Raw genomic sequence first — 223,663 nt, forward strand, 5'->3', positions numbered from 1 at the left:
GCCTTGACAGGATGACACCCTCGCGGAGCGCCCACGGGCAGATCTCGAGCGCGGGCAGATCGAACAGGTCCATCACCGCGTCGGCGACCAGCGCGCCGGCGGTCAGCTGCGCGGAGCGGCCGGCCGAGACGCCGGGCAGCGCGGCCCGCTCGGCGGCCGACATCTTGGTCAGCTTCGGGATCCACTCGTTCAGGTCGTCCCGGTTCAGGGTGCGCGGCACGTACGGTCCGTCGGCGGACGGCGCGGCACCGGTGATCCGGGCGAGCGAGCGGAAGGTCTTGCTGGTGGCCACGGAACGCTGGGGCTTGCCGGCCCGCAGTACCGGACCGGCGACCGCGGCCAGCTCCATCCGGATCCGGCGGCGGAGTGCGCGCACCTCGTCCTTGGCCGGCGGGTCCGTGGTCAGGCTCTCGCGGGTCAGCCGGCCGGCGCCCAGCTGGACCGACTCCGCGACCGTCGGCTGCTCGTCCGATCCGGCCGCGATCTCCAGCGAGCCGCCGCCGATGTCGAACACCGCCAGCCGGCCGGAGGACCAGCCGAACCAACGACGGACGGCCAGGAACGTCAGCCGGGCCTCGTCCTCACCACTGAGCACCTCGAGGTGTACGCCGGTCTCGTTGCGGACGCGGTCCAGCACCTTCTCGCCGTTCGGCGCCTCGCGCAGCGCGGACGTCGCGAACGCGAGCACCGACTCGCAGCCCTTGTCCTCGGCGAGCTCGACGGCTTCCTTGGTGAACGCGATCAGCCCGTCGGCACCGGACTGGTCGATCTTGCCGTCCTTGTCGAGGTGCTCGGCCAGCCGCAGCTCGGTCTTGTGCGAGTACGCCGGGAGTGGCGCGGCACCACGATGCGCGTCCACCACGAGCAGGTGGACGGTGTTGGATCCCACGTCGAGTACGCCGAGCCGCATACCCTCACGCTACTGGACAACCGGAGTATCGGTGTGTTCGCGGTTGCGCGTAGGCTTTCCAGGTGCCTGAGGTTTCTCTCGACTTTCCCCGTGCCTGGGTCGAGTTCGTCGACCCCGACGACTCCGACCAGGTCTTCCGCTGCGACCTGACCTGGCTGACGTCCAACTGGTCCTGCATCTTCGGTGGCGGCTGCCAGGGGATCTACAAGGGCCGTCCGAACGACGGCTGCTGCACGCTCGGTGCGCACTTCTCCGACGCCGACGACGAGAAGCGCGTGAAGAAGTACGCCAAGGAGCTGTCCAAGGACGACTGGCAGTTCCGCAAGGAGGGCCGGACCAACGGTTGGGTCGAGACCGACGACGAGGGTGAGCGCAAGACCCGGGTCTGGGACGGTGCCTGCATCTTCCTGAACCGCCCGGGGTTCGCCGGCGGCGCCGGCTGTGCGCTGCACGGGCTGGCACTCAAGCGCGGCGTGCACTTCGTCGAGACCAAGCCGGACGTGTGCTGGCAGCTGCCGATCCGGCGGACGTTCCGCGAGGTCGAGCGCCCGGACGGCACGTCGTACACCGAGGTCGGCATCGGGGAGTACGACCGCCGCGGCTGGGGCCCCGGCGGTCACGACCTCGACTGGTACTGCACGGGCAACACCGAGGCCCATATCGCGGTCGAGCCGGTGTTCGAGTCGAGCAAGGTCGAACTGCAGACGCTGATGGGTCTCAAGGCGTACGACGTACTCGCCGCGCTGTGCCGCCAGCACCTGGACGCGGCGCGGCCGTTGCTGCCGCACCCAGCTTCTAAGTGAGCGCCTTGATCCCGGCCAGCGCGGCCTCGAAGGCGGAGTAGCGCGGACGGTAGCCGAGGAGTCTGGCCGCCTTCTCCATGGAGCAGTTGGGGCTGTGGAGGATGTGGTCGTGGGTGGTCTGCGCGTTGGGGTTGTCCTTCGCCCATTCCTCCCACGGGTGGTAGGTCAGGTTGGCCTCGTGGCCGTACCAGGCCGAGAGCTGCTCGGCGTACCCGCGGAGCGTGATCGCGTCACTGGCGACCGCGTGGAAGTTCTCTCCGATCGCGGTGGCGCGGCTGGTGATGGCCGCGGTGAAGAGACTTGCGACGTCCTCGGCATGGACCGGGTTGATCGTCTCCAGGCCGAAGTTGGGGAGCTGGAGCTCCTCGCCCTTGGCCAGGGTGTCGTAGACGGCGCGGTCGAAGTTGCCGGCGGGGTTGATCGGCGTCCAGCCGGGACCGCAGATGTGACCGGGGTGGATCACCGTGACCGGGAGGCCGGTCCGTCGTGCCTCGGCGAGCAGGTACTTCTCGATCGCGGCCTTCTGGATCCCGTAGTCACCCCAGGGGCGGCGCGGGGCGTCTTCCGTGGTCGGCACGGTAACACTCGGTCCGTGCACCCAGATCGTGCCGCAGTGCAGGAAGTGCTGGACGTTTCCCCGGATGGCCTCGGTGAGCTGCCGAGCACTGTCCTCGGTGAAACAGATCAGGTCCACGACGATGTCGGGCTCGAGCTCCGCCACCCGCCGGCCGAAGGTGCCCGCGGCATCTTCCGCCTCCCGGTCCACCTGGATCCGGTCGACCTTGTCCCAGGCGGCGTCAGGCTGGTACGCCGTACGCTCGCCGCGGCTGAGCACCGTGACGTCGTGGCCCAGCTGAACCAGCTGCGGAACGAGATAGGTGCCGATATGTCCGGTACCACCGATGACGACTGTGCGCATGGGTCGAGCGTAGCGACACACCCTTGTACAACTTCTGTCGGTGGGGGCGGTAAGAATGGCTGCCATGCGTCTGGATCATCTGTCGTACGCGTGCGGGCCGGATGGCTGCGGAGCCACGATCGAGCGGCTGTCCGCGCTGCTCGGTGCTGAGTTCGTGGACGGCGGGGTGCATCCACGGTTCGGCACGGTGAACCACATCCTCCCGCTGGAGAACGACCGGTACATCGAGGTCGTCGACGTGCTCGACCACCCCGCGTCGGACAAGGCGCCGTTCGGGCAAGCGGTCCGGGCCCGCAAGGAGCTCGGCGGCGGCTGGCTCGGCTGGGTCGTCGAGGTCACCGACATGGAGGCGATGGAGAAGCGCCTCGGCCGGCAGGCGGTGCCCGGCAACCGGCACCGGCCGGACGGGGTGAACCTGACCTGGCGGCAGATCGGCGTCAAGGGCCTGATCGCGGACCCGCAGCTGCCGTTCTTCATCCACTGGGACGACCTCGGCCAGCACCCGTCGATCGGCGGCAAGGACATCAAGCTGACCGGCCTGGAGATCGCCGGCGACCCGACCCGCGTCACCGACTGGATCGGCCACCCCGCCGACCACCTCCTCGACGACCTAGACGTCACCTGGGCCGGCCCCAACGGCCAACCCGGCCTAGTAGCCGCCACCTTCCAAACCCCCAACGGCCCCGTCCGCCTCTGAGAACGGCCCCACGCGCCGTCTTCTTGAACTGTTGACGCGACGGTTTTCAGGCCGGTGAGGTTGCGCCGATCGCGTTGTCGATCAGTGCGACTGCTAGAGCGCCCGCATCGTCGAACGGCTGGGGGTCGTTGAGGGAGGTGGCGAGGGCGCGGGCGCCTTCGAAGAGGACAGCGAGGCGGCGTCCTAGTTCCTCGGGGTCGCCGGCTCCGGCGGCCTGCGCCGTGGCGATGAGGCTCGCGGTCAGCTCCCGCTTGTGGCGTTCGACGAAGGCAGCGGCTTCCGGCATGCCCCCCGCCGCCTCGACCGCCGTGTTGTGGAACGGACACCCGCGCAGCACCGGCCCCGCCGGATCGGCCGGCGCCGAGAACAGCGCGATCAACCGGTCGCGGGGCGGGAGATCGTCGCGCGTGAGCACGGTCTCGATCTCGGCCGGCCCGTCCGGATCGGACTCGAGCCGTTCCAGATACGCGCTGATCAGTGCTTCCTTGCTCGGGAAGTGCTGATACAGGGTGCGGGTGGAAACCTGCGCGACCTCGGTCACCTTCGCCACCCCGGTCGCATGGATGCCGTCGCGAGCAAAGAGTTCGACGGTCGCTTTCAGGATGCGTTCTCGCGCCCCGCGCCCGCCACGCTTCGTCGACGCGGCCTCCGGTGTCACGTTCATCACTAAAGTATAGCGATCACTGTACTTCGCGGTCAACCACCGCTACAGTCCAAAGTACAGTGATCGCTTTACTTGAAGAGGAAGTGAGCAGACGCATGTCCGACCACACAGCAATCGCCGTACCGCACCAGGTCGTCCGCTGGTCGATCGACACCGGCACATCGTTCGAGGACTTCCGCAACCGGTACGAGGCAGCGGTACCCGTTCTGGACCTGCCCCGCCTGGATCAACTACGAGCCGACCGCGCCGACTGGAACACGGTGCTCGAGGCGGCCGCGGAGAACGCTCCGCACGGCTTCCTGCGGTTCTGGAGTACCGACGTCGGCGCCACGATGCAGCTCGCCGGCAACGCGGGCGACTGCGCCACGTACCTGATGGGCAACCACACCATCGCGGAGCAGATGTACCGCCACGACCCTGCCGTGATGCTCTACGCGCCCTTGCGAACGGCGATCCACCGCGACGCCGAGGGCACCGTCCGATTCTCGATCGACCAACCCAGCACACGCTTCTCGAGTTTCGGCAACCCAGCCATCGCCGCTGTCGGAGAAGAGCTCGACCGCAAGGTCATCCACTTGCTCAAGATCCTCGACGTCCCGGTCTCCGACGCCCTGTTCACGGACGGAGTACGCCGGTGACCCACACCGACCCCTCGGCCATTCCCAGCAGCAACAGGCAGTTGACGGAGCTCGGTGTCGCGGCGGCTGCCGCCGCGATCCGTCGCGGCGACATCACCGCGGAGTCGTACGCCGCCGCGCTCCTCGATCAGGCACGCGCACAGTCCGCGATCCACTCGTTCGCCACCATCGACGAGTCGTCGGTACTCGCTGCCGCTTCCGCCGCGGACAAGGCACGCGCGGCCGGAGCGACCGCCCCTCTGCTCGGAGTACCGCTGGGAGTTAAGGACAGCTATCAAACCAAGGACCTACCAACGTCTCTCGGTCTCCGCTCGCTCAAGGATTTCGTCCCCCCAACCGAGGCCGAGGTCGTCACGGCAATCAAGGGCGCAGGCGCGATCGTGTTCGGCAAGAACAATCTCGTCGAGATGTCGTACGGCGTCACCGGCCACAATGCCGAGTACGGGCAGGTACTGAACCCGTACAACCACGAGCATCTGACCGGCGGCTCCTCCAGCGGCTCCGCGGCATCCGTCGCTGCGCGAATGGTCCCGGCATCCTTCGGCGGCGACACCGTGGGTTCCATCCGGATCCCGGCCGCGCTCAACGGCGTCGTGGGCTACAAGCCGACGACAGGCAGGTGGCCGCGCGGCGGCGTCGCCCCGATCTCCCACGTCCTCGACACCACGGGACTTCTTGCGCGCCACGTCGAAGATGTACTCCTCATCGACCAGGTCGTCACCGGCCGGCTCGACGGCCCCAGCGTGGCGCGGCCGGACTTCAGCAGAACGCGGCTCGCCTACGCCCCCAAGCACCACTTGGCCCTGGTGGATCCGGAGGTCGAGCGACTGTTCCACGAAACCGTGTCCCGGATCCGCGAAGCAGGTGCCGAAGTAGTCGAAGTCGACCTCGGTGACGACTTCACCGAGTTGGCCGATCGCACCGCGTGGAACCTCTTCCTCCGCGACACCTATGAAGCGATTTCCGCCTTCCTCGCCGAGAACGGCTACCCGGTGTCGGTCGACGACATCTATCAGTCGCTCAAGCCACAGTTGCACGACGTGTGGAGCACGGTCGTCGTTCCCGGGAGCCCCGGGTACCTCTCGGACGAGGGCCGCGCAACCACTGTCGGCGTAGACCGCCCCGCCCTCCAGCGCCGCTTCGCCCAGGTCTTCGAACGCGAGGGCATCGACGCCCTGATCTTCCCCACGACGCCCGCGCCGGCCCCACGCATCGCAGACCAGTGGGTGTTCACTGTCGCCGGCCAGCAGGTGGAGCACCTGTTCCTCGCGAAGAACACTGTTCCGGCCAGCGGCGCCGGCCTCCCGGGCATCAGCCTCCCGGCCGGACTGACCAAGGCCGGCCTGCCCGTCGGGATCGAACTCAACGGACCCTGCAACCACGACCAGGAACTGTTGGCACTGGCCCTGCAGGTCGACAGCGTCCTGCCGCCACTGCCGTCTCCGGTCTGACCGGCGAGCCCGATCAGTGGATGTTCTCGAGTTCGCTCAGAGAGGTTTCGAGGTGGGTGAGTAGGCGTTGGAGGTGTGGGACGGTGCGGCGGCAGCCGACCAGGCCGAAGTGGAGTTGGTGGGCGTAGCTGGTGACGCTGATGTTCAGCGCCTGGCCGTTCATGACGATGCTCGCGGGGTAGAGCCCGAGCAGGCGCGAGCCGTTCCAGTACAGCGGGCTCTGCGTCGGGCCGGGGACGTTCGAGATGACGAGGTTGTACGGCGGCGCCGTACGGCCGGCCACTCCCGGCAGGACCGCACCGGGCCCGGCGACGGCGAAACCGAGCGCGCCGACGACGAGGTTCTGGAGCGGGGTGAGGCCGGACAGGACGCTCTTCGCCTGGGCGGTCGACGCCATGATCCGGCGGATGCGCTGCTCCGGGTCGGACAGGTCGGTGGCGAGGTCGGCGATCAGCGTGGCGAGCGAGTTCCCGCCGCCCGGGCCGGTGTCCTTGGTGCGGAGGTTGACCGGAACCATCGCGGTGAGCGACTTGTCCGGCAGTGCGTTCTGCTCGAGCAGATAGTTGCGCAGGGCCCCTGAACACATCGCCAGCAGTACGTCGTTCAACGTCGCCCCGGTGATCGCCCGTACCTTCTCCAACCGCTCGATCGCCCAGGACTGCGCCGCGAACCGCCGGGCCCCCGTCACCGTCTGGTTGAACACCGTCCGAGGCGCCCGAAACGGCATCGTCGAACGCAGCAAGCTGTTCAACCCGGCGACCGGGAGCCCGGCGAGGCCGGCGGCGGTCTTCAGAGCGTCACCCGGCATTCGGGTCAACGTCGGCAGCCATCCACTCCCCGGCACCGGCTCGAGCGGTTCCGGCGGTACGGCGTAGGTGGCGGGCATGTGCATACGTGCGGGATCCGTGCTGAGGGTTCGTTGCATCAGGCGGAGGGCGGTGACGCCGTCCAGCAGCGCGTGGTGGATCTTGCTGTAAACGGCGAAGCGGCGGCCCTCGACACCTTCGATCAGGTGCATTTCCCACAGCGGGCGATGGCGGTCGAGCAGGGTGCCGTGCAAGCGGCTGGTGAGTTCGAACAGTTCTCGGTATCGCCCGGGACGCGGTAACGCCGACAGCCGGACGTGGTACTCGAGGTCGACCTCGTCATCCTGTTCCCACGACCAGTACCCGAGGTCGACCGCCCGGTTCCGAACCCGCCGCGCGAACAGCGGGTTCACCTCCGGCGCCGCGAGCAGCTCCTGGTACAGCCGCGAGACGAACTCCCGCGAACTCTCCGGGAACACCTGATCCCGCCCGGCGCCCTCCGGCAGTTCGAACAGCATCAACCCACCGACATGCATCGGCTGCTCCCGCGACTCCCCGCCCAGGAACATCGCATCCAGCGGCCCTACAGCGGTCATCCGCGCGCGCCTCCGCTCCCGACCCGGCCCCCCATCCCTTGCCATGCTTGCCAGGCCCGGCCGGGTCGTCTACCCCTTCTAACAGGGCTGAGGGAGATTTTGTTATCCCCTCAGCTATCCAGCGGCCGGTAGTTCACCCCGAGCTTCTCGATCCGCTTGAGGTGCGGGCGAAGCCGGCCCAGGAACTCGTCGTACGACACCTTCGGCGAGCCCCACGCCCGCTCGGCGAACGCCGACAGCCGCGGCAGCAGCATGTACCCGACCTGCTCCGGCCCTTCCATGTACTCGGTCCAGATCTGGCACTGGGTCCCGATGATCAGCTCCTGCTCAGCCTCCGACAGCGCCGCCGGGATCACCTCGAAGTCGTACACCTTCTCCAGCGTGATGTTGCCCCCGATCGCGAGCGGCTCGGTCGCCGGATCGCCTTGGTAGTAGTCGAAGTACACCGACTCGCACGGCGCCATCACGACCTCGTGGCCGGCCTTCGCCGCCACCACACCGCGCTCGGCGCTCCGCCACGCCATGATCACCGCGTCCTTCGGGCAGTCGGTCTCGACCATCTCGTCCCACCCGACCAGCCGGCGCCCCTGCTCGGCCAGCACCTCCGCGACCTGCGCGGTGAACCACCCCTGCAGCTGTCCCGGCTCGCCGAGGCCGAGCTCGGCCTGCCGCTTCTGCGCCGCGTCCGATTCCGCCCACTGCACCGACGGGCACTCGTCTCCACCCAGGTGCACGTACGGCGAGGGGAAGATGTCCAGCACCTCCCGGAGCACGGTCTTCACGAACTCGACCGTCGCGTCGTTGACGTTCAGCACGTCCTCGCTGATCCCCCAGTAAGGCCGGACGGTGAGCTGCTGGTCCGGGTGGTTCCCGAGCTCCGGGTACGCCGCGATCGCCGCCTGCATGTGCCCCGGCAGGTCGATCTCCGGTACGACGGTGATCCCGCGCTCGGCCGCGTACGCGACGATCTCGCGGAGGTCGTCCTTGGTGTAGAACCCGCCGTGCCGGATCCCGTCGTAGGTGAACTCGGTCTGGCCGTGCGACATCTTCCCGACCATGGTGTGCTCGCGCCACGCCCCGACCTCGGTGAGCCGCGGGTACGCCTCGATCTCGACCCGCCAGCCCTGGTCGTCGGTGAGGTGGAAGTGCAGCACGTTCAGCCGGTGCAGAGCCAGTACGTCGATGACGTTCCGGACGAACTCCTTCGGCATGAAGTGCCGGGCGACGTCGAGCATCATCCCGCGCCAGCCGAACCGCGGCGCGTCCGCGACGTGCGCCAGCGGTACGGCGACCTGCCCGTCGCCGGCGTCCTCGGCGGCCTCGACGAGCTGCGCGTACGTCGTCTCCGCGTGCCGCAGCGCGTCCTCGGAGCCGGCCGTCAGGCGCGCGCCGTCGGTGCCGATGTCGATCCGGTACTCGGTGGCGTCGAGGTTCTCGACGACGTCCCGGACGGCGTCGGCGACCGGGTCGGCGGTGACCCACCGGCCCTCGTCGACGGTGAGTTCACGCGGGGCAGGAACGATCGCGATGTCGGACATCCGGACTCCAGGGGAAGGACATGGATTTATGTCAGGACGATTCTATAAGCCGCTTCCCTGTCAGGTTCATGAGAGGGTTTGCCCGTGACGAGCGAGCGGCAGCGGACAACTCTGCGGGTTCTGGTGGCCAGCAACGCGCTCGGTGGCGTCGCCACCGCCAGCGGCTTCGCGGTAGCGGCCCTTCTCGCCGAGAACGTCTCCGGCTCCACCTCACTCGCCGGACTGGTAGCCACGTCCACCACACTAGGCGCCGCCATTCTCGCCGTACCTCTCGCAGGACTGGCGCGTACCCACGGTCGAAGGGTTTCGCTGTCGGTCGGCTATCTGATCGCGTTCCTCGGCGCCGGTTTGACCATCCTCGCCGCACAGATCGGTTCACTCGCGCTGCTGCTGGCGGCAGGCTGCCTGTTCGGCAGCGGCTCAGCCTCCAACCTCCAGTCGCGGTACGCCGCCACCGACGCGGCAGAGCCCAGCCGGATCGCCCGCTCGCTCGGCCTGGTCGTCTGGGCCACCACGATCGGCGTGATCGTCGGCCCGAACCTCACCGGCGTCGGTGGCTCCATCGGTACGTCCCTGGGCCTCCTGTCGCTGGCCGGTCCGTACGTGTTCTCCGTGGTCGCCTTCGGCCTCAGTGCGGCCACGGTCTGGCTCGGGATGCGCAGCCAGGTACGCCCGGCGAAGGTGGAGCGCCAGCCGCTCGCCCAGACGTTCCGCCAGGTTGTCAGCATCCCCCACGCCCGCCTCGGCCTGCTGGCGATCGCCACGGCCCATGCGGTGATGGTCGGAGTCATGTCGATGACGTCGGTACATCTACGGCATCACGGTGCTTCGCTGACCATCGTCGGCTTCGTCATCAGCGGTCACGTGGCCGGCATGTATGCCCTGTCTCCACTGACCGGCTGGCTGGCCGACCGGCTCGGCCGCATCCCCACGATCGGTATAGGCCTCGGCATCCTGGCCATCGCGATGACCCTGGCCGCAGTAGCCCCCGACGACGCTCACGCGCTGACAGGGCTCGCGCTGTTCACGCTGGGCCTCGGCTGGTCCGCCTGCTTGGTCGCGGGCTCCACGCTGCTGTCGCGGTCGGTACCCGACGAGATCCGTACCTCGGCCCAGGGCCTGTCCGACCTCACGATGGGCGTCCTGGCTTCGCTTTCGGGCACAGCCGCCGGTCCGGTCCTCGCTTACCTCGGCTTCCACTGGCTGGCCGTCTTCTGCGGCATCCTCCTCGTCCCGGCGGCACTGCTCGCCGCTACCACCAAGCAGGTCGTGGCTAGGGTCTGACAGGTGAGCATCGCGGAGGGCGGGATCCCGAGCCCGAACATCTGGCACCACCCGAAGGTGTACGAGATCGAGAACCGGGCGGTCGATCCGAACGGCGTGATCGAGCCGGCGATGCGGGCGATCCGGGACTGGGCCGGCGCGACGGTGCTCGACATCGGCTGCGGCACCGGGTTCTACCTGCCGATGTTCGCGGCGACGGCGGCCCGGGTGATCGGCGTCGAGCCGCACGGCGGCCTCGCGGAGGCGGCGCGACGGCGTACCCGGGCATTGCCGAACGTCGAGGTACGGCAGGGGTCGGCGCAGCGGTTGCCGGTACCGGACTCCTCGGTGGACGTGATGCACGCACGCTGGGCGTACTTCTTCGGACCGGGCTGTGAACCCGGGCTGGCCGAGCTGGACCGGGTGATGCGCCGCGGCGGGACGGCGTTCGTGATCGACAACGACGGGACCCGGTCGACGTTCGGGCAGTGGTTCAGTACGTCGTATCCGATGATCAAGCCGGACGTGGTGGAACGGTTCTGGACCGACCGCGGCTGGCACCGGACACGGCTCGACATGGGCTGGCGCTTCGAGACCCGCGCCGACCTGGAGGCCGTGGTGAAGATCGAGTTCACCCCGAAGGACGCGAAGCGGATCCTCCAATCGCACACTGGCGTCGAGGTCGACTACGCCGTCAACCTGTGGAGCCGCGGCTACTGAGTCGCAGCTCTTCGGCCAGGCCAGAACGCGCCTTCAGGCGTTTTGTCGGCGGCCTCAAATAGGTTGTCTGCATGGCGAAATCGGCGACTCAGACCAAGGGCAAGCCGGCGTACGCGTGCTCGGAGTGTGGCTGGACCTCGGCGCGCTGGATCGGCCGGTGCGGCGAGTGCCAGGCGTGGGGCACGGTCGCCGAGGTCGGTGCGCCGAAGGCTGCCCGGATCACGGCCGGGCCGGTGACCTCGCCGGCCATGCCGATCGCCAAGGTGTCCGCGATCGAGGCCGAGTCCCGCCCGACCGGTATCGGCGAGCTGGACCGCGTGCTCGGCGGCGGCGTCGTACCGGGTGCGGTGATCCTGCTCGCCGGTGAGCCGGGCGTCGGCAAGTCCACGCTGCTGCTCGAGGTCGCGGCACAGTCCGCGCGCGGCGGGCAGCGCACGCTGTACGTGTCCGGTGAGGAGTCGGCCGCCCAGGTCCGGCTGCGCGCCGGGCGGACGGACGCGCTCGTCGACGACCTGTACCTGGCGGCCGAGACCGATCTCGGCGCGGTGGTCGGGCAGGTCGACGCGGTCGAGCCGTCGTTCCTGGTGATCGACTCGGTGCAGACCATGGCGCATCCGGAGGCCGACGGTGCCCCGGGTGGCGTCACCCAGGTCCGTGAGGTGACCGGCGCGCTGGTCCGGCTCGCGAAGGAGCGGCACATCGCGGTCGTCCTGGTCGGCCACGTCACGAAGGACGGCGCGATCGCCGGGCCGCGGATGCTCGAGCACCTGGTCGACGTCGTGCTGGCGTTCGACGGCGACCGGCACTCCGGGTTCCGGATGGTGCGCGCCACCAAGAACCGGTTCGGCCCGTCCGACGAGGTCGGCTGCTTCGACATGGTCGACACCGGCATCGTCGAGGTCACCGACCCGACCGGGCTGTTCGTCTCCGAGCACGCCGAGCCGGTCGCAGGCACGTGCGTCACCGTGATGATGGAGGGCCGCCGCCCGCTGCTGGCCGAAGTACAGGCCCTCGTCGGTCCCTCGGCCGCGCCGCAGCCGCGGCGGACGACGTCCGGGCTGGAGTCGTCACGGGTCGCGATGGTGCTGGCCGTGCTGGGCAACCGGGCCGGGCTGAAGCTGACCGACCAGGAGGTGTACGTCGCGACCGTCGGTGGGGTGAAGATCGCCGAACCGGTCGCGGACCTGTCGGTGGCGATCGCGGTCGCCTCGTCGGTGATGGACAAACCGATCCACCCCGGCCTGGTCGCGATCGGCGAGGTCGGCCTGGCCGGCGAGGTGCGCCGGGTCGGCGGGCTGGAGAAGCGGCTCGCGGAGGCGGCCCGGCTCGGGTTCACCAAGGCGATCATCCCGGCCGACGTGCCGAACCGCAGCCGTGAGGCGAAGCCGATGGACATCCAGAAAAAGTACGGCCTGCGAACCTTCGCCGCCCCGGACCTCCGCTCGGCCCTGAGCGCCGCCGGGTTGGCCTAGACCTGCTTGTGTTCCTTGCCACAGGTGTGAGACGGGGATCAACAGCGACTGGTCCGGGAACGTAGTCTGGGTGCGCCCCCACGCCGCCGGACGACCCGCAGGAGCAGGTAGATGACCGGATCAAGAGTTGTCGCGCTCGGCCACTACCAGCCCGAGCGGGTGCTCACCAACGACGAGCTCGCCACGATGGTGGAGACCAACGACGAGTGGATCCAGAGCCGGGTCGGCATCCGGGAGCGCCGGATCGCGGCCCCGGACGAGTCGGTCGACGAGATGGCCTGGCGGGCCGCCGCCAAGGCGATCGCGAACGCCGGCCTGGACGTCACCGAGATCGACTACGTGATCGTCGCCACCTGCACCGCGATCGACCGGTCGCCGAACATCGCCGCCCGGGTGGCGGCCCGGCTCGGCCTCGGCAACCCGGCCGCGATCGACCTGAACACCGCCTGCTCCGGCTTCGCCTACGCGCTGGCGACCGCGGACCAGGCGATCCGCGCCGGTGCCGCGACCAAGGCGGTCGTGATCGGCGTCGAGAAGCTCAGCGACTGGACCGACTGGACCGACCGCACCACCTGCGTGCTGATCGGCGACGGCGCCGGCGCGGCCGTCCTGGTCGCCGACGAGACCGCTGACGCCGACGGGGTCGCGGGCGTCGGCCCGGTGGTCTGGGGTTCGGTGCCGGAGATGTCCGACGCGGTCCGGATCGAGGGCCGCGAGGGCCCGTTCCAGCAGGAAGGCCTGAGCGTCTTCCGCTGGGCCACCACGCAGCTGCCCGAGATCGCCCAGCAGGTCTGCGCGAAGGCCGGCCTGAAGCCCGGGGAGCTCGGCGGCGTCGTCCTGCACCAGGCGAACCTGCGGATCATCGAGCCGCTCGCGAAGCGCCTCGGCGCGGTCAACGCGGTGGTCGCCAAGGACGTCGTGGAGTCCGGCAACACCTCGGCCGCGAGCATCCCGATCGCACTGTCGAAGCTGGTCGAGAAGCGCGAGATCCCGTCCGGCGCGCCGGTGCTGTTGTTCGGATTCGGCGGCGGTCTTTCGTACGCCGGCCAGGTCATCCGCTGCCCCTGACACGGCAGCGGTCGTCGCGTCGTACGCGGGAAATGCTTGTCGCACGGTCCGATGCACGAGCGGGTGCACGCGCACCTGCACACGTGTGCCGGACCACGCGGACCGGACCGGGCTGGACCGCGGATATCGGCACACCTGGCTGCTCGTAACCGCATAGACTCAGGTTTCGTGGCGGCGAACACGGACAAGAACAACACCGGCGCCCGGCTGCGGGCGACGCTGGCAGCGGTCGCTCCCGGGACCGAACTGCGCGAAGGACTGGAACGGATCCTGCGGGGCCGGACCGGCGCACTGATCGTGCTCGGGCACGACAAGGCCGTGGACGCGATCTCCACCGGCGGTTTCGAGATCGACGTCGAGTTCACCGCGACCGGGCTGCGGGAGCTCAGCAAGATGGACGGCGCGATCGTCCTCGACCGGGATGCCACCCGGCTGATCCGCGCGGCCGTGCACCTGATGCCGGACCCGGCGATCCCGACCCAGGAGACCGGCACCCGGCACCGCACCGCCGACCGCGTGCACCGGCAGACCGGGTTCCCGGTGATCTCGGTGTCGCAGTCGATGCACATCATCGCGCTGTACGTCGACGACCAGCGCTACGTGCTCGAGGACTCCGGCGCGATCCTGTCCCGCGCGAACCAGGCGCTCGCGACGCTGGAGCGCTACAAGCTCCGCCTCGACGAGGTGTCCGGCACACTGTCCGCGCTGGAGATCGAGGACCTGGTCACGGTCCGGGACGTCGCCGCGGTCGCGCAGCGGCTGGAGATGGTCCGCCGGATCGCCACCGAGATCGACGGGTACGTCGTCGAGCTCGGGACCGACGGCCGGCTGCTCACGCTGCAGCTGAACGAACTCGTCGCGGGCGTCGCCGGCGAACGCGAACTGGTGGTCCGCGACTACCTCCCGCCGGCCACCGGGCGGCGCGCCAAGACGGCCGACGACGTCCTGCTCGAGCTCGACGCGGTCAGCGCCACCGACCTGCTGGACATCGGCCAGGTCGCCCGCGCGCTGCAGCTCGGCGGCGCCGAACAGCTCGACGCGGCGGTGACGCCGCGCGGCTACCGGCTGCTGGCCAAAGTGCCGCGGTTGCCGGGTGCCGTGATCGACCGGCTGATCGACCACTTCGGCCACCTGCAGAAGTTGCTGGCGGCAAGCATCGACGACCTGCAGACGGTCGAGGGCGTCGGCGAGAACCGCGCCCGCACGGTTCGCGAGGGCCTGTCCCGGCTGGCCGAGTCCAGCATCCTGGAACGCTACGTCTAGCTACCCGCAGTCACCAGACGCCTCCGGTTCGTGAAAGAGCCGGAGGCGTCTTGTGTTTCCGGCCGCGGAGGCGAATACTCCACATGGAACATTCCGTTTGGAGGATCATGGCCGAGCTGACCCCGTTGGCGATGTCGGTGCTGGCATTGCTGAACGAGCGGCCGATGCACGCGTACGAGATGTACCAACTGCTGTTGAGCCGCCACAACAACCGGATCGTGAAGGTCCGGCCCGGCTCGCTCTACCACACGGTGGAGCGGCTGGCCGGGCAGCAGTACGTCCGCGCGATCGGCACCGAGCGCGCCGGGAACCGCCCGGAGCGGACGACGTACGAGATCACCCCCGAGGGGAACGACGCACTCACCCGCCGGGTGGAGACCGGGCTGGAGAACTTCGTCTACGAGTACCCGGTGTTCCCCGTGGTCCTCAGCGAGGCGCACAACCTGGAGGCCGACGACGCGGTCCTGCGGCTCCGCCGCCGGGTCGACGACCTGGACAAGTGGCTCGCGGACGTCGACCAGGCGATCGGTCTCGCGCGCGGCGCCGGGGTACCGGAGCGGTACTGGATGGCCGCGGACTACGTCCGGGGCCAGATCTCGGCCGAGCGGAACTGGCTCGCCACCACCATCGAACGCATCGAGAGCAAGGAACTGGAATGGCTATCCCGCAGGACACAGTGAGGCCGGACGTGCGGCCCTGGCCGGCGTTGTGGGCGCTGGTGCTCGGTTTCTTCATGATCCTGGTCGACTCGACCATCGTCTCGGTCGCCACCCCGGCGATCCTCGAGGACCTCGGCTCCGACGTCGGCACGGTGGTCTGGGTGACCAGCGCCTACCTGCTCGCGTATGCCGTACCGCTGCTGATCACCGGCCGCCTCGGCGACCGGATCGGCCCGAAGAAGCTGTACCTGACCGGCCTCTCGCTGTTCACGCTGGCGTCGGTGTGGTGCGGGCTGACGAACACGATCGAGCTGCTGATCGTGGCTCGGGTGTTCCAGGGCCTCGGCGCCTCGATGATGACGCCGCAGACGATGGCGGTGATCACCCGGATCTTCCCGCCGAACCAGCGCGGCCGGGCGATGAGCCTGTGGGGCGCGACCGCCGGCGTCGCGACCCTCGTCGGTCCGATCCTCGGCGGCGTACTCGTCGACGGGCTCGGCTGGCAGTGGATCTTCTTCATCAACGCACCGGTCGGCGTGGTCGGGTTCGTACTGGCCCTGCGGCTGGTGCCGGACCTGCCGACGCACGAGCACAAGTTCGACCTGGTCGGCGTCGTGCTCAGCGCGGTCGGCCTGTTCTTGCTGGTGTTCGGGATCCAGGAGGGGCAGAAGTACAACTGGGGCAAGATCACCGGCCCGATCTCGGTCTGGGGCCTGATCATCGCCGGCGTCGTCGTCCTGGCGGGCTTCGTGTTCTGGCAGTCCCGCAACCGCGGCGAGCCGCTGCTGCCGCTCAGCCTGTTCAAGGACCGGAACTTCTCGCTGGCCAACGTCGCGATCACCACGGTCGGCTTCGCGATCACCGCGATGGCGTTCCCGCTGATGCTGTGGGCGCAGGCGGTCCGCGGCCTGAGCCCGACCAGATCGGCGTTGCTGCTGGTCCCGATGGCGGTCATCTCCGGCGCACTCGCGCCGTTCGTCGGGCGGCTGGTCGACCGGACGCCGCCGCGGTTCATCGCCGGGTTCGGCCTGCTCTGCTGCTCGGTGTCGATGTTCTGGATGAGCCGGGTGATCGAGCCCGACGTAGCGATCTGGCACCTGCTGCTGCCGATCGCGCTGCTCGGCGTCGCGAACGGCTTCATGTGGGCCCCGATCGGTACGACCGCCACCCGGAACCTCCCGCTGCACCAGGCGGGTGCGGGTGCGGGCGTCTACAACACGACCCGCCAGGTCGGCGCGGTCCTCGGCAGCGCGAGTATCGCCGTACTGATGGAATCGCGGCTCGCGCACAACCTGCCCGGGATGACCGGTGGCGCCTCCGCCGAAGGGTTCGCCGGCGGCAAGCTGCCGCAGGTGGTCCGGCAGGGGTTCAGCGACTCGATGGCACAGTCGCTGGCGCTGCCCGCGGCGGTGCTGGTGATCGGGCTGATCGCGGCGTTGCTGTTCGCCGCCCCGAGCCACCTGCGCAAGCAACCGGCCGACGCGACCCAGCCGGTGGAAGCGTCCTGATTCAGACCACCAGGAAGGCCTGTGCGCCGGACTGGCGGCCGTTGTACTCGGCCTTGACGACATAGGTTCCAGGCTTGGCGACCGGTTGACCCGGCAGACAGCCGGGCCTGGAACGATGCCCGTTCCACGGCACGGTCACCGCGGTTTGCTTGCCCTTGGCAACGACGAGGGTGGCGGTCGGGATCGCGCTCTCGCACTGCGTGGTGCTCCAGATCAGGTCCGTGCCGGACGTCACCGTGACGGTCAGCTTGTCGGCACCGATCGAGGCCTTGCAGCCGTCACCGGTCGGGACCAGCCGGACGACGAAGTTCAGCATCGAGCCGGAGACGATCTTCCGGTTCGCCGGCAGCGCGTCGACGTCCAGGTCCGACGCCTTGCACGGCAGGTCGGTCGGCGGCGTGGTCTTCGTCGGAGTCGGCGTCGGGCTCGGCTTGTGGGTCGCCGCGGTGGTAGCGGTCGTTGCCGTCGGCGACGGACTCGGCGTCGAGACCGGCGGCGCGGTCGCCGGGTTCTGCTGCGGGTCGGACGCGGACGCCTTCTGCGGGTCGCCGCCGCCACCGAACAGGTTCGAGAGCACGATGACCAGCACCACCACGATCGCGAGCACGAGCCCCCGCCGGAACCAGTACACGCTGGCAGGCAGGTGCCCGACCGGACGGAGCAGGCTGCTCATGGAGCGCACTCTAATATCGGCACTGTGCTGGACCACTCAGGCTCGCCGCTGTGCACATTGTCGCGACTCCGTCGCTCCGGGTCATGGGGCTGTGACTCCCGCCCTTCCCTCGTCGCTCCGGTCGCTCCGGTCGCTTCGCTCCCTCCGCTCCTCAGTCCAGGGCGGGAGGCCCCATGACCGGCATCCATGACCCCGTTCTGGCCTGGTATGACGCCAACAAGCGGGTGTTGCCGTGGCGGGAGGCGGGGGCGAGTCCGTGGGCGGTGATGGTCAGCGAGTTCATGTTGCAGCAGACGCCGGTCAATCGGGTGCTCCCGGCGTACGAGCGCTGGTTGGCGAGGTGGCCTACCCCGGCAGACCTGGCCGCAGAGGCTCCAGGTGAGGCTGTGCGGGCCTGGGACCGGCTCGGGTACCCCAGGCGCGCCCTGCGGCTGCACGCGGCCGCTCAGGCGATCGTGGAGCGTCACGGTGGCGAGGTCCCCGACGACCACGCCGCGCTGCTCGCGCTGCCTGGCGTCGGGACGTACACCGCGGCAGCGATCGCGTCGTTCGCGTTCGGCCAACGGCACGCGGTTGTCGACACGAACGTCCGCCGGGTCCTGGCCCGCTCGCTGACCGGTGTCGCGCAGCCGAGCATCTCCCCCACCGCCGCCGACCAACGGCTCGCGGTCAGCGCGCTGCCCGACGACGAGGCTACCGCCGCCCGCTGGGCCGTGGCGTCGATGGAACTCGGCGCGCTCGTCTGCACCGCCCGGACACCGAACTGTGCCGGCTGCCCGATCCGGTCCCGGTGCGCCTGGGTCCTGGCCGGGAGTCCGCCGTACGACGGTCCGCCGCGCAAGGGGCAGACGTACGAGGGCACGGACCGGCAGGCGCGTGGCCGGCTGCTCGCCGTACTGCGGTCCGCGTCGGCTCCGGTCGCGAAGGCGGAGCTGGACGCGTGCTGGCCGGACGCCGTACAACGCGAGCGCGCCCTGGACGGACTGGTCGCCGACGGCCTCGTCGAGCCCTTGGCGCGCAGCCGTTATCGACTGCCCGGATAAACGCAAGAAGCCGGCTCGAGCGACTCGAGCCGGCTTCTCAGCGGGGTGTTTCAGTTCTTCTTGCTGCCGGTGGTGGCGTCCTCGTCGTCGTCGGCCAGCAGGTCGAGCGGCATCGCCGGGCTGCCGGACAGCGTCGCCAGCATCTGGCGGACGTTGGTCAGCTGCGCGTTGATGCTGTCCCGGCGCTGCGTCGCGGCGGCGAGCTCACGCTCGGACTCGGCCCGGATCCGCTCGGCCTTGTCCTTCGCGGCGGCGACGATCTCCTGCGCCTGCCGGTTCGCGTCGGCCAGCTGCTGCTGGGCCAGGCGCTCCGCCTCGGACCGGGACCGGTCGGCCTCCCGCTGCACCTGAGCAGCGCGGTCGGTGACGGCGGCCAGCTGCTGCTCGGCCAGCGCGGTACGGGCGGCGAACTCCTGCTCGACCTTGCCCCGGCGCTCGGCCAGGGTGGTCTCGAAGGCGGCCGCGGCCTGCGCGGACTTGGCCCGCTCCTGCTCGTACAGCGCCTGGGCCTCGCTGCGCCGCGCGGTGGCGTCGCGCTCGGCCTCGTCACGCATGTCGTCGGCCTGGGTGCGGGCCTCCTCGAGGATCCGGGCGGCCTCGGCGTCGACCTCGCTCTTCCAGTCCAGCGAGTACTGCTCGGCCTCCTTGCGGACCTTCTTCGCGTGCGCCTCGGCGTCGGCGACGATCGCCTCGGCGTCGGTACGCGCGCGGGTCACCAGGTCACGGGCCTCATCGTCGGCCAGCGACAGGATCTTCGCCACCCGCTCACCGAACTCGGTGAACGTCGGGGCGCGGTCCTTGGAGTCCTCCTGGGCGGAGATGACGGCCGCTTCCGCGGCGTCCGTGCGGGACTGCAACTCCTGGACGTGGCGCTGCAGCTGCTCGGACTGCTGCTGCAACGCGGTCAGGGAGGTGGTCAGCTCACGGATGTGCTGGTCCACCTGGGCAGGCTCGTAGCCACGCAGAACGGTGCGGAACGGGGTTGGGCTTTCACTGCTCATGTTTTCCGATGCTCACTTCGATGGGTGGGTGGATCACACATTGTCACTGACAAGGATCTGACTGTCACGTCCTCATCCTGATTCCCCCGTGGAACCCTCACTGGAGGACATTCCACCACCTGGGCGGAACCCCGGTACAGCGAGTGCCTCGATCACACCCGAAAGCTGGGTGAGCTCCTTGGTGATCTCATCACGGCGCTGGTTCAACGCCGCGACCCTCGCCTCGGCGTCGGCGAGAAGTTTTCGGGCCTGCGCCCGCAGGTCGTCGGCGTGCTCGCGGGCCTGCGCCTCGAGCTGCTGGGCCTCGGCGCGGGACTTGCGGATCAGTTCGTGCGACTGGCGCTGCGCCTCGGACAGGTCGTTGGCGGCGCGTTCGCGCAGTACTTGCGTACTCGCCTCGGCCTCGGCCTCGCGGCGGTTCGCGCGCTCGATGATCTCGCGGGCGTCCTCGGCGGCGGTGCTCTTCAGCCGGTCGGCGCGCAGCTGGGCCTGCTTGGTGACCTTCTCGGCCTCGCGCTTGGCCGACTCCAGGATCTGCTCGGCCTGCTCGCCGGCCGAGTACAGCGTGGTCTCGGCGAGCTGGGTGAGCTCGGCGTTCTCCTTGGCGATCGCGTCCTGGGTCTGCTTGAGCCGGCTGGTCGAACGACCGACCACGCGGCGCAGGTGCGCGCGCTTGCGCTTCATCAGCTCGGCCGCGTCGGCAGCGGCTTGGTCGCGGATCGCCTGTGCCTCGATCTCGGCAGCGCTGATCAGACCGTCGACGGTCTGCTTGCTCCACTGCGTCTGCCGCTCGGCCTCGGCCAGTGCCGCCTCGGCCGCCTGGTTCGCCTCTTCGACGATCCGCTGGGCCTCGGCGGCGGCCGTCCGGCGGTCGGCCTCGATCGAGTCCACGACCAGCTTGGCCTGGGCGCGGGCGTCGGCCATCAGCCGCTCGTTGCCCGCCTCGGCCTCGGCCTTGCGTTCGGCGATCTCCGCGATCGCCTCGTTCCGGAGCTTGTCGATCTCGAGCGAGATCGCGGCGAGCTTGGCCCGCTCGGTCTCCTCGAGTTCGGCGGTACGGCGTTCCAGCTCGGTCCGGTTCTCGCCGCGCAGCCGTTCGATCTCGGCATGGGCCTCGGCGATCTCGAGCCGGCACTTCTCCCGGGCGGCCTCGACCTCGCGCTCGACGGCGGCGCGGAGCTCGCTCGCCTCGGACTCGGCGCGGGCGATCAGCTCGGCCTCGTTGCGGACCGCGGCCTGCGAGACGAGTGCGGCCTGTTCGCCGGCGTCGGCGACCAGCTGCTGTGCTTCCCGGCCGGCCCGCTCCACGGCGGTCTGCGCGGACTCGCGGGCCAGCCGCGCGTCCTCGAGCAGTTCGTCGGCCTCGTCCTTCACCTGCCGGGCTTCGGCCTCCGCGGCCGCGATCCGCCGGTCGGCCGCGGCCTGCGACTCGACCCGGAGCTGCTCCGCCGCGGCTTCGCTCTCGGTCCGCAGCCGCTCGGCCGCCGCCTCGGTCTCGGCCCGCAACTGCTTGGCGGCCGCCTCGCTCTCGGTCCGCAGTTGCTCGGCGGCCCGCTCCGAATCGGCCCGCCGCTTGGCGACCTCTTCGTCGACCGCCAGCCGCAGCTGCTCGGCCGCCGACTCCGACTCCGCCTTCAACCGCTCCGCAAAGGCCGTCGCCTCGCTACGCACCCGCTCGGCCTCAGCCGTGGACTCCGCAGTCAGCTGCTCGGCCGCCGCAGCAGCTTCCCGCCGCACCCGCTCGGCCTCGGCGGTGGATTCCGTGGTCAGCTGCTCGGCGGCGGCGGCAGCTTCGCGGCGTACTCGCTCGGCCTCGGCGGTGGACTCGGCGGTCAGCTGCTCGGCGGCGGCAGCAGCTTCACGACGTACCCGCTCGGCCTCCGCGGTGGACTCCGCGCGGAGGCGGTCGGCGGCTTCGGCGGCCTCGGAGCGGACTCGCTCGGCGTCGGCCTCGGACTCGGTGCGGAGTTGTTCGGCGGCCTGCTCGGCGTCGTTCAGGACCCGCTGGGCTGCGGTCATCGCGTCCGAACGGAGCTTCTTCGCGGCGGCCTCGGCCTCGGCCTTCAGCCGCTCGCTCGCGGCCCGGATCCGGCTCGCCTCGGCGGTGGCCAGGTCGTTCTCGTGCTCGGCCTGCTCGCGGAGCGTGTCGGCGATCCGCTGCGCCCGCTCGAGCACTCCACCCGCCTGCCGCACGCCGAAGGAACCGGTGTCGGCGACCGGTTCCTGGGTCAGCGGCAGACGCGGAGCGTCCATGCGACGAGATGATTCCATTCCCGGCCCCCTTTCCGACAGTCCGGGTCCGAACAGCGTGCTCACGACGGTTACAACGCGGTAGACAGGCGGTAGGTAACTGCTTCATCAGCAGTCGCGCGATCTTCCCATCGAAACCTCTGTGAAAGCGAGTCGCATCTGCATCGAGATGATCACGCTCCGCAGGACGATACGACCAATCAGTAGCCTCCGTGCAAATCCCGCGTGTCTTCCCGGTACGCCGTACCGCCGCGGAGTACTGGCCAGTTGTCAAGAACGCGAACCGGCCTCGACCGCCCAAGGAACGCCACCAGGGCCCCACGCCGAAGCGTGAGGCCCTGGTGTCGGTCAGCGGATCAGGAGTCCTGAACGCCGGTGCTGCCGCCGCCGGTGGTCAGGTCGCTGAGCTCGAGGTCGGACGTCGAGGACTTCTGGTTCCCGGTGAAGGTGAAGTACTCGGTCAGGCCGTCGGCGTTGACCGTGCCCTCCGGTGCCGCGTCGACCAGGACGATCTGGCCGGGGCGCAGTTCCCCGAACAGGATCTTCTCGGCCAGCACGTCCTCCACGTCGCGCTGCAACGCGCGGCGCAGTGGCCGGGCACCCAGGACCGGGTCGAAGCCACGCTTGGCGACCAGTTCCTTCGCGGCGGGCGTCAGCTCGATGCCCATGTCCTTGTCCTTCAGCCGCTGCTCGATCTGGGCGACCATCAGGTCCACGATCTGGACGATGTCCGCCATCGTGTGCTGGTGGAAGACCACGATCTCGTCCACGCGGTTCAGGAACTCCGGCCGGAAGTGCTGCTTGAGCTCCTCGGTGACCTTCGACTTCATCTTCTCGTAGGAACCCACCGTGTCGTTGGCCTGCGAGAAGCCGAGGCTGACCGACTTGGCGATGTCCTTGGTACCGAGGTTCGTGGTCATGATGATCACGGTGTTCTTGAAGTCGACCACGCGGCCCTGGGCGTCGGTCAGCCGGCCTTCGTCCAGGATCTGCAGCAGCGAGTTGAAGATGTCCGGGTGGGCCTTCTCCACCTCGTCGAACAGCACCACGCTGAACGGCTTGCGACGCACCTTCTCGGTCAGCTGGCCACCCTCTTCGTAGCCGACGTACCCCGGAGGCGAGCCGAACAGCCGGGAGGCCGTGTGCTTCTCCGAGTACTCCGACATGTCGAGGCTGATCAGGGCGTTCTCGTCGCCGAACAGGAACTCGGTCAGCGCCTTCGACAGCTCGGTCTTACCGACACCGGACGGGCCGGCGAAGATGAACGAGCCGCTCGGGCGGCGCGGGTCCTTCAGGCCGGCGCGGGTACGCCGGATCGAGCGGGACAGTGCCTTGACCGCGTCGGTCTGGCCGATGTACCGCTTGGCCAGCTCCTTCTCCATGTCCAGCAGCCGCGAGGACTCCTCCTCGGTCAGCTTGAAGACGGGGATGCCGGTGGCGGTGCTGAGCACCTCGGCGATCAGCTCCTCGTCCACCTCGGCGACGACGTCCATGTCGCCGGCCTTCCACTGCTTCTCCCGCTCGGACTTGGCGTTGATCAGCTTCTTCTCGTCGTCCCGCAGCCGGGCGGCGCGCTCGAAGTCCTGCGCGTCGATCGCCGACTCCTTCTCCCGGCGGACCGTCGCGATCTTCTCGTCGAACTCGCGCAGGTCCGGCGGCGCGGTCATCCGGCGGATCCGGAGCCGGGCACCGGCCTCGTCGATCAGGTCGATCGCCTTGTCCGGCAGGAACCGGTCGGAGATGTACCGGTCGGCCATCTGCGCGGCGTTCACCAGCGCGGCGTCGGTGATCGTCACCCGGTGGTGTGCCTCGTACCGGTCGCGGAGGCCCTTGAGGATCTCGATCGTGTGCGCGATCGAGGGCTCGGCCACCTGGATCGGCTGGAACCGGCGCTCCAGTGCGGCGTCCTTCTCGACGTACTTGCGGTACTCGTCGAGGGTGGTGGCGCCGATCGTCTGCAGCTCGCCGCGGGCCAGCATCGGCTTCAGGATGCTCGCCGCGTCGATCGCGCCCTCGGCCGCGCCGGCCCCGACGAGGGTGTGGATCTCGTCGATGAACAGCACGATGTCGCCGCGGGTGCGGATCTCCTTGAGCACCTTCTTCAGGCGTTCCTCGAAGTCACCACGGTAGCGCGAACCGGCCACCAGGGCACCCAGGTCGAGTGAGTAGATCTGCTTGTCCTTCAACGTCTCCGGGACGTCACCACGGACGATCTGCTGGGCCAGACCTTCCACGATGGCGGTCTTGCCGACGCCCGGCTCACCGATCAGGACAGGGTTGTTCTTGGTCCGCCGGGACAGCACCTGCATGACCCGCTCGATCTCGGTCTCCCGGCCGATCACCGGGTCGAGCTTCGCCTCGCGGGCGGACTGGGTGTAGTTCCGGCCGAACTGGTCGAGCACCAGGGAGCTGCTCGGGGCATCACCCTGGGTCCCGCTGCCGGTGGTCTGGGTCTCCTTGCCCTGGTAGCCGCTGAGCAGCTGGATGACCTGCTGCCGGACCTTGTTCAGGTCCGCTCCGAGCTTGACCAGGACCTGCGCGGCGACACCCTCACCCTCGCGGATGAGGCCGAGCAGGATGTGCTCGGTGCCGATGTAGTTGTGGCCCAGTTGCAGGGCCTCACGCAGGGAGAGCTCCAGCACCTTCTTGGCGCGGGGGGTGAACGGGATGTGCCCGCTCGGTGCCTGCTGCCCCTGGCCGATGATCTCCTCGACCTGGGAACGAACGGCCTCGAGCGAGATACCCAGGCTCTCGAGAGCCTTGGCGGCGACACCCTCACCCTCGTGGATCAGGCCGAGCAGGATGTGCTCGGTCCCGATGTAGTTGTGGCTGAGCATCCTGGCCTCTTCCTGAGCCAGGACGACTACCCGACGGGCGCGGTCCGTAAATCGTTCAAACATCGCCAAAGCGCTCCTTGCCTCAGAGGAGTCGGACGTGCCGTGGTGGCCGACCCCCGTACATGCAGCTTAGTCCCCGGCACCGACAGGCTCGCTCTCGGCGAACACCCGATCACGTTTCCGACGGCCACCCGGGCGGCATCACAGGGGAACAACCGACCGGATCACCAGCGTGTTCCCGCCTGGCCGGATCGCAACAGCATGTTCGCCACCAGCGAATTCCGCGGGCTACCTTCGGTGTCAGCGATCCCGCCCGACACGCCCGGTCCCACTCTGTGGAACAACCGGAATGCGGACGGTCCCGGTACCCAATCGGGGAACCGGGACCGGCGGCAGCTGAAAACTACTTGGCCTCGTTGTACGCCGCGCGCACCTCGGCGGAGATCCGGCCGCGCTCGCTGACGTCGTACCCGTTCTCCTTGGCCCAGGCCCGGATGTCCGCGGAGTCCGACGCCGAACGGCCACCACGGCCGCGGGACCGGCCCGCCGCACCGCGCCGGCCGGCCACCCGGCGGCCGGAGCCGACATATGCGGCCAGGGCGTCGCGCAGCTTGGCGGCATTCTTCTTGGACAGGTCGATCTCGTACGTCGTTCCGTCCAGCCCGAAAGTGACGGTCTCGTCGGCCTTACCGCCGTCGAGATCGTCCTCGAGAACCACCTGCACCCTTTGCGCCATCGATGACAACCTTTCCGCGCCGAATTGTTTGCACCTGATTTGTACCGCACAAACCGGGCTCGTGTCATTCATCAACACTGCGCAGTCGTCGTGACCAAGAGTATTCGGAAGTTCGGGAACCGGCCGGACCGGAATCAATTCGACCCTGAATTCAACGACCGGAGCCGTTGTGCTATGCAACTACCAGCAATCACTCAGGGCGTAGCAACGGGAACAGAATCGTCTCCCGGATACCGGTGCCGGTGAGCAACATCACCAACCGGTCCAGGCCCATCCCCATACCACCGGCCGGCGGCATGCCGAATTCCATCGCGCGCAGGAAGTCCTCGTCCAGATCCATCGCCTCCGGGTCGCCGGCCGCGGCCTGCAACGACTGCGCGACCAGGCGATCGCGCTGGATCACCGGGTCGTTCAGCTCCGAGTACGCAACCCCGAGCTCGACGCCGTTGACGAACAGGTCCCAGGCCTCGACCAGTCCCGGAATTTCGCGGTGCGGCTTCGCCAGCGGACGCGCCGACTCCGGATAGTCGCGGACAAAGGTCGGCTGGATCAGCGTGTGCTCGCAGAGCTTCTCGAACAAGTCGACGGCGATCTCACCGGCATTCCGTCCGGGCTGCAGCTCGACCCCGTGCTGCTCGGCCAACTTCAGCAGTGTGGCCAGGTCGGTGGTCACGTCGACGGTCTCTCCGACCGCTTCGGAGAGCAGCCCGAAAAGCGTCGCGTGCCGGAACGGCTGGTCGAAGTCGATGGTCTGCCCGTCGCGTGCGGTCACCGACGTCCGGCCGATCGCGCGACCGGAGTTCCGGATCAGCTCCTGGATCAGCTCGGCCATCGTGTCGTAATCGCCGTACGCCTGATATGCCTCGATCATCGAGAATTCCGCGGAGTGCGTCGAGTCGAGGCCTTCGTTACGGAACGTCCGGCCGATCTCGTACACCCGGTCGACGCCGCCGATCATCGCCCGCTTCAGGTCCAGCTCGAGCGCGATCCGGAGCTTCATCTCCTGGTCGAACGCGTTCAGGTGGGTGGAGAACGGCCGGGCCGCGGCGCCGCCGTTGGTCAGCTGCAGCACCGGCGTCTCGACCTCGACGAAACCGTGGTCGTCGTACGTCGCGCGCAGCGCCTTCAGCACGGCAGCCTTCGCGCGGACCATCTCCCGGGCCTCCGGGCGGACGATCAGGTCGACGTACCGCATCCGGACGCGGGCCTCTTCGCTGAGCGGCTTGTGCTCGTTCGGCAGCGGCCGGAGCGTCTTCGCGGCCATCTGCCACGCGGTCGCCTGCACGGACAGCTCACCGCGCCGGCTGGTGATCACCTCGCCCTGGACGGCCAGCAGGTCGCCGATGTCGACGAGCTGCTTGAACCGGGCCAGCTCCTCCTCGCCGAGGTCGGCCACCGACAGCATCACCTGGAGCTCGGTCCCGTCACCCTCGCGGAGCCGGACGAAGCAGAGCTTGCCGGTGTTGCGCAGGAAGATCACCCGCCCGGCCACCGAGACCTGCTCGCCGGTCCGGGTGTCCGGCTCGAGCTCCTGCGCGTCGTACTTCGCCCGGAGGTCCTTCAGCAGGTGCGTCCGGCCGACCGAGATCGGGTACGGCGGCACTCCCTCCGCCAGCAGGCGGTCACGCTTCTCCCGGCGGACCCGCATCTGCTCGGGCAGGTCGTCCTGCCCGCTGTCGGGGTGCACCGGGTCCACGTGTGTGTCAGTCATGCCTCAAGGCTAATGAAGGACCGCCTCCAGCTCCGAATCCTTTGTTCGTACGACGAGGACGCCGGCGACCGCCGCGGCCACGGCGCACGCGATGCCGCAGGTCACGAAGGTCCCGCGGGGGCCGAGGAGTGCGCCCGCCGTCCCGCCCAGCAACAAAGCCAGGATGCTGAAGGTGCGGACGGTCCCGTTGAGAGCGGCGATCACCCGGCCGCGGACGTGCTCCGCGGACCTTGTCACGACCAGGGAGCTGGTTGCGGCGTTCAGCATTCCACTGCCGAGGCCGATGGTGGTGGCGCCGATCATCAGCGTGACGACGTTGCCGGCGAGGCCCATCAGGACCGATGAAGCACCGATTGCCGCCATACCCGCGATGACGGCCCGGGACCGTGCTCGGTCGCTGCCCAGGCGGGCTGTGTAGGCGGAGCCGGCTATGGCGCCCAGGCCTGTCGCTGCGCCTGCGGCTCCGTACAGGGCCGGGCCTAGGCCTAGCTCGCCCGTAATCAGGAAGACCTCTACTACGTTGACCGCTTCGCCTACGACGACGAATACCCAGAGAGCCGGGACCAGGATGCGCAGGAGGTCGTCGCCCAGGATCACGCGCAGGCCGGCCATCACGCCGCCCTTCTGCGCGAGGCTCCCCGGCTCCGGACGGCGGCGGGTGCGGACGAGTTGCGCCACGAAGACCAGTACCAAGAAGGTCGACGCGTCGACGAGCAATGCGCCGCGGCTGCCGACCGAGCCGACCAGGACGCCACCCGCGGCCGAGCCCGCCAGGGTCGCGACGCCGATCAGCGCCTGACTCGTACCGGTGGTACGGCCGACCAGTTCCTCGCCGACGATCCGCGGGATCAGCGCACCCCACGCGGGACCGGCGACCGCCTGGCCGACCTGCAACACGCAGACCAGCGCCAGCGTGTGGACCAGGTCGTGCACGAACGCGAGCCCGACGCCCGCGACGACCTGAAGCAATCCCGCCCAGACCAGCACCGTGCGCGAGTCGTACCCGTCCACGATCCGCCCCGCGAACGGGATCATCGCGACCGTCGGTACGGCGAACGCGAGCAGCAACGCGGTGACCGCCTCCGGCCCGTGCCCGTCCGAGACCCGCAGCATCAGCGCGATCATCGCGATCGAGTCACCGGCGTAGGACAGCGCCCGAGCCGGCAGGGCGAGCCGGATATCACGGTACGACCAGATCGAAGTCTGAAGTGATTGCTTCATAGTTGTGAAGCTAATGCTTCACAACTTCGTTCGTCAAGAGATAAGGTGACGACCGTGGTCAAGCAGAAACGGGTGGAGATCTCGGACCCGCGGGCGATCCGGGCGCTGGCACACCCCGCGCGGCAGCGGATCATCGACGAGCTTTTCAGCGGGCGGGTGCTGACGGCGACCGAGTGCGCCGAGCTCGCCGGCCTGACGCCGTCCGCGACCAGCTACCACCTCCGGGCGCTCGAACGGTGGGGCATCGTCGAACGGGCCGAGGCCACCGGTGACGGCCGGGAGCGGCCGTGGCGCGCGCTCGGCACCGGCCTGATGATCACATCGCAATCGGACACCGCCGGGCGGACGGCCAGCCACGCGATGATGCGCAGCAATGTGGATCACCTGATGCAGCAGTTCGCCGAGCTGCCCGCCGACGACCCGTGGGAAGAGCTCAGCTCGTTCAACCGGACCCGGCTGTGGCTCAGCTTCGAGGAGGCGACCGAGCTGCACGCGCGGATGACCGCGCTGGTCGACGAGTACCGCAAGGACCGGACCGCGAGCGAGCACCCCGACGGGACGCGGAGCGTCAGCACATTGGTGGCGTTCGTACCGACCGGGAAGCCACCGGAGCAGAGCTGAACCGTTAGCTGCTTGGGGGCGTATCTCGGAGTACCTTCGAAGTAGAGGTACTTCGCATGCAGTCGTGGATCCTGTGGATGATTGTCGCCGCCGTCCTCGGCACGGCCGAGTTGATGACAGCGACCTTCGACCTGCTCCTGCTCGCGATCGCGGCCCTGGCGGCGGCCGGGATCGGGGCGATCGGGCTCGGGATCGGCTTCCAGGTGGTCGCGTTCGCGATCACCGCGGGCCTGATGGTCACGCTGGTCCGGCCGGTCGCCCGCCGGCACCTGACCGGGCACCCCGGCATCCGCACCGGGGTCGCCGCCCTGGTCGGCCGGGAGGCCGTCGTGCTCGCGCCCTGCGACCGCGACGCCGGCCGGGTCCGGATCGGCGGCGAGGAGTGGAGTGCCCGGTCGTACGACCCCGACCTGCACATTCCCGCGGGGACCCGGGTCGACGTCTTCGCTATCGAGGGCGCTACCGCCCTCGTCCATCCCCAGGAGGAACCATGGCCGAACTGATCATCGGGATCGTCGTCGCGCTGCTCGCCGTGGTGCTGGTCCTGCGGACCGTGCGGATCGTCCCGCAGGCCCGGGCGAGCAACGTCGAGCGCCTCGGCCGGTACCTGCGCACGCTGGAACCCGGCCTGAACGTGGTCATCCCGTTCGTCGACCGGCCCCGGCAGCTGATCGACCTCCGCGAGCAGGTGGTGTCGTTCGAGCCGAACTCGGTGATCACCGAGGACAACCTGGTCGTGCACATCGACACCGTGCTGTACTTCCAGGTCACCGACCCGCGGGCGGCGGCGTACGAGATCGCCAACTACATCCAGGCGATCGAGCAGCTGACCGTGACCACGCTGCGGAACGTGATCGGCGCGCTGGACCTGGAGAAGACCCTGACGTCGCGCGAGCACATCAACTCGATCCTGCGCGGGGTGCTCGACGAGGCCTCCGGCAAGTGGGGGATCCGGGTGAACCGGGTCGAGCTGAAGGCGATCGAGCCGCCGGCGTCGATCAAGGAGTCGATGGAGAAGCAGATGCGGGCCGAGCGGGAGAAGCGGGCCGCGATCCTGGCCGCCGAGGGCCAGCGGCAGTCGAAGATCCTGACCGCGGAGGGCGAGCGGCAGGCGGCGATCCTGCGCGCCGAGGGCCAGGCGAAGGCGATCGACACGGTCTTCGACGCGATCCATCGCAACGACCCCGACCCGAAGCTGCTCGCGTACCAGTACCTGCAGATGCTGCCCGAGCTGGCCAAGGGTCCCGGCAACACGTTCTGGGTGATCCCGTCCGAGGTCACCACCGCGCTGCAGAACGTGACCAAGGCCTTCACCGGCGAAACAGCACCAAAGATTCCCTCGGAGAACGGGCACAACCCCGAAATCTCCCGGAGTTAGTTGCCCGGTCACCAAATCGGTTGTTCCTCGATGTCACTATGGGTGCATGGGGGAACCTCTGCTGCTCGCGCAGGCCATTGCCATCCCGACCGGTGTCGCCGTGCTGGCCTACCTCGTGGTCGGCCTCGTCATCGGCGTCGAGAGCATGGGCGTACCGCTGCCCGGTGAGACCACGCTGATCGCGGCCGCGCTGCTCGCGTCCCAGCACCACCTGAAGATCGAGTACGTCGTGCTGGCCGCCGCGCTCGGCGCGATCGTCGGCGACTCGATCGGGTACTTCATCGGCCGGAAGGCGGGCCGCAGCCTGTTCGAGCGACTCGGCCGCCGGTTCCACCACTTCTCCCCGGCCCGGATCGTCCGGGCCGAGAAGTACTTCCACAAGTACGGCGTCTGGACGGTGTTCTTCGGCCGCTGGGTCGCGCTGCTGCGGATCTTCGCGGGCCCGATGGCCGGCATGCTGCGGATGCACTACCCGCGGTTCCTGGCCGCGAACGCCGCCGGCGGGATCGCCTGGGCGACCACGATCGGCCTGGTCGCGTACAAGATCGGCGACAACGCCGACAAGATCTTCGGCCGGGTCTCGGTCGGCGCGCTGATCGCGATCGCGGTGGTCGCGGTCGGGTTGTTCGTCGTACACAAGGTCCGCAAGCGCCGCCGCGACCAGGCCGAGGACGTCACGCTGGAGTCCGCGTCAGCGGACGTGTAGCTGCAACCCGGGCGTGGTGATCCCGTCCATCGGACGGCCGAACATCATCGCGCCCTGCACCACGATCCGGTAGACGAAGTCGCCCGGCTGCGCGGCCTTGAACGCCAGCGCGGCCCGTCCACCCCGCATCGCCAGCGCTTTGGCGTCGGTCCAGCGGCGGGTCTGCCGATTCCAGGCCTGCAGCATCACGGTGGTGTTCAGCGCCGGTGCGACCGCCACCGACACGGTCACCATCGAGCCGTGCGCCACGGCCGTGTCACCGCCGGCGAACCCGGCCGACGTGATCCGCACGACGCTCTTCGTGTACGCCGGCCGGCTGGTCGACGTACCGGTGAACATGTTGGCCTTGGTGTTCACCGGGACGATGATCTTGTACGGCCTGCTGCCGGCCGTGGGTACGCCGATGTCGTAGTACCCGCCTGAGGTCGTCGCGCCGCGCGCCGCCGGGGTCCACCGCGAGCCGGGGGTGACCTGGGTCAGGACGACGACCGGTACGCCGGCCGGGGTGGCCCGCCTGGTCGTGCACGGAGCGTCGAGGTCGCAGTCGACCTGCTGCAGGATGACCCGGCCGCGGGCGCGGATCGGCACGCTGAACTGCGCCTTCGGCGGGACGACGCCGCTGATCGAGCTGGTCAGCCCGAGCACGTCGCCGCCGATCCGGGCGCTCCACTCGTTCTGCGTGCGGAGCTGGAAGGCGTACGGCGGTTTGATGCTCTTGATCAGCTGCTGGGTCGAGGTCGTCGCGGGACCGATCGCCTTCAGCAGCTGCCCCGGGCGGCCGACCATCGGCACGTACCGCTGGGACTTCGTGCCCTTCACGTCCAGCGGGTCGTTCGGCGTGAAGTCCTGCGGGGCGACCGGGACCGACCACTTGATCAGTACGCCGCGGCCCTGCTGCGCGACGGTGGCTGCGCTCGGCCGGACCGGGCCGTCGGTGTCGAACACCGGTGACTTCGCCGGCTTGCTGGTCACCCCGCCCTGCGACGTACCGGTCTCGACCACGATCTTGTAGTTGCCGTCCGGCGGGAACTCCGAGGTCGGGATCTGCCACTTGTTCGGCTCGCTCGCGGGCAGGTACTTCACGTACGACGGGCTCTCGCTGAGCACGCCCTCGATCGTGATCCGGTTGGGCCGGCCGGTGTCCTTCCAGGTGACGAGCACCGCGCCGCCCTGGGGTGCCCAGGCGACGCCGACATCGGTGGGCGCCGGGTCGGAGGCACACGCGGTCAGGCAGGTGACCCCCGCCAGTACCGCCAGCGCGCCGGCAACCGTACGCCGCACTCCGACCACCTCCGTGCCTCACGATCGATCCGCTGAACCATACCCAGTACCGGGTACCCATCCCGTACGGCCGTTGCCGGATCGGTATCGCGGTTCTACCGTGAGAGCAGCCACAGAGGGGGGAACCACCATGGCTTTCATCAGCACGCCCGAGAATCCGGCGATGTTCGAGGCGAACCGGGCCGCGGCCGGGCACATACCCAACTTCGTCCGCACGTTCGCGGCCCGTCCGGCCGTCTACGAAGCGTGGAAACAGCTGAACGGCGCGATCAAGGAGTCGATGGACCTGCGCCGCTACGAGCTCGCGACGCTGGCCGCGGCGACCGCGCTGAAGTCCAGCTACTGCAGCCTCGCGCACGGCCAGGTACTGGCCGACAAGTTCTACACGTCCGAGGAGGTCGCCGCGCTCGTCGACGAGCCCGCGAACGACCCGGTCGATCGCGCCGTGATGGCTTTCGCCCGCAAGGTCGCACTGGGCGCCGACGCCGTCACCCAGTCCGACGTCGACGAGCTGAAGGCACTCGGCCTGAGCGACACCGACGTACTCGACATCGCGCTGGCCGCCGCCGCGCGCGCCTTCTTCTCCAAAACCCTCGACGCCACCGGCACCCAACCCGACTCGGCCTTCAACGGCCTGCCGGACGCACTCCGCACAGCGCTCACCGTCGGCCGCCCGATCTATTCGGGCTGATTGTCCGGGCCGCCGCCCAGGTGGTACTTGGTGGTGACGCCCGTGTACATCAAGTGCGTGACCAGCCCCTGGGCGGCGTGCGGGAGGTTGTGGCAATGGTCCATCCAGATGCCGGGGTTGTCGGCGACGAACGCGATGTCGTAGGTCTCCTTGTCCTCGACGTTCAGCGAGTCCGTCCACCAGGGGCTGCCGGTCGCTCGCACTCCGTTGCGGCTGAGTACGACGACGTGGTGGCCGTGCAGGTGCATCGGATGGACCTGTCCTGAGGTGTTCTTGATCGTCATCCGGACCACGTCGCCCTCGCTGACGACGAACATCGGCACGTCCGGGTACTGGTGGCCGTTGATCGTCCACCACAGCCCAGGCTTGCCGTCGAAGAACCCGAAGTGCCGGCCGATGTCGTACCGGAACACCCGGGTCGCCTTCGCCGGGTCGAACCCGAGCGGCTTCGGCGTCCCGTAGCTGAGCAGGTCGACCCGGTCCCGCGGTTCGGTCCCCTTCGGCGCGTCACCAGTACCGATCACCAGCGTCGTCGGCCCGCCGCCGAGGCCGATCCGTACCGCGGTCGTCGTCGGCACCTCGAGATCGATCCGCCCGCCCGCGGTCACCAGTACGGCCTTCCCACGGACCTCGGTCGGCGCGTTCACGTCCGTTCCGTCGACGGCGAGCACCTTGTACGGCGCGCCGTCGACCCAGACCGCCATCGGCCCGTTGTCGGTGTTGATCAGCCGGACGCGGGCCGTCGTACCGGGTGCCTGCACGCGGCGTTCGCCGTACTCGCCGTTGACGGTCCGGATCTTGTCGTAGGTGTGCACGGCCGCGATCACGTCGGACGCGGTCGGTTGGACGACGAGTACGCCGTACAGGCCCTTCTGCACCTGCTCGTGGGAGACCTGGTGCGAGTGGTACCAGTAGGTGCCGGGCTTCTTCGCGACGAAGCGGTACACGTACGACTGGCCGGGCCGGACCGCGTCCTGCGTCACGCCCGCGACGCCGTCCTCCGCGTTCGGTACGTCGACGCCGTGCCAGTGCAAAGTGATGCCGTCGGCAACGTTCTCGTTGTGCAGGGTGACCTGCACCAGCTCCCCCTGCCGTACGACGATTCGCGGACCGGGCGAGGTGTGGTTCAGCGTGTACCCGTCCATCGGCCCGCGGCCCGGGATGTCGAACCGCTCCTTGCGGGCCACGAGATTCGCCGCGACGTCGGGCGTCCGGTCGACCGGACCAGTCAGCTGACTGACATCCGTACCGTGGTGGACGTGCGCGGACGCCGGTCCGCCGCCGTAGTCGGCGTACCCCATCGTCATCGCGGACAGATCGCCGGGAATCAGGCTCCGCTGCCAGAAGAACGCGATCGGCGCCAGCAGCACCAGCGTCGCGAGGATGCCGATCAGGGCGCGCCGCGACGGCGACCGCGCCGTCACGGCCGCCGCCAATAAGTTGCCAACGGCATCTATGCCGGCGTCGTGCTGGACGCTGCCGCGGCCGGTACGCCGGCCGCCCGGCGACCGGCGATCCCCGCGACCGCCATCAGCGCCAGCGCGTTCGCCCCGTGCAGCGCGCCGACGATCGGTGCGGCGAACGACGCGAACGCCAGCGCGATCTGCAGCACGACCAGGCCGAACACGTACAGCGCCCACTTGACGCCGCCGTCGACCTTCGCGAAGAACGAGACGATCAGCAGCAGCAACGCGAGCAGCGGGATCACCGACGACCCGAAGATCCCGTGCAAAGCCAGACCGGCCGGATCGCTGGAGTTCTTGTCGAACACCGCGCCGCCGTCGACGTCCTTGCCCACCGTGAAGAACCCCCAGGCGATGAACATCGCCTGCAACACCACACTGACCGCAACCAACCCGGCCAGCACTCGATACGTAGCCCTCATGGTTTCCCCCCACTTCGTAGCTGCCTACATAGTGAGACAGGTCACCTCAAGGGCACAAGAGCTTTAGCGAAAGTTACGGGTATAGGCCTGAAAGAGGCCGCGGAGGGTGAGCAGCGGTTCGTCGTGGACCGCGGTGGTCAGCTGGCCGATGAGGAGTGGGGCGAGGGCGCCGGTGATCACGACCGGGAGGTCGTCGTCGAGCGACTGTTCGGTCCGGATCCGGGCGACCAGGCCGTCGACGAGCGCCGCGAAGCCGTGGATCGCGCCGGACTGCAGCGCCTCGACGGTGTTCCTGGCGACCACCGAGCGCGGCCGGACCAGCTCGACCCGGCGCAGTTGCGCGGCCGCCTCGCCGAGCGCGTCGGTCGCGGTTTCGATGCCTGGGGCAATCACTCCGCCGACGAACGCGCCGGCCGGGTTGACCACGTCGATGGTGATCGCCGTGCCGACATCCACCACCAGACAGGGCGCGCCGTACAGCGTCACGGCGCCGAGCGCGTTCGCGATCCGGTCCGTACCGACCTCGCGCGGGTTGTCCACGAGCACCGGCAGCCCGGTCTTCACCCCCGGCTCGACGACCACGCTCGGGACGTTGCGGTAGTACCGCGAGACGACGGCCCGGAGCTCGTGCAGCACGTGCGGTACGGCCGAACACAAGGCGATCCCACTCACCGGAGCCTCACCGGTGAGCAGACCCTGGAGCAGTACGGCCCACTCGTCCGCCGTGCGACGCGGATCCGTGCCGACCCACCAGTGCCGCTTCACCGTGCCCTCGAACACCAGGCCGACCAGCGTCCTGGTGTTCTCGACGGCGACGGTCAGCAGCATCAGGCGTCTCGCAGATCCAGCGCGATGTCGAGGACCGGTGCGGAGTGCGTCAGCGCACCGACCGCGAGGAAGTCGACGCCGGTCTCGGCAACGGCCCGCGCACTGTCCAGCGTCAACCCGCCGGACGCCTCCAGCCTGGCCCGGCCGGCCACCTTCTCGACGGCCTCGCGGAGCAGCGGGACGTCCATGTTGTCGAGCAGGACCAGCTCGGCGCCGGACTCCACCGCGATCAGCGCGTCGTCGATCGAGTCCACCTCGACCTCGATCGAGATGTCCGGGAAGGCCTTGCGCACCAGGCGGAACGCCTCCGCGACCCCACCGGCCGCGATCACGTGGTTGTCCTTGATCAGCGCCGCGTCGGACAGTCCCATCCGATGGTTCTTCCCACCACCGCAACGGACCGCGTACTTCTCCAGCGACCGCAACAGCGGCATCGTCTTGCGGGTGTCGCGGATCACCGCACCGGTGCCCTCGACCGCGTCCACCCAGCGCCGGGTCAGCGTCGCGACCCCGCTCAGGTGGCAGAGCAGATTGAGCGTGGTGCGCTCGGCGGTCAGCAGTTGGCGGGTCTTGCCACGCACGGTCATCAGTACGTCGCCCTTGTGCACCGACGCGCCGTCGCGGACCGAGTACTCGATCTCGATCTCTTCCGGCGCCGCGACCTGGCGGAGCACCAGCTCGGCGATCTCCAGACCGGCCACCACTCCGTCGGCGCGGGCCACCAGCTCGGCGACCGACACGTGGTCCGGGTCGACGGTCGCCGTAGTGGTCACGTCGACACCCCCGGCCAGGTCCTCCTCGATGGTTGCCCGCACGAGGTCCCCGACCCACTGCCGGTCGACTGTCTCATCCATGCCGGTCATTCTCCTCGGATTCACGCGGAACAAACGTGGTGTGCGGCACAGCCTCATCGTCCAGGGTGACGTCCAGGCTGCCGAACCACAGCAGATCATCGCGGTCCGGGTGGTCCTCGCGCCAGTGCGCGCCGCGGCTTTCCTCACGGGCGGTCGCGGCCGCGATCAGCGCGGAGGCGACCGTCACCAGGTTCGTCGCCTCCCAGGCCGGTGTGCCGGGCTCACCCGCGGGCAGCTCGGTCAGCTTGCCGATCGTGTCGCCCGCCTCGGCCAGCCCGGCCGCGCTCCGGATCACCCCGGCGCCGACAGTCATCGCCCGCTGCAGCTCCGGTACGACGTCCGCATCGACGAGTCCCGCCGTACGACGGTCCTCGACCGGCTCGCGTCGGTCCGGCAGACCGACCGCGAGGTGGGCGGCGATCCGGCGGGCGAAGACGAGACCTTCGAGCAACGAGTTCGACGCGAGGCGGTTGGCGCCATGGACGCCGGTACAGGCGACCTCGCCGCAGGCGTACAGGCCGGGGACGGACGTTTCCCCGTTCAGGTCGGTCCACACGCCGCCGGACGAGTAGTGGCAGGCCGGCGCGACCGGGATCAGTTCCCGGACCGGGTCGATACCGTGCGAGCGGCAGGACGCCAGGATCGTCGGGAACCGCACCCGCCACTTCTCGTCGCCGAAGTGCCGGGCGTCCAGGTAGACATGATCCTTGCCGGTAGCAAGCATCTGGCGCATGATCGCCTTCGCCACGATGTCGCGCGGCGCCAGGTCGGCAAGCTCGTGCTGCCCTTGCATGAAGCGTTGTCCGGTGTGGTCGACGAGGAACGCGCCTTCGCCGCGGACCGCCTCGGAGACCAACGGCTGCTGGCCTTTCGCGCTCTTTCCGAGCCAGAGCACGGTCGGATGGAACTGGACGAACTCCAGGTCGCGGACTTTCGCGCCGGCCCGCAGCGCGAGCGCCATGCCGTCACCGGTGGAAACGCTCGGGTTGGTCGTTGCCGCGTACAACTGTCCGAGGCCGCCGGAGGCCAGGATCACCACCCGGGCACGGATCGCGCCGACACCGTCCAGTTGCCCCTCGCCCATCACGTGCAGGGTGACGCCGGCGATCGCGCCGTCCGCGGCGGTCAGCAGGTCGAGTGCGAGCGCATGCTCGATGATCCGGATGCCCTCGGCCCGCTTGACCGCGGCGACCAGAGCGCGCTCGATCTCCGCACCGGTGGCGTCGCCGCCGGCGTGCGCGATCCGGTTGCGGTGGTGGCCGCCCTCCCGGCCGAGGGAGATCTCGCCGTCGGCCAGGGTGTCGAACCGCGCACCCAGCTCGATCAGGTCGTGCACCGCCGCCGGGCCCTCGGTGACCAGGACGCGGACCGCCTCCGGATCGCTCAGGCCGGCGCCGGCGACCAGCGTGTCCTGGAGGTGCTCCTCGGGCGAGTCCTCCGGGTCGAGTGCGGCGGCGATGCCGCCCTGGGCCCACTGGGTCGAGCCGGAGGCGACGACGTCCTTCGTCACCACGAGCACGGAGCCCAGTTCGCGCGCCTTCAGCGCAGCGGTCAATCCGGCGACACCGGACCCGATCACCACCACATCGACGACGTCGGTCCAGCCAGGTTCGGGCGCAGCCAGCCGTTGCGGCACTGCGGGAGCGGTCATTCGGTGACGGTATCAACCGATTTCATCTGAGGGTGATGGAAATGTTGTCGATGAGACGGGTCAGGCCGACCCGGGCGGCGATCAGCATCCGGGCCTCCCCCGGGCCGATCACCGGGCCGAGGTCGGGGGCGCGCAGCGCGAGGTAGTCGATCTTCACCGACGGCACCGCCTCGAGCTCGGCCTGCGCGGCGGCCAGGACGGCGTCCGGTCCGTTCATCCCGGCCTTCGCGCCGGCGCTCAGCGCGCGGTACAGCACCAGCGCCTCGTCACGCTCGGTCTCGCTCAGGTACCGGTTGCGTGAGGACAGCGCGAGCCCGTCCGGCTCTCGCACGGTCGGCACCGGCACGATGTCGACGTCCATGTCCAGGTCGCACACCATCTCGCGGATCAGCGTGAGCTGCTGGTAGTCCTTCTCGCCGAACAGCGCGATGTCCGGCGCGGTCAGGTGCAGCAGCTTCGACACCACGGTCAGTACGCCGGAGAAGTGGCCCGGGCGGAACACGCCCTCGAGCTCGTCCGCGAGCGGTCCGGGGTGCACGGTGATCGACGGCTCGTTCGGGTACAGCTCGTCGCGGGACGGGTTGAAGACCAGGTCGACGCCCTCGTTCTTCGCGATCGCCAGGTCGCTGGCGAGCGTCCGCGGGTACCGGTCGAAGTCCTCGGTCGGCCCGAACTGCAACGGGTTCACGAAGATCGTCAGCACCACGCTGCCGTCCGGTCCGACCCGCTCGCGGGCCTCGGTCAGCAGCGCGGCGTGGCCCTCGTGCAGGGCGCCCATGGTCATCACGACGGCGCGGGGCCGGATCGCGGTCGCGGCTCGCAGTTCGGCCTTGGTCTGGGTGAGTCTCATCGCGGTGCCTCCCCTGTCCGGTCTGACCGGTGCCCGTCGAGTACTTCACTGAACCGTGCGGCCGTCGGCGCATCCAGCCCGTCCGCCAGCTCCACCGTCGCCCTGGCCAGCTCGGCGTAGGTGCTCCGGGTACTGCCGCGCAGTACGGCCAGGTGTGCTGCCACCGTGTCGACATCGCCCCGGGCGATCGGCCCGGTGAGCGCATGATGACCGGATCGCAGCGTGTTGTCGAGGGTTGCGGCCAGCAACGGCCGGAGTGTCGCCACCGGGTCGGTCACGCCCGCTTCCCGCAGTACGGCGACCGCCTGGGTGACGAGGGTGGTCAGGTGGTTCGCGCCGTGGACGAGACCGGCGTGGTACGCCGTGCGCTGGTCATCGGCGACCCACTGAACCTGTGCGCCCAGGGCCTTCACCAAACGCTCTACGAGGTCTCGGGCGGTGCCGGGTCCGGTAGCGGTGAACATGACGCCCTCGAGGGACACCGGGCCGCCTGGGAAGGTCATGGCTGGGTGTAGCGCGACAGGCGTCGCGTCGAGACCTGCCAGCGGTGCGAGGCCGTGTGCCCCGGACAGATGCACGACGTACTGCGCATCGGTCAGCGGGAGCGTCTGGGCGACCTGTTGGATGAGGTCGTCGGGCACTGCGACCAGTACGACGTCGGCGCGGCTGGTGACCTCGTCCGCGGACAGCACAGGTACACCGGGCAGCAGGCGGGCGCCGCGTGCCAGCGACGCGTCCGACCGCGCGGTCACTCCGACCAGGGGATGTCCGGCTGCCGCCAAGGCTGCTCCCACGGCGGACCCGGCCCGGCCGGCTCCGATCAAGCCGATCCGTTCCATCACTCACTCTCTTCTCGTTCCAGTCCCACGGCGGGGTACCAGACGATCTCTTTGTCAGCGTAGGTGATGAGAGCATGGCGTGGTGAGTGAAGTGTGGGCTGCGCGGACGGAACTGACGGCGATCCTGATCACAGTGCCGGAGTTGGCAGCGTTCACGGATCGGTGGCGGTCGGTGTCGCGGTCGTCTGCGCGGCCGCAGGTTCCCTTGACCGAGCTCATCCCGCCGCATGTGACGGTGCTGGTCCCGTGGGTCGCCGAGCCGACGGAGGCTGATCTGGCGCGTCTTCGGGCGGCGGTGGCCGACGTACCGGCGTTCGAGCTGAGTTTTCCGAGTGCGGGACAGTTTCCGAACGGTACGGCGTGGTTGAAGCCGGAGCCGTTCGACCAGGTGCGCGGGCTGCTGCGGAAGGTGTTCGAGGCGTTTCCGGAGTGCCCGCCGTACGGTGGCGAGTTCGCGGAGCCGCATCCGCATCTGACCATCTCGTCGTCCGCTCAGGGTGGTCCGTCCGTTGTCGCCGAGGCCAACGCCGCACTCGCTGCGACGCCGGCCCCGACGGTGCGGTTGACCGAGCTGGGGCTCTGGCGGGAGGACGCTGAGGGCGTGTGGGAACAGTTCGGCGCCGTACCTCTCAGATGACTTTCCGGGACGCGTGGCAGGCGGCGCTCTACGGGCCTGACGGCTTCTACCGGCGGGAGCGCCCAGCTGCTCACTTCCGGACGTCGGTCCACGCGTCACCGCTCTTCGGGCAGGCCCTGGCGCGGTTGTCCTTTGAGCTTGACCTCCACCAGGTGGTCGACATCGGCGCCGGCTCCGGCGAACTCGGCAAGGTACTGCGAGCCACAGGCCTGACTGTCGTCGAGATCGAGTTGGACGACGACCTACCTTCTCAACTGACCGGCCTGGTAATCGCCAACGAATGGCTGGACAACATCCCGTGTGAGATAGCCGAGTGGGACGACGAAGGCGTCCCCCACTACCTCCTCCCAGACGAGACCCTAGGACCGGTAGTAGACAGCGAAGACCTCCGTTGGTTGGAACGGTGGTGGCTAAGCAGCCCCGGCGGGGGCGAGGCGTCGCGTAGGGTCGGAGTGCCCGGCGGGGCCGGGTGGGGCGTGGTGTCGGCGGGAGCTGGCCTGCCCGGTGGGCGGGCTGAGATCGGAGCGTCTCGGGATCAGGCGTGGGCCGACGTCGTCGGGCGGCTTGCGGTGGGGAGTCTCGCTGTCGCCGTCGACTATGGGCATGTGAGGGAGAACAGGCCGGCGTACGGGACGGTCACGGGGTTCAGGGATGGGCGGGAGTGTGCGCCTGTGCTGGACGGGTCGTGTGACATCACCGCGCATGTGGCGCTCGACTCGGTGGCGGCGGCGGTGGGTGGGCGGCTGATCTCGCAGCGGGATGCACTGGAAAGCCTCGGGCTGTCAGCGAGCAGGCCGCCGCTGGAGCTCGCGCATGAGGATCCAGTGCGCTACCTGTCCGAGCTGTCCTCCGCAGGTGAAGCAGCCGAGTTGCTGGACCCCTCCGGCCTCGGAGCGTTCGGCTGGGTCTGGACCGCGGTCGGCGAGGAGACAAGCCGGCGCGCAGCACGAGCCCTGTCCGCCTGAGCCTCCACCAGCGCCGCAGCCGCCACCTCGTCCTGGTGAAGCGCCACAGCATCAGTGGGACCGAGCGGCGTATCCACATGCACGTTGGCCAACCGCAGCCGCCGCTGCAGCGGGCCCTGCTCCAACCGCACCGACTGCGTCTTGTGGTGCAGCACAATCGACGTACGCCGGCTGATCCACCCGCGCGTAGTCACCATCACCTGCTCGTCCACGCCGTACGTGAGGTACCGCCAGCCGATCGGCCGCAACCACTTCGCCCGCTCCGGCGACGGATGCAGCTCGATCCGGCTCAGGTCGAACCCAGGCAGGATCCGGCCGAGCACGTACGCCATCTCGGCACGGTCACCGACCGGCAGCAGCTGCGCACCCTCCATGTGGTCGTCGGCGTCGTCCTGTTTGCCGGCCACGCCGGCGATGTCCAGCTCGACCCGCGACCAGCCCAGCAACCGCCAGATCAACGGCTCAGTGATCAACAGACCCTGTACGCGCCCAGGCGGAATCGTCTGCCGCTGTACGTCGAACAGCCCGCGCTTGGTGCGCAGTCCATGGCTGGACTCCGACAGCGTGAACCCGTGGTTCCCCACGACCTGTTTCCAGATCGGCTGCACGACGCCGAGCAGCAGCGGCAGACCGGCGAACAGACCGACATGGAAGTTCAGCACCATCGTCGCCACGATCAGCCAGATCAGGGCGCCCGCACTACCGACCACGGTCGACGACAGCAGCGTCGCACCCAGCAGACGGCTGGTAGGAACTGTCAGCAGCGGCGGAGCAACCGCCTCCGCCTGCTGCTCGACGTCCTGCTGTTCGGCAGCCTGCTCCCCCTTCGCCCGGACCAGCAGGGTGGTGCGGAGCTGCTGCGCCTCGTCGTACCGGAAGTAGCTGAGCTTGCCGTCGCTCTTGCCGCCGCCGGCCACGTCCATCCGCAGCTCGGCCATGCCGAACAGCCGCGCCACGAACGGCTGCGCCACGTCGATCGCCTGGATCCGGTCGAACCGGATGATCCGCGTCCGCCGGAACAGGAACCCGCTGTCCACCCGGATCGCGTCGGCTGTCAGCTGCCACTTGGTGAACCACCAGGACAGTGCGCCGAGCAGGATCCCACCGATGAGCACCGCACCCAGACCGATGCCGGCCACCGTCAGGTTCTGCCGGAGTCCTTCGTTGTTGACCAGGGCGACGGCCGCGACGACGAAGTACCCCCAGCCCTTCACGAACGGGGTCAGTGGATGGAGCCGTTCCCCGACGGTCTCCACAGCTTGCTGCGTCACAGGCCCCACGCCTGCGATTGGCCGAGGGCAGAGAGGCGGTCACGCAGCCGGCCGGCCTCGTCCGGATGCAGCCCGGGGATCTTCGCGTCGGTGGCCGGGGTCGCGGTGTGCAGCTCGACCGTGGCCAGCCCGTACGCGCGCTCCAGCGGCCCGGCGGTGACGTCGACGAACTGCATCCGCCCGTACGGTACGACGACCAGCTCGCGGAACATGATCCCGTGGCTGACCAGCAGCTCGTCCTCGCGCTCGGCGTACTTCCAGGACCGCTGGTTGCGCCCGATCAGGACCCAGGCCCAGCCGAACGCCAGCGCGATCAGCACGACCGCGAGTACGCCGTACCCCCAGCCGAGCGTCAGCCCGAGTACCACCAGCGCCACGATCGCGGCCAGGCCGGCGAAGATCGCCGCACTCAGCCGCCGCAGCGTGGCCAGCTTCGGCGAGACCGGCGTCCAACTGACATCCGAGGGTGCGAAGAGGTCATCCACGGGTCCAGCCTGTCACGAAAGTGTGCCGTGAACGGTGAAGGTTGAGTGCTGCTGGCGTCCAGGTGCGTGCATCGCAAGGCGGAGGAGCGTCCTCGATGCGGGTTTCATCGTGGACGCTCCTCCAACGCAGCGAGGTGCGTGCCTGGGCGTCAGCAGCGCCAAGCTGCACCGTTCACGGCACACTTAGGGTCATGAGCACCGAAAGAGTGGTTGGAGTCGGGGCGGGAGCTGCTGGATTCGACCCCGCGTACGAGCGGGGTGGAGCCGGTACGGACCTGCCGACGACCGACATGGTGCTCAACATCGGGCCGCAACACCCGGCGACGCACGGCGTACTGCGGCTGCGGCTGACGCTGGACGGGGAGCGGATCGCGGGCTGCGAGCCGATCATCGGCTACATGCACCGCGGCGCCGAGAAGCTCTTCGAGGTCCGCGACTACCGGCAGATCATCGTCCTGGCGAACCGGCACGACTGGCTGTCCGCGTTCGCCAACGAGCTCGGCGTCGTCATCGCCGTCGAGCGGATGATGAACCTCGAGGTCCCCGAACGTGCGGTCTGGCTGCGGACCCTGCTCGCCGAGCTGAACCGGGTGCTGAACCACCTGATGTTCCTCGGCTCGTACCCGCTCGAGCTCGGCGCGATCACGCCGGTGTTCTACGCGTTCCGCGAGCGCGAGACGATCCAGGCGGTGATGGAGGAGCTGTCCGGCGGCCGGATGCACTACATGTTCAACCGGGTCGGCGGGCTGAAGGAGGACCTGCCGTACGGCTGGCTCGGCCGCGCGTCCGCCGCCTCCGCCGCCGTCCGCAAGCGGCTGCCCGACATCGAGGAGATCATCCTCGGCAACGAGATCTTCCGCGCCCGGACCGTCGGCGTCGGCAAGCTCTCCCCCGAACTCGTCGCGCAGTACGGCGTGTCCGGCCCGATCGCGCGTGCCTCCGGAGTCGACGCCGACCTGCGCCGCGACGAGCCTTACCTCGCGTACGGCGACCTGCAGGACGTACTGCGAGTGGTGACCCGCCCCGAGGGCGACTGCTTCGCGCGCTTCGCCGTACTGCTCGAACAGGTGAAGGTGTCGCTCGACCTGGTCGACGCCTGCCTCGACAAGCTCCGCACGCTGCCGGCCGGGCCGGTGAACGTGCGGCTGCCGAAAATCCTCAAGGTCCCCGAGGGGCAGACGTACGCGTGGACCGAGAGCCCGCTCGGCATCAACGGGTACTACCTGGTCTCCCGCGGCGACAAGACCCCGTGGCGGCTGAAACTCCGCTCGGCGAGCTTCAACAACATCTCCGCGCTGCCCGCCCTGCTGCCCGGGACGATGATCCCGGACATGATCGCGATCCTCGGCAGCATGTTCTTCGTCGTCGGCGACATCGACAAATAGGCGGAGGCGCTCAGAACTCGCGGTTGGCCACCGGCGGCCGATGGGCTGCGGCGATCAACGCCTGGAGCTTGGCCACCGGCACCGGCTTGCCCGGGTCCGCGTGCCCGCCGACCCGCTGCTGCGGCGTCGACGGCTGGGCCAGGTACGGCGTGACGTACGCCTGCGTCTCGGTCTCGAACCGCCAGCTCTCCGACAGCGGTCCGACGTCGACCACGTCGAAGCCCAGGGTCTGGATCAGCGTGGTGGCCGACGCCTTGGCGGCCTCGTCGTTCCCGGCGATCGGCAACGCACTGCGATCCGGCGCATCCGCGGGCCGCGCGAGCGTGATGATGTTCCGCGCGCTGATGTTGTTGAAAGCCTTGACCGTGTGGGCCTCGGGCAGGTGCTCCTGCAGCAACTCGGCGGTGGTGACGAGCTCGCGGTCCAGCCGCTCGATCCGGCCGTCCCGGCTCGGGTAGTAGTTCATCGTGTCGATCACCACCTTGCCCGCGAACGGCTCCACCGGCAGCTCGGCGTACCGGCCGAGCGGGATCGTCACCACGACCCAGTCCCCGGCCCGGACGGCCTCCTCGACGGTCGCGGCGCGGAACCCGATCTCGCGCGCCTTGTCCGCGAGGCTCTCCGGGCCGCGCGAGTTCGCCATCACCACCTCGATGCCGGCCTCGGTCGCGAGCCAGCTGAGCGCCGAACCGATGTTGCCACTACCGATGACTCCCAGGGTCGCCACAGCGCCTCCTCCGAATATGTATGATTCAAAGATACATAATCGAGGGAGGACGACCATGGCGGACCTGCGGTTCAGTACGGCGATGCGCGCAATGCTGCTGCTCGCCAATGCCGCGCGCAACGGCACGCCGCTGGTCAGTTCCGCCCAGCTCGGCGAGTGTCTGGGCACCAACGCGAGCTTCGTCCGGTCGTTGCTCGCTCCGCTCTTCCAGGCCGGGCTGATCGAGACGGTCCGCGGTCGCAACGGCGGTGTGCGGCTGGCCGGTGATGCGGCTGGCATCACGCTGTCGCAGGTGCATCAGGCCAGCCTGTGCGGGAAACGGCTGTGGGACTCGCGGCCGGACGAGCTCGGCGGCAACGCGATGGCGATCCGGGTCGAGCACTACTTCGACCGGCTCAACGACGAGGCCGCGGCGGCGGTGGCCGGCGTGCTGTCCCGGCAGACCCTGGCCGATGCTCTCGGCGCCTGCCTGGATCCGGTGCCGGACTGAGGAATCAGCCCTCGATCAGCTCCAGCAGTTGGTCGCGCAGGCCCGCGGCAACGGCGAAGACGCCGCGGGAGTCGGGGGTGTGGTCGGTGCCGTCGAGGTCCAGGACAGTGACGCCTGCTTCGCGGCAGATCGCTACGCCGGCCATGGTGTCCCAGGGCTTGTTGGAGAACATGACGAGGGCGTCGAAGAACCCGTTCGCGGTCCAGGTCAGCGCGGTGGCCGCCGTACCGATCATCCGCAGGCGCTGGGCCCGCGGGTACAGGCGCTGGGTGAGGGCGATCCGGTCGGCGTTGACCTGTTCGGCGTTCGGGCCGACCGCATAGTCGCCGACGGCAACCAATGCCTCGGACAGCTCGGTGCACTGGCTGCCGCGGATCGGCTTGCCGTTGCAGGTCGCGCCCAGTCCCTCGGCCGCGGCGTACGTCGTGTTCAGCGCCGGGTGGTCGATGACACCGGCGACGGCGCGGCCCTCGTGGATCAGGCCGAGCGAGATCGCCCAGAGCGGTACGCCGTGGACGAAGTTCACCGTGCCGTCGATCGGGTCGAGCACCCAACGCGTCCCGTCGGTCGCGCCGCCCTCCTCCTCACCGAGCACGCCGATCTCCGGCGTCTCCCGCTCGAGAAACCCGCGCACCTCCCGCTCCACCGCAAAATCCACCTCGGACGCCATGTCCCGATCCCCCTTGAACGTGAGCTCCCCAGGCCCCATCCGCTCGGTCACCCCCCGCCCAACCTCAACCGCAGCCCCGGCAACCTTGAGCAACTCAGCAAGATCCATACCCCAGAACCTACGTGCTGCCGCCTGCCGACGGTCCGACAGGTTCTACGCGGTGCCCAGGGCGCGGCGTTTGCGGCGCCAGGCTGCTGCGGCGGCTACGGTGCCGATGGCCAGTAGGCCGGCGCCGGCGGCTTGGCCGATCTTGATCGGGCAGCCGGAGGCACAGTCGGGGATTTCGTAGGGTTGGCCCGGGTTCAGTTCGTGGGTCTCGTCGGCGGAGACGTACGCCTCGTCGGCCGGGAACGGGAACCCCTCGGGGTTCAGCAGGCGGTACCAGTACAGGTCGTCCCACGCCTTGCGGCGGCACGTGACGTTGACCGACGGCGACTCGTACGGCGTCGGGCCGAGCTGCCCGATCGGCAGGTGATCCTGGTTGTAGACCGTGACATGGCCGTTCGGGTCGTTCATCGTCACAGCGGGATAGCGCGCGTCGAGCCCCATGACCGAAGTATGGGGCGGGAACTCAGGAAGCGGCCAGGCCTCGCAGCTTGAGGTCCACGACCGTCGGCGCGTCGGCCTGGGAATGCTTGTCGCCCGCGGCAACCACAGTGGCGACCTCCTGGTCGATCTTGTCCAGCCGCTCGTCGATCTTGTCCAGCCGGCGCTGCATCAGATCCACGAACTCGGCGTTCTCGACGACCCGCGCACTGGTGATCCGCGAGTACTCCTGGGCGACCTGTGCGCGCTCGTCGGAATGGGCCAGCCGCTCGACCAGCAACTGGTGCCGGAACAGCACGGAGGCAGCGATCGCGACCAGCACAGCCCCACCCGCGGCGGCCCGGAGAATCCACGCGTTCTGTGAGAACAGCGCGACACTCACACCCAGGCAGACAACGATCAGCAGACCATTGGCGACGGTGAGAACTGTGGTCCTGGTTCGACGGCGGCTACCCCTTGACCCCATGGGTCGCCATGTTAAGGGGTTTCGTCGGGGTCCTCGGGAATGCGACACGCACGTTCGAGCAACAATCCGGCCGTGACGACCAGCACTGAGATCACCGCCGCGGCACCGGCCATGATCACCCGGTTACGAGGCCCCGAGAAGCCCATCGCTTGCACGAAGCTTAACGCGAACCCTGCGTAAACACCGGCGCACAACGCGCCGACAAAAGCACTCGCCTTCCCGATCATCAACAGGAAGACCGCGCGGCTCGGCTCGATCCGTTCCCGGCGTACCTGCAGGCGCTGGTGGGTGTTGCGGGCCGCCGCGAACAGCAGCGCGGCCAGGAACGCCCAGGCGACCAGCGTCAGCCAGGACACCGCCGGCGCCACCCCACCGCCGGCCTCAACCGCCTTCACCAGCGTCACGCCGATCGCGACGCCGAGCACGGCGATCGCGATCAGCAGCCGGCGCGACGTCGGCCGCACCGAACCCGAGGGCGGCTGCTGCTGTGGTGCCCGGCCGGGCTCGGGACCGCCGGACACCACTACTGCAGCTCGATGTCGAGCTTGGTCACACCGTCGGTACCGACCTTCGCGAGCAACTCGGAGACCGGGCCGTGGCCCGGCAGTACGGCGTCCCGCTCGATGTCCAGCCACGGCGCCAGCACGAACGCGCGCTCGTGCGCCCGCGGGTGCGGGATGGTCAGCTCCTCGGTCTCGATCGTCTTCTGCCCGTAGGTGATCAGGTCGATGTCGAGGGTCCGCGGCGCGCCCGGCACGCTGCGCTCGCGGCCGAACGCCTCCTCGACCGCGTGCGCGCGCTCGAGCAGCAGATCGACGGCCAGCGTGCTGTCCGCGAGCAGCACGATGTTCAGGTACGGGCCCGACTCCTCCGGGCCGCCGACCGGTTCGGTCTCGTACACCGGCGAGACCTCGACCACCACGACGTCCGGGGTGTCCCGCAGCGCGTCGACCGCGCCCTGCAGGTTCGCCTCACGGTCGCCGAGATTGCTGCCGAGCGACAGGATCACCTGCCGGATCGGCTTCAGGCCGCCGCTCAGCGTGTCGGCGTCGATGACGTGGGGACTAGGGGTCTCGGTCACGAGGATTCTCCGGCTCTGCGCTGCACGGTCAGGACAACGTCGTCGAACGGCACCGTGATCGGCGCCGAGGGTTTGTGGATGGTCACGGCCGTCGCTGTCACGCGCTCGTCGGCGAGACAGAGATCGGCGATGCGCTGGGCGAGGGTCTCGATCAGGTCCACCGGGTCGTTCTCGATCGCGTGGTGCACCCGCTCGGCCACCACCCCGTAGTCCACGGTGTCGGCCAGGTCGTCGGAGGCCGCCGCGGCCCGGGTGTCCAGCTCCAGCCGGACGTCCACGACGAACTCCTGTCCGTCGGCCCGCTCGTGCTCGAACACCCCGTGGCGCCCGAACCCGCGGATGCCCCGGATCTCGATCACATCAGGAGGCAGCGCTCTGGGACCGCTCATTCCGCCTCCTCCTGTCGGCCCCCAGACGACAGTACCGGGGAGGCATGGTGGATCCACAACCGCCAGCCGCTGGAAGTTCGGCGGAAAACGTTCGTCGCGTACGCCTTCCCGCCCGCGAACCCGTCCTCCGGGGCGCCCTCACCCGACGACAGGACATTCTCCGTACACGTGACGTACGCCACGTCTTCATCCACCCGTACCTGCACGTCGGTCAGGAAGAACTGGATGTACGGCGTGTTCGCGAAGATCATCGCCCAGGCCCGCATCATCTCGGCGTACCCGGAGATCGCCGCGTTGCCCGGATGCACACAGACCGGATCGGGCTCCGGCAGCCAGACCGCCGCCATCAGGTCCAGGTCGCCGGCCTCGAACGCGTTGTAGAAAGCAGTGTTCGCGTTCAGGACGGCGTCCTCCACGGTCGCACTGGTCGGCCCTTTGGGTGCGCCATCGCCTCCCGTGCCCTGCCGTGGTGCGTCCGTCATACCGTTCCCCATCTCTGTGCCACCCGGACCGCGTCCACGTTCGGTGCCACCGCGTGCGCCCGGACACACCAGGCACCGGCGGCGGCGGCCAGGGCGGATACGGCCACGCTCGCGTCGTCTCGTCGTACGGCCGGTCTGGGTTCACCGGTCTGCTCGTCGGCGAGCAGCCTACCGAGGAACGTCTTCCGGGACGCACCGATCAGCAACGGTCTCTCCAGTACGGCGAATTCCCGCATCCGGCGCAGGATCTCCCAGTTGTGGTCGGCGTTCTTCGCGAAACCGAGGCCGGGATCGAGCGCGACCCGGTTCAGGTCGAGGCCGGCCGCACGCAGCGCCTCAAGGCGTTCGGCCAGTTCGGCGATCACCTCCGCGACGACGTCGCCGTACTCCGCCTTCTTCTGCATGTCGATCGAGTGGCCGCGCCAATGCATGCACAGGTACGGCGCTTCGCGCTCCGCGACCAGCGGCAGCATGTCGGGGTCGGCGAGCCCGCCGGACACGTCGTTGATCATCGTGGCGCCGGCGTCCAGCACGAGCTCGGCGACCCGGGAGCGCATCGTGTCCACCGAGATGATCGCGCCGTCCGCGGCGAGCGCCTCGACGACCGGGAGCACCCGACGGAGCTCCTCCTCCTCGGACGGCCGGACGGCCCGCGGGCGGGTCGACTCACCGCCGACGTCGAGCAGATCCGCACCCTCGGCGAGCAGCTCCCGGCCGTGCTTGATCGCGGCGCTCGGCTCGAACCACTCACCACCGTCGGAGAACGAGTCCGGCGTGACGTTCACGACACCCATGACGAGGCACCGGTCCAGCACCGGCAACCCGTCGACGTGACCCCACGGCTCAGTTCTCACCCACACACCGTAGTAGCCGCCACCCCCAAGCCGAAGGCTGGGCCCGAGGATCTCTCAGTTCGCCAGGATCAGGCGCGACTTCGTCGACTGCAGCACGACAGCGATCGGTTGCGAGTAGGACTCATTGGTCTGGCCGTACTTCTCCAGGCACTGACCGTTGATCAGGGCGGCACCGCTGGTGATGCCCTGGGCGTAGCTGCCGGTCATGTTGGCGCCGCCAGAGTCACCGGCCTCGACGCAGGCGGTGTGCTCGAACAGGCCGCGGACGATGCGGTTGTTGCCGTAGTTCACGGTGACGTTCCGCGCGACGATCCGGCCGCAGGTCCAGCCGGTGCTCTTCCCGGACTTGCAGAGCGTGGAGCCGATGGTGGCGTCCGCGATCCCCTTGACCGCGACGTTGCCGTTGCCCCAGCCCTCGACGTACCCCTGCTGGTCCCAGCCCTCGATCACGCCGACCGAGCCGAAGTCGCTGCCCGGGAAGGTCGAGGTGTAGGTGTCGCCGAGCACGTACCCGTTCCGGGAGAACGACGGCCTGCCGGCCGTGCAGTGCCCGGCGGTCAGGAAGATCCGGGTGCCCTTGCGGGTCCGGGCATTGAAGCCGAGCGAGCAGACGTAGCCGGTGTTCTTGTCGACCTGGACGCCGCCGCGCAGGCCGAAGTCGTCGGCGGTGGTCCGGATCGTGCCGGCCACCCGGCGGACCGTGACCCGGTCGCCGTTCGCCTCGGCGCGGGACAGGAACCGCTGCGTGATCGGGTCGTGCGCGTTCTTCGGCACCGACACGACGACGGTCCCGGTCACCGGGTCGACGTACCAGGACCGGACCTTGCCGGCACTGGAATTGCTGGCCAGGTGGTTCAGCTCGCCCTGTACGGCGTTCAGCTGGTGGGCCGTGTACTTGACCAGCCGCGGGATCGCGCCGATCTGGCGGACCAGTGCGGCGGTCGAGACGTCCGAGACCGCGACGATCAGCTCGCCGGAGTCGTCGTAGTAGCTGCCGACGAATCCCGAGTCCGAGCCGAGCTCCGACTCCAGGGTCTTCGCGACCAGCGGGTCGGCGGGCCGCTTCACATCGGCCCTCGGCGCGGTCTTGGTCCGCGTGTCCGCGGTTGCCCAGTTCGCTGCGGCGAGTCCGCCGGCCGTCAGGACGACGACTCCGGCCACAGCGGCGCCGATCCGCAAACGCCCCGACATCCTGTCCTCCTCACACCGGCACCTGGTCCCCGTTGGCCAAGCACCACTACGGAAAGTAAACGCTCAGCGACAGAATGTCCATAGTCCCGGACTTTAAAACCTCAACGAGTCCGGGGGCGCCGGGGCTACGGCTCACCCGACGATCAGGCTCATCGCCTCCGCGCGGGTGACCGGATTGCGAAGCTGGCCGCGGACAGCCGAAGTGATGGTCTTCGCGCCCGGTTTCCGGACGCCGCGCATGGTCATGCAGAGGTGCTCGCACTCGATCACCACGATCACGCCGCGCGGCTGCAGGATCTCGACCAGCGACTCGGCGACCTGCGTGGTCAGCCGCTCCTGGACCTGCGGGCGCTTCGCGTACACGTCGACCAGCCGGGCGAGCTTCGACAGGCCGGTGACCCGCCCGTCCCGGCTCGGGATGTACCCGACATGCGCAACGCCCGTGAACGGCACCAGGTGGTGCTCACACAGGCTCCACACCTCGATGTCCTTCACCAGCACCATCTCGTCGTGCTCGAGCGCGAACGTGGTGGTCAGTACGTCCTCCGCGCGGTTCCCGAGCCCGGCGGTCATCTCGGCGTACGACCGGGCCACCCGGGCCGGGGTGTCCCGCAGCCCCTCGCGTTCCGGATCCTCGCCGATCGCGATCAGCAGCTCGCGGACCGCCCGCTCCGCCCGCGCGTGGTCGAACTTCGGTGACGTCATCCTTGGAACGCTACCCGCCGGGGACACGAAAACGCCGCCACCCGGGTGGGGTGGCGGCGTTCGTGGTGCGGGGCTACTGGTGGTTCGGCGGGGTCGGGCCGCTGCCGTAGTCCGGCGGGCGGATCGCCTCGTCCGGGCCGACCGAGCCGCCCGGCAGGACGTCGGACAGCGAGCCGTTCTGGCCGTCGTGGCCGTTCTGCGCGGCCGGGACCGGCATCACCGGCGGCTGGTCCGACGGGACCCGGGTCGACGAACCGGTCCAGGCCGGCCGCCGCTCGCGCATGATCACCGGCTCGAAGATCCGGGCGATCTGGTGCTTGTCCAGGGTCTCCTTCTCCAGCAGTTCCTCGACCAGGTGGTCCAGAACCGACCGGTTCTCGACCAGGATGTCGAAGGCCTCCTGGTGCGCGTTCAGGATCAGCTTGCCGACCTCCTCGTCGACCGCGGCCGCGATCTCCTCGGAGTAGTTCCGCTGGCTGCCGAAGTCCCGGCCGAGGAACGGCTCGCTGCTGTCCTGGCCGAACTTGATCGCACCGAGCCGCTCGGTCATGCCGTACTGCGTGACCATCGCGCGGGCCAGCGCGCTGGCCTTCTCGATGTCGTTGCTCGCGCCCGTGGTCGGGTCGTGGAAGACCATCTCCTCGGCGGCCCGGCCGCCGAGCATGTAGGCCAGCTTGTCCAGCATCTCCGACCGGGTGGTCGAGTACTTGTCCTCGTCCGGCATCACCATCGTGTAGCCGAGCGCCCGGCCACGCGGCAGGATCGTCACCTTCTGCACCGGGTCGGAGTGCGGCAGCGCCGCCGCGACCAGGGCGTGGCCGCCCTCGTGGTACGCGGTGAGCACCTTCTCCTTGTCCGACATCAGCCGGGTCCGGCGCTGCGGGCCGGCGATCACGCGGTCGATGGCCTCGTCCAGCGCGCGGTTGTCGATCAGCTGCGCGTTCGAGCGGGCGGTCAGCAGGGCCGCCTCGTTCAGCACGTTGGCGAGGTCGGCACCGGTCATACCCGGCGTCCGGCGGGCGACCGCGGTGAGGTCGACGTCCTGCGCCATCGGCTTGCCGCGGGCGTGCACCTTGAGGATCTTCTGCCGGCCGGGCAGGTCCGGCGCGTCGACGGCGATCTGCCGGTCGAAGCGGCCGGGCCGCAGCAGCGCGGGGTCGAGCACGTCAGGCCGGTTGGTGGCCGCGATCAGGATCACACCGCCGCGGACGTCGAAGCCGTCCATCTCGACCAGCAGCTGGTTCAGGGTCTGCTCGCGCTCGTCGTGACCGCCGCCCAGACCCGCGCCACGGTGCCGGCCGACGGCGTCGATCTCGTCGATGAACACGATCGCCGGCGCGTTCGTCTTGGCCTGCTCGAACAGGTCCCGGACCCGGGAGGCACCGACACCGACGAACATCTCGACGAAGTCCGAACCGGAGATCGAGTAGAACGGCACCCCGGCCTCACCGGCGACCGCACGGGCCAGCAGGGTCTTGCCGGTACCGGGCTGTCCGTAGAGCAGCACGCCCTTCGGGATCTTGGCGCCGACGGCCTGGAACTTGCCCGGCTCCTGGAGGAACTCCTTGATCTCCTGGAGCTCCTCGATCGCCTCGTCCACGCCCGCGACGTCGGCGAACGTGGTCTTCGGTGTGTCCTTGGTCACCAGCTTCGCCTTGGACTTGGCGAAGCTCATCACCCGGGAGCCGCCGCCCTGCATCGAGTTCATCAGGAAGATGAACACGACCGCGATCAGCAGGAACGGGATCAGCGTCGAGAACACCTGGCCGATGAAGCTCGGCTTCGGGTTCTCCACGTCGTACCGCTCGATCTTGCCGTCCTGGAACAGGGTCTGCAGGTCGGTCCCGAGTGTCTCGCCCTGGCCGTCGACGTAGTGCGCCCGGATCTTGGTCCCGTCGGTCTTCTCCACCCGGATCTCTTCGTCCGGGTTGTTCAGCGTCACCGACTTGATCGACTTGTCGCTGGACGACTTGGCCTGCTGGATGAGCTGGACGACCTGTCCGGTGGGCTCGGTCTTGTACCCGGTCGAGCCGGTCAGGAGCTGCCCGATCACCAGCACGCCCAGGAAGGCGACGACGATCCAGAACAGGGGTCCGCGGAAGATGCGCTTCACGTCCATGATCGGGGCCGACGCCCCGTCCCTCCTAGCTCGGCAGGCCCGGAAAACGGGCTTGTGACGGTAACACCATCCCAAGTGTCTCGTGTCGCACAAGACAACACATCACGAGGGTCACGAAAGGACGGTTGCGACCCGTTGTACAGGCCGTCACCAAGTCTGCCTGCCGGAGCCGGTCAGGAATAGACGTGCGGCGCCAGTGTCCCGACGCAGCGCAGGTTCCGGTACTTCTCCGCGTAGTCCAGCCCGTACCCGACGACGAACTCGTCCGGCAGGTCGAACCCGACGTACTTCACCGGGACCGCCATCTTGGCCGCCGCGTCCGGCTTGCGGAACGCGGTGCAGATCTCCACCGAGGCCGGGCCGCGGGACTGCAGGTTGCTGACCAGCCAACTGAGCGTCAGCCCGGTGTCGATGATGTCCTCGACGATCAGCACGTGCCGGCCGCTGATGTCGGTATCCAGGTCCTTGAGGATCCGGACCACCCCCGACGACTTGGTCCCGGAGCCGTACGACGAGACCGCCATCCAGTCCATCTCGACGTGCCGGGTGAGCGCCCGGGCGAGATCGGCCATCACCATCACGGCACCCTTGAGAACGCCGACGATGAGGAGGTCCTTGCCCTCGTAGTCCTGCTCGATCCGCCCGGCCAGTTCCCGCAGCTTCGCCAGGATCTGGTCCTCGGTGTAATGGATCGTGCTCAGGTCCTTCTCGATGTCCGAAGCATCCACGCGCCTCAGCCTGTCACATCGGGACCGAATGCGATGAATCCGCCCCGGCGGACCGCGCGGATCCCCTGGGGCAGATCGATCCAGCGCTGGCCGCGCCAGTCGGTGACCAGTGCGTCGACCGCCGCGACGTGCCCGGCGGTCAGGTCCGTCGCCCGGCAACCTGCTTCCAGCGCGGCCTGTCGCAGGACCCGCGTACGGATCGCCGCGGGCTCCTCCACAAGGACGCCGACGTCGCAGCGGACCTGCCTGTCAGCACGGCTCAGTGCGGTCTCCGCAACGTCCGCGGCGAGCTGATCGAGGGCGTCGGCATCCGCGCGGAGCAGGCCCGCCGTACGGGCCAGGGCCTCGACCACACCGGGCCCCAGCGCCTGCTCCAGCACCGGCAGCACCTCGTGCCGCACCCGGACGCGTACGTACTGCGGGTCGTCGTTGTGCGGGTCGTGCCACGGCCGCAGCCCCGAGGCGATACAAGCAGCCGCGGTCGTAGCCCGAGGCACCTCCAAGAACGGCCGCCGCAACAGCCCCACGGCAGCCGCCATACCGGCCAGCGACCGAGCCCCTGAACCCCGCCCCAACCCGAGGAGAACAGTCTCGGCTTGATCATCACGGGTGTGGGCCAACAGCACGACGTCGGCTCCCAGCTCATCGGCCGCGTCTCGCAGAGCGTCGTACCGGGCCGTCCGCGCCGCGCCTTCCGGCCCGCCCGCGGTGCCCACCTCCACCGCCCGGACGAGGACAGGGTCCAGCCCGACGGACCGGCACTGTTCAGCGGCGATCTCCGCGATGTGAGCGGAGTCGGCCTGCAGCCCGTGGTCCACCACCACGGCCCCTGCCCGCAGCCCGAGCTTCGGTGCCTCGAACGCGGTCGCGGCCGCCAGCGCCAGCGAGTCGGTGCCACCGGAGCAGGCCACGAGCACCGTCGTACCCTGCGGCAGCTCGGCGAGCGTCGCACGGACGGCCTCACGGGTCCGGGCAACGGCCGGGTGGAGCTTCCCGCGCCGTTGCTCGATCAGGCCCTCAGCCGTGGAGTCGGGCGACCCAGGCATCCGGATCCGCGATCTCGTTCTTGGTCGGCAGCGTGTTCGGACCGGTCCAGACCCGGTTGAAGCCCTCCATACCGACGCTGTCGACGACCCGGCGGACGAAGGCCGCTCCGTCCTTGTACTGGCGCAGCTTGGCGTCCAGGCCGAGCAGCCGCTTCAGCAGCTGGTCCAGCGGGTTCCCACTCGCCCGCCGGGACGTGAACTTGGACCGGATCGTCTCGACGGTCGGGATGACCGACGGCCCGACCCCGTCCATCACGTAGTCCGCGTGGCCTTCCAGCAAGGACATGACTGCGGTCAGCCGGTCCAGCACTGCACGCTGCTCCGGCGACTGCATGAGGTCCACGAGGCTCAGCTCGCCCTCGCCGCGTACCGACCGGCCCAGCCGCTGCACGGCCTCGCGGAACATCGCCGCGTACGCCGAGGCGTCCAGCTCGGCCTGGTCCAGGAAGAGCGCGAGCTCCGACCGCAGGTGGTCCCGCAGCCACGGTACGGCGGTGAACTGGACCCGGTGCGTCTCCTCGTGCAGACACACCCACAGCCGGAAGTCCCGCGGTACGACGCCCAGCTCGGACTCCACGTGGACGACGTTGGGCGCCACCAGCAGCAGCCGCCCGGTCAGGTGCGGCCGGTCGGGGTCCGGCTCCGCCGGGTAGAACGGGTCGAACTGCCCGAGCACCTTCGACGACAGGAACGCCAGCAGTGCGCCCGCCTCGATCCCGGTGACCCGGGAGCCGACTGCGGACGCCAGGGCGGCGCGGTCGGCCTTCTGGCGCAGCTTCTCGGCCAAAGGTTGCAGTACGGTCCGGAAACCGTCCGCGTTCGCCTGCACCCAGCCGGGCCGGTCCACGATCACCACGGGCGCCGTGGCCGAGGTGGCCTGCAGCCCGGTGAACTCGCGGACATGTCCTTCGGACTCGGCAGCGAACTGCCGCAGCTCGGCGACCACCCGGTCCGCCTCCGCACGGCTGACCGCCGGCCCAGGGCGCACCAGCTTCCGCGCCACGCCGGTCGCCAGCTGCCAGTCGACCATCTCGGTCGTGGTCCCGCTATCCGCCGTACTCATATAAAAACCCTAGTGGTTTGTCCCAACAATCAGCAGCCGCAGTTGGCGAGGGCCGCGGTCGCGCGGTCGAGAGCGGCGCGCGCATCGAGGGTTTTGGGGACCGGGACACTGTCGCTGGCGATGGCGAAGACCAGGAGCGTGCCGGTGCGATCGCGGGCGTACCCGGCGAGACTGTGGACGCTGGTGAGCGTCCCGGTCTTCGCGTGCACCAGTCCGAGGCCTGTAGCGGTACCGGCCGTGGTGAACCGCTCGCGGAGGCTCCCGTTGAAGCCGGCGATCGGCAGACCGGTCAGGAGGTGCCGTAGCTCCGGGTGGTCCTTCGAGACGGCTACGCGCACCGCACCGGCCAACAGGTCCAGCGGGACCTTGTTGGCGCGCGTGAGACCGCTACCGTCGTAGATGATCGCCTTGGACACGTCCAGACCGAGCTTGGTCAGCGTGGCGCGGACACCCTTCACACCGCCGACGTACGACCCTCCGTTGCCGGTGGCGATCCCCACGTGCCGCAGCAGCGTCTCGGCGCCGTCGTTGTCGCTGTGCAGGTTGATGTACTCGACGATCTGCCCGAGCGTCGGCGACTTGACCTGAGCCAACAGCGCAGCGGTCGACGGTGCGAGGGCTGCCTTGGGGGCAGCAGCCACCTTGATGCCGTACTGCTGCAGGAGCTTCTGGAAGGACACGGCAGCTGCCAATGGCGGGGACGGCGAACGCCTCGCCATCCCGGGAGAGACGCGTCCTTCGTTGACCCACAGCGCCGACGTGGGAGCGGCGATGCCCTCCGGGACGTAGTTGGCCTCCCAGTGCGCGTTGACGGCCGGGCCGGTGAACAGCGACGCGTCGTACCCCAGGGTGACCGACGCGACGCCCTGCGCTTTCAGGGCCTTCGCGGTACTCGCAGCGAGCGCCTGGAGCGTCGCACGGGCGGGGTAGTCGTTCGCCTGCTTCACGGCGAGCAGCGGGTCGCCGCCGCCGACCAGCACGATCGAACCCTTACCGGTGCTCACGACCTTCGTGGCGAAGGTGTGGTCCGGCCCAAGCGTCGACAGCGCCGACACCGTGGTCAGCAGCTTCAAGGTGGAGGCAGGCGTGTACGGCGTTGACGCCCCGACCGAGAACACCGGCTTCCCCCGCGACGCGTCGTACACGTAGATGCCGTGGTGCGGGCCGAGTGACGGGTCCTTCAGGATCGCGGCCAGGGCCGCACCGACACCAGCAGCGGTCGGAGCGGCACCCTCTGTCGTCAGCGGGGCCAGTACCGCAGGGGCCTGCGCAGCGCCTGTCCGCACGGATGCGGGTACGGCGCGTGCGCTGCTGACCAGCCCCGCGCACAGCGCCGTGGCCAGTAGCGTGACGAATGCCGCACGGGCAGGTCGGGCCACCGGGCTGCTCCTGTCATGTCGTCGGTCCGAACCGTGACAGTATCTGCCGTATGGAGTTCGACGTCTTCATCGAGATCCCCAAGGGCACCCGTAACAAGTACGAGCTGGACCACAAGACGAACCGTCTGCGGCTGGACCGGACCCTGTTCACCGCGACGCAGTACCCGTCCGACTACGGCTTCATCGAGGACACCCTGGGCCAGGACGGCGACCCCCTGGACGCCCTCGTGCTGCTGCCTGAGCCGACCTTCCCGGGCTGCCTGATCAAGGCGCGCGCGATCGGCATGTTCCGGATGACCGACGAGAAGGGCCCGGACGACAAGGTCCTGTGTGTCCCGGCCGGCGACCCGCGCCAGGAGCACCTGCGCGACATCCACCACGTGCCGGAGTTCGACCGGCTGGAGATCCAGCACTTCTTCGAGGTCTACAAGGATCTCGAGCCCGGCAAGTCCGTCGAGGGCGCCACCTGGGTCGGCCGCGCCGACGCCGAGGCCGAGATCACCGCCTCCTTCGAACGCCTGAAGACCGAAGGCCACTAGGGCCTAATCTCCTGAGACGCGGCGGAGCAGGGTCAGCAGGGTCTTGCGCTCCGCCGCGGTCAGTGGTGCCAGCAGATCCGCCTCCGCGGCGTAGATCAGCTGGTCCATGTCCGCCAGCTGCTTCTCCCCGGCCGGCGTGATCGCGACGATCTTGCGGCGCCGGTCGGCGGCGTCGACCCGCCGCGCCAGCATCTTCAGCTCCTCGAGCTCGTCCAGCAGCGTGACGAGGTCGCTGCGATCCATCCCGATCCGGTCCGCGAGCGTGGCCTGGACCGCCTCGCCGTCGTCGGCCAGGCTCGCCAGCACGTGGTAGTGCAACGTGCGGACGCCGCCCTCGGTCATGTGCTGCCGGACCAGCCGCTGGGCGTGCTGACTCGCCCGGCCGAGCGCGAACAGCACCTGGTCGGACAGCCGATGGTTCGGCGACGTATCCACCTCACCAACTCTATTGGCAACGCTTCCGCTCGGAGTTATCGTGGGATTCTCCCATTATTACTATTCCCCACGATATGGAGCACCCACGATGCGCGCAGTGCGCTACCACCGCCACGGCGGTCCCGACGTCCTCCAGCTCGACGAGGTCGCCGTACCCGAACCAGGTCCCGGCCAGGTGCTGATCCAGGCCGAGGCGATCGGTGCGAACGCGATCGACACCGTCCTGCGCCGCGGCGGCACACCCTGGGACCGGCCGCTGCCCGGCACGCTGACCGGTGAGGTCGTCGGCCGGATCACCGCACTCGGACCACAGACCCCGCCCGGCGTCGCGGTCGGCCAGCGCGTCGCCGCACTGGCCGAGGACGCGTTCGCCGAGTACGCCGTCGTCGACGCCGCGTTCCTGGCACCGATCCCGGACCAGGCCGACGCGGCCGAGGCGACCATGATGGGGATGACCGGGCCGCTCGCCTACCGGTTGCTCGAGTCCGCGCACCTGCCGGCCGGCGGCGCCGTCGTCATCCACTCAGCGGCCGGCACCATCGGCCACCTCGCCGTCCAACTCGCCCACTCCTACGACCCGAAGACCGTCATCGGCACGGCGTCCTCCCCCGCTCGGCTCGACTTCATCCGCTCGCTCGGCGCGGAGGCGGTCGACCTGACCGATCCGGACTGGCCGGCCAAGGTCCGCGAGCTCGCCCCGGACGGCGTCGACGCGGTCCTCGACGCCGTCGGCGGGAAGGTCTTCGAGCAGGGCCTCGGCCTGATCCGGCCGGTCGGGACGATGGTGACGTACGGCGCCATCACGACCGAGCTGCCCGCGGTACCGCCCGGCGCGCTGTTCGGGTTCAAGACGGTCACCGGCGTCGCGATCATGGGCTGGCGGAACGCCCGCCCGGAGGCGGCCCACGCCGACATCACCGAGGTCATCCGCCGCTGGCAGAGCGGCGACCTGCGTCCCGTCGTACACGCCACCCACCCGCTCGCCGAGGTCGCGCGCATCCACGAAACCCTCGACGCCCGGACAAACCTGGGGCGGCTGGTCGCGACCCCCTGAGATACTGAGCGGCGTGGAGCTTCGGCAGCTGCGGTACTTCGTGGGCGTCGCCGAGGAGCTGCATTTCGGCAAGGCCGCCGAGCGGCTGTACATCTCCACGCCGACGCTGAGCCAGCAGATCAAGCAGCTCGAACGCGAGATCGGCACCCGGCTGCTGATCCGGCACTCCCGCGGCGTCGAACTCACCCCGGCCGGGCAGGTCTTCCTGGCCCGCGCGCGGGAAACTCTCCAGGCGGCCGGCCTGGCGCTGAAGGACACGCGCCGGGCCGCCGGCCTGGACGAGCCGGTCCTGCGCCTCGGCCTGCTCAACGGCATCCCCGGACGGCTCCCGGCCGCGCTCGAACAGCTCGCCACCGAACGCTTCCCGGACAGCAGCGTCACGCTCGAGGCCGGTACCACCACCGACCAGCTCCGGATGCTCGACGCCGGCGAGATCGACCTCGGCCTGGTCCGTACGCCGGTGACGTTGCCGCCGGCAATCATGTCCGAACACCTCGCCGAGGAGGAGCTCGGCGTCCTGCTGAGTGCCGGTCACCCGCTCGGCGACCGGCCTGAGCTCACCCTCGGCGACCTGGCCGGCCTCGAGCTGATCTGGATCCCGCGGGCCGCCGCGCCCGAGTTCCACGACGACACGCTCCGCCGGATCGGTCCGGGCGTACGGCTCAGCGAGATCAGCATGAGCCACTCCCAGCTGCGATCGGCCCTGCTCGTCCGGCGATCCGCCTTCAGCCTCGGGTCCCGCCGGGCCGCGACGCCCGATGTCGTCTGGCGGCCGATCGCGGGCCGTCCGCTGGTCGCGCGGTACGCCGCCGTCTGGCGCTCGGACTCCAGCAACCCGGTGCTACGGGCAATGACCGTTAGCCCTGGTCTAACGGTCATTAGGCAACAAGTCCTGGCGGACTGACCTTCGCGGTGGTTGGCTCGAAACGTCAACCACAGAAGGAGATTCAGTGCAGGAACACGTCGTGATCGTCGGTGGCAGCTCCGGCATGGGCCGCGCGCTCGCCGCCGAGCTCGTTGCCCAGGGCAGCGAAGTCACCGTCGCGGGCCGGACCCCGGCCAAATTGGAAGCAGTACGCACCGAGCTCGGCGTACGAACCGTCGAAATGGATCTAGCGAACGAGCAGGACATCGAGCGGTTGTTCGCGACCACCGGCAGGATCAACCACCTGGTCAGCACCGCCGCGGACGTCGGCGGCGCCTACCAGCCGATCATCGCGTACGACGTGGCCGCGGCCCGCTCCGCCGTCGACTCCAAGTTGCTCGGGCCGCTGCTGCTCGCCAAGCACGGCGCCCCGGTACTCGAACCCGGTGGGTCGATCGTGTTCACCTCGGGCATCGCGGCGTACCGGCCGGGGCCGAAGGCATCGTTGCTCGCGGCACTCAACGGCGCACTCGCCTCGCTCGCCGCGGCACTCGCGGTCGAACTCGCGCCGCTGCGGGTCAACGTGGTCTCACCCGGCTGGGTGGACACGCCGATCTGGCAGGACGTCGCCGGCGACGCCGCACCCGCGACCCTGGCCGCGATGGCGGCCCGCCTCCCGGTCGGCCGGATCGGCCACACCCAGGACATCGCCGCCGCCATCATCGCCCTACTACGCAACGGTTTCATCACCGGCACCGTCCTCCACGCCGACGGCGGCCACCGGCTGGTCTGAAAGGGGTTCCCCGGCAACGGATAATAGTTGCCGGGGACAACTACAGCTTACGGTCGGCCGAAGAAGTTCGGGGGAATCCAGTAGTAGACGCTGTCGATCTGCACCGGCTTGCCCGTGCGGGGGGCGTGGATCATCATCCCGTTGCCGATGTACATCGCGACGTGGTGGATGGTGCCCGGGTCGTTCGGGTTGGTCGCCCAGAAGATCAGGTCGCCTGGCCGGAGGTCGTCCTCCTGGATGTGCTGGATCTGCTCGTACTGCGCGACGCTGTAGTGCGGCAGCTGCACACCGGCCTGCTCCCACGCACCCTGTGTCAACCCGGAGCAGTCCCAGCGGTTCGGACCGGTCGCGCCCCACAGGTACATGTCCCCGAGCTGATGCATCGCGAACCTGATCGCCGCCTTCGCGCCATGCCCCGAGGAACTCCCGCCACCACCGTCGTTGCCGTTCCCGCTGCCGTTCCCACCGCCACCCGAAGGCTGGTCGTGCCGCGGCTTCTTGCCGTGGTGCTTCTTCGCCTCCTCGCGGGCTTCCTGCTCCTCGCGAGCACGCTCGGCGGCCGCGGCGCGGCGCTCCGCGGCCTCGCGGGCGGCGATCCGGCGCTTCAGCTCGGCGGCCTTGCGGGCAGCCTCCTCGGCGGCCTTGATCCGGGCGAGCTCTTCGAGCCCGCGCTGCCGCTGGGCGGCGACCTTGACCGAGATGTTCTGCAGAACGGCGAGCTGGTTGATCGAGTTCGTCCGCTGCACACCGATCGCGGTGACGGCCGCCGCCTGCGCCGCCTCCGCTGCCTCGGCCGCCTTCTTCGCCGCGGCTGCCTCGTCGGCTGCCTTCTTCACCTTCGCGAGCGCCTGGTCGGCCTGGACCTTGAACAGGTTCGCCATCACCTGCGTGGCCGAGAACCGCAGGTACGACCCCTGCATCGCGGCCGACACCGAGTGCGCCGCACCGGCGGAGTCGAGCAACTGCTGCGGACCCTCGGCGGTGAACAGCGGCGCGAGCTTCGCGACGTCGCCACCACCCTGGTACGACGCGGCAGCGAAACGGCCGATCTGCTGCCGCTGGACGGCGAGCGTCTGCTCGGCCTCCTTGGCCCGGGCCGCGGCGGCGGTCGCGGCGGCCTGCGCCAGCTGCAACCGGTACACGGCACCGTTGTAGGCCTCGTCGGCGATACCGGACTGGATCCCGAGCTGCTCGAGCCGGGCGTTCGCCGCGGCGAGTTCGCGCTCGATCTTGGCGACCTGGGCGGCCTTCGAGTTCGCGGCCTGCTTGGCCCGCTCGACCGCGGCCTTGGACGGGATCACCGGCGGCTTCGGCTTGGCTGCCTCGGCCGGGAGCGTGGGCACGGCCATCGAGCCGGCCAAGCAGATCGCGAGCACCCCAGAGGTCAGCAGCTTGGCTGCCCGTCCGGTCTTCCCAGCACTCGCGACCCGTTCGCCGGACGTGGCCCTGAGGGGCGTCCGCATCGGAGTCGTTCCTTCCGCCGGTCACGAACCCCTTCCCCAGGGTTCGTGAACTTTTGGTCCTCCTGGACCACATACGTGACACTAGTTGCCTAGAGCCCCATTGGGAACAGTTTTCACACAAGTATCTTTGTTTCACCCGTGTGTCGACTTGACAAACTACAAGCTTGTAATTCCGCGAAGTCGCAGGTGGGCGCGCGAAAAACGCCCCTCCGCACCGGTTGCGGAGGGGCGTTGCGGGGATCGCTGGGATTCAGCTCAGGACGAACGACGCGACCACCGGCAGGTGGTCCGAGGCCGGCGTCACCGGCACTGAAGCCTGCGTCGGGCGCAGGCCCGCGCTGTGCAGCTGGAAGTCGATCCGCTTCGTCGGCTTGTCCGCCTCGATCGTGTAGCCCGGACCGCTGCCGACCTCGGGCCAGGTGTCGTCGTACACGGCGGTCAGCGTCTTGATCTCCGGCGCCATCGGGGTCGCGTTCAGGTCGCCGACGAGCAGCGTGGGCGTCGTCGAACCGCTCAGCAGCTCGACCACCTTCTGCGCCTGCTCGAGCCGTTCGGCGTTGTTGTTGCTGGTCAGATGGGTGTTCGCGAAGCGCAGTTTCGCGCCGCGCACTGTGAGGTTCGCCACCGCGAGGCCACGCTGTTCACCGGTCGGGTACAGCGGCAGCAGGGTGTTCTCGAAGTCCTGGATCGGGTACTTCGACAAGATCGCGGTCCCGTACTGGCGACGCGGCTCCCCCGGGTTCACCGGCGGCAGATCGAGGTTGGCGGCGTACGCGTAGTGCATCTTCAGCCGCTGCGCGAACCAGGCCGGCTGGTCCACCCAGTTGCTCCGCGCGGCCCAGTGCCGGTCGACCTCCTGCAGCCCGATCACGTCGGCCTTGGACTGCTCGATCAGTACGGCGATCCGCTCCAGGTCGAGGACGCCGTCGATCCCCGCGCCGTGGTGGATGTTGTAGGTCATCACGGTCAACGGCCGGCCCGGACGACCCGCGTCCGGCTGAGCCGCGGCCACAGTAGCTACTACCATCAGCAACCCCACCAGAACGGTCAGCAATTTACGCATGCGCCCATCTTTCCGGAAAACCGGCGACACCCGCGCGACGAGCGAGTGTCGCCGAGCTGAACGTCAGTTCATGACACGACCGGCAGCTCAGTGCACCAGGCGGCCGACCGCGCCCTTCGCTCCGGAGGCCCAGCAGCCGGCGTTGATGCCGTGGCCGGCGCACTCGACACTGTCGAAGCTGCCGTCGTAGAACTGCTTCCAGCTCCGCCCGCCGTCGAAACTCACGTCGCTCCCGGACGGGCCGACCGCGATCACGGTGAACGGCGACCACGGGACGAAGTGCGAACCACTCCGGTAGCCCTTCGGCGCCTGGTCGGCCGGTACCAGCTTCCACGTGCGGCCACCGTCGTACGTCACCGAGGCCGCGTTCACCGCCTCTGTCGGCTTGGTGAAGTCACCGCCGACGGCGACGCCGAACAACGTGTTCCGGAACGCCAGGCTGAAGATTCCGGCCGCCGCACCACTGGCCATCGGCGAGTCCGCGACCGTCCAGTGCCGGCCGCCGTCGTCGGTCCGGAACACCCGCGGCCGGTCGCCACCACCGGTCGCGAACCAGGCCGTCCGGCCCGGTCCCGCGACCAGGCAGGTCCCGCTCGCGGCGAAGCCGAACTCGCCGGTCAGCGCGGCCGGCATCCCGCCGGTCGGCTGCACCTGCCAGGACCTGCCGCCGTCCGACGTCGCCGCGATCCGGAACTTCCCGTCCACCGGGTCGCTCATCGCCAGCCCATGCTTGGCGTCGTTGAACGCGATGCAGTCGTAGAACGCCTTCGGGTCGGTGTTGCGGAAGGTTTCCGACCACGTCTTCCCACCGTCGTCGGTGCGGTAGACCCGGGAGTCCTCCCCTTCGCCGATCGTCAGCGCGACGGCCCGCCGTGCGTCGAAGGCCTCGACGTCGCGGAACTGCAGGCTTTCCGCACCGGCCGGACTGACGTTCTGCCAGTGCTTCCCGCCGTCGACCGTCCGGAACACGGTGCCCGACGTACCGGCCACCCAGGCGACGTCCTTACTGACCGCGGCCAGTCCACGGAACTGCGCCGTCGTACCAGTCGGCGTCAACTCCCACCGGTACGACGGTCCGCCGTGCGCCTGAGCGGGTACGACGTTCGCCATCAACAACAGACCTCCTGCCGCGAGAGCGGCCACACGCAGGATTCTCATGCGCGGAAATCTAACCCGCCGTCAGCTGAAAAGACTGCGCCGCGCCTCCGTCGCAGGTGAGTTGGACCAATTGCGTGCTGTCTGCGACCGAACTGTTCGGGACGGCCAGGCACTTGCTGCTGTACCTGCTGACGAAATGGAAGTTTCCGGAACCTTCGGAAACCGCCTGCCATTGCTGGTTGTTTCCGCCGCTGTACATCCACAACTGCAGGCCCGCATTGTCCGCCGCCGACACCCCGGTCACGTCGATCACCTTGGTCTCGTCGTTGCGGTTGTTCACCCGGGTGAAACCGCCGGACGTCGGCTGGAACTGGAACTGCTGCGCCTGCGTGCCGTTGCAGGTGTACTGCTGGATGACGGTCCCGTTCGCGGTCCCGGCGGCGCGGGCGTCGACACATTTTCCGTTGCCCTTGTTGGCGATCCGGTACCACGCGGTCGGCGACGGCTGGCCCGCCGGCGGCGTGGTACCGGCACCGCCGAGCCACTTCAGGGCGTCCATCATGAACTGGTTCTGCGCCGGGCTGTCGAACGTCGACGACAGCCTGGTGTTGGTGTCGTAGTTCATCGCGTTGTGGCCGAAGTTCGCGTAGATCATCTTGTAGTGCTTGTTGGTCCAGATGATCGGGTAGTAGCCGGAGTACCAGGTCTGGTTCGGATCGGTGCCGACCGGGAAGCTGGATGGGTCGATCGAGGCCAGGATCTGGATCTCGGGGTTGTTCCGCAGATCGTTCTGCCAGCTGTACCACTCACTCACCGACGACCGGAACGTCGCTCCGGTGTTCACCAGCGCCGGATGTGAACGGTTCTCGGTCCGCAGCGTCACCGCCGTCGGCCCCCAGGTGTTCGAGACGAAGTACCCGGTACCGAGGAACGTGTTGTTGAACCACGGCCAGTTGCCACTCGCATCGTTGTACGCCGACACGTGGAACCCGAAGAACGCGCCACCGTTGTCCATGTAGTTCTTGAACCCGTTGCGTTGGGCGTCGGTGTGCGGCGAGTCGTCGAGGAACATCACCACCTGGTACTGCGAGGCGCTGAGATTGTCGAGCTGGTCCCAGTTGTTCGTTGCCGTGTAGGAGAACCCGTTGTCCGCTCCGAACTGCGGGAAGCGCTGGTTCGCTTCCTTCTCGAAGTCGATATGGGCGGCGTCCCAGGTACCGCTGTAGAAGGCGAGCACCTTGAAGGTTTGGACCGCGGCGACGGCGGGCGAGGTCAGGCCACTGATCACGAGGACCAAGGCGAGCAGGAAGGTGGGCAGGCGAAAACGATCGGAAAGCATGGGGGCGGACCTTTCCGTCAGAACCTTCTGAAATTTCAGATCTTAAATTAACTCCCGATCAAAGCCCTGTCCAGAGCCCATCACCTGACTGCCCAGAACGCTCAGCAACCGCAACTTCTCCGCGCTCTCGCTGCCCGGCTCGGCGGTGAAGACGATCAGCGTCTGCTGCTGGTCGCGGTTGTCGATCAGCTCGCAGTACAGCTCGAGGTCGCCCACCGACGGATGCCGGAATCGCTTCGTCCGGCTGTGCGCGACCACGACCTCGTGCGCGTCCCAGATCTCGGCGAACTCCGGGCTGGCCTTCTGCAGCGCGCGCACGATCGAGGCGGCGTACGACTTCGGGCCGTCGATGGTCGCGACCGTCCGCAGCATCGAGACGAGCAGCTTGCTGTGCGTGGTCAGCTCGGGCTCGGCGTACAGAGCGCGCGTCTCCGGGTGCATGAACCAGCGGTACACCTCGCTGCGCTCCATGCCCTGGAAGTTGGTCAGCTCACCCGCGAATGCGACGTGTGTCGGGGTCTGGGCGACCACCTCGCCGACCCGGTTCAGCAACATCGCGGGGGTGTCGTGCAGCCGGTCGAGAATCCGCAGCATCCCGGGGTCGACGTGGTCGGCGCGCGTCGAGCGTGGCGGCGTACCGTGACCGGCGAGCAGGAACAGGTGGTCGCGCTCGTCGAGCGTCAGGCGCAGGGCGCGAGCGATCGCGCCGAGCATCTCGACCGACGGCTGCGGACCGCGGCCGCCTTCGAGTCGGCTGTAGTAGTCCGTCGACATCGACGCCAGCGCGGCGACCTCCTCGCGGCGCAGGCCGGGCGTACGGCGCCGGCGCCCGCGCGGCATGCCGACGTCCTCGGGTTGCAGGGCCTCGCGGCGTTTGCGCAGGAAGTCGGACAGGTCGGAGTACTCCATAGGTCCAGTGTCCCTCCGAATGACAGGGCGTCCCGGCCGTTATCCACGGCTTGGCAAGCAGAGGCTGACCACAGCCTGGTTGCCGTCGGCATCCAGCGCCAACCTGGAGCCATGAAAACGACCGGCAACACGATCTTCCTCACCGGCGGTACGTCGGGTATCGGCCTCGAACTCGCCCGCCGCTTCCGCGACCTCGGCAACACCGTGATCATCAGCGGCCGCCGCAAGGACCTCCTCGACCGGATCGCCGCCGAGGACGGCATCGACGGCGTCCAGCTCGACGTCGCCGACCCGGCGTCGATCACCGCCGCCTATGAAGCGGTCACCACGAAGTACCCGGCTGTGAACGTCCTGATCACGATGGCCGGCATCATGCAGCCCGAGGACCTCAAGAACCACGACCTGGCCCTGGCCGAAGAGATCATCACGATCAACCTGCTGGGCACGATCCGCACCGTCGCGGCCTTCACGCCGCATCTGCTCGAGCAGCAGGACGCGGTCATCATGACCGTCAGCTCGGGCCTCGCCTTCGTCCCGCTCGTGATCACGCCGACGTACAACGCGACGAAGGCAGCCATCCACAGCTACACCCAGAGCCTCCGCCACCAGCTCCCGCTCCAGGTGATCGAGCTCGTCCCACCGGCGGTGCAGACGACCCTCCTCAACCAGGAGAACGACCCACACGCCATGCCCCTGGCCGAATACGCCGACGAAACCATCCAGCTCCTGAAGGACAACCCCAACGCCGAGGAAATCCTCGTCACCCGAGTCCACTTCCTCCGCAACGCCGAAAAGGAGAACCGCTACGAGTCAGTCGTCGCGGCCCTCAACTCAGTCGCCTAAGGCCTGCTCGATCCGCTCGACCTTCGCGGTCAGCTGGCCCGTGTAGCCCGGGCGGATGTCGGCCTTCAGTACCAAACTGACCCGCGGTGAGACGGCGGCGACGGCGTCGACGGCCCGTTTGACCACCGCCATCACCTCGTCCCACTCGCCCTCGAGGTTGGTGAACATCGCATTGGTCTCGTTGGGAAGACCGGAGGCACGAACGACGCGGACGGCCTCAGCCACCGCTTCGCTCACGCCTCCGGTCTCATCGCCGGCGGCCGGACTGATACTGAAGGCAACGATCATGCGTCCAGGATGTCAGGCTCCTCCTGCGCTCGCCGCTCGGCTCCGGACGTGGTGAGGAGTGCCTTTTCCTTGATGAACAGGACTGCTATCAGGGCCAGTACGGCGAACGGGACCGACATCATGAACAGGTCCGCGGTCGCGTCGCCGTAGGCGTTCTCGACCACGACGCGTACCTGGTCCGGCAGGTCCTTGATGTTCGGTACGGCGCTGCCCGCGCCCGAGGACGCGCCGCCCGGGTTCAGCATCTCGGTGACCTTGTTGGCCAGCACCGCGCCGAGGACGCTGACGCCGATGGTGCCGCCCATGCTCCGGAAGAAGCTGACCGCCGACGTCGCCGCACCCAGCTCACGAGCCGGTACGTCGTTCTGTGCGGCGAGGACCAGGTTCTGCATCACCAGACCGATGCCGACACCGAGGACCAGCATGAAGGCCCACAGCATGTACTTCGACGTGTGCGCGTCGATCGTGCCGAACAACGCCAGCCCGATCGGCAGCAGCACACTGCCGACGACCAGGTAGATCTTCCAGCGGCCGTACTTCGTGATCAGCGCACCGGCGATCGTCGACGCGGTCATCATGCCGAGGATCATCGGCAGGCTCATCAGACCGGCCTTGGTCGGCGTGTAGCCCTGCGCGATCTGGAAGTACTGCGCGAGGAACACCGAGCCGGCGAACATCGCCACCCCGACCAGTGCGCTGGCGATGATGGCCAGCGTTACCGTGCGGTTGCGGAACAGGTCCATCGGGATGATCGGCTCCGGGTGCCGGCGCTCGACCAGTACGGCGGCCAGCAACAGGACCGCAGCGGCCCCGACCAGCGCGAAGCTCCAGCCGGAGACCCAGTCGAACTTGTTCCCGGCGAACGAGGACCAGACGAGCAGCGTGCTGACGCCGCCCATGATCAGGACCGCACCCCACCAGTCGATCTTCACGTCCCGTTTCACGGTCGGCAGCTTCAGCGTGCGCTGCAGCAGGATCATCGCGGCGATCACGAACGGTACGCCGATCAGGAAGCAGGCCCGCCAACCGAGCGGCGAGTCGACCAGGAAACCGCCGAGCAGCGGTCCGCCGACGGTCGCGGACGCGAAGATCGCGCCGAACACACCGGAGTACCGGCCGAGCTCACGCGGCGGGATGATCGCCGCCATCACGATCTGCACCAGCGCGGTCAGACCGCCACCGCCGAGACCCTGGAGCACGCGACTGCCGAGCAGTACCTCGATGTTCGGCGCGAAGCCGGCGACCAGCGAACCGATCACGAAGAAGCTCAGCGAGAGCTGGATCAGCAGCTTGTTGTTGTAGAGGTCGGCGAGCTTGCCCCACAACGGCACGGTGGCCGTCATCGTCAGCAGCTCGAGCGTGACGACCCAGGTGTACGAGGACTGGCTGGCGCCCAGGTCATGGATGATCCGCGGCAGTGCGGTCGAGACCACGGTGCCGGCGAGGATGGCCACGAACAGACCCATCATCAGGCCGGACATCGCCTGGATCGTCTGCCGTGGAGTAAGAGTGGCGGTGACCTCACCCACCGGTTCCGGGGTGGATGACGAGGTCGTCGTCATGAGTTGCCTTTCTGGTCAGCTGCCGCGAAGGCGGTGTCGATGCCCTGGGCAAGTAGTTGGAACGCTTCGTCGAGCAGTTCGGGGATCGGGCGGTCCGGGGCGGTCTTGTGCAGCTCCATCACCACCCGGCAGGCGGCGCCCGCAGTACTGACGATCAGCGCGGGCCGGATCGAACCGGCCGGCTCGCCCATCCGCTCGGTGAGCGCCTCGGTGAGCTGCCGCTCGTCGTCGATGCTCGACATCATCAGCTGGTACAGCAGGGTCGGGGAGCTCATGATCAGCTCACCGCGCCGGGACAGTTGCCCGTCGCTCTCGAGCTCCCGCAGTACGTCGTGCACGATGAACGACATCGTGGTCAGCGGCGACTCGCCGGCGGGCGCGGCCCGCATCCGCTCGAGCGCCCGGACCAGCTGCTCCGGATTGCGCGCGAGGATCGCATGCTCCTTGTGCGGGAAGTAGTTGAAGAACGTCCGCACCGACACGTCGGCCGCCTCGGCGATCTCCTCCACCGTGACGTGCTCCGGCCCCTTCTCCAACGCCAGCCGCAACGCGGCGTCGGCCAACGCCGCCCGCGTCTGCAGTTTCTTGCGCTCCCGCAACCCACCCTCAGCCCCCACGACACCAGGCTAGGCAGAAACTTGCACCCACTGCAAACTATTAACCCTGAAACTTTGCAGTCCGCGAAAGCTTCGGGATCCAGGCCGGTACGACGCGGCAGTACTCCTCGTACTGCGCGCCGTAGCGGGCTCGGAGTACCGGCTCCTCGTACCAGTGGACGAACGACGCCATCACCGCCCACGCGATGACGCCGTACACGAGAACCCGCCAGTCGAGGAAGAGCAGTGCCTGGCCGAGGATCGCCGCGACGACGCCGACGTACATCGGGTTGCGGACGAAGCGGTAGTCGCCGCCCACGACGAGGTCCTGCGTCGGGGCGATCGGGGCGGGGGTGCCGCGGCCTTCGCGGACGAAGCGGACGAACGCCCGCAGTACGACGAAAGCGCCGGCCGCGACGATGATCAACCCGGGCCAGAAGCGCGGACCCGCCCAGCCGCTGACCCACCACGGCAACACCCCGCCGACGACGCACGGCGCAACAAAGAAGAACACCGCACTCCCGAGAACGGCTTTTACCATGGGACAATTAAAGGCCCTGTGCGGTGGTTCAAGGCCGGAGATCGGGAGGCTCGGGTCGGCGGTTGAGGGATTGGGGCGGGCCGCTGCGGGTGCTGTACGTGCCCCAGCCGGACGTGCCGCGCGCGGGTGATGCGACGCCGCCGAAAGAGATGCGGCGGGCGAAGTACTCACCGGCGATTTCCCGGGCTTCTTCGAATGCCTGGTGTCCGACGGCGGCCGAGCGGCTGAAGAGTTGGTGGGAGGCGACGATCGACAACCCGGGAAGCTTGCCGAAGTGCTTCCACATCGCGTTGGTGATCCGGCGCTCCGCTATTACGCGTTCGGTCGCGAAATGCGGGGCGCCGAGGCCGTAGCGGTCGGCGATGATTCCGGCGGCGACGGTCCATTTACCGGTCGCGTTGACGACTACCATCCGGCGAAGGATCTCGAGGCGATCGGCCTCGTCCAGCGTCCCGAGTTCGTAGGCCAGCGTCTCGGCCGCCGGGGTGAACCGCTCGTACGCCATCAGCCCGATCACGTTCTTGATGCCTGGGGCAACGAGATCCAGCTGGAGCTCGTCGATGTAGTCGTCCAGCGTCTCGTGGCCGTAGCTCTCGGTCACGCCTTCCTCGAACGCCCGTACCGCGTCGATCCGGAAGTCCTGCTGCGCGTCCGCATGCTCGGTACCCGGTCCGGCGAGCAGATGCAGGTTCTCGTGGTACACCACGGCGAGCGCTTCGCGGTACCGCAGCAGCGTCGCGTCGTCCACCTGCTGCCCGGCGTACCGGAACATCTCCCGGAGCGGCCGCAGCACCCGTTCCTCGTCGTACCGGATCGTGTGGTCCCAGCCGGCCGAGCCGAGTACCAGCTTGCCGTCGTCGGTCAGCTCGTACGGCTGGACGTCGTACGTCCCGTTCCAGCTGGAATGGTCGGCACCGGTGACGTTGATCGCGGCCAGGTGCTGCACCCGCATGAACTCCTCGAACGAGGCAGGCCGCATCAACCCCCGAGCTCCGCTCGCCAACTGTCCGCGAGCCGGGCCAGCGGTTCGTTCACCGCGAGTACGGCGTACTGCTCGAACTCGTCGTCCGTCTCGAGCGCGACCGCCGTGATGTCGCGTATCCCGTCCTCCAACCGGGTCAGACGTTCGCGCGCGTCACCCTCGTCCCGCTCCGCCTCCGCAGCGATCCGCTGCACGCGCTCCATCCGCTCCCGGGCGTCGGGTGACGTGTGCGCCGCCCATCGATCGATCAGGAAGCCCGCCGTCTGCTGCAACCGCTGGTCATCGATCGCCGGTACGACGTCACGCAACCCGGCCAGCGCTTCGCGTGCGTCGACGCGCCCGAGCCGCCACTCCCGCTGCGCCGCCTTGTAGCGCTCGAGGAACTCGTCGTACCGCACGCATCGCACTGTAGCGCCGCCGGGATTCGCCGGGCTCCGATGAGTTTCGATCACCGGCCTCCTCTGTACGAGTAGAAGCCTCGTCCGAAGGAGAAGGAAATGTTGCTGGAGAACAAGAACGTGGTCGTCTACGGCGGCGGCGGAGCAGTCGGCGGCGCGGTCGCCCGTGGATTCGCCGAAGCCGGCGCGAAGGTGTTCCTGACCGGGCGGAATCCCGACAACGTGAACACCGTCGCCAAGGAGATCTCCGCGGCGGGCGGAGCCGTCGAAGCTGCCGTGGTCGACGCTGCGGACGAGCAATCCGTCTCCGAGCACCTCGACGCGGTCGTCGCCGACGCCGGCTCCATCGACGTGTCATTCAATGCCATCGGGATCTCACCACGAGGGCTACAGGGCATCCCGTTCACCGAGCTGCCCGTTGACAACTTCCTGCGACCGGTCACGACGTACGCCGAGGCTCATTTCGTGACCGCGAAGGCCGCGGCACGGCACATGATCCCGCGCGGCTCGGGCGTGATCATGATGCACACTCCGGAACCTGCCCGCCTGCCCATGCCCCTGGTCGGCGGCATGAGCGTCGGCTGGGCCGCAATGGAGGCCCTCAACCGAGCGCTGTCCTCCGAATGGGCCCAGTACGGCGTCCGCTCGATCTGCCTGCGTACCACCGCGATGGTCGAGACACCCGTCATCGATGTCGTCTTCGGACTGCAGGCCGACACCTTGGGCATCCCCAAGGACCAGCTCACCGCTGCCGAGGCCGCGATGACCCACCGCAAGCGCCTCACGACCCTGACCGAACTCACTTCGGCGGCGGTCTTCTTCGCCTCCGACCACGCGGCGGCCATCACCGGAACCGTCGCCAACCTGACCGGCGGCCTGATCGTCGATTGAGCCCGTGAGAGGCAAGTTCATGAACGATCTGCTCGCGACCGCGGTCGCCGCGCACGGCGGAATGGACCGCTGGAATCGGATCCGGACGATCCGCGTCGACGCCAACATCACCGGCGCCTTCTGGCAGCTCAAAGGAAAGAGCGACGCGATGAAGGACGTCCACTTCGAGGTCGACACGACGCAGGAACGGCTGACGATGGACTTCGCCGGCCGGAACCTGCGATCACTCTTCCGACCCGACCGGGTCGTCCTGCAGCAACTCGACGGCACGGTCGTCGAGGCTCGCGACGACCCGGAGCGGTCGTTCGACGGCCACCGGTTCGAGACGCCGTGGGACGACCTGCACCTGGCGTACTTCACCGGCGAAGCTCTGTGGACGTACCTGAACACGCCGTTCGTGTTCACGTCGGCGGGTTTCGTCTGCACGGAGCTCGCACCCGTCGACGTCGACGGTGAAACCTGGCGGCGGCTGCGGGTGCGGTTCCCCGACCACATCAGGACCCACACCCACGAGCAGGTCTTCTGCTTCGGCCCGGACGGTCTGCTGCGCCGCCACGACTTCACGATCGACATCGTCGATCCGGACACCGAGTCGCAGTTGTACGCCGCCGACTACCGCAGCGTCGACGGCATCATCATCCCGGCCACGCGCCGCGCGTACACCGACGACCACTCCGTCCTGGTTGCCATCGACATGACCGACATCAAAGTCAGCTGACACGAATTCCCTTCCACTACTGGAGAATCATGCACATCGGAGTCATCGGTGCCACCGGCACCATCGGCAGCCGTGTCGTCACGGAGGCGCTCGACCGCGGTCACCAGGTCACGGCGTTCAGCCGCGATGTCTCGGGCGTTCGGGAAGACCGCGCGAACATCCGGTGGAAGCAACTCGACGTCACCGAGACCGGCGGTATCGCCGACGTACTGCCCGGCCTCGACGTCCTGGTCAGCGCATTCGGAGTCGGCAACGCTGCCCAGGACCCCGCCGACGCGGTGGCACGCGCCATCGCCGACCCCGGCATGTACGCGCGGGCAGCGAACGCGCTGCTGACCGCGCTGGCGAGCTTTCCCCGGGTCCGGCTCATCGTGATCGGGGGCGCGGCGAGTCTCGAACTCGAGCCAGGGCGGGTGTTCGCCGACTCCGACGACCTTCTGCACGCCGCGATCGACGGCTTCGGCCTGCCCCGCGAGTACGCGACGGCGATGCGCGGCCACGGCGAGGCGCTGAACCTGTTCCGCACCTCCAACCGGCTCTGGACCTACCTCAGCCCGGCCGTGGAGATCGCCCCCGGCGAACGCACCGGCCGATTCCGGATCGGCGGCGACCAACCCGTGGTCGACGGCGAGGGCCGCAGCCGGATCTCCGCCGAGGATGCGGCCGTTGCCGTTCTCGACGAGGTCGAGCTTCCGCGCTTCGTGCAGCGCCGCTTCACCATCGGCTATTGAGCGCCACATCGACAACCGACGAGGAAGGGCGGATCATGCGCACCGTGGTTGAGTCCGAGGCCGGCAGCGAGGATTTCGGGACGCTGAGTGAACCGTTCCGACGGGAGTTGCTGGCGTACTGCTACCGCATGCTCGGCTCGGTCCACGAGGCCGAGGAAGTGGTACAGGACGTGCTTCTCGACGCCTGGCGGGCCTACGACCGGTTCGAGGGCAGGTCTTCGCTACGGACCTGGCTGTACCGGATCGCGGCGCGGGCCTGTCTCAAGGCGCTCGAGAAGGGCCGGCGCAGGCCGCTGCCCGCCGACCTCGGCGCGCCCGATTCGAGCCCGGATGCTCGGCTGGTCCAGCAAAGCCCCGAAGTACCGTGGCTGCAGCCGATCCCCGACTACTTGTTCACAGCCGCCCCGGTCGATCCCGAAACAGCCGTGGTGGAACGACAGACGATGCGCCTCGCCCTGGTCGGAGCACTCCAGCAACTACCACCGCGACAGCGTGCCGTGCTGATCCTTCGCGACGTACTGCAGTGGCGGGCCGCCGAGGTCGCCGAACTGCTGGACATGACGACCGCGGCCGTCAACAGCGCGCTACAGCGAGCCCGAGCGGTCGTTCCGCTCAGCGAGGACAGTGTCACCGAACCTTCCGAACCACAGCAGCGAGCGCTTCTCGACCGCTACGCCAAGGCCTTCGAAACCGCCGACGTCGATCAACTCGTCGCGGTCCTGACCGAGGACGCACGCCTGGAGATGCCGCCAATCGACAACTGGTTCGAAGGCCGCGACACGATCGTCGCCTTCCTGGCCAAGCAGATGCGGACGATCGGGCCGGCCGAACTGGTCGCCACCTCGGCCAACGGACAGCCTGCCTTCGCGGTGTACGCCCGCGGCGCGGACGGTACGTACCGTCCACACGCACTACACGTACTGACACTCACCCCGCACGGCGTCAGCAGGATCGTCGCCTACCACGGCCCCGGACTGTTCCCGCTGTTCGGCCTCTGACCGGGCGTGACGGCATGTCCGAAGAGGAACAGCTCGCCGCCCAACTGCGCTTGTTCTGCGAACTGATGCTCGGCTCGCCCGAGGCCGCCGGCTCCGCGCTGGAGCAGATCCACCGGCGGGCACTCGAGGGGGACCGGCCGCCGGACTGCGTCCGCCTGTTCCGCATAGCAGCCGACGTCTGCGGAGTCCGCCGGCCGTGAGCTGCTTCACTTCGGTGGAGATACATAGCAAAGCTATGTATATTTGTGGATGTGATCGCAACTGACCTGACCCGGCTCGGAGAAGCGCTGGTGGTCGCGTCGACGCGGCTGTCGCGGCTCGCCACCCGGAACGTGAACACGCTGCCGCATGCCGCGATGCGCGTGCTCGGGCGGCTCGACGAGCTCGGGCAGGCCCGGATCAGTGACCTGGCGAAGGCCGACCGGACCTCGCAGCCGACCATGTCCAACCTCGTGCAGCGGCTCGAGGAGCAGGGTTCGGTACTGCGTACCCAGGACCCGGCCGACTCCCGCGCCAGCCTGATCAGCCTCACCGACGCAGGTCTCGCCGAACTGCGCAGCGCCCGCCATCAGGCCGGCGAGGCGCTCGCCGCGCACCTGGGTCAGCTGCCCGCGACGGACCTCGCCACCCTCGAGGCCGCGGTCGCCGTCATCCACAAACTCCTCACCCTTGAATCGTTGGAGGACACGCCCCGGTGAGTAACTCGTCGTTCCTGAAGCAGCCCAAGTCCGTCTGGGCGGTCGCGTTCGCCTGCGTGATCGCGTTCATGGGCATCGGCCTGGTGGACCCGATCCTGAAGCCGATCGCCGAACAACTGCACGCGAGCCCGTCCCAGGTCTCGCTGCTGTTCACCAGCTACATGGCGGTGATCGGGGTGGCGATGCTGATCACCGGTGCGGTCTCGAGCCGGATCGGCGCCAAGCGCACCCTGCTGATCGGACTGGCCATCATCGTCGTGTTCAGCGCGCTGGCCGGCCTGTCCAACTCGATCGGCATGATCGTCGCCTTCCGGGCCGGCTGGGGCCTGGGCAACGCGCTGTTCATCGCGACCGCGCTCGCCACGATCGTGAACTCGGCCTCCGGTTCGGTCGCCGAAGCGATCATCCTGTACGAAGCCGCGCTCGGTGTCGGGATCGCGGCCGGCCCGCTCGTCGGTGGCGAGCTCGGCACGATCTCCTGGCGCGGCCCGTTCTTCGGCGTCGCGGTCCTGATGACGATCGCACTCGCCGCGACCGCGTTCCTGCTGCCTGCCTCCCCGCCACAGGCTCGTCGTACGTCGGTGATCGAGCCGCTGAAGGCGCTCCGGCACCGTTCGCTCGCGACGGTCGCGGTCACGGCGTTGCTCTACAACTTCGGGTTCTTCACCCTGCTGGCGTTCACGCCGTTCCCGCTGGCGATGTCGGCGCGGCAGATCGGCCTGATCTTCTTCGGCTGGGGCCTTTGCCTGGCCTTCACGTCGGTCTTCGTGGCGCCGCGCCTGCAGGCCAAGTTCGGCACGCTGCCGGTGGCGATGACGGTGCTGTTCCTGTTCGCCGTCGACCTCGCGGTGATGGGCGTGTACGCGCACCACAAGCCGGTACTCGCGATCGGCGTGATCATCGCCGGCCTCTTCCTCGGCATCAACAACACCCTGATCACCGAGGCTGTGATGGGTGCCGCGCCGGTCGAACGCGGTACGGCGTCCGCGGCGTACTCCTTCGTCCGCTTCTCCGGCGGCGCCGTCGCCCCGTGGCTGGCCGGCAAACTCGGCGAGGAGTTCAACATCCAACTCCCGTTCTACGTCGGCGCGATCGCCGTCCTCCTCGCCGTCGGCGTCCTAGCCACCGGCTGGAAGCCCCTCTCCCACCTCCGCACCCCCGCCAACCACTCCGAAGCCGAAGCCGAAGCCCTCACCGCAGCCGACGCCTGACCAACCGACAACCCGCCGGAGAGAATCTCTCCGGCGGGTTTTCTCGCGAGGTGGAGCATACCAAACAGTATGGTATGTTTTGGCCATGGTCAGTCGGGGTGAGTGGTTGGATGCCGGGTTGGGGTTGCTCGCCGCGGAGGGTGCTCCGGCGGTGACGATCGAGCGGTTGACGGGAGCGCTTGGAGTCACCAAAGGGTCGTATTACCACCACTTCAAAGGAACCGCCGGCTACAAGGCGGCTTTGCTGGAGCACTTCGAGCTTCGGTACACGACTCGGTTGATCGATGCCGTGGAGAAGTCCGGTGCCGCGAAAGAAAAGTTGTTGCATCTGTTGCAGCTCGTGCTGGCCGACTCGGACACTGCGGGGCTGGAGATCGCGGTGCGGGCGTGGGCGTTGCAGGATCCTGACGTACGGGTCGCGCAGGAGCGGGTGGACAAGGCGCGGACGGCGTACCTGAAGAAACTGTGCCGGGGGCTGGACGCCGACGTGGATCCGGATCGGTTCGCGCAACTGCTGTACCTGATCCTGATCGGGGCCGAGCAGGTCGTGCCGCCGATCGGCAAGCGGGACGTGCGGAAGATCTACGACCTCGTTCTGCGCCTCATCGACTAGCGGAGTGCGAATGCCTACGACGCTGCACGTACTCGACGACCTGATCCCGGTCGTCGACGAGATCGACGTGAAGACGGCCCACGGCGACGTCACACTGCGCGAGTTCACCGCCAACGCCCTGAGCCACACCCCGGTCTGGGTCAAAGGGCTGTTCGCGGTGCGGATGGCCGTGGCCGCCGTACTGCGACTCGAAACCGCCGGCGTACCGGACTCGCGCCGGACGCGACCGGAAACCGTCAGCTTCACACCCGGCGAGAAGAACGCCTTCTTCACCGTGGTGCGCGGCGAGGAGGACCACTACCTGTTGCTCGAGGTCACCGACAACCACCTGATCGGCTACCTGGCGATCATCACCGACAATGAGAGACCGGCAACGTTCCAGGTCGTCACGCTGGTCAAGTTCCTGCGGCCGGCCGGGCGGTTCTACTACAACCTGATCCGCCCGTTCCACCACGTGATCCTGCTCAGTATGTGCCGAGCCGGCGAGAAGTCGCCCGGGCGGCGGTGATCGCTGCCGCGCCGCCGACCACGATCAGCGCCGACCCGAAGATCAACCCGAGCAACCGCCACGGAATCGCCAACGCTGCAAGGCCGTAGGGCCCGGCGGCAACACCCGCCAACGCAGCCGCCGCGACCAACGATCCGAGCAGTACGCCGACCACGACGACCGTCCCGGATTCGACCACCGCCACAGTGACGACCTGACCGCGTGTCATCCCGGCCAGCCGCGACAACGTGAACTCCTGCCGCCGATCGGCCGTCGACATCCCCACCGCGTTGACGACCGCGACCGCGGTGAAGATCCCGGCCAGCCCCATCAGCGCGGCGAAGAGGTCGGCGTTGCTCCGCTGCTGCGCCTCACCTCGCGCCGCCGCCCACTGCTTCACGGACTGCCCATCGAGCGATCCTCCCGGCGCGAGCTTCACCAGTGACTGGGTCCGCCCACCGGCCGGTAGCAAAGCCCTGGGAATGAAGAAGTTCTCGCTGACGTCCAGCGTTTCCGGCATGATCGCCACCACCCGCACGTGCACCTGTCTGTTGCCAAGCGCAACCTTCAACGTCGAGCTGAGCTGGTAGCCCTCGGCCGCCATCCCCGGCCCGATCGCAATCGTGTTCCCGGTCAGCCGATCCAGCGACCCCTTCCGCGGCCGCAGCGTGTGCGTCTGCTGGTACGCCACCGGATCGATCCCGACCGCCTCGGAGTACACCGTTTTCCGCCCCCGCGCCACGGTGATCGGTACGGCAGTCTGCACCGAGGAAACCGCGATTCCCGGACCGCTTCCGACCGCGTGATCGACCACCACGTCGGCGGTGACGAGACGCTCCTGCTCGACCCCGACCGCCTTCGCCAAGGACCCGAACGTGCCCCACATCCCGACCATCAGCCCGACCAGCACGATCAACGGCGCCGCGGTCGCCGCACTTCGCCGTACCGCATGCAGCACCCCGGCCCTGGCCAGATCCGCGATCAAGTTGCCACGAACAACGACCGCCGGGATCCGCCCGACCAGCGGTACGACGACCGGGCTCAGCTGGCTCAACGCGATCGACCCACTGATCATCACCACCAGGCCGATCATCAACCCGGCGACCAGGTCCCGCGCCGCCTGCGCCACGATCACCAGCAGTACGGTGCCGGCGGCTGCGCACAAGCCCCAGAACCACCGCCACCGTGTCATCACCTGCCGCGCCGCGCGCCCCTCGACGATCGCCTCGAGCGCGTTCACCCGCGACGCCCGCCAGGCCGCGGCCAGTACGCCGGCCAACGCCGTCCCGACCCCGATGATCATCGCCGCCCACACCGCCCCCGTGTCCCACGGCGCGTCGAACCATGGCGGCAGCATCTTCAGCTGCACCAGCAACCACGACTGCGCGACCGTGGCTACCAAGCCGATCAGTACGCCGAGCACGCTGCCGGCGACGCCGAGCAGCCCGGCCTCGATCACGACCATCAGGCACAGGTACCAGCGCTGCGCGCCGACCAACCGGAGCAGCCCGAACTCCCGTCGCCGCTGCACGGTGATGAACCCGAACGTCGTACTCACGATGAACACGCTCAGGAACGCGGCGAGCATGACCGACATTCCGAGCAGCGTCGCGGCGCCGACGTACCCTTCCCGGACGTGCGCACGTTCGTACGCCGACAACCCGGACGGCAGCACCGGCCGATCGGTGGCCGCCAGCAACTGCAGGTCGGACTGCACCAAACCGACTCCGAGCGCGACGGCCACCACCGCGCCGGCGAACAACTGCCACCTGGTCCGCAATGCCCCGACAGACAACCTCAGCATCCGCCCAGCCAACCGTGCTCAGGCCGGGAAGACGCTGGCCTGAGCACCCGGCCAGAGGTAGCTCGCGCACTACCTCATCGACGAAAGGAGCAAGTTGACCGTGCTGTGATTCGCCAGCCCGCCGAGCGCTCCGAGCGCACGGAACGTCAGCGTCACGTCCACCATCGTCGGCTCGTCGAGCCGGACGCGGAAAGCGGCGTCCTGCCGATGCTCGCCGGTCAGCTCGTTCGCCGCTGCGTCGAGCTCGAGTCCGGGAACCGGCTCCGCCTCGACAACCAGAGGTCCGGTGACGAAGCCGTCGTTGACGACCGTGACGGGAATCGTGTGCCACTCACCCGTGGTCAACGTGCCGACCGGCGCGCCGCTACGGGCGACGTTCACGCGCGCTTCCGGGTTGATCGTGACCGCGATCGGAGCATCCGTCGCGACCGGCCCGCAACAACCCATCGCCGGCGCCTGGTGCGTCATCAGTCGACCTCGCATTCTGCTCGCCTCGACAGGTACGCGGCCTGCGCCTCGTCGTACGCCTGCCGCGCGGCCTCCCGCTCGCTCTCCCGGATGAAGCCGGACTTCGCTTTCCACAGCTGGTCGACGGAGTCGTGCAACCACTGCGCACTACGCCTGGACGCGCGGATCGGCCGACCACCGACCTCGAGGAAGATCGGCTGCGTGTGCACGCTGCGCAGAATCCGCACCGCGAGCCAGGACGACCGTTCCACCGTCACGTCGAAGGTCAGTTCCTGCTCGGTGCCATCGGCAACAATCTCCTGGGTCGCGACAGCGACCCCGTTCAGCACGACCTCGACCTCGACGGTCCGCGACGTACCGATCCGGGACCGTTCGAGATGCCAGCCCACCGGCGCGCTGTACACGGGACGGGTCGGCGGCGGGGCAGGCGGCTCCTCCGGCAACCAGGCAGCGACCGTCGCACTGACCCGGACCGGACCGGTGGCGTCCAACGGATGCTCGCGGCTGACGTCGCCGTCGACGGCCAGGTCGAACACATGACTCCGGCCGTCACCGAAGTACGACCCGTTCTCCCGCAGCCCGCTGATCCAGGCCTCGATCGCCTGCGGGCCGGTCGGCGGTTCGGCGAGTCGTACGTACGTGCGCCCGACGCCCGGGCCCTCGTCGTAGATGCACGGGTAGTCGGTCTCGCCGAGCATCAGCGTGCGGTAGCCGACGCTGAGCAGGTGGTACCAGATGTTCAGCTCGGCCGCGGGCGCGAACTCGGCACCGCACTGGAAGTCGGCCGCGCCGAGCGGTACGTCGACGATGATCTCGTTCGAGCCGATGCCCTGGAACGACGGCACGACGTAGTTCGGCAGCTCCTCGGTGCCGACGCCGAGCCCGATCCCACAGTGCGCGTAGCCGACGAGGGCGTTCTGCTCCTTGGCCCAGCGCAGTACCGGCAGGTTCCAGGACGGCCAGTCCTCGATGACGCTCGTGCCCGGGTAGTCCTGATCGGTCAGACCGAGCAGGATCAGGTGGCCGGAGTGACTGGACGGGAATCCGGAAACCTCGAGGTCGTACCGTAAAGCGCTTTCGGCGTCGCGGTCGGTCGGCCGCGGAGTCCAGGTCATGCCCTGCGCGGCCTGCATCGGCGGGTCCTCGAGCTCCGCCGGCGGACTGATCGACGCACCGCTGAAGAACTGCTTCTGGTGGTAGTAACACGGCGCCCAGGTGAGCACGCTGCCGAGCCAGAGACCTTCGCCGCGAACATGCCGGATCATGGTTTCCGGCGTGACGCCTTCACTCGGGACGTTGTAGTGCGAGCACCCGCCGGCGTGGATGTGCGGGTCGCCGGAGTAGTACCCACGGCTCGCCGGATCGACCCAGCGGTCGAGCGTGACCGCGATCCGCTCGGTGCCCGCGTCGACCTCCGTCGCGAACCGCACCGGGCGGTACTCGGGCCCGCGGATCGCGGTCACCTCGTACTGCCCCGCCGGCAGCGCGATCACTTCACCGGTCGCGCGGTACACGTGTTCCTGGAAGAACATGTCCGGCGCCAGCCGCATCGCCTTCGACGGGTACACACGTCCTTGCCCGTCCGTGACCGTGATCGCGGCCATGCAACTGCGGCCGTCGGGCTCGCGGATGTCGAGCTCGATCTGACGGGCCGGCGCACAGTCGAAGTCGAACGACGCGGAGTACGCGCGCAGCTCGAAGTTGGTCCGCATCCCGGCGAGTCCGAGCGACGTCCGGCTCAGGCTCCGGTGGTTGTGCTCGTCCGTTGCGAACAGCATCAATCCGCCCGCGCGGACACCGCTGTCCCGCGCGTACAGGCTGATCACCCGGTACTCGGTCTCGAAGCCGGACAGCGCATCGGGACCGGCGAGCTTCGCGTCCAGCCAGGCGTCCTTGATCCGCGGTACGACGGTCAACGTGTCGTGCAGCGCGATCCGTGCGGAGTGGCTCTCGTAGTCGATCAGGCCGTAGACGCCACCGTCCCCGGTGACGAGGTTCGCCTCGATCCGGTGTGGGTTGTCGACGCGCACCAGGAAGCTGCGCCACCCGTGTTGCACGAGCCGCGGCGGAGCTGCGCCGGGCGCGGAGGTCGCGACACCTTGCTCGTCGATCGCGGTCTTCACCAGCACGAACGGCTCGAGCAAGGCATGCAGCTGGTCGCGGCGATCCGCCTCGCTCAGCTCACTGGTCTCCAGCTTCGACAGCTGGGCAACGAGGTCGTCGGGTAGTGGATCGCCGAGCTCCCGCAGTTTCCGGACGGCACGAAGCGCGGACGCGAACAACGGCTGCACTGGAGTCTCTGACACCGGGAACCTCCCTGATGGCGAGTTCCCCGCGACCCTATCCGGCGGGCGCTACTTCAGCACCTCGATTAATGCCGCCACGTCGGCACGGTCCAGGTCGCGAGCACCGATCAACGTCTGCATCAACAGGCCGTCGAGCGCCGCGACCAACAGTTGCGCCTTCTGCGGATCGGCGGTGAACGTACGGGCGATCTCGGTCAGCGGCTCCAGCCACGCGGCGGCGGTCTCCCGCAGCTCGGGCCGGCGAGCGGCGTACAGGTACAGCTCGTAGAGCGCGAGCGTCCGGCCACGTCGCCGTACGACGCTGTGCTCGATCAGCCGGGCCAGCTCATCGGCCGGGCGCGGGCCGAGCTCGCTACCGCGGCCGTGCAGCTCGACAGCCAGGTCCTCCGCGGCGGACTGCAGTGCCGCGGTGAGGAGAGCGTCCAGGGTCGGGAAGTGGTACGTGATCGAAGCGACCGAGACATCGGCTTCCGCGGCCACCACCCGATGGCTCACACCTGCGACTCCGTCGCGTTCGATCACCGTCAGCGTTGCCTTGATCAGCTCGCTGCGGCGCTGCTCACCGCGCACGCGCCGCCCGTCGACACCCCTGCTGACCTGCACGAACAGCAAACTATCAGGACGTTTGTACGGATTGATTTTGGTCCCCGGAAACGCGGGATCAACCGTTTTCCGCGACTTAGGCTCGGATTCCGTGGCCACCTCAGAACTCAGTACTGCGATGCGCCGCGCACTGAAGCGCGCGGCCGACGGCAAGACCCTCGACCCGGCGGAAGCGGAGGTGCTGCTCGCCGCGAGCGGCGACGCACTGACCGCGCTGATGGAGACCGCGGCCCGGGTCCGCGACCAGGGCCTGGCCGATGCCGGCCGCTCGGGCGTCGTCACGTACTCGAAGAAGGTCTTCATCCCGCTGACGCGGCTGTGCCGGGACCGGTGTCACTACTGCACGTTCGCGACCACGCCCGGCCGGGTGCACGCGCCGTACCTGTCGCCCGACGAGGTGCTGGAGATCGCGCGCCAGGGCGCCGCGCTCGGATGCAAGGAAGCGCTGTTCACGTTGGGCGACGCGCCTGAGCAGCGCTGGGACGCGGCGCGGACCTGGCTGGAGGAGGCCGGGTACGACAGCACGCTCGACTACGTCCGCGCGATGGCGATCCGGGTACTCGAGGAGACCGGGTTGCTGCCGCACCTGAACCCGGGCGTGATGTCGTGGCAGGACCTGCAGCGGTTGAAGCCGGTCGCGCCGAGCATGGGCATGATGCTCGAGACCACGTCCCGGCGGCTGTTCGAGGAGAAGGGCCAGCCGCACTTCGGGTCACCGGACAAGGACCCGACCGTCCGGCTGCGGGTACTCGAGGACGCCGGCCGCTCGAACGTACCGTTCACCACCGGGCTGCTGATCGGGATCGGGGAGACCCTGGCGGAGCGGTCGGAATCGATCTTCGCGCTGCGGAAGATCGCGCGGCAGTACAACGGCATCCAGGAAGTGATCATCCAGGGCTTCCGGGTGAAGCCGGACACCGCGATGCGCAACGACGAGGACGTACCGCTGGACGAGTGGCTGGCCGCGATCGCGGTGACGCGGGTCGTGCTCGGGCCGCGGGTCCGGATCCAGGCGCCGCCGAACCTGGTCGACCTCGCAGAGTGCCGCGCATTGCTCGACGCCGGCGTGGACGACTTCGGCGGGGTGTCTCCGCTGACCCCCGATCATGTGAACCCCGAGCGTCCGTGGCCGCAGATCGACGACCTCGCGAAGGTGACCGCCGACGCCGGTTTCGTCCTCCGCGAACGGCTGACGGCACATCCGGAGTACCTGCGCGAGCCGTGGCTCGACCCGCGCCTCATCTCGCACGTCGAGGCCCTCGTCGACCCGGCGACGGGTTTGGCGAACGAGTCCGCGATGCCGGTCGGTCTGCCCTGGCAGGAGCCGGACGGCGGCTGGGACAGCGTCGGCCGTACCGATCTCCACACCGCCATCGACACCGAAGGCCGCCGGACCGAGACCCGCTCGGACTTCGACGCCGCCTACGGCGACTGGGACGTCCTCCGCGAGGATGTCGCAGCCCGCCGTGCCGCCGAAGCAGCAGACGCGTCCGCCGCCGACTCCACCTCTCCCGAGCGGATCTCCGCCGAGGTGAAGGCGGCGCTCGCCGCCGCGGAGCGGGATCCGGCGGGGTTGTCCGACGCTCAGGCGCTCACGCTGATGACTGTCACCGGGCCCGCGCTCGACGAGTTGGCGCGGATTGCCGATGAGTTGCGCAAGGCAACTGTTGGCGACGACGTCACCTACGTGGTGAACCGGAACATCAACTTCACCAACGTCTGCTACACCGGCTGCCGGTTCTGCGCGTTCGCCCAGCGCCGTACCGACGCCGACGCCTACTCGCTGTCGATGGACGAGGTCGGCCAGCGTGCCGAGGAAGCCTGGGTGATCGGCGCGACCGAGGTCTGCATGCAGGGCGGCATCCACCCCGACCTGCCCGGTACGGCGTACGCCGACCTGGTCCGCGCCGTGAAGGACCGGGTCCCGGACATGCACGTACACGCCTACTCCCCGATGGAGATCGTGAACGGCTCGGTGCGTACCGGCCTGTCGATCGAGGAGTTCCTGATCTCGGTGAAGGAGGCCGGGCTGGACAGCATCCCCGGCACCGCGGCCGAGATCCTCGACGACGACGTCCGCTGGATCCTCACCAAGGGGAAGTTGCCGACGGCAAGCTGGATCGAGGTGATCAGCACCGCGCACCGGGTCGGCCTGCCGTCCAGCTCGACGATGATGTACGGCCACGTGGACGCGCCGCACCACTGGGTGCAGCACCTGCGCACGATCGCCGCGGTCCAGGACCAGACCGGCGGCTTCACCGAGTTCGTGCTGCTGCCGTTCATCCACCAGAACTCGCCGATCTACCTCGCGGGCGTGGCCCGGCCGGGTCCGACGTACGACGAGAACCGGGCCGTGCACGCGATGGCGCGGATCATGCTGCACGGGCGGATCGACAACATCCAGTGCTCCTGGGTGAAGCTCGGCGTCGACGGCTGCGTCGCGGTACTCAACGGTGGCGTGAACGACATCGGCGGCACATTGATGGAGGAGACCATCAGCCGGATGGCCGGCTCCAAGCACGGCAGCCGCAAGTCGATCGCCGAGCTGACGGCGATGGCGGACGCCGCCGGCCGCCCGGCGCGGCAGCGCACCACCACGTACGGCGAGGTGCCGGCCCGTCCGGTGACGGAGCTCGAACTCGCCTGACCCTCGTCCCTCCCGAAGGCATTACTTGACCGGATCGAGGTCCACTGCTCGGGTACGGCGCCGGTTGCCGACGCGGTGCCCGAGCACGACGAGCAGGTTGCCGACGATGTAGATCCCGCCGGTCACCGCGAGGTACCCGAACGGGAGCCGGTCCGGGTCGGCCGGGAAGGCCTGGTGGCTGTCGCCCACCCAGGCCCTGAGCAGGTAGAGCGTCTGGAACGTGAAGCAGTAGGCGAAGATCGCAATGTACGCGACGTGCGCGGCGAGCCGGTTCCGCAGGAAGAAACCGAGCGGAAAGGCGAACAGGACGGTAGCGATGGCGATCACGGGAATCCCCTCCTCGATGAGTTGATCCCGCCACGATCGCCGCGCGACCCGGTCCGTGGCATCGGTGCTGTCGCCGGACTTCGTTCCGGGCCGGCCATTACGTGCTGGCACGGGTGCGCGGGCGGCGGTTCGCGGTCATCATGTGGTTGTGCTCCGGCCTCGGCGTCTGGTCGTCGCCGCGACGGCCGTGTTCGTCGCGGCAGCCGCCGTACGCGCGCTACTCGCCTACGGACCGCCCTCGGTCGGCTCACCGGCTGATTGGCCTACGTCGACGGCCCTGCTGTTGCCGTCCTTGCTGCTCGGCTGGCTGATCGCGGTCCGGGTTCCGACGAGCCCGATCGGCCCGGCGCTGGCCCTGACGGCGACCGTGCCGTCCGTCGTCTTCACCGTGGAGGACTGGGGAACAACCGTGCGCACCGGCCACCCCTGGCCCGCAGCACGCGTGGTCGACGTGGTCGGTGCAGGCGCTTGGGCCTGGCTGTTCCTGGGGTTCGTGACGTTGGTGCTGCTGTTCCCGGACGGCCTGCTGCCCGGCCGCCGTTGGAGGGTGCTGTGGGTGGCGGTGCCGTTCTCCGCCGCCCTCGTGAACTTCACGGTCTCCTCGGACCCGTCGGAGGGCCGGTTCCCGATTCGGCTGCCCGAACCACTGCGGGTCGCGTTGATCGTCACGGCGTTCGCGACCTTCCTGGGCGTTCTGCTCGCGGCCGCGTCGAGCCTTGTCGTGCGGTACCACCGGGGTGATCGGCTCACCCGGCAGCGGCTGCGCTGGCTGATGGCGGCGGCCGTCGCCGTACCGCTGCTGCTCGGCGCGAGTTGGTTGGCGACTGCGCTCGGTGCCCCGGGAGTCGTTGCCTACACAGGCTTCCTGGTCGCGATGCTGTTCGTGGTCCCCGGCGCGATCGCGGCGGCGATCCTGCGGCACGACCTGTTCGACATCGACCGGCTGCTCGGCGCGACGGTCAGCTGGATCGTGACGACGCTGCTCTCGGCAGGCGTGTTCGCGGCGGTGGTCCTCGTCGTCGGCGGATACTTCCCGGATCGGGTCGGCATCACCACCGCGGCCTTCGTCACGGCGCTCGTACTGCTCCCGCTCTACCAGTGGATCCACCGCGCGGCCGGACGGCTGGTCGACCCGGACCGTACGGTCGCGCTCGAACGGATCCGCGCGTTCGTCCGCAGGGTCCGCGACGGCCAGGCCGAGCCGGAGCAGATCGAGTCGGTACTGCGTTCCGCCCTCGACGACCCCGCGCTCCGCGTGCTGCTCCGCCGCCCCGGCGCCGACCTCGCCGTACCGGACGGTGCGATCCCGTTGCAGACCGGCGATTCCGTAGTCGGCGCGCTGGTCCTCGGTACGACGTCCGCGCGCCGGATCCGGCGCGCGCGGGAGGCCGCGGTCGAGGCCCGGCTGCCGATCGAGGTCAGCCGGCTGCGGCTGGAGCTCCAGGAGGCGCTGGCCGAGATTCGGACCAGTCGGTCCCGGTTGATGGACGAGGTGAACGCGGAGCGGCAGCGGCTGGAGCGCGACCTGCACGACGGCGCGCAGCAGCGGCTGATCGCGATCGGCATGCGGCTGCGGTCCGTGCAGTACCACCTTTCGCCCGGTGTTTCGGCGTACCGGGAGCTCGACGAGGTCGTGGAGACGCTCGAGGACACGGTCGCCGAGTTGCGGCGGATCGCGCATGGCGTGCGGCCGAGCCGGCTCGACGACGGGCTCGCGGTCGCGCTGCGGCACCTCGTCGCGGACAGCACGGTGCCGGTCGACCTCGTCGTACCCGAGGTCGACGTCGGCGAGAACGCGGCGACGGCGGTGTACTTCACTGTGGGCGAGGCGATCGCGAACGCGCTCAAGCACGCGCGCGCGACCCGGATCTCGATCGCGGTCGGCGTGACGGACCAGGTACTGCGGGCCGTGGTCCGCGACGACGGGGTCGGCGGCGCCTCCGAAGGGTTCGGGCTGACGTCGCTGCGGGACCGGGTCGCGTCGGCCGGCGGAGCGTTCACCGTGGACAGCCCGCCCGGCGCCGGTACCTCGATCACCGTCGAGATCCCGCTGGAGCTCCCGTGCGCATCGTGATCGGCGAGGATTCCGCCTTGTTCCGCGAGGGTCTGCGCCGGCTGCTGACCGAGAACGGCCACGACGTCGCCGGTACGGCGGAATCGGCCGACACGCTCCTCGACGTCGTCCGCGCGGTGGACCCGGACCTGACGATCATCGACGTCCGGATGCCGCCGACGATGACCGACGACGGCGCCCGGGCCGCGGTCACGCTCCGTGCGGAGCGGCCGGACCGGCCGATCCTGATGCTGTCGCAGCACATCGAGACCCGGCACGTGGTCGAACTGGTCGGCACCGGCGGGTTCGGGTACCTGCTGAAGGACCGGGTGCTGCGGGTCGGGGACTTCCTGGACGCGATGCGCCGGGTGCTGGACGGTGGGTCCGCGCTCGACCCGGAGATCGTCGCCGCGCTGGTGACGCCGACCCGGGCCGGCGATCCGCTGTCCGCGTTGTCGGCGCGCGAACGCGAGGTGCTGGCGCTGGTCGCGGAGGGCCGCTCGAACAGCGCGATCGCGGCACGGCTGGTGCTCGCCGAGCGGACCGTCGAGAGTCACATGCGGAGCATCTTCCAGAAACTCCGGATCGACGACGCCCCCGACACGCACCGCCGGGTGCTCGCAGTCCTTACCCAGTTGAGATCTTGACGAGTGGTTAGTTGTTGCGACAGGCAACATTTGCACGGACAGTCAGGAAAGTCTTACTGAGCGTTGCTTACTTCAAAGGCAATGCAAATGTTTGAACCGGAGGATTCCCGGTACGCGGGGCCGCATGACAGGTTTCTGTTGTCGGCGACGGACGGGTCGCCGGCACAGGGTCCAGGTGGTTCCCGATGCACTTCCGTCCGCGACCGGACTGTACCTCCCCTGCCGGCCGCGGAATGGGTCTCGGGACCGCCCTCCTTCGGGCCACTGCCCTCTCGGGGCAACAGCAGGGCGCCGGCCGTGTTCGGTCGGGCGTTGGTCGCCAGTGAGGTGGCGACCAACGCCCGGCACGGCCGGCGCTTCTTATTGAGACCGCCCCTCCGTACTGGTGCTGCTGGGGACCAGTACGGCGGGGCGGTTCTCGTTGCTACAGGTTCAGTAGGGGTCAGTAGGGAGTCAGTAGGGGTAGGTGTCGTCGCGCCGGGTCGGATCCAGGTCCCAGAGCGAGAACTTGACCACCTTGTGCGACTCCTCGCCGCCGCCAGGGACCAGGCCGAACGACTCGTACTCCTTGGAGCCGACGCCGTCCAGGTAGCACAGCAGCTCGAACGCCGACTGCGCGTCCTCGATGTCGTCGATGACGTCCTCGTTCTGCGCCTCGTGCGCGCGGCTGCGGACGTACCGCACGAAGGCGTCCGGGTCGGTGACGACGTAGTCGTACCGCGCCTGGTAGCTGAGCCGCAGCCCGTTCTCGGGCAGCAGCGGCTCCTCCAGTTCGTCGAGGTCGTCCAGCGCGTTGCCCTCGACGATCTCCCGGTAGTCCGCCGGGTCGTCGAAGTCGTCCGGCCCGAGCGGCAGGTCGTCCAGCTCGTCGGGGTCGTAGGAGTCGATCCCGAGGAAGATGTCACCCCAGCCACGCTCGTGCACCGCGTCCGCGAGCGCCCGAGCCTGCACCCGGACGTTCTCGATCGCGCCGGTCGCCCGCAGATCATGCAGATCCAAAGCGTCAGCCTGCTCCAGCAACACCCTTGCAAGCTCCCGAGCGGCCTCCGCCGCCGACACCGGTTCGATCGACTCACTCATGCCTGTGACGGTACAACCATCGGCACCTCCACTGCGGAGGCCGGTACGCCGAAGGCGTCGACGAGGTCCGGTGCGGCCGGGCGGACGGTGGCGCAGAGGTCGTTGACGAGGGCAGTGATCGCCTTCGAACGGCCCGGTGACAGGCGGCCGTGTTCGAGGTACCAGGCGCGCTCAGCCTCGATCGTCGACAGTGCGTGCAGGTCGTACACGTCCTGCAGCACCGGCTGAACCTCCTCCGGGGCGTCTCGCACTGCGGACTGGAAGGCTTCGAGGACGACCCGGTCCACATGCGCCCGGCCGGCCGCGATCACGTGGTCCTGGCAGCGGTTGAACACCTCGAACGCGTCGATCCCGGCATCGATCCCGGCCTTCAGCCGCCGCGCCACCCCGGACAGCATGTGCTCCTCGCGATACCTGAGCAGACCGGAGTGGTACGCCCCGTCCCGCAGCCCGGCATCCGGATCGGAAGCGTCGGAACGATTCGGTACGGCGTCGCGCAGCCGCTCGATCAACGGGCGGAGCGCCGCCTTCTCGACCGCGAACTCCACGGCCTGCGCCGCGACGAACCGCGCCGTACCCAACGGGTCCAGCTCGCCGAACGACCTGCGGTAGTCGGTCAGCAGGCCCTTCGCGACCAGTTGCAGCAGCACCGTGTTGTCACCCTCGAACGTGGTGAAGACGTCGGTGTCCGCCTTCAACGTGGCCAGCCGGTTCTCCGCGAGGTAGCCGGCGCCACCACATGCCTCGCGGCACTGCTGGATCGTCTCGGTCGCATGCCAGGTCCCGAGCGCCTTCGTCCCGGCTGCCTGTGCCTCGAGCGCCCGCCGGTCGTGCTCGTCCCGCTCACCGTCTCTCTCGCTGTCGAAGACGCGGGCGAACTCCGCGACCAGCTCGGCCTGGGCGAAGTGCAGGGCATACGTCCGGGCGAGCAACGGCAGCAGCCGGCGCTGGTGCATCCGGTAGTCGAGCAGGATCGCCTCCTCGCTGCTCCCCGGAGCGCCGAACTGTCGGCGCTGAGCGGCGTACCGAATCGCGATCGTGAGCGCGACCTTGCTCGCGTTGATCGCCGCGCCGCCGACCGACACCCGGCCCTGGACGAGCGTCCCGAGCATCGTGAAGAACCGGCGGTCCGGGTTCTCGATCGCACTGGTGTAGTTGCCGTTGGCATCGACCTGGGCATACCTGTCGAGCAACGCCGCGCGCGGGACGCGGACCTGGTCGAAGACGATCCGCCCGTTGTCGACACCGTTCAGCCCGAGCTTCGGCCCGCAGTCCGACAAGGTGACGCCGGGCAGGGCTGAACCGTCCTCGCCGCGGATCGGCACCAGCAGACAATGCACGCCGTGGTTTTCCCCGCCGACGACGAGCTGCGCGAAGACCGCCGCCATCCGCCCGTGCCGGGCCGCGTTCCCGATGTAGTCCTTGCGCGCCGCCGGGGTCGGCGTGTGCACGACGAACTCGTCCGTTGCCTCGTCGTACGTCGCGGTCGTGCCGAGCGCCTGGACGTTCGACCCGTGGCCGGTTTCGGTCATCGCGAAGCAGCCGAGCAACCGGCCGCTGATCGCGTCCGCCAGGTACTGCTTGTGGTGGCGCTCGGTCCCCAGGTGCAGGATCGCGCCGGCGAACAGGCCGAACTGCACGCCGGCCTTCACCATCAGCGACAGGTCGCCGAAGGCCAAGGTCTCGAAGCCCGCGATGAACCCGCCGAGGTCCGCCGCCCCGCCGTACTCCTTCGGGAAGCCGCGCGCGGGCAGCCCGCTCGCGGCGGAGCGCTGCAGCAGCTCGAGCACCCTGTCCCGGTACTCGTCGTGCGGCAGCCGGACCGCCAGGTCGGCGTGCGCGGCCAGCTCGGCCCGCACGACGTCCCGCGCCGCCTTGTGCGGCCCGTCCAAGTAGTCCCGCATCGCCGTTGTCCTCATGCCCTTTAACTTACGAGGATTCACCCCCGCTTTCCGTCACCGATCCGTGATTGTGGACAACTGGCATCAATCCGCAGATGCGGAAGTATGCTGTGTACCGTGCCGAGTTTGCGGGTTAGTGAGGCAGCCGCGCTCCTGGGCGTCAGTGACGACACGGTGCGCCGCTGGATCGATCAGGGGCGGTTGCCGTCCAAGCAGGAGAACGGGCGGATGGCGATCGACGGGCAAGCGCTCGCCGCGTTCGCGCAGCAGCTGGCGGACACACCGGAGCCGGGTCACACCGCCGCCGCGTCGGCGCGGAACCGGATGCGCGGGATCGTCACGCGCGTACTCAAGGACGGCGTGATGGCGCAGGTCGAGATGCAGGCCGGGCCGTTCCGTGTCGTGTCGCTGATGAGCCGGGAGGCCGCCGACGAGCTCGGGTTGGAGCCCGGCGTCGTCGCCGTCGCCTCGATCAAGTCCACCCACGTCGTCGTCGAGATCCCGGAGGCCTGATGTTCCGCCGTACCGCCGTCACCGCCCTGGCCGCTGTCGCCACGTTCGCGCTGGCCGGGTGCGGAGGTGACACCCCGGCATCCTCCGCACCGTCCTCCAGCGCCTCGTCGATCTCCGGGACCGTCAACGTCTTCGCGGCCGCCTCGCTGACCGGGACGTTCACCCAGCTGGGCAAGGATTTCGAGGCCGCACACCCGGGCGTCAAGGTGGTCTTCAACTTCGCCGGCAGCTCCGCGCTCGCGAAGCAGATCAACGAGGGCGCGCCGGCCGACGTCTTCGCCTCGGCGGCACCGAAGAACATGGACGACGTGAAGGACAAGGGCACGCCGACGAACTTCGTCAGCAACACGCTCGAGATCGCCGTACCGAAAGGCAACCCCGGCAAGATCACCGGCTTGAAGGACTTCGCCGACAAGAGCAAGAAGATCGCGCTGTGTGCTCCGCAGGTGCCCTGCGGCGCCGCGGCGGGGAAGGTGTTCAAGGCGAGCGGGATCACCGCGCAGCCGGACAGCCTCGAGCAGGACGTGAAGGCTGCGCTGACCAAGGTCGGTCTCGGTGAGGTCGACGCTGCGCTCGTCTACAAGACCGACGTGCTGTCCTCCAAGGACAAGGTCGACGGCATCGAGTTCCCGGAGGCGAGCAAGGCAGTCAACGAGTACCCGATCGCCACCCTGACCAAGGCTCCGAACGCGGACGGCGCGAAGGCTTTCGTCGACTACGTCCTGTCCGACAAGGGCAAAGCGGTCCTGACCGCGGCCGGCTTCTCCGCGCCGTGAGTCGCCGTGGCAGGAGCACCAGCGGGCGGTTGCCCCTCGCACTCCTGCTGCCTGCGCTCATTGGCCTGGCGTTCCTGCTCGTCCCCCTGATCGGGCTGCTTGCCAAAGCGCCCTGGTCGACGCTGCCTGCCAAGCTGCTGAGCGCGGACGTCTGGCAGGCGCTGAGGTTATCCCTGGTGTGCGCCACGGCCGCCACTGCGTTGTGTGTCGTGCTAGGCATTCCTCTGGCATGGCTGCTCGCTCGCGGTGGACTACCAGGGCGCAGCCTGATCCGGGCGTTCGTGACGGTGCCGCTGGTATTGCCGCCGGTTGTTGGTGGTGTGGCGTTGTTGCTCGTGTTGGGGCGGCGTGGGCTGGTCGGTCAGTACCTCGACTCGTGGTTCGGGGTGTCGTTGCCGTTCACCACGGCAGGTGTGGTCGTGGCTGAGGCTTTCGTCGCCATGCCGTTCCTGGTGATCTCCGTTGAAGGCGCACTGCGCGCGGCTGACCCGCGGTACGAGGAGGCTGCCGCCACGCTCGGTGCCGGGCGCTGGATGACGTTCCGGCGCGTGACGTTGCCGTCCATTGCGCCGGGGGTTGTTGCGGGGATGGTGTTGTGCTGGGCGCGGGCGCTGGGGGAGTTCGGTGCCACCATTACGTTCGCCGGCAATTTCCCGGGGCGTACGACGACGATGCCGCTGGCGGTGTACCTGGCGTTGGAGACCGATCCGGACGTGGCCGTCGTACTCAGCCTGGTTCTCCTGCTCGTGTCTGTCGTCGTACTGGCGTCTCTGCGCGAGCGCTGGATCAGAGGGTTGCGGTGAACCTCAGATGACGCTGTACGCCGACGTGCGGGTGAGCCGTGGTTCCTTCGAGCTCGCACTGGAGCTGACCGTGGAGCCAGGTGAGGTTGTCGCGCTGCTCGGGCCCAACGGGGCCGGCAAGACCACTGCACTGCGCGCTGTCTCCGGACTGCTGGCACTTGACGGTGGACGGATCGCGCTGGGCTCAACGGTGTGGGACGAGCCGCCGCACACGTTCCGTACGCCGGAGCGGCGGCCGATCGGCGTGGTGTTCCAGGACTACCTGCTCTTCAACCACCTGAGCGCTTTGGAGAACGTGGCGTTCGGGCTTCGCGCCCGCGGGATGGAGAAGCAGACCGCCCGCGCGGAGGCTGCGCGGTGGTTGGAGGTCGTGGGGCTGGCGGAGTACGCGCGTACTCGTCCTCGTGCTCTGTCCGGTGGTCAGGCACAACGGGTGGCGCTGGCGCGAGCCCTGGCGACGGAGCCGGAGCTGTTGCTGCTCGACGAACCGCTTGCCGCTCTGGATGCGAGTACGACGCTGCATGTGCGGGCTGAGCTTGGCCAACACTTGTCTCGCTTCGAGGGACGTACGCTGCTCGTCACCCACGACCCGCTGGACGCCATGGTGCTGGCTGATCGTCTGGTGATCATCGAGAACGGTCAGGTAGTCCAGGAAGGTAAGCCCACTGAGGTGGCGCACCGCCCGCGCACTGACTACGTGGCCCAACTAGTGGGCCTCAATCTCTACCGAGGCACCGCCTCCGGCACCACCGTCACCCTCACCGACGGCGGCACCATAACCCTCGCCGAACCAGCCACCGGCGGCGTCCACGTAGCCTTCCCACCCACCGCCGTAAGCCTCTACACAGAAGCCCCCACCGGCAGCCCCCGCAACACGTGGCCCGCGGTGGTAACCGGCATAGAACAGCACGCCCACACCGTCAGAGTCCGCCTGAACGCCTCCCCCACCGGCCCAGCCGAAGTCCTCGCCGACATCACCCCCGCCGCCGTAGCCGACCTCCACCTGACCCCCGGCCAACCCCTACAAACCACCCTCAAAGCCACCGAGGTCCACACGTACCCGGTCTAGAACCAAGTATCCTGACCGACATGACGGCGCAGCCTGTGGATCGGTCGGCGGAGGATCCGGAGCAGATCCTCGCTGTGCTGCCGCAGCGGTGGCACGAGCAGTTCCTCCACGACTACCACCAGGCGCTGGACGCCGCCCACGAGGTCTGGCGCTTCCAGCATCTGCGCGACGTCCTCCATCTCTGGCATCTCCGCGCCGTCGCGTACTCGAGCCCGGGCTTCGACGAGCGAATGCAAGCAGCCCGTCAGGGCGCGGCCGAGAAGTTCCTTCCCGCCGAGCAGGTCATTCCGGGCTGGTCAGATCGGCAGTGAACTATCGCGTGGAGTTCCACGCGGCAGCGCTCGCTCAGCTCGGCGGATTACCGTCGGAAGCATTCGACGCTCTGGTGGAGCGTGTCACCAAGCTGGTCGGCGCACCGTGGGAAGCTCAGCCTCTCGACCCGGATGAACCTGCGTTTCGGCAGTGCGTGTTCGGGTCCTTCGGCCTGCTGTCGTTCCACGTCGACGAGCCGCAGGAAATGATCCGGATCTTCGACGTGACCTGGGTCGGCTGACGAAACCTGCCGGGCGCATCAGACACCGTACGAAGTACTGCTGGGGAAGTTACGGGTTGTGATGGGTTCGGGATGGATTGACATGTTGTTGCGGGGGGATTCACGCTCAGGGGTGGCGGGAATGTAACGAAGAGTGTTTAGTTACTCACTCGTAGTGTGTGGGTTCTTCACAGCAGAGTGATGACATCGTGCACTACGCCGATGCCTGACGCGGCGCCCAAGATGTGGCGGGGCACCGCGAAAGGGGGTCGGACAGTCATGCATGAGAGTTACGAGTTCTACTGCCTTGCGGATCGGCAGTTCTACGAGACGCCGGCCAATCGTGGTGCGCGACATCCGGATTTCGCGATCACGCGCCGGGACGTCCCGGACGGCTGGCAGCACGTGCCAGGTGAGCAGTGGATGCACTACGCGCCGGACGGGCTGCGGCTGCCCCACCAGGGGTGGAAGATCCACGTCTCGGCCCGCCTGCAGGACGTCGACCGCACGCTGGCTGCGGTGTGGGACTACTGCGTCCCGCGCGGCATCGCGTTCAAGTTCCTGCGCAACGAGGCCGTCCTGGTGATGACGAACTCGAAGGCTGCTCCCCGCGGGTCGAGCGGCAAGCTGGTGACGATCTACCCGAGCGACGACGCGCAGCTCGAGCTCGTCCTCAAGGACCTCAACGAGGTACTGCGCGGTGTCGAGGGCCCTTACATCCTGAGCGATCTGCGCTACGCCGAAGGTCCACTCTTCGTCCGGTACGGCGCCTTCGTCAGCCGCCACTGCCTGAGCCCGACCGGCGAACGCGTGCTCGCGATCGAGGATGCGCACGGCAACCTCGTCCCGGACCACCGCGGCCCGACCTTCGTCGTACCGCCGTGGATCCAGCTCCCGGACTTCCTGCAGCCGCATCTCGACGCCCGCAACGCGGTCACCACCAACGACCTCGCGTACACGATCGACGGCGTCATCCAGTTCTCCAACGGCGGCGGCGTGTACCTCGGCCACCACAACGAGACCGGCGCCCGCGTCGTGCTCAAGGAGGGCCGTCCGTACGCCGGTCTCGACATGGCCGGCCGCGACGCGGTCGCCCGGATCGCCCATGAGCGCGACATCCTGGCGCAGCTCGACGGCCTCGACGCCGTACCGCGGACGCACGACTACCTGCAGCTCGGCGAGCACCACTTCCTCGTCCAGGAGCACATCGACTCGGTGTCGCTCCAGCGCGAACTGGTCCGCCGCTACCCGCTGACCCATCCCGACGCGACCGAAGCCCAGAAGGCCCAGTACGCCGAATGGGCGACCGCGATGATCGCGAAGGTCGGCGAGGCCGTCGGCCAGCTGCACGAGCGCGGCGTGGTGTTCTGCGACCTGCACCCGGACAATCTGCTCCTCGACGTGAACGGCAAGCTCACGCTGATCGACTTCGAGGTCGCGACCAAGGCCGAGGACCAGGCGCGTTCGACGCTGGCCCACCCGGGGTACGCCGCCCCGCAGGACCGGCAGGGCGTCGATGTCGACCGGTACGCGCTCGCCTGTATCGCGCTCGGTGTTTACGCGCCGCAAGCAACGATCCTGCTCAATCTCCATCCGGGCAAGGCGTTCCAGCTCGCCGACATGATCGCGGACACCTTCCCGGTGCCGCGCGCCGCGCTCGACGAGGCGGTCCGCACGATCGTCGGCAACAACACGACCAACGACCTCGAAGACATCGCTCTCCCCGGCAAGGCCGACTGGACCGACGTACGCGCGGCCCTCACGAAGGCGATCGTCGCGAGCGCGACACCGGAACGCACCGACCGGCTGTTCCCCGGCGACATCGCGCAGTTCCGCGACGGCGGCGGCATCGACCTCGCGACCGGCGCCGCCGGCGTCCTCTACGCGCTTGCGAAGACGGGCGCAGGACGTTTCCCGGAGTACGACGACTGGCTTCGCAAGCAGGCACTCCAGACGCCGGCCGGCCCAGGGCTGTACGACGGTCTGCACGGCGTCGCGCATGTACTCGACGAGCTCGGCCATCGCCAGGACGCTCTTGACCTGATCGACCGGACGCTCGCCGACGACTGGACCACCCGCGAGCTCGGTCTGCACTCCGGCCTCGCCGGCATCGGCCTCAACCTGCTGCACTTCGACACCGAGCCGGCGCTGCGCGCGCAGGCGGTCCGGGTGCTCGACTTGGTCGCCGATCGCCTCGAGGCCGACATAGCGGAGATCAGCGGCGGTCAGTACGCGCGAGCCGGTCTGATGTACGGGTCGTCCGGGCCGGCGCTGCTGTTCCTCAACGCGTTCGAGCAGCTCGGCGACACCGGTCTGCTCGACCTCGCGGAGATCGCGATCCGGCAGGACCTGAAGCGGACCGTGCTCACCGACGACGGGATGCGCCAGGTCAACCAGGGCTGGCGAACGCTGCCGTACCTGGAGGAAGGCTCCGCCGGCATCGCGCTCGTCCTCGAGCGGTACCTGCGCCATCGCCCGTCCGACGAGCTGACCGCCACGCTCGCCGAGCTCAAGCGGGTCACGCACTGTTCTTACTACGTCCAGCCCGGACTCTTCATGGGCCGCGCCGGGCTCCTCCTCACGGCCGCGGCGCTGGACGATCAGGTCGACGACCTGATCCACGGTCTCGGCTGGCACGCGATGCCGTTCGAGGGCGGCCTCGCGTTCCCGGGCAACCAGCTGCTCCGTCTCTCGATGGACCTGGCGACCGGATCGGCCGGCGTACTGCTGGCCCTGGGCGCGGCGCTGCATGACGCGCCGGTGGCCCTCCCGTTCCTCGGACCTCCCCAGTGGTCCGAGTACTCATCCCGACAACCTGCACCGAAGGAGGTGTAAACACATGGCACTTCTCGACCTTCAGGGTCTCGAGACCCCGGGTTACGGCCACGGCGGCCACCACCACGGCGGCTCCACGCTGACCGTGCTGGGCTGCGCGTCGCAGACCCCGAGCAACCTGAGCCTGCTGCTCTGCCACTGATACGGCACCTGTATTGCCAGGTAGTGAGGCCCTGGGTGGGACACCCCGCCCAGGGCTGACCTGTCTACGGGTAGCTCCGGGCCTTCGGGCTCGTTGTGTCTGTGGAAGAGAGAAGTGAGGTGATCGATTCCGTGCAGGCTTATCCATGCGCCGAGCGTCTGACGCTCGTGGAGCAGGTGCACGGTTGTTCCGTTGCGGACCCGTACCGCTGGCTCGAAGATCCGGTAGCCGCCGCCCCGTGGCTGCGGGATCAGGACGAGTTGTGGCTGACGTACGCGGGCTCGCTGAGCACCCGGTTCCGCTGGAAGAACGCCGTACGGCGGCTGTCCGACGTCGGCAGTGTGTCCGTGCCGGTGTGGCGCGGCGGCCGCTGCTTCACGGTACGGCGCGAGCCCGGGCACCACCCGGTCCTGTTCGTCGACGAGACGCCACTGCTGGACCTGAAGGATGGCCGGACCACGCTCGACGCGTGGCAGCCGTCGCCCGACGGCACCAAGGTCGCGGTGCAGCTGTCGCGTGGTGGCACCGAGCAGGCCTCACTGTCGGTCCTCGACGTCGCCACCGGACAGGTCGTCGACGGGCCGCTCGACGGCTGCCGGTACTCCCCGGTCGCCTGGCTGCCCGACAGCAGCGCCTTCTACTACGTCCGCTTCCGCCAGGTAAGGCGGCACGTGCTCGGCCAGGCGGACACGACGATCCTCGCGGACGAGGCGTCGTACGGGCTGGAGATCAGCGCGGACGGCCGCTGGCTGACGATCTGTACTACCGACAACCTGTGGCTCGCGGCTGACGACGCAGCGCCCACGCCTGTTCCGACCACGGGCACGACGATCATGTCGGTGGGTCCGGACGGGCGGCTGTACGTGGTCACCGCGGACGGGATCAGCGTCGGCGATCCGACCACGCCCACGGTCTGGCGCGAGTACAGCAAGCCGGACGAGCCATTGACCGGCCTGGCGATCCTGGACGACGACGTGCTCGTCGCCACCGCTAGCGCCATCGCCGTACACGACCGCACCACAGGGACCTTCAAACGCAACGTGCAACTGCCCGGCGTCGGCTCCATCGGATCCCTGAGCGCCGACGGCAACCGAGCCTGGTTCAGCTACACCGACAGCGTCACGTCGCCGACTGTCTACTGCTACGAGGCAGGCGACGCAGCGCCGTGGGGCGCGGTGCGACAGAGCCTCAAGGCGGAGACGCACCGGTTGACCTATCGGTCCGCGGACGGCACCGAGCTCGAGTTGCGCGTGATCGGCGGACCCGGCCCGCGGCCCACCATCCTCTACGGGTACGGCGGCTTCGGGCAGGCGTTGACACCGACGTACTCCGCGTTCGCGCTGGCCTGGGTCGAAGCCGGCGGCGCATTCGTGACGGCGACCGTCCGCGGCGACGGGGCGGATCACCACGCCGGCACCGGCAACAACAAGCAGCACGTCTTCGATGACTTCATCGCCGCCGCCGAACACCTGATCGCGGACGGCTGGACCACCGCGGACCAGCTCGCGATCTGTGGTGAGTCCAACGGCGGTCTGCTCACCGCCGCCGCTCTCACCCAGCGCCCCGAGCTGTTCGCCGCGGCGGTCTGTTCAGCGCCGTTGACGGACATGGTCCGCTACGAGCGATCCGGTCTCGGCGAGCGCTGGACCGCGGAGTACGGGTCCGTCGATGACCCGGACGACTTCGCGAACCTCCTGTCGTACTCGCCGTACCACCGCGTCTTCGACGGCGTGAAGTACCCGGCTGTCCTGCTGACCGCGTTCGGGAACGACACACGCGTGGATCCCTTGCACGCAAGGAAGTTCTGCGCAGCGCTACAACACGCGACCGCGGGTCCACGTCCGGTGCTGCTGCGGTTCGAACAGGACGCCGGACACACCACCGGCGGCATCAACCTGGCCGCCGACATGCTCGCCTTCCTCGCCGACCAGACAGGCCTCGACGCGTGATCACGTTCCGCGAGGTCGCGAAGCAGGGCCGTGGCCGGCTGCCGTTGATCGGGGTGAACGCGCTGATCGGCAGCGCGGTCACGCTCGCGCTGCCGTCGGTCCTCGGCCGGTCGGTGGACTCGATCGTGGCCGGTGACGGGTATGCCCGCTGGCTGATCGTCACGGCCGCGCTGATCGGGCTGGGGATCGCGGCCAGCATCATCGACGCGTTCGCCGGCGCGGCGTGCGTCGCCGAGACCACCGCCTGGCTGCGGAACCGCCTGGTGCGGCACGTCGTCCGCGGCGGCCCCGACGGGACCCGCGCCTTCGAGACCGGCGACCTCGTCACCCGCGTCTCGGCGAACGCGACCGATGCCGCCCAGGCCGGCCCGGCCGCGGTGACGGCCATCGCCGCGATCGCTCCCCCACTGGGCAGCCTCGTCCTGCTGGCCGTCATCGACCCGTGGCTCGCGGCCGCCTTCTTCGGCGGCGTACTGCTGGTGATCCTGGTCCTCTGGACCTTCGCCAAACGCACCGCTGACGTGAGCCTCGCCTACCAGGAAACGCAGGGCCGGATCGCCGCGCTGCTGTCCGAATCGCTGACCGGCATCCGCACCATCCACTCCGCCGGTACGACGGAACGCGAGGAACGCCGCATCCTCGGCCTCCTCCCCGAACTGCACCGGCACGGCGTCGTCACCTGGCGGATCCTCGCGCGCTCCGGCGCACAGGCCGCGGTCGTCGGCCCGCTCGTACTCGTAGCGGTCCTGGCCGTCGGCGGACTGCAGCTCGTGGCCGGCAACGTGACCGCGGGCGAGCTGTTCGCCGCCTCGCAGTACGCCGTCCTCGGGGCCGGGCTCGGCAACCTGACCGGCGTCCTCGGCGAGCTCGCCCGCGCGAAGGCCGGTGTACGGCGGTCCGCCGAGGTGGCCGCGATCGAGTCCGTCCCGCACGGCTCGCTGACGCTGCCGCCTGGGACCGGCCAGCTGACGTTCGACGGCGTGAGTGTCTTCGCCGGCGAGAAGGTCCTGCTGGACAACGTGAACCTCGACCTGCCGGGCGGGGTGACTGTCGCGGTCGTCGGCCCTAGCGGCGCCGGCAAGTCGGTGCTCGCGGCAGTTGCGGCGCGGTTGCGTGATCCGTCGGCCGGGCAGGTCTCGCTGGACGGCGTACCGCTGCAGGCGGTCAGCCGACGGGCACTGCGGCACGCGGTCGGGTGCGCGTTCGAGCGCCCGCAGCTGGTCGGCCGGACCGTCGGCGAGGCCATCGACCCGCATGCGGTCAGCCCGGTCCGGACGCTCGCCGCGGCCCGCGCGACACACGCCCACGACTTCGTCAGCCGGCTCCCCGACGGGTACTTCACCTCGTTGCGCAAGGCACCGATGTCCGGCGGCGAACGGCAACGCCTCGGCCTCGCGCGCGCCTGGTCCGCCCGTCGTCTGCTCGTCCTGGACGATGCCACGTCGAGCCTCGACACCGCGACCGAACGCCAGATCAGCCGCACTCTCACCGAGGACCGCCGGCACCGGACCCGCCTGATCGTCACGCACCGCCCCGCCACCGCGGCTCGCGCCGACCTGGTCATCTGGCTCGACCGGGGCCAGGTCCGCGCCATCGCCCCCCACGCCGACCTCTGGCACAACACCTCCTACCGAGCCGTGTTCGGATGAAGCGCGAGCTCTTGTACGGCGCGGCGGCGCTTCGGAGCAAGGCGACGCTCGGGTTGATTGGGTGGTCGGTTCCGGAGATCTTGCCGACGGCGGTGTACGGGATCGCGGTGGCTCGGGCGACGGACAGTTTTCTCGGTGGGCATGCGTGGCAGGGGATCGCGTGGCTGGGTGGGTTGGTCGCGACCGCGGGGCTCGGGGCGGCCGGCGCGCGGCAGGTGTACGGGCGGCTCGGCGACCTGGTCGAGCCGTTGCGTGACGACCTGGTCCGGCGGGTGGTGGGCGGCGCGCTCCGTACCTCGAACAACGGCACAGACGGCACCGGGGACGACGGCGCGGTCGCCCGGTTGAACCGGCAGGTCGAGATCGTCCGCGACACGTTCGCCGGGCTCGTCCTGGTGCTGCGGAGCTTCGCGGTCACGTTGTTCGGCGTACTCACGGGTTTGTTGTCGCTCGCGCCGATGATCGCGGCGTTCGTCGTACCGCCGTTCCTGCTGGGGTTCGGGTTGTCGCTGGCGGTGCTCGGGATGGCGGCCGACCGGGTCCGGGCGTCGTTGACGGCGGACGAGGAGCTCGCATCCACGGCGGGCATGGTGTTCGGTGGGGTCCGCGACATCACCGCGACCGGCGCCGAGGAGTACGCGGAATGGCTCGTGGGCCAGCCGATTCAGGCGCACGCGGCGGCGGAGCGCGCGTTGGCGAAGGTGTCGGCGCTGCGGACGTTGTGCTTCGCGGTGGGCGGCTGGTTGCCGTTGCTGATCCTGTTGGCGACCGGGCCGTGGCTGGTCGGGCGCGGCGTCAGTACCGGCACGGTGCTCGGCGGGCTGACCTACGTACTGATCGGATTGCAGCCCGCGTTGAACACGGTCATGAACGCGCTTGGCGACAGCGGTCTGCGGTACGTCATCACGCTCGGCCGGATCCTCGATACGTCAACACCTAAAGAGAAACCGCGTCCGGTGGACGAGCTGAGCGGCTACCAGGTCCGGCTGCGCGGACTGACGTTCGCGTACGGACCGAAAGCCGAGCCCGTGCTGGACAATCTCGAGCTGACCATCGCCGAAGGTGAGCACGTGGCCGTCGTCGGGCCGAGCGGCATCGGCAAGTCGACGCTGGCCGGACTGGTGTGCGGGATGCTGACGCCGACCCAAGGCCGGCTCCTGCTCGGCGGCGCCGCGCCGGCCGAGGTGACCACCGAGCGGCTCGCGCAGACCCGGGTCCTGATTCCGCAGGAGGCATACGTCTTCACCGGCACGGTCCGCGACAACCTCGCTTATTTGTTGCCCGATGCAACGGATCATCAGCTCGAGCTGGCCACGAAGACGGTCGGCGCGGACCAGCTCGTCGAACGCCTCGGTGGTCTGCACGCCGACGTCAAGCCGGCCGAACTTTCCGCCGGCGAGAAGCAGCTGCTCGCGCTGGTCCGCGCGTACCTGTCTCCCGCGCCGCTCGTGGTGCTCGACGAGGCGACCTGCTTCCTCGACCCCGAGGCCGAACGCCAGGCCGAGGAAGCGTTCGCGAAACGTCCTGGCACGCTGATCGTGATCGCGCACCGGATCAGTTCGGCCCTGCGCGCAAAGCGCATCCTGGTCCTCGACGGCAACAAGGCAGCCCTCGGCACCCACGCGGGGCTGATGCGCACGTCCCGCATGTACCGCGACCTGCACGGCAGCTGGAGCTAAATCCAGCCCGCGTCCTGAGCCTTGCGGATCGCCTCGATGCGGCTCCGCGAACCGGTCTTCGCCAAGATGCGCGAGAGATAGTTGCGAACCGTCCCCGCGCTCAGACTCAAGGTGCGCGCGACCTCCTGCGCGGTCGCGCCGGTGGTGACCTGGCGGAGCACCTCGCACTCACGGTCCGTCAGCGGGTTGTCTCCCGCCTTCAGCGCGGCCACGGCCAGTCGTACGTCGACCACGGGCAGCCCCTTGGCGACGTCGCGGACCGCCTGCACCAGCTGGTCGGTGGTCGCGTCGGTCGCGATCAGCCCGATCCGGGGTGCCTGCTTCACCAGCGCGAGGCTCGTGGCCGGGATCGCCTCATGGTCGATCAGCACCAGCACACCGCGCCCGGTGAGCTTGCGGCAGAGCTCCTCGATCCGGATCCGGCCGGGCAGCTGTGGGTCGAGCAGGAACACGTCCGGCCGTCGCCCGGCGACCTGCAGGACGTCCTCGGAGCGGTCCACGTCCGCCACCACGTCCAGGTCGTTCTCCCGTGCCAGCACCGCGGCCAGCGCGCCACGCACCAACGTGCCACGATGGCCGAGAACCACTCGGATCAAGGCTTCCCGCCCCCATCACACTCGTTGCCTCATCCGCCCCCAGTGATGAAAACCAAGTGCCGGGTGGCGGTACCCGTGTTTCGATCAACGAGTGAACACGCCGGATGACACGCGGTCGTCGACAATCTGTCCGGGTTGCCGCGCCGAACTGCCCGTATCGGACTGGCCGGAGACCCCGAAGTACAACGCCAGCCGCGAGTGCGCGGAGGTGGCCGGCGAACTGCTCGGCTTCGAGATCGAGCACGCGGCCCGGCTCGGGTACCTGCATCAGCTCCGGATCGACGCGTACGGCGCTCAGCACGTCAATCCGAACGCGCCGCGGATCGGCCCGGTGTTCGCGCTCAACGGCCTGTACATGTTCCTCGAACGCGGCTCCGGGAACGTCGACGTACGCACGGCGCACGGCATCATGGCGAACTCCTACGACGACTGGCCGCGGCTCGTCCCGCCGGCCCGGGCCGGCGAGCTCACGGCGTACGACGTCCTGACCGCCGGTGGGGTCGACGAGGTTGAGTCGACCCTGCTCAGGTGGGCCGCCCAGGTGTGGGAGTCGTGGCCGGATGCTGAGCGCGAGACCATCCGGAATCTGACCGTGGAGCTGGTCCCGGAACGCTACTTCCGGCGCCGATAAACCGATCGGTTCCGCCCGGTCGGGATCGGCGTCCGGACGCCGGAAACCGTTCAGTTGTTGGGCTTTCGAAAGGTCAGGTCGTGGAAAAAGTTCGGGGCAGATCGGAATCGGGGGTTGCGTTTCCGGACATCCTCACCGAGGATGGCTCAGGTCACGCCGTTACCGGGGCGTGACCATTCGGAAGCTGTCCCGTTACCTGTAGCGAGATGTGCCCCGAGTGCCCCCACCCCTGTACGGGGGGCCTGGTGTGCTCCACCATGCCCAGCTTTCAAGGAGCGCTTTTCAGATGTCCAAGGCTCGACATGCGCGCGCCCGGCGAAGTACTCGCCGGGTGGCCCGAACCATCTCGATCGCCGGTCTGGGAGCCGGCATCACCGCAGCAGGCGCCGCCTCGGCGTTCGCGACCGACTACACGGTCAAGTCCGGTGACACCCTCTCCGAGATCGCCCAGGCCAACGGTGCCGACTGGCACGAACTGGCCCGGATCAACCACCTCAAGGACCCGAACCTGATCCTGATCGGGCAGACGCTGACGCTGGACGGTGTGAAGACGACCGCCGACCGCGACCAGTCGCCGCGGGTCGCGAAGCTCGCCGAAACGCGAAAGTCCGACGCCAAGAAGTCGGAGAAGTCCGAGCGCAAGGCCCGGAGCAGCCGCTCCGAGGACCGCCCGTCGGCCGGCGGCAAGGCGAGCCTGAGCGGCGCCTGGGCGAAGGTCGCGAACTGCGAGTCCAGCGGCAACCCGCGGGCCGTGAACGGCGCCGGCTACTACGGGCTGTTCCAGTTCGACCTGCAGACCTGGCGCAGTGTCGGCGGCTCCGGCAACCCGATCAACGCCTCGGCGGGCGAGCAGTTGATGCGTGCGAAGAAGCTGTACGCGCAGCGCGGCGCCTCCCCGTGGCCGGTCTGCGGCCGTTTCCTTCGCTGACCTCGCGTGTCGGGCAGGCGGTCGGTGACCGTCCTCCCCCTGCCTGCCCGGCACCGTGGAAAGCACCACCCGGATCAGGTGCGGGTGATCACGAGCATTTCGTCGGCGCCGGCCTGGAACTCGTAGGGGACCTTGCGGATCTCACACGTCACGTCCTCGAGCGAGTCGAGCAGTTCCGGCAGCCACGGGATCTTCTGGCCGTCGCCCTGCAGCACCAGCGGAAAGATCCGGACCTCGTGGTTGCTGACCCGGATGAGCTCGCGCAGCGCGGCCGCGTGCCAGGCCTGGTCGTACTTGTCGGCCCAAGTGAACAGCAGATGTGAGCACAGCACCAGCTCGAACCGTCGATCACCGAACGGCAGGTCGGGCAGACCGGCGGCCACGTACCGCTCCGGCGCGGCCGCCACGTCCTGCAGGAACTGATCGGCCGCCTCGATCCGGTACTGATCCTTCCGCTCCGGTGATCCGTACCAGCTCCAGACGAAGCTGCCCTGGTGCTCGTCGATGATCCCCGAGGTGGCCGGCAGGCTCTTGCGGACGCTGTCGACGAGTTCGGGATGGTCGAGCTCGTACGCCGGGTCGGCGGCGATCGCGTCCACACCCCGGGCGGCGGCCTCGGCGGTGAAGCCGGCGCCACCGGCGCAGCAGTCGAGCACGGATTCGGGGAGTTCCTTCAGGTCGAACATCGCTTCGTACTCGGCGTACGAGCGCGAGGTCACCAGCACGGGTCTACCTTTCGACGGTTGTCTTCCGGCGCAACCGGCGGTCGAGTGCGGTCGCTCCCGCCGCCAGAGCCAGGAACAGTACCGCCACCAGCAGACAGTTCAGCAACACCCGTCCGTACCCGTGCTCGTCGACGTTCACGAACGGATACGGGTAGAACCCGACGAACGCGCCCCGGACCAGCGTGAAGATCAGCCAGAGCACCGGGAACACGATCGACCACCCGACGATCCGCCAGTCGACGAGACCGCGCGGCCCGAACAACAGCCACCCGAGGACGCCTGCGATCGGCGCCGCGGTGTGCAGCAGGAAGTCGGCGACCGCGGCCCAGCCGTGCAGCTCGACCAGGCCGGCCAGCACCGCGTGAGCGACGATGCCGGTGACCGCTATGCACAGCACGCCGTTCAGCCGCAGGGTGCGGAACAGCGCGCTCTGCGGACGATCGGGTTGCGCCGCGAGCATCAGCGCCGTACCGCCGAGCAGCAGGTTCGACTGGATCGTGAAGTAGGCGAACACATTGAAGACCCGTTCCGGATTGTCCGGGAAGAATCCGTCGTGCCCGTTCGCGGTGACCACCAACTGGATGCCGATACCGGCCACCACGATCAGCCCGGTGACCGCCGCCCAGACCCGCCCAACCGTCGTCATGCTGGAAATGTACGACGAGTGACCGCGCGATTCTCTACACCGACTGCTTCTGGCGCGGCGCGCGGTCGAAGGAGTAACTGAACGAGACTATCGCGTCGATGACCAGCACGATGGTCCAGATCGACGCCGGTCCGAGCACCGCGGCGTACCCGCGTCCGGAGAGCAGGCCGAGGCCGATCATGATGCCGACACCGACCACGTAGGCGAGCAGGTGGCGGAACCAGCCGGCGCGCTCGAGTCGGGCGCGCTCCGGACCCTTCTTCGGCGGCTTCGCCGGGCGTGGCGCACCGGCGAGGAAGTGCGCGGCCCACTTGTCCGCCCACTTCAGCGACTGGTGGCCGAAGCCGACGCTGACGCCGATGAAGATCGCGGCCAGTGAATGCTTGAACGACGGCGCCGTGCCGCGATGGATGTCGACGACGCTCGCGACCAGCAGCACCACGTCGACCAACGGCACGGCGGCGAGCAGCACGAGGCCGGCCTTCGGTCGACGGAGCAGATAACGCGTCACCAGGCCGGCGGCGAGCAGCACCCAGAAGCCGATCTCGCAGGCGGCGATCACAGCAAGCAGCACGGTCTTCCCCGTTTCAGTACGACTGTGTTGTAAAACGAGAGTAACACAGCTGTGCTAAAAAGGGCCGCATGCCGAAGATCGTCGACCACGTCACCCGTCGCGAGGAGATCGCCGAGGCGCTCTGGCGGGTGGTCCGCCGGGACGGGATCCGGGCGGCGTCGGTGCGGACGGTCGCGGCCGAGGCGGGCTGGTCCGCGGGCGCGGTGCGCCACTACTTCCCCGACCAGGACGGGCTGCTCAGTTTCGCGATGGATCTGGTGTCGCGCCGGGTGACCGAGCGGGTCAACGCGATCGAGGCAAAAGGCACTGTGCCGGCGATCGTGTTGCGATACCTCGACGAAGTGCTTCCGCTCGATGCCGAGCGGCGCGCGGAGTTCGACATCTGGCTGGCGTTCATGGCGCAGGCCCAGGCCGAGTCCGGGGCCGGCACCTTGCACGCGCACGTGGACACGGTCCATGAGGAACTTCGCGGATTGTGCGAGTCGCTCGTCCGCGCGCTATCCGAGGCAGGCCTCTTGAAAGACGGTCTCGACGTACGTCGCGAGGTCGAACGTCTGCACGCACTGCTCGACGGGGTCGCTCTGCACGCAGCCATCCAGCCGCACCGAACCACACCCACGCGAGCCCGCCAGTTGATGCGCCACCACGTGGAGTCACTGCTTCGATGACCCTCCCCCGCGCCCAGCGAAGCGAGGGGCGGGATGCTTGAAAGGCCTTACAAAGATGGGTTTTCGCCAAGAATCGCCGTGACCCGCCCAAAACCGTAGTGGCACGTGGCACGATCACCGCATGGAGTCCGAGGGGGTGATCGTCGTCAGTGGAATCATGGCGGCGGGGAAGTCGTCGGTGTCCCAGCTGCTCGCCGAGAGATTCGAGTACGGCGTGCATCTGCGGGGGGACGTTTTCCGGCGGATGATCGTGAGCGGCCAGGCCTCGATGGCCGACGACGCACTCGCGGCACAGCGCCAGTTGCAGCTGCGCTACCGGCTCGCCTGTCTGTCCGCCGACGAGTACGCGAAGGCAGGTTTCACCGTGGTCCTGCAGGACGTGGTGATCGGCGAGCTGCTGCGCGAGTTCCTGGACGGGATCCGCACCCGGCCGCGCTACCTGGTCGTGCTGACACCGCGGCCGGAGGTGATCTCGGACCGGCTCGGCGGCGCGCGTCATCTGGTCGACGAACTCGACTACGAGCTGCACGCGTTCAGCCCGCGGCGCGGGTTGTGGCTGGACAACTCGGATCTGTCGGTCGGCGAGACCGTGGACGCGATCCTCGGCCGCCTGGACGAGGCACGCTACGACTCGTAGCGGCGCAGGCTACCCGAGGGTAGTTTGAGGGGATGACCGTACGGCGGACGTCCTGCAACCTGTGTGAAGCGATCTGCGGTGTGCTCGTCACCGTCGAGGACGGCCGGGTCACGGACATCCGTGGCGACGAGTCGGATCCGCTGTCCCGCGGTCACATCTGCCCGAAGGCGGTCGCGCTCCGCGACCTGCAGGAGGACCCGGACCGGTTGACAACGCCGGTACGCCGGACGCCCGGCGGCTGGGAGCCGATCGGCTGGGCCGCGGCGTACGAGCTCGTGGTCGGCAAGCTGACGGCGATCCAGCAGGAGCACGGACAGAACGCGGTCGGGGTGTACCTCGGCAACCCGAACGTGCACAGCCTCGGCGCGCTCACGCACATGCCGACGATGGTCCGGCAACTGCGGACCCGGAACAGGTTCAGCGCGACGTCGATCGACCAGCTGCCGCAGATGCTCGCGTCGTACCTGCTCTACGGGCACCAGCTGATGGTCGCGGTACCGGACATCGACCGGACGTCGTACCTGTTGGTGCTCGGCGCGAATCCGCTCGCGTCGAACGGCAGCATGATGACCGCGCCGGGGTTCGGGAAACGCCTGAAGGAATTGCGGAAACGCGGTGGAAAGGTGGTCGTCGTCGATCCGCGCCGGACCGAAACCGCGGCGGTTTCCGACGAACACCATTTCGTCCGCCCCGGTACGGACGCCGCCTTCTTACTCGCATTGATCCACGAGGTGATCTCGCAGGGATTCGCCAATCCCGCTGAATACGTGGACGGGCTCGCGGAGGTCGAAGCTGCGGTGGAGAAATGGACGCCGGAGCGGGCGGCGGCGATCACCGGCATTCCGGCGGACGTGATCGAACGGGTGGCGCGCGAGTTCGGATCGGCGGACCGGGCGGCCTGTTACGGCCGGGTCGGGGTGTCGACGCAGCAGTTCGGCGCGATCTGCCAATGGGCGATCCAGGTCCTCAACATCATCACCGGAAACCTCGACCGGCCGGGCGGCACGATGTTTCCGCGGCCCGCGGTGAACACACTGCTCGGCCTGGGTCGCGGGCACGTCGGCGCGTGGAAGAGCCGCGTGCGCGGACTTCCCGAGTTCGGCGGTGAGCTGCCGGTCTCGACGATGGCCGAGGAGATCCTGACGCCCGGCGACGGCCAGATCCGCGCGATGGTGACGATCGCCGGCAACCCGGTGCTCTCGACCCCGGACGGGCGCCGGCTCGACAAGGCGCTCGAGTCGCTGGACTTCATGGTGTCGATCGATCCGTACATCAACGAGACCACCCGGCACGCCGACGTGATCCTGCCCCCGGCGCCGCCGCTGGAGCGGGAGCACTACGACATCGTCTTCCACCAGCTCGCGGTCCGGAACACGGCCCGCTGGAACGACGCCGCACTCCCCAAGCCCGCGTCCGCGCGGCACGACTGGGAGATCTTCCGCGACCTCGGTCTGGCGCTGGTACGGCGTACTCCCTGGAGCCGCCGGCGCGCCGAGGTGACCGCCCGGCTGCGGTTGTCGCCCCGATGGATCGTCGACGCCGGCCTGCGGATCGGCCCGTACCGCTTGTCCGTCGGAAAGCTGCGCCGATCACCGGGTGGGATCGACCTCGGTCCCCTGCAGCCCGCACTACCCGGAGCCCTGCACAAGAAGTCCAAGCGGATCGACCTTGCGCAAAAGATGATCCTCGACGATCTCCCCCGGCTCGACGCACTCACCGCACTCGACGCCGACGAGCTGCTGCTGATCGGACGCCGGCACCTGCGCAACAACAACTCCTGGATGCACAACTCCGCACGGCTGGTGAAGGGCAGGCCGCGACACCACCTGCTGATGCACCCGGACGACCTGATCACCCGCGACCTCGCGGACGGCCAGCTCGTCACGGTCACCTCCGCGGCCGGATCGGTCGAGGTGGAAGTTGCCGCAAGCAACGACATCATGCCGGGCGTGGTCAGCCTGCCGCACGGCTTCGGTCACAACCGCAGCGGCTCCCGGCTCTCCGTCGCCAACCAGGTCCAGGGTCCGAGCGCCAACGACATCACCGACGCGGGCTTGATCGATCCCACGGCCGGCACGGCGGCGGTGAACGGCGTACCCGTGAAAGTCACGGCGTGCACCGCGCCGAGCTCTCCCGGATGATCAGCAGCGGCGTCGAGTACAGATGGGACTGCGGTTGCGCTCCCGCCAGCAGGTCGAACAGCCGACGGCCGACCTCGGCGCCGTACCCGACAATGTTGTGACTGAGCGCCGTCAGTGTCGGATGCGTGATCCGGCACAGTGCTGAGTCGTCCCACGCGACCAGCGTGAGGTCGTCGGGGATGCGGAGACCGAGCGTCTGAACGACGGCCAGCCCGGCGACGGCCATCAGGTCGTTGTCGTAGACGATCGCGGTCGGCCGGTCCGCGAGTACCTCCCGAGTCGCGGCGGCGCCCTGCGCGGCGGAGTAGTCGGTGTGCCGGGTCGTCGCGGTCAGCGCGAGGCGGCGTACGGCGGTGTCGAACGCCTGATCGCGGATCCACACGTCACCGAACTCCGGCGGCCCGGCGATCCGCGCGATCACCTTGTGCCCGAGCGACGCGACGTGGTCGAGCGCCGCGTTCATCGCCGCCGTGCTGTCCGTCCAGACGCACGGCATCCCCTCCGCGAGCGCCGGATCCCCGACCAGTACCGCGGGCAGACCGAGCTTGCGCAGTACCGGGATGCGCGGATCGCCGACCCGCAGGTCGACCACGATCACCCCGTCGACGCGGCGCTCGGCGGCCCATTTCCGGTACGTCGCGAGCTCCGCGCCGAGGTCGGCCACCACCTGCAGGGACAGCGCGTACGAGCGTTCCGCGAGTACCGACTCGACACCGCCGACGAAGCCCATGAAGTACGGCTCCTCGATCAGCGTCTGTGGGGACCGGGCGAGCACCAGCCCGAAGGTCTCGCTCCGCGCGGCGGACAGCTGGCGGGCCGCCGTGTTCGGCACCCACTCGAGCTCCGCGGCGACCCGCAGCACCCGCGCCCGAGTGGCGGCCGAGACCCCCGGGCGGTTGTTCAGCGCGTACGAGACCGCGCCCGGCGAGACCCCACTCCGACGGGCGATCTCCTTGATGGTCACACGAGACACGACACCCTCCTCACCGGGCGTCCGGACACCATCGGTCCGGACCACCAGTGTCCCGCGACTTCAACACTGTGTCATCAATCGAGCACAGAAGGTGAGTATTTGATCAAACGCGAATTCTCAGGTGACCGCCCAGTCGTTGGGCGGAGGGTGGTGTCGACGGGCCGCGGTGGGATACGGTTTCCTTCATTACTTAACCGGTTCGGCTCAATGACGGCGCAAACCCCAGGGCAGCGGGTGACGCGCCGCCGACAAGGAGAAACCATGGTCGCAAAGGACCACCTGTCCCTCCAGCTGTACACGGTCCGGGGCAAGCTGGAAGAAGACTTCGACGGCACCCTGGCCCGGATCGCGGAGCTCGGCTACACCAAGGTCGAGCCCTTCGGTGTGACCGCGTTCGCGGACCGCCTGGCCGACGCGCTGCCCAAGCACGGACTGTCGGCCCCGACCACCCACGCCGGCCTGCTCCGCGAGGACAGCGCCCCGATCTACGCCGCCGCCAAGCGGCTCGGCATCACCACGGTGATCGACCCGCACACCGACCCGGCCCGCTGGCAGTCGGCGGACGAGATCAAGGTGATCGCCGAGGGTCTGAACAAGGCCGCCGTGGAAGCCGCCGACCAAGGCATCACGGTCGGGTACCACAACCACCACTTCGAGCTCGAGTCGAAGATCGACGGCGTGCACGCGCTGGAGATCCTGGTCGACAACCTGTCCGACCAGGTGATCCTCGAGGTCGACACGTACTGGGCCGCGGTCGGTGGTGCCGACGTACCGGCGCTGCTGAGGAAGTTCGGCGAGCGGGTGACCGCGATCCACGTCAAGGACGGCGACGGGACGCTGGACAACAAGGCCCAGGTCGCGGTCGGCGACGGCAGCATCGCGGTCCGGGACATCCTGGCCGCCGCACCGCAGGCGCTCCGCGTGGTCGAGCTGGACGACTTCTCCGGCGAGATCTTCGACGCGGTCGAGGGCTCGTACAAGTTCCTGACCGGAGAGGGTGCGCCTGAATGACAGCCGTTGGCGTAGGTGTGATCGGCGCCGGGGTCATCTCCGACGCCTACATCAAGAGCATGCAGAGCTTCCCGGACCTGAAGGTCGTCGCGATCGGCGACCTCCGTCCGGAGGCGGCCGAGGCGAAGGCCAAGGAGTACGGCATCGAGACCCACGGGGGTCCCGAGGTGGTGCTGAGCAACGCCGATGTCGAGATCGTGGTCAACCTGACCATCCCGGTCGCACACGTCGAGGTCGCCCTCGCGGCCGTTGCCGCCGGCAAGCACGTGTGGAGCGAGAAGCCGTTCTCGCTGGACCAGGAGAGTGGCCTGAAGCTGCTCGCCACGGCCCAGGACGCGGGCGTCCGGCTCGGTTGTGCGCCGGACACCATCCTCGGTCCGGGCCTACAGGAGTCCCGCCGGATCATCGAGCGCGGTGACATCGGTACGCCGCTGACCGCGCTCACGCTGATGCAGTCCCCCGGCCCGGAGTCCTGGCACCCGAACCCGGCGTTCCTGTTCCAGGAGGGCGCGGGACCGCTGTGGGACATCGGCCCGTACTACCTGACCACGCTGGTGCAGCTGTTCGGTCCGGTCGCCGCGGTGGCCGGTATCGGGTCGAAGTCCCGCGAGAAGCGCACCATCGGATCCGGTCCGCTGGCGGGGACCGAGTTCGACGTGACCGTGCCGACGCATGTCAGCGCGATCGCTCGCTTCGAGTCCGGGCAGTCGTCGCAGAGCATCTTCAGCTTCGACTCCCCGTTGCCGCGCGCCGGGTTCGTGGAGATCACCGGCTCGGACGCGACGCTCGCCGTACCGGACCCGAACGGGTTCGACGGTGCGATCAAGATCCGCCGCCGCGGCGCGGAGGACTGGGAGACGATCGCGGAGACCAAGGCGGTCGCACAGCGCGGTACCGGCGTTCTCGAGATGGCGCGCGCCATCCGGGCCGACCGGCCGCACCGGGCGACCGGCGCGCTGGCGTTCCACATCGTCGACGTGATGGCCTCCATCACCGACTCGATCGACACCGGTGCGTTCGTCGACGTCCAGAGCACCGTCGAGGTCGCGCCGATCCTGCCGGACGACTGGGACGTCACGGCGGCCACCCTGTGAGTATCGTTCTGGATCCCCGGCGGACCGTGGTGTTCGCCGGGGACTCGGTCACCGACTGCGGGCGCCGTACCGACCCTGCCGGACTCGGCGACGGCTACGTCCGCAATCTGTACGACGATCTCGGCGAAAATCGGCCGACGATCGTGAACGCCGGCATCAGTGGCAACCGGGCGGTCGATCTGGCCGCCCGGTGGGCCACCGACGTCGTGGCCCACGACCCGGCGCTGGTGTCGATCCTGATCGGCATCAACGACACCTGGCGGCGGTACGACGAGAACGACCCGACGACGCCGGAGTCCTTCGAGTCGTCGTACCGGTCGTTGCTCGACGCACTGAGCTGCCCGGTGGTGCTGATGGAGCCGTTCCTGCTGCCGGTGAAGGACGGGCAGCCGGAGTGGCGCGAGGACCTCGAGCCGAAGCTCGCGGTGGTCCGCAAGCTCGCCGTCGAGTACGGCGCGATCCTTGTCCCTACCGACGTCGAACTGACCAAGCTGGCCGCATCCGTCGGGCCGGCCGCCTTGGCCGGTGACGGCGTGCACCCGTCGGCGACCGGGCACCGCGCGCTCGCCGATCTGTGGCGCCAGTACGTCCTCGACTGAGCTGCTTCCCCTTTCCCGGCAGGGGGAAGCAGTGCAGTTTCACTAAACCGGTTCATCCCCTGGAGCCTCACTGTGACATCACTCAAGACCCTCGACCTGACCACCGGCGGCGGTGTGGCCTGGACCGTGCGAGCCGTCGAGGGTCCGGCCCCCGTCGGCCTGATCGGCCGCCCGGTCGTCGCGACCGTGCCCGGTGAGGTGCACACCGACCTGCTCGCGGCCGGGGAGATCCCGGACCCGTTCGACGGCGACAACGAGTCCAAGCTGCACTGGATCGGCCGTACCCGGTGGAGCTACACGAGTAGCTTCCGGTGGGTTGCCGATGGCAACGAGCGGCAGGAGCTGGTGGCCGAGGGCCTGGACACGGTCGCGACCGTGACGCTGAACGGCCAGCAGCTGGGCCGGACGGCGAACCAGCATCGGTCGTACCGGTTCGACGTCACCGGCGTGCTGGTGGCCGGGGACAACGAGCTGATGATCGAGTTCGAGGGTCCGGTGACCGCGGCCGAGGCGGAGCGAGAGAAGCGCGGCAGCTGGCCGCACACCAACCTGCACCCGTACAACGAGCTGCGCAAGATGGCCTCGAACTTCGGCTGGGACTGGGGACCGGATGTGGCGACCGCCGGTATCTGGCGGCCGCTTCGGATCGAGTCCTGGTCCGGCGTCCGGATCGCCTCGGTCCGTCCACTCGCTCAGGTCGAAGGTACGGACGGCGTGCTCAAGACTTTCGTCGAGCTGGACTGGGCGGACGGTGCGACTGACGCGACCGTCACGGTCGAGGTCGGCGGCACGCAGCAGTCGGTGACGGTCAAGCCCGGTACCGAGACGGTCGAGCTCGTGAACACGGTTCCCGCGGTGGACGTGTGGTGGCCGCGCGGGTACGGCGAGCAGCCGCTGTATGACGTGACCGTGACGGTGAACCAGGACGACTGGCACGCGCGGGTCGGATTCCGGAACATCACCGTGAACGTTGCCCCGGACAACGATGGGACGCCGTTCGTGCTGTCGGTGAACGGAAAGCCCGTCTACGTGCGCGGGGCGAACTGGATTCCGGACAACGCTTTCGTCACCCGGTTGAACGCCACGACGTACCGCACCTCGATCGAGGACGCGGTCGACGCCGGGATGAACCTGCTGCGGGTGTGGGGCGGAGGGATCTACGAGAGCGAGGAGTTCTACGACGTCTGCGACGAGCTCGGCATCCTGGTCTGGCAGGACTTCCTGTTCGCCTGCGCGGCGTACTCCGAGGACGAGCCGCTGCGGAGCGAGGTCGAGGCCGAGGCGCGCGAGGCCGTCACCCGGCTCAGCAGGCACGCCAGCCTCGCGGTGTGGAACGGCAACAACGAGAACATCTGGGGGTACGTCGAGTGGGGCTGGCGGGTCCCGTTGGCGGGCCGGCCGTGGGGTGCGGGGTACTACCTCGACCTGCTGCCCCGCATCGTGGCGGAGCTCGACCCGCGGACGCCGTACTCGCCAGGTAGCCCGTACTCGTTCGACCAGTTCATCCACCCGAACGACGACCGGCACGGGACGATGCACATCTGGGACGTGTGGAACCAGGTGGACTACACGACGTACCGCAAGTACAAGCCGCGGTTCGTTTCCGAGTTCGGTTTCCAGGGGCCGCCGGCGTGGTCGACGCTGACGTCGGTCGTGCACGACGTACCGCTCGACCCGTACGGCTCGCAGATGCTCGTTCACCAGAAGGCCTTCGAGGGGAACCTGAAGCTGGAGCGTGGCCTCGGCGAGCACCTGCCGCTGTGGAAGAACATCGACGACTGGCACTGGACGACGCAGCTGAACCAGGCGCGGGCGGTTGCCTACGGCATCGAGCACTTCCGGTCGCTGTTCCCGTTGAACACCGGGGCGGTCGTCTGGCAGCTGAACGACAACTGGCCGGTGGTTTCCTGGGCAGCCGTTGACGGGCACGGGATCCGCAAGCCGTTGTGGTTCGCGTTGAAGCGCGTGTACGCCGATCGTCTGCTGACCGTGCAGCCGCGCGAGGACGGTCTGGTGGTTGCCGCGCACAACGACACGGATACACCGTGGACGACTGAGGTGACGGTTCGTCGGCGAGCGACGACTGGTGCGGAGGTTCTGGCCCAGGAGACATTTGCGGTCGAGATCGCGCCTCGCTCGGCCGTCGTGAGCGATCTTCCGGAGTCGGTTGCCGTCGCCGGCAAGCCGTCGGAGGAGTACCTCGAGGTCCGGGCGGGCGACGGCGAGACGGCGTACTGGTATTTCGTCGAGGACACCGCTCTGCAGCTGGAGCGCGACGCTTACACGGCCACGGTCTCGGCCACCGACGACGGGTACGACGTGACGGTGACGGCGAGCGCGCTGGCGAAGGATCTGGCGCTCTTCCCGGACCGGCTGGACCCGGCGGCTCGTGTCGACTCGTGTCTCGTCACCCTATCCGCAGGCGAGAGCCACACCTTCCACGTCAGCGGAGCCGGCGCTCCGGACGTGGTCGGCGTACCAGTGCTGCGGTCGGTGAACGATCTGCTGACGTGAGTCGTAGAGTGACGGGGTGACTTGGGGGAAACGTGTAGCAGTCGGTGCGCTGCTACTGACGCTTGTCGCGTGCAGTGACACCAAGCAGACCGCTGGTGTCACGCCGCAGACGCGTGCACCGGTCGAGCCCGTCCGTACCGCCGAGCCGGTGCGGCCGACGTTCGCACCGGTGCAGGTGCGGCCTGGTACGTCGACCAACGTCAACGTGATGCCCGTGCTCGACCACGGGCCGCGGGACAAGAAGGAGGTCGCGCTGACGTTCGACGCGGACCTCACGGCGTTGATGCGGCGGCGGCTGGTGTCCGGGAAGGTCAAGTCGTACTACAACAAGGCGCTGATCGACGAGCTTCGCGCACTGCACGCTCCGGCCACGTTGTTCCTGACCGGGATGTGGATGGAGCAGTACCCGCAGGTGACCAAGGAGCTGGCGGCGGACCCGCTGTTCGAGCTCGGCACGCACACGTACGATCACCGCGGTTTCACGAAGAGCTGCTACGGCCTCGGGACGGTGCCACCCGGACAGATGCTGTCCGACGTACGCCGGGCCATCGTCGAGCTGGACCGTGTGGATCCCCACGCGACCAGATGGTTCCGCTTCCCCGGCGACTGCTACGACGCGACCGCCCTGCATGAACTAGCCCCCGCCGGCGTCACCGCAGTCGGCGGAGACGTCCCAGGCGGCGACGGCTTCACCAAGTCCCCACAACCGATCATCAAACAGGTCCTGGACCACGTCCAGAACGGCTCGATCATCATCCTCCACATGCACGGCGGCGACAACGCCCCCTACACCGCCCAAGCCATAGCCCCGATAGTCCGCCAACTCCGCACCCGCGGCTACCGCCTAGTCACAGTCACCCAGCTCGTCGCCCACTAACCATCCCCGGCCAACCCAACAACCGTCGACCGCCGCCGCAACGCCGACCGCAGGCCTGCGTCTGTGTGCTCCGCGGTTTGGAGCAGACCCCCCGCCGCGCACTGTCGGAGCAGGCATCCCCGATGATCCGGCAGAGGCTGAAACCCCGACACCAACGACGGTCAGGCAATGGTCCCTCGCGTCCGGCACTGCCGCTGAGCCCTCAGATTCAGGCCAGCAGGCAGCCGATCCCGCGAACACCCTGCGCCGCTGGACAAAAGCACTTGAGGACGCGTGCCGACCGCGACTGGCACACCGAGCCAGCCACGCACCCAACCACTTTGTCTTTTGTCTTTGTCTTTTGTCTTTGTCTTTTGCTTTTGTCTTTGTCTTTTGCTTTTGTCTTTTGCTTTTGTCTTTTTCTTTCAGTCGACGTTGACTGCGACGTACTTGACCTCGAGGTACTCGTCGATGCCTACGGTGCCGCCTTCGCGGCCGAGGCCGGAGTGTTTGACGCCGCCGAAGGGGGCGGCGGGGTTGGAGACGATGCCCTGGTTGAGGCCGATCATGCCGGCTTCGAGGCGTTCGGAGATGCGGAGGGCTCGGCCGAGGTCCTTGGTGAAGACGTACGAGACCAGGCCGAACTCGGTGTCGTTCGCCATCCGTACGGCGTCGTCCTCGGTCTCGAACGGGGTCAGCGGGGCGACCGGACCGAAGATCTCCTCCTTCTGCAGCCGGGCGCTCTCCGGTACGTCGGCCAGCACCGTCGGCCGGTAGAAGTATCCGTTGCCTTCAGCAACCGATCCGCCGGTCAGCGGCCGGGCGCCCTGCGCGATCGCGTCGGCGACCAGATCGGCCACCTTGTCCCGCTGGGTGCCGTCGATCAGCGGACCGACGTCGACGCCGTCCTCCGTACCCCGGCCGACCTTGAGCGCGGCCATCCGTGAAGTCAGCTTCGCGGCGAACGCGTCCATCACCGACGACTGCACGTAGATCCGGTTGGCCGCCGTACACGCCTCGCCGCCGTTGCGCATCTTGGCCAGCATCGTGCCGTCGACCGCCTTGTCCAGGTCGGCGTCGGCGAACACCAGCAGCGGCGCGTTCCCGCCGAGCTCCATGCTCGTCCGCAGCACCTGGTCCGAAGCCTGTTCGAGCAGCTTGCGGCCGACCGCGGTGGAGCCGGTGAAGGACAGCTTGCGGGCGCGGCCGTCGCGGATCAGCGGCTCCATCACCCCGCCGGAGTCCTGCGTGGTGACCACATTGAGCACACCGGCCGGCAGACCCGCCTCGGTCAGCAGCTCGGCCAGCTTGAGCATCGACAGCGGCGTCTGCGCGGCGGGCTTGATCACCATCGTGCAACCGGCCGCGACCGCCGGACCGATCTTGCGGGCCCCCATCGCGGTCGGGAAGTTCCACGGCGTGATCAGCAGGCACGGCCCGACCGGCTGCCGCATCACCAGGAACCGGCTCGTCCCGTTCGGCGCGATCTGGTAGCCGCCGTCGATCCGCACCGCCTCCTCGGCGAACCAGCGGAAGAAGTCGGCCGCGTACGCGATCTCGCCCTTGGACTCGGCGACCGGCTTGCCCATCTCCAGCGTCATCAGCAACGCGAGGTCGTCGGCCCGCTCGGTCATCAGCTCGTACGCCCGGCGCAGGATCTCGCCCCGCTCCCGCGGCGGCGTCGCGGCCCAGTCCGCCTGCGCCGCGACCGCCGCGTCCAGGGCCGCCTTGCCGTCGGCCGGACTCGCATCGGCCACGTCGCAGAGCGTCGTACCGGTGGCCGGGTCCTCTACCGGGAACGTCCGCTCGGTCGCGACCCACTTGCCGCCGATGAACAACTCGGTCGGACAAGCCTCGACAACTTCCCGCTCTCGTGACATGAGCCTGCCTTTCGACTGATAGTCGGCAGTACCCAGATTAGGCGGTGGCAATCAGCGGCGCGGCGTACCTCGGGACCGTACGGACGTTCCGGGTCAGACCGGCCGCGACGGTGCGCAGGATCGACGAGCGGACCAGACCGTCGAAAGCCAGCGGTACGAGCATGATCTCGTCGGCTGTCGTCTCGCGTACCAGCTCGCCCAGCTCGGCGGCCACGGTCGTCCGGGAGCCGACGATGTGTGCAGGGTCGTCCAACAGCCGTTCGGCGCGGCCCCGTTCACGGCCGGTGATGGGAGGTTCCAGCAACGACATGAGCTCGGCCGAGGACAGCCGCGGTCCGGCAGCAGCCAACCGGGACTTCACGCGCACGTACTCGGCGAACCGGACCAGCGCACCCTCGTCCGAGTCCGCAGTGACGACACCGACAGTCACAGCGACGTACGGACGCACCTTCGGACCAGTTGACTCGAAGCACTCGCGGTACGCCGCTGCCGCTTCCGGTGAGCGCTTCGACAAGAAGACAGGCAGCCCTCGGACGGCGGCTGTGACCGCGGTAGCGGGCTGATCGGCCAGCACGAACACAGGTGGTGGCAGTCCCGCCAGCGACAGCCGTACGTCGCCTACCGGCACGCGGCCCGGCGTACCGTCACGCAGGAACCCGCACAGCTCGTCCAGCCGCTGCGCGAACGTACCGCGAGGACCTCCTGCGAGAGCGGCGGCAGTACTAGGAGCGATACTGCGCTGCTCTGCGACACCCAGGTCGATTCGGCTCGGGTACGCCGCTGCCAGTGCGGCGAACTGCTCGGCGACGACCAGGGGCTGGTGGTTGGTGAGCAAGAGCCCGCCCGCGCCCAACCGGATGCGGTCCGTTCTTGCGGCAAGTACTGCCGCAAGAACGGCCGGCGCAGCACCGCCGACACCTCGGACGCCGTGTTGCTCGCCTATCCAGAACCGGCGATATCCGAGGTCGTCAGCGGTCAGTGCCACCTCCGCGGTTTCCCTGAGCGCGGCCGCAGCCGACTGACCGGGCAGCTGCGGAACGACGTCCAGGACCGAGTGGGCCGAGACGGGCAGTCCGGGAGCGACAGGGGTGAGCACTGCCTCACCGTCGCAGCGCACACCCACTCACCGCATGGGGACAGCACCCCCATCTTCCGGCCGCCGTGCCCCCATTTCGTCGGCCTTGCCAGGCAGGCCGAATATGGGTGCTCACGGCCCTTGCCCGGACCGCCGTGCGCGGGCATCGTTCCGCTCGTGCCGCCGGCTTTTCCACCGAAGACCGACCGGCCAGGCAGCTGCCGCGGGGTGCTCGACGCCCAGTCGTGACCCCGCGGCAGACACCGCCTGTAACCCCGCGTGTGCGGACAAATATGGGTGCTGATCACCCATGCCCCGGCCCAGGGTGCGATGGCAGCCTGAGCGCGTGCTCAACTCCGTGACCCGCACCGACCGGACGGACACCTGGTGGTCCGCCGGGTTGCGGCCGCAGGAGCTGAACCACGCACTGACCGCCCCTGCCTGGGCGGCGTACGTGGAACGCAGTACCTCTCTCCCCCCGAGCGCGCCTGCCGCCGGTCGAGACCCTGCAGGGACCGATGTCTCCGGCGGCCACACGTCAGGTGGGGCGGCCACGGCAACGGATGGGTCCGGCACGGACTGGCGGCAGGCGCTCATGCGTTGCCTGGAGCCGCTGCTGGACTCCGCCCGCCAGGACCTGGCCGCGGCGGGCCACAGCGGCGTCCTGGCTGAGGCCTTCCTGCAGCGGCTCGGCCTGCGGCTGGTCAAGCTGGCCGCGCGCACGCTGGTCCTGGAGCTCGCCCGCGCCCGGGACCGCGGCGAACTGGCCGGTGACACGCCGGCCGCGCGTTTCCTCGACTTCACCCACCGGCTCGTCGGAGGGAGCGAGCTGGCGGAGTTCCTGGCCGCCTATCCGGTGCTGGCCCGGGTCCTGGGCGAGTCGTGCCGTCAGGGCATCGAGGGCCACCTCGAGCTGCTGGCACGACTCGCCGAGGACCGTGAGTCGCTCGTCGCCCGGCTGCTGAACGGCAGGGACCCCGGCGCACTGACCGCGATCGAGCCCGGCGGCGACCCGCACCGCGGAGGGCGCTGCACCGCGATCCTCACCTTCGAGGACGGCCGGCGAGTGGTCTACAAGCCGCGTCCGCTCCAGTTGCACGAGCACTTCAACGGGTTCGTGGACTGGCTGAACGTCAAGACGGCGCTGGGCATCCGGACGGTCCGTCTGCTGCCTCGCGACGGGTACGGCTGGCTCGAGTACGTCGTCCACGAGCCGTGCCGCGACGCTGCCGACATACGCCGGTTCTACCAGCGGCAGGGCGCGTTGCTCGCGTTGCTGTACGTGCTGGACGGCACGGACATGCACTTCGAGAACCTGATCGCGGCAGGCGACCAGCCGGTGCTGGTGGACGTCGAGACGCTGTTCCATCCCAGCCATAAGCTGGTGAATGCCTTGGGCAACGATCCGGCCCAGCGAGCGCTCTGGGCCTCGGTGTACCGCACCGCCCTGCTGCCGATGCTCGTGTCCAGTGAGCACGGAATCGCGGACCTGTCGGGGCTCGGCGGCGACGCCGGCTCGACGGCACCGATGAGTGAGGTCGCCTGGGCCGACGCCGGGCTGGACTCCATGCATCTCGTCCGGCGTCCCGGGCAGACCCGGCGGGCCGCCAACCGGCCAGTGCTCGACGGGCAGCTGACGGAGCCGCGGGAGTACGAGATCGCTGTACTCACAGGGTTCCGGAGCGCGTACCAGGCGATCTCATGGCACCGGGACGAGTTCCTGGGACCGGACGGACTGCTCGCGCAGTGTGCCACGGACCAGATCCGCTTCGTGCCGCGCAGTACGCACCTCTACACGAGTCTGCTCGACGAGTCGACGCACCCGGACGCGCTCCGCGACGCGGCCGGCCGCAGCCAGTTGCTGGACCTGCTCTGGGATGCGGACGAGTCACTGCATGCCATCGTCCCGTACGAGCTGGCCGACCTGTGGGCGGGCGACGTACCGCTGTTCACCGTCCAGCCGAACAGCCGCGACGTGTGGTCGTCCGACGGCACCCGCGTCGCCGATGTGCTGACCACTGACGGCCTGTCCGCCGTCGTGGACAAGGTCAAGAACCTCGGCGACGTCGACGAGCACCGGCAGACGTGGCTGATCTCCGCGTCGCTGGCCACCCGCCCGGAGCCCATCACCCACGTGAGCACGGCCACCCGGCCCCACGTCGGTACCGACGAAGCAGACCCGGACCGTCTCCTCGCGGCCGCCACAGACATCGCCGACGAGATCGTGGCGCAGGTCATCAGCGAACGCGACGGCGCCGCCAACTGGCTCGGCCTCGAACTCCTGGACGACCACCACTGGGCCGTGAACCCCATGGGTGCCGGCTTGTCCAACGGCTACACCGGTACGGCGCTGTTCCTCGCACAGGCGGGGGCACTCACCGGATCGCACCTGTACAGCGAACTGGCCCGTGATGCGATCCGTCCGATCCCACGGTTGCTCGAGGCCCTTGCCGGAGACCCGGAGTCCGCCCAGCTGATCGGCCCGGGTTACCACGGCCTCGGCGGGATCAGCTACGGACTGCACCGGCTCGCCGAGCTCCTGGACGACCCTGACCTCAACACCTGGCTCGAGGCATCGCTGGAGCTCAGCGAACGTCTCGTCGCCGACCCCGCTGAGTTCCCGTCGTACGCCGAAGGCGCGGCGGGTGGACTGGCCGCAATGCAAGCAATAGCAGGCTTTCCGGCCGCCGGCCGGCTGGCCGAGCGCTATGCGGATCAGCTGGTAGCCACTGTCGAGAGCGGCCTCCGTGGCCGAGTAGCAGCGGACCACGGCTTCGCTCGTGGCTACCAGGGAATCGCATGGGCGCTCGGGCAGTACGGCGTACCCGGCGACCGGTACCTCGATGCTGCGCGGGCAGCAACTGATCTGGACCGCCGGAACGGTCCAGCCGGCCACGGGTGGTGCTCGGGTGATGCCGGCACCACCCTGGCCCGGGCTACGGCGGGAGTACCCGCGGACCTCGACGCCTACCTGAGGACCGCGACCGAACGTCCGGTGCTCGCCGACCTGAGTCTGTGCCACGGCGAGCTCGGCGCGGTGGAGCCACTGGTGTGGCTCGCCGCACGTGAGTACCCAGCCGCAGAGGCAGCACGACGACGTCGTGCAGGGCTGGTACTCGCGGTACTAGAGCAGTACGGACCGCAATGCGGGACACCCAACGCCGTACCGTCTCCAGGCCTGCTGACCGGTCTGGCAGGAATCGGCCACGGACTGCTCCGTCTTGCGTTCCCCGAGCGGGTTCCGTCCGTGCTGCTGCTCGAATCATCCGCCGGGTCGAGGTGCGGCACAGCACCGGAGCCCACTGTGTGACAAGGGGAACAGCATGACCGCCCAGCACCACGATGTTCAGCACGAAACCCCGGCCGAAGTGCAGGCCACGGCCCCCGAGCAGACCGATCCGCTCGGCCCGATCACGTTGCCGATGCGCTACAAGGTCGGCGCCCGGGCCTTGGCCCTCGTCGGTGTCGTCGGCCTGAGCGCCGCGGCAGCCGCCGTGGTGATGCCCGACGGCCTCCCGTTCGGGACCATCTAGGACCGACGGCCTGCTGGCCGGCAGCAGCGAACGTTTGACCGAGGGCCGGCGGGGGCCGGCTCTCGGTCGAGCTGTCTGCGGCGACAGCGATTCGTCGTTACAGTTGGCAATCATGCAGACCCGTTCGCCTATCGTGGTCGGCAGAGCCCGGGAGATCGAGAGCCTCCACCGCCTGCTGGCCGGCGCCCCCGGTGGCCACGGTGGTGCGATCTTCCTGGTCGGTGAGCCAGGCATCGGCAAGAGCCGGCTGGCCGCGACCGCGACCACCGAGGCCCTCGACGCGGGGATGGCGACGCTGCGCGGACGGGTCGGGGCGATCGGCACGATGGTTGCCTTCCGCCCGTTCACCGAGGCGTTGCTCTCATTGATCCGGCGCGGCGAGATGCCCTCCACCGACGGCCTCGGGCCCTACCGGCAGGTGCTCGGCCGGCTCGTTCCGGACTGGGACGACGGCACCGCGCACGACACCGCCGCGTCACCGGTCCTGCTCGGCGAGGCAATCCTGCGGCTCCTGACACTGGTCGGCCGCGACCGCGGCTGTCTGCTCGTCCTCGAGGACCTGCACGGCTCCGATCCGGAGACGCTGGCCGTGATCGAGTACCTGCTCGACAACCTCGACGACCAGCCGATCGCCCTGGTCGCGACGCTGCGGTCCGAGACCTGCGCGGCGTACGAACTGGCCCAACTGTCGGCGCAACGTGGGGCAGCCGAACTGGTCGAGCTGCAACCGTTGGAGCGCGGCGAGGTCGCCGAGCTCGCCGCGGGGTGTCTGGAGGTTCCGGCCGGCAGCGTCCCGGAGCAGTTGGCCGACCAGCTGTGGCACGACAGCGCCGGAATCCCTTTCATCGTTGAGGAACTGCTGCAAGAGGCGAACCGCAGCGGGCAGCTGGTGTCCGGACCGGACGGCAGCGTGCAGGTGGTCGACGACCTGCAGACGAACGTCCCGCCGGCCGTGGTCCGCAGTATCAGCAGCCGTACCGCCCAGCTCGGCCCGCAGTCGCGCGACATCCTGGTCCTGGCGGCCGTGATCGGTCACCGGTTCCCGCTGAGCGTCGTCCGCGAGGCTACCGGCACGGACGAACGGTTGCTGCTGGCAACGCTGCGGGCCGGCGTCGCCGCCCAGCTGGTCGGTCCGGACGAGCCGGCCCCGGACTGGTACGCGTTCCGGCATCCGCTGACCGCCGAGTCGCTGCTCGCCGGCCTGACGCCGACCGAACGGTCCGCCCTGGCCAGCCGCTGCGCCGACGCGGTCGAGAAGCTGCATCCCGGTCTGCCGGGCGAGTGGTGCCCGATGGTGGCCGAGCTCGCCGAGACCGGTGGCGACAGCATCCGCGCCGGCCGGCTGTTCGCGCTGGCCGGGCGCCGGTCGTTCGACGACGGCTCGACCGGCTCGGCGGCCAACCTGCTGGACCGCGCGAACACCCTGCTGACCGCCGATCCCGACATCGGCCACCGGGCCGACGTCCTCGGCTCGCTGCTGCTCGCGCTGAGCGCGACCGGCCGCTTCGAGCACATCGCCGCGCATGCCGCGTCCGTGGACGAACTGGCCGACCGCAACCTCGACAGCCGCAAGGTGGCCGCGCTGCACGTCCAGCTCGCGAACGCCGAGATGATGGCCGGTCGGTGGTCGGACGCGCTGACCCACGTCGGCACCGCCCGGTCCCTGCTCGGCAGCGATGCCACCGACGCCGATCTCGCGCCGGTCGACGCGATCGCGGCCAACCTCGAGCTGGCCCGCACCAGCCCTGGCCGGCTCAGGGCCGCAGCCGAGCTGGCCACCCGGGCCGCCGCGGCGGCCGAACGCGCGGACCTGCCCGAGGTGGCCTGCGAGGCCCTGCAACTGCTCGGCATCCTTGCCCGCGAGCACGACCTCGACCGGTCGATCGACTACTTCCACCGGGCCCGGCAGATCGCCGAGGACCATGGGATGACCTACCAGCGGGTCGGTTCGCACTTCTTCCAGGCAGGCACCATCTGCCTCGCGAACGGCAGCACCGTCGAGCTCGAGCGGGCCCGGCAGCAGGCGCTGCGGATCGGTGCGATTCCGTTGATGTACGAGGTGGACGGCATTCTCGGTCAGCAGGCGATCCTGCGGTCGGAGTACGCACGGGCCGCCGAGATCATCGCCGAGTGCCTCGAGGTCACCCGGCGACTCCGGATGGGCCGGGCCGCGACCTACTTCCTGGCGATCAAGGCGATCCTGGAGGCGCATCAGGGCCGCCGGGCCGCGATGGAGACCACGCTCGCCGAGGTGGCGAACTGGGGTGGGGAGCGGGCGTCGTACGAGCTGCCGTACTCGTACGGGCTGGCCCGGACGTTCTGCGCGCTCCTGGAGGAGAACCGCGAGCTGGCGGACTCCGAGCTCGCCCAGGCGCTCGCGTACGACGCGCAGAACCCGACGACCCTGCACCTGACCGGCAAGAACGGGCTGGGCCTGCTGCTCGGCGTACTGTCCGGACGCAACGGGTGGGAACACTTCGAGGCGGTCACCGCGACCGCGGCGAGCGGGATGCGGTGGAACAAGCAGTTCGTCCAGTTCGCCCACGCCGTACTGCTCGGCCGGGACGGCAAGGCAGCCGCGGCCGAGGCCAAGATGCTGGAGGCGATGGAGACCGCCTCGCTGTTCCCGATGGCGCGGCACCTCGGTCTGCGGATGGTGGCCGAGCCGGCCGCGGCGGACGGCTGGGGTGAGCCGGTCGCGTGGTTGCGGCTGGCCGAGGACTACTTCCACACCGCGGGCATCCCGGCGGTCGCGAGTGCGTGCCGCGGCCTGATGCGGCAGCTCGGTGCGACCGTCTCCCAGCGGCGGACCGGGTCGGACCAGGTTCCGGCGTACCTGCGGCAGCTCGGGATCACCACCCGGGAGTACGAGGTGTGCAGGCTGCTGGTGGACCGGATCGGGAACAAGTCGATCGCGTCCCGGCTGCACATCTCACCACGGACGGTCGAGAAGCACGTAGCCAGTCTGATGACCAAGACCCAGCAACCGGATCGGGAGGCACTGAGCAGTTTCGCCCGGACTGTTCTCCAGGACTGAGCGGGCCCGATTCCGGGCAGGGTGCGTGTACTGGAGCATCCGGCAGCGCCGGGGTGATAGGTGTCGACGCACGCACCGGCATCCGCCCGCCGAAGCGCTAATGGACAGCATTTACGAACGCTCGCTCTCTATACTGTGCGAGTGGCAGGCAAGGGGTCGGACATGGGCAAGGGAACGGTCGGCGGCGGCGGTACGACGATGCTGCGGCGGATCAATGTCGCCTCGGTCCTGGACGCGGTCCGCCGATCCGCGCCCGCACCGCTGCGCGTCGCCGAGCTGGTCGAGCGCACCGGTCTGGCTCGGCCGACGGTCGCGCAGGCCGTCGACGAGCTGCTGGACGCCGGCTGGCTGCAGCAGCACGGCCCCGATTCCGCCGACCGTTCGCTCGGTCGACCGGCCATCCGGGTCTCGCTCCGCGGTCGCGCGGCTCCCGTGCTCGGGCTGGACGTCGGCCCGCACCGGGTGACCGTCGGCGTCTCGGACCTGGCAGGGCGCAAGCTCTCGCTGGTACGGCGCTCCGGACCGGGCTGGACTGCCCAGGAACTGCTCGGTGTCATCGGTGAGGTCATCAAGGAGGCCCTGGCCGAGGCCGACGTACCGGCTGAGGACGTCGCTGCCGCGGTCGCCGCGAGCCCGGGCATTGTCGACGAGCACACGGGTCGCGTGCAGCTGGTGCCGAGTGTGCCGGGCTGGTCTGCTGTCGACCTGATCAAGCACGTCCGCGGTCTGCTCGACTGCCCGGTCATGCTGGACAACGACGCCAACCTGGCCGCGCTCGCGATCGCTGCGGCCCGTGGCGGTACCGGCACGCTGCTGGCAGTCCAGTGGGGTGAGCGGCTGGGTGCGGGCATCGTGATCGACGGCCGGCTGCACCGCGGTACCGGGGCGGCCGGTGAGATCGGCTTCATCGCCACGGACACCGACGACGTGATCAACCCGGACGACAGCCGCGGTCCGCTGGAGCGCGCGGTCGGGTCGGAGGCAATCGCTGCGCTCGGACGTCAGGCCGCGCTGGACAATCCGAACTCACGGCTGGCCGAGCTCGGCGGGGAGCAGCTGGACACCGCCGACGTGTTCGCGGCTGCGGCGGAGCGTGACCCGGTCGCGCAGGCCGTCGTACAGCAAGTCGCCCGGACGTTCGCGCGCGCACTGGCTCCGTCCGTACTCGTCCTGGACCCGACTGCCGTCGTGATCGGCGGCGGCGTCGCCCGCGCAGGCGCCGTACTCCTGGACGCCATCGCGGACCAGCTCCGCCTCCTCACCCTCAACCACCCCAAACTGGAGCTGTCCGCCCTGGCCGAGGACGCCGTCGTCACCGGCGCGATGCGAATGGCCCTGGACGAGGTCTGGCAGCGCAAACTCCCCACCCCCGCCATGACCAGCACTACCTAGTTGGGCCCTTGACCACCTTCGCACCGGGCGCACCACACCAGCACGTATAGGTGAGCTCGTAGAGCACCTGCCCCGCCAGATCCATCCGGCGGTCCAGGCCCGTCACCATGCTCAACGGCAGCAGCATGCGCCGATCACACACCGCGCAGGTGATCACAATCACGACCGCCCCCAGCCGTACGCACGACTGACATAGAGCAGATAGATCCGCCGCCAGCGCGCCTTCCACCGAACATCACCCACAGCAACCACCCGCCACACACAATAACTGCCACGACTGTTTCAGTGAAATGAGCGTACGGCACTCGGCGACCTGATGGAAGGCAGGTCACTTCTTGGCGTTGAAGCGGGCCTTTTTCTGGCGGTTGCCGCAGGTGTTCATGTCGCACCAGCGGCGGGTGCGGCTCTGACTGGTGTCGAAGAAGGCTGCCTGACAGGTCGGAGAGGCGCAGAGCGCCAGCCTTCCGTCGCGTTCGCCGGCGATGATGCTGATCGCGTCGGCGGCGATCACGCCCAGCGCGTCGTCGATCGAGCCGATCCGCCATTCCCGCGTGCCCTCGGAGGTCAGTACGGCCGCGGCTCGACCCTGGGCGCTGCGGTCGTTGATGACCTGGACGGCAGCGGTGGGCAGACCGTCCTGAAGCGCGGCAGCTGTCGCGGCCGCGTGGATCGACTCACGCAGTTCCCGGGCGAGGTCGAGTTGGGCGCCGGTGCACGCGTCGACGGCGAGGCCGTACAGCGCCAGCCAATCGAGGAGTCGATCCGGCGTGGGAATGCGCTCCACCGGCTCCCCGTGACGCTCCGACAACGTCCCCGTGAAGCTCGTCGCCAGCACGGCACCGAGGCGGAAGTCAGGGAAACCGGCACGCATGGAACCACCTTAGCCGGTTGCACTCACCCCGGAGAGACTGTTAGAACCGCCTTAGCCGGTTCCATCAATCCGGAGGCCCGATGAACGACGTGCAAGCATTCGAAGCCCACGCGACCGACGCCGAACTCGGCGAACTGCGCGCGAGATTGGCCGCCGCCAGGCTGCCCGAAGCCGAGACCGTCTATCGCCCCGCACCCGACCCGCGGCGGTGGGACCAGGGCGTTCCGCTCGCCGACCTCGTCGAGGTCGTGGAGTACTGGCGTACCGGGTACGACTGGCGGCCGTTCGAGGACCGGCTGAACCAGCTCGGCCAGTTCCGCACGATCATCGACGGTCTGGGAATCCACTTCCTGCACCACCGGTCCGCGCGTGCCGACGCCACTCCGCTGCTGCTGACCCACGGTTGGCCCGGCAGCATCGCGGAGTTCGTCGGCATCGTGGACGAACTGGCAGACCCGGAAGACGGACCGGCGTTCCACGTCGTCGTCCCGTCCCTGCCCGGCTTCGGGTACAGCGACAAGCCGACCACGACCGGGTGGGGGACCGAGAAGATCGCCGGCGCCTGGGTGGAGCTGATGGGCAGGCTCGGCTACGACAGGTTCGCCGCCCACGGTGGTGACTGGGGCGGCGTCATCACCACGGTTCTCGCGGGCAGGTTCCCTGAGCATGTACTCGGCATCCACACGACACTCGCGCCAGGACCGCCCGGGCTGACGACCGACAGGCTGACAGACGACGAGCGCAGGTGGACCGAGGAGACGTACGACTTCTGGCACCACCGCGCGGCGTACGCGAAACAGCAGGCGACCCGGCCGCAGACCATCGGCTACTCACTCGTCGACTCACCGGTCGGGCTGCTCGCCTGGCTCCTGGACAAGTTCGCCGACTGGTCGGACACCACGGACAGCCCGTTCGAGCGGATCTCCCGGGACCGCATTCTCGACGACGTCACCCTCTACTGGCTGACGCGGACCGGCGCCTCGGCGGCCCGCATCTACTACGAGAGCCACAACTCACTCGATCCCGACCTCACGGTCGATGTCCCCGCGGCGATCACGATCTATCCCGCCGACATCGAGAAGTACCCGCGACCGTGGTCGGAACAGCGGTACCGGCAGATCGTCCGCTGGAACTCGCCCGGCGCCGGCGGACACTTCCCGTCGCTGGAGGTCCCGGAGTACTTCGTCGACGACCTCCGAGAAGGCCTAGCCAAGGTGCTGGCTCGGTAAGGCCTTCTTGATGGTGGCGGCGATCGCGTCCGGCCGGTCGAGGTGGACCAGATGTGCGGAGTCCGGCAGGACTTCCACCGTTCCGTTCAGGGCGTCCGCCAGCCGCTGTTGGCCTGCCAGCCAGCCCTTGGCGGTGAAGCGGGACGTGCCGCCGACCGCTACCAGGAGCGAGGTGGGTGGGACGCTGTCGATCGGCGCGGCCACGAGTTTGCTCACCTCGGCGGCGAGTTCCCAGCTGCCGGCGAGCTCGTCCCAGAAGAGCAGCCACGAATCGCGCCCGCCGTACCTGGTCTGGGCGGTCTCCCGGGACAGCAGGTCGTGGCCGGACATGCTGCCGAGCCGCATGATCAGCCGCCGTACCGCGGGCCCGAGCCGCTGCGGTACGCCGACCCTCCCGAGGAACCGCGCCAGCGCACGAACCGCCCGGTCGCCAGGCTTGCCGGGGTAGAACGGCCGCCACCCGGTCTCCGACGTCAGGCTGCTGTCGACCAGTACCAGCCGTGCCACCTCGTCCGGTCGCGTCAGCGCCCAGCGCAGTACGGCGAGCCCGCCGATCGAATGCCCGACCAGGCCCAGCTCGGCATCGTGCGGTACGCCGGCCGCGGCCCGCAGCGTGTCCACGTCCGACGTGATCGGCGTGGACCAGGGGTCGATGACGCGAACGTCCTCATCCGGCAGCAACTCGACGACCCGGGCGAACTCCTCCGGAGTTTCGGCCAGGCCGGGCACCACGATCCACGTCATGCTCATCACCACAAGCGTGCCTCAGAGCTGGTAACAATGTCGCGAGCATTAAGCAGACGAGCAGTACCGAGACCCGCTGCAGAACACCCGGTGCGTCCAGCTCGTCACCCATCAGCACGTCGCGACCGGTCTGCAGCCCCAGCCACGTCTGCGACATCGCGACCGCAGCAGCGAGCCCTGCGACCACCTTGCTCCAAGGGCCACCCCAGCCCGCTCTCCGCAGTACGACCACCGCAAAGACGCCCGTGGCAATACTGCCGATGCCTGCGATCGTCGACGTGACCTCATGCAGTACCAGGTCCACACCGGTCTGTCCGTTGGCCTCAGCGGCCCGGCACGCGGCACTGGCCGACGGGGCGCAGTCCATCGGCGACAACGAGTCGAACAGCGTACCGAGCCCGAAAGCCGCCGTACTGAGCAGCAGACCGGCCAGCTCCCGCCGCCCCCGCACAGTCGGCCGGGCGAGCTGTACCGCGAGCAACAGCAGCACTCCGGTCGACAGGTCCATGGCTCGCGCCAGGAGGCTCGTCGGCTGGTCCAGCGCGCCCAGCTCGCTCAGGAACGAGCTGTGGACGTCCAGCGGGAATCCGGCCGCCGCCTCCAGCAGCAGGCTGCAGTAGAGCACCGCGGCGGCGAGCATGAGATTACGGACCAGGCGGTAGGGCACGTGAGCCATGTCAACACCGTTGCATGTCAACCAAAGTATTGGCTGTGGCGTCAGCTGTACTGTCTGGGTAGACCTAGGTCGACCGAAGTCTCAGCAAACTAATGGGATGATCGGCTGGTGCGGTCGGAGCAAACAGGAGTAGTACCGGTGTGGCAGCACCGGGCCGCGGTCTGGGTGGGCCGCGTTGTCGTGCTGGCCTCGGTCTGGTCGTTCATTGCGATCCCGTTGCATGTCGCGAACCCCAGACTGGTCAAGCACGTCGACATCGCCTTCGACTTCGTCGGCATCCCGGCCGGGCACACGATCTTCTCCGCGGTCTATCTCGCGGTCGTCGGCAGCGCCCTGCTGCGCGGCAAGCGGGCCGCGCTGCTCTGGGTGCTGTGGGTCTTCGAGGCGCTCTGGTTCCTCGCGCAGATCGCCGGGATCGCGTTCACCAGCGTCCGGCTGGCCAACCCGAAGGACACCGAACTGCTCCGCGACTTCGGTCCGGCCAGCGTCCAGGACCTGGAGTGGGGCATCGTGCAGGCGGTCGTGATCGCCGCCATCGTCGTGCTGCTGTGGAAGATCCGCGGCGCCTTCCCGGCGCGGCTGGCACCCGGTAGCCGCCGGCTGGCGATCGGCGCGCTGGTCTTCGGGATGCTGATCTCGATCGCGGTCAGCGTCACGCTCACCCAGTTGTTCCCGCGCACGCTGTCCGGTCAGCGGCAGAAGATCGGCTGGGCCGTGATCGCCGCGCTCGGGCAGTCCCGCAGCAAGATGGGCGGCCACGAGGGCCACGGCTGGATCGGCCTGACCGTCGGCGCGATCTCGGCGGCCTCGCTGGTGGTCGCGTTCTGGATCTTCCTCCGCTCCGTTCAGCGCGTCCGCTACCTCACCCAGTCCGAGGAGCTCGAAGTACGGCGGCTGCTCCTGCTGCACGGCGAACGCGACTCGCTCGGGTACTTCGCGACCCGCCGGGACAAGGCGGTGGTGTTCGCCCCGGGCAACGACGCCGCGATCGCGTACCGGGTGGTGAACGGCGTCAGCCTGGCCAGTGGCGATCCGCTCGGTGATCCGGTCGCCTGGCCGGCCGCGATCCAGCGCTGGATCGCCGAAGCCCGCCGGTACGGCTGGTCCCCCGCGGTGCTGTCGGCCAGCGAGGAGGCCGCGCGGGCGTACGTCGACGCCGGGCTGCGCGCGTTGTCGATGGGCGACGAGGCGATCATCGACGTCGCCGACTTCACTCTCGAAGGCCGCACGATGCGCCCGGTCCGGCAGGCCGTGACCCGGGTGCAGCGGGCCGGGTACCACGCCGAGGTGGTCCGGCACGGAGACCTGTCCCCCGAGGCGTTGGCGCACTACGTCCACCTCACCGAGAAGTGGCGCGGAGCGCGGACCGAGCGCGGGTTCTCGATGGCACTCGGGCGCCTCGGCGACCCGGCCGACGCACGCTGCGTGATGGTGATCGCCCGGGACTCCGACGGCGTCGTCCGCGGGCTGCTGTCGTTCGTGCCGTGGGGCGTCCGGGGTGTCTCGCTGGACGTGATGCGGCGCGACCCGGAGTCCGCGAACGGGCTGATGGAGTTCATGGTCACGTCGTTGGTCGAGGCGAGCCGCGACCTCGGGATCCACCGGATCTCGCTGAACTTCGCGATGTTCCGGGAGATCTTCAGCGACGCCGAACGCGTCGGCGCCGGCCCGGTGCTGCGGCTCACGAACGCGTTGCTGACCGCGGCATCCCGCTTCTGGCAGCTGGAGAGTCTCTACCAGTCGAACGAGAAGTACCTGCCCCGCTGGTCGCCGCGGCTGATGTGCTACTCGCGTGGCGCGTCGCTCGCCCAGGTCGTGCTCGCCGCGGGCACGGCGGAGGGCTTCCTGCCCGCACCGCGACCGTGGACACGTGTAGACAGCGTGGAGGTGGCCGAGCGGCACGCGATCAGGGCAGCCGACGGCCAGGCGTTCACAGCCGCCGTACGCGAGCAGGAGGACGAGCTGCTGCGGCCGGCGCTGCCGACCCGCAAGCTCACCGAGCAGGAGCGGATCCGCCGGATCAAGCTCGCCGAACTCGTTGCCGCAGGCATCGATCCGTACCCGGTCAGCGTGCCGCGCACCGAGACGCTCGAACGCGTTCGCGAGCTGTACCCGAACCTGCCGCCCGACCACCACACCGGTCACACCGTGTCGGTGACCGGCCGGGTGCTGCGGATGCGCGACCACGGCGGGCTGTCGTTCGGGCAGTTGCAGGACGGGCTGACCCAGCTGCAGGTGATGCTGACCGCGGACGCGTGCGGCGACGTACCGCTGGACCAGTGGCGGCGGCTCGTCGACATCGGCGACCACGTCAGCGTCACCGGCGAGATCGTCACCAGCCGCCGCGGCGAGCTGTCGATCGCGGTCAGCACGTGGACGATGGCGGCCAAGTGCCTGCACCCGTTGCCGGACAAGCGGAAGGGATTCACCGACCCCGAGGCGCGGGTCCGGCAGCGGCACATCGACCTCGTGATGAACCCGGATTCCTTGCGGATGATGCAGCACCGCAGTGCCGCCGTCCGCGCCCTGCGCAACGGTTTCGAGACGCGCGGCTTCATCGAGGTGGAGACGCCGATGCTGCAGGCGGTGCACGGCGGCGCGAACGCGCGGCCGTTCGTCACGCACATCAACGCCTACGACACCGACCTGTTCCTGCGGATCGCGCCCGAGCTGTTCCTGAAGCGGCTGAGCGTCGGCGGGATGGGCAAGATCTTCGAGCTGAACCGGAACTTCCGCAACGAGGGCGCCGACGCGACCCACAACCCGGAGTTCACCTCGGTCGAGGCCTACCAGCCGTACGCCGACTACGTGGTGATGCGCGAGCTGACCCGGGAGCTGCTGATCGAGGCGGCGATCGCGGTGTACGGCAAGCCCGTCGTACGGCGCGACGGCGAGGAGCTCGACATCTCCGGCGAGTGGCCCGTGATCACCGTGCACGACGCGGTCGGTCAGGCCGCCGGTACGCCGATCGACCCGGACACACCGGTCGAGCGGCTGCGCGAGCTGTGCGCGGAACACGGCGTACACACCACGTTCGACCTGTCCGCGGGCGAGCTGGTGCTCGAGCTGTACGACGAGCTCGTCGAGCCGAACACCACACTGCCGACGTTCTACACCGACTTCCCGTTGGAGACGTCGCCGCTGACCCGCAACCACCGCACCGAACCACGGCTCGCCGAGCGCTGGGACCTGGTCGCGTTCGGTGCCGAGATCGGTACGGCGTACTCCGAGCTGGTCGACCCGGTCGAGCAGCGCCGCCGGCTCACCGCACAGTCGCTGAAGGCCGCCGCGGGCGACCCCGAGGCGATGTCGCTGGACGAGGACTTCCTGTCCGCGCTCGAGTACGCGATGCCCCCGACCGGCGGCCTCGGGATCGGTGTGGACCGGGTGATGATGATGCTGACCGGCCAGAACATCCGCAGTACGTTGGCGTTCCCGTTCGTCCGTCCGGCGGCCCGCGACTGATGCCTTACCCTTACTGAGCACGGGCGAGGGGTGGGTACCTGGGGGTGGGGATGAGGCGCTGGCTTGCGCTCTGTGTCGGGGTGGGTTTGCTGTCGGGTTGTGGCGGGAGGCCGGAAGACTCGCCGACTCCGGTGGCATCGGTGGCGACCGGTGCGGTGTCGGCGCCGTCGTCGACGGTCACACCGGCCGGGCCGTTGGGTACGGCGGCGTACCAGGCCGAGCTGACCCGGATCGACCAGGTGCTGGCGATCACGTCGCAGCGGCTGACCCGGGTCCGGGCGGCCGAGGGGCTGAGTGCGGCGATGACGGCGCTCGCGCAGTCGCTGAACACGATCGGGATCCGGCTGGCGGCGTTGACCGTCACGTCCCGGTTGAGCGCCGTCCACGAACTGCTGCAGGAACGGATCGGCGTCGCCGCGAGCCGATTGACCAGCTCGGCCGGCCAGACCGAGGACGACGCGCGCTGCGGCGGGGCGCCGTACACCGCGCAGAAGGTGCAGCGTCAGTTGCGAGCCGATCTTGGTACGGCGCTCGACCAGCTGGCACGGCTGAATCTGAGGTTCGGCACGACCCTGCCCGATCCGGGCCCGGCCCCGAAGGACGAGCGGCCCGCGAACGGCGAGATCCTCCTACGGCGCGGCGCCGACGGGATGGGGCGGTTGAAGATCACCAACGGGATGGCCAAGGACGTGGCGATCTCGATCGTCGCCGACGGCCGGCCGCCGAGCAGCCCGCAGATCATGATCTACCTGCAGGCGACCAAGAGCACGACCGTGAACCAGATCGGCGGCGCCTACCGCCTGTACTTCAAGTCCGGCTCCGACTGGGACGCCACCCACCACAAGTTCCGCGCCGGCTGCACGTTCAAGAAGTTCGACCAGACCTTCACCAAGAACCAGGGCTGGCAGGTAAACCTCCAACCCCGCCCCGGCGGCAACGCCGACACCACCGAAGTCGAGGCGTACTAGAGATCGTCCGGATACAACCGGAACGCCTTGTGCGGAGTCAGCGGCCGCACTGCCCGGAAATCGCGCCGATCCAGCGTCAGAACAGCGTCAGTACGGAAATCGGCTGCCAGCGCGACCGAGACCGCATCGGCAAGATCGAGGTCGAGGTCTGCATAGCGGCTGATCACGGTGAGCGCGGTCACCAATGTCTCGGCACCGATATCCGGGACCTGGAAGCGCATTCGCTGCACCTGGACGGTCAGCAACTCGAGAATCGTCGAGCGCGCCGCGGCGCCGAGCCGGGCGCGGGCGAGATGGTCGACCTCGGCCAACACCAAGGGTGAAAGGACGACCGTCCCGGCCTCCTGCAGCAGCCGTCGGCAGGACGGGCCTTCCGGTGCGTTGCGATCGAAGGCCGCGATGATGCCGGAGGTGTCGGCGACGAGAATCACGCTGTACGCCGGGCGACCTCGTCGCGGATCTCGTCCTTCGTCACCACCTCACCGCTGCCGTCGAACGTCGGCCAATCGAGCGGCTCGTCCCACACCCGGTTCGCCATCGCGGCGAGGTGGATACCTTCACGGATGATCTCAGCTTCCGGAATCCCGCGCCGACGAGAAGCGTCCTTGATCAGCGCCAGATCTTCTGGATCGGCGTAGACGTTCGTGCGCTTCATTGACATGTACCAACCCTAACACACGTACATGCGGTTCAGAGGCCGAGTTTGTGGAGGAGGCGGGTGAGGGCGCCGGTCAGGCCGCCGCCGGTGCCTGGGTCGGGTGGGGTGGTGGGGGATGCGGTTGGGGTTGGGGGCGTGGTTGGTGTGATGGTCGTCGGATCGGCGGTCGGGGGGTCGGGCGTCGGTGGGACGGTCGGATCCGCGGTTGGGGGACGGCGGGTGGCGGGGGCCGTCGTGGGGATCGCGGTCTCGGCGATCTCCGGGGTCGGGGTGGAATCGGTGCCGGGGGCGTCCGGGGTGGTGGTGCTGCCGGTGGGGATCTCGGCCCCGCCAGGCTTGGTTGCTGTTGGCAACGGGGTGCTCACGGTCGACGGGGCGCCTGGGGTCGCGGTGGTGGTGTGTGGGATCGCGACGTTCTCGGACACCTGGCCGGGCTGGGGGGCGGCGACCGGGCTGGCCGGTTGTGGGCCGGCGCCGGGGAGTGGCAGGAAGGACGCGCCGATCCGCGGACCGCCGAGCAGCGCGATGACGACCAGTACGAGATATCCGCCGAGCACAACGCCCGCACCGGCGGCGACCTGACGGCGACGCCGGGAAACCCTGGCAGACATCGGATTCACAAGTCCCGCAGAGTATCGGTTCGGCAGGCGTTTCAAACAGTCCTTGGAAGAAATTCCACACCAGGACTTGAAAGTCTAGTAATGAAAGACCGTCTACGCAGCCGTAGCAATGCGCTGCGTTAGCTGATCGCTCAGGTCAACGCCTGAAGGCCCACCACCGACAGCAGTCTGAGCTTTTCGGCCGCCTCCGAATTCGGGGCCGCGGTGTAGACGACCATCCGCAGATCGCTGGCCGGTACGGCGAGTACGTCGCAGTCGATGTCGAAGGCCCCGACCACGGGATGCCGGATCGTCTTGCGTTCCGACCGGTGGAACCCGACCACCGGCTCGTCCCACAGTCGCGCGAACTCCGGGTACCCGGTGCGCAGATCGTCGATCATCGCGCGCAGTTCCGGGTCGTTCGGGTACCGGGCGAGCGAGGCGCGCAGGTCGGTGACCATCGCGATCCGGAAATCACGCTGCTGCTCCGGCGTCTGCACGATCCGGTCCCCCGCCCCGACGAACTGCCGGTAGACGATGTTGCGCTGCCGCCCCTGCCACGGCGACGGGTCGCCGGCCAGCGCGGCGAACAACGGGTTCCAGCTGATGATCGTCCAGGCCGCGTCGCACACGCACAGCGGTGCGCCGTCCAACTGGTCCACGATCCGCTGCACCCCGGGCGGGATGTACGACGAGATCCGCCCGGGCGACGGCTCCACCTCGCCGGCCAGCGCGAACAGATGGTTGCGCTCGGCATCGGACAGCCGGAGCGCCCGGGCCAGCGCGGTCAGCACCTGGCCCGACGGCGAGTCCGACCGCCCCTGTTCGAGCCGCACGATGTAGTCGACCGACAACCCGGCGAGCAGCGCCAGCTCCTCGCGCCGCAGCCCCGGCGCCCGCCGCTTGCCACCGGCCGGCAGCCCGACCTCCGACGGCGTCACCCGGTCCCGCCAGGCGTGCAGCGTCCTCCCGAGCTCACTCATGCCGACCAGTATCGCCCGCGCGGCCGCAGACAGCCTGGTACTGCCGTTACCACTTCAGCACTCGATGACGTTGACGGCGAGGCCGCCGCGGGAAGTCTCCTTGTACTTGACCTTCATGTCGGCACCGGTCTCGCGCATGGTCTTGATCACCTTGTCGAGCGTGACCACGTGCACACCGTCGCCGTGCATCGCCATCCGGGCCGCGTTGATCGCCTTCACCGACGCCATCGCGTTCCGCTCGATGCACGGGATCTGCACCAGGCCGCCGACCGGATCGCAGGTCAGGCCGAGGTTGTGCTCCATCGCGATCTCCGCCGCGTTCTCGACCTGTTGCGGCGTACCGCCGAGCACCTCGCACAGACCGGCGGCCGCCATCGAACAGGCGGAACCGACCTCGCCCTGGCAGCCGACCTCGGCGCCGGAGATCGACGCGTTCTCCTTGTACAGCACGCCGATCGCGCCGGCGGTGAGCAGGAACCGGACCGCGCCGTCCTCGGTCGCACCGGGCACGAACCGCCGGTAGTAGTGCAGCACCGCCGGAATGATGCCGGCGGCACCGTTCGTCGGCGCGGTGACGATCCGGCCGCCGGACGCGTTCTGCTCGTTGACCGCGAGCGCGAACAGGTTCACCCAGTCCATCACCTTGAGCGGGTCGACCGACCACGGATCCTGGCTGAGCTTCTTGTGCAGCGCGTGCGCGCGGCGCGGGACCTTCAGGCCGCCGGGCAGGATGCCTTCGGTCTCGCAGCCCTCGCGGACGCAGTCCTGCATCACCTGCCAGATGTGCAGCAGCCCGGCGCGGACCTCGTCCTCGGTCCGCCAGGCCAGCTCGTTGGCGAGCATCACCTCGCTGACCGACAGCTGCGACTCGCGGCACCGGTCGAGCAGCTCGGCGCCGGTGGTGAACGGGTACTTCAGCGGGGTGGTGTCCAGCACGATCCGGTCGCCCGCGGCCGCGTTCTCGTCGACCACGAAGCCGCCGCCGACCGAGTAGTACGTGCGTTCCCGCAGTACGGCGTTGTTCGTGTCCCGGGCGACGAAGATCATCCCGTTGGGGTGGTACGGAAGCGCCTTGCGCCGGTGCATGACCAGGTCGGCGTTCTCGTCGAACGCGATCTCGTGGGTGCCGGCCAGGAGCAGCCGGCCGCGTTCGCGGATCGTCTCGACGCGGGCGTCGACGGAGTGTGTGGCCACGGTCTCCGGGTCGGCACCCTCGAGGCCGAGGAGCACCGCCTTGTTGCTGCCGTGCCCGTGGCCGGTCGCCCCGAGCGAACCGAACAACTGCGCCTCGACGGTCGCCGTCGCGGCCAGCAGGCCGTCGTCGGCGAGGCCGAGCGCGAAGGTACGGGCGGCACGCATCGGGCCCACGGTGTGGGAGCTCGAAGGGCCGATCCCGATACTGAACAGGTCGAAGACACTGATCGCCATCGTGTGGAGGTTCCTTCCGGTCGCCGTTGACCGTTTGGTGTCCTCCCCGCTCTGTCAGACGGGGATGTCTTCCAGAGGTGCCTCGCCCGCGCGGTGAAGGTGCCTGAGAGATTCTTGGGGAGAGTTGCTCCTACGGCGCCCGGGTTCCGAAAGCTGGCCGGCCCGGGTCTCTCCCGCACGGGTTCATGCGGCTGTTGAGTTAGCTGACGCTGTGGACGGTACGGCGGTCTGCCGGGCGCCGTCAATCCGGCCGGTACGGGCCAACCGGATCTCGTCAACGATCAACCCTAACAAGGCCCCCAAGCCGCCTTCGGGGTCCGGCGGGGCTCCTCCCTGATGCCGCCAGCAAGCGATTGCCCGAAGGATCGACCGCATGAGATTCATCAGATTCGCGCTGGCCGGCGCCTTGGTGTTCAGCATCACCGCCGCCGGCCTGACCGCGTCGGCGGCCCCTCAGCGGTTGCGCTGGACAGACTGTGACGGGGATCCCGCTGTAGTAAAGGGCTCGCAGTGCGCGACGCTGCGACTGCCGGTCGACTGGCGTCACCCCGGCGGTCCGACCTTCGACCTCGCGATCGCCCGCCGTACCGCGAAGGGCGAGCGGATCGGGGTGCTTGTGTTCGGGCCGGGCGGGCCCGGGGACTCCGGGGTTGACCGGATCACGACCGGTATCAGCCGGTTCAGCGCGGAACTGCAGGACCGCTTCGACATCGTCAGCTTCGACCCGCGAGGAGTCGCCCGCAGCAATCCCGTGCAGTGCTCGGCCGCGCTGCTCGCCAAGCAGCCGTCGCCGATCATCACGAGCGAGGCCGGCTTCACCGCGACGATCAGCTACAACCGCCGACTCGCGACGGACTGCCGCGAGCACACCGGTCCGCTCTACGACCACATCGACACCTGGCAGACGGTGCGGGACGTCGACGCGGTACGCCGGGCACTTGGCGAGTCCACGATCTCGTTCCACGGCAGCTCGTACGGGACGCTGCTCGGAGCGCAGTACGCCGAGACGTACCCGAACCGGGTCCGCGCGATGGTGGTGGAGAGTGTGATCGACCATGGCTCACCGACCACGAAGTCGTTCCTCGACGTCCAGGCAACTGCCGCGCAGGACTCGTTCGACGAGTTCGTGAAGTGGTGCGATGCGGCGACCGGCTGTGCACTGCACGGGCAGGACGTTCATGCCGTCTGGGCCGGACTACTGGCTCGGTCGAGTGATCCGTTCAAGCTGAGCTTCCGGGTGTTCCGGATGCTCTACGAGCCGGAGTGGTCCGCGCTGGCCCAGACGCTGAAGGAGATGCAGAACCCGTCGGTCAGAGCCGTGCCGACCGGACTCGCGCAGAACCCGATGGCGGTCTTCTGCCAGGACTGGAACCTGCCGGTCAAGGACTACCGCGCGTACGCCGCGCACCTGCAGCGGCTGGCCCGGAACAACCACGACATGCGCTACCCGGGTCAGTTGATGGCAGTGTCGAACTGTCTCGGTGCGCCGAAGGCAAACAACCCGCAGCATGTGCTGGAGGCGCATGGGCTCAAGACTCCGATGTTGCTCGCCAACGCCGTCCACGACCCAGCCACGCCGTACAGGATGGCGCAGAGCGTGCAGCGTCAGCTCGGCCGGTCCGGCGTACTACTCACGTACGAAGGCTGGGGACACGGGAGCTACACGAAGAGCCCGTGCATGCAGAGCGCGATCGACAGTTACCTGATCGCGCGGGACGTACCCAAGCGCGGCACAGCCTGCCCCGCCGTACCGCCGGGCTGACCGATCAGACCGGGACGCCGGTGATCTCGAGGACCCGGTCCAGGTGATCACCGCGGACCAGCCGGCCCGACATCAGCCGGAGCTCGATGCAGGCGGTCTCCAGCGCCTGTGCCTGGCTCCGGCAGTGGTCGACGTACCAGAACGGATCGTCCGGTTGCGGATCGTCGGCGTCGTCGATGTCGGCGTACCAGTGCCGGTCGCCGTAGTTCATTACGCGCACCCGTAGGTTCATGATCGCTACTCCCCGTACCCAGGGATCCTGGGTCCCCCCTGGCCCCAGTTGAGGCCGGCTCGGCTTGGCGCGTGGTACGCGGCCCCCACAGCCACGCGCCGAGCCGAGATCAGCCCTCCCCCGCTAGCTACATCGTGCCCCGGCGGCGAACGTTACTGTTCGTGACCGGTAATTTTGATTACTTTCCGAGGTGGGAGCGCGTCCACTGCTCCAGGCCGTCGGTGGTGATCGGCAGCGCCTCGGTGAGGATCTCCAGCCGGTCGGAGTGCACGACGACGTTGTCCTCGATCCGGATACCGATCCCGCGCAGCTCCGGCGGTACGGTCTCGTCGTTCGGGTGGAAGTACAGGCCCGGCTCGACCGCGAGCGCCATCCCGGCCTCGATGGTGCCGGCGAAGTATGCCTCCGGCCGGGAGGCGTCGCAGTCGTGCACGTCGAGGCCGATGTAGTGACCGGTACCGCAGACGATGTACCGGCGGTGCTGCTGCCCGTCCGGGCCGAGCAGCTCGTCCATGGACACGTCCAGCAGACCCCAGTCACGCAGTCCCTCGGCCAGGACGCGGAGCGCTTCGTGCTGGAAGGCGCGGTACGGCGCCCCGACCTTGACGGCGTCGAGCGACGCGAGCTGCGCCTTGTGTACCAGGTCGTGCACCTGGCGCTGGGCCGCGGTGTACTCGCCGGTGGCGGGGAACGTCCGAGTCACGTCGGCGGTGTAGAGCGTGCGAGTCTCGACCCCGGCGTCGAGCAGGATCACGTCGCCTTCGTTCACAGGGCCGTCATTGCGGACCCAGTGCAGCACCGGTGCATGGTTGCCCGCAGCAACGATCGAGGCATAGCCGACGCCGTTGCCCGCGGTCCGCGCGCGGCGGTCGAAGGTGCCCTGCAGCCAGCGCTCGCCGCCACCGCGGAGCGCCTCCGGCAGCTCGCTCGCGACGTCGCCGAACGCCTGCACGCTGGCCGCGACGGCCTCGCGCAGCTGGTCGAGCTCCCAGTCGTCCTTGATCCGGCGCAGCTCGGCGAGGGTCTGGCGGAGCGCGTTGCCGTCGGTCGGGGAGGTCCGGACGAGCGCGTCGAGCATCGGTTCCACGCCGGGCACCGAGAGCATGAACGGTACGGCGCCGCGTACCGCCGCGGGCAGCTCCTCGATCGGGCGGCAGGCGATCTGCAGCGCGTCCGACCAGTCCTTCAGTCCGGGTACCGGGCCGATCCACAGCTCACCGTCGCGCGCGTTCGCGAAGAAGTCGGCCTCGTCCGGACCGGCCGTGTCGCGCAGGTACAGGGTCGCGTCACCGTCGCCGGAGATCACCAGTACGGCGCCTTCCGCCTGACAACCGGTCAGCCAGACGAAGTCGCTGTCGGCGCGGAACTGGTAGTCGGTGTCGTTCGACCGGACCGGCGCACGACCGGCGGCCAGCGCGATCCGGCGGCCCGGCAGCGCGGCGGCGAGCTTGCGCCGATGCTCGGCGGCCGCCTCGGCAAGCCCGTCCGGCACCGTCACCGACCGGTCGACCGGCCCCCACCCGCGGGAGATGAAGTCCCGGAACCCTGCGGCGTCGATCGGGCGGTAGGACTTCGGCGTCTCTTCGGTCCGGGCGTCGTCGGTCATGACGTGTGCTCCCCTTTGCTACTGACGGTGTCAGCTCATCAACTCAGGTTGTCGTTGCGGTTCGCAAGCCCTTATCCCGGAAGGCGGCCAGGATGCCTTGCTCGGAGTCGAGCAGGTACTGGTGCAGGTCCGCGGCGGCCTGCTCGTACTTGCGGGCCTCGAGCAGCTCGATCAGCCCACGGTTCCGCTCGATGTACGGCTCGTGCAGCTCGCGCGGGGCCGCGATCACGTGGAACAGCAGCCGCAGTTCCGCGAGCAGCCGACCGGTCATCGCGTCCATCCGCGAGCTGTCGGCCAGCCCGATCAGGTGCTGGTGGAAGCGCATGTTCGCCGTACCGACAGCGGGCCAGCGGTCCGCCCGAGCAGCCGCCTCGGCGGCTTCGACGTCGTCGTGCAGCGGCTCGAGCCGGCTCGCGGGCAGCTCCGGGTCGCGGTCGGCCAGGCCGCGTACGACGTCCACCTCGAGCACGCGGCGCAGCCGGTACAGGTCGATCACGTCCTGCTCGTCGAGCTCCGGCACGAACACGCCCCGGTGCAGCTTGTAGACGAGCAGGCCCTCGTGGGTGAGCAGCCGGAACGCCTCGCGGAGCGTGTTCCGGCTGACCTCGAGGACCTCGGTCAGCTCGACCTCGGACAGCTGCGCGCCGGGCGGCAGCGCGCCTTCGGTGATACTGCGCCGCAGGATGTCCGCCGCGCGCTCGGCCGAGCTGCTCCGGTCCAGCCGCGCGACGTCGGCCGCGACGGTCCGCAGCCAGGCCTGGCGGCCGGTCTCAGTCATCTCTGCATCATCCCAGCTGGGCCGGAAAAGTGGAACAAGCCTCTTGCAGGATTGTTCAACAATCCCTACGCTCGGCGGCATGGACCTCAACGCGGACCTGGGCGAGGGCTTCGGTTCCTGGTCGATGGGTGACGACTCGGCGCTACTCGAGGTCGTGACCAGTGCGAACGTCGCCTGCGGCTTCCACGCCGGCGACCCCTCCATCATGCGCCGGGTGACCGCCGAGGCAGTCGAACGCGGCGTCGCGATCGGCGCCCACGTCGGGTACGCCGACAAGGCCGGGTTCGGCCGGCGTTTCGTGGACGTCGAGCCGACCGTCCTGCGCGACGAGGTCGTCTACCAGCTCGGCGCGCTGGACGCGTTCGCGCGGATCGCGGGCGACCGGGTCCGGTACGTGAAGCCGCATGGGGCGCTGTACAACACGATCGGCCACCATGTCGAGCAGGCGACCGCCGTGGTCAGTGCGGTTGCGGAGTACGACAAGACGCTGCCGGTGCTCGGCCTGCCTGGGTCCGCGTGGCTGCGACTCGCGGCGGAGGCCGGGCTGCCCGTCGTGCATGAGGCTTTTGCGGACCGCGCGTACACAGCTGAGGGCACGTTGGTGTCCCGGCGTCTGCCCGGGTCGGTCCTGCACGACGCGGACGAGATCGCTGCACGGTGTGTCGCGGTGGCCGGCGGGTATGAGATCCGTGATGTCGACGGTGATTCGCTCGTGGTGGAGGCGGCTTCGATCTGCGTGCACGGCGACACGCCTGGTGCGGTGGAGATCGCCCGGCGGGTGCGTGGTGCGCTGGAGGGAGCGGGCGTCGAGCTGCGTCCGTTCACCGGGTGATGCGGATTCTTCCGTCGGGTGATCGGGCTCTGCTGGTCGAGCTCGACGATCTCGACCAAGTCCTCGGGTACTACGCGACGCTGGCTGCTGATCCGCCCGCGGACGTTGTGGACGTCGTTCCGGCTGCTCGCACGATCCTCGTCACCACGACCGGCGACCTCGCCACGTTGTCGCGCACCCTGCGGGAGCTGACGCCTGCTCTGGACCGTCGACGGGCCGGCGATCTCATCGAGATTCCGGTCGTCTACGACGGCGAGGACCTGCGCGACGTCGCGGATCTCCTCGACTGCAGTCCGGAGGAAGTGATCGCCCGGCACATCGCCGACGAGTGGACAGTCGCGTTCTCCGGATTCGCGCCGGGGTTCGGTTATCTGACCTCGGCCGGCGAGTGGGACGTTCCACGCAGGACATCGCCGCGGACGAAGGTACCGGCCGGTGCGGTTGGGGTGGCGGGAGAGTTCAGTGGTGTGTATCCGCGGGAGTCGCCGGGTGGCTGGCAGTTGATCGGCCGTACGTCGGTGCAGATCTTCGACGCTGACCGCGAGCCTGCCGCGCTGTTCCACCCCGGGCGCCGGGTCCGGTTCGTCGACGCGGGTCGTGGATGAGCAGCCTGACCGTCCTCGAAACGGGGCCGTTGGCAACAATCCAGGACCGCGGACGGGCCGGCCAGGCGGCGCTCGGCGTACCGCCCTCCGGCGCCTGCGATCGATCCTCGTACGCATTGGCGAACCGGCTCGTCGGCAACGACGTCGGCGCGGCCGCTCTGGAAGTCACGTACGGCGGCTTGACCATCCTCGCGGACAACGACCTCGTCATCGCGATCACCGGCGCCCCCTGTGCCGGCGTCCCCCTGAACGCCCCGACCCTCCTGAGGTCCGGCTCGGTCCTGCACTTCGGTGCACCGGTGAGCGGCCTCCGCACCTACGTAGCCGTTCGCGGCGGCATCGACGTACCGCCCGTCCTGGCCTCCCGCTCCACCGACCTACTGTCCGGCCTTGGCCCAGAACCGCTCCGTGCTGGGCAAACGTTGCAGGTCGGCTCACCTGTGCATCCGATGCCTGGAGTGGATCAAGCACCGGTCGCCGCGCCCGCCTCCGGCCAGGTGATGCTGCGAGTAACTCCGGGCCCCCGGAAAGACTGGTTCACCGACGCAGCCTGGGTCTCTCTCACCTCACAGGTTTACGAGGTGAGTACGAACAGCAACCGCGTCGGCGTCCGTCTCGACGGAGAGCCGCTGGAACGCGCCCGCCCCGGCGAGCTGGCCAGCGAAGGCATGACCCACGGCGCCATCCAGATCCCCCCGTCCGGCACCCCCGTCATCTTCCTCGCCGACCACCCCGTGACGGGCGGCTACCCGGTGATCGCGTACGTCGCGTCGGCCGACCTGGACGCCTGCGCCCAGGTCCGGCCGGGCCAGCCGGTCCGCCTGATCAGCTCGTAGTACGGCCACGCATCTCGTCCGCGAACGACTCCTGCGCACGGCGCATGACCGCCAACTCGGCGGGGTCCGCGAACCGCTCGTGGATCGTTTCGAGGTCGACGTCCTCGACGTGGGTCTGCAGCCACCAGATGTTGCCGAGCGGATCCTTCACCCGGCCGCCGCGGTCGCCGGTGATGCCGGAGTACAGCAGCTCGGTGACAACCGTCGCGCCCGCGTCAAGGGCCCGTTGGTACGTCCGCTCCACGTCGTCGACGTACACGCTCAGGAAGGCAGGCGTGTCCGGCCACTCGGGCGCCGCGTCGAACGTCATCAGTACCGACTCACCGACGGTGATCTCCGCATGCCCCACGGTGCCGTCCTCGTTCGGGAACCGGCCGGACGTGCGCACCTCGAACGTGTGCTCCACGAACTTCAGAAACTTGTCCGCGCCCTTGGCGGCGACGTACGGAGTAACGGTCGACTTGCCTTGAATCGTCATACCTTCAGCCTGTCGGAGGTAGCGGACAGGTCATGTCCTACTGGCCTGAAATCGGCGCAAGTACTCCGTCGGCGTCGTACCGAGGTGACGGGCGAAAGCACGGCGGAGGGTCTCGTCGCTGCCGAGCCCACTGAGTCTGGCGGCCGTGGCGATGCTGTGGCCGTCGAGGAGAAGTTGCTGCGCCCGATCCAGTCGCACGCGCTCGACCCAGCGGCCTGGGGTGGTGTTGAACTCGCTCTGGAACAACCGGGCCAGGTGCCGCGGGCTGACCCCCGCCGAGGCGGCCAGGTTCGGCAGGCTGTGGTCGGCGGCCGGGTCCGCGAGCACGGTGTCGGTGATCTCCCGCAGCTGATCGGTCCGCGCCGGCGGGGTCGCCAACGCGGTCGAGAACTGCGACTGCCCGCCAGGACGCTGCATGTACACCACCAACTCCCGCGCAACCGCCCGCGCGAGGTCGGCGCCGTGATCCGCCTCCACCAGCGCGAGCGTGAGGTCGATGCCGGCGCTGATCCCGGCGGACGTCACGTACCGCCCGTCGGTGAGGTGCAGCGCGTCGGGCTCGACGTGCACCTTCGGGTACTTCCGCGCCAGCGCGGCCGCATGCCGCCAGTGCGTCGTCGCCCGCCGCCCGTCGAGCATTCCGAGCTCGGCCAGCACGAACGCCCCGCTGCACACCGACGCCACGCACTCGGCGTTCGCAGCCAGCGCCGCCGTCAGTTTCAGTACCTCGTCCGGTACGCCGTCCACCAGGTGGTCCGCGCCCGGCACCACGACCGTGTCGACGGGATCTGCACTGGTCACCGTTCCGGCCAGCACGACTCCCGCGGCGGTTCGCACCTCTCCGCCGTGCGCGGACACGAGCACGGTCTCGTATCGCCGGCTCTGATGCAGGACCTCGAGCGGTCCGGTGACGTCCAGCAGCGTCACGCCGTCGTACACGACGAACGCGATCCGACGTCGTGTCCGAATCTGTGGTTCTTCTGGCGATTTGGACATGGTGTCAGCATACTGCCTACCAGGAAGCTGGTGGCATGACCGAAACCATCGCCGGCGTCCGGATCCCCGACAGCACGCTCGCCCGGGAGGCGACCGAGCTTCTCCGCGACGCCGCATCCCCACTGCTGTACGACCACTCGCGGCGCGTGTTCCTGTTCGGCTCGCTCCGCGGCGAGGGGCTCGCGTACGACGCGGAACTGCTGTACGTCGGCGCCCTGTTCCACGACCTCGGCCTGACCGAGCGGTACCGGCGTACCGATCAGCGCTTCGAGATCGACGGCGCCGACGAGGCCCGCCGCTTCCTCGGTACGCACGGCATCACCGGCGAACCGGCCGACCGCGTCTGGACCGCGATCGCGCTGCACACCACGCCGGAGATCCCTTTGCACATGGCCCCCGAGGTGGCCCTGGTCACCCGCGGCGTCGAGCTCGACGTGCTCGGCATCGGGTACGACGCGATCACTCCGGCGCAACGTGCGGCGGTCACCGCTGCTCACCCACGACCGGACTTCAAGCCGCGCATCCTCGAGGCCTTCACCGCGGGGTTGGTCGACCGCCCGGCGACGACGTTCGGCAACGTGAAGGCCGACGTCCTCGAGCACTTCGTGCCCGGCTTCCACCACACCGACTTCGTCGACGTCATCAAGAACTCTCCGTGGCCTGAGTAGACGCTGCTTGTCCGGGGCGGGCGGACGGGTGAGGATGTGCGGTATGACTTCTGGAACGCCAGGTATCGACAGCACAGTTCCCCCGAGCGGCACCGGATGCGTCGAGTGCCTGGCCGCCGACGGCTGGTGGTTCCACCTGCGGCGTTGTGCGGAGTGCGGCCACATCGGCTGCTGTGACTCCTCCCCCGCGCAGCACGCCTCCGCGCACGCCGCGAACACCGGCCACCAGATCGTCCGCAGCTTCGAGCCGGGCGAGGACTGGTTCTGGCACTACGGCGAGTCCCAGTACTACGACGGCCCCGACCTGGCGCCGCCGATCTCCCGCCCCGAAACCCAGCCCGTCCCCGGCGGCAACGTTCCCCCCGACTGGCAGGACAAGCTGCACCGCTGACGCGCTACAGAACGAAGCCTGTCGGGAACGGGTCGTCCGGGTCGAGGAGGTAGTTGGCGGTGCCGGTGATCCAGGCACGGCCGGTGACCGTCGGTACGACGCCCACGTAGGGGCCGACCGTGGTCTCCTCGACGAGCCGCCCGGTGAAGCGGGTGCCGATGAAGGACTCGTTGACGAAGTCGGTGTCGAGGGCGAGCTCGCCACGGGCGTGCAGTTGCGCCATCCGGGCCGACGTGCCGGTGCCGCAGGGCGAGCGGTCGAACCAGCCGGGGTGGATCGCCATCGCGTTGCGTGAGTGGGCGCCGTCCTCGCCCGGAGCGGTGAACTGCACGTGCTTGCAGCCGTTGATCCCCGGATCGAGCGGGTGCACCGGACGATCGGTGGCGTTGATCGCGTCCATGATGTCCAGGCCGGCCTTCAGGATGCGGTCCTTCTCCGCCCGGTCGAACGGGATGCCGAGCTGCTCCAGCGGCAGGATCGCGTAGAAGTTGCCGCCGTAGGCCATGTCGTACGTGACCTTGCCGAGCCCGGGCACGTCGACCGAGGCGTCCAGCGCATGCGAGTACGACGGGATGTTCCGCAGCGTCACCCGCTCCGCCCGTCCGTTGCTCACGGCAACATCCACGACCACGAGCCCGGCCGGTGTGTCCAGCCGGACCTTCGTCTGTGGCTCCGTCACCTCGACCATGCCGGACTCGACCAGCACCGTGGCGACGCCGATCGTGCCGTGACCGCACATCGGCAGGCAGCCGGAGACCTCGATGTACAGCACGCCCCAGTCCGCGTCGGAGCGGGTCGGCGGCTGCAGGATCGCGCCGCTCATCGCGGCGTGCCCGCGCGGCTCGTTGACCAGGAACAACCGCAGGTCGTCCAGGTGCTTCACGAAGTACTCACGGCGCTCGGCCATCGTCGCGCCCGGGACCACGCCGACGCCGCCGGTCACGACCCGGGTCGGCATGCCCTCGGTGTGTGAGTCGATCGCACTGATCGTCCGGACCGATCTCATGCCAGCGACTCCACTGCTTTCTTCATGTCCAGCTCCAACTGCGCGACGTGTTCGGGGACCAACGGCCCGCGCGGCGGGCGGCACGGGCCGCCGAACCGGCCGACGTAGTCCATGCCGTACTTGATCGCCTGCACGAACTCGGTCCGCGAGTCCCACCGGAAGGCGGCGACCAGCGGCTCGTACAGCGCCCGGGCCTCTTCCAGCTTGCCTTCGAGGGCAAGGTTGTACAACCGGACCGATTCCTTCGGGAACACGTTCGGGAAGCCGGCGAACCAGCCGGTCGCGCCCATCAGCAGCGCCTCGAGCGTCAGGTCGTCGGCGCCCGCGATCACGGCCAGGTCCGGGGCCAGCTCGCGGATCTCCAGGATCCGCCGGACGTCACCGGAGAACTCCTTGACCGCGACGACGTTCTCGATCTGGGCGATCTCGCCCAGCAGGTCGGGCGTCAGGTCGACCTTGGTGTCGAGCGGGTTGTTGTAGACCATTACCGGCAGACCGGCCTTCGCGACCTCGGTGAAGTGCGCGATCACCTCGCCGCGGTTCGCCCGGTACATGGTCGGCGGCAGGCACAGGACGCCGTCCGCGCCGTCCTCGGCCGCCTTCTCCGCCCAGGCCCGCGCCTGGTGCGATCCGACCCCGTGCACGCCGACCACCACGATGCCGTCGTCGCCGACGGCCTCGATCGCGGTCCTCGCGACCGCCCGCCGCTCGTCGTCGGTGAGCGACGAGTACTCCCCGAGGGACCCGTTCGGCCCGACGCCGCGACAGCCGTTCTCGACCAGCCACCGGCAGTGCTCTGCGTACTTGTCGAGGTCCGGCCGCAACCCGGCCGGCGCCGACGCGTCCTCGGCGTACGGCAGCGCGGTCGCGACGATCACGCCTTCGAGTTTCTCGCTCATGGTTGTTCCTCCTGCGCTCTGGCCAGATCCCGCAGCCTCACGGGTACGGCGATCGGTCGTTTCATGCTTGGCTTCGGTACTGCGCCGGGCTCGGCCAGCAGGGCGGCGACGTTGCGCGAACACACCCGCCCCTGACACATCCCCAGCCCGGCGCGACTGCTGAGCTTCATTGCCCGGCCGTCGTCCAGACCGCGATCCGCGGCGGCGTCCTCGAGGTCGCCGCGGCTGACTTCTTCGCAACGGCAGACCAGCGTCTCCGCCGTACTCCAGCTCTTCCACCCGTCCCGCACCGGATACGCGCGAGCAAGAACTTCGGCCAGCCGCTGCCCCTTGACCACAGCACTCCGGGCTTCCACCAGCCGTCGCCCTTGGACCACAGCGCTCCGGACAACGGCGAGCCAATGGCCTTTGGGCACCGCGCTTCGGGCTTCTACGTTCGGCGTCGTCCCCAGGGCGTGGTGCGCGGCGGCGGCGCCGGCCACTTCGCCTTCGGCAGTTGACGGAGCGGCTCCGGCGACACCGGTCAGCTCACCGGCGGCGAAGACCCCTGGAGTGCTCGTCTGCTGGTCGGCGTCGACCGTCACCGCGGGGCCGCCGTCGGGGGCGGTCCCCAGTTCACAACCGGCAGCGACAGCGAGTTCCAGGTTGGCGGTGAAGCCGAAGCCGAGGCAGACGGCGTCGACCTCGAGCCGACGCTCGGTGCCGGGCACCCGACGCCAGGTCGCGTCCAGCCGGGCGATGGTGACGGCCTCGACGTGGTCGGTGCCGTGGGCAGCGACGACGGTCCAGCCGTGTCGCAGCGGTATCCGGTGCCGGGCCAGCACAGCGCCGTACCCGGCGGCTTCCCGAAGTTTGTCGATGGCAACTGTCGGGTCGGCCGACCAGCCCTTGCGGACGGTCACGAGCGAGTTGGCCTCGAGCAGTGCGACGACCTGTGCACCCACTCCGACGAGGGACTCGGCGACAGGCAACAGGAACGGGCCCGTGCCCGCGACCAGGACGCGGCGACCGACCGAGATCCGCTGCCCTTTGGCCAGCGCCTGCGCGGCACCGGCGGTGTAGACGCCGGGCAGGTCCCATCCGGGGAACGGCAGCACCCGGTCGTACGCGCCGGTCGCCAGCACCACGGCCTTGGCGTCGATCGGGAACGGCGTACGACCTGCCGCATCGGCGGGACCGCGCTGTGCCCAGACACGCAGCCCCTCGATCGCCCACACAGAGGTCTCGGTCAGGTGGGTGATCCGTGGCGAGGCCGCGATCCGGTCTCGCTGCGCCGCGAAACTCTTCCAGCCATGCTGCAACCGATCGGGGCGCCTCGCCGCGAACTCGACCGGCAACTGCCGGTTGAACTGCCCACCAACGGCTCGCCCGTTGTCCACCAACAGCACGTCGGCCCCAGCCTCCGCAGCCGCGATCGCCGCCGCCATCCCGGCCGGCCCACCCCCAACCACGACCACATCCACAGTCCTGACAGCAACTGCCGCGCCGCCGCCCCCCACCACACCACCGGCCTTCCGGGACCCTGGCGCCTCCACGCGGGGCACTTCCTCGCGGGGGGCTTCAGTTGTTGCTGGGAGGACGGCGCCCTGCTGGCTGGTGATGACGTCGTCGGGTTCGACTGTTCGCTGGCAGGCTCGCGTGTCGGGCAGGCCGTTCACCGTGACGAGGCAGTCGTAGCAGGCCCCGATACCGCAGAAGGTGCCGCGCGGGCGCCCGTTGACCCGCGTCGTACGCCACGTGTCGCGACCGTTCGCGAGTAGCACGGCGGCGACTGTCTGACCGGCTTGCGCCGTGATCGGTTGACCGTCGACCGTGACCGGCACGGTCGGCGGCTGCTCGACGTCGGCCGGGTCGCCCGCACGCGGGCGCTGGTACGCGCTCATGCGGCGATCACCGCCGGACGATCGACCCGGAACGGCGCCGGATCGAGATGCGGCGCCAGCCCGAGGAACTGCTCCGTGATCAAGCGCCCGGTCGCCGGTGCCAGCCCGATACCGGCGCCCTCGTGACCGGTCGCGTGCCACAAGCCCAGCACGCGCGGATCCGGACCGATCACCGGCAGATGATCCGGCGCATACGGACGGAAGCCGCCGTACGCACGCATCACCGGGACGTCGCCCAGGAACGGGAACAGCCCGACCGCCTTCCGCGCCAACTCCTGCAGCACGCGCACCTTCACCGTTTCGTCGAAGCCGATCCGCTCCCGGCTCGACCCGATCAGCACGGTCCCGCCGCGCGTCGACTCGACCACCGTCGACGTCTGCAACTCGGCATCGCCACTGCCCACAGCGCCGACGTAGTCAGCGTCGTACACCTTGTGCCGAACGCACTCCGGCAGCGGCGCGGTCACCAGGATCATCCCGCGTCGTGGCAGCACCTCGATCCGCGCACCGGCGGCCGCGCTGAACGCACCGGCCCACGGACCGCACGCATTCAGCACCGCACCACAAGCGATGTCACCGTCGGAGGTGTCCACTCCGACCACCCGGCCGCGTGACTGCCGGACCCCGAGCGCGGCGACCCCCGATCGCACCTCGCCGCCGCGCTCGCGGACCGCCGCCAGCAACGCGGTCGCGGCCAGCACCGGCTGCACCTGCGCGTCGTCCGGGTAGTGCACGCCGATCGTCACCCGTGGCGTGAGCAGCGGCTCGAGCTCGAACACCTGCGCGGGACTGATCACCCGGGCATCAACGCCGGCCTCGCGCTGTTTCGCGGCGAAGGCGGTCAACGGCTCCGGATCGCCCGTCGCCACCACGACGCCGCCCTTCGCCTCCCACTCCACGTCCGCGAGCCGCTCAGGCAGTCGCCCGCGCACCACGTCCCACTCCGCGCGGGACGCGACCGCGAGCTCCAGCTCGGGACCCGGCTCCTTGTCCGAGACGAGCACGTTGCCCTCACCGGACGCGGTCGTCCCCGCGGCAGGGCCGTCGCGGTCGATGACCAGCACCCGCACCCCGGCCGCCGACAGAGCCTCGGCACACGCGGCCCCGACCATGCCCGCGCCGACCACCACCACATCGGGTGTCGCGGACCGGTGCATGACGGCCTCCTCGAGCAGGACGTTCGCTAAAATGAACGACTCCGAGATTACGCGTGCCCCCGACCACCGGTCAATGAACCCAACCGGACCTCTCCCGGACCTTTTCCTGCCCTACCCCTGCAGATGCGGCCCGCCGGCCGCCGCCGGATACACGTCCGGCGGGTACTCGAGCAGCAACACGGACCGCACCGGCCCGTCCACGGCCTCGTACGCATGCGGTCCCGCCGCCCGGAACGCCAGGTAGTCACCCGGCCCCAGCTCCGCGTTCTGCCCATGAGCGTTGATGCGCAGGCACCCGGACAGGACGATGTGGTGCTCGGTGCCCGGGTGGCCGTCGGACTGCTGGACCGCGTCCGGCCGGATCTCCTGGTTGTAGATCTCGAACAGCCCACCCGGGTGTTCGAGCCGCCGGAGCATCCGCAGATCGATCGCGTCACCGGACAGCACGTCGACGTCCGCGGACCGGACCAGCACCACGCCGGAGGCCGGCGACTCGGCCAGCAGCGCGGACACCGGGATCCCGAGAGCGTTCGACAAACTGAACACTGTTTCGATCGTCGGGTTCCCCGCGCCGGACTCCAGCTGGGACAGGGTGCCCTTCGCGATCCCGGACCGCCGGGCCAGCTCGGACAGCGAGATGCCCTGCTCGTCCCGCCGCGCCCGCAGGTTCGTCCCGAGCAGCTTCCCCGCACCCATCGCCGTCACACCGGGGAGCATGCCACATCAGGGAATGACGCGCCGCCGACGGAGCTCGGCGAAGATCCGGTAGAACATCTGCTCGGTGTCGACGTACTCGTGGAAGCCGGCCCGGCGCGACTTCGAGGCGTCGGCGAAGAAGTCGTAGTCCCACCCGAACACGAAGTCGGCGAACGGCCACGACGACACCTCGGCGAACGACGTGGCCGCCAGGTCGTGGGTCGCCTGGAGCTGCTTCCACACCGGCTCCTTGTCCGCCATCACGTCCTGCAGCGACAGCTGCAGCGGCGGCGCCACGTCCAGCCCGAACCAGGCACCGAGCTTCGGCCACAGCTCGCTCCACCGGAACAGGTCGCCGTTCGTGATGTTGAACGCCTGGTTCGCCGCAGCCGGCGCGGTCGCCGCCCATACCGTTGCCTTGGCCAACAATCCGGCGTCGGTGAGCTCCAGCAACGAGTGATACGCACCGGGCTTGCCCGGGAACCGCAGCGGTACGCCGAGTTCCTTCGACAGCGAGGCGTAGACGGCGATCGCGACCGCGAGGTTCATCGGGTTGCCGAGGGCCGAACCGCCAACCACAGAAGGGCGCAGCGCCGACCACGTCCACGCCTTGCCCTGCTGGCGTTCCTCCAGGAAGCGCTGCTGGTCGACGTTGAACTCCGGCGGCAGATGCGGCGGATCGTCCTCGCGGGCCGGCGTCTTGAACGGGCCGAGATGCGCGCCGTACACCTTGTAACCCTGCATCAGGCTCACGTGCCGCAGGCCCCGCGCGACCGGCTCGATCGCGTCGACGACGTTCACCAGCATCGCCAGGTTCGGCGGTACCAGTTCGGCCCAGGTCGGACGGTCCTGGTAGGCGACGTAGAACACATGCGTCACCTCGCTCAGCGCGGACAGCTTGGCGCGGGTGTCGTCCGGGTCGAGCAGATCCACCGCGACGTGCCGGATCCGGCCCGGTACGTCGGTACCGCCGCGCCGCGACAGACCGATCACCCGCCAACCCGGCAGCGACGCCAGATGCTCAACCAGATTCGTCCCGATCACTCCGCGGGCACCGACCACCAAGGCAACGTTCTCCATGCCCGACAGCCTTGCTGACCTGCGCAGATAAAACCAACGCATTCTCCTTAGCGAACCCATAAACTCGGTTTATGGCAACGCTCAGGCAACTGGAGTACTTCGTCACCGTGGTCGGCGAAGGTTCGTTCACGAAGGCCGCGGACCTGCTGCACGTCACCCAGCCGGCGCTCTCCCACCAGATCCGTGCGCTCGAACGTTCCGCCGGCGGACCGCTGCTCGAGCGGCTCCCGCGTACTGTCCGGCTCACCCCGACCGGACGCGCGATGCTGCCACATGCCCGCGCGACGCTGGCCGACGCAGAGCGTGCACAATGCGCCGCACGGCAGGCCGCCGGCCTCGAGGTCGGCGAGCTCCAGATCGCGACGCTCTACTCGATCACCCTGGGCGTACTGCCCGCAGCCTTGCGCCAGTGGCGGCAGACCCGTCCGAACGTCGGCATCCGCCTCTTCGAGCACCGCCATACCGACGAGCTCGTCGACGCCATGCACGCCGGACAGGCCGACCTTGCCGTCGGCCCGGAGCCTGAGAACTGGCCCGGCTTCACCCGCGTACTAGGCATTGAGGAGCTCGTCGTGGTGGTCGCGGCCGACGACCCTGCCGCCACAGGCGACACCGTGAACCTCTACGACCTCAAGGAGCGGTCGTGGGTGCACTACGCACCAGACCACGGGCTGGCAGACGTTCTCGACAACGCCTGCGCACAAGCAGGGTTCGAGCCACGCATCGCCGTACGCACGGAGCAAACGGCGGCAGCGCCCGCGCTCGCCGCGGCAGGCCTCGGTCCCGCCCTGGTACCGGACAACATCCTGCCGAAGGACTTCGACGGCCACGTACTACACCCGGAACCACCCGTGTGCCGCACGCTCACGGCGTACACCCGTAGCGCCCCTGACCCGCTGGCGGCCGCGTTCATGGACGTGCTGTTTCAGTCGGCAGGACTGCGGGCACGCGGAGGTGATGGCTAACGAAGAGTCGGACGGCACAGTCCTCCTGGCCGGCGCCGCGAACCTGATGATCGCGATCGCCAAGGTGGTCGCCGGTCTGCTGTCGGGGTCGACGGCGCTCCTGGCCGAGGCGGCGCACTCGGTCGCGGACACACTCAACCAGGCGTTCCTGCTGACCGCATTGCACCGCAGCCGGAAGCCGGCTGATGCCCGGCATCCCTTCGGCTACGGGATGGAGCGGTACTTCTGGTCGCTGCTCGCCGCGGTCGGCATTCTCGTGCTCGGCGCCGGCTTCTCGATCACCGAAGGCCTGCGATCGATCCTCGCACCGGAGCCCATCGCGGCACTCGCGGTGATCTATCCGGTGCTCGCGATCTCGTTCGTCTTCGAAGGAGGCTCCTGGCTGCGGGCGTTCACCCAGCTGCGGCGCGAGGCCCGGGAGGCCGGCGTACCGCTGCTGACGCAACTGAGGAGCGCCGAGCCCGCGGTCAAGACCGTGGCCTTCGAGGACTCCGCGGCGTTGATCGGCCTCGTCATCGCAGCCGTCGGCGTGACCCTGGCGGTCGTCACCGGCGAACACTTGTGGGACGGCGCCGCGTCGATCGGGATCGGTGTACTGCTGGTCGTCGTGGCATTCACGCTCGGCCGGGAGAACAAAACGATGCTGATCGGGCGGGCACTGCCGGACGACATCCAGCGTGAGGTACGGACCATCATCGCTGCGGAACCCGGGATCGAGGACGTCCTCGACCTGCTCAGCCTGCGGCTCGCACCGGACCGGGTCCTCGTCGTCGCGACCGTCGACCTGGTCGACTCCGGTACGACGGGCGCCGCGGTCGAGCAGCTCGCCGAGAAGATCGACAGCAAGGTACGGGAGGAGCACCCGAGCATCCGGCACCTGTACCTCGACCCGACGCCCGGTGACCCGAGTCAGCGTTTGTCGTGACCCCAGTTGGCGACGATGGCCGCGGCCGGGGGCAGGACTGCGGCTACCGCGCTCATGGCGATGGCCGCGGGGATGGAGAACAGGCGGACGACGAACCACGCCAGGATGATCAGCGTGGCGCAGGTGCCCATCAGCAGGACGTACAGCTTGCGGTTGTCGTACTTGCGGGCCATGTCAGACCGTCAGCGGGAGCTTCCCGAGCGCATGTACCAGAGGGGACAGCTCAGGTAGCTCTGCGGCGGTCGACAATGCAGACGTCAGCACGGCGTCGTGCGTCGGCTGTGCTTGCGCCAGCAGCTCACGGCCGGCCTCAGTGACCTCTGTGTAGATGCCGCGCCGGTCCGTCGGACACAGGTACCGCTGGAGCAATTTGCGGTCTTCCAGACGGTTCACCAGACGAGTAGTAGCTGACTGGCTGAGCACCACTGCGTTCGAGAGCTGGTTCATGCGCAGGTGGTAATCGTCCTGGCGCGCCAGCACGTCCAGCACGCTGTACTCACTCACGGAAAGGCCGTGCTGCTTCTGCAGTGCGCGCTCCAGCTCGTCCTCGATCCGGGCGTGCAGCGCCGCCAGGGTTCGCCACCCCTGCGCCCGCGCCTCCGCGGCGTCATCCGGTAGTCCCACGGCACCTCCACTTGATCTTCACGATTGCATGCGCAATCATAGCGCTTGTGCAATAGCCCGCGTGTGCAACTATCGCGCACGCCGGTAATAGTCATCAGACTACATTCGAGGAGAGTTCGAGTCATGCCCGCAGCCTTGCTGGCTCTGGCAATCGGTGCCTTCGGGATCGGCACCACCGAGTTCGTCATCATGGGGCTGCTGCCCGAGGTCGCCACCGACTTCGGCGTCAGCATCCCGTCCGCCGGCCTGCTCATCTCGGGGTACGCCCTGGGCGTCGTCGTCGGCGCCCCGCTGCTCACCGCGATCGGCTCCAAGGTCTCCCGCAAGACCGTGCTGATCGCGCTGATGGGTGTCTTCATCGCCGGCAACCTACTCTCCGCGGTCGCTCCGTCGTACGGCGTGCTGATGACCGGGCGGATCGTGGCGGCACTGTCCCACGGGGCGTTCTTCGGCGTCGGATCGGTGGTCGCCGCATCGCTCGTACCGAAGGCGAAGCAGGCGAGTGCGATCGCGTTGATGTTCACCGGGCTGACGATCGCCAACGTGCTCGGCGTACCGGGTGGTACTGCGCTCGGCCAGCACTTCGGGTGGCGGTCGACGTTCTGGGCGGTCACTGCGCTCGGGGTGATCGGCTTGCTGGGCATCGTGTTCCTGGTGCCGCGCCAGGGGTCAGCGGAAGGCACTGGACTGCGTAGCGAACTCGCGGTGTTCAAGAGCTTGCAGGTGTGGCTGGCACTGGCCATGACCGCGCTGGGCTTCGCTGGTGTCTTCGCGTCGTTCACCTACATCGCACCGATGATGACTGAGGTCGCCGGCTTCTCTGCCGGTGCTGTGACCTGGCTGCTCGTTCTCTTCGGCGGTGGGCTCGTGGTGGGCAACCTGCTGGGCGGCAAGGCAGCGGACCGGTCGCTGATGCCAAGCCTGTACTTGATCCTCACGTTGCTGGCCACCGTACTGGTCGTGTTCGTCTTCACGGCCCACGCCAAGATCCCCTCTGCCGTGACGATTGCGCTCTTCGGCGCCGCGGGCTTCGCCACGGTCGCACCGCTGCAGAAGCGCGTCATGGACAAGGCACAGGGCGCTCCGGCGTTGGCGTCCGCCGCCAACATCGCCGCGTTCAACCTGGGCAACGCCGTCGGTGCCTACCTCGGCGGACTAACCATCGAACACGGCCTCGGCTACACCGCACCCAACTGGGTGGGCGCTGCACTCGCCGTCGCCGGCCTGGTCGTCGCGCTGCTCTCCGGCCTGCTAGACCGCCGCACCAGCGACGCGCCCGCCCTGGTAGAACCTGGCCACCGCATGGAAGGACTTCTTCGGTAGCCAGTAGTACGGCGACGCCGGGTTGGTGTCGTCGTAGCGGAGGACCTTGCAGACGCTGAACGCGGCCATGTCCTCGTCGTGCGGGCGGTCGTGCGGGCGGTGTGGTGCGTCGGGCGAGATGAACGTGTACGGCGAGGCGCCCAGGAAGCCCTGGTCCGTGAAGACCTGCAGCATGGTGGCCAGGTGGTCCGCCTGCTCCTGCTCGTTGCGGACGTACTGCGGTGGGATGACCGGGACGTCGCCGCTGTAGTCGACGATGTCCCAGCCCATCCCGCCGAGCTTGGCCGCGCCGGTGAACGTGCAGCACCCGAACTCGAGGATCACGATCGGCTTCTTCCACCGGCGTAACGGCGCGAGCTCCTTCGCGTGGTCGGCGGCGCGGGCGTGATACGAGTAGTAGTCCAGCCCGACGAGGTCGAAGATCGACCAGTCCACCTGTTCGAGGTCCGACGCGGCGCCGTATGTGATCCGCCCGCGGAAGTTGCTCCGGGCCACCTGCACCATGCGGGCCGTGAACGCACGGAACCGCCGCTGCAACACCGCCATGTCGAAGCCGCCGTTGGTCAGGTACTTGACCCGCTCGGAGAAGCTCGCGCCCGGCACGATCCCCGGTGTGAACAGCATGAACTCGCACCCGACCACCAGCATCACCTCGCGGTCGTACCGCCTCCGCAACCGCTCCGCTTCGACCGCGACTTGCCGCAGTTTCTGCAGCTCCACCGCCTGCGGTTCGTCGAACGAACGCGGCTGTATCGACACGGTGAGCCCCGCCTCGAGCGCGACGGTGGCGGTGTCGATCAGCCGTCGTACGTCGCTGCCGTAGATGCTGACCCAGTTCGCATGGAGCCGGTGGCGGATCGCTTGGATCTCGCCGCGCATGATGCTGTGCCGCCAGCGCAGTCGGCTGTCGTCGGGTCCTCCACCGGTGTCGTACGCGACGCCCTTGAGCGTGAGCCGGCCCGGGCTCGCGGCGGCGGGCGTGGCGACTCCCGCTGCCGCGGTGGCTGCACCGAGGGCGAGGAACTGGGCGCGGTTGATCGTCATGGCGTCAAGTCTTCGCCAGTACGCCGGGAACGTCGTCGTGCCGAGGTCGCGGGCTGTCCGACTTTGGTTGTGAAACGCTGTTCTCGAGTGTGACACACTGTTTCAGTGCGTGAAGCAGACCGCCGTACGGCGCTGGGATCGGTGTGGTTGCGGGACGAACCGGAGCCGACCCGGAACCGGCTGAGCCGGGACGACATCGTGGCGACGGCGATCCGGGTACTCGACCGGGACGGGCTGGACGCGTTCTCGATGCGGGCGATGGCGGCCGAGCTCGGTACCGCAGCGACGTCGGCGCTCTACTGGCGGATCGCGACCAAGGACGATCTACTCGAGTTGATCGTCGACACCGTGCTCGCCGACGCGCTGGTCGAGACTGCGGGCGACTGGCGTGAGCAGGTGACGGGTGTTCTGATGACGGCGTACCAGGCACTGTCGGAACACCCGTGGGCCGCGCAACTCCTCCCGACCCACGCCGGCCTCGGCCCGAACTACCAGGCACTCACCGACCGCGTACAGGACATCCTGACCACAGCCGGCTTCAAGGCCACACATCTGGATTCGGCCGTGTCCGCCCTCATCCACTACCTCCTCGGCTCCGCCGTCGCCGACTCAGCGTGGCTCTCGGTCGTACGCCGCAGCGGCCTCAACGAACCACACTGGGCCTCCAAGTCGGCCAACCGAATGGGCGTCGACCCCACCCACCTAACCGCCTACCTGAACCCCAACAGCCCCGCCGGCCCCCAGGCCCGCTTCACCTCCGGCCTCCGAGTAATCCTCGTCGGCCTCCGCCCCCGCCAAATCTTCTAAGTCTCCGCCCGCATCCCCTCACCCGCCGACCAGTACCCGCCCGTCTCCACGTGGTGTCTGGATCGGCCGGTGGGCAGCGGGTCGCCGGTGCCTGCCCGTTGGCACCGGCTCGGCTGGGTGGGCTTGGTTAGAGATCGGCGAAGGCGGAGGTTGGGTTTTCGAAGGCGTCGGCTACGAAGCGGAGGAAGGCGGCTGCGGTGCCGCCGTCGCAGACGCGGTGGTCGAAGACGAGCGACAGTTGGGTGAGCTTGCGGACCGCGATCTCGCCGTCGACCACCCACGGCCGGTCGATGATCCGGCCGACGCCGAGGATAGCGACCTGCGGGTGGTTGATGATCGCCGCGCTGCCGTCCACCCCGAAGCTGCCGTAGTTGTTCAACGTGAACGTCCCGGACGTCAGCTCGTGCTGGGTCAGCCGACCGTCCCGCGCCGACGCCGTCAGCCGGCGGATCTCCGCGTCCAGCCCGCGCGTGGTCAGCGTGTGCGCGTTGCCGACGGCAGGTACGACGAGACCACGGTCGGTCTGCGCCGCGAGCCCGAGGTTCACACCGTCGTACTGGACGAGCTCCTCGCGCGCGGTGTCGACGTACCCGTTGAGCTCCGGGTACTTGAGCAACCCGGCAACCACGAACCGCGCCATCAACGCGAGTAGACCCGGCCCCGGATCGGTTGCCGATCGCAACGAAGCCCGCAGCTCGACCAGCGCCGTCGCATCCACGTCGACCCAAGTCGTCGCCTCCGGAATCTCCGCCCGACTCCGACTGAGCGTCGCCGCCACGGCCCTCCGGAACCCACTCATCGGCTCCCGCCGCAACTCCCGCAGCCCCGTCCGCGCCTCGACACCCGGCTGCCCCGCAGCCGCGGCCTGCGCGGCGATCTCCTGCCCGCCAGTCTGCTGCGCCTGGACCTGCTGCCCGCCCACCTGCCGCGCCCCGACCTGCTGCCCAGTGACCGCCTGCGCGGCGATCTCCTGCCCGCCAGCCTGCTGCCCGCGAGTGTGCTGCGCCCGGACCTGTTGCCCGATCGGCTGCGCCCCGACCTGCTGCGCCCCGATCTGCTGCCCAGCGAGTTGGTGCGTGGGCTGTGGTTGCGTACGGAACGCGATCGCGTGTTCCACGTCGCGGCGGACGATCAGGCCGTCCGGGCCCGAACCAGTCAACTCGTGGAGATCGACCCCGGCGTCCCGCGCCATCCGCCGGACCAACGGCGAGATCACCAACGGCACCCGAGCCGCCGAACCGCTTCCCGAGACGCCTTCCGACCCGCGCTCCGGAACGCTTTCCGCCCCACGGCCCGGGATACTTCCCGGCCCACGCTCCGAAATGTTTTGCGACATCCGCTCCGGAGCACTTCCCGGCACGTGATCCGAACCGCTTTCTGGCACGTGAGCCGGGGGGCCCTCGAGGGCCGCTTGCGGGACGGTTTCCTCGGTTACGGCGGGGCGGGTGGTCCGCGGTTTGCGGCGGCGGGCTGGGCCGGAGGGCTCGGCTGTGCCGTAGCCGACGAGTACGTTTCCCGAGCCGGCCCGCTCCTCCGCGCGGTACGCGGCGCCGGCTGGGTCGCCTACCGTGATCAGCGGTTTGCCGACCGGCACCGTCGTACCTGGCTCGCCGTGCAGCTCCTCGATCACTCCCGCGTACGGCGACGGTAGTTCGACGATCGACTTCGCCGTTTCGACCTCCGCGATCGGGGTGTCGACAGCAACCACATCACCGACCTTCACCAGCCAGCGAACGATTTCCGCCTCGGTCAGGCCCTCGCCGAGGTCGGGAAGGAGGAACGTGTTCACGAGTCCTCCCACTGCAGATCGTCGACGGCATCGAGGATCCGGTCCACACTCGGCAGCTGGTACTTCTCCAGCTTCGGCGGCGGGAACGGAATGTCGAACGCGGTCACCCGCCGTACCGGCGCCGCCAGCGAGTGGAAGCACTTCTCGGTGACCCGGGCAACGATCTCCGACGAGACACTCGCGAACCCACTTGCCTCAGCGACCACAACAGCCCGCCCGGTACGACGTACCGCCGCACACACGGTCTCGTCGTCGAAGGGCACCACTGACCGCAGATCCACCACCGTCAGCTGCCGCCCCTCGGCCGCGGCGACCTGGGCCGCCTCCAACGCGACCGGTACCGCGGGACCGTACGCGATCAACGTCGCGTCCGCGCCCTCCCGCCGTACGACGGCCCGCCCGATCTCCGGCACCGACTCGCCGAGGTCAACCTCTTCCTTCGCCCAGTAGAGCTTCTTCGGCTCCATGAACACGACCGGGTCCGGAAACTCGATTGCCTTACGCAACAACCCGTACGCGTCCTCGACCGTTGCCGGCGTCACCACGGTGAGACCCGGCGTGTGCGCGAAATAGCTCTCCGACGAGTCGCTGTGGTGCTCGACCCCACCGATCCCGCCGCCGTACGGGATCCGGATCACCATCGGCAGCTGTACACGCCCGCGGGTCCGGTTCCGCATCTTCGCGACATGCGAGACGATCTGCTCGAACGCCGGGTACCCGAAGGCGTCGAACTGCATCTCGACCACGGGACGCATCCCGTTCATCGCCATCCCGACCGCCATCCCGACGATGCCCGCCTCGGCAAGCGGCGTGTCGAAGCACCGCTTCTCACCGAACTCCGCGGTCAGCCCGTCGGTGATCCGGAAAACCCCGCCGAGCGCGCCGACGTCCTCGCCGAACATCACCACCGACTCGTCGGCCGCCATCGCGTCGCGGAGCGCCTGGTTCAGCGCCTGCGCCATCGAGATCTTCGTGTGCGCCATGGTCAGGCCTCCTCTCGGGACAGCTCGTCGCGCAGGAACGCGGCCTGCTCGCGAAGCTGCTGGGTCTGCTCGGCGTACAGGTACGCGAACAGCTCGGCCGGCTCAACCTCGGGCTCCGGCATCAGCCCGTCCCGCAACTGCGCGGCAATTCGTACGGCGTTCTCCTCCGCCCGCTGCCGCACCGCATCATCCAGGCCACCGTTTTCCGAGAGGTACTTCACCAACCGGTCGATCGGGTCGCGGTCCAGCCACGGCGCCACCTCTGCGTCCTCCCGATACCGGGTCGCGTCGTCGGCGTTCGTGTGCGCCTGCACGCGGTACGTGTGCGCCTCGATCAGCTGCGGACCCTCGCCGTTGCGAGCCTTCTCCACGGCCCGTCCGAGCACGGCGAGCAGGCCGGCAAGATCGTTGCCATCGGCCCGTTCACCCGGTACGCCGTACCCGATGCCCTTGTGCGCAAGGGAAGGCGCGGCGCTCTGCTTGGCCAGCGGGACGGAAATCGCGTACTCGTTGTTCTGGATGAAGAACACGACCGGCGCCTGGAAGACCGCCGCGAAATTCAGCGCTTCGTGGAAATCGCCTTCGCTGGTGCCGCCGTCGCCGACCAGCGCCATCACGACGGTGTCCTCGCCCTTGAGCCGGGCCGCGTGCGCGACCCCGACCGCATGCGGCAGTTGGGTCGCGAGCGGCGTCGACTGCGGCGCGACCTTGTGCTCGTACGGGTCGTAGCCGGAGTGCCAGTCGCCGCGGAGCAGCGTCAGCGTCTCGATCGGGTCGACCCCGCGGCTCATGATCGAGACCGAGTCGCGGTACGTCGGGAACAGCCAGTCGCCCTCGCGCAGCACCATCGTGGCCGCGATCTGGCAGGCCTCCTGGCCGAACGACGACGGGTAGACCGCGAGCCGGCCCTGGCGGACCAGCGCGCTCGCCTGCTCGTTGAAGCGGCGGCCCTTGATCAACTGTGTGTAGCCGTCGAGCAGGGTTTCGCGGGCGGGCAATTCGTACGGCGGGTTGTCGTGCGGTACGCCGTACTGATCGATCAGACAGACGGGTTCCGCGGAGGGGAGCAAACGCTCCTCGACGGTAGTCATGGACCCTCCAGCGCAGGAGACGGACGGTAGCCACATCGTCGTACCTCCTGGCCAAGTGGATCTATAGTTGGGAGAATCGCGAGACGATTGGTCCCGACTCGTAGAGAAGGCGCTCAGAATGTCCGACGAGGTGATCGTCCACCGGGCGGGTCCTGGACAGATTGTCGTCGCCCCGGCGCTCGACGAGGTCGATCGGCTGATCATCGAGGCGCTCGGCCGGGACGGACGGCTGTCGATCCGGGCCCTGTCGGACGCCGTGCACATCTCCCGCGCGAACGCCTACGCCCGGGTCGAGCGGCTGACGAACACCGGCGTGATCACCGGCTTCACCGTCACCGTCGACCCGCTCAGGCTCGGTCTCGGTACGTCGGCGTACGTCACGCTGAGTCTCCGGCAGAGCTCGTGGCGGACGCTCCGCAAACAGCTCCAGGCGATCCCGGAGATCAAGCACATGGCACTGGTCGGCGGCGACTTCGACGCGATCCTGCTGGTCCGCGCGGCCGACAACGAGGGCCTCCGCCGCCTGGTCCTGGAGAAACTCCAGGCGATCCCCGAAGTCCTCGCGACCCGGACAGCGCTGATCTTCGAGGACGTCGGAACGCTCTAAGTCATGGCCGATGGACCACGAGCCAGGACCTAGCAGCCGCAGGACCGGCGGCGGATCAGCTCGGTCGGGAGGGTCAGCGCCTCGACCGAGTCCTCTCCTTCGATCAGCCGGCGAACGGCCTCTTGGGCCAGCTCCTCGACCGGCTGCCGTACGACGGTCAGCGGCGGCCACGTGTACTCCGTTTCCGGCGTACCGTCGAAGGCCACGAGCGCGATGTCGCCGGGCACGTCGACGCCCGCCTCGTGCAGGGCACGCAGTACGCCGATGGCCTGCAGGTCGGAGCTGACGAAGATCGCGGTCGGCTCGTCATGGAGCATCGTCTGCCCGGCCCGGTACCCGCCTTCACGGGAGAATTCCACGCGGGCGATCGGCCCTTCCGGCAGCGCGGCCAGCGCCAGCGCTTCCCGCCAGCCGTGCTCACGTTCGGGGTGACCGGCGCCGCCGATCACCAGGCCGATCCGCCGATGGCCGTGCGCGATCAGGTGCTCGACGCCGAGCCGCGCGCCCTCGCGGTACGCCGGGCGCACCGAGCTGACCTTCGGCAGCAAGCGGTTGATCGCGATCACCGGCACCTCGACATCGGCCAGCTGTGGATCGTCGGTCGGGGCGACCAGGATCAGGCCGCTGACCTGGCGGTGCAGCAGCTCGGCGATCTTGGCGTTCTCGGTCTCCGGATCGCCGTCCGCGCTGGTCTGGAGTACGACGTAGCCGCGGGCGGCGGCCTCACGGTCGATCGCCTTCGCGAGTTCCGCGAACAGCGGACTGCCGCCATCCGGCGTGATCAAGCCGAAGGTCCGGGTGGTCCCCATCCGGAGCGCGCGGGCGGTCGCGTTCGGCCGGTAGCCGAGCGCACGGATCGCCTGCAGCACCTTCTCGCGGGTCTCCGGCGCGACCTTGCGCGGGCCCCCGTTCACGACGTAGCTGACCACGGCGGTACTGACGCCGGCGTACTGCGCGACGTCGTTCCGGGTGACCGGTTCCTTCGGCATGCAGTGATGGTACGACGGTTGACCGGGTCGGAAAGCGGTTGCTACCGTGCAATCTACACGAGTAGATCTACACGAGTAGAAGGAGCCGCCCGTGCCCAGACGCTACGCAGTCGCCGGAACCGGATCGCGCGCGCAGTCGTACATCCGCGCCATCCTCATCGAGCACCCCGAAGAGGCCGAGCTCGTCGCTCTGCTCGACCCGAACCCGGGCCGGCTCGCGTTCCACCAGGCCAAGCTGGCGGAGCTCGGCGGTCCGGAGCTCCCGCAGTACGGCGCGGACGACCTGGAGCGGATGGTCAAGGAGCGGTCCGTCGACCGCGTGGTCGTGACCAGCCCCGACTACACCCATGCCTCGGTCGTCTCGCGGCTGCTCCGGGCCGGCGCGGACGTGATCGTCGAGAAACCGTTGACGATCGACGCCGCCGGTACCCGCCAGATCGTCGACGCGATGAACGAGTCGGGCAAGTCCGTCGTCGTCACGTTCAACTACCGGTACTCACCGCGGAACAGCGCCCTCCGCCAGGTGATCCAGGACGGCGAGATCGGCCAGGTCACCAGCGTCGAGTTCCAGTGGGTGCTCGACACCCGGCACGGCGCGGACTACTTCCGCCGCTGGCACCGTGAGAAGAAGAACTCCGGCGGCTTGCTGATCCACAAGGCGTCGCACCACTTCGACCTGGTGAACTGGTGGATCGCCTCCCAGCCGACTCGCGTGTTCGCGTCCGGCGGCCTGTCGTTCTACGGCTCCGAGAACGCGGCCGCCCGCGGCATGGGCGAACGCCCCGCGCGCGGCACGATCGATGGGTCGGCCAACGACCCGTGGATGCTCGACCTGCGCACCGACGACACGAACCGCCAGCTGTACTACGAGGCGGAGAAGTACGACGGGTACCTGCGCGACCAGGACGTGTTCGCGCCGGGCATCACGATCGAGGACAACATGTCGGTGATCGCGGAGTACGCGAACGGCGCCCGGCTGAGCTACTCGCTGAACGCGCACTCGCCGTGGGAGGGCTACCGCGTCTCGGTCAACGGCACGCTCGGTCGCGCCGAGCTCGAGGTGGTGGAGCGGGCCGCCGTCGTTGACGACCAGATCGACCCGAGCTACCCGTCGGACCGGGTGATCGCGGGTGACGTCCGTACCAATGGTGAGCGGCTCGTGCTGCAGAAGCACTGGGCGACCGCGGTCGAGGTCGAGATCCCGCGCGGCGAAGGCGGTCACGGCGGCGGCGACAAGTTGCTGTACGACGATCTGTTCGTTGGCGCAGGCAACGATCCGCTGGGACGGGCCGCCGACGTGCACGACGGGGTACGGGCGGTCGCGGTCGGGATCGCCGCGAATCATTCACTCGCGACCGGTCAGCCGGTCGTCGTCGCCGACCTGGATCTCGGCGGCTGGACCACGGCGTAGTCCGGTCTCGTCCAGGATCTGCTGGACAGTCGCGTCAAGCGAGCTCGTCTCGTCAATGACAGTCTCGCGTGGCTGGTCCAGCAGATCCTTCGAGCGGTACCAAGCGGCCATGTCCTCGGCTGTGAACGCGGTCGCCTTGTCACGAGTCCCATGCCGGCGCACGGTTTCCTCGAACGGGATGTCCAGGTAGTAGAAGTGCCCGCCGTACTCGCGGTGCAGTCGTGCGAGCATCCCGCCGTACCGCACGGTCGGCAGGATCCCTTCGATGACAGTGTGAAACCCACGGCCCAACGCATGTCTGGCCATCAACCCGATGAGCTCGATATTCGCCCCGTCGAGCTCATCCAGCTCCTGAAACACCGTCCGCCGCACGTAGTCCTGCTCGATGTACGCGATGCCACGTCCGTACAGTGCACGGATCGCTTCCACCACGGAAGTTTTACCGGACCCGGAGTTGCCACGGACAACTATCAACCGCGCCGTCACGATCGCAGATGCTTGCTGACGTCGCCGACCAGCCGGATGTTGACGTTGCGCTCCGTCCAGCGCCAACTACCGTCGCGTCGTTCGAATCGGTCGCGGTAGCGGCCGGCGGCGATGATCCGCGGTACGTCGCCGGGCACGGCTTGGAGCACAGTCACGTACGAGCGTGCTGACGCCGCGTCCTTGCCATCGGCCTCGATTGCGACGTTGGTCGTGAGGTGCTGCGTGCGGGGCGTACCGTCCGGATAGACGATCAGTGTCTCGCGGAACCACTGCTCGATCTCGGCCCGCCCGTGCAGCGGCGCACCACTTCCGCGATACGTCGCATCCGCCAGCAGCTCCGCGACGCCACCGAAATCACCGTCGTCCACAAGCTCGGCGTACCGCAGGATGAGATTCCTGATCACCTGAACGTCGACCGGATCGATGAGCGTCACGTGATGCGACTCTACCGGCGCCTACGTCGCATCCCGCGCCGCGCGTTGGCGGCGGAACCAAATCAGTAGGGCGATGCACGGTATGACGAGGCCGCCGATGCCCAGGACGAAGAAGTCCCACTCCTGGCCGATCCGGTCGGTCAGCCAGGCGAAGTTCTGGCCGAAGAAGCCGGTCACGAACGTCAGCGGGAGGAACACGGTCGCGAGGATCGTGAGCCGCTCGATCGTCGCGTTCTGCCGGACGCTGACCTTCGTCTGCTCGACCCCGATCACCGCCATGTTCGCCTCGAGAACCGTCGCGAGCAGGTCACGTTGCGCGGCGACCTCCTCGTTCACCAGGACCAGGTGGTCGTGGACGTCGCGGAAGTACGGCAGTAGCGGGGTCTCGCGGGCGTCGCGTTCCAGGGTCGCGAGCACGGCGAGCAGCGGATGTACGGCGCGGTAGAAGTCGGTCACCTCGCGGCGCAGGAAGTAGATCCGCTCCGTCGGCGCGACCGCGCCGGCGAACACCGTCCGCTCGACCTCCTCGATGTCGCGCTCGAGCTCCGCGACGACCGGTCCGTACCCGTCGACGACCTGGTCGAGGATGGCCCACAGGACGGAACTCGTACCGCCCTCGAGGAGCTCCGGGCGCTGCTCGAGCCGGATCCGGGCCCCGTGCAGGTCGCTCGCCACGCCTTGGCGGACGGTGATCACGAACGACGGCCCGAGGAACACGCTGACCTCGCCGAAGTCGACCTCCTCGCGCTCGTCGTCGTACCGGGAGGTGCGCAGGATGACCAGGCGGATGTCGCCCTCGTACGGTTCGACCTTGGGGCGGAGGTGGAACGTCTGCGCGTCCTCGACGGCCAGTTCGTGCAGGCCGAAACTGTCTCTGACCTCGGTGAGTTCCGCGGACGTGGGCTCGTACATGCCCAACCAGACGAACCCGCCGGCCCGGCAACTCGCGGCGGCGTCCCGGACCGACATCGCCTCGACGTGCTGGCGGCGGCCGTCCCGGTAGTAAGCGCAGTCGATGATCATGGTGACCTCCTCTCCTGATCGTCGTCTTTCCGGCGGGTGCGGCAACAGGGTCCGGCCGGGAAAGCAGGAGTGAACTTCGGTTCCGGTCCGCGTGACCTCTCAAGTTCCTGAGAAGTGCTGGTTGGGTTCCTGGTGTGGGTCGCGTGCGTCGACAAGGATGAGGGCATGGGACTACCAGTCGTGTTGATGCCAGGACCGATGAACGCAGCCGTTGCCGCCGGGTTGGACGGTCACTGCGAGTTGATCCGGTTGTGGGAGGAGCCCGACCCCGACGCCGTACTCGCGGGCCGCCGGGACGAGATCGTCGCCGTCGCCACGGGCGGTACGACGATCGACGGGCCGTGGCTGGACCGCCTCCCCGCCGTACGGCTGGTCGCCAGCTTCGGCGTCGGGTACGACCGCATCGACGCCAAGGCCGCCGCCGAACGCGGCGTCATCGTCACGAACACACCGGGCGTCCTCGACGACGAGGTCGCCGACACCGCACTGGGTCTGCTGCTGATGACGGTCCGCGAGCTCGGCCAGGCCGAGCGGTACCTCCGCGCCGGCAAGTGGGCGGACGGCACGCCGTACCCGTTGACGCGCGCAACGATGCACGGCCGCCGAATGGGCATTCTCGGCCTGGGCCGCATCGGCCAGGCGATCGCCGACCGGGTCGAGCCGTTCGGCATCACCGTCGCGTACCACAACCGCAGCCCGAAGGACCTGCCGTACCGCTACTACCCGACCCTGCTCGAAATGGCCGCGGACGTCGACACCCTGATGATCGTCATCCCCGGAGGCCCCACCACCCGCCACCTCGTCAACGCCGAAGTTCTCAAGGCCCTGGGCCCCGACGGCATCCTCATCAACGTAGCCCGCGGCACGGTCGTCGACGAACAAGCCCTCGTCGATGCCTTACGTACCAACACCATCCAAGCCGCCGGCCTCGACGTCTTCGAACACGAACCCAACGTCCACCCCGACCTCCTCACCCTCCCCAACACCGTCCTCCTCCCCCACGTAGGCAGCGCCACCCAACCCACCCGAACCGCCATGGCCAACCTGGTAGTCCAAAACCTCACCCACTACCTGACAAGAGGCACCCCACTAACCCCCGTCCCCGAATCCACCCACCTCCTGAAGTAGCCGACAAGCAGCTCCCTTGCGCGCCCCGACCTGGTCAGAGCGGTTGGATGTAGTCCGGGGCGGGGTCGGTGGGGAAACGGACCGTCTTGATGGTGGTGGCGCCAGATAGCCAGGCCTTGGCTATCCGGTGGCCGCCATCCATGAGGCGGCCGTCGGCGGAGAGGATTACTGGGTAGCGGAGGTCGGCCTTGTGGATTCGGGCGGCGTGTTCGGCCACCATGCGGCAGGTCACGGGGCGGCCGCCGAACCAGCAGTCCTGGTCGAACTCTTGGATGCTGTCGATCGGCACGGACTCGACCGGCAGACCTTCTGACAACTTCCAGAGCCGTTCGGTCAGGTAGAAGGCGCGCCCGCCGGGCACGGGACGTGAATGTCGTTCAGGCATCTCGCCATCATGAACCGTTGCGGGTCGGCTCGGCAGGGGGTTTCCTCGGATGGTCGAGGGAGCTGGGATGGCGGGTTGGGAGAGTTTGCGGGTGGATCTGCTTCGGTACCTGGAGGAGGCGCCGGGCGCGCTCGTCGTACTCCCCAATCCGCACACGGTGCGTCGGTACGAGCGACGGTTCCGGATCGAGCTTGCCGCGTGGGCGACCGACATCGCGGCAGACCTGTACGCGAAGTACGGCGAGCTCGTGGAGTTGCGTGTTGGGGCGCTGAGCTTCCCGGGCAAGGAACTGTTCGTGCGCGAGCGGTCCCAACGGCTACGAGGTGAACCAGCCGAAGCCGTCGGACTCACCGCAGAACCCCTACAGCAGTTGACGATCCGCTCTGGTCACCACGCCCAGCAGGACGTCCTGGTGACGAATCAGGCCGCGCACGAACAGGTGCTCCTCACCGCAGGTGACCTGAGGTCGGTGGTAACCAACGCCTCGGGCCGGGAAGTCGGCTGCTACGTCGGCCCGCACAACCTGCCGCGAATCGGGTTCCCGATCGACCCGCATCAGTCGCGGCCTGTGCCCGTCCTCATCGGCACAGCATCCCTCGTTCCCGACCTGGGGTATGCCGTCCCGCCCGGACGGTGGGCGCTCCGGATCAGTTTGCAGACCGAAGCCGGGTTCTACCTTTCGGCGCCGCTCGAGCTCACCATCACCCCCTGATCGTCAGGGTGTTCTCCTCGGAGAGGTGGGAGTGCTTGGCGGGGTTGCGGATTGCGTAGAGGGCGGTGATTTTGCCGTCTTCCACGTGGAGGACGGTGACTGTGTCGACCTCCTCGGTGAAGCGGAGGATCAGGGCTGGTTGGCCATTGATCTGGGTTTCCTGGAGGGTGCCCTGGGCCAGGTGGTCGACGGCCAGCGCGAGGATGCGAGCCACCTTCTCGGCGCCGACCACCGGGCGCGGGAGAGCCTGGACGACACCGCCCCCGTCGCCGAGGAAAACGACGTCAGGGGCGAGGATGTCGACCAGGCCCTGGAGATCGCCGGTGTTCACAGCTCGTTTGAAGGCGTCCAAGGCGTCCCGGGTTTCGTCCTGGGAGACGGGCCCGCGCGGCCGGCGGGCCGCTACGTGGGAGCGGGCTCGGTGAGCGATCTGCCGTACGGCGTCCGGCTTCTTCCCGACGGCTTCGGCGATCTCGTCGTACTCGAGACCGAAAACCTCGCGGAGTACGAAGACCGCGCGTTCCGTCGGCCTCAGCGTTTCCAGTACGAGGAGCATCGCCATCGACACGCTCTCGGCCAGCTCGACGTCCTCGGCCACGTCCGGCGCAGTGAGGAGCGGCTCCGGAAGCCACGGTCCGACGTACGACTCCTTGCGGCGGCCGAGGGTACGGAGGCGTTGGAGGGCCTGCCGGCTGGCGATCCGGACCAGGTACGCGCGCTGGTCCAGCACCGTGTCGAGGTCGACGCCGACCCAGCGCAGCCAGGTCTCCTGCAGAACGTCCTCGGCGTCCGCGGCCGAGCCGAGCAGCTCGTACGCGACCGTGAACAGGAGGTTGCGGTGGGCAACAAAAGCCTCGGTGGCTCGATCGGTCATTCGACGGCTCCTCAGTCGACGTATGTCACCCACTGGATGCCGGCCGCGCCGCTCCCGTGACAACCCGTCGAGTATGACGCTCGTCACGTCACACGCGGCGCCCCGCGGGCATCTCGTGGTCGTCCAGTACATCCCACGAGTGAGGACGACGACGATGGAACCCCGGATCGACGTGATGCAGAACGAGTTCGGCACCAAGCTGGCGAAGCGGATGTACGCCGTACACGCGCTGGTCCAGCCCGCCCTGCCGCATTCGACCCAGAACCTGGTGATGCTGCGGGCCAGCCAGATCAACGGCTGCGGGAACTGCATCGACATCCATGCGAAGGAGGCGGCCGCCGAGGGCGAGACCGCGACGCGGCTGAACCTGGTCGCGGGTTGGCGGCACTCGACGGTGTTCACCGAGGAGGAGCAGGCCGCGCTGGCACTCACCGAGGAGGCGACCCGGCTCGCCGACGCGTCCGAGGGCGTGTCCGACGAGACCTGGGCACGCGCCGCGAAGTACTACGACGAGAACCAGCTGATCGCGCTGGTGACGCTCATCGCGATGATCAACGCCACCAACCGGATGGCCGTGACACTCAACCAACTCGGTGGCTCCTACGAGCCGGGCCTGATGGAAGCCGTGGTGAGCAACTAGAGGTCCCAGATGCGTCCGGAGGTCCAGGCGTACTCCCACGCCTGGATGTCCGGCGGCTCGAGACCGAGGCCGGTGAGGATCGCGCAGACCTGTTCGCGGTGGTGGTTGGCGTGGTTGATCGCCTGCGCGATGAAGATGCCGACCCGGGTGCCGCGGGTGTCGTTGTCGACGATGATGACGCGTTCGGTGTCGATCGGCTGGGTCAGGAAGTACTCCCAGAGGGCGCCGGCCTCGGCGTTCCAGCCGGCCAGGGTTTCCAGGTCGGCCGCCGGCTCGCTGTCGACGTACGGCAGCGGCCGGTCGGCGATCCGGCGCAGGTAGCTGCCGTCACAGCGGACGATGTGGTCGAGGGTCGCGAGGATGCCGCCGTACGTACCGACGCCGGTGACGTCGAGTTGGTCCGCGGTCAGCTTCTGGGCGCGGCAGAACTCGATCAGGCTGCCGGTCGCCCAGTTGTTGTGCCGGATGGGGTCGAAGAGCAGGTCGTTGAGGCCCATACCGGCCAAGCTTGCCGCGTACCACTCCCCGGGGACAGCGGATTTCCCCGGGGAGGTACGCCGTCAGCCCGCGATGTTCACCATCCAATTGACGCCGAACTTGTCGGTCACCATGCCGAACTCGTCGCCCCACATCTGCTTCTCCAGCGGGACCGTGACCTTGCCGCCGTCGGACAGCTTCTCGTAATACCCACGGAGCTCTTCGCCGTCGCCGCTGAGGCTGATCGAGATGTTGTCGCCCGGGTTGTACGGCATGCCCTGTGGCGTGTCGGATGCCATCAGCGTGAACCCGCTCGGCGTCTCGAGCTGGCTGTGCATCAGCAGCTCGTCGTCCTCCGGCCCGTGGCCCGAGCCGAACTCCTTGAACGTGCTGGACGTCAGCTCGCCGCCGAAGACCCCCTGGTAGAACTCCATCGCCGCCCGGGCTTCGGCCTGGAACTGGATGTACGGATTGAGCCGGGATGCCATCGAATTGTCCTTCCCCCAACTGGCCGAGCCCTCTGGTCCGGCGCCCATGTTCCGCACAGTAGACCCGGCCACCGACAGTCCGCGAGACCCCGCCGGCCGCCACCTCGTTAAGGTCTGCGCATGATCCTGCGACACATCACGATCGATGCCGCGAAGCCATACGAGCTGGCGCAGTTCTGGAGTACCGTGACCGGCTGGCCGCTAGGGGACGGCGACCAGCCGGGCGACGACGAGGTACTCGTCCAGGCGCCGGCCCCGGTGCCCGGGCTGCTGTTCATCGCCGTACCGGAGGGCAAGGCGGTGAAGAACCGCGTGCATCTGGACTGGGGCCCGACCGAGCGGACGCGGGACGAGGAGGTCGAGCGGATCCTGTCACTCGGCGGCACGGTGCACGAGGACCACCGGCGCCCGGACGGCCGCGGCTGGGTCACCATGAAGGATCCCGAAGGCAACGAGTTCTGCGTCGAACTGAGCCAGGCGGAGATCGATGGCTGAGTCCTCGCCACACATAGTGGTCGACCGCCCACGTGACGTCGTCGGCTGTCTCCTGGCGAAGGGTTTTGGAAGGCGATCCATTCCGGCCTAGCCGAAAACCTACCCATTCCTTGATTGCTCGGGGATGCTGGTGGAGTGAAGTGGTGGTGGCGGAGGAAGAAGCGCGCTGCTGAGGAGGGGCAACCTGGGCGGCGGAGCCCTCGGCGGGACGAGGTCAAGGATCTCCGGGCCCAGCTGACCAGTCAGGGGTACACGCTGAAACACTGAACACCGGACGGCTGCGGGACGGCGTCAGGTTCACGGGGGTAGACAGTCATGGGGGACACGGGGGCATCGCTGCAGGCCGGTGTAGCAGAACGACGAAGGGCGGGGAGCGCTGCGGTGATGCGGCAGGTCGAGACGACCAAGGTGTCCGCGGTCCGGGCCTTCTTCGGATCGCTGCTCGCCATGGTCGTCACCCTGGTGCTCCTCGGCGGCCTCGGCGGTCTCTTCGTCGTACTCGAACCGCAGACGACGAGCGCCGACACGCTGGTCGGCGGGACGTCGTACAGCGTGCCGACCACCGGAGCCGGCCTGTACGGATCCGGCACGCTCGGACCGTGGCAGAACCTGATGCACCGGATCTCCCCTGAGGACCAGATCCGCGACACCCTGATGTTCGACGGTGTCTTCATGTTCGGCGACAGCATCGCCGTCCAGGACAGCTCCGGACTCGAACGGCTGATCACGAGCCGCACCGGCGACTCGATCGCGGTCCACGACTGGTCCGGGCAGCCGACCTCCGCGGCCGTCGCCGCGCTCGAGGACTGGTCGCGTAGTTACGGTCTGCCGAACCGGATCGTGATGGCCGTCGGTACGAACGACATCTTCAACCCGCCCGCTTTCGCCGCACAGGTGGATCGGGCGATGCGGATCGCCGGCCCGAACCGGACGGTGTACTGGGTGGACGTCTACGCGAGTCGCAGCAAGCAGCCGGCCGCGGTCCGCGAGGCCGATCTCGCGAACAGCGCCTGGATCAACCAGCAGCTCGACGAGGCCGCGTCGCGGTACCCGAACCTCAAGATCATCAGGTGGTCCGAGTTCCTCACCGCACAGCCCGGCGGCCCGCAGCAGTACCTGCGGGACGGCGTACACACCAGCGAGCCGCTCGGCAGCTCCGCCCGCAACGAGCTGATCGTCGACGCCCTCTCGGGTCGCTAGCCGCCGCGGATCTACACGTGTAACGGACGTCCGGAACGGCCTGATTCTGCGGGCGATCCGGCACGGCTGACGTCTGCCCGAACGGGCAATCGGAACCGGAATCGGGGACCCGAAGCAACCTTTCCTGCCGTTCGCGACATCTATAGGGCAGAGGAACCAATCCGATCTCGGGGGACCCGCAGGCAGCTCGGCGTACTTGATGCCGAGAGCAACGTTCCACGCCGCGCGATCCGAGGTACACCGCCAAGCACCTGATGCTGCCCGGGAACCGGTCTGCGGTTATTCAGGTATAGGCCAGAACTGGGGGAACGATGGCCGCGAGACATCTGCGCAGCACCAGGACGACCGTACGGCTCACGATCGCGATGCTCGCGAGTGCCGCCGTACTGGCCGTGGTCCTGGTCGTTCCCTGGGGCGGGTCCGAGCCGGAAGCGGCGCCGGACCCGACGATGAGCCAGCCGCCCGAGCCGCCCACCCCGCCACCGGCGCCCGCGCGGCGCGACGTCTACACGTGTCCGGCGTACAGCGGGATCGACCGCGACAACCCGCTCGCCAACCTGTACAAGGACACCTACACCTGGGGCACGACGCCGCCGACCAAGGTCGGGGACGGCAATGGCGACATCAACTGGCGGCTGAACCCGGACAAGAACCCGAGCTGGTACATGTGGCTGCACTCGCTGCGGTGGCTCGGGCAAGGAATCGCCGCCGGCGGGCGGGGTGACCGGGCCGCGCTGCAACGGGTCAGCACGATCGCGCGCGACTGGGTCAAGGACAACCCGTACTCGTGGAAGTCCGACGTCGGCGCCTATGAGTCGACAATGCACCGCACCAACGTGCTGATCTGCCTGCGGCAGGCCGTTCTGTCGGGGCTACACGTGGGGCAGCTGCCGCTCACGTACGCCTGGCTCGACAAGGCACTGCTCGACCACGCGTGGTTCCTGCAGAAGAACTACAGCGGCGACTGGAACCACGGTACGGACGAGAGCCTCGCGCTGTTCGGCATCGGCTGCACGCTGCTGCGGCCCGACCTGAAGAAGATCGCCAGCGACCGGTTGACCAGCGCGATCAAGACTTCGATCGACACTCAAGGGTCGACGAACGAGCAGTCGACCGGGTACGCGCAGTTCAACTACGCGCTCTGGGGACGCGCCATCGACGTACTGCGCAAGTGCGGCGCCGATCCCGGTACGACGATCACCGCGCGCCGGCGGGAACTCGCGAAGTGGCTCGCGCTGGCCACCAACTCGCTCGGGAACCTCCCGCAGCTAGGCGACTCCGAGGTGATCAAGACGGTGCCGGTGCCCGGAACGGTGCTCGAGTACGCCGGTACGCTCGGCGCGCGCGGGATCCGGCCGACGCAGCGGATCGGGATCTTCAACGCCGGGTACATCTTCGGGCGAACCGGCTGGGGCGAGACGCGGCCGTTCACGCAGGAGTCGACGTACAGCATCCGGTTCGGACCGTCGCAGAAGCTGCACGGGCACAACGACCACACCTCCGTCACGTACACGTCGCGCGGACGCGACATCCTGATCGACGGCGGGCACGCCGGGTACAAGGTCGACGACTGGCGGTTCTGGGCGAAGAGCCAGTTCGCGCACAACGAAATGGTCGTGCAGTCCGCGACCGGGCACCCGGAGACGAAGCTGGTGCGGTCGACGATCAAGCCGACGTCGGAGTTCTACGAACTGCACGACTCGCCCGGGCCGGGGATCGACCGGACACGCGACGTGCTGGTGCTGAAGGATCCGGATCTGATGGTGGTGCTGGATCGCGGCACGTCGGCGTCCGAGCAGGACTACTCGGCGCTGTGGCATCTGCCCGCCGACCAGAAGGTGGTTGTCAGCGGCAACGATCGGGCCGTGGCGACGAAGCCTGGCGACACGGTGAAGACCACGCTGCTGCAGGTTCCTTACCAGCAGGAGGCGACGCCGATCGAGGTGACGTCCGGTCAGCAGGACCCGATCCAGGGCTGGCACTACCGCACGATCAACGACAAGAAGGCCGCGCCGGTGGTGAAGTTCAACCGGCCGGGCCAGGAAGCGAAGATCCTGTCGGTGATCGCGCCGACCCGCGCGAACGCGGCCGTCTCGTACACGACGTCGTGGCAGGGTTCGGAGATGCTGCTCAACCTCAAGGTCGACGGCGCGGTCACGACGATCGCCGTCAGCACGGACGGCACCCTGCAGCGCATCAAGTAGCCGGGCCCCCAGCGGCTCGCGGTCGGGGTCGGCCTGGTCAGGTGGTCTTGGGGCCTGTCGGTTTCCAGTCTCGGGGCGGGTCTTCGCCTACCCGGCCGTCGACTGCCTCGCGGAGCAGGTCGGCGTGGCCGGTGTGGCGCCCGTACTCCTCGATCAGGTCGAACACCAGGCGGCGTAGGCTCGCGTGCTGCCCGTTCGGCCAGGCGATGTCGGCCGGCTGGTCGAGCCCACCGTCCGCGATCGCCGCCGCGAGCGTCTCGCGCGATCGAGCGACCGCGCCGTCCCACAACGCGTACAACTCCTCGGGCGTGTTGTCGGCCGCCGACGTGAACTCCCAGTCGTTGTCGTCCCGCCAGCCGTTCTCCAACCACGGCCCACCCATCGGCTTCCCGCGGAACTTCACGTCGAACAGGTAGTCCTCGTTCGCCGCAAGGTGCTTGAGCAGCCCGCCGAGGGTGATCGAGGAGGCGCCGATCCGGGTGTTCAACCCATCCGCGTCCAACTCGTCCACCTTGTACCGGAACGTGGTCCGCAACCGGTCCAGCGTCCCGACCACATGCCCGACCTCATCCCCCGCCAGCGGCGGCTCCCACCACGGAGAAACCCACTCACCATCGTTCATACCCCGCACCGTAAACCCGATTCCGGACACTCCCCTTCCGGAACTCCCTCGACATACGGTCTGGGGATGCAGGGGTACGCGGGCGTGATGGCGTGGTACGACGGCAAGCTGGCGCTGGTGTGGGAGCGCTACGAGGCCTGGGACACGCAGTACTGGAACCTCCCGAGCGGCGCCATCGAACCCGGAGAAACTCCCCCGGCCGCCGCAGTCCGGGAGCTGCGCGAGGAGTCAGGCCTGCGAGCGGACCCCGCAGAACTCAGGCTGCTCTGGACAACCCAGACCCAGGTCGACGGACGGCCCACCTCGCGCTCGTGGAACTACGCAACCCAGGTAACGGACCCCACCTTCGCCGTGAACGACCCCGACGACTCGGTGCTGGACGTCCGCTGGTTCACCCCGGCCGACGCGCTCCGAGCCCTCGAACAGCTGCCGTACCCACCCATCGCGGTACCCGCCGTCCACTACCTGACAACCACCGAACTCGGCCGCGAGTGGACCTTCACCCAGGTCGCAGGCAACTGGACCTCCTAGGCAGCCATCTCCGTCCTGATGTTTCCAGTACTGGCCGGTCCCTGGCGCCCGTTCACAGTGAGCGCCGTACGACGATGTTGCGTTTGGCGGTGGTGCGGTTTTCTGCGTATGGGGTGAAGCCCGCCGCGAGGAACGTGCTGAGGACGCCGCGGCCGGGGTCGCCTGGCAGCGTCTTTACCGGGTACGCCTCGATGATGCGGGCGCCGGCGTTCGCGGCGTAGTCGACGGCGGCCTCGATCATCGGCAGCGTCAGGCCCTGGCCGCGGTATCCGGTCTTCACGAACAGGCAGTTGATTGCCCAGATCGACGTGTCGTCCGGGTCGTCGATCGGCAGTGTTCGCGAGTGCATGATCGCGTAGTACTCGGGTCTTGGCGCGACGGCGCACCAAGCGGCCGGGTGGTCCTCGACGTACCCGATCAGGCCGACCCGATCGCCCGCCTGGACGAGTTCGTGGAGCGCGGCGCGGTTCTCGGCGTTGCCGTTCTTGGCGACGGTCGTGGCGGGGAGGCGGCGTGCCATGCACCAGCAGCCGCGCGTGCCGCCGCTGGGGCCGAAGAGTTCGAGCAGGTCATCCCACCGGGCGTGGTCAGCTACACGTGTAACCAGCGGCATTCACGCATTCAAGCAGGTCGTGCGGACACAATGGGTTCGAGATTTCTCGAGCCGGCCTGTCGGATCGGGGGTGCGGCGTTCGTTGCAGTGGTGAGTGGCGGTCCGAGGAAGGCTGCCAGGACAAGGAGTGATGAGATGCCGCGGTACCTGATCTCGTTCGAGAACGGCGCGATGGACCACATCCTCGAGGAGGACATCGCCGACGTCGGCAAGGCCGCGCACGCGGTCTGCCAGGAGGCGAAGGACGCCGGAGTGTTCCGGTTCGCGGGCGGTTTTCAGTACGCGAACGGCGACGTCGAGCACGCCGTCGTCGGCACAGACGGTGTCGTCATGGACGGGCCGTACCCGGAGAGCAAGGAACTCATCGGCGGCGTTCTGATCGTCGACGTACCGACGCGTGACGACGCACTGTTCTGGGCCGGCAAGATCGCCGCCGCCTGCCGCTGCCCGCAGGACGTCCGCAAGTTCATGGACGACCCCGACCTGGTCGAATGAGCCGTCTACACGTGTAGCTCAGCAGGATCCCAGGCGCGAGTAGAGATCTCGCAGCAGGCAGATCTCGGCGCCGTGGTGGACGAGTTCCACGTTCGTGTAGAGGACGAGGCGGACCATGGGTGCGTCGGCGAAGGCGGGGGGCCAGCCTTGGGGACGGAGCAGGCCTTCCTCGCCTAGGCGACGTACACCGTGGATCCAGGCGGCGAACTGGTCGTCGAGCTGTTCCAGCGCTTGGTCGGCGGTTCCGGCGAACTCGAAGGTGTCGTAGTCCGCCTCGGGCGCGCCGAACCGTCGCGCGGCGCCCTGCGCCAGACCAACCGTCAGGTGGGCGAGACGCCAGGCGATGGTCGTGACCGGCTCCGGGTCGTGGTCGTCGCCGTAGTCCCAGGTGAACTCGCCGGACCCGAACGACTGCCGCGCCGAACTCTGCCCGCGCCGGCTGACCGTCCAGCATCCTTCGACGGGCTCCCAGAAGTACTCGTCGTCGGACAGCCCGTCGAGCCGCGGCCGAAGCCGAGTACGCCAGTGGGTCTCGATCTGCTCGACCACCTCAGCATTCCAGTCCATCCGCCGGATGCTAACCGCCCCAAGGGCTACCGTTGCCGACCATGAAGAGCGAGCTCGAGCACGTCCCCTGGCCGCCCGACCCGATCAAAACCGACCGCCTCGAACTGCGGCAGACCGAACCACGGGACCGTACGGCGATGATCGAGCTGCTCGCTTCGCCTGAGGTCGGGAGGTACCTCGGCGGAGCGCAGTCCCGTGACGCGCTGGAGCGGGATCTGCCGGAGATACCGGGGCGCCGCGCCGGCGTATTCGCCGTCGAACTCGACGGGGACTTCATCGGCACCGTCACCCTCGACCAGCGCGACCCCGACGACCAGGTGCGACCCGACCTCGCGCAGGTGGAACTCGGCTACCTATTCTTGCCGTCCTCCTGGGGCCACGGCTACGCCGCTGAGGCCTGCTCCGCCGCCCTCAACTGGTTCACCTCAGCCCGCCCCGGCGAACCGGTGGTCCTCGTGACCCAAACCGCCAACGCCCCATCGCTGGCCCTCGCCCAAAAGCTGCACTTCACCGAAGCCGCGCACTACGAGGCCTGGGGCGCCACTCAATGGCTCGGCGTGTGGACACCGCCGCAGAGCGCATGAGCGACGACGTCCACTTCACCGCGACGATGCCGACGAAGCGGATCGCGGCCGACTGCCTGTTCACGGACCGGGCGGGGCGGTTGCTCGTACTCGAGCCGCCGTACAAGCCGACCTGGGATCTGCCCGGCGGGATCGTCGAGCGAGACGAGTCGCCGCGGGACGCCGCTCGGCGGGAAGTACGCGAGGAGATCGGTCTACACGTGGAGACGGGTGAGTTGCTCGTCGTCGACTGGATCCCGCGGACCGGCGATTTCACCGAGATCGTCGCGTTCCTGTTCGACGGCGGCGTACTCACCGACGACGACATCCGGCAGATCGTGCTCCAGGAGTCGGAGGTTGTCAGCTTCAGATTCGTCGGCCTCGACGAGGCGGAGCAACTGCTCGACCGCGGGCAGTTCACCCGGGTCAAAGCCGGGTTCGCAAGACGCCGAACAGGTGCGCTCTACCTGGAGAACGGCGACTACGCGCCACCGGACTCGTCGCCGATGCAACCGAAGGTCACGCCAACCTGATGCACCGGAATTCGGACCGAGGGTTCTCGATGTCTGCAAGGGAACCTTGGTAACGAATGGACAATTCTGACAACAAACTGAGAGTCTCAGCGCGTCTATAGATCGAGACCGTGGAACCTTCAAAGGATCGCCGGACACAACAGGGGTAAGGAACCGACCTTGGGAGACGCCTGTCCCAATACCGGTCTAGTCCTTATGTGTCAAGTCTGAACATACTGGGGGAACGACCACTGTGGATGGGAACACCGCCAACCGCGACGGGATGCCCGCGCGGCTGAACGCCGACGTACGGCTGCTCGTCGGGCCGGCCAACTTCGCGGGCCAGGGGACCCGGTGGGCGCGCGCGTTCGAGCACCGGGTACCGACCGCGAAGGCGACCTCGTTCGCCTTCTTCCGAGGGGTGCTCGACTACCCGGTCGACTACGGCGTACCGGCGCGGACGTACCGGCGGAACCACCGGTGGCGCCTGAACTTCTACAACCACGTCGTACGCAACTACACGCATGTTCTCCTCGAAGCGGCGCGGCCCCTCTTCGGTCCGTTGCACGGGCCGGACGGATCGTTCGAGATCCCGCACCTGCTCACCAAGGGCCTGCAGGTGGGGCTGATCGCCCACGGTTCCGACGTACGGATCCCGAGCCGGCACGCCGAGAGCGAACCGTGGTCGCCGTTCCCCGACCTCGACGACGAGACCGTCGAGCTACTCGAACGGAACGCCACTCGAGCGGTCGAGCTGTTCACGTCGTACCCCGGTTCTGTATACGTATCCACACCCGACCTCCTCGAGTACGTACCGAACGCGACCTGGTGCCCCGTGATCGTCGACGTCGACACCTGGCGCAGCGACGCCCCGGTCCTCGAACACGACAAGCCGGTCGTCGCGCACGCTCCGAGCAAGTCCGCGATGAAGGGCTCCGAGCTGATCGACCCGATCATGCGGCGCCTGGCCGAGCAGGGCCTGATCACGTACCGCCGCGTCGAGGGCGTCGATCCGGGGGACATGCCGGCCGTGTACCGGGACGCCGACATCGTGCTCGACCAGTTCCGGATCGGCAGCTACGGCGTCGCCGCGTGCGAGGCGATGGCCGCGGGCCGGATCGTGGTCGGCCACATCGCGCAGCACGTCCGCGACCGCGTCGCCGCCGAGACCGGCCTCGAGCTGCCGATGGTGGACGCGACGCCCGACACCCTCGAGCAGGTCCTCCGTGAGCTGATCGCGAACCGGGCGCGCGGCCGCGAGATCGCCGCGCGCGGACCGGCGTACGTCGAGAAGGTGCACAACGGCCGCTGGTCCGCCGACGCGCTGGCGAGCTTCGTCGAACAGCCGAAGCCGGTACCGGCGAACTGGAAGCCGTCGTGGATCCGCCCGAAGGTCGTGATGATGGCCGGCAACGACATCGTCAGCGACGCCCGCGTCCTCAAGTACGCGCAGACCGTCGCGAACTGGGACCTCGACGTCACCTGCATCGGCATCCCCGGCCGCCGGCTCCGGGGCGTCCGCCAGTTCGGCAAGGTCCAGGTGCTGTGCCCGACGATCCCGTCGAAGGTGCTCGTGACGGGCTGGCGCAAGCGGCTCGCCAACGTGAAGGCGAACCTTAATCCGTGGTTCCGGACCGAGGCCGAATACATGCTCGCCTACGGCCGCTGGCAGTACGCGAGCCGTGAGCTGCGCGCGGAACGTGGCCGCGACCGCCGCGACCGCGATCGCGGCGATCGGACCGGTGCCAAGAAGCGATCGCTCCGCGAGCGTATGCAACGGGCGATCCGTTGGCGCTCCCTACGACTTCACCGTGCCATCCTCAACGCTCGCGCGTACTTCGCCCGCCGTGCCGCGCAAACGGAAGCCGCTGATCTGGGGATCGGAAGACGCCGCGAACGCATGCTCGCTCTGTACCGGCACCTGCCGTCGGGGCGCTGGCGCCGGGTGATGCCCGAGCTCGTCGACCAGGAACTGACGCTCGGCCCGCTGCTTGACCGTCTGTTGATCGAGGTCATCCACGTCCACGACGTGTTCATGCTCGGGATCGCGGCCCGCGCCGCGCACCGGGCGGCCCTCGACGGGCGGACGATCAAGATCATCTACGACGCCCACGAGTACATCCCCGGCGTACCGGTGGTGGCTCCGCGCCGGGTCGCGGCGTACACCGATCTCGAACGTGAGTTCATCGGCGACGCGGACCGCGTCATCACGGTGTCCGAACCGTTGGCGCGCTGGCTGCAACGCGACCACAAGCTGGCGGCACTGCCCGATGTGGTCCTCAATGCGCCGGTCGAGCCGCCGACGGATGCCAACGTCAAGCATCTACACGAGTTGCTACGCCTGCAGGAGGACGTACCACTGCTCGTGTACGGCGGTGGCGTCAACCGGGCGCGTGGGGTCGGTACGGTCGTCGAGGCCATGCCGCAGTTGCCCGACGTACATCTCGCGATCGTCGCGCGCGAGAACTCCGTCACCGCGGAGTTGCTCGCGCGTGCCGCCGAACTGGGCGTGGGCAACCGGGTGCATCTGGCGCCGTTCGTGAACGCCGAGGTCGTACCGCTGTACCTGCGCTCCGCGAGCATCGGACTCAGCCCGCTGCTGCACGCGCCGAACCACGATATCGCGGTGACGAACAAGTTCTGCGAGTACATCGCGGCGGGCCTGCCGATCATCACCAGCGACACCCCGGCGCAGGCTGACCTGGTCAACGAGCTCGACCTCGGCGCGGTGTACCCGGCCGGCGACGTCGACGGATTCGTCCGAGCGGTACGCACGGTGCTCGCGGACCGCGACCGGATCGCCAAGCGGATCGCGTCCGACCCCGAACTACTGCACCGGTTCTCGTGGGCCGCGCAGGCCGAGGTCATCCGGTCCGTGTACGCCGACGTGATGGGCGAACTGCCCGCCGCTGCCTGGGCTCCGGACGCGACCGTCGTACGGCGGCTGCTGCCGGACGCGCCGGAGCCGCCCGAGACCGGGTGGCACGCCTTCCGGAGGAAAAACCCCAGGGCACAGGCGTCCTGACCTGGGACAATCGCCGGGTGAAGAAGCCGCAGACCAACCCCGTGGTGGCCCGGAACCGCAAGGCCGCCCACGACTACCAGCTGGGCGAGTCGTGGGAGGCCGGGATCGTGCTGGAAGGCCCGGAGGTGAAGGCGCTCCGGGCCGGCCGGGCGTCGCTGATCGGCGGGTTCGCGATGGTCGAGGAGCGGGAGATCTGGCTGCACGGTGTCTACATCCCGCAGTACTCCCAGTCCCGTTGGTTCGAAGGCGGCTCCCGCCGCAAGCGCAAACTGCTGCTGCACCGCGGCCAGATCGACAAGATCGAACGCAAGGTGAACGAGAGCGGCCTGACGATCGTCCCGATCACCCTGTATTTCAAGGAGGGCCGCGCCAAGGTCGAGATAGCCCTTGCCCGCGGCAAGAAAACCTGGGACAAACGCCAAACCCTCGCCGAACGCGAAGCGACCCGAGAAGCCGAACGAGCCCTGAACCGCCGCCGCAAGGGCCACCGCGACTAACACCGGGGGATTACGCCCAGGCGGGGTCCCGGCCGGTCAGGCCGAGGATGCGGTCCATGGTGGGCGAGTCGGCCGGTACCGCGACCTGCGGTGCGTACATGCCCATCGCCCGCCCCTGCTCGACGCCGGCGATCATCGACACGTGTAGATACGCGAGCAGGTCGGCGGGCAGCTCCAGCCGCTGCCCGGTCGCGACCGCCAGGTCCCAGCCGTGTACGGCCAACTCGCCGACGATCATGTCGCCCATGACGGGCGCGGGCAGGAGTTGCGGCGTACCCATGCTCGTCTCGCCGTCCCACGCGCTCGGCGGCGCCCACGACGACCTGATGTCGTCCAGTACGGCGAGCAGGCGGCCGCGCCAGTCACCAGCCGCGAGATCCACATCGGACTCGGTGGTCGCCGGCTGCGGAACGTTTTCCTTGCGGCCGGCGCCGGCGAGCGACGGGCCCCAGAACAGTAGATGGTTGACCAAGGCCCGTACGTCGTACTCCGTACAGGGCGTCTTGTTGACGAGCTGGTCGTCGGTGATGTTGCGAGCGACTGCGGCCATGGCGTCGGCCGCGTTGGAAAGGTGTGACATGGCGGCAACGCTAGGCCGGGCGGACCGGAGCGGTATTGAACAAAGGCGACATAAACTCCGTTGGGTGGGACGCGACATTCGTGAGCGGGCGAGCGCGTGGAAGAGGTATCAGCGGCACGCGTTTCACGAGCCGTCGCCGGCGCTCGCGCCGTGGGTGCAGCATTACTGGGAAGCTCGCTGGGACTACGCCGAGCCGTATCGGCAGAAGATCGTCCCGTACCCGAACGTGCACCTGTCGTTCGGCAGCGGCCATGCGGAGGTCAACGGGGTGTGCGGCCGCTACCAGATCAAGGTCCTCGAGGGCCGCGGCCACGTCTTCGGCGTCGCGTTCCGACCGGGCTGCTTCCGCCCATTCCTCGGCGCCTCCGTCTCGACGATCACCGACCGCGTCATACCGGCGACCGAGGTCTTCGGCCCGGACCTACCCAGGACGCTCGACGCGCCATCCATGGACGCGTTCTTACTGCAACACCTGCCAGACGACGACGCTCGGCTCCGCCAGGCGGCGGACGCGGTCGAGCTGATCGCCAAGGACAAGACCCTCACCAGAGTCGAACACGTCGCCGCCGAGCTGGGGCTGAGCGTACGGGGGCTGCAACGGCTGTTCGCCGAGTACGTCGGCATCGGCCCCAAGTGGGTCATCCGCCGCTACCGTCTACACGAAGTGACGGCCCGCATGGCCGCCGGCGGCACAATCAACTGGCCCGCCCTCGCCTCCGACCTGAACTACGCCGACCAGGCCCACCTGATCCGCGACTTCAAAAACATCTTCGGCGAACCCCCAACCAGGTACGCCGAGCGCTACTGATCAAGGCGATCAGCGTGCTGCTACTCGAACTGCCGGACGCATGCCGGTCATCTCCTCGCGGACATCGCGTCGGCGCTGGCGCTTGGAGAGGATTCCCGCATACGGTCGCCGCGTGAGGGACAAGGTGTTGGCCCTGCTGGGCGGGGCGCTGGTCGCGTGCGTGGTCGGCGGAGTGGCAATCGCCTCGGACGCCCCTCCCGTTCTGGCTTGCGCGGCAGCCGTAGCCCTAGTTGCGCTCGGCCCCGTGCTGCCGCCTCGCGGTCTGGCGCGATTCATCGTCCGGCGGCAACGGAAGCCCCTGGAAGTCACCCGTGTAGCGTTCCTGTTCGCATTCATCGGCATCAGGCTGGTCTGGGCAAGCACCAAGGCACTCGACGCCAGCACTTCTTGGCTGCGGTTCACGGGCTGGGTGGCGCTGACATGGTTCGGCACCATGGGTGCGAGTTTCGTAGCCGCTCTGCGTCAGGCCGCCGCCCTGAGGGTGGGCCGCACCGACGGCAGGTCACCACTCAGGCTCGGTCGAAGGCAGAACGCGCGCGGGTCAGACGATGTCGGCCGGAGGTCGTAAGGTCCGGCCGCGCCTTGTTCCAAAGGGGTCAACCCAGCGGCGCATCGACTGCGCCCTTCTGGCGTGCCGCGGCCAGTGGAGCCGGACAGAGGTCAGCGCTGACCCCGCCGGGGTCCAATCTCACGGGTCGCTGACGGCTGTTGAGGGCAATCCAGGGGCACGTCGGGGCACCGCTTCGCCGCAGCTAGCCAGTTTGGAAGATCGGCCGACGCCACGCTCAGCGACTGGGCCTGAACCTGAACCGATGTCCGCCCAGTGACCTCAATCGACCTGGCCGACCCCTCGTATTCGCTCGTTAATCGCGCACCATCGCCCAGGCAGTGATGCAACCTGCCGCATCATCAGCCCGGGTCTCCGATCCAGCCCACTCGGCCGCGTTCGACTTCTGCACTGCCCACGCAATGCATGGACGTCCTGATCGCCTCCGAATCACGAGCCCGAAGTAGCCGGGCCGCGCGGACAGCACGTCCGACCTGTTGAGCCGTCGAGTCCAGAACGGATTCCGTATGACGAGTTGCTCGCCTCTGAGCCTGACGTCGGGATGCATCGCCCCGAGCCACCAGATAGCCGTGAGGACGATGGTGAGCGGCACCAGATCTGCAGGGGGAAGATGCTCGACGATTGTGTCGACGGTCGCAACTACCGGAAGACCAAGCAGCACAACACCCGATCCGATGCGCCCGGCGAGACTGACTCTCCAAGTCCGCTCGTCGGGCTCTTCGCACGGACTCATGCGCGGAATTGTCGCAGCGCACGGGCGACCACACCTGCCCCATCCCCCTGATAGCTGCCAACCAAGGTCAGCGCGGCGCACGTCAAGAGTCGGCTTGCCGATCCCGTAGGGACGCCGTAGGCGCTCTTGATGCGTGTCGTGGTGGCCGTACGATCAGCGGCCGGGGGACGCGGTAACCCCACGGCCAGACGCTAGTACGTCGGCTCGTGCCAGTTGGGTGCATCGGTGAGGAACCGTCCTGCTTCTGGGCTCCGGCGAGGACGGCGCCCTGAGGCGGCGGAAGATTTGCGGTGGTCTACCGCGATCACGGCGATCGGTGTTTCCTAGCTTCGGGTTCACGACCTTCACCACACGGCTGCGTCGATCTGGCTCGGGCCCGGCGCTGACCCGAAGATGGCTCAGCGCATCCTCGGGCACGCGACTGCCGCGATGACGATGGACCTCTACGGCCACCAGATCGACGTCAGCCTGTGGGATGCCGCGCAGAGGGTCGCCTAGCACCCCGGCGGCCTCTAAGGGTTCGGAGCCCGAAACTACAAGACCCCCAGAGTCGGAGAGTGGTCTCTGACCTGGGGGTTTGGTGGAGCCGCCTGTCGGAATCGAACCGACGACCTTCTCATTACGAGTGCTGCTGACCATCGTCCGCGTCTGTTCACTGTGGTTCGCATTGCTTTATTTACAAGGCGATTGACCTTCCGCGAACGTTCAAGAACGGCCGCGTACTGCAACTGGTACTGCAACCGGATCGTGGATGGTCCGGCTGCCTGCCGAAGCCTCTCCTCCCGTTCCTCGGGCGAGGTTCTGGCAGCGGTGGCCTCACCGGACACTACTTGCGACCGATCGATGTCTGGCCGAGCGAAGCCACGCACCGAGCGGCGCGTCCGGTGGTTCATTTGACACGTAGATGTCAATCCCTAGCATTGTCTGGTATCACCAAAACTGCCTCAACAATCCCGTGGTTCTTACAGCGAGCGCGAATCGATTTTCCAAGCGTTTGATTAGCGGAATTAAGGAAGGATGTCGTGCCTAGCACCTTTCAGGCGGCGGCCGTACTGCTGATAGCGATCCTGCCCGGCGCGCTGTTCACTTGGTCCTACGAGCAACAAGTCAGCCGCTCCGGTAGTCATGTCGCTGACCGACTGATTCGCCTCGCGGGCGCGGCCGCGGTCTTCTTCGTGCTGTACGGCTGGATTCTGTATGACTGGTATCGCCGCTTTGTAGTGACGGGCCACCTCGAGGCCGGACGCCCGCTCCCATTTTGGGTCACCCTTGCTGCCGCGGCCATGCTCGCTGTCCCCTGGGCCGCAGGGGGTCTGATCGGGTACGCGGTACATGCCAGGAAGGCCTGGACCAAAGTCTTGACAGGCCCGGCACCATCGCCGCGCGCGTGGGACCACCTGTTCGGCGAACAGAACCTGAAGGGTTGGATTCGGCTGAAGTTGCGAGACGGCACATGGATATGGGGCGTCTGGGGCGGAAAACCTACCGCGAACGGCAATTCCAAGATCAGCTATGCGTCGGGGTATCCTGAGATCCAAGAGATTTACCTCACCGACACTGCGGAGGTCGATGATGCGGGATTCATGAAGTTCAAGGAAGGGTCTCATGAGCCCGCACTTCGAGGGGTAGGCATGCTCGTCCGCTGGGACGAGATCGTCTTTCTTGAGTATATGGAAGGTTAACTAATGACCGAAAAGGCCAAGTCCACCGGGCCGACGTCAATCCGTGGGGGCGGGTATCCGGCGAGCAACACCCCTGCGTCCGACCTGAAGCCCCCGCCGCCCGGCATGGTGAGCAAGGAGACCGTGCCCCAGCCCCAGCCCCAGCCGCAGAAGGAGCAGAAGTAGGTTTCTCGGCTCCGCGCGGAACTGGCGCGCAGCACCTGCTGCGCGGACAGACCCCCGCATCGCCCCGATAGCTGCCGACCTAGGTTCGGTGCGGCGCGGGTCAAGGGTCGGAGATCCCGGAGGGACGCCGTAGGCGCCCTTGACGCGTGCCGCGCCGGGCCGTCCCTCTCATGATTGCTAGCGGGGCGATGCGGGAACCCACGGACAGACGGGTGACGTCAGCAACCCGCGCGAGGCGGCAGCCGGCCACTCCGGCGAGCTGGTGCACTGGCAGGGCGTCGATCGTTGATGTCGAGTTCTGCTGTCTTCGGCCCGGCACCCTGTTGGCACGTGCGCGCCAAGCCAAGGGACGCGCCCAGAGCGCAGCGAAGCGGAGTGGCGGGCAGGCGTCCCGCCCTGTGGTGGCGGCGCGCTTTCGGGCCCTGGAGGGGCCCGTCTTGAAGACGTAGAGAAACTTGTCAGGTCATGCCACCGACGCGACCCGTACGGGTTGTGGCGCCTGGTGCTCACCTGGCATGGTAGGGCTGGTTTGCCGAGGTTTCCGAGCTGGCTTGGTCATCCAACCGACTGTGATGTTGGTGCTGCTCGTTAGCTTCGGTCCGAGCTCGGATGCGATCGAGGACGGTCGCGGCTCGAATACCTGGGGAGGACTACGTATGGCTGAGACCAAGACTGTTTTCGTCGCGTTCGCGATCGAGGACCAATGGCAGAGGGATGCGCTGAAGGGGCAGTCGCTGCACCCTCGTGCGCCATTCGAGTTCATTGACATGTCAGTGAAGGAGCCGTACGACTCAGGCTGGAAAGACAAGGTGCGCACGCGGATCCGTCGCTCCCACGGCGTGATCGCGCTCGTGAGTAAGAACTCGCTCACGTCCTCCGGGCAGAAGTGGGAGGTCCAGTGTGCTAAGGACGAGGGCAAGCCGCTCCTCGGCATTTGGGCGTACTCCGACGACCGTACCAATCTGGTCGGCGTCCGCACGGTGATCTGGTCCGACGCGAACATCGCCGGCTTCATCGACTCGCTCTAGGCCGGCTGAGATGCGTAAGGCGCTCATCGTCGGGATCGACCACTACGAACACATCTCCTCGCTCCACGGTGCCGTGAGCGACGCCCATAGCGTCAGGAGCGTGCTGGAACGTAATGCGGACGGCACCCTCAACTTCGCCCAGCCGAGGCTCATGACCGGCACCGGGCCCGGCGCAGCCGTCTCGCGAACCGAGCTGAGAGAAGCCGTCGAGGAGCTGTTCCGAGATGACGCCGACATCTCGCTCTTCTACTTCGCGGGGCACGGCTACATCGACGGGGCCGGGGGCTTCATCTGCGCGAGCGACTGCGCCAACGGGCACGACGGGCTCTCGCTGCATGATGTGATGACCTTCGCCAACAACTCGCCGGCAAAAAACAAGGTGATCATCCTCGACAGCTGTCACAGCGGCGTTGCTGGCGGCAACCCGATCGCGGGGCAGGTCGCCGAGATCAAGGAGGGCGTGACCATCCTGACCGCATCGACCGCGGACCAGTACGCCATGGAGGCGAACGGGTCGGGTGTATTCACGAGCCTCCTGGTCGACGCCCTGAGCGGCGCTGCAGCTAATCTCGTCGGCGACGTGACGCCCGGCAGCGTCTACGCGCACATCGACCAGTCACTCGGGAACTGGGCACAGCGGCCGGTCTTCAAGACGAACGTCAAGAAGTTCGTCTCGCTTCGGGAGGCTGACGCCCCGATCGAGCTGGCCCAGTTGCAGAAGCTCACGGTGCTGTTCCAGGAGGCGACCGCACAGCTCCAGCTCGACCCAGCCTATGAGCCCGAGCGGTCGGGCACGGAAGACGACGCCGTACCGCCACCGGACCCTGTCAAGAACGCCGACTTCGCGGTGCTGCAGGAACTTGTGAAGGTGAACCTGGTCCGTCCGGTTGGAGCGCCGCACATGTGGCATGCGGCGATGGAGTCGAAGGCATGCGAGTTGACCGTGCTCGGCCAGCACTATTGGAGACTCGTGAAGCAGGACCTGATCTGATGTCGTCTTCAGATCGGATCCGCGAGGTTCTCGAGAGCGACGAGACCGTCGAGCGGCTGGCGGCGATCGAGCACGACCGATGGGCGCACTGGCAGCGGTACCTCCACGACCATTGCGAACGCACGGGGGATGGGTCTCTGGTGATCCCCGCCGAGCTGGCGGCGCGGTGGGAGATCCAGATCGAGACGCGGTATCCGGAACTGTCCGAGCAGGAGAAGGAAAGTGACCGGGAGCAGGTCTATCGGTACCTACCGACGATCATCGAGGTCCTGACTCGGTGACGCTCGCCCTAGGTCAGCGCGCGCCTAGCAATCTCGAAAGGCTTGCCATGCGGTCTACAACTGCATTCGCACCGGCATCTGCGAGGTCAGCAGCCTTACCGGGTTTGTTGGCGTAGCCAATGCTTCGGGCACCGGCCGCAGTAGCCGCCGCGACGTCACTGACTTGATCGCCGATCAGCACACAATCCCCGACGGCGATATGCAATGCCTCTGCTGCTTGGTTCACGAGATACGGACTCGGCTTCATCCGCTCGACATGGATGGGGTCGCGTGCCTCGATGTGGCGGATGCGATCGGCGAGGCCTGCGTGCTCGATGTAGCTGCGTACGGAAGGTGCGCAGTTGTTGCTCACGATGGCAACCGGAAGACCGGCCGAGCTGCACGCGTCAAGGAACTCAGACACGCCCGGGGTGGGGGTCGCGCTCTCGACAGCCTCAATCTCAGCGGCTTGCAGTGCTTCCTCGACGAGTCGCCACACCTTCTCCCCGAGGGCTGCTGATGCAGCTAGAACCTCGTGTGGACCGCTGGCATCAGCAATCTCATCAGGCAGCTCGGCTACAGCGTCGCGGATGAGGGCGCGTAGTTCTTCTGCGATCTGTGGCGCTGGGTACCCGGCGAAGACCGAACAGACTGGACCGTCGAAGTCCAGCAGTACGGCTTGGGTGGAGCGGAGGACAGATGCAGGGGATTCGGCGGTCACGGGGTGTGGGCTCGGCTGATGGTGCCCCAGACGCTCTCGAACCAGCTACGGGCCTGGTCGACGTACTGCGAACCCGTGGCCCGGTCGTCATCTGTAACTGAGTGATGGAACAACACGGTGTCCTTACCTACGGCATCGAAGATGGGCACGCTCTTCCCATCGATACGGACTTCCCGCTCAACTACGGGATAGAAGCCGAAGAAGACCTCCTCCTCGTTGAGGAGGTACAGCTTGAACATCATCGGGAGACTCACGACGCGGCACTCGACGTTGGCCTTCTGGACCAAGCCGATGTTGCCGAGTTCTTCGATGGACTCGATGATTTGGCCGGCCGATCGATGTGCGATCTGCTCGACTCGGCCACGTACAGCCGGGTCGTCGCCCGGCTTACGTCCCGCTCGTGACGGCACAGCCAGCGGCTGCGACATGTCCGGGATGAGGAGCCGAATACTGATCGACTCGGGAGTGAGGCGCCCACGCCGGATTCGGTCGACCGGCTCCTCGAGGGCACCAAGCAGGGTCTCTCCTGTCAGACCGGCGAAGTCGATGGTGACCCTGGGGTGCTCGAACGCGCGCTCAATCGACGGGCGTAGCCCTACAGCCTGGTCGGCCCGGTCGCGGACGTAAACGCCACTGCCCGCACGAGACACGATGAGTCCCTCGTCCCGCAGGAGACGCAGCGCTTGCTGGATGGTCATCCGAGCAACCCCAAACTGCGTCGCGAGATCGTTCTGCGACGGCAGCTTCTCACCCGCATTGAAGCGTTGGGTGAGGATCGCCGCACGCAGTGTGTTGGCTACCTGCTTGTACGGCGGACGCGAGTCATTCGGGTCGAGCTCCATACGTCGATGGTAGCTCCTGGCTAGGCAGCCTAGGAAAAGGTTGTCCAGGTTCTTGACCTGGCTAGGCAGGCTGGGTAGCTTAGGCGCTACGAAATCTGGCTAGCGAGGCTAGCTCGCTTGTTCAGTAGCACCGCAGTGGTGCTGACCAAACGCCTAGGAGGGCGATTCCTGATGAAGCTGAACATCGACACCACGGGCAAGACGTTCACTGTCACCAAGGCTGTGGAGGAGAAGAAGGACCAGAACGGCCGGCAGAAGGCTGACCGGAACACCAACGAGCTGCTCTGGTCGGTTCAGGTGATGGCGCTCGACGAGACGGGCGGCGAGGTGATCAACGTGACTCTGGCGGGCAATGCCATGCCGAAGGTCAACGTTGGCTCCGTCGTCGTACCGGTCGAGCTGGAGGCCATGCCGTGGGCCACCAACGGGCGGAACGGTGTCGCGTACAAGGCCAAGAGCCTCAACGCCGCGTCGGGTTCTGCGAAGTAGTACTCCACTCATCCCGTGATTCGTGCACTGCTCAGCTAGGGGGTAGTCATGTCGCAACCGATGGAAGACCGAACCGTCACAGCGAATCAGGCACGGGCCGAGTATGTGGCCAAGTGCAACGAAATCATCGAGATCGAGATGGTTCTCACCTACCTCGAAACCGCCCTCGTGCGCGGCCTGAAGGTGGCCGAACCGGTCGTGACCGACCACCGCGAGGTGCATGCCGTCTACGCGTCTGACGCGTTCTGGCAACTGCTGGAGATGTACCGCGAGGCCGAGAACCGGCGTCGTGATCTGTACACCGCACGCGACTACGCGCTGCTGGTGTGGAAGTCGGCTTCCCCGGCGGAAGCCACCGCGGTTGACGCTTACGTGTCAACGCTGATCGACAACCTCTAGAAACCAAGAACGGCCCTCGAAAGGGCCGCTCCCTGGAACACGGACACGGGGTCGGACCCGGCCTAGGAAACCAACCCGGCCTCGTGTCTTTCCATCTCACCACCCCACTGGGAGGGGCGAGCTATGCCCAAATCTACCCGTAAGCGCTCGGCCGGTCGAGCACGCAGCACGTCACGTGGTGCCGTCGAAACCATCACCCGTTCGAAACAGAGTCTGCCGGTCATCCTGCTGCTGGCGATCTGGCGCTGGCGTTGGGAACTGACCCTGGTCGCCTCCGTCGCCTACATCATCTGGAAGCACGGCGCGGGCATCGTCGAGTTCTTCGGCGACAAGCTCCCTGTCTGGTTCACCGTGGCGCTGACCGTTCTGGTCGGCTGGTGGCTGGTCGTTGACAACCCGGTTCGGCGCTTCCTGCGCAACCGGATGTGGTGCGTCGTCACCCGGCATCGCATCCGGGCCTGTCTGACCGAGATGCGAACCCTGAACTACTCGGGAAACCTGCCCTTCATCCTCGGCTGCTTCGCCACTAAGACCGGGCAGGTCGTCTGGCTGTGGATGCGTCCCGGTCTGTCGATCGAAGACCTGGACAACAAGGCCGAAACTCTGGCGTCTGCGTGCTGGGCGCGCAAGGCCACCATCGCTCGCTCGAAAAGCAACGCCGCCATTGTGCGGATCGACATTGACCGTCGCGACCCCTTGGCGAGCAAGACGATCGACTCGCCACTGCTCGATGACACCAGCGCCATGCCCGAAGCGGCAGTGGCCGATGACGCAGTTCTGGCGTTCCTCACGCCCGACAGCGCCTCCGACGAGTCCACCACGCAGAACGACCACACGGAAAGGCCGGCCAAAACCGGCAGTGGTGAGACGCGCACTCGAACATCCAAGACCAAGACCACCGCTGCCGTGCACGACAGCCAGACGGTGATCTTGGGTGCTAACGGAGAAGACGTGTCCGACTATGTCTAGCTTCAAACCCAACCGTTTCAAGGTGTTCCCCCGGCGCGAGCCGGGGGTCACCCCCGTACCCAAGGGTGCACTTTCGATCTACGACCCGATCTACCTCGGGGTCGACACACGCGGCAAGTCCGTCTATGTGACGTTGATGTACCGCAACATCCTCATCGGCGGCGAACCCGGCGCCGGAAAGTCCGTTGCACTGGGCAACATCGTCTCTCACGCCGCGCTCTGCACCGACGTGGACCTGGTCCTGATCGACGGCAAGATCGTCGAACTGCTGCCATACGCACCTGTCGCCGAAGAGTTTGTCGGCAACGACATCACCAAAGCGCTCCGCGTCCTGCGCAAACTGCAGGCCGATCTCAATGAGCGCTACCTGCACCTGGCCCGCACCGGCCGCAAGAAGATTACCGCCGACGACGGCTACCGCGCCAAGCTCGTAGCCATTGACGAACTGGCGTACTTCACCGTCACCGTCGGCACCAAGGAACAACAAGAAGAGTTCCGCACCCTTGTACGGGACATCGTCGCCCGCGGCCGCGCCGCTGGCATCATCGTGGTCGCCGCAACCCAGCGGCCTTCCGCCGACATCGTTCCCACGTCACTGCGGGACCTGTTCGGCTACCGGCTCGCATTCCGCTGCGCCACCGACTCCAGCTCGGACATCATCCTCGGCACCGGCTGGGCCTCCCAAGGCCACACCGCCGTGGACATCGAACCCGAAGCCCTCGGCGTCGGGCTGCTCCGCGCTGAAGGCGGCTTCCCGCGCCGCCTCAAGACGGCCTACCTCAACGACCGTCACGTCAACCAGATCGTCCGTCGCGCCGCTCACCTCCGGAGGGCCGCATGATCCGCATCAAACCCGTCCCCGCTAACGCCTTCACCGGCGTCCGCGACAACGACGGCAACACCGGATGGCTCCACGACTGCGGAGCCTTCACCTACTCACCCGACCAACCCCACCGCTGCGGCGTGTGCTGGTCCGCACTGCGCAACGGCCAAGCCCACAACGGCAACTGGCAACGCGCTTACATCACCAAGGAGGCGTCATGACCTACCACGACGCCAACGGCGGCGAACGCGACGACCGGATGTTCATCGGCTACGAGTTCACCGACGACGCGGTGGCCGGCATCAACCTCGCCTGCAACGGCGAAACCCCGCTGGTCGCGATCGACCTCGGCAACACCCCGATCGAACTCGAACTCATCACCGGCTCCGTGACCGCACTGAGCCAGTTGATCGACGCGCTCTACGAGGCTCGCGCCCTGCTCGAGGAACACCTCGTACAGCACGCCACCCAATCCGACACCTGGACGGACGGAGCCGTGTTCGTCCCCGACGCCTGGACCAACCAGAAAGGGGACCAGTCATGAGCAGCATCCGGTCTCTCGAAGAGCTGGTGCGCACCCACCACCGCGTCATCAGGAACGCCTTGCAGGCCCTGTACGACGACGTGAACGCTCACCAGGACCACTACCGCGAACAAGACCCCGGCGACGAGCAATACCTCTACTACGTCGCGGTCGTCTCCAACGACATCTACGACCTCAAGATGCACGTCGACGGAACCCTCTCGGTATGGGACGGGACCAAATGAGCCCTGTTCGTAAGCCGTCACCGGCGCAGCTGGCAGCCCGCTACCGGCGACTCGATCAAGCGATGTACGCCGTGTTCAGCGATGTCCTCGACTACTGCGAAGACATCCGCGTCCAGGCCGAACAACGACTCGGCACCACCGACGAAGACCTCGTGATCACCGACGCCGAGTACGGCAAGGCACTCGACGTGTTCGGCGAGGTCATGGACATCAAGACCCGCATCCAGAACTTCCGCACGACATGGATCGGAGACAACTGATGCACACCGCAATCGCGACACCGGTACCCGTGCCAACTCCCGGATCGGATCCGCAACCGGAAAGGCCGGCCACCACGACCAAGCTCACCGGCCTCACCACCCACAACACCACGGCCCTCACAGGTATGGACGGATGGATGGTCACCAAGACCACCGCCACCTACGCGGGCAGCCCCACAGCGGCTCTCAACGCCGTACAGAAGCAGATGGACCACGTCCGGGCCACCGAAGGAGGCAGAGCCACCGGGTACGCCTCACTCATCGCGGTCCGCAACAAGCTGAAGGAACTCAGCACCGGCGGCAGTCACCCGGCCGTCTCGGTCACGATCAAGCGAGCCAAGAAGGCCAGCGCCGCGACGGCCTCGAAGACTCGCAGTGGGTCACCGAAGGCGCGACTGACACGTAAGCGTCAAGACGAGTACACCACCGCAGAACTGGTCTCCGCACTCGAAGGAGCCTGGTCCGCGATCCGCACCAACCACACCGAAGTGCCCGCCGTCGTGATCATCGTCGGCTCCGGCACCGCCACCAAACAGGCCAAGTACGGCCACTTCGCCCCCACCCGGTGGCAGCACGGCGAACAAGCGCTGGCGGAAGTCCTCATCTCTGGCGAAGGACTCAAACGACCTGTCGAAGAGGTCTTCACCACCCTGCTCCACGAAGCCGGACATGCTCTGGCGAACGTCCGCGAGATCAAGGACACCAGCCGCCAAGGCCGCTGGCACAACCAGAAGTTCGCTGCACTCGCCTCCGAGCTCGGCCTCGACACCACCAAGGATCCCCGCATCGGATGGTCACCCTGCACGCTGCGCAAGGAAACCGCGGCCACTTACAAGAGCGTCCTCGCTGAACTGAAGAAGGCGCTCATCGCCTACCGCCACCCCGAGATGGTGGCCGGCACTTCGACGAAGAACAACAACAACGCCGTCGCCTGCGCATGCCAGTGCCCACGGCGTATCCGCGTCGCCAAGCAGGTCCTCGAACTAGGGGACATCACCTGCGGCGTCTGCGAAGCCACCTTCGTCATCGACGAGTAACCCCAGTCACCGAACCCGTTCGTTGCTGGCTCCCGTCTCCGGAACCCACCAGGTCCCGGAGACGAGGGCGAACACCGAACCACCCCGACAGACCACTCCAAGGAAGGACCCTCGTGATGACCACCAACCGCAACGCCTACGCCGAAGTCACCGTCTACCACGCCGTTGCCGACAGCACCTTCCTGTGCGACTGGGTCGCCAACGACCACCTCGACGGACACGACTGGTGCCCCACCGTCCTCGAACCCGGCGACGACTACACCGTCATCGCCATCGACGGACACACCGAAGCCCGCTACTGCCCCGGCTGCGGATACCAGCTCTTCGGCGTCTCGACTCTCGACCCCGCCCGTCCCGCCACCGGGTCGACCACCAGCTCCACCGCCGCCTGACACGTAACTGTCAACGCGACCCGGCGCAGACCGCGCTGAGCCCGGAAAGGAGGAACCGTTCCGTGACCACCAGCACGCCCACGACCCCGATCGAGCCGCCGAGCGGCCTCCAAGACCCGCTCCTGCACGTCGAGTCGTACCGGCCCCGCGTCGATCCGGGCAAACGCTCCAATCCCGCCTCCGGCCTCGAGCAAGCAGTAGCCCGCGCAGCATCAGCCGCGGACTACGCGCAATACACCGCTTGGTTGGATCACACCGCCTCGGCAGGTGGCTGCGCCCGGCCCATCCAGCTGCGCGGCGAAGCCCACGTCGTGTCCGAACGCACCGGGCGGATCATCTCCACCCGGCATACCGACGATATGCCTGACCGGGTCATCTACAAGGCCTGCGGGAACCGCCGCGCCGCCGTTTGCCCCTCCTGCGCAGAGACCTACCGCGGCGACACCTACCAACTCGTGTTGGCCGGCCTCCAGGGCGGCAAAGGCATCCCGCAGTCCGTCGCCCAGCACCCGTCCACATTCGTCACCTTCACCGCCCCCACCTTCGGCCCTATCCACGGCACCCGCTCCATCCGTACCCGTGACGGCCAGATCCGCAACCGGCCCTGCCGACCCCGCCGCAACGCCGAGATCTGCCCCCACGGCGTCGACCTGCGCTGCCACCAGACCCACCACGACGGCGAGAAGATCCTCGGCACACCGCTCTGCTTGGACTGCTACGACCATGACCACCAGGTCGTTTGGAACGCTCTGTCCGGTGAGCTGTGGCGGCGCACGATGGATCGCGCCAAAGAGATTCTCCGGGTCGAAGCGAAGCAGCACGGCTGCTCGGTCAAACTGTCCTACGGCAAGGTCGCCGAACTCCAGGCACGTGGTGTCGCCCACTTCCACGCGCTCATGCGTCTCGACGGCATCAACCCGCTCGATCCGACCGTGATCGAGCCGCCTGCGTGCGCTGCGACCTTCAAAATGCTCTCCGACGCGGTACGCCGCGCCGCTGCGTCCGTCCGGTTCCGGTCCCTCCCGCACCCTGATCGGCCCGAAGGCTGGCTCATCGAATGGGGCACCCAACTCGACCTGCGTCCCGTCCGGCTCGCAGTCGACGGAGCAATCACCGACACCGCCGTCGCCGGGTACCTCGCCAAGTACGCCACCAAGGGCGCTGAAGCCACCGGGCATTCATCGGCAAGGCTGACGAATGCCACCGTCCACCGGTACGCCGACCACCACACGCACGCCGGCCGATTGGTCGACGCCTGCTGGAGACTTGGACGACCCGGCTCCGACCTGGACGAAACCGAGGCGGCCAAGAACTCCGGACGGCTGTCCTACAGGCGGTTGCAGCGCTGGGCACACATGCTCGGCTTCGGCGGCCACTTCTCCACCAAGTCCCGCCAGTACTCGACGACTCTCAAGGCACTCCGTGAGGCGCGGGCGAACTGGCGACGCGACCACCACCGCACCCAAGACCACACCGACAGCACCGAGACAACCCTCATCGTCGGCAACTTCAGCTACGCCGGAACGGGCTGGAAGACCCTTGGCGACGCGCTCCTTGCCAACACCGCCGCTGCCAAAGCACGAGAACACAGACGCCTGCTGAAAGAACTGCTTGCCGAGAACAACGACTGACACGTAACTGTCAACGAGAGGAGGTGACCAGATGCCCGAACTACAGATCCTGATGACGGTCGAGGAGGCCGCGAAGGCACTGAGCGTTGGACGTACCCAGATGTTCAAGCTCATTGCGGATGGAGCGGTCTCCTCTGTGCGGATTGGACGTTCGCGTCGCGTGTCTGTCGATGCGATCCGCGAGTACGCAAAGAAGTTGGAGGACTCGGCGGCGTGACGACTGTGTCGCCTCTCGATATGGAAAGGGTTGGAAGCCAGTGAGCACGCGGAAGCCGAACCTTCGAAGTTCGATCTACGAAAGCAAGACCGACGGGAAGTGGCACGGCTGGGTGACCATGGGCGTCAAGTCGGATGGATCACCGGACCGCCGACATCGCACCGGAGCGACTGAAACTGACGTCACACGCAAGGTGCGGAAGCTCGAGCAGGAGCGTGACGCGGGCAAGACCAGCAAGCCAGGCCGGAAACCAACTGTCGCTGAGTGGATGACCACCTACCTTGAGACGATCTGTCCGCGGCTGGTTGCTACGGGGAAAATGACACCGGGCACCCTGGATGACTACCTGTCGCTCAATCGGGTGTGGATCGCGCCGCACCTCGGCAAGCACCGGCTCGATCGCCTTTACCCCGACCACCTGGACGAGCTGTACACCGCCATGGCGTTGGCCGGCCGCAAGGAGTCGACAGTGCTCAAGGTCCATCGCGTCCTGAGCCGCGCGTTGGAGGTCGCACACAGGCGCGACAAGGTTGGGCGGAACGTCGCCAAGCTCATCGACGCACCCAGCGCCGGGGACGGAGAGATCAAGCCGCTGACGCAAGCCGAGGCGCGGAACATTCTGACCGCAGCGGCCAAACGCCGGAATGGCACTCGGTGGGCAATCGGTCTCGCGATGGGACTCCGACAGGGCGAGGCGATCGGTCTGCGTTGGGAGTACGTCGACCTCGACGCGGGACAGGTCCGCGTCTGGTGGCAGTTGAAGCGCGACAAGTGGCAGCACGGCTGCGATGATCCCGTCGCCTGCTGCGAGGACAAGCACCGTCGACCCTGCCCGAAGGACTGTCCGAAGGCTGCACGGAAGTCTGGTCGCCGCCATCAGTGCATCGGCAAGGATGCCAAGCGGCTGTGCCCGGACGGATGCAAGCGCCACGCCAGCACATGCCCGCAGCGGCGCGGTGGTGGTCTGGTGTTCCGGCCGCCGAAGGGCAAGAGCAAGCGGACAGTTCCGCTGCCTCCCGAGCTAGTACCCCTGCTCCGGTTGCACCGAGTTGCCCAGAACGCTGAGCGGCTCGCAGCCGGATCCGAGTGGGAGGATCATGACCTCGTGTTCTGTCGGCCGGATGGACGACCGATCGACCCGCGCAAGGACTGGGACGACTGGAAAGACCTTCTCGCAGTGGCCGGCGTCCGGGATGCTCGCGTGCACGACGGACGGCACACAGCCGCCACGGTGCTGATCGAGCTCGGCGTCCACGTCCGGATCGTGCAGGAGATCCTCGGTCACTCCGACATCCGACTGACGCAGCGATACACGCACGTTGCGTCACCGATGGCAGCCGACGCTGCCCAGCAGATGGGCCGCGCCCTCTGGGGCGGTACGCCGTGAAAATGGCCGAACTGCAACTCGAACTGCAACCGGGCGGGGTGCCCGGTTCCACGTCGGACGGTGTTTGCGCAGGTCAGCGCGTACTTCTGGTGGAGCCGCCTGTCGGAATCGAACCGACGACCTTCTCATTACGAGTGAGACGCTCTGCCGACTGAGCTAAGGCGGCGGGTGCTGCGGCAAGAGTGTAGCGGGAGGAGGGGGAGGATTCCGAATCGGTTCCTCCTCCGGTGGGTATGAGGGGTGCTGGTGTGCTGGGGATCACTTTCCGGCATACCGATGGCCGCGGTGACCGTGTAGGTCATGTCGGGCCGCACAGGTACGCGCGGGTTACGGCGTACCGAATCAGGCGGGGGTCGCGCTCCGCTGGGGTTCCCCGGCGCTCCGAGTCGCCTGCGCTAACCGATCGTGTAGGCGGGCCGGCCCCACCCACCGACCGCGTGCGCCTGAGCCGGTTCGCGGTCAGCCTCCGCGGACAAGCACCGAGGAGCTCGGCCATCCGTGCGCAGTGCGTCGGGCGTCGGGCGTCGGGCGTCGGGAGGCCGGCGGCGTCCTGGCCTCGGGGGTTGCTGGAGGTCCGGGTGGGGGTGGCGTGGCGGAACCAGCCTTGGGATTTTTGCGTCGTAGCGCCGGTGGAAAAGCTAGTGGGAACAATTGGGTCGGGAAATGCGTTGACTTCGCTGTGGGGGCTGGGTGAAACTATTCCGGCAAGCCTGAGAAACCTGAGGAGAGATCGTGTACGGGTCGGACATTCTGAATGAAGCCTGGCGGCGGGGCCGCATGGCTTTGTCGGCGTGTCTGCGACCGGTGTGCGACAAGGCATACGAGTCCCACCAGCTCAGCCTGAGCCTGGACGGGTCTCCTGGATGATCCCTGAACTGGGGAGATCTCCAGGAGCCGTCTGAGCCGGGTACCGGCAGCAGGCGGCTCTTTTCTTTTGCCCGCAGTGCGGGCCGTCGCCGGTGTGCAATGGTTGCGAACCGGATTCCAAACCCGCGTTCCGAGGGTTCGATTCCCTCCATCGGTGCTTTCCGGTATTCACGGATACCGGCACGAACAATTGACAACTGGACATTTGTCGCAATTACCAGCTGTAGGCCAGTGGCCAGGCCGCCTCATTTGGGTTGAGGAGAACGGAGGTTCGAGTCCTCCCAGCTGGACCAGGCGCCCGCAGGATGCTTGCTACCGGCCGAGCGGGCGCCACAGACTGCCTCGCGCCGGAAATCCGCAGCACATCCGGCGCGGGGCGTGAACGCCCGTGGCTCAACTGGAGAGAGTGCCTGCCTACGAAGCAGGAGGTTGCAGGTTCGAGTCCTGCCGGGCGTGCTGTGTCCGAAGCGGAAGTGGGCGATGCGCCGGGACGTGGCCCCGGAGGAAGCGGGTTCGAGCCCCGCCGGACACCCTGCGGTACGTCGCGCTCACGCGGAGTACGACGTACCTGCGCGGCTCTGGCCCAACTGGGAAAGGCGCCTGGCTTAGGACCAGGGGGTTCAGGGTTCGAATCCCTGGGGCCGCACGAACCGACCGACACCGAGATTCCCCGACCTGCTGACCGCCGGTCGGGCACACTGGAGAGGAGGAGGAACCACATGAGCGGTGTGATCGTCCTGAACGCCTCGTACGAGCAGCTGCACGTCGTGTCGATCCCGCACGCCATCCGGATGCTCGTCCGGGAGGTCGCCGTCGTCGAGGAAGCGCACGACGGCGCCAGCATCGGCCCGTTCCCCCTCCCCCGTGTGCTCCGGTTGGTCCGGTACGTCGTGATGAAGTGGCGGTACGCCGGTGGGCGGCTCCAGTACACGCGGGCCGGCGTACTGAAGCGGGACAAGTACACCTGTGCGTACTGCGGCAAGCTCGGCGCCACCACCATGGACCACGTGATCCCCAGATCGCGGGGTGGACGTGGTGAATGGCTGAACGCCGTGGCAGCGCACGCGGCGTGTAACGAGAAGAAGGGCTCGCGCACACCGGAAGAGGCCGGCATGCCACTGTTGTGGCAGCCGTGGATCCCTTCCCGTGCCGAGTTGGCGCTCTGACCTCGACCCACCAGGTGTCGCGGCGGAGCGCGATGCCAGGTGGGCGACGGTGACCCACCCTCGGTTCTGACCCGAGGTCCCGCAGGTTCGAGCCCTGCCCTGGCAGCTCTGGCGGAATAAGCCGAGTTTCGGCCTATCGGCAACCGTTTCGAAAACGGTCGGCCCTTCAGTGGGCGTGCAGGTTCGAGACCTGCTTCCGCCGCATGCAGTCGAACGAGGAGAGTGAGGGAGATGAACGTGGAGCTTCCGGTTGAGCTGAGTGGGGCCAAGAGCTCCACGCTCATGTGGGCGCAGGAGCACGAGGTGGACGCCAAGGCGCTCCAGCAGCTGCGGAACATCGCGGCGCTGCCGTGGGTGCACGGCGTCCGGGTGATGCCCGACGTACACCTCGGCAAGGGTGCGACGGTCGGATCGGTGATCGCGATGTACCAGGCCGTTTCGCCGGCCGCGGTCGGGGTCGACATCGGGTGCGGGATGGAAGGTGTACTGACGTCGCTGACGGCGTCGGATCTGCCGGACGACCTGTCGGCGATCCGCTCCCGGATCGAGGCCGCCGTACCGGTCGGGTTCCGGGCGCACGAGGACGCGGTCGGGGTACGCCGGCTCGGTCTGGATCCGCGTCCGTGGGACAAGCTGTGGGGCGCGTTTTCGAGTCTGCACGACGGGGTGCAGGACCGGGAACGGAAGGCGAAGCAGCAGATGGGTTCGCTTGGTGGCGGCAACCACTTCATCGAGGTGTGCCTCGACGACGAGGACCGCGTGTGGCTGATGCTGCACTCCGGCAGCCGCAACATCGGCAAGGAGCTCGCGGAACGGCACATGCGGATCGCGCGGGACCTGCCGCACAACGCGGATCTGCCGGACCGTGACCTCGCGGTGTTCCTGTCCGGTACGCCGGAGATGGACGCGTACCGCCGGGACCTCACGTGGGCCCAGGAGTACGCCGCGCGGAACCGGGCCGTGATGCTCGCACTCGTGATGCAGGCGGTGCGGGAGTCGTTCGAGGTCGACGTACGGTTCGAGCAGCCGATCTCGTGCCACCACAACTACGTGGCCGAGGAGCAGTTCGACGGGCTCGATCTGCTCGTCACCCGCAAGGGCGCGATCCGGGCGGGGCGTGGTGACCTCGGGCTGATTCCCGGGTCGATGGGCACCGGATCGTACGTGGTCCGTGGGCTCGGCTCGGAGCGTTCGTTCTACTCGGCCTCGCACGGGGCAGGCCGGCGGATGAGCCGCAACGAGGCCAAGCGCCACTTCACGGTCGCTGACCTGGTGTCCCAGACCGAAGGCGTCGAGTCCCGCAAGGACGCCGGCGTGATCGACGAGATCCCCGCCGCCTACAAGGACATCGACTCGGTCATCGCCGCCCAGTCCGACCTGGTCGAGGTCGTCGCGCACCTCAAGCAGGTCATCTGCGTCAAGGGCTGAGCTGGGCCGGTTGCGTGCGCCCCGCCGTGCGCTCTCTTCCTCTGCACTAAGCGTACAAGCGCGGAGGGAGTCGGCCGGCAAGTTATCCACAGCCGCCCGCCGTCCACAGGGGAGACGGCGGGCGGCGGTTGGTGAGGTCCGCCTGTTGGTAGGGGCTGCGGTTTGCTAAACCGTTGGTCGGGTGTCGTCTCGGCTCGCGAGTTCGAATCTCGCTCTCACCGCTGGGTGGCTGGGATGGACCAGCCACCCAGCCAGGCCCCGTTGGTCTAGTGGTCAGGACGCCTGGTTCTCAGCCAGGAGATCGCCGGTTCGAATCCGGTACGGGGTGCGTGGCACCTTGCAGGAGCGCCGTCGTGGGAGAGGCGGGGCGGGTTGTAGACCCGTTGCCTTCGGGCTGAGCAGGTTCGAATCCTGCCTTCTGCACGTATCAACCAAGAAGAGAAGAGAGGAGGACCGGCCGTGGCCGACCTCAGGAACAGGAAGCGGGTGCCTGGTGGCAGGACCGGTGCTCCGGTCAAGCAAGGGCACTCGATGCGGCGGGTGTTGCTCGCCTGCGGGCATGTGCAGCGGGATCGGATCGCGCACCGTGGGGATCACGTGTGGTGCGAGGCCGAGTGCTCCGACTGGACCCGTGTGGTCTCGGTTCAGGAGTAGCGAAAGCAACGACAGGTGCGGCCTGTCGTTGCCTACCCCCTGGAGCCGAACCAGGTCGCTCCGAAGGTCCGATTCCTGGTTCGACTCCGGGCAGGGGGACCTAGGCGATGGTCGGGTCGTAGTGGGTTGTCAGGTGTACGGCGGTTTCGGCTCGGGTCGCGAGTATCCGTACTCGTACGTCGTCGACCTCGATCGGCTTGTCCAGCGGGAGCAGGCGGCGGTGGCCGATCGTGGTGCCGGTGGCAATCTCCTGCCAAGAGCCTTCGACTGATGCGTCTACCGCGAAGGACTCGATCTGTTGCCCCTGCTCGATGTCCTCACGAAGATCCAGGACATTGATAGTTGCCGGTAGCACCAAATCAGTTTCGTAGTACGAGCGGACCGCCGCCCCGAAGTCGGTCAGGGCCGAGACGTCGGGGTCGGCGAACAGGCCGCGGCGGTCGGGTGGGATGTTGAGGAGGAGTACGGCGTTGCGCCCGACCGACTTGCGATAGATGTCCAGGAGTTCGGGAACCTGCTTGACCGCTCCGTCCTCGGCGGCGTGGTAGAACCAGCCGGGCCGGATGGACACGTCGACCTCGGCCGGATACCAGCGCAATTCGTCGGCGCGAGCCAACTCATCAGGCCCGGCAACCGACGCAGCCGTCTGTTCCGCCACCATCGCGCCACCGGCGAACGGTACGACGCTCCACTCGGTCTCCCGCGCGAACCCGTCCTCGTTGCCGACCCACCGCACATCCGGGCCGCCGACGGCCATCGTCGCATCGGGCGCCAGCCGCCGGATCAGGTCGAACCACGCATCGAACGCGTACGTCTGCGCGGTACTGGTCGGGTTCGCCCCGTCCAGCCACACCTCGGCGATCGGCGCGTACGACGTCAGCAACTCGTGTAGCTGGTTGAGGTAGAACCGGTTGTAGTCGTCGACGACGTACTCGAACTCGCCGATCCGCGACGGTACCGCCGGGCTGCCGTTGCCGTAGTACCCACCCGGGGCCTTCTCCTGGTACAGGTCCGCCGGCGACAGGTATACGCCGAACCCAAGACCCGAGGCCGCACAAGCAGCCGACAACTCGCCCACCACGTCCCCGCGATAGGGCGACGCGGCAACGGTATGCGGCAGGAACTTGCTCGGCCACAGGCAGAATCCGTCGTGGTGCTTGGCCGTCAGGATCACGCTCTTGAAACCGGCTTCCGCCAACGTCCGCGTCCACTGCGAACAGTCCAGCGCCGTCGGATCGAACACGGCCGGATCGTCGACCCCGGTCCCCCACTCGAGATCGGTGAACGTGTTCGGCCCGAAGTGCACAAAGGCCGTCAGCTCCTGCCGTTGCCAAGCGACCTGCCGCGCCGACGGCCGTACGGCGGAGGCATCCATCACCGCAACACCTTCCCCGGGTTCAGCAGGTTCAACGGATCGAACGCGGCCTTGATCCGCCGGTGCAGTTCGAGCCCGACCGGCCCGAGCTCGGTCTCCAGCCACTGCGCCTTCAACGTTCCGATTCCGTGCTCGCCGGTGATCGTCCCGCCGAGCCGCAGCCCGAGCTCCATCACCGCCCCGAACGCCTGCAGCGCACGGGCCTCGGCCGCCGGGTCGTCGCGGTCGAACACCACGGTCGGATGCATGTTCCCGTCGCCGACGTGACCCGGGCAGAAGATCAGTACGTCGTACTTCGTGCCGATGTCGGCGATGCCGCGCAGCAGCGTGACGAGCTGCGAACGCGGTACCGAAACGTCGTCGATCAGCGTCACGCCCAGTCGTTCCAGCGCCGCGTTGACCAGCCGGCGCGCCTCCAGCAGCATGGCCGATTCCTCGGCGTCCGAGGCCTCGGCGACGTCGATCGCACCATGAGCCGTGCAGATCTCAGCGATCCGGGACACGTCGTCAACCGCCCGCGCACCCCGGTCCGACTGCGCCAGGAGCATCGAGCCGACATCGCTGGGAAGACCCATGTCCCGATAGTCCTGGATCGCCCGCAGCGTTGGTTGATCGAGGAACTCCAGCAAGGAGGGGCGCAGGCCGGATGCCATCACGGCGGCCGCGGCGGCGATGCCGTCCTCGATGGTGCGGAAGGTGGCGGCGGCAGTCAGTGCGGACTCAGGGGCCGGCCGCAGCGCGAGAGTCGCCTCGGTGACGACGCCGAGCGTGCCTTCGGAGCCGACGATCAGGCGGGTCAGGTCGTATCCGGCGACACCCTTGGCGGGGCGCCGGCCGGTGCGGACGACCTCGCCCGACGCGAGCACGACCTCCAGGCCGCGGATGAAGTCCGACGTCACGCCGTACTTCACGCAACACAGCCCGCCCGCATTCGTCGCGATATTCCCGCCGATCGTCGACATCTCCCACGACGACGGATCCGGTGGATAGAACAGGCCCTTCTCCAGCACCGCGCGCGACAGCGACGCGTTCACCACACCCGGTTGGACGACGGCGACCTGATCCTCGACCGAGATCTCCAGGATCTGGTTCAACCGCGTCGTCGACAGCAACAAGCACCCGTCAACGGCGTTCGCCGCACCGGACAGCCCGGTCCGGCCGCCCTGCGTGACCACCGGTACGCGGGACTCGGACGCCAGTCGCATGACCTCCTGCACCTCTGCCGTGCTCGTTGGGCGCACCAACGCAAGCGGCACACCCGCCGTGCAGAACGTGGCGTGATCGTTGCGATGACTGTCCAGGATGTCCGGATCGTCGACGACGTCAGCGAGGACCGACCGCAGCCGGTCAATGAACTCATCCTTCATCTTGCTCCGCGAGCAACCGCAGGATCAGCTCGGCCCGGCGGACGCGCTCACGTCCGAGGGCTTCCGCCGTACCGGAAAGATGCGCCCCGACCGGGTAGATGTTCGGTGCGTTCCGCAGACCCATCTTCAGGTACACCGGCGCGGCGACCCGGACGATCTCCGGTACGTCGTAGAAGCGCACGTGCCCGCCCTGGTCGTCCGGTACCTCGATGTACATGTCGATCGGTACGGTCGTCACCGAGCGGATCTCGGCGAGTACCGGTACCGGGAGGTCGGTCGACACGTTCAGGCTGGTCGCGCCGAGCCGCTCGTACAGCCGGGCGGTCGGTGCGTTCGGCAACGGCATCAACACCGATGTCTTCAGCACCAGATCCGCAGGCAGTTCACCGTCGATCTTCAGCTGGCCCAGGATCTCGAGTACGCCGATGTCGCCCACCAGCAGGCTGCGTACACCCAGTTCGACCGCGCGGAAGGCGTCACACAACGAGGCCGCGACCTGTTCGTTGCCGCGCGCAACACCGCCGACGGCAGCCGAAACCTTGGCCTGACCACCGATGTCCCACGCGCCTCGCGGTCCGAGGAACAGGCAGACCTCGACGCCAGCGGAGGCGCCGAGCGACAGCATCTCCTCGATCTCGCCGTCGGTCAGCATCATCACGCCGCTGCCCTGCGAGACCCGGTCGATCGTGATACCGCGTTCCTTGGCTTACTCCAGTACCGCGGCCATCACCCGCGGCCCTTCGCAGGACGGAATCTCGATCTTGTACGGCGTCCCGTCGGCGAACGTCCTTGTGGACGTCTCGCCGGGCCCGAAACCGCGGTCGGCGAGCAGGGCGCGTGCTGCGCGGAGGTTCATTGGTCGCTCCAAGGTCCGAGCCGGCCGCCCGGCGCCAGGTCCCGCGCCGTACCGGTGATCTCGAGATCGAATCGCTCGGCCGCCTCGGTCAGCAGGGCCGGCGTCACCATCAACTCGTTCGGCGACAGCGTGTCCTTGATCCGGGCCAGCCGGAGCTCGGACCAGTGCCGCCGTCCGCACATCGTCACCGCCGCGAGCACGGCGGTCTCGTCGTCCTCCATCACCATCGGCAGCCGGGAACGTCGCGCACCGCCGGCACCGGAGGTCAGCGCGTTCACATAGGTTGCCTGGAGGTCGATCTGCTCGAGTAGACGCGCCGGGACGACGTCGGCCAGACCGAGGCCGGACGCGTTGCCGTGGGACGCGGGCGACAGCGAGTGGACAGTGATCGCGGCGATGTCCGGCGATTCGAACTCCGGGATGCCGTGCACCCAGCAGCGGCCGATCACGTTGGTGTCCATGCCGGCGCCGGACTTGTCCTTGCCGAGTTCGTCGACCACCAGCACGTCGAGCTGGTCGAACGGGAGCCGGCCGAGGAGGCTGGACGCCCGTTGCAACAGAGCGTTTTCCGGCGCCTCCGCGATGCCGGTTGCTTCGAGTAGCTCGATCGAGGCGGTGCGGTCCTCGGCGTTCTCCAGGATCGCCAGCCCGCCAAGAATCTTGCCTTGCGCAACGATCATCCGGGCGGCGGCCTCGATGTTGCTGCCGAGCGACGGGATGCCGCCGGCGTGCAGGGAGGCCGCGCCGCGGTGGTTGCCGAGCCCGATCGCGAGGATCTTCGCGATCCCGCTCTCGATCGGGCCACGGAAATCGGTGTGTGGCTTGATCCGGTTGACCAGGAGTACACCGTCGGCCTTGGCGGCGATCGCATCGTGGTGCACCTCGGTCCCGTCGGACAGGGTGCCGACGACAACGGTTTCCATCGTCGCTTCGATGGGACAGCCAACGGTTTCCGGCGTGATGCCGAGGCCTTCGAGCATTTCGCGCTGGCCGTCGGCCGTCGCCCCGCCGTGCGATCCCATTGCCGGCGTAACGAACGGTTCGGCGCCCGCGTCACGCAGCCAGTCGACGGCCGCATTCACCACGGGCACCAGGTCACGGATCCCCCGGCTGCCGGCCGTGACGGCGATCCGCGCACCTGGCCGGATTCGCTCCCGCAGCGGGGCAAGTGCCGCGAGGGCGTCGGCGTACGGGTCGGCCGACACCGGTAGATCGGTGAGGATCCGCCGGATCGGTGTCACCTGAGGGAGCTTGCCGTCCGGTCGCAAACCCCGGACGGCCTCGAACGGTCCCCAGTCCATCAGTGGCTCTGGCGGCCGACGGCCGAGCCGGTGCGGCCTACGAGGAAGTCGAGGTCGCAGCCCTTGTTCGCCTGGGTCACGTGGTCGACGTACAGGCGGGCCCAGCCACGGTCCGTGGGTGGCGTCGGTGGTTGCCAGTCGGCTCGGCGCTTCTCCAACTCCTCGTCGGAGACGTCGAGATGCAGCCGGCGGGCCGGTACGTCGAGTTCGATCCAGTCACCGGTACGCACCAGCGCGAGCGGACCGCCGACGGCCGCCTCGGGCGTGACGTGCAGTACGACGGTGCCGTACGCCGTACCGCTCATCCGGGCGTCCGAGATCCGCACCATGTCGTCGACACCGATCTCCGCGAGCTTCCGCGGGATCGTCATGTTGCCAACCTCCGGCATCCCCGGATAGCCACGCGGCCCGGCGTTCTGCAGGACGAGTACGGTGTCCTCGTCGACGTCGAGGTCGGGATCCTCGACCGCCTTGTCGTATTCCTCGATGCTGCTGAAGACCAACGCCTTCCCGCGGTGCCGCGAGAGCCGCTCGGACGCCGCCGACTGCTTGATGACGGCACCGTCCGGGGCGAGATTCCCCTTCAGGACCGCGGTTCCCGCGCCACTTCCCAGCGGATCGCCGACCGGCCGGATCGCCGCATAGGTCCCGCCGCCACCGGGATAGGTCGCCTCGATCCGCTGGGCGTTCGCGACGTTCTCGCCGATCGTCTTGCCGGTGACCGTGATCGCGTCGGTCTTGAGCAGCGGAAGGATCTCCTTCAGCACCGCTGGCAGACCGCCGGCGTAGTAGAAGTCTTCCATCAGGTACTTCCCGGAGGGCTGCAGGTCGACCAGCCACGGGACGCCGCGCGCCCACTCGTCGATGTCGTCCAGCGTCACGTCGACGCCGATCCGGCCGGCGATCGCGAGCAGGTGGATGACGAAGTTGGTCGAACCACCGATCGCGGCGTTCGCCCGGACCGCGTTCGCGAACGCGTCCCGGGTCAGGATGTCGCTGATCTTCAGGTCTTCCTTGACCATCTCGACGATCCGCTGCCCGGACTTCTGCGCGATCACGTACCGGCGCGAGTCGACCGCGGGGATCGCCGCGCCGCCGGTCAGTTGCAGGCCGAGCGACTCGGCCATGCAGGCCATCGTGGACGCCGTACCCATCGTCATACAGTGGCCGTTGCTGCGGGACTGCCCGGCCTCGGCCGCTGCGAAGTCCTCGGCCGACATGCGCCCGGCGTTGAGGTCCTGCGTGAACCGCCAGACCGCCGTACCGGAGCCGATGTCGCAGCCGCGGAATTTACCGTTCAACATCGGACCGCCGGTGACAACCACCGTCGGCAGGTCGACGCTCGCGGCACCCATGATCGAACCGGGCGTGGTCTTGTCGCACCCGGTCAGCAGTACGACGCCGTCGAGCGGATTGCCGCGCAGCGACTCCTCGACGTCCATGCTGAGCAGGTTCCGGAACAGCATCGCGGTCGGCCGCAGCAGCGTCTCGCCGAGCGACATCACCGGGAACTCGAGCGGGAAACCGCCGGCCTGCCAGACGCCGCGTTTGACCGACTCGGCCAGCCGCCGCAGGTGCGCGTTGCACGGGGTCAGCTCGGACCAGGTGTTGCAGATCCCGATCACCGGGCGTCCGTCGAACACCTCCTCGGTGAACCCCTGCGCCTTCATCCAGGACCGGTGGATGAACCCGTTCCGGCCGTGTTCGCCGAACCAGTGGTCGAAACTCCGCCGGCCGGTCGACGCCGGCTCGGCTTCACCGGCCAGGACATCGCCCTCGCCCGGATCGTTGGTCGGAGGCAGATCAGTCATCGCGACACCTCACCTGTGGTCACGGTTCCGTTCACCCGGCGGGCGATCCCGGCCGGGTTGGAGTCCTTCAGTACGTCGGGCAGCACGGCGTCCGGGGCGTCCTGGTACGCGACCGGGCGCTGGAACCGGCGGGCCGCGGTGACGCCGACGCTGGTGTGGATCGACCCGACCGTCGACGGGAACGGGCCGCCGTGGTGCTGCGCCCAGGAGACCGCGACCCCGGTCGGCCAGCCGTTCCACAGTACGCGCCCGGCTCGTGCCGTCAGCTTCGGCAGGAGCTCGCGGGCCAGCTCCGCGTCGGAGTCCTCGGCGTGCAGGGTCGCGGTCAGGTTGCCTTCGAACGCTTCCAGGGCTTGCACCAGTTCGCCGCGGTCCTGGTACTCGACGACGATCGAGACCGGGCCGAAGCACTCTTCGAGGACTTCGTCGCGGCGGGCGAGGAGTTCAGGAACGGTGGTCTGCAGAAGGGTCGCCGCGCCGCTCGACCAGACGCGGACACCGTCGACCTTCTCCAGCCGGTCCAGTCCGGAGGTGAAGCCTTCCTTGATCCGGTCGTTCAGCATCTTCGCCTCGGCGACGCCGCCGACCGCTGCGGTCAGTTCGTCCTGCAGGCCGTGGCCCGACGGGACGAAGAGCAGCCCGGGCTTGGTGCAGAACTGGCCGACGCCGAGCGTGAACGAACCGACGTACCCGGTGGCGATTTCCTTGCCGCGGGCATCGACAGCGGCCTGGGTGACGAACACCGGGTTGAGGCTGCCGAGCTCGCCGTAGAACGGGATCGGTTCCGGGCGGGTGACCGCGATCTCGTGCAACGCCTTGCCGGCCGGTACCGAACCGGTGAAGCCGGCCGCGGTGATCCGCGGGTCCTTCAAAGCTGTGACGCCGACGTCGAATCCGGAGATCACGCCGAACGTCCCGTCCGGTGCGCCGGCCTCCTTGAGCGCCTGGATCATCACCTCGGCGGTGCGCGCGGACAGCTCGGGGTGACCCGGATGTGCCTTCACGATGACCGGGCAACCGGCCGCCAGGGCGGAGGCGGTGTCGCCGCCGCAGACGCTGAACGCGAACGGGAAGTTGCTGGCGGCAAACACCAGGACCGGGCCGAGCGGGACGAGGACACGGCGCAGATCAGGGCGCGGGACAGGCTTGGCCTGTGGGTCGTTTGTGTCGATGATGACGTCCAGCAGCGAGCCTTCTTCAAGCACATCCGCGAACATCCGCAGCTGACCGGTGCTGCGGGCAACCTCTCCGGTCAGCCGCGCCTCGGGCAGCGAGCTCTCCCGCATCGCGATCGGCACCAGGTCTCCGGAGGCTGCGTCGAGCGCGTCCGCGACCGCGCGGATCCACCGGGCGCGGACGGCGGGTTCGGCAGCCCCGAAGGCGGGCGCCGCAGCAGCTGCCGCGGCGAGGGCATGCTCGAGCTGGGCCGGAGTGGTGTCCGGGACGACGGGAGCGGCACCCCCCGTGGCATCGGCGGCCGGCGTGGGCTGGGTGCCCTGGTCCGAGGTCATCGGATTCCTTCCAGGTTGTCGGTGGCCAGGAAGCCGAACGGTTCCTTGCCGGTGGTGACAGGGTTGGTCAGCGTGCCGAGTTCGTCGATGGTGATCGTGATGACGTCGCCCTGGGCCAGGGCGAAGTCGAGTTCCGGGACGATTCCGGTGCCGGTGGCAAGGATCACGCCGTCGGGGAAGTCGTTCGGCAGGAACAGTACGTCGATCAGGTCCTTCAGGTCGCGGACCAGCTTCTCGGTCGACGTCGCACCGCTGAACACCGCGCCGGCACCGCGCCGGATCGACACCGTGATGCCGAGCGCCTTCGGATCGGGAACCTCCCAGACCGGCCGGATCCCGGACGCCAGCGCGCAGCCACCGGCGAACAGTTTCGCCTGCGGCACGTACAGCGGGTTCACGCCTTCGATCGACCGCGAGCTCATGTCGTTACAGATGGTGAAGCCAACGATCTCACCGTGGCTGTTGGCAACGACCGCGAGCTCCGGCTCGGGTACGTCGTGACCGGAGTCGGAGCGGATCCCGACCGGTTCGCCGTCGACGACCACCCGCCAGGCGGGCGCTTTCTGGAACAGCTCGGGCCGTTCGGCGGTGTAGATCTTGTCGTACACCGACTGCTCGGTGCTCTCCTCCATCCGCGCGCCGCGGGACCGCTCGTACGTCACACCCGCGCACCACACCTCGCCGCGACCGTCGAGCGGCGGCAGGTACTTCAGCCCCTCGGCCGGAAGCTCCGCGCCGACCTTGGTGACCGCGGCCTGCAACTCGGCGAGCGGCAGCCGCAACAGTTCGGCGAAGCTGTTCAGGCCCTCCAGCGGAGCGACCGTGTCACCGGTGCGCACGCCGGGAGCAGGTCTGCCGTCGACCGGGGAGAGATAACGGACCAAGTGCATGAGGAGGCCTTTCACATCGACGTACCGAGAAGTCCACGGGTGATCTGGAAACCTATGTTGCCGGAGGCAACCGCCTTGGGGACGAGCCGGCGGCTCGCGACCGCGGCGATCGTGTCGAGCCCGATCCGGGCCTGCTCGGCCGCGTCACCGGTGGCCACTGCGTCGAGATCGTCGCCGTACGTCGCAACCGTCTCCGGGTCGTTGCTGAACTCAACGACCGGTACGAAGCGCTGCGCCGACAAGGTGCCACCGGCAACATGCGCGAGGATCTGCTGGACGCCGGTCGCCCCGAACCCGGTAGCGGTTTCCATCCAGTCCGTCCCTGGCATCCGCATCACGTGCCATCCCGGCGCGGCGAGCCGCTGGCCGTGCGCGACGGTCGGCCCGACCTCGTCCGCGTTTCCGAAGGCCGCCGTACGGAAACCGTCGTGCGCAAGCAGGCCTCCACGAGACGACAGTACGACGGAACCACCGGCGCCAACGATTTCCCGGCCGATCAGCGCCAACGCCTCGGCGGTCTGGTCCGAGAACGGGCCGCGCGCCTCCAGGCCGATCGTGAGCGCGCCGAGATCGCCCGACTGCTCGACCGGGGCGGGCAGGTCGAAGCTGCTGAACCAGTCCTTGACCTTGCCACCGACCGCGTCGAGGCCGCCGTCGCCCTGGATGCTCGCCCAGCCGAACCGGGACGGATCCGCGCCCGCCTCGACGAGCCGGGAGCGGAAATAGTCGTTGTGCGTCTTCTCGCAGCCGTGCTCCAGCAGGAGCGCCATCCGGGTGTTCGGGTGCAGCAGGTAGCCGAGCATGATCCGCGCGAACGTCTCCTCCGACGCACCACCGCTGCTGCCGCAGCCCTCAGTGTGCGGCAGAGCGACCATCCGGGTGACCGCGTCGCCTGCCCATTTCTCCAGCTCGGCCTGGGCCGCGATCCGCAGCGCGATCTGGCCGGAACACAGGCTGGTCGGCAGGATCAAGCCGACTGCCTCGGGGACCAGTCGGTCGTCTACTTCGAGGAGGTTGGCGAGGGTCCGGCCGTCCGAGGTCAGGCCAGGGTGCGGTTGGCCGCTGAGCGGGGCGTCGCGGTCCTCGGCCGGCAGGTCGGTGAGCTTGCGGGCCATCCTGCCGTCGGTGGTGATCGAGATGCCTTCGCGCGGGCCGGTCTGCTTCCAGTTCCGCCAGATCGACACCTGGCTGTGCCCGGCGCGTTCGCCCGCGCTCTTCTCCCCCGACGCGACACGGACGACGAGGTCGAACGTCTCCGCGGTCAGGTCCGCCATCGACGTACCGGTCAGGTACTTGCCGGCGTCGACGTCCATCTCGGCGCGCAGTCGCTCGTACCGCGCACTCGTCGTGACGAACTTGAGCGTCGGCACGAACGGGAAGTTGGTGATCGAGCCGTTGCCCGTGGTGAAGAAGATCAGGTTGCAGCCGCTGCCGATCTGGCCGGCCACCGACTCCAGGTCGTTGCCGGGGCTGTCCATGAAGATGTAGCCGTTGCCGGGCAGCGGGTCGCCGTAGTCGATCACGTGGTCCAGCCGGACCTCCCGCGGGAGTTTCCGGGCGGCGCCGATCGACTTCAGCACGATGTTGTACAGGCCGCGGTACACGTTTCCGCCGGACGGGTTGCCCTCGGCGGTGTGCCCGTGCCAGCCGACGCGTTCCTTGAACGACTTGATCGTGGCCAGAAAACGCCGCGCGGTGGCGAGGTCGCGGACGTTCTTCAGTACGTACGGCTCGGCGCCGATCAGCTCGTCGGTTTCCGCGAGCACCGCCGTACCGCCGTGGCGGATGATCTCCGCGCTGACCTGACCGGCGAGCGGATTGGCGGAAATTCCGGAAAACGCATCGCTTCCACCGCACTGCAGGGCGATCCTGAGATCGGCCAGCGGTACCTCGACGCGCTGCTGCGCGTCCACGATCGGCAGCCACGGTTCGACCAGCGCGGCCGCGGCGGCCAGGTCGTGCTCGAAGCCGGCGCTGCGGGTGAAGTACGCGTGCGGCACCTTGATCGACGGGTAGTTGTTCTCGGCCAGGAAGTTCCTGATCGCGGCGCCGGAGACGACGTCGTCCTTGGTGTCGACGATCAGGACGGCGCCTACGTTCGGGTTCAGCGTGAAGCCGCCGAGCGTGGCGAGCAGGAAGTGCAGGTTGTTCGGTACGTCGTCCTCGCCGCCCTCGGTGTGTGCGACCGGTACGACACCGTCGCCCGCGGCCGCTCCGGCGAAGCGGCGCGCGAGCTCGGTGACGAATCCGCTGCTGCGGGAGCTCGTGGCAAGCAGTACGACGTGGTTCCGGGTGCCGGCCGGGCCTTGTTCGCGTGGGTAGCCGAGGAACGTACCGGGCTGCTCGACACTCGTCACCTGGGCGCCGAAGTTCAGCGCGGACTCGTCGAGCTCGAACGGGTCGAGCGGCTCGTTGGTCGCGGACGGCTCCGACGGCAACCCTTCCACGCCGCGGGCGGTGACCGCGGCGAGGCTGGTCGGCGTACAGACGTAATCACCTGGGACGAGATCGCGGGACGCGCGGGCGAAGGCGGTGTTCCAGGAGGTCAGCGCCTCGTGCTCGCGGACCGACGTGACCACGAAGCGGTGCCCTTCGAGCACAGTGTGCGGCAGCGTGACCGCCGTACCGTCCAGCTCGATCACGGTGCCGGCCTCGAGCCGCTGTGAGGCGATCGCGACGTTGTCGCCGGGCTCGGGTAGCACGCCGATCTGTTCGAACCTCAGCATCGTTCGTGTCTCCCCATAGCTAGCTCCGGCCAAAATCGTGCATGATGCATGATTACCAGTGTTACCCTGCCGAAACTTGACCGGTGGGGTCAAGGGCGCGACCAAGATCCGGAGACACCTGATGAGCGAGCCAGTGGCGCCGGTGGACCGGCGGCTGCTCCGGCGGCAAATGCTCGCCGACGACGTGTACGAAGCCATCAAGACGATGCTGATGGACCACGTCATCCGGCCGGGGGCGCGGATCTCGATCGACGGACTGGCCCGGGAGTTCCAGGTGTCGTCGACGCCGGTGCGGGAGGCGCTGGCGCGGCTGGAGTCGGAGGGGCTGGCGGTGAAGGAGCCGCTGAAGGGGTACCGCGCGACGCCGCTGCTGTCGCTCGAGGAGTTCGACGACCTGTACCGGTTCCGGCTGCTGCTCGAACCGTGGGCGGCGCGGCGCGCTGCCGAACTGATCTCTCCCTCGGGCGCCGAGCAGTTGCGGGCCGAACTCGCGACCGCGGTCGAGCCGACGTCGATCGACTACGCCGGCTACAAGTCGCTGACCGTCCACGACAACCGGTTCCACTCGCTGATCGCGTCACTGTCCGGAAGCGACCAGGTGCGGCTCGCGTTCGAACGAACCCACTGCCACCTGCACATCTTCCGCCTCCACTACGACCGCGACATCGGCCCGGAGGTCCTCACCGAACACCGCACGCTGGTCGAAGCCATCACCTCCGGCGACCCAGCCGCCGCCGAAGCCGCCATGACCCAACACATCGAAAACTCGATGACCCTGCGCCTACGCCGCATCTACGAATGACCCGCCGTCCTTTCCCGCTCCCGATACCTCCGGAACTGACGGCGTACATCCTCGACTTCCACTGGGACCTGAACCGACTGCACGCCCTGGACCTCCCGGTCACTCAGCTGCGTGTCGCCGACCTCGCCCATCACCTGGACCTTCCGTTCTGGGCGCACGCCGAACGCCCGTTCCAGCTAACGCCCCACCAGGTCGCGGCCGACCCGCTCATCTACCGGGCCCAGTACGACCGGACCCTCGCGGCCGACCTGCGCCACCCGCTGGACGTCGTCCACCGCCCCGACGACCGCATCACGATCCTCGACGGCGTCCACCGCCTGCTCCGCGCCGAGCTCGAGAGGCGCCCGCTCGTCGACGTCCGCGTCCTCCCGTGGTCCGCCCTGGACGAGATCGCCGTACCAGGCTGAACGACGGCGGATGTCGCGGCTGAATCATCCGCTGGCGTCTGGGGACAAGCAATTGCCTGTCTCCAGACCCCACGAGATGTCCTGCATCACTGCAACGGTGCGCCGCCGTACGAGACCTCGTTGTCGTCCGGGTCATAGAACGTTGCGTGGCGTACGCCGTTCTCGTAGGTCTCTCGCACGGCCGGTTCGAGCCCGCGCTCGGCGATGGCCTTCAGCGTTGCGTCGAAGTCCTCGACGAACAAGGTGTGCTGGGCATGCCCGGCATGTTCCGGGACCACCTCGACGTACAGGAACTGGTGGTCTCCGAGCTCCCACACCGCTTCGACGTCGTTGGGGAGGAAGCTCGGCGGCGCGCCCAGCAGCTTCTGGTACCACTCGACCGCGACGTCGTAGTCGCTGACGGAAACTCCCGCGAACAGATCCATACCGGATCCTAGCCAACCGACGACGAAGCCCGGCAGTGCGCGAGGCACTGCCGGGCTTGCGAAGGGGATGTCACTCAGGCGCGTCGCCGTGGTCGGGGATTTCCAGCTGTACGCCGCCTTGGAGGGCGGACTGGTGCGCGATGATGCCGGGGAG

Annotated in this window: 228 protein-coding genes, 10 tRNA genes, 1 pseudogene and 1 riboswitch (2 of these 240 only partly in view); of the genes and pseudogenes, 123 read left to right on the plus strand and 116 right to left on the minus strand. The window is 68.5% G+C overall.

Going from position 1 to position 223,663, the window contains the following annotated elements:
• Window positions 1-910: the 5' portion of a Ppx/GppA family phosphatase gene (locus FB475_RS11910; protein ID WP_141855328.1), read on the minus strand. It extends 23 nt beyond the left edge of the window; the window shows 910 of its 933 coding nt (coding positions 1-910); its start codon is at window positions 908-910; its stop codon lies off the left edge, out of view.
• Window positions 911-972: 62 nt separating this feature from the next.
• Between FB475_RS11910 and FB475_RS11915 the strand changes: the two genes are divergently transcribed.
• Complete coding sequence (locus FB475_RS11915) at window positions 973-1,713, plus strand: DUF3109 family protein (protein WP_141855330.1); 741 nt, start codon at window positions 973-975, stop codon at window positions 1,711-1,713.
• On the opposite strand, the gene FB475_RS11920 is transcribed toward FB475_RS11915, so the two are convergent.
• Complete coding sequence (locus FB475_RS11920; RefSeq protein ID WP_141855332.1) at window positions 1,706-2,632, minus strand: NAD-dependent epimerase/dehydratase family protein; 927 nt, start codon at window positions 2,630-2,632, stop codon at window positions 1,706-1,708. The genes FB475_RS11915 and FB475_RS11920 overlap by 8 nt on opposite strands.
• A gap of 64 nt (window positions 2,633-2,696) precedes the next feature.
• Between FB475_RS11920 and FB475_RS11925 the strand changes: the two genes are divergently transcribed.
• The gene (locus FB475_RS11925) at window positions 2,697-3,329 is read left to right on the plus strand and encodes a VOC family protein (RefSeq protein ID WP_141855334.1); all 633 of its coding nucleotides are present in this window, start codon (window positions 2,697-2,699) and stop codon (window positions 3,327-3,329) included.
• 46 nt (window positions 3,330-3,375) lie between these two features.
• Here the strand turns inward: FB475_RS11925 and FB475_RS11930 are convergent, their stop codons facing one another.
• Complete coding sequence (locus FB475_RS11930; protein ID WP_141855339.1) at window positions 3,376-3,993, minus strand: TetR/AcrR family transcriptional regulator; 618 nt, start codon at window positions 3,991-3,993, stop codon at window positions 3,376-3,378.
• Window positions 3,994-4,076: 83 nt separating this feature from the next.
• On the opposite strand from FB475_RS11930, the gene FB475_RS11935 reads away from it, so the two are divergent.
• Window positions 4,077-4,631 (plus strand): DUF302 domain-containing protein, encoded by a 555-nt coding sequence (locus FB475_RS11935; protein ID WP_238332104.1) that lies wholly within the window; start codon window positions 4,077-4,079, stop codon window positions 4,629-4,631.
• Window positions 4,628-6,082: an amidase family protein gene (locus FB475_RS11940; protein ID WP_141855343.1), complete on the plus strand. Its 1,455-nt coding sequence runs from the start codon at window positions 4,628-4,630 to the stop codon at window positions 6,080-6,082. Before FB475_RS11935 ends, FB475_RS11940 begins: the two co-directional genes overlap by 4 nt.
• Window positions 6,083-6,095: 13 nt before the next feature.
• On the opposite strand, the gene FB475_RS11945 is transcribed toward FB475_RS11940, so the two are convergent.
• Both FB475_RS11945 and FB475_RS11950 read right to left on the minus strand, forming a co-directional pair.
• Complete coding sequence (locus FB475_RS11945) at window positions 6,096-7,484, minus strand: WS/DGAT/MGAT family O-acyltransferase (RefSeq protein WP_141855345.1); 1,389 nt, start codon at window positions 7,482-7,484, stop codon at window positions 6,096-6,098.
• Window positions 7,485-7,594: 110 nt separating this feature from the next.
• Entirely contained in the window at window positions 7,595-9,022 is a 1,428-nt protein-coding gene (locus tag FB475_RS11950) for a beta-N-acetylhexosaminidase (protein WP_141855347.1), read from the minus strand.
• 84 nt (window positions 9,023-9,106) lie between these two features.
• On the opposite strand from FB475_RS11950, the gene FB475_RS11955 reads away from it, so the two are divergent.
• From FB475_RS11955 to FB475_RS11985, 7 genes are all read left to right on the plus strand, one after another.
• The gene (locus FB475_RS11955) at window positions 9,107-10,306 is read left to right on the plus strand and encodes an MFS transporter (RefSeq protein WP_238332105.1); all 1,200 of its coding nucleotides are present in this window, start codon (window positions 9,107-9,109) and stop codon (window positions 10,304-10,306) included.
• Window positions 10,307-10,309: 3 nt separating this feature from the next.
• Entirely contained in the window at window positions 10,310-11,005 is a 696-nt protein-coding gene (locus FB475_RS11960) for a class I SAM-dependent methyltransferase (RefSeq protein WP_141855351.1), read from the plus strand.
• Window positions 11,006-11,076: 71 nt separating this feature from the next.
• The gene (gene radA / locus FB475_RS11965; protein WP_141855353.1) at window positions 11,077-12,477 is read left to right on the plus strand and encodes a DNA repair protein RadA; all 1,401 of its coding nucleotides are present in this window, start codon (window positions 11,077-11,079) and stop codon (window positions 12,475-12,477) included.
• A 111-nt stretch (window positions 12,478-12,588) separates the two neighbouring features.
• Complete coding sequence (locus FB475_RS11970; protein WP_141855355.1) at window positions 12,589-13,545, plus strand: beta-ketoacyl-ACP synthase III; 957 nt, start codon at window positions 12,589-12,591, stop codon at window positions 13,543-13,545.
• A gap of 168 nt (window positions 13,546-13,713) precedes the next feature.
• Window positions 13,714-14,808, plus strand: coding sequence for a DNA integrity scanning diadenylate cyclase DisA (disA, locus tag FB475_RS11975; RefSeq protein ID WP_202878308.1), 1,095 nt, complete (start codon window positions 13,714-13,716; stop codon window positions 14,806-14,808).
• A gap of 107 nt (window positions 14,809-14,915) precedes the next feature.
• Entirely contained in the window at window positions 14,916-15,488 is a 573-nt protein-coding gene (locus FB475_RS11980) for a PadR family transcriptional regulator (protein ID WP_185759219.1), read from the plus strand.
• Window positions 15,464-16,975 carry a DHA2 family efflux MFS transporter permease subunit gene (locus FB475_RS11985; protein ID WP_141855360.1) on the plus strand — a complete coding sequence of 504 codons (1,512 nt, stop codon included), beginning with the start codon at window positions 15,464-15,466 and terminating at the stop codon, window positions 16,973-16,975. Before FB475_RS11980 ends, FB475_RS11985 begins: the two co-directional genes overlap by 25 nt.
• Before the next feature lies 1 nt (window position 16,976).
• On the opposite strand, the gene FB475_RS11990 is transcribed toward FB475_RS11985, so the two are convergent.
• A complete protein-coding gene (locus FB475_RS11990) occupies window positions 16,977-17,648 on the minus strand; it encodes a hypothetical protein (protein ID WP_141855362.1) in 672 nt (223 codons plus the stop codon).
• A gap of 173 nt (window positions 17,649-17,821) precedes the next feature.
• Here FB475_RS11990 and FB475_RS11995 point away from each other — a divergent pair, with 173 nt between their 5' ends.
• Window positions 17,822-18,691, plus strand: coding sequence for an HhH-GPD family protein (locus tag FB475_RS11995; RefSeq protein WP_141855375.1), 870 nt, complete (start codon window positions 17,822-17,824; stop codon window positions 18,689-18,691).
• A gap of 50 nt (window positions 18,692-18,741) precedes the next feature.
• Here the strand turns inward: FB475_RS11995 and FB475_RS12000 are convergent, their stop codons facing one another.
• The 6 genes from FB475_RS12000 to FB475_RS12025 all read right to left on the minus strand — a co-directional run bounded on the left by FB475_RS12000 (window position 18,742) and on the right by FB475_RS12025 (window position 28,447).
• Entirely contained in the window at window positions 18,742-19,692 is a 951-nt protein-coding gene (locus FB475_RS12000) for a DivIVA domain-containing protein (RefSeq protein WP_141855377.1), read from the minus strand.
• 72 nt (window positions 19,693-19,764) lie between these two features.
• Entirely contained in the window at window positions 19,765-21,945 is a 2,181-nt protein-coding gene (locus FB475_RS12005) for a kinetoplast-associated-like protein (protein ID WP_141855379.1), read from the minus strand.
• 353 nt (window positions 21,946-22,298) lie between these two features.
• Entirely contained in the window at window positions 22,299-24,842 is a 2,544-nt protein-coding gene (locus FB475_RS12010) for an ATP-dependent Clp protease ATP-binding subunit (RefSeq protein WP_141855381.1), read from the minus strand.
• A gap of 340 nt (window positions 24,843-25,182) precedes the next feature.
• Entirely contained in the window at window positions 25,183-25,515 is a 333-nt protein-coding gene (locus tag FB475_RS12015) for a histone-like nucleoid-structuring protein Lsr2 (RefSeq protein ID WP_141855383.1), read from the minus strand.
• A 190-nt stretch (window positions 25,516-25,705) separates the two neighbouring features.
• On the minus strand, window positions 25,706-27,226 hold the full coding sequence (gene lysS / locus FB475_RS12020) for a lysine--tRNA ligase (RefSeq protein ID WP_141855385.1): 1,521 nt from the start codon (window positions 27,224-27,226) through the stop codon (window positions 25,706-25,708).
• Window positions 27,227-27,235: 9 nt separating this feature from the next.
• Window positions 27,236-28,447 carry an MFS transporter gene (locus tag FB475_RS12025; RefSeq protein WP_141855387.1) on the minus strand — a complete coding sequence of 404 codons (1,212 nt, stop codon included), beginning with the start codon at window positions 28,445-28,447 and terminating at the stop codon, window positions 27,236-27,238.
• Window positions 28,448-28,501: 54 nt separating this feature from the next.
• On the opposite strand from FB475_RS12025, the gene FB475_RS12030 reads away from it, so the two are divergent.
• The 4 genes from FB475_RS12030 to FB475_RS12045 are packed head-to-tail and all read left to right on the plus strand — an operon-like array spanning window position 28,502 to window position 31,152.
• Window positions 28,502-29,068: a winged helix-turn-helix domain-containing protein gene (locus tag FB475_RS12030; protein WP_185759221.1), complete on the plus strand. Its 567-nt coding sequence runs from the start codon at window positions 28,502-28,504 to the stop codon at window positions 29,066-29,068.
• 56 nt (window positions 29,069-29,124) lie between these two features.
• Complete coding sequence (locus tag FB475_RS12035; RefSeq protein ID WP_141855391.1) at window positions 29,125-29,571, plus strand: NfeD family protein; 447 nt, start codon at window positions 29,125-29,127, stop codon at window positions 29,569-29,571.
• Window positions 29,559-30,446 (plus strand): SPFH domain-containing protein, encoded by an 888-nt coding sequence (locus FB475_RS12040; RefSeq protein WP_141855394.1) that lies wholly within the window; start codon window positions 29,559-29,561, stop codon window positions 30,444-30,446. The genes FB475_RS12035 and FB475_RS12040 overlap by 13 nt, the downstream gene beginning before the upstream one ends.
• Before the next feature lie 46 nt (window positions 30,447-30,492).
• Window positions 30,493-31,152 carry a DedA family protein gene (locus tag FB475_RS12045; RefSeq protein ID WP_141855396.1) on the plus strand — a complete coding sequence of 220 codons (660 nt, stop codon included), beginning with the start codon at window positions 30,493-30,495 and terminating at the stop codon, window positions 31,150-31,152.
• Here FB475_RS12045 and FB475_RS12050 read toward each other — a convergent pair.
• The gene (locus FB475_RS12050; RefSeq protein ID WP_238332106.1) at window positions 31,138-32,433 is read right to left on the minus strand and encodes a hypothetical protein; all 1,296 of its coding nucleotides are present in this window, start codon (window positions 32,431-32,433) and stop codon (window positions 31,138-31,140) included. The genes FB475_RS12045 and FB475_RS12050 overlap by 15 nt on opposite strands.
• Window positions 32,434-32,563: 130 nt before the next feature.
• On the opposite strand from FB475_RS12050, the gene FB475_RS12055 reads away from it, so the two are divergent.
• Entirely contained in the window at window positions 32,564-33,124 is a 561-nt protein-coding gene (locus FB475_RS12055) for a carboxymuconolactone decarboxylase family protein (protein WP_141855405.1), read from the plus strand.
• Here FB475_RS12055 and FB475_RS12060 read toward each other — a convergent pair.
• The 7 genes from FB475_RS12060 to FB475_RS12090 all read right to left on the minus strand — a co-directional run bounded on the left by FB475_RS12060 (window position 33,112) and on the right by FB475_RS12090 (window position 40,031).
• A complete protein-coding gene (locus FB475_RS12060; RefSeq protein WP_238332107.1) occupies window positions 33,112-34,548 on the minus strand; it encodes a multicopper oxidase family protein in 1,437 nt (478 codons plus the stop codon). The genes FB475_RS12055 and FB475_RS12060 overlap by 13 nt on opposite strands.
• Before the next feature lie 29 nt (window positions 34,549-34,577).
• On the minus strand, window positions 34,578-35,009 hold the full coding sequence (locus tag FB475_RS12065) for a DUF6220 domain-containing protein (protein WP_141855407.1): 432 nt from the start codon (window positions 35,007-35,009) through the stop codon (window positions 34,578-34,580).
• A 63-nt stretch (window positions 35,010-35,072) separates the two neighbouring features.
• A complete protein-coding gene (locus tag FB475_RS12070; protein WP_141855409.1) occupies window positions 35,073-35,837 on the minus strand; it encodes a type III pantothenate kinase in 765 nt (254 codons plus the stop codon).
• Window positions 35,837-36,691, minus strand: a complete 855-nt coding sequence (gene nadC, locus FB475_RS12075; protein WP_141855411.1) for a carboxylating nicotinate-nucleotide diphosphorylase — start codon at window positions 36,689-36,691, stop codon at window positions 35,837-35,839. The genes FB475_RS12070 and nadC overlap by 1 nt, the downstream gene beginning before the upstream one ends.
• Window positions 36,684-38,342: an L-aspartate oxidase gene (locus tag FB475_RS12080; protein ID WP_141855413.1), complete on the minus strand. Its 1,659-nt coding sequence runs from the start codon at window positions 38,340-38,342 to the stop codon at window positions 36,684-36,686. Before FB475_RS12080 ends, nadC begins: the two co-directional genes overlap by 8 nt.
• A gap of 22 nt (window positions 38,343-38,364) precedes the next feature.
• Complete coding sequence (gene panC / locus FB475_RS12085; RefSeq protein ID WP_141855415.1) at window positions 38,365-39,192, minus strand: pantoate--beta-alanine ligase; 828 nt, start codon at window positions 39,190-39,192, stop codon at window positions 38,365-38,367.
• Window positions 39,189-40,031 carry a Rossmann-like and DUF2520 domain-containing protein gene (locus FB475_RS12090; RefSeq protein ID WP_141855418.1) on the minus strand — a complete coding sequence of 281 codons (843 nt, stop codon included), beginning with the start codon at window positions 40,029-40,031 and terminating at the stop codon, window positions 39,189-39,191. The genes panC and FB475_RS12090 overlap by 4 nt, the downstream gene beginning before the upstream one ends.
• Window positions 40,032-40,113: 82 nt before the next feature.
• Between FB475_RS12090 and FB475_RS12095 the strand changes: the two genes are divergently transcribed.
• Both FB475_RS12095 and FB475_RS37180 read left to right on the plus strand, forming a co-directional pair.
• Window positions 40,114-40,668 carry a 2'-5' RNA ligase family protein gene (locus FB475_RS12095; RefSeq protein WP_238332108.1) on the plus strand — a complete coding sequence of 185 codons (555 nt, stop codon included), beginning with the start codon at window positions 40,114-40,116 and terminating at the stop codon, window positions 40,666-40,668.
• Window positions 40,665-41,633, plus strand: coding sequence for an SAM-dependent methyltransferase (locus FB475_RS37180; RefSeq protein WP_420359206.1), 969 nt, complete (start codon window positions 40,665-40,667; stop codon window positions 41,631-41,633). Before FB475_RS12095 ends, FB475_RS37180 begins: the two co-directional genes overlap by 4 nt.
• A 35-nt stretch (window positions 41,634-41,668) precedes the next feature.
• On the opposite strand, the pseudogene FB475_RS12105 reads toward FB475_RS37180, so the two are convergent.
• Together FB475_RS12105 and FB475_RS12110 are read right to left on the minus strand one after the other, a co-directional pair.
• Window positions 41,669-42,913 (minus strand): annotated as a pseudogene (locus tag FB475_RS12105) (PH domain-containing protein); the annotation flags it as partial.
• Window positions 42,901-43,389: a PH domain-containing protein gene (locus FB475_RS12110; RefSeq protein WP_141855422.1), complete on the minus strand. Its 489-nt coding sequence runs from the start codon at window positions 43,387-43,389 to the stop codon at window positions 42,901-42,903. The gene FB475_RS12110 and the pseudogene FB475_RS12105, both read right to left, overlap by 13 nt.
• A gap of 191 nt (window positions 43,390-43,580) precedes the next feature.
• On the opposite strand from FB475_RS12110, the gene FB475_RS12115 reads away from it, so the two are divergent.
• Complete coding sequence (locus FB475_RS12115) at window positions 43,581-44,774, plus strand: NADH-quinone oxidoreductase subunit D (RefSeq protein WP_141855424.1); 1,194 nt, start codon at window positions 43,581-43,583, stop codon at window positions 44,772-44,774.
• A gap of 10 nt (window positions 44,775-44,784) precedes the next feature.
• On the opposite strand, the gene FB475_RS12120 is transcribed toward FB475_RS12115, so the two are convergent.
• Window positions 44,785-45,501 (minus strand): NADPH-dependent F420 reductase, encoded by a 717-nt coding sequence (locus tag FB475_RS12120; RefSeq protein WP_141855426.1) that lies wholly within the window; start codon window positions 45,499-45,501, stop codon window positions 44,785-44,787.
• Window positions 45,502-45,556: 55 nt separating this feature from the next.
• On the opposite strand from FB475_RS12120, the gene FB475_RS12125 reads away from it, so the two are divergent.
• Window positions 45,557-45,991 (plus strand): RrF2 family transcriptional regulator, encoded by a 435-nt coding sequence (locus FB475_RS12125; protein ID WP_185759225.1) that lies wholly within the window; start codon window positions 45,557-45,559, stop codon window positions 45,989-45,991.
• A 4-nt stretch (window positions 45,992-45,995) separates the two neighbouring features.
• On the opposite strand, the gene FB475_RS12130 is transcribed toward FB475_RS12125, so the two are convergent.
• From FB475_RS12130 to dacB, 15 genes are all read right to left on the minus strand, one after another.
• Window positions 45,996-46,769, minus strand: a complete 774-nt coding sequence (locus FB475_RS12130) for an inositol monophosphatase family protein (RefSeq protein ID WP_141855430.1) — start codon at window positions 46,767-46,769, stop codon at window positions 45,996-45,998.
• A gap of 45 nt (window positions 46,770-46,814) precedes the next feature.
• A complete protein-coding gene (locus FB475_RS12135) occupies window positions 46,815-47,210 on the minus strand; it encodes a hypothetical protein (RefSeq protein ID WP_141855432.1) in 396 nt (131 codons plus the stop codon).
• Between the two features lie 22 nt (window positions 47,211-47,232).
• Window positions 47,233-47,673, minus strand: coding sequence for a hypothetical protein (locus tag FB475_RS12140; protein ID WP_141855434.1), 441 nt, complete (start codon window positions 47,671-47,673; stop codon window positions 47,233-47,235).
• 11 nt (window positions 47,674-47,684) lie between these two features.
• On the minus strand, window positions 47,685-48,194 hold the full coding sequence (locus tag FB475_RS12145; protein WP_238332109.1) for a DUF3180 domain-containing protein: 510 nt from the start codon (window positions 48,192-48,194) through the stop codon (window positions 47,685-47,687).
• Between the two features lie 2 nt (window positions 48,195-48,196).
• A complete protein-coding gene (gene folK / locus FB475_RS12150) occupies window positions 48,197-48,754 on the minus strand; it encodes a 2-amino-4-hydroxy-6-hydroxymethyldihydropteridine diphosphokinase (RefSeq protein WP_141855438.1) in 558 nt (185 codons plus the stop codon).
• Window positions 48,751-49,143 (minus strand): dihydroneopterin aldolase, encoded by a 393-nt coding sequence (gene folB / locus FB475_RS12155; protein WP_141855440.1) that lies wholly within the window; start codon window positions 49,141-49,143, stop codon window positions 48,751-48,753. Before folB ends, folK begins: the two co-directional genes overlap by 4 nt.
• On the minus strand, window positions 49,140-49,625 hold the full coding sequence (locus FB475_RS12160) for a nuclear transport factor 2 family protein (protein WP_238332110.1): 486 nt from the start codon (window positions 49,623-49,625) through the stop codon (window positions 49,140-49,142). Before FB475_RS12160 ends, folB begins: the two co-directional genes overlap by 4 nt.
• Entirely contained in the window at window positions 49,622-50,419 is a 798-nt protein-coding gene (gene folP / locus FB475_RS12165) for a dihydropteroate synthase (protein ID WP_141857940.1), read from the minus strand. The genes FB475_RS12160 and folP overlap by 4 nt, the downstream gene beginning before the upstream one ends.
• A gap of 114 nt (window positions 50,420-50,533) precedes the next feature.
• Window positions 50,534-51,670, minus strand: coding sequence for a S1 family peptidase (locus FB475_RS12170; protein WP_141855442.1), 1,137 nt, complete (start codon window positions 51,668-51,670; stop codon window positions 50,534-50,536).
• A gap of 132 nt (window positions 51,671-51,802) precedes the next feature.
• Window positions 51,803-52,375 carry a GTP cyclohydrolase I FolE gene (gene folE, locus FB475_RS12175; protein ID WP_141855444.1) on the minus strand — a complete coding sequence of 191 codons (573 nt, stop codon included), beginning with the start codon at window positions 52,373-52,375 and terminating at the stop codon, window positions 51,803-51,805.
• Window positions 52,376-52,448: 73 nt separating this feature from the next.
• On the minus strand, window positions 52,449-54,494 hold the full coding sequence (gene ftsH, locus FB475_RS12180; protein ID WP_141855446.1) for an ATP-dependent zinc metalloprotease FtsH: 2,046 nt from the start codon (window positions 54,492-54,494) through the stop codon (window positions 52,449-52,451).
• Window positions 54,495-54,667: 173 nt separating this feature from the next.
• A complete protein-coding gene (gene hpt, locus FB475_RS12185) occupies window positions 54,668-55,222 on the minus strand; it encodes a hypoxanthine phosphoribosyltransferase (RefSeq protein ID WP_141855448.1) in 555 nt (184 codons plus the stop codon).
• 5 nt (window positions 55,223-55,227) lie between these two features.
• On the minus strand, window positions 55,228-56,268 hold the full coding sequence (gene tilS, locus FB475_RS12190) for a tRNA lysidine(34) synthetase TilS (RefSeq protein WP_141855450.1): 1,041 nt from the start codon (window positions 56,266-56,268) through the stop codon (window positions 55,228-55,230).
• On the minus strand, window positions 56,240-57,331 hold the full coding sequence (locus tag FB475_RS12195) for a zinc-dependent metalloprotease (RefSeq protein ID WP_238332111.1): 1,092 nt from the start codon (window positions 57,329-57,331) through the stop codon (window positions 56,240-56,242). Before FB475_RS12195 ends, tilS begins: the two co-directional genes overlap by 29 nt.
• A gap of 29 nt (window positions 57,332-57,360) precedes the next feature.
• Window positions 57,361-58,710 (minus strand): D-alanyl-D-alanine carboxypeptidase/D-alanyl-D-alanine endopeptidase, encoded by a 1,350-nt coding sequence (dacB, locus tag FB475_RS12200; protein ID WP_141855452.1) that lies wholly within the window; start codon window positions 58,708-58,710, stop codon window positions 57,361-57,363.
• A 50-nt stretch (window positions 58,711-58,760) separates the two neighbouring features.
• Here dacB and FB475_RS12205 point away from each other — a divergent pair, with 50 nt between their 5' ends.
• Entirely contained in the window at window positions 58,761-59,249 is a 489-nt protein-coding gene (locus FB475_RS12205; RefSeq protein WP_141855454.1) for an inorganic diphosphatase, read from the plus strand.
• A 3-nt stretch (window positions 59,250-59,252) separates the two neighbouring features.
• Here the strand turns inward: FB475_RS12205 and FB475_RS12210 are convergent, their stop codons facing one another.
• A complete protein-coding gene (locus tag FB475_RS12210; protein WP_141855456.1) occupies window positions 59,253-59,684 on the minus strand; it encodes a MarR family winged helix-turn-helix transcriptional regulator in 432 nt (143 codons plus the stop codon).
• Window positions 59,685-59,772: 88 nt separating this feature from the next.
• On the opposite strand from FB475_RS12210, the gene FB475_RS12215 reads away from it, so the two are divergent.
• The 3 genes from FB475_RS12215 to FB475_RS12225 are packed head-to-tail and all read left to right on the plus strand — an operon-like array spanning window position 59,773 to window position 62,396.
• Window positions 59,773-60,738, plus strand: coding sequence for a quinone oxidoreductase family protein (locus FB475_RS12215; RefSeq protein WP_141855458.1), 966 nt, complete (start codon window positions 59,773-59,775; stop codon window positions 60,736-60,738).
• A 13-nt stretch (window positions 60,739-60,751) separates the two neighbouring features.
• Entirely contained in the window at window positions 60,752-61,642 is an 891-nt protein-coding gene (locus FB475_RS12220; RefSeq protein WP_141855459.1) for a LysR family transcriptional regulator, read from the plus strand.
• Window positions 61,643-61,688: 46 nt separating this feature from the next.
• Entirely contained in the window at window positions 61,689-62,396 is a 708-nt protein-coding gene (locus FB475_RS12225; RefSeq protein ID WP_202878309.1) for an SDR family oxidoreductase, read from the plus strand.
• Window positions 62,397-62,443: 47 nt separating this feature from the next.
• Here FB475_RS12225 and FB475_RS12230 read toward each other — a convergent pair whose 3' ends face one another.
• The 5 genes from FB475_RS12230 to FB475_RS12250 all read right to left on the minus strand — a co-directional run bounded on the left by FB475_RS12230 (window position 62,444) and on the right by FB475_RS12250 (window position 68,268).
• Complete coding sequence (locus FB475_RS12230) at window positions 62,444-63,859, minus strand: C40 family peptidase (protein WP_141855461.1); 1,416 nt, start codon at window positions 63,857-63,859, stop codon at window positions 62,444-62,446.
• A 250-nt stretch (window positions 63,860-64,109) separates the two neighbouring features.
• On the minus strand, window positions 64,110-64,922 hold the full coding sequence (locus FB475_RS12235; RefSeq protein ID WP_141855463.1) for an endonuclease/exonuclease/phosphatase family protein: 813 nt from the start codon (window positions 64,920-64,922) through the stop codon (window positions 64,110-64,112).
• 87 nt (window positions 64,923-65,009) lie between these two features.
• Complete coding sequence (locus FB475_RS12240) at window positions 65,010-66,080, minus strand: WD40/YVTN/BNR-like repeat-containing protein (RefSeq protein WP_141855465.1); 1,071 nt, start codon at window positions 66,078-66,080, stop codon at window positions 65,010-65,012.
• Between the two features lie 10 nt (window positions 66,081-66,090).
• Window positions 66,091-67,359 (minus strand): ThuA domain-containing protein, encoded by a 1,269-nt coding sequence (locus FB475_RS12245; RefSeq protein WP_141855467.1) that lies wholly within the window; start codon window positions 67,357-67,359, stop codon window positions 66,091-66,093.
• A gap of 42 nt (window positions 67,360-67,401) precedes the next feature.
• Window positions 67,402-68,268 carry a helix-turn-helix transcriptional regulator gene (locus FB475_RS12250; RefSeq protein WP_141855469.1) on the minus strand — a complete coding sequence of 289 codons (867 nt, stop codon included), beginning with the start codon at window positions 68,266-68,268 and terminating at the stop codon, window positions 67,402-67,404.
• A gap of 111 nt (window positions 68,269-68,379) precedes the next feature.
• Here FB475_RS12250 and FB475_RS12255 point away from each other — a divergent pair, with 111 nt between their 5' ends.
• Complete coding sequence (locus FB475_RS12255) at window positions 68,380-69,111, plus strand: SDR family oxidoreductase (RefSeq protein ID WP_141855471.1); 732 nt, start codon at window positions 68,380-68,382, stop codon at window positions 69,109-69,111.
• Here the strand turns inward: FB475_RS12255 and FB475_RS12260 are convergent.
• From FB475_RS12260 to FB475_RS12285, 6 genes are read right to left on the minus strand one after another with little or no spacing between them, the layout of a single operon-like run.
• Window positions 69,100-69,399: a thiamine-binding protein gene (locus FB475_RS12260; RefSeq protein WP_141855473.1), complete on the minus strand. Its 300-nt coding sequence runs from the start codon at window positions 69,397-69,399 to the stop codon at window positions 69,100-69,102. The genes FB475_RS12255 and FB475_RS12260 overlap by 12 nt on opposite strands.
• Complete coding sequence (locus tag FB475_RS12265; protein WP_141855475.1) at window positions 69,396-70,961, minus strand: MDR family MFS transporter; 1,566 nt, start codon at window positions 70,959-70,961, stop codon at window positions 69,396-69,398. Before FB475_RS12265 ends, FB475_RS12260 begins: the two co-directional genes overlap by 4 nt.
• Entirely contained in the window at window positions 70,958-71,578 is a 621-nt protein-coding gene (locus FB475_RS12270) for a TetR family transcriptional regulator (protein WP_141855477.1), read from the minus strand. The genes FB475_RS12265 and FB475_RS12270 overlap by 4 nt, the downstream gene beginning before the upstream one ends.
• 40 nt (window positions 71,579-71,618) lie before the next feature.
• The gene (locus tag FB475_RS12275) at window positions 71,619-72,098 is read right to left on the minus strand and encodes a methyltransferase family protein (protein ID WP_141855478.1); all 480 of its coding nucleotides are present in this window, start codon (window positions 72,096-72,098) and stop codon (window positions 71,619-71,621) included.
• Between the two features lie 28 nt (window positions 72,099-72,126).
• Window positions 72,127-73,077 (minus strand): hypothetical protein, encoded by a 951-nt coding sequence (locus FB475_RS12280; RefSeq protein WP_141855480.1) that lies wholly within the window; start codon window positions 73,075-73,077, stop codon window positions 72,127-72,129.
• Window positions 73,077-73,478 (minus strand): hypothetical protein, encoded by a 402-nt coding sequence (locus FB475_RS12285; protein WP_141855482.1) that lies wholly within the window; start codon window positions 73,476-73,478, stop codon window positions 73,077-73,079. The genes FB475_RS12280 and FB475_RS12285 overlap by 1 nt, the downstream gene beginning before the upstream one ends.
• Window positions 73,479-73,577: 99 nt before the next feature.
• Between FB475_RS12285 and FB475_RS12290 the strand changes: the two genes are divergently transcribed.
• The 9 genes from FB475_RS12290 (at window position 73,578) to FB475_RS12330 (ending at window position 79,846) form a co-directional block, all read left to right on the plus strand.
• Complete coding sequence (locus FB475_RS12290; protein ID WP_141855484.1) at window positions 73,578-74,369, plus strand: SDR family NAD(P)-dependent oxidoreductase; 792 nt, start codon at window positions 73,578-73,580, stop codon at window positions 74,367-74,369.
• A 4-nt stretch (window positions 74,370-74,373) separates the two neighbouring features.
• On the plus strand, window positions 74,374-75,087 hold the full coding sequence (locus tag FB475_RS12295; RefSeq protein ID WP_202878310.1) for a hypothetical protein: 714 nt from the start codon (window positions 74,374-74,376) through the stop codon (window positions 75,085-75,087).
• Between the two features lie 29 nt (window positions 75,088-75,116).
• Window positions 75,117-75,818 carry an NAD(P)-dependent oxidoreductase gene (locus FB475_RS12300; protein WP_141855486.1) on the plus strand — a complete coding sequence of 234 codons (702 nt, stop codon included), beginning with the start codon at window positions 75,117-75,119 and terminating at the stop codon, window positions 75,816-75,818.
• Between the two features lie 35 nt (window positions 75,819-75,853).
• Window positions 75,854-76,816, plus strand: a complete 963-nt coding sequence (locus tag FB475_RS12305; protein ID WP_202878311.1) for a sigma-70 family RNA polymerase sigma factor — start codon at window positions 75,854-75,856, stop codon at window positions 76,814-76,816.
• A 14-nt stretch (window positions 76,817-76,830) separates the two neighbouring features.
• A complete protein-coding gene (locus FB475_RS12310) occupies window positions 76,831-77,016 on the plus strand; it encodes a hypothetical protein (RefSeq protein WP_141855488.1) in 186 nt (61 codons plus the stop codon).
• Window positions 77,017-77,067: 51 nt separating this feature from the next.
• Window positions 77,068-77,514, plus strand: a complete 447-nt coding sequence (locus FB475_RS12315) for a MarR family winged helix-turn-helix transcriptional regulator (protein WP_141855490.1) — start codon at window positions 77,068-77,070, stop codon at window positions 77,512-77,514.
• A complete protein-coding gene (locus FB475_RS12320; protein WP_238332112.1) occupies window positions 77,511-78,725 on the plus strand; it encodes an MFS transporter in 1,215 nt (404 codons plus the stop codon). The genes FB475_RS12315 and FB475_RS12320 overlap by 4 nt, the downstream gene beginning before the upstream one ends.
• An 85-nt stretch (window positions 78,726-78,810) precedes the next feature.
• Window positions 78,811-79,338: a TetR/AcrR family transcriptional regulator gene (locus FB475_RS12325; RefSeq protein WP_141855492.1), complete on the plus strand. Its 528-nt coding sequence runs from the start codon at window positions 78,811-78,813 to the stop codon at window positions 79,336-79,338.
• A gap of 10 nt (window positions 79,339-79,348) precedes the next feature.
• Complete coding sequence (locus tag FB475_RS12330) at window positions 79,349-79,846, plus strand: DUF2867 domain-containing protein (protein WP_141855494.1); 498 nt, start codon at window positions 79,349-79,351, stop codon at window positions 79,844-79,846.
• On the opposite strand, the gene FB475_RS12335 is transcribed toward FB475_RS12330, so the two are convergent.
• From FB475_RS12335 to FB475_RS12350, 4 genes are all read right to left on the minus strand, one after another.
• Window positions 79,803-81,629, minus strand: a complete 1,827-nt coding sequence (locus FB475_RS12335) for an FtsX-like permease family protein (protein WP_141855496.1) — start codon at window positions 81,627-81,629, stop codon at window positions 79,803-79,805. The genes FB475_RS12330 and FB475_RS12335 overlap by 44 nt on opposite strands.
• A 69-nt stretch (window positions 81,630-81,698) precedes the next feature.
• Window positions 81,699-82,097 (minus strand): hypothetical protein, encoded by a 399-nt coding sequence (locus tag FB475_RS12340; RefSeq protein ID WP_141855498.1) that lies wholly within the window; start codon window positions 82,095-82,097, stop codon window positions 81,699-81,701.
• Window positions 82,097-84,403: a CehA/McbA family metallohydrolase gene (locus FB475_RS12345; RefSeq protein WP_141855500.1), complete on the minus strand. Its 2,307-nt coding sequence runs from the start codon at window positions 84,401-84,403 to the stop codon at window positions 82,097-82,099. The genes FB475_RS12340 and FB475_RS12345 overlap by 1 nt, the downstream gene beginning before the upstream one ends.
• Before the next feature lie 48 nt (window positions 84,404-84,451).
• Window positions 84,452-85,006, minus strand: coding sequence for a TetR/AcrR family transcriptional regulator (locus FB475_RS12350; protein WP_141855502.1), 555 nt, complete (start codon window positions 85,004-85,006; stop codon window positions 84,452-84,454).
• Window positions 85,007-85,124: 118 nt separating this feature from the next.
• Between FB475_RS12350 and FB475_RS12355 the strand changes: the two genes are divergently transcribed.
• Window positions 85,125-87,653, plus strand: coding sequence for a bifunctional FO biosynthesis protein CofGH (locus FB475_RS12355; RefSeq protein ID WP_141857946.1), 2,529 nt, complete (start codon window positions 85,125-85,127; stop codon window positions 87,651-87,653).
• A 21-nt stretch (window positions 87,654-87,674) separates the two neighbouring features.
• Here the strand turns inward: FB475_RS12355 and FB475_RS12360 are convergent, their stop codons facing one another.
• On the minus strand, window positions 87,675-87,980 hold the full coding sequence (locus FB475_RS12360) for a hypothetical protein (protein ID WP_141855504.1): 306 nt from the start codon (window positions 87,978-87,980) through the stop codon (window positions 87,675-87,677).
• 148 nt (window positions 87,981-88,128) lie between these two features.
• Between FB475_RS12360 and FB475_RS12365 the strand changes: the two genes are divergently transcribed.
• The gene (locus FB475_RS12365; RefSeq protein ID WP_141855506.1) at window positions 88,129-90,054 is read left to right on the plus strand and encodes a sensor histidine kinase; all 1,926 of its coding nucleotides are present in this window, start codon (window positions 88,129-88,131) and stop codon (window positions 90,052-90,054) included.
• Window positions 90,042-90,680 (plus strand): response regulator transcription factor, encoded by a 639-nt coding sequence (locus FB475_RS12370; RefSeq protein ID WP_141855509.1) that lies wholly within the window; start codon window positions 90,042-90,044, stop codon window positions 90,678-90,680. Before FB475_RS12365 ends, FB475_RS12370 begins: the two co-directional genes overlap by 13 nt.
• Before the next feature lie 453 nt (window positions 90,681-91,133).
• On the opposite strand, the gene FB475_RS12375 is transcribed toward FB475_RS12370, so the two are convergent.
• Together FB475_RS12375 and FB475_RS12380 are read right to left on the minus strand one after the other, a co-directional pair.
• Window positions 91,134-91,760: a hypothetical protein gene (locus FB475_RS12375; RefSeq protein WP_141855511.1), complete on the minus strand. Its 627-nt coding sequence runs from the start codon at window positions 91,758-91,760 to the stop codon at window positions 91,134-91,136.
• On the minus strand, window positions 91,757-93,679 hold the full coding sequence (locus FB475_RS12380; protein ID WP_141855513.1) for an acyl-CoA dehydrogenase family protein: 1,923 nt from the start codon (window positions 93,677-93,679) through the stop codon (window positions 91,757-91,759). The genes FB475_RS12375 and FB475_RS12380 overlap by 4 nt, the downstream gene beginning before the upstream one ends.
• A gap of 99 nt (window positions 93,680-93,778) precedes the next feature.
• On the opposite strand from FB475_RS12380, the gene FB475_RS12385 reads away from it, so the two are divergent.
• The 11 genes from FB475_RS12385 to FB475_RS12435 all read left to right on the plus strand — a co-directional run bounded on the left by FB475_RS12385 (window position 93,779) and on the right by FB475_RS12435 (window position 105,608).
• A complete protein-coding gene (locus FB475_RS12385) occupies window positions 93,779-94,174 on the plus strand; it encodes a TOBE domain-containing protein (RefSeq protein WP_141855515.1) in 396 nt (131 codons plus the stop codon).
• Complete coding sequence (gene modA / locus FB475_RS12390; protein ID WP_141855517.1) at window positions 94,174-94,950, plus strand: molybdate ABC transporter substrate-binding protein; 777 nt, start codon at window positions 94,174-94,176, stop codon at window positions 94,948-94,950. Before FB475_RS12385 ends, modA begins: the two co-directional genes overlap by 1 nt.
• Window positions 94,951-94,979: 29 nt before the next feature.
• Window positions 94,980-95,753 carry a molybdate ABC transporter permease subunit gene (modB, locus tag FB475_RS12395; protein WP_238332114.1) on the plus strand — a complete coding sequence of 258 codons (774 nt, stop codon included), beginning with the start codon at window positions 94,980-94,982 and terminating at the stop codon, window positions 95,751-95,753.
• 7 nt (window positions 95,754-95,760) lie between these two features.
• Window positions 95,761-96,822, plus strand: a complete 1,062-nt coding sequence (locus FB475_RS12400) for an ABC transporter ATP-binding protein (RefSeq protein WP_141855522.1) — start codon at window positions 95,761-95,763, stop codon at window positions 96,820-96,822.
• 20 nt (window positions 96,823-96,842) lie between these two features.
• Window positions 96,843-97,133, plus strand: coding sequence for a DUF6247 family protein (locus FB475_RS12405; RefSeq protein WP_141855524.1), 291 nt, complete (start codon window positions 96,843-96,845; stop codon window positions 97,131-97,133).
• Window positions 97,130-97,375 carry a type II toxin-antitoxin system RelE family toxin gene (locus tag FB475_RS12410; protein WP_141855526.1) on the plus strand — a complete coding sequence of 82 codons (246 nt, stop codon included), beginning with the start codon at window positions 97,130-97,132 and terminating at the stop codon, window positions 97,373-97,375. The genes FB475_RS12405 and FB475_RS12410 overlap by 4 nt, the downstream gene beginning before the upstream one ends.
• A 258-nt stretch (window positions 97,376-97,633) precedes the next feature.
• Window positions 97,634-100,189 (plus strand): class III lanthionine synthetase LanKC, encoded by a 2,556-nt coding sequence (gene lanKC, locus FB475_RS12415; RefSeq protein WP_141855528.1) that lies wholly within the window; start codon window positions 97,634-97,636, stop codon window positions 100,187-100,189.
• Window positions 100,190-100,193: 4 nt separating this feature from the next.
• The gene (locus FB475_RS12420; protein ID WP_130387812.1) at window positions 100,194-100,331 is read left to right on the plus strand and encodes a SapB/AmfS family lanthipeptide; all 138 of its coding nucleotides are present in this window, start codon (window positions 100,194-100,196) and stop codon (window positions 100,329-100,331) included.
• A 119-nt stretch (window positions 100,332-100,450) separates the two neighbouring features.
• Window positions 100,451-102,280 (plus strand): prolyl oligopeptidase family serine peptidase, encoded by a 1,830-nt coding sequence (locus tag FB475_RS12425; protein WP_202878313.1) that lies wholly within the window; start codon window positions 100,451-100,453, stop codon window positions 102,278-102,280.
• Complete coding sequence (locus FB475_RS12430) at window positions 102,277-103,929, plus strand: ABC transporter ATP-binding protein (protein WP_141855530.1); 1,653 nt, start codon at window positions 102,277-102,279, stop codon at window positions 103,927-103,929. The genes FB475_RS12425 and FB475_RS12430 overlap by 4 nt, the downstream gene beginning before the upstream one ends.
• On the plus strand, window positions 103,926-105,608 hold the full coding sequence (locus FB475_RS12435) for an ABC transporter ATP-binding protein (RefSeq protein WP_141855532.1): 1,683 nt from the start codon (window positions 103,926-103,928) through the stop codon (window positions 105,606-105,608). Before FB475_RS12430 ends, FB475_RS12435 begins: the two co-directional genes overlap by 4 nt.
• Here the strand turns inward: FB475_RS12435 and FB475_RS12440 are convergent.
• Complete coding sequence (locus FB475_RS12440) at window positions 105,605-106,195, minus strand: response regulator transcription factor (RefSeq protein ID WP_238332276.1); 591 nt, start codon at window positions 106,193-106,195, stop codon at window positions 105,605-105,607. The genes FB475_RS12435 and FB475_RS12440 overlap by 4 nt on opposite strands.
• A 100-nt stretch (window positions 106,196-106,295) precedes the next feature.
• Here FB475_RS12440 and FB475_RS12445 point away from each other — a divergent pair, with 100 nt between their 5' ends.
• Both FB475_RS12445 and FB475_RS12450 read left to right on the plus strand, forming a co-directional pair.
• Window positions 106,296-106,835: a DUF5946 family protein gene (locus FB475_RS12445; protein WP_141855535.1), complete on the plus strand. Its 540-nt coding sequence runs from the start codon at window positions 106,296-106,298 to the stop codon at window positions 106,833-106,835.
• Window positions 106,836-107,121: 286 nt separating this feature from the next.
• Window positions 107,122-107,763, plus strand: coding sequence for a transglycosylase family protein (locus FB475_RS12450; RefSeq protein ID WP_141855537.1), 642 nt, complete (start codon window positions 107,122-107,124; stop codon window positions 107,761-107,763).
• 74 nt (window positions 107,764-107,837) lie between these two features.
• On the opposite strand, the gene FB475_RS12455 is transcribed toward FB475_RS12450, so the two are convergent.
• The 3 genes from FB475_RS12455 to FB475_RS12465 are packed head-to-tail and all read right to left on the minus strand — an operon-like array spanning window position 107,838 to window position 109,708.
• Complete coding sequence (locus tag FB475_RS12455) at window positions 107,838-108,488, minus strand: class I SAM-dependent methyltransferase (RefSeq protein WP_141855540.1); 651 nt, start codon at window positions 108,486-108,488, stop codon at window positions 107,838-107,840.
• A gap of 4 nt (window positions 108,489-108,492) precedes the next feature.
• The gene (locus FB475_RS12460) at window positions 108,493-109,134 is read right to left on the minus strand and encodes a Pr6Pr family membrane protein (RefSeq protein ID WP_141855542.1); all 642 of its coding nucleotides are present in this window, start codon (window positions 109,132-109,134) and stop codon (window positions 108,493-108,495) included.
• Window positions 109,135-109,168: 34 nt separating this feature from the next.
• Entirely contained in the window at window positions 109,169-109,708 is a 540-nt protein-coding gene (locus tag FB475_RS12465) for a 2TM domain-containing protein (RefSeq protein ID WP_141855544.1), read from the minus strand.
• A gap of 68 nt (window positions 109,709-109,776) precedes the next feature.
• On the opposite strand from FB475_RS12465, the gene FB475_RS12470 reads away from it, so the two are divergent.
• From FB475_RS12470 to FB475_RS12480, 3 genes are all read left to right on the plus strand, one after another.
• Window positions 109,777-110,376 carry a TetR/AcrR family transcriptional regulator gene (locus FB475_RS12470; RefSeq protein ID WP_141855546.1) on the plus strand — a complete coding sequence of 200 codons (600 nt, stop codon included), beginning with the start codon at window positions 109,777-109,779 and terminating at the stop codon, window positions 110,374-110,376.
• A 121-nt stretch (window positions 110,377-110,497) separates the two neighbouring features.
• On the plus strand, window positions 110,498-111,013 hold the full coding sequence (locus tag FB475_RS12475; protein ID WP_141855548.1) for an AAA family ATPase: 516 nt from the start codon (window positions 110,498-110,500) through the stop codon (window positions 111,011-111,013).
• Window positions 111,014-111,045: 32 nt separating this feature from the next.
• Window positions 111,046-113,154 (plus strand): molybdopterin-dependent oxidoreductase, encoded by a 2,109-nt coding sequence (locus FB475_RS12480; protein ID WP_141855550.1) that lies wholly within the window; start codon window positions 111,046-111,048, stop codon window positions 113,152-113,154.
• Here the strand turns inward: FB475_RS12480 and FB475_RS12485 are convergent.
• On the minus strand, window positions 113,120-114,127 hold the full coding sequence (locus tag FB475_RS12485) for a LacI family DNA-binding transcriptional regulator (protein ID WP_141855552.1): 1,008 nt from the start codon (window positions 114,125-114,127) through the stop codon (window positions 113,120-113,122). The two genes, FB475_RS12480 and FB475_RS12485, sit on opposite strands and share 35 nt — an antisense overlap.
• Window positions 114,128-114,388: 261 nt before the next feature.
• On the opposite strand from FB475_RS12485, the gene FB475_RS12490 reads away from it, so the two are divergent.
• The 5 genes from FB475_RS12490 to FB475_RS12510 all read left to right on the plus strand — a co-directional run bounded on the left by FB475_RS12490 (window position 114,389) and on the right by FB475_RS12510 (window position 120,222).
• Window positions 114,389-115,138, plus strand: a complete 750-nt coding sequence (locus FB475_RS12490) for a sugar phosphate isomerase/epimerase family protein (protein WP_141855554.1) — start codon at window positions 114,389-114,391, stop codon at window positions 115,136-115,138.
• On the plus strand, window positions 115,135-116,232 hold the full coding sequence (locus FB475_RS12495; RefSeq protein ID WP_141855556.1) for a Gfo/Idh/MocA family protein: 1,098 nt from the start codon (window positions 115,135-115,137) through the stop codon (window positions 116,230-116,232). Before FB475_RS12490 ends, FB475_RS12495 begins: the two co-directional genes overlap by 4 nt.
• A complete protein-coding gene (locus FB475_RS12500; protein WP_238332115.1) occupies window positions 116,229-116,831 on the plus strand; it encodes an SGNH/GDSL hydrolase family protein in 603 nt (200 codons plus the stop codon). Before FB475_RS12495 ends, FB475_RS12500 begins: the two co-directional genes overlap by 4 nt.
• Before the next feature lie 72 nt (window positions 116,832-116,903).
• Complete coding sequence (locus FB475_RS12505; protein WP_141855558.1) at window positions 116,904-119,345, plus strand: glycoside hydrolase family 2 protein; 2,442 nt, start codon at window positions 116,904-116,906, stop codon at window positions 119,343-119,345.
• A 16-nt stretch (window positions 119,346-119,361) separates the two neighbouring features.
• Window positions 119,362-120,222, plus strand: coding sequence for a polysaccharide deacetylase family protein (locus FB475_RS12510; RefSeq protein ID WP_238332116.1), 861 nt, complete (start codon window positions 119,362-119,364; stop codon window positions 120,220-120,222).
• Window positions 120,223-120,626: 404 nt separating this feature from the next.
• Here FB475_RS12510 and FB475_RS12515 read toward each other — a convergent pair whose 3' ends face one another.
• Both FB475_RS12515 and FB475_RS12520 read right to left on the minus strand, forming a co-directional pair.
• Entirely contained in the window at window positions 120,627-122,081 is a 1,455-nt protein-coding gene (locus FB475_RS12515) for an NAD-dependent succinate-semialdehyde dehydrogenase (RefSeq protein ID WP_141855561.1), read from the minus strand.
• A 37-nt stretch (window positions 122,082-122,118) separates the two neighbouring features.
• Window positions 122,119-123,177, minus strand: coding sequence for an MsnO8 family LLM class oxidoreductase (locus tag FB475_RS12520; protein ID WP_141855564.1), 1,059 nt, complete (start codon window positions 123,175-123,177; stop codon window positions 122,119-122,121).
• Between the two features lie 325 nt (window positions 123,178-123,502).
• Between FB475_RS12520 and FB475_RS12525 the strand changes: the two genes are divergently transcribed.
• The 4 genes from FB475_RS12525 (at window position 123,503) to FB475_RS12540 (ending at window position 131,118) form a co-directional block, all read left to right on the plus strand.
• Window positions 123,503-126,466, plus strand: coding sequence for a type 2 lanthipeptide synthetase LanM family protein (locus FB475_RS12525; RefSeq protein WP_141855566.1), 2,964 nt, complete (start codon window positions 123,503-123,505; stop codon window positions 126,464-126,466).
• A gap of 13 nt (window positions 126,467-126,479) precedes the next feature.
• A complete protein-coding gene (locus tag FB475_RS12530; protein ID WP_141855568.1) occupies window positions 126,480-126,689 on the plus strand; it encodes a hypothetical protein in 210 nt (69 codons plus the stop codon).
• A gap of 112 nt (window positions 126,690-126,801) precedes the next feature.
• A complete protein-coding gene (locus FB475_RS12535; RefSeq protein ID WP_141855570.1) occupies window positions 126,802-129,726 on the plus strand; it encodes a helix-turn-helix transcriptional regulator in 2,925 nt (974 codons plus the stop codon).
• Window positions 129,727-129,867: 141 nt separating this feature from the next.
• Entirely contained in the window at window positions 129,868-131,118 is a 1,251-nt protein-coding gene (locus FB475_RS12540; RefSeq protein WP_141855572.1) for an ROK family transcriptional regulator, read from the plus strand.
• On the opposite strand, the gene FB475_RS12545 is transcribed toward FB475_RS12540, so the two are convergent.
• Both FB475_RS12545 and FB475_RS12550 read right to left on the minus strand, forming a co-directional pair.
• Window positions 131,111-131,347, minus strand: coding sequence for a hypothetical protein (locus tag FB475_RS12545; protein ID WP_141855574.1), 237 nt, complete (start codon window positions 131,345-131,347; stop codon window positions 131,111-131,113). The two genes, FB475_RS12540 and FB475_RS12545, sit on opposite strands and share 8 nt — an antisense overlap.
• Window positions 131,348-131,446: 99 nt before the next feature.
• Window positions 131,447-131,989, minus strand: coding sequence for a CGNR zinc finger domain-containing protein (locus FB475_RS12550; protein ID WP_141855577.1), 543 nt, complete (start codon window positions 131,987-131,989; stop codon window positions 131,447-131,449).
• Between the two features lie 80 nt (window positions 131,990-132,069).
• Between FB475_RS12550 and FB475_RS12555 the strand changes: the two genes are divergently transcribed.
• Window positions 132,070-133,218 carry an epoxide hydrolase family protein gene (locus FB475_RS12555; protein ID WP_141855580.1) on the plus strand — a complete coding sequence of 383 codons (1,149 nt, stop codon included), beginning with the start codon at window positions 132,070-132,072 and terminating at the stop codon, window positions 133,216-133,218.
• Here FB475_RS12555 and FB475_RS12560 read toward each other — a convergent pair.
• Entirely contained in the window at window positions 133,195-133,962 is a 768-nt protein-coding gene (locus tag FB475_RS12560) for an alpha/beta fold hydrolase (protein ID WP_185759231.1), read from the minus strand. The genes FB475_RS12555 and FB475_RS12560 overlap by 24 nt on opposite strands.
• Complete coding sequence (locus FB475_RS12565; protein ID WP_141855584.1) at window positions 133,886-134,638, minus strand: DUF998 domain-containing protein; 753 nt, start codon at window positions 134,636-134,638, stop codon at window positions 133,886-133,888. The genes FB475_RS12560 and FB475_RS12565 overlap by 77 nt, the downstream gene beginning before the upstream one ends.
• Window positions 134,639-134,746: 108 nt before the next feature.
• Between FB475_RS12565 and lysX the strand changes: the two genes are divergently transcribed.
• Window positions 134,747-138,103 (plus strand): bifunctional lysylphosphatidylglycerol synthetase/lysine--tRNA ligase LysX, encoded by a 3,357-nt coding sequence (gene lysX / locus FB475_RS12570; RefSeq protein ID WP_141855586.1) that lies wholly within the window; start codon window positions 134,747-134,749, stop codon window positions 138,101-138,103.
• 140 nt (window positions 138,104-138,243) lie between these two features.
• Entirely contained in the window at window positions 138,244-139,071 is an 828-nt protein-coding gene (locus tag FB475_RS12575) for a hypothetical protein (RefSeq protein WP_141855588.1), read from the plus strand.
• Here the strand turns inward: FB475_RS12575 and FB475_RS12580 are convergent.
• From FB475_RS12580 to FB475_RS12600, 5 genes are all read right to left on the minus strand, one after another.
• Window positions 139,068-139,502: a PIN domain-containing protein gene (locus tag FB475_RS12580; RefSeq protein ID WP_141855590.1), complete on the minus strand. Its 435-nt coding sequence runs from the start codon at window positions 139,500-139,502 to the stop codon at window positions 139,068-139,070. The two genes, FB475_RS12575 and FB475_RS12580, sit on opposite strands and share 4 nt — an antisense overlap.
• Window positions 139,499-139,732: a ribbon-helix-helix domain-containing protein gene (locus tag FB475_RS12585; RefSeq protein WP_141855592.1), complete on the minus strand. Its 234-nt coding sequence runs from the start codon at window positions 139,730-139,732 to the stop codon at window positions 139,499-139,501. The genes FB475_RS12580 and FB475_RS12585 overlap by 4 nt, the downstream gene beginning before the upstream one ends.
• Window positions 139,733-139,761: 29 nt before the next feature.
• Entirely contained in the window at window positions 139,762-140,340 is a 579-nt protein-coding gene (locus FB475_RS12590) for a hypothetical protein (protein WP_141855594.1), read from the minus strand.
• A 140-nt stretch (window positions 140,341-140,480) separates the two neighbouring features.
• On the minus strand, window positions 140,481-141,311 hold the full coding sequence (locus FB475_RS12595; protein WP_141855596.1) for a helix-turn-helix transcriptional regulator: 831 nt from the start codon (window positions 141,309-141,311) through the stop codon (window positions 140,481-140,483).
• Window positions 141,312-141,365: 54 nt separating this feature from the next.
• Window positions 141,366-142,739 carry an L-serine ammonia-lyase gene (locus FB475_RS12600; protein ID WP_141855598.1) on the minus strand — a complete coding sequence of 458 codons (1,374 nt, stop codon included), beginning with the start codon at window positions 142,737-142,739 and terminating at the stop codon, window positions 141,366-141,368.
• An 81-nt stretch (window positions 142,740-142,820) separates the two neighbouring features.
• Window positions 142,821-142,925, minus strand: a riboswitch (glycine riboswitch).
• A 187-nt stretch (window positions 142,926-143,112) separates the two neighbouring features.
• Here FB475_RS12600 and FB475_RS12605 point away from each other — a divergent pair.
• Complete coding sequence (locus tag FB475_RS12605) at window positions 143,113-144,501, plus strand: alpha/beta fold hydrolase (RefSeq protein WP_141855600.1); 1,389 nt, start codon at window positions 143,113-143,115, stop codon at window positions 144,499-144,501.
• A gap of 4 nt (window positions 144,502-144,505) precedes the next feature.
• On the opposite strand, the gene FB475_RS12610 is transcribed toward FB475_RS12605, so the two are convergent.
• From FB475_RS12610 to FB475_RS12620, 3 genes are all read right to left on the minus strand, one after another.
• Window positions 144,506-144,733 (minus strand): hypothetical protein, encoded by a 228-nt coding sequence (locus FB475_RS12610; RefSeq protein ID WP_141855602.1) that lies wholly within the window; start codon window positions 144,731-144,733, stop codon window positions 144,506-144,508.
• A 178-nt stretch (window positions 144,734-144,911) separates the two neighbouring features.
• Window positions 144,912-146,339: an aminopeptidase P family protein gene (locus FB475_RS12615; protein ID WP_141855604.1), complete on the minus strand. Its 1,428-nt coding sequence runs from the start codon at window positions 146,337-146,339 to the stop codon at window positions 144,912-144,914.
• Between the two features lie 43 nt (window positions 146,340-146,382).
• A complete protein-coding gene (locus FB475_RS12620) occupies window positions 146,383-147,117 on the minus strand; it encodes a GntR family transcriptional regulator (RefSeq protein ID WP_141855606.1) in 735 nt (244 codons plus the stop codon).
• Between the two features lie 79 nt (window positions 147,118-147,196).
• Between FB475_RS12620 and FB475_RS12625 the strand changes: the two genes are divergently transcribed.
• The 3 genes from FB475_RS12625 to FB475_RS12635 are packed head-to-tail and all read left to right on the plus strand — an operon-like array spanning window position 147,197 to window position 149,390.
• Window positions 147,197-147,949: a LamB/YcsF family protein gene (locus tag FB475_RS12625; protein WP_141855608.1), complete on the plus strand. Its 753-nt coding sequence runs from the start codon at window positions 147,197-147,199 to the stop codon at window positions 147,947-147,949.
• Window positions 147,949-148,554, plus strand: coding sequence for a 5-oxoprolinase subunit B family protein (locus tag FB475_RS12630; RefSeq protein WP_141857950.1), 606 nt, complete (start codon window positions 147,949-147,951; stop codon window positions 148,552-148,554). The genes FB475_RS12625 and FB475_RS12630 overlap by 1 nt, the downstream gene beginning before the upstream one ends.
• Window positions 148,551-149,390 carry a 5-oxoprolinase subunit C family protein gene (locus FB475_RS12635; RefSeq protein ID WP_141855610.1) on the plus strand — a complete coding sequence of 280 codons (840 nt, stop codon included), beginning with the start codon at window positions 148,551-148,553 and terminating at the stop codon, window positions 149,388-149,390. The genes FB475_RS12630 and FB475_RS12635 overlap by 4 nt, the downstream gene beginning before the upstream one ends.
• Here the strand turns inward: FB475_RS12635 and FB475_RS12640 are convergent.
• Window positions 149,380-149,868, minus strand: a complete 489-nt coding sequence (locus tag FB475_RS12640; protein ID WP_141855612.1) for a VOC family protein — start codon at window positions 149,866-149,868, stop codon at window positions 149,380-149,382. The genes FB475_RS12635 and FB475_RS12640 overlap by 11 nt on opposite strands.
• A 30-nt stretch (window positions 149,869-149,898) precedes the next feature.
• Complete coding sequence (locus tag FB475_RS12645; protein WP_141855615.1) at window positions 149,899-150,864, minus strand: GlxA family transcriptional regulator; 966 nt, start codon at window positions 150,862-150,864, stop codon at window positions 149,899-149,901.
• A 35-nt stretch (window positions 150,865-150,899) separates the two neighbouring features.
• Between FB475_RS12645 and FB475_RS12650 the strand changes: the two genes are divergently transcribed.
• Together FB475_RS12650 and FB475_RS12655 are read left to right on the plus strand one after the other, a co-directional pair.
• Window positions 150,900-151,532, plus strand: a complete 633-nt coding sequence (locus FB475_RS12650; RefSeq protein ID WP_141855617.1) for an HD domain-containing protein — start codon at window positions 150,900-150,902, stop codon at window positions 151,530-151,532.
• A gap of 43 nt (window positions 151,533-151,575) precedes the next feature.
• A complete protein-coding gene (locus FB475_RS12655) occupies window positions 151,576-151,923 on the plus strand; it encodes a UBP-type zinc finger domain-containing protein (protein ID WP_141855619.1) in 348 nt (115 codons plus the stop codon).
• A 4-nt stretch (window positions 151,924-151,927) separates the two neighbouring features.
• Here FB475_RS12655 and FB475_RS12660 read toward each other — a convergent pair whose 3' ends face one another.
• The 6 genes from FB475_RS12660 to FB475_RS12685 form a co-directional block, all read right to left on the minus strand.
• The gene (locus FB475_RS12660) at window positions 151,928-152,929 is read right to left on the minus strand and encodes a proline racemase family protein (protein ID WP_141855621.1); all 1,002 of its coding nucleotides are present in this window, start codon (window positions 152,927-152,929) and stop codon (window positions 151,928-151,930) included.
• On the minus strand, window positions 152,926-153,828 hold the full coding sequence (locus tag FB475_RS12665; protein ID WP_141855623.1) for a dihydrodipicolinate synthase family protein: 903 nt from the start codon (window positions 153,826-153,828) through the stop codon (window positions 152,926-152,928). Before FB475_RS12665 ends, FB475_RS12660 begins: the two co-directional genes overlap by 4 nt.
• A complete protein-coding gene (locus tag FB475_RS38100) occupies window positions 153,825-155,711 on the minus strand; it encodes an FAD-dependent oxidoreductase (protein WP_141855626.1) in 1,887 nt (628 codons plus the stop codon). Before FB475_RS38100 ends, FB475_RS12665 begins: the two co-directional genes overlap by 4 nt.
• Window positions 155,708-156,868 (minus strand): NAD(P)/FAD-dependent oxidoreductase, encoded by a 1,161-nt coding sequence (locus FB475_RS12675; protein ID WP_141855628.1) that lies wholly within the window; start codon window positions 156,866-156,868, stop codon window positions 155,708-155,710. Before FB475_RS12675 ends, FB475_RS38100 begins: the two co-directional genes overlap by 4 nt.
• A 111-nt stretch (window positions 156,869-156,979) precedes the next feature.
• Window positions 156,980-157,564 carry a helix-turn-helix domain-containing protein gene (locus FB475_RS12680; RefSeq protein ID WP_238332278.1) on the minus strand — a complete coding sequence of 195 codons (585 nt, stop codon included), beginning with the start codon at window positions 157,562-157,564 and terminating at the stop codon, window positions 156,980-156,982.
• A gap of 27 nt (window positions 157,565-157,591) precedes the next feature.
• A complete protein-coding gene (locus tag FB475_RS12685; protein WP_141855631.1) occupies window positions 157,592-158,644 on the minus strand; it encodes an SDR family oxidoreductase in 1,053 nt (350 codons plus the stop codon).
• Window positions 158,645-158,715: 71 nt separating this feature from the next.
• On the opposite strand from FB475_RS12685, the gene FB475_RS12690 reads away from it, so the two are divergent.
• Both FB475_RS12690 and FB475_RS12695 read left to right on the plus strand, forming a co-directional pair.
• Window positions 158,716-159,609, plus strand: a complete 894-nt coding sequence (locus tag FB475_RS12690) for a LysR family transcriptional regulator (protein WP_141855633.1) — start codon at window positions 158,716-158,718, stop codon at window positions 159,607-159,609.
• On the plus strand, window positions 159,602-160,534 hold the full coding sequence (locus tag FB475_RS12695) for a cation diffusion facilitator family transporter (RefSeq protein ID WP_141855635.1): 933 nt from the start codon (window positions 159,602-159,604) through the stop codon (window positions 160,532-160,534). The genes FB475_RS12690 and FB475_RS12695 overlap by 8 nt, the downstream gene beginning before the upstream one ends.
• Here the strand turns inward: FB475_RS12695 and FB475_RS12700 are convergent.
• The gene (locus FB475_RS12700; RefSeq protein WP_141855637.1) at window positions 160,519-160,707 is read right to left on the minus strand and encodes a DUF3099 domain-containing protein; all 189 of its coding nucleotides are present in this window, start codon (window positions 160,705-160,707) and stop codon (window positions 160,519-160,521) included. The two genes, FB475_RS12695 and FB475_RS12700, sit on opposite strands and share 16 nt — an antisense overlap.
• A 1-nt stretch (window position 160,708) precedes the next feature.
• The gene (locus FB475_RS12705) at window positions 160,709-161,158 is read right to left on the minus strand and encodes a MarR family winged helix-turn-helix transcriptional regulator (RefSeq protein WP_141855639.1); all 450 of its coding nucleotides are present in this window, start codon (window positions 161,156-161,158) and stop codon (window positions 160,709-160,711) included.
• Between the two features lie 123 nt (window positions 161,159-161,281).
• Here FB475_RS12705 and FB475_RS12710 point away from each other — a divergent pair, with 123 nt between their 5' ends.
• On the plus strand, window positions 161,282-162,481 hold the full coding sequence (locus tag FB475_RS12710; protein ID WP_141855641.1) for an MFS transporter: 1,200 nt from the start codon (window positions 161,282-161,284) through the stop codon (window positions 162,479-162,481).
• On the opposite strand, the gene FB475_RS12715 is transcribed toward FB475_RS12710, so the two are convergent.
• On the minus strand, window positions 162,410-163,525 hold the full coding sequence (locus FB475_RS12715; protein ID WP_141855643.1) for an abortive phage infection protein: 1,116 nt from the start codon (window positions 163,523-163,525) through the stop codon (window positions 162,410-162,412). The genes FB475_RS12710 and FB475_RS12715 overlap by 72 nt on opposite strands.
• Window positions 163,526-163,630: 105 nt before the next feature.
• Here FB475_RS12715 and FB475_RS12720 point away from each other — a divergent pair, with 105 nt between their 5' ends.
• Window positions 163,631-164,332, plus strand: coding sequence for a TetR/AcrR family transcriptional regulator (locus FB475_RS12720; protein WP_141855645.1), 702 nt, complete (start codon window positions 163,631-163,633; stop codon window positions 164,330-164,332).
• A 127-nt stretch (window positions 164,333-164,459) separates the two neighbouring features.
• On the opposite strand, the gene FB475_RS37555 is transcribed toward FB475_RS12720, so the two are convergent.
• Genes FB475_RS37555 through FB475_RS12735 form a run of 3 tightly spaced genes read right to left on the minus strand, consistent with a single transcriptional unit; the run spans window position 164,460 to window position 168,195 of the window.
• Entirely contained in the window at window positions 164,460-166,121 is a 1,662-nt protein-coding gene (locus tag FB475_RS37555; protein WP_141855647.1) for a dihydrolipoamide acetyltransferase family protein, read from the minus strand.
• A complete protein-coding gene (locus tag FB475_RS12730; RefSeq protein ID WP_141855663.1) occupies window positions 166,118-167,104 on the minus strand; it encodes an alpha-ketoacid dehydrogenase subunit beta in 987 nt (328 codons plus the stop codon). Before FB475_RS12730 ends, FB475_RS37555 begins: the two co-directional genes overlap by 4 nt.
• Window positions 167,105-167,106: 2 nt before the next feature.
• Window positions 167,107-168,195, minus strand: a complete 1,089-nt coding sequence (locus tag FB475_RS12735) for a thiamine pyrophosphate-dependent enzyme (RefSeq protein WP_141855668.1) — start codon at window positions 168,193-168,195, stop codon at window positions 167,107-167,109.
• Between the two features lie 118 nt (window positions 168,196-168,313).
• Between FB475_RS12735 and FB475_RS12740 the strand changes: the two genes are divergently transcribed.
• Window positions 168,314-168,802, plus strand: a complete 489-nt coding sequence (locus tag FB475_RS12740) for an Lrp/AsnC family transcriptional regulator (RefSeq protein WP_141855671.1) — start codon at window positions 168,314-168,316, stop codon at window positions 168,800-168,802.
• 29 nt (window positions 168,803-168,831) lie between these two features.
• On the opposite strand, the gene FB475_RS12745 is transcribed toward FB475_RS12740, so the two are convergent.
• A complete protein-coding gene (locus tag FB475_RS12745; protein WP_141855673.1) occupies window positions 168,832-169,791 on the minus strand; it encodes a LacI family DNA-binding transcriptional regulator in 960 nt (319 codons plus the stop codon).
• 91 nt (window positions 169,792-169,882) lie between these two features.
• On the opposite strand from FB475_RS12745, the gene FB475_RS12750 reads away from it, so the two are divergent.
• On the plus strand, window positions 169,883-171,202 hold the full coding sequence (locus tag FB475_RS12750) for a Gfo/Idh/MocA family protein (RefSeq protein ID WP_141855675.1): 1,320 nt from the start codon (window positions 169,883-169,885) through the stop codon (window positions 171,200-171,202).
• Here the strand turns inward: FB475_RS12750 and FB475_RS12755 are convergent.
• From FB475_RS12755 to FB475_RS12765, 3 genes are read right to left on the minus strand one after another with little or no spacing between them, the layout of a single operon-like run.
• Complete coding sequence (locus FB475_RS12755) at window positions 171,137-171,688, minus strand: AAA family ATPase (RefSeq protein WP_337678203.1); 552 nt, start codon at window positions 171,686-171,688, stop codon at window positions 171,137-171,139. The genes FB475_RS12750 and FB475_RS12755 overlap by 66 nt on opposite strands.
• Window positions 171,685-172,122 (minus strand): nuclear transport factor 2 family protein, encoded by a 438-nt coding sequence (locus FB475_RS12760; protein WP_141855677.1) that lies wholly within the window; start codon window positions 172,120-172,122, stop codon window positions 171,685-171,687. The genes FB475_RS12755 and FB475_RS12760 overlap by 4 nt, the downstream gene beginning before the upstream one ends.
• 21 nt (window positions 172,123-172,143) lie before the next feature.
• On the minus strand, window positions 172,144-173,145 hold the full coding sequence (locus FB475_RS12765) for a magnesium and cobalt transport protein CorA (RefSeq protein WP_141855679.1): 1,002 nt from the start codon (window positions 173,143-173,145) through the stop codon (window positions 172,144-172,146).
• 165 nt (window positions 173,146-173,310) lie between these two features.
• Between FB475_RS12765 and FB475_RS12770 the strand changes: the two genes are divergently transcribed.
• Window positions 173,311-174,273 (plus strand): 2-hydroxyacid dehydrogenase, encoded by a 963-nt coding sequence (locus FB475_RS12770; protein WP_141855682.1) that lies wholly within the window; start codon window positions 173,311-173,313, stop codon window positions 174,271-174,273.
• Between the two features lie 34 nt (window positions 174,274-174,307).
• On the opposite strand, the gene FB475_RS12775 is transcribed toward FB475_RS12770, so the two are convergent.
• Window positions 174,308-174,658 (minus strand): hypothetical protein, encoded by a 351-nt coding sequence (locus tag FB475_RS12775; protein ID WP_141855684.1) that lies wholly within the window; start codon window positions 174,656-174,658, stop codon window positions 174,308-174,310.
• 91 nt (window positions 174,659-174,749) lie between these two features.
• Here FB475_RS12775 and FB475_RS12780 point away from each other — a divergent pair, with 91 nt between their 5' ends.
• Window positions 174,750-175,370 (plus strand): hypothetical protein, encoded by a 621-nt coding sequence (locus FB475_RS12780; protein ID WP_141855686.1) that lies wholly within the window; start codon window positions 174,750-174,752, stop codon window positions 175,368-175,370.
• Here the strand turns inward: FB475_RS12780 and FB475_RS12785 are convergent.
• Window positions 175,360-176,244, minus strand: coding sequence for an RNA polymerase sigma-70 factor (locus tag FB475_RS12785; RefSeq protein ID WP_141855688.1), 885 nt, complete (start codon window positions 176,242-176,244; stop codon window positions 175,360-175,362). The two genes, FB475_RS12780 and FB475_RS12785, sit on opposite strands and share 11 nt — an antisense overlap.
• A 73-nt stretch (window positions 176,245-176,317) precedes the next feature.
• Here FB475_RS12785 and FB475_RS12790 point away from each other — a divergent pair, with 73 nt between their 5' ends.
• Window positions 176,318-176,884, plus strand: coding sequence for a carboxymuconolactone decarboxylase family protein (locus FB475_RS12790; RefSeq protein ID WP_337678204.1), 567 nt, complete (start codon window positions 176,318-176,320; stop codon window positions 176,882-176,884).
• On the opposite strand, the gene FB475_RS12795 is transcribed toward FB475_RS12790, so the two are convergent.
• Together FB475_RS12795 and FB475_RS12800 are read right to left on the minus strand one after the other, a co-directional pair.
• Window positions 176,881-177,381 (minus strand): DinB family protein, encoded by a 501-nt coding sequence (locus FB475_RS12795; RefSeq protein WP_141855690.1) that lies wholly within the window; start codon window positions 177,379-177,381, stop codon window positions 176,881-176,883. The genes FB475_RS12790 and FB475_RS12795 overlap by 4 nt on opposite strands.
• A gap of 63 nt (window positions 177,382-177,444) precedes the next feature.
• Window positions 177,445-177,849 carry a VOC family protein gene (locus tag FB475_RS12800; RefSeq protein ID WP_141855691.1) on the minus strand — a complete coding sequence of 135 codons (405 nt, stop codon included), beginning with the start codon at window positions 177,847-177,849 and terminating at the stop codon, window positions 177,445-177,447.
• Window positions 177,850-177,969: 120 nt separating this feature from the next.
• On the opposite strand from FB475_RS12800, the gene FB475_RS12805 reads away from it, so the two are divergent.
• The 3 genes from FB475_RS12805 to FB475_RS12815 all read left to right on the plus strand — a co-directional run bounded on the left by FB475_RS12805 (window position 177,970) and on the right by FB475_RS12815 (window position 181,748).
• Complete coding sequence (locus FB475_RS12805; RefSeq protein WP_141855692.1) at window positions 177,970-178,344, plus strand: VOC family protein; 375 nt, start codon at window positions 177,970-177,972, stop codon at window positions 178,342-178,344.
• A gap of 384 nt (window positions 178,345-178,728) precedes the next feature.
• Window positions 178,729-179,544, plus strand: coding sequence for an SGNH/GDSL hydrolase family protein (locus tag FB475_RS12810; RefSeq protein ID WP_238332117.1), 816 nt, complete (start codon window positions 178,729-178,731; stop codon window positions 179,542-179,544).
• A gap of 311 nt (window positions 179,545-179,855) precedes the next feature.
• A complete protein-coding gene (locus tag FB475_RS12815) occupies window positions 179,856-181,748 on the plus strand; it encodes a heparinase II/III domain-containing protein (protein ID WP_141855693.1) in 1,893 nt (630 codons plus the stop codon).
• A 37-nt stretch (window positions 181,749-181,785) separates the two neighbouring features.
• Here FB475_RS12815 and FB475_RS12820 read toward each other — a convergent pair whose 3' ends face one another.
• Window positions 181,786-182,370 (minus strand): mycothiol transferase, encoded by a 585-nt coding sequence (locus FB475_RS12820; protein ID WP_141855695.1) that lies wholly within the window; start codon window positions 182,368-182,370, stop codon window positions 181,786-181,788.
• A gap of 66 nt (window positions 182,371-182,436) precedes the next feature.
• Here FB475_RS12820 and FB475_RS12825 point away from each other — a divergent pair, with 66 nt between their 5' ends.
• A complete protein-coding gene (locus FB475_RS12825) occupies window positions 182,437-182,901 on the plus strand; it encodes an NUDIX hydrolase (protein ID WP_202878316.1) in 465 nt (154 codons plus the stop codon).
• 52 nt (window positions 182,902-182,953) lie between these two features.
• Here the strand turns inward: FB475_RS12825 and FB475_RS12830 are convergent, their stop codons facing one another.
• Window positions 182,954-183,421, minus strand: a complete 468-nt coding sequence (locus FB475_RS12830) for a GNAT family N-acetyltransferase (protein ID WP_185759233.1) — start codon at window positions 183,419-183,421, stop codon at window positions 182,954-182,956.
• A gap of 228 nt (window positions 183,422-183,649) precedes the next feature.
• On the opposite strand from FB475_RS12830, the gene FB475_RS12835 reads away from it, so the two are divergent.
• A complete protein-coding gene (locus tag FB475_RS12835; RefSeq protein WP_141855701.1) occupies window positions 183,650-184,009 on the plus strand; it encodes a YciI family protein in 360 nt (119 codons plus the stop codon).
• Window positions 184,010-184,027: 18 nt separating this feature from the next.
• On the opposite strand, the gene FB475_RS12840 is transcribed toward FB475_RS12835, so the two are convergent.
• Window positions 184,028-184,576: a DinB family protein gene (locus FB475_RS12840; protein ID WP_141855703.1), complete on the minus strand. Its 549-nt coding sequence runs from the start codon at window positions 184,574-184,576 to the stop codon at window positions 184,028-184,030.
• A gap of 41 nt (window positions 184,577-184,617) precedes the next feature.
• On the opposite strand from FB475_RS12840, the gene FB475_RS12845 reads away from it, so the two are divergent.
• The 4 genes from FB475_RS12845 to smpB all read left to right on the plus strand — a co-directional run bounded on the left by FB475_RS12845 (window position 184,618) and on the right by smpB (window position 189,173).
• Window positions 184,618-185,160, plus strand: coding sequence for a GNAT family N-acetyltransferase (locus FB475_RS12845; RefSeq protein WP_141855705.1), 543 nt, complete (start codon window positions 184,618-184,620; stop codon window positions 185,158-185,160).
• Window positions 185,157-185,672 carry an NUDIX domain-containing protein gene (locus FB475_RS12850; protein ID WP_202878317.1) on the plus strand — a complete coding sequence of 172 codons (516 nt, stop codon included), beginning with the start codon at window positions 185,157-185,159 and terminating at the stop codon, window positions 185,670-185,672. The genes FB475_RS12845 and FB475_RS12850 overlap by 4 nt, the downstream gene beginning before the upstream one ends.
• A gap of 232 nt (window positions 185,673-185,904) precedes the next feature.
• Window positions 185,905-188,676 carry a glycosyltransferase gene (locus FB475_RS12855; RefSeq protein ID WP_141855707.1) on the plus strand — a complete coding sequence of 924 codons (2,772 nt, stop codon included), beginning with the start codon at window positions 185,905-185,907 and terminating at the stop codon, window positions 188,674-188,676.
• Between the two features lie 17 nt (window positions 188,677-188,693).
• Complete coding sequence (smpB, locus tag FB475_RS12860; protein ID WP_141855709.1) at window positions 188,694-189,173, plus strand: SsrA-binding protein SmpB; 480 nt, start codon at window positions 188,694-188,696, stop codon at window positions 189,171-189,173.
• A 10-nt stretch (window positions 189,174-189,183) separates the two neighbouring features.
• Here smpB and FB475_RS12865 read toward each other — a convergent pair whose 3' ends face one another.
• On the minus strand, window positions 189,184-189,753 hold the full coding sequence (locus FB475_RS12865) for a TIGR03086 family metal-binding protein (protein ID WP_141855712.1): 570 nt from the start codon (window positions 189,751-189,753) through the stop codon (window positions 189,184-189,186).
• 64 nt (window positions 189,754-189,817) lie between these two features.
• Between FB475_RS12865 and FB475_RS12870 the strand changes: the two genes are divergently transcribed.
• The 7 genes from FB475_RS12870 (at window position 189,818) to FB475_RS12905 (ending at window position 196,009) form a co-directional block, all read left to right on the plus strand.
• The gene (locus tag FB475_RS12870; protein WP_238332118.1) at window positions 189,818-190,561 is read left to right on the plus strand and encodes a helix-turn-helix domain-containing protein; all 744 of its coding nucleotides are present in this window, start codon (window positions 189,818-189,820) and stop codon (window positions 190,559-190,561) included.
• A gap of 112 nt (window positions 190,562-190,673) precedes the next feature.
• Window positions 190,674-191,129 (plus strand): hypothetical protein, encoded by a 456-nt coding sequence (locus tag FB475_RS12875; RefSeq protein WP_141855714.1) that lies wholly within the window; start codon window positions 190,674-190,676, stop codon window positions 191,127-191,129.
• Window positions 191,130-192,884: 1,755 nt separating this feature from the next.
• The gene (locus tag FB475_RS12890) at window positions 192,885-193,544 is read left to right on the plus strand and encodes a DUF6338 family protein (RefSeq protein WP_141855719.1); all 660 of its coding nucleotides are present in this window, start codon (window positions 192,885-192,887) and stop codon (window positions 193,542-193,544) included.
• Between the two features lie 3 nt (window positions 193,545-193,547).
• Complete coding sequence (locus tag FB475_RS36730; RefSeq protein ID WP_185759234.1) at window positions 193,548-193,709, plus strand: hypothetical protein; 162 nt, start codon at window positions 193,548-193,550, stop codon at window positions 193,707-193,709.
• 656 nt (window positions 193,710-194,365) lie between these two features.
• Entirely contained in the window at window positions 194,366-194,737 is a 372-nt protein-coding gene (locus FB475_RS12895) for a TIR domain-containing protein (RefSeq protein WP_141855721.1), read from the plus strand.
• Window positions 194,738-194,747: 10 nt separating this feature from the next.
• Entirely contained in the window at window positions 194,748-195,728 is a 981-nt protein-coding gene (locus FB475_RS12900; protein WP_141855723.1) for a caspase family protein, read from the plus strand.
• Window positions 195,728-196,009, plus strand: coding sequence for a hypothetical protein (locus tag FB475_RS12905; protein WP_141855725.1), 282 nt, complete (start codon window positions 195,728-195,730; stop codon window positions 196,007-196,009). Before FB475_RS12900 ends, FB475_RS12905 begins: the two co-directional genes overlap by 1 nt.
• Window positions 196,010-196,022: 13 nt before the next feature.
• On the opposite strand, the gene FB475_RS12910 is transcribed toward FB475_RS12905, so the two are convergent.
• Both FB475_RS12910 and FB475_RS12915 read right to left on the minus strand, forming a co-directional pair.
• Window positions 196,023-196,709 (minus strand): HAD family hydrolase, encoded by a 687-nt coding sequence (locus tag FB475_RS12910; protein ID WP_185759235.1) that lies wholly within the window; start codon window positions 196,707-196,709, stop codon window positions 196,023-196,025.
• Entirely contained in the window at window positions 196,706-197,551 is an 846-nt protein-coding gene (locus FB475_RS12915; protein WP_141855729.1) for a GntR family transcriptional regulator, read from the minus strand. The genes FB475_RS12910 and FB475_RS12915 overlap by 4 nt, the downstream gene beginning before the upstream one ends.
• 171 nt (window positions 197,552-197,722) lie before the next feature.
• Here FB475_RS12915 and FB475_RS12920 point away from each other — a divergent pair, with 171 nt between their 5' ends.
• The 13 genes from FB475_RS12920 (at window position 197,723) to FB475_RS12980 (ending at window position 205,923) form a co-directional block, all read left to right on the plus strand.
• Entirely contained in the window at window positions 197,723-198,040 is a 318-nt protein-coding gene (locus FB475_RS12920) for a hypothetical protein (RefSeq protein ID WP_141855731.1), read from the plus strand.
• A 48-nt stretch (window positions 198,041-198,088) separates the two neighbouring features.
• Window positions 198,089-198,439, plus strand: coding sequence for a hypothetical protein (locus FB475_RS12925; protein WP_141855733.1), 351 nt, complete (start codon window positions 198,089-198,091; stop codon window positions 198,437-198,439).
• Window positions 198,440-198,562: 123 nt separating this feature from the next.
• Complete coding sequence (locus tag FB475_RS12930) at window positions 198,563-199,408, plus strand: hypothetical protein (RefSeq protein WP_141855735.1); 846 nt, start codon at window positions 198,563-198,565, stop codon at window positions 199,406-199,408.
• Entirely contained in the window at window positions 199,401-200,249 is an 849-nt protein-coding gene (locus FB475_RS12935; RefSeq protein ID WP_141855737.1) for an FtsK/SpoIIIE domain-containing protein, read from the plus strand. Before FB475_RS12930 ends, FB475_RS12935 begins: the two co-directional genes overlap by 8 nt.
• Entirely contained in the window at window positions 200,246-200,452 is a 207-nt protein-coding gene (locus FB475_RS12940) for a hypothetical protein (RefSeq protein ID WP_141855739.1), read from the plus strand. Before FB475_RS12935 ends, FB475_RS12940 begins: the two co-directional genes overlap by 4 nt.
• Window positions 200,449-200,775 carry a hypothetical protein gene (locus tag FB475_RS12945; RefSeq protein WP_141855741.1) on the plus strand — a complete coding sequence of 109 codons (327 nt, stop codon included), beginning with the start codon at window positions 200,449-200,451 and terminating at the stop codon, window positions 200,773-200,775. Before FB475_RS12940 ends, FB475_RS12945 begins: the two co-directional genes overlap by 4 nt.
• A complete protein-coding gene (locus FB475_RS12950) occupies window positions 200,772-200,999 on the plus strand; it encodes a hypothetical protein (RefSeq protein WP_141855743.1) in 228 nt (75 codons plus the stop codon). The genes FB475_RS12945 and FB475_RS12950 overlap by 4 nt, the downstream gene beginning before the upstream one ends.
• Window positions 200,996-201,259: a hypothetical protein gene (locus tag FB475_RS12955; RefSeq protein WP_141855744.1), complete on the plus strand. Its 264-nt coding sequence runs from the start codon at window positions 200,996-200,998 to the stop codon at window positions 201,257-201,259. Before FB475_RS12950 ends, FB475_RS12955 begins: the two co-directional genes overlap by 4 nt.
• 137 nt (window positions 201,260-201,396) lie before the next feature.
• A complete protein-coding gene (locus FB475_RS12960) occupies window positions 201,397-202,296 on the plus strand; it encodes a hypothetical protein (RefSeq protein ID WP_141855747.1) in 900 nt (299 codons plus the stop codon).
• 116 nt (window positions 202,297-202,412) lie between these two features.
• A complete protein-coding gene (locus FB475_RS12965) occupies window positions 202,413-202,688 on the plus strand; it encodes a hypothetical protein (RefSeq protein ID WP_141855749.1) in 276 nt (91 codons plus the stop codon).
• Between the two features lie 62 nt (window positions 202,689-202,750).
• On the plus strand, window positions 202,751-204,319 hold the full coding sequence (locus FB475_RS12970) for a replication initiator (protein ID WP_141855751.1): 1,569 nt from the start codon (window positions 202,751-202,753) through the stop codon (window positions 204,317-204,319).
• Between the two features lie 31 nt (window positions 204,320-204,350).
• The gene (locus FB475_RS12975) at window positions 204,351-204,536 is read left to right on the plus strand and encodes an excisionase family DNA-binding protein (protein WP_141855753.1); all 186 of its coding nucleotides are present in this window, start codon (window positions 204,351-204,353) and stop codon (window positions 204,534-204,536) included.
• A gap of 268 nt (window positions 204,537-204,804) precedes the next feature.
• Entirely contained in the window at window positions 204,805-205,923 is a 1,119-nt protein-coding gene (locus FB475_RS12980; RefSeq protein WP_202878319.1) for a tyrosine-type recombinase/integrase, read from the plus strand.
• A gap of 90 nt (window positions 205,924-206,013) precedes the next feature.
• On the opposite strand, the gene FB475_RS12985 is transcribed toward FB475_RS12980, so the two are convergent.
• Window positions 206,014-206,089, minus strand: a tRNA-Thr gene (locus FB475_RS12985).
• A gap of 918 nt (window positions 206,090-207,007) precedes the next feature.
• On the opposite strand from FB475_RS12985, the gene FB475_RS12990 reads away from it, so the two are divergent.
• The 11 genes from FB475_RS12990 (at window position 207,008) to FB475_RS36745 (ending at window position 209,807) form a co-directional block, all read left to right on the plus strand.
• Window positions 207,008-207,083: transfer RNA gene (locus FB475_RS12990), tRNA-Pro, on the plus strand.
• A gap of 89 nt (window positions 207,084-207,172) precedes the next feature.
• Window positions 207,173-207,246: transfer RNA gene (locus FB475_RS12995), tRNA-Arg, on the plus strand.
• A 2-nt stretch (window positions 207,247-207,248) separates the two neighbouring features.
• Window positions 207,249-207,322 (plus strand) — tRNA-His (locus tag FB475_RS36735).
• 40 nt (window positions 207,323-207,362) lie between these two features.
• Window positions 207,363-207,436: transfer RNA gene (locus tag FB475_RS13000), tRNA-Leu, on the plus strand.
• Between the two features lie 73 nt (window positions 207,437-207,509).
• Window positions 207,510-207,956, plus strand: coding sequence for an HNH endonuclease (locus tag FB475_RS13005; RefSeq protein WP_141855756.1), 447 nt, complete (start codon window positions 207,510-207,512; stop codon window positions 207,954-207,956).
• Between the two features lie 33 nt (window positions 207,957-207,989).
• Window positions 207,990-208,062 (plus strand) — tRNA-Gln (locus FB475_RS36740).
• Between the two features lie 4 nt (window positions 208,063-208,066).
• Window positions 208,067-208,158 (plus strand) — tRNA-Ser (locus FB475_RS13010).
• 29 nt (window positions 208,159-208,187) lie between these two features.
• Entirely contained in the window at window positions 208,188-209,384 is a 1,197-nt protein-coding gene (locus FB475_RS13015) for an RtcB family protein (RefSeq protein WP_141855758.1), read from the plus strand.
• A gap of 130 nt (window positions 209,385-209,514) precedes the next feature.
• Window positions 209,515-209,605: transfer RNA gene (locus FB475_RS13020), tRNA-Ser, on the plus strand.
• A 34-nt stretch (window positions 209,606-209,639) separates the two neighbouring features.
• Window positions 209,640-209,712 (plus strand) — tRNA-Glu (locus FB475_RS13025).
• A gap of 11 nt (window positions 209,713-209,723) precedes the next feature.
• A tRNA-Tyr gene (locus tag FB475_RS36745) sits at window positions 209,724-209,807 on the plus strand.
• Window positions 209,808-210,138: 331 nt separating this feature from the next.
• Here the strand turns inward: FB475_RS36745 and FB475_RS13035 are convergent.
• The 9 genes from FB475_RS13035 to FB475_RS13070 are packed head-to-tail and all read right to left on the minus strand — an operon-like array spanning window position 210,139 to window position 221,875.
• Window positions 210,139-211,413 carry an alpha-L-fucosidase gene (locus FB475_RS13035; RefSeq protein ID WP_141855762.1) on the minus strand — a complete coding sequence of 425 codons (1,275 nt, stop codon included), beginning with the start codon at window positions 211,411-211,413 and terminating at the stop codon, window positions 210,139-210,141.
• Window positions 211,413-212,780 carry an FAD-binding oxidoreductase gene (locus FB475_RS13040; RefSeq protein WP_141855764.1) on the minus strand — a complete coding sequence of 456 codons (1,368 nt, stop codon included), beginning with the start codon at window positions 212,778-212,780 and terminating at the stop codon, window positions 211,413-211,415. The genes FB475_RS13035 and FB475_RS13040 overlap by 1 nt, the downstream gene beginning before the upstream one ends.
• Window positions 212,770-213,435, minus strand: coding sequence for a U32 family peptidase (locus FB475_RS13045; RefSeq protein WP_238332120.1), 666 nt, complete (start codon window positions 213,433-213,435; stop codon window positions 212,770-212,772). The genes FB475_RS13040 and FB475_RS13045 overlap by 11 nt, the downstream gene beginning before the upstream one ends.
• Before the next feature lie 51 nt (window positions 213,436-213,486).
• A complete protein-coding gene (locus tag FB475_RS37560; RefSeq protein ID WP_238332121.1) occupies window positions 213,487-213,636 on the minus strand; it encodes a hypothetical protein in 150 nt (49 codons plus the stop codon).
• A complete protein-coding gene (locus tag FB475_RS13050) occupies window positions 213,633-214,877 on the minus strand; it encodes a nickel pincer cofactor-dependent isomerase, group 22 (protein ID WP_238332122.1) in 1,245 nt (414 codons plus the stop codon). Before FB475_RS13050 ends, FB475_RS37560 begins: the two co-directional genes overlap by 4 nt.
• Before the next feature lie 59 nt (window positions 214,878-214,936).
• On the minus strand, window positions 214,937-216,748 hold the full coding sequence (locus FB475_RS13055) for an IlvD/Edd family dehydratase (protein WP_141855768.1): 1,812 nt from the start codon (window positions 216,746-216,748) through the stop codon (window positions 214,937-214,939).
• Window positions 216,745-218,259 (minus strand): aldehyde dehydrogenase (NADP(+)), encoded by a 1,515-nt coding sequence (locus FB475_RS13060; protein ID WP_141855770.1) that lies wholly within the window; start codon window positions 218,257-218,259, stop codon window positions 216,745-216,747. Before FB475_RS13060 ends, FB475_RS13055 begins: the two co-directional genes overlap by 4 nt.
• Window positions 218,256-219,149 (minus strand): fumarylacetoacetate hydrolase family protein, encoded by an 894-nt coding sequence (locus tag FB475_RS13065; RefSeq protein ID WP_141855772.1) that lies wholly within the window; start codon window positions 219,147-219,149, stop codon window positions 218,256-218,258. Before FB475_RS13065 ends, FB475_RS13060 begins: the two co-directional genes overlap by 4 nt.
• Window positions 219,150-219,160: 11 nt before the next feature.
• The gene (locus tag FB475_RS13070) at window positions 219,161-221,875 is read right to left on the minus strand and encodes a UxaA family hydrolase (RefSeq protein WP_141855774.1); all 2,715 of its coding nucleotides are present in this window, start codon (window positions 221,873-221,875) and stop codon (window positions 219,161-219,163) included.
• A gap of 121 nt (window positions 221,876-221,996) precedes the next feature.
• Between FB475_RS13070 and FB475_RS13075 the strand changes: the two genes are divergently transcribed.
• Complete coding sequence (locus tag FB475_RS13075) at window positions 221,997-222,677, plus strand: GntR family transcriptional regulator (RefSeq protein WP_141855776.1); 681 nt, start codon at window positions 221,997-221,999, stop codon at window positions 222,675-222,677.
• A complete protein-coding gene (locus tag FB475_RS36750; RefSeq protein WP_185759236.1) occupies window positions 222,674-223,084 on the plus strand; it encodes a hypothetical protein in 411 nt (136 codons plus the stop codon). Before FB475_RS13075 ends, FB475_RS36750 begins: the two co-directional genes overlap by 4 nt.
• Before the next feature lie 86 nt (window positions 223,085-223,170).
• Here FB475_RS36750 and FB475_RS13080 read toward each other — a convergent pair whose 3' ends face one another.
• Both FB475_RS13080 and FB475_RS13085 read right to left on the minus strand, forming a co-directional pair.
• A complete protein-coding gene (locus FB475_RS13080) occupies window positions 223,171-223,509 on the minus strand; it encodes a VOC family protein (RefSeq protein WP_141855778.1) in 339 nt (112 codons plus the stop codon).
• A 70-nt stretch (window positions 223,510-223,579) separates the two neighbouring features.
• A protein-coding gene (locus FB475_RS13085) for a Gfo/Idh/MocA family protein (RefSeq protein WP_141855780.1) crosses the window boundary here: on the minus strand, window positions 223,580-223,663 show its 3' portion. 1,113 nt of this gene lie beyond the right edge of the window; only the last 84 of its 1,197 coding nucleotides appear in the window; its start codon lies off the right edge, out of view; its stop codon occupies window positions 223,580-223,582.

This window comes from Kribbella jejuensis, from assembly GCF_006715085.1.
GTDB classification, from domain to species: Bacteria; Actinomycetota; Actinomycetes; order Propionibacteriales; family Kribbellaceae; genus Kribbella; species Kribbella jejuensis.

Excerpts from the sequence above, each read along its gene's own strand:
- FB475_RS11920 (WP_141855332.1), bottom strand. The coding sequence starts at position 2,632 with ATGCGCACAGTCGTCATCGGTGGTACCGGACATATCGGCACCTATCTC.
- FB475_RS11925 (WP_141855334.1), top strand. The coding sequence starts at position 2,697 with ATGCGTCTGGATCATCTGTCGTACGCGTGCGGGCCGGATGGCTGCGGA.
- FB475_RS11930 (WP_141855339.1), bottom strand. The coding sequence starts at position 3,993 with ATGAACGTGACACCGGAGGCCGCGTCGACGAAGCGTGGCGGGCGCGGG.
- FB475_RS11945 (WP_141855345.1), bottom strand. The coding sequence starts at position 7,484 with ATGACCGCTGTAGGGCCGCTGGATGCGATGTTCCTGGGCGGGGAGTCG.
- FB475_RS11950 (WP_141855347.1), bottom strand. The coding sequence starts at position 9,022 with ATGTCCGACATCGCGATCGTTCCTGCCCCGCGTGAACTCACCGTCGAC.
- radA (WP_141855353.1), top strand. The coding sequence starts at position 11,077 with ATGGCGAAATCGGCGACTCAGACCAAGGGCAAGCCGGCGTACGCGTGC.
- FB475_RS11970 (WP_141855355.1), top strand. The coding sequence starts at position 12,589 with ATGACCGGATCAAGAGTTGTCGCGCTCGGCCACTACCAGCCCGAGCGG.
- FB475_RS11980 (WP_185759219.1), top strand. The coding sequence starts at position 14,916 with ATGGCCGAGCTGACCCCGTTGGCGATGTCGGTGCTGGCATTGCTGAAC.
- FB475_RS11985 (WP_141855360.1), top strand. The coding sequence starts at position 15,464 with ATGGCTATCCCGCAGGACACAGTGAGGCCGGACGTGCGGCCCTGGCCG.
- FB475_RS11990 (WP_141855362.1), bottom strand. The coding sequence starts at position 17,648 with ATGAGCAGCCTGCTCCGTCCGGTCGGGCACCTGCCTGCCAGCGTGTAC.
- FB475_RS11995 (WP_141855375.1), top strand. The coding sequence starts at position 17,822 with ATGACCGGCATCCATGACCCCGTTCTGGCCTGGTATGACGCCAACAAG.
- FB475_RS12000 (WP_141855377.1), bottom strand. The coding sequence starts at position 19,692 with ATGAGCAGTGAAAGCCCAACCCCGTTCCGCACCGTTCTGCGTGGCTAC.
- FB475_RS12005 (WP_141855379.1), bottom strand. The coding sequence starts at position 21,945 with ATGGACGCTCCGCGTCTGCCGCTGACCCAGGAACCGGTCGCCGACACC.
- FB475_RS12010 (WP_141855381.1), bottom strand. The coding sequence starts at position 24,842 with ATGTTTGAACGATTTACGGACCGCGCCCGTCGGGTAGTCGTCCTGGCT.
- FB475_RS12015 (WP_141855383.1), bottom strand. The coding sequence starts at position 25,515 with ATGGCGCAAAGGGTGCAGGTGGTTCTCGAGGACGATCTCGACGGCGGT.
- lysS (WP_141855385.1), bottom strand. The coding sequence starts at position 27,226 with ATGACTGACACACACGTGGACCCGGTGCACCCCGACAGCGGGCAGGAC.
- FB475_RS12025 (WP_141855387.1), bottom strand. The coding sequence starts at position 28,447 with ATGAAGCAATCACTTCAGACTTCGATCTGGTCGTACCGTGATATCCGG.
- FB475_RS12035 (WP_141855391.1), top strand. The coding sequence starts at position 29,125 with ATGCAGTCGTGGATCCTGTGGATGATTGTCGCCGCCGTCCTCGGCACG.
- FB475_RS12040 (WP_141855394.1), top strand. The coding sequence starts at position 29,559 with ATGGCCGAACTGATCATCGGGATCGTCGTCGCGCTGCTCGCCGTGGTG.
- FB475_RS12045 (WP_141855396.1), top strand. The coding sequence starts at position 30,493 with ATGGGGGAACCTCTGCTGCTCGCGCAGGCCATTGCCATCCCGACCGGT.
- FB475_RS12055 (WP_141855405.1), top strand. The coding sequence starts at position 32,564 with ATGGCTTTCATCAGCACGCCCGAGAATCCGGCGATGTTCGAGGCGAAC.
- FB475_RS12065 (WP_141855407.1), bottom strand. The coding sequence starts at position 35,009 with ATGAGGGCTACGTATCGAGTGCTGGCCGGGTTGGTTGCGGTCAGTGTG.
- FB475_RS12070 (WP_141855409.1), bottom strand. The coding sequence starts at position 35,837 with ATGCTGCTGACCGTCGCCGTCGAGAACACCAGGACGCTGGTCGGCCTG.
- nadC (WP_141855411.1), bottom strand. The coding sequence starts at position 36,691 with ATGGATGAGACAGTCGACCGGCAGTGGGTCGGGGACCTCGTGCGGGCA.
- FB475_RS12080 (WP_141855413.1), bottom strand. The coding sequence starts at position 38,342 with ATGACCGCTCCCGCAGTGCCGCAACGGCTGGCTGCGCCCGAACCTGGC.
- panC (WP_141855415.1), bottom strand. The coding sequence starts at position 39,192 with ATGAGACTCACCCAGACCAAGGCCGAACTGCGAGCCGCGACCGCGATC.
- FB475_RS12090 (WP_141855418.1), bottom strand. The coding sequence starts at position 40,031 with ATGGAACGGATCGGCTTGATCGGAGCCGGCCGGGCCGGGTCCGCCGTG.
- FB475_RS37180 (WP_420359206.1), top strand. The coding sequence starts at position 40,665 with ATGACTTTCCGGGACGCGTGGCAGGCGGCGCTCTACGGGCCTGACGGC.
- FB475_RS12115 (WP_141855424.1), top strand. The coding sequence starts at position 43,581 with ATGAGCACCGAAAGAGTGGTTGGAGTCGGGGCGGGAGCTGCTGGATTC.
- FB475_RS12125 (WP_185759225.1), top strand. The coding sequence starts at position 45,557 with ATGGCGGACCTGCGGTTCAGTACGGCGATGCGCGCAATGCTGCTGCTC.
- FB475_RS12130 (WP_141855430.1), bottom strand. The coding sequence starts at position 46,769 with ATGGATCTTGCTGAGTTGCTCAAGGTTGCCGGGGCTGCGGTTGAGGTT.
- FB475_RS12135 (WP_141855432.1), bottom strand. The coding sequence starts at position 47,210 with ATGGGGCTCGACGCGCGCTATCCCGCTGTGACGATGAACGACCCGAAC.
- FB475_RS12140 (WP_141855434.1), bottom strand. The coding sequence starts at position 47,673 with ATGGGGTCAAGGGGTAGCCGCCGTCGAACCAGGACCACAGTTCTCACC.
- folB (WP_141855440.1), bottom strand. The coding sequence starts at position 49,143 with ATGAGCGGTCCCAGAGCGCTGCCTCCTGATGTGATCGAGATCCGGGGC.
- FB475_RS12160 (WP_238332110.1), bottom strand. The coding sequence starts at position 49,625 with ATGACGGACGCACCACGGCAGGGCACGGGAGGCGATGGCGCACCCAAA.
- folP (WP_141857940.1), bottom strand. The coding sequence starts at position 50,419 with ATGGGTGTCGTGAACGTCACGCCGGACTCGTTCTCCGACGGTGGTGAG.
- FB475_RS12170 (WP_141855442.1), bottom strand. The coding sequence starts at position 51,670 with ATGTCGGGGCGTTTGCGGATCGGCGCCGCTGTGGCCGGAGTCGTCGTC.
- folE (WP_141855444.1), bottom strand. The coding sequence starts at position 52,375 with ATGACGTCACCGAAGTTCGACCACGCGCGGGCGGAGCGGGCGGTCCGC.
- ftsH (WP_141855446.1), bottom strand. The coding sequence starts at position 54,494 with ATGGACGTGAAGCGCATCTTCCGCGGACCCCTGTTCTGGATCGTCGTC.
- tilS (WP_141855450.1), bottom strand. The coding sequence starts at position 56,268 with ATGCCTGGGTCGCCCGACTCCACGGCTGAGGGCCTGATCGAGCAACGG.
- FB475_RS12195 (WP_238332111.1), bottom strand. The coding sequence starts at position 57,331 with ATGAGTACGGCGGATAGCGGGACCACGACCGAGATGGTCGACTGGCAG.
- FB475_RS12205 (WP_141855454.1), top strand. The coding sequence starts at position 58,761 with ATGGAGTTCGACGTCTTCATCGAGATCCCCAAGGGCACCCGTAACAAG.
- FB475_RS12215 (WP_141855458.1), top strand. The coding sequence starts at position 59,773 with ATGCGCGCAGTGCGCTACCACCGCCACGGCGGTCCCGACGTCCTCCAG.
- FB475_RS12230 (WP_141855461.1), bottom strand. The coding sequence starts at position 63,859 with ATGCGGACGCCCCTCAGGGCCACGTCCGGCGAACGGGTCGCGAGTGCT.
- FB475_RS12235 (WP_141855463.1), bottom strand. The coding sequence starts at position 64,922 with ATGCGTAAATTGCTGACCGTTCTGGTGGGGTTGCTGATGGTAGTAGCT.
- FB475_RS12240 (WP_141855465.1), bottom strand. The coding sequence starts at position 66,080 with ATGAGAATCCTGCGTGTGGCCGCTCTCGCGGCAGGAGGTCTGTTGTTG.
- FB475_RS12245 (WP_141855467.1), bottom strand. The coding sequence starts at position 67,359 with ATGCTTTCCGATCGTTTTCGCCTGCCCACCTTCCTGCTCGCCTTGGTC.
- FB475_RS12250 (WP_141855469.1), bottom strand. The coding sequence starts at position 68,268 with ATGGAGTACTCCGACCTGTCCGACTTCCTGCGCAAACGCCGCGAGGCC.
- FB475_RS12255 (WP_141855471.1), top strand. The coding sequence starts at position 68,380 with ATGAAAACGACCGGCAACACGATCTTCCTCACCGGCGGTACGTCGGGT.
- FB475_RS12260 (WP_141855473.1), bottom strand. The coding sequence starts at position 69,399 with ATGATCGTTGCCTTCAGTATCAGTCCGGCCGCCGGCGATGAGACCGGA.
- FB475_RS12265 (WP_141855475.1), bottom strand. The coding sequence starts at position 70,961 with ATGACGACGACCTCGTCATCCACCCCGGAACCGGTGGGTGAGGTCACC.
- FB475_RS12275 (WP_141855478.1), bottom strand. The coding sequence starts at position 72,098 with ATGGTAAAAGCCGTTCTCGGGAGTGCGGTGTTCTTCTTTGTTGCGCCG.
- FB475_RS12280 (WP_141855480.1), bottom strand. The coding sequence starts at position 73,077 with ATGCGGCCTGCCTCGTTCGAGGAGTTCATGCGGGTGCAGCACCTGGCC.
- FB475_RS12290 (WP_141855484.1), top strand. The coding sequence starts at position 73,578 with ATGTTGCTGGAGAACAAGAACGTGGTCGTCTACGGCGGCGGCGGAGCA.
- FB475_RS12300 (WP_141855486.1), top strand. The coding sequence starts at position 75,117 with ATGCACATCGGAGTCATCGGTGCCACCGGCACCATCGGCAGCCGTGTC.
- FB475_RS12305 (WP_202878311.1), top strand. The coding sequence starts at position 75,854 with ATGCGCACCGTGGTTGAGTCCGAGGCCGGCAGCGAGGATTTCGGGACG.
- FB475_RS12310 (WP_141855488.1), top strand. The coding sequence starts at position 76,831 with ATGTCCGAAGAGGAACAGCTCGCCGCCCAACTGCGCTTGTTCTGCGAA.
- FB475_RS12325 (WP_141855492.1), top strand. The coding sequence starts at position 78,811 with ATGGTCAGTCGGGGTGAGTGGTTGGATGCCGGGTTGGGGTTGCTCGCC.
- FB475_RS12330 (WP_141855494.1), top strand. The coding sequence starts at position 79,349 with ATGCCTACGACGCTGCACGTACTCGACGACCTGATCCCGGTCGTCGAC.
- FB475_RS12335 (WP_141855496.1), bottom strand. The coding sequence starts at position 81,629 with ATGCTGAGGTTGTCTGTCGGGGCATTGCGGACCAGGTGGCAGTTGTTC.
- FB475_RS12340 (WP_141855498.1), bottom strand. The coding sequence starts at position 82,097 with ATGACGCACCAGGCGCCGGCGATGGGTTGTTGCGGGCCGGTCGCGACG.
- FB475_RS12355 (WP_141857946.1), top strand. The coding sequence starts at position 85,125 with ATGCGCCGCGCACTGAAGCGCGCGGCCGACGGCAAGACCCTCGACCCG.
- FB475_RS12375 (WP_141855511.1), bottom strand. The coding sequence starts at position 91,760 with ATGAGTGAGTCGATCGAACCGGTGTCGGCGGCGGAGGCCGCTCGGGAG.
- FB475_RS12380 (WP_141855513.1), bottom strand. The coding sequence starts at position 93,679 with ATGAGGACAACGGCGATGCGGGACTACTTGGACGGGCCGCACAAGGCG.
- modA (WP_141855517.1), top strand. The coding sequence starts at position 94,174 with ATGTTCCGCCGTACCGCCGTCACCGCCCTGGCCGCTGTCGCCACGTTC.
- FB475_RS12400 (WP_141855522.1), top strand. The coding sequence starts at position 95,761 with ATGACGCTGTACGCCGACGTGCGGGTGAGCCGTGGTTCCTTCGAGCTC.
- FB475_RS12405 (WP_141855524.1), top strand. The coding sequence starts at position 96,843 with ATGACGGCGCAGCCTGTGGATCGGTCGGCGGAGGATCCGGAGCAGATC.
- lanKC (WP_141855528.1), top strand. The coding sequence starts at position 97,634 with ATGCATGAGAGTTACGAGTTCTACTGCCTTGCGGATCGGCAGTTCTAC.
- FB475_RS12420 (WP_130387812.1), top strand. The coding sequence starts at position 100,194 with ATGGCACTTCTCGACCTTCAGGGTCTCGAGACCCCGGGTTACGGCCAC.
- FB475_RS12435 (WP_141855532.1), top strand. The coding sequence starts at position 103,926 with ATGAAGCGCGAGCTCTTGTACGGCGCGGCGGCGCTTCGGAGCAAGGCG.
- FB475_RS12450 (WP_141855537.1), top strand. The coding sequence starts at position 107,122 with ATGTCCAAGGCTCGACATGCGCGCGCCCGGCGAAGTACTCGCCGGGTG.
- FB475_RS12460 (WP_141855542.1), bottom strand. The coding sequence starts at position 109,134 with ATGACGACGGTTGGGCGGGTCTGGGCGGCGGTCACCGGGCTGATCGTG.
- FB475_RS12470 (WP_141855546.1), top strand. The coding sequence starts at position 109,777 with ATGCCGAAGATCGTCGACCACGTCACCCGTCGCGAGGAGATCGCCGAG.
- FB475_RS12475 (WP_141855548.1), top strand. The coding sequence starts at position 110,498 with ATGGAGTCCGAGGGGGTGATCGTCGTCAGTGGAATCATGGCGGCGGGG.
- FB475_RS12480 (WP_141855550.1), top strand. The coding sequence starts at position 111,046 with ATGACCGTACGGCGGACGTCCTGCAACCTGTGTGAAGCGATCTGCGGT.
- FB475_RS12490 (WP_141855554.1), top strand. The coding sequence starts at position 114,389 with ATGGTCGCAAAGGACCACCTGTCCCTCCAGCTGTACACGGTCCGGGGC.
- FB475_RS12495 (WP_141855556.1), top strand. The coding sequence starts at position 115,135 with ATGACAGCCGTTGGCGTAGGTGTGATCGGCGCCGGGGTCATCTCCGAC.
- FB475_RS12515 (WP_141855561.1), bottom strand. The coding sequence starts at position 122,081 with ATGTCACGAGAGCGGGAAGTTGTCGAGGCTTGTCCGACCGAGTTGTTC.
- FB475_RS12530 (WP_141855568.1), top strand. The coding sequence starts at position 126,480 with ATGACCGCCCAGCACCACGATGTTCAGCACGAAACCCCGGCCGAAGTG.
- FB475_RS12535 (WP_141855570.1), top strand. The coding sequence starts at position 126,802 with ATGCAGACCCGTTCGCCTATCGTGGTCGGCAGAGCCCGGGAGATCGAG.
- FB475_RS12550 (WP_141855577.1), bottom strand. The coding sequence starts at position 131,989 with ATGCGTGCCGGTTTCCCTGACTTCCGCCTCGGTGCCGTGCTGGCGACG.
- FB475_RS12555 (WP_141855580.1), top strand. The coding sequence starts at position 132,070 with ATGAACGACGTGCAAGCATTCGAAGCCCACGCGACCGACGCCGAACTC.
- FB475_RS12560 (WP_185759231.1), bottom strand. The coding sequence starts at position 133,962 with ATGACGTGGATCGTGGTGCCCGGCCTGGCCGAAACTCCGGAGGAGTTC.
- FB475_RS12565 (WP_141855584.1), bottom strand. The coding sequence starts at position 134,638 with ATGGCTCACGTGCCCTACCGCCTGGTCCGTAATCTCATGCTCGCCGCC.
- FB475_RS12585 (WP_141855592.1), bottom strand. The coding sequence starts at position 139,732 with ATGTCAATGAAGCGCACGAACGTCTACGCCGATCCAGAAGATCTGGCG.
- FB475_RS12590 (WP_141855594.1), bottom strand. The coding sequence starts at position 140,340 with ATGTCTGCCAGGGTTTCCCGGCGTCGCCGTCAGGTCGCCGCCGGTGCG.
- FB475_RS12595 (WP_141855596.1), bottom strand. The coding sequence starts at position 141,311 with ATGAGTGAGCTCGGGAGGACGCTGCACGCCTGGCGGGACCGGGTGACG.
- FB475_RS12600 (WP_141855598.1), bottom strand. The coding sequence starts at position 142,739 with ATGGCGATCAGTGTCTTCGACCTGTTCAGTATCGGGATCGGCCCTTCG.
- FB475_RS12605 (WP_141855600.1), top strand. The coding sequence starts at position 143,113 with ATGAGATTCATCAGATTCGCGCTGGCCGGCGCCTTGGTGTTCAGCATC.
- FB475_RS12610 (WP_141855602.1), bottom strand. The coding sequence starts at position 144,733 with ATGAACCTACGGGTGCGCGTAATGAACTACGGCGACCGGCACTGGTAC.
- FB475_RS12615 (WP_141855604.1), bottom strand. The coding sequence starts at position 146,339 with ATGACCGACGACGCCCGGACCGAAGAGACGCCGAAGTCCTACCGCCCG.
- FB475_RS12620 (WP_141855606.1), bottom strand. The coding sequence starts at position 147,117 with ATGACTGAGACCGGCCGCCAGGCCTGGCTGCGGACCGTCGCGGCCGAC.
- FB475_RS12625 (WP_141855608.1), top strand. The coding sequence starts at position 147,197 with ATGGACCTCAACGCGGACCTGGGCGAGGGCTTCGGTTCCTGGTCGATG.
- FB475_RS12630 (WP_141857950.1), top strand. The coding sequence starts at position 147,949 with ATGCGGATTCTTCCGTCGGGTGATCGGGCTCTGCTGGTCGAGCTCGAC.
- FB475_RS12635 (WP_141855610.1), top strand. The coding sequence starts at position 148,551 with ATGAGCAGCCTGACCGTCCTCGAAACGGGGCCGTTGGCAACAATCCAG.
- FB475_RS12640 (WP_141855612.1), bottom strand. The coding sequence starts at position 149,868 with ATGACGATTCAAGGCAAGTCGACCGTTACTCCGTACGTCGCCGCCAAG.
- FB475_RS12645 (WP_141855615.1), bottom strand. The coding sequence starts at position 150,864 with ATGTCCAAATCGCCAGAAGAACCACAGATTCGGACACGACGTCGGATC.
- FB475_RS12650 (WP_141855617.1), top strand. The coding sequence starts at position 150,900 with ATGACCGAAACCATCGCCGGCGTCCGGATCCCCGACAGCACGCTCGCC.
- FB475_RS12655 (WP_141855619.1), top strand. The coding sequence starts at position 151,576 with ATGACTTCTGGAACGCCAGGTATCGACAGCACAGTTCCCCCGAGCGGC.
- FB475_RS12660 (WP_141855621.1), bottom strand. The coding sequence starts at position 152,929 with ATGAGATCGGTCCGGACGATCAGTGCGATCGACTCACACACCGAGGGC.
- FB475_RS12665 (WP_141855623.1), bottom strand. The coding sequence starts at position 153,828 with ATGAGCGAGAAACTCGAAGGCGTGATCGTCGCGACCGCGCTGCCGTAC.
- FB475_RS38100 (WP_141855626.1), bottom strand. The coding sequence starts at position 155,711 with ATGAGCGCGTACCAGCGCCCGCGTGCGGGCGACCCGGCCGACGTCGAG.
- FB475_RS12675 (WP_141855628.1), bottom strand. The coding sequence starts at position 156,868 with ATGCACCGGTCCGCGACACCCGATGTGGTGGTGGTCGGCGCGGGCATG.
- FB475_RS12680 (WP_238332278.1), bottom strand. The coding sequence starts at position 157,564 with ATGGGTGCGGGGAAGCTGCTCGGGACGAACCTGCGGGCGCGGCGGGAC.
- FB475_RS12685 (WP_141855631.1), bottom strand. The coding sequence starts at position 158,644 with ATGGAGAACGTTGCCTTGGTGGTCGGTGCCCGCGGAGTGATCGGGACG.
- FB475_RS12690 (WP_141855633.1), top strand. The coding sequence starts at position 158,716 with ATGGCAACGCTCAGGCAACTGGAGTACTTCGTCACCGTGGTCGGCGAA.
- FB475_RS12695 (WP_141855635.1), top strand. The coding sequence starts at position 159,602 with ATGGCTAACGAAGAGTCGGACGGCACAGTCCTCCTGGCCGGCGCCGCG.
- FB475_RS12700 (WP_141855637.1), bottom strand. The coding sequence starts at position 160,707 with ATGGCCCGCAAGTACGACAACCGCAAGCTGTACGTCCTGCTGATGGGC.
- FB475_RS12710 (WP_141855641.1), top strand. The coding sequence starts at position 161,282 with ATGCCCGCAGCCTTGCTGGCTCTGGCAATCGGTGCCTTCGGGATCGGC.
- FB475_RS12715 (WP_141855643.1), bottom strand. The coding sequence starts at position 163,525 with ATGACGATCAACCGCGCCCAGTTCCTCGCCCTCGGTGCAGCCACCGCG.
- FB475_RS12730 (WP_141855663.1), bottom strand. The coding sequence starts at position 167,104 with ATGGCGCACACGAAGATCTCGATGGCGCAGGCGCTGAACCAGGCGCTC.
- FB475_RS12735 (WP_141855668.1), bottom strand. The coding sequence starts at position 168,195 with ATGACTACCGTCGAGGAGCGTTTGCTCCCCTCCGCGGAACCCGTCTGT.
- FB475_RS12740 (WP_141855671.1), top strand. The coding sequence starts at position 168,314 with ATGTCCGACGAGGTGATCGTCCACCGGGCGGGTCCTGGACAGATTGTC.
- FB475_RS12745 (WP_141855673.1), bottom strand. The coding sequence starts at position 169,791 with ATGCCGAAGGAACCGGTCACCCGGAACGACGTCGCGCAGTACGCCGGC.
- FB475_RS12765 (WP_141855679.1), bottom strand. The coding sequence starts at position 173,145 with ATGATCATCGACTGCGCTTACTACCGGGACGGCCGCCGCCAGCACGTC.
- FB475_RS12770 (WP_141855682.1), top strand. The coding sequence starts at position 173,311 with ATGGGACTACCAGTCGTGTTGATGCCAGGACCGATGAACGCAGCCGTT.
- FB475_RS12775 (WP_141855684.1), bottom strand. The coding sequence starts at position 174,658 with ATGCCTGAACGACATTCACGTCCCGTGCCCGGCGGGCGCGCCTTCTAC.
- FB475_RS12785 (WP_141855688.1), bottom strand. The coding sequence starts at position 176,244 with ATGACCGATCGAGCCACCGAGGCTTTTGTTGCCCACCGCAACCTCCTG.
- FB475_RS12790 (WP_337678204.1), top strand. The coding sequence starts at position 176,318 with ATGACGCTCGTCACGTCACACGCGGCGCCCCGCGGGCATCTCGTGGTC.
- FB475_RS12795 (WP_141855690.1), bottom strand. The coding sequence starts at position 177,381 with ATGGGCCTCAACGACCTGCTCTTCGACCCCATCCGGCACAACAACTGG.
- FB475_RS12800 (WP_141855691.1), bottom strand. The coding sequence starts at position 177,849 with ATGGCATCCCGGCTCAATCCGTACATCCAGTTCCAGGCCGAAGCCCGG.
- FB475_RS12805 (WP_141855692.1), top strand. The coding sequence starts at position 177,970 with ATGATCCTGCGACACATCACGATCGATGCCGCGAAGCCATACGAGCTG.
- FB475_RS12810 (WP_238332117.1), top strand. The coding sequence starts at position 178,729 with ATGCGGCAGGTCGAGACGACCAAGGTGTCCGCGGTCCGGGCCTTCTTC.
- FB475_RS12815 (WP_141855693.1), top strand. The coding sequence starts at position 179,856 with ATGGCCGCGAGACATCTGCGCAGCACCAGGACGACCGTACGGCTCACG.
- FB475_RS12820 (WP_141855695.1), bottom strand. The coding sequence starts at position 182,370 with ATGAACGATGGTGAGTGGGTTTCTCCGTGGTGGGAGCCGCCGCTGGCG.
- FB475_RS12825 (WP_202878316.1), top strand. The coding sequence starts at position 182,437 with ATGCAGGGGTACGCGGGCGTGATGGCGTGGTACGACGGCAAGCTGGCG.
- FB475_RS12830 (WP_185759233.1), bottom strand. The coding sequence starts at position 183,421 with ATGGCACGCCGCCTCCCCGCCACGACCGTCGCCAAGAACGGCAACGCC.
- FB475_RS12835 (WP_141855701.1), top strand. The coding sequence starts at position 183,650 with ATGCCGCGGTACCTGATCTCGTTCGAGAACGGCGCGATGGACCACATC.
- FB475_RS12840 (WP_141855703.1), bottom strand. The coding sequence starts at position 184,576 with ATGGACTGGAATGCTGAGGTGGTCGAGCAGATCGAGACCCACTGGCGT.
- FB475_RS12845 (WP_141855705.1), top strand. The coding sequence starts at position 184,618 with ATGAAGAGCGAGCTCGAGCACGTCCCCTGGCCGCCCGACCCGATCAAA.
- FB475_RS12850 (WP_202878317.1), top strand. The coding sequence starts at position 185,157 with ATGAGCGACGACGTCCACTTCACCGCGACGATGCCGACGAAGCGGATC.
- FB475_RS12865 (WP_141855712.1), bottom strand. The coding sequence starts at position 189,753 with ATGTCACACCTTTCCAACGCGGCCGACGCCATGGCCGCAGTCGCTCGC.
- FB475_RS36730 (WP_185759234.1), top strand. The coding sequence starts at position 193,548 with ATGACCGAAAAGGCCAAGTCCACCGGGCCGACGTCAATCCGTGGGGGC.
- FB475_RS12895 (WP_141855721.1), top strand. The coding sequence starts at position 194,366 with ATGGCTGAGACCAAGACTGTTTTCGTCGCGTTCGCGATCGAGGACCAA.
- FB475_RS12900 (WP_141855723.1), top strand. The coding sequence starts at position 194,748 with ATGCGTAAGGCGCTCATCGTCGGGATCGACCACTACGAACACATCTCC.
- FB475_RS12905 (WP_141855725.1), top strand. The coding sequence starts at position 195,728 with ATGTCGTCTTCAGATCGGATCCGCGAGGTTCTCGAGAGCGACGAGACC.
- FB475_RS12915 (WP_141855729.1), bottom strand. The coding sequence starts at position 197,551 with ATGGAGCTCGACCCGAATGACTCGCGTCCGCCGTACAAGCAGGTAGCC.
- FB475_RS12920 (WP_141855731.1), top strand. The coding sequence starts at position 197,723 with ATGAAGCTGAACATCGACACCACGGGCAAGACGTTCACTGTCACCAAG.
- FB475_RS12925 (WP_141855733.1), top strand. The coding sequence starts at position 198,089 with ATGTCGCAACCGATGGAAGACCGAACCGTCACAGCGAATCAGGCACGG.
- FB475_RS12930 (WP_141855735.1), top strand. The coding sequence starts at position 198,563 with ATGCCCAAATCTACCCGTAAGCGCTCGGCCGGTCGAGCACGCAGCACG.
- FB475_RS12935 (WP_141855737.1), top strand. The coding sequence starts at position 199,401 with ATGTCTAGCTTCAAACCCAACCGTTTCAAGGTGTTCCCCCGGCGCGAG.
- FB475_RS12940 (WP_141855739.1), top strand. The coding sequence starts at position 200,246 with ATGATCCGCATCAAACCCGTCCCCGCTAACGCCTTCACCGGCGTCCGC.
- FB475_RS12945 (WP_141855741.1), top strand. The coding sequence starts at position 200,449 with ATGACCTACCACGACGCCAACGGCGGCGAACGCGACGACCGGATGTTC.
- FB475_RS12950 (WP_141855743.1), top strand. The coding sequence starts at position 200,772 with ATGAGCAGCATCCGGTCTCTCGAAGAGCTGGTGCGCACCCACCACCGC.
- FB475_RS12955 (WP_141855744.1), top strand. The coding sequence starts at position 200,996 with ATGAGCCCTGTTCGTAAGCCGTCACCGGCGCAGCTGGCAGCCCGCTAC.
- FB475_RS12960 (WP_141855747.1), top strand. The coding sequence starts at position 201,397 with ATGGTCACCAAGACCACCGCCACCTACGCGGGCAGCCCCACAGCGGCT.
- FB475_RS12965 (WP_141855749.1), top strand. The coding sequence starts at position 202,413 with ATGACCACCAACCGCAACGCCTACGCCGAAGTCACCGTCTACCACGCC.
- FB475_RS12975 (WP_141855753.1), top strand. The coding sequence starts at position 204,351 with ATGCCCGAACTACAGATCCTGATGACGGTCGAGGAGGCCGCGAAGGCA.
- FB475_RS12980 (WP_202878319.1), top strand. The coding sequence starts at position 204,805 with ATGACCACCTACCTTGAGACGATCTGTCCGCGGCTGGTTGCTACGGGG.
- FB475_RS13005 (WP_141855756.1), top strand. The coding sequence starts at position 207,510 with ATGAGCGGTGTGATCGTCCTGAACGCCTCGTACGAGCAGCTGCACGTC.
- FB475_RS13015 (WP_141855758.1), top strand. The coding sequence starts at position 208,188 with ATGAACGTGGAGCTTCCGGTTGAGCTGAGTGGGGCCAAGAGCTCCACG.
- FB475_RS13035 (WP_141855762.1), bottom strand. The coding sequence starts at position 211,413 with ATGGATGCCTCCGCCGTACGGCCGTCGGCGCGGCAGGTCGCTTGGCAA.
- FB475_RS13040 (WP_141855764.1), bottom strand. The coding sequence starts at position 212,780 with ATGAAGGATGAGTTCATTGACCGGCTGCGGTCGGTCCTCGCTGACGTC.
- FB475_RS13045 (WP_238332120.1), bottom strand. The coding sequence starts at position 213,435 with ATGATGCTGACCGACGGCGAGATCGAGGAGATGCTGTCGCTCGGCGCC.
- FB475_RS37560 (WP_238332121.1), bottom strand. The coding sequence starts at position 213,636 with ATGAACCTCCGCGCAGCACGCGCCCTGCTCGCCGACCGCGGTTTCGGG.
- FB475_RS13055 (WP_141855768.1), bottom strand. The coding sequence starts at position 216,748 with ATGACTGATCTGCCTCCGACCAACGATCCGGGCGAGGGCGATGTCCTG.
- FB475_RS13060 (WP_141855770.1), bottom strand. The coding sequence starts at position 218,259 with ATGACCTCGGACCAGGGCACCCAGCCCACGCCGGCCGCCGATGCCACG.
- FB475_RS13065 (WP_141855772.1), bottom strand. The coding sequence starts at position 219,149 with ATGCACTTGGTCCGTTATCTCTCCCCGGTCGACGGCAGACCTGCTCCC.
- FB475_RS13070 (WP_141855774.1), bottom strand. The coding sequence starts at position 221,875 with ATGCTGAGGTTCGAACAGATCGGCGTGCTACCCGAGCCCGGCGACAAC.
- FB475_RS13075 (WP_141855776.1), top strand. The coding sequence starts at position 221,997 with ATGAGCGAGCCAGTGGCGCCGGTGGACCGGCGGCTGCTCCGGCGGCAA.
- FB475_RS36750 (WP_185759236.1), top strand. The coding sequence starts at position 222,674 with ATGACCCGCCGTCCTTTCCCGCTCCCGATACCTCCGGAACTGACGGCG.
- FB475_RS13080 (WP_141855778.1), bottom strand. The coding sequence starts at position 223,509 with ATGGATCTGTTCGCGGGAGTTTCCGTCAGCGACTACGACGTCGCGGTC.